At 62.3% G+C, this 223,845-nt stretch carries 214 protein-coding genes, 2 tRNA genes and 1 pseudogene (2 of these 217 only partly in view); 96 read left to right on the top strand and 121 right to left on the bottom strand.

Going from position 1 to position 223,845, the window contains the following annotated elements; genetic code table 11:
* Positions 1–853, bottom strand: partial view of a methyl-accepting chemotaxis protein gene (locus ACIQUB_RS09855; protein WP_113235449.1) — the 5' end (the start) only. The gene continues 1,082 nt to the left of window position 1, outside the view; only the first 853 of its 1,935 coding nucleotides appear in the window; its start codon is at positions 851–853; its stop codon lies beyond the left edge, outside the window.
* Between the two features lie 84 nt (positions 854–937).
* Between ACIQUB_RS09855 and ACIQUB_RS09850 the strand changes: the two genes are divergently transcribed.
* The 3 genes from ACIQUB_RS09850 (at position 938) to ACIQUB_RS09840 (ending at position 3,302) form a co-directional block, all read left to right on the top strand.
* Positions 938–1,162: a hypothetical protein gene (locus ACIQUB_RS09850; RefSeq protein ID WP_162737357.1), complete on the top strand. Its 225-nt coding sequence runs from the start codon at positions 938–940 to the stop codon at positions 1,160–1,162.
* A gap of 146 nt (positions 1,163–1,308) precedes the next feature.
* Positions 1,309–2,055 carry a TlyA family RNA methyltransferase gene (locus tag ACIQUB_RS09845; RefSeq protein WP_113235448.1) on the top strand — a complete coding sequence of 249 codons (747 nt, stop codon included), beginning with the start codon at positions 1,309–1,311 and terminating at the stop codon, positions 2,053–2,055.
* Entirely contained in the window at positions 2,052–3,302 is a 1,251-nt protein-coding gene (locus ACIQUB_RS09840) for a class I SAM-dependent RNA methyltransferase (protein ID WP_113235447.1), read from the top strand. Before ACIQUB_RS09845 ends, ACIQUB_RS09840 begins: the two co-directional genes overlap by 4 nt.
* Positions 3,303–3,324: 22 nt before the next feature.
* On the opposite strand, the gene ACIQUB_RS09835 is transcribed toward ACIQUB_RS09840, so the two are convergent.
* A complete protein-coding gene (locus ACIQUB_RS09835) occupies positions 3,325–3,897 on the bottom strand; it encodes a TetR/AcrR family transcriptional regulator (RefSeq protein WP_113235446.1) in 573 nt (190 codons plus the stop codon).
* Between the two features lie 226 nt (positions 3,898–4,123).
* Here ACIQUB_RS09835 and ACIQUB_RS09830 point away from each other — a divergent pair, with 226 nt between their 5' ends.
* Entirely contained in the window at positions 4,124–4,522 is a 399-nt protein-coding gene (locus tag ACIQUB_RS09830; RefSeq protein WP_113235445.1) for a RidA family protein, read from the top strand.
* A 158-nt stretch (positions 4,523–4,680) separates the two neighbouring features.
* The gene (locus ACIQUB_RS09825) at positions 4,681–4,896 is read left to right on the top strand and encodes a hypothetical protein (RefSeq protein WP_018902078.1); all 216 of its coding nucleotides are present in this window, start codon (positions 4,681–4,683) and stop codon (positions 4,894–4,896) included.
* An 81-nt stretch (positions 4,897–4,977) separates the two neighbouring features.
* Here ACIQUB_RS09825 and ACIQUB_RS09820 read toward each other — a convergent pair whose 3' ends face one another.
* The 4 genes from ACIQUB_RS09820 to ACIQUB_RS09805 all read right to left on the bottom strand — a co-directional run bounded on the left by ACIQUB_RS09820 (position 4,978) and on the right by ACIQUB_RS09805 (position 11,137).
* On the bottom strand, positions 4,978–6,798 hold the full coding sequence (locus tag ACIQUB_RS09820; RefSeq protein ID WP_113235444.1) for a HAMP domain-containing methyl-accepting chemotaxis protein: 1,821 nt from the start codon (positions 6,796–6,798) through the stop codon (positions 4,978–4,980).
* A 288-nt stretch (positions 6,799–7,086) separates the two neighbouring features.
* Positions 7,087–8,415, bottom strand: a complete 1,329-nt coding sequence (locus ACIQUB_RS09815; RefSeq protein ID WP_113235443.1) for a methyl-accepting chemotaxis protein — start codon at positions 8,413–8,415, stop codon at positions 7,087–7,089.
* A 180-nt stretch (positions 8,416–8,595) separates the two neighbouring features.
* Positions 8,596–9,348, bottom strand: coding sequence for a crotonase/enoyl-CoA hydratase family protein (locus ACIQUB_RS09810; RefSeq protein ID WP_402929357.1), 753 nt, complete (start codon positions 9,346–9,348; stop codon positions 8,596–8,598).
* A gap of 10 nt (positions 9,349–9,358) precedes the next feature.
* The gene (locus ACIQUB_RS09805; protein WP_402929355.1) at positions 9,359–11,137 is read right to left on the bottom strand and encodes an acyl-CoA dehydrogenase; all 1,779 of its coding nucleotides are present in this window, start codon (positions 11,135–11,137) and stop codon (positions 9,359–9,361) included.
* Between the two features lie 286 nt (positions 11,138–11,423).
* On the opposite strand from ACIQUB_RS09805, the gene ACIQUB_RS09800 reads away from it, so the two are divergent.
* Complete coding sequence (locus tag ACIQUB_RS09800; protein ID WP_018902083.1) at positions 11,424–12,419, top strand: transporter; 996 nt, start codon at positions 11,424–11,426, stop codon at positions 12,417–12,419.
* A gap of 203 nt (positions 12,420–12,622) precedes the next feature.
* Here the strand turns inward: ACIQUB_RS09800 and ACIQUB_RS09795 are convergent, their stop codons facing one another.
* Entirely contained in the window at positions 12,623–13,138 is a 516-nt protein-coding gene (locus tag ACIQUB_RS09795) for a BA14K family protein (RefSeq protein WP_113235439.1), read from the bottom strand.
* 156 nt (positions 13,139–13,294) lie between these two features.
* On the opposite strand from ACIQUB_RS09795, the gene ACIQUB_RS09790 reads away from it, so the two are divergent.
* Positions 13,295–14,362 (top strand): GH25 family lysozyme, encoded by a 1,068-nt coding sequence (locus ACIQUB_RS09790; protein WP_113235438.1) that lies wholly within the window; start codon positions 13,295–13,297, stop codon positions 14,360–14,362.
* A 67-nt stretch (positions 14,363–14,429) separates the two neighbouring features.
* Here ACIQUB_RS09790 and ACIQUB_RS09785 read toward each other — a convergent pair whose 3' ends face one another.
* Entirely contained in the window at positions 14,430–15,674 is a 1,245-nt protein-coding gene (locus tag ACIQUB_RS09785; RefSeq protein WP_113235437.1) for an aromatic ring-hydroxylating dioxygenase subunit alpha, read from the bottom strand.
* Between the two features lie 153 nt (positions 15,675–15,827).
* Between ACIQUB_RS09785 and ACIQUB_RS09780 the strand changes: the two genes are divergently transcribed.
* The 4 genes from ACIQUB_RS09780 (at position 15,828) to ACIQUB_RS09765 (ending at position 19,217) form a co-directional block, all read left to right on the top strand.
* Entirely contained in the window at positions 15,828–16,001 is a 174-nt protein-coding gene (locus ACIQUB_RS09780; protein ID WP_162737356.1) for a hypothetical protein, read from the top strand.
* A gap of 91 nt (positions 16,002–16,092) precedes the next feature.
* A complete protein-coding gene (locus ACIQUB_RS09775) occupies positions 16,093–16,698 on the top strand; it encodes a DUF6656 family protein (RefSeq protein WP_113235436.1) in 606 nt (201 codons plus the stop codon).
* 100 nt (positions 16,699–16,798) lie between these two features.
* Positions 16,799–17,773 (top strand): L-threonylcarbamoyladenylate synthase, encoded by a 975-nt coding sequence (locus ACIQUB_RS09770; protein WP_113235435.1) that lies wholly within the window; start codon positions 16,799–16,801, stop codon positions 17,771–17,773.
* A gap of 16 nt (positions 17,774–17,789) precedes the next feature.
* Positions 17,790–19,217: an FAD-binding oxidoreductase gene (locus ACIQUB_RS09765; RefSeq protein ID WP_113235434.1), complete on the top strand. Its 1,428-nt coding sequence runs from the start codon at positions 17,790–17,792 to the stop codon at positions 19,215–19,217.
* 83 nt (positions 19,218–19,300) lie between these two features.
* Here ACIQUB_RS09765 and ACIQUB_RS09760 read toward each other — a convergent pair whose 3' ends face one another.
* On the bottom strand, positions 19,301–22,006 hold the full coding sequence (locus ACIQUB_RS09760; protein ID WP_402929351.1) for a DUF1217 domain-containing protein: 2,706 nt from the start codon (positions 22,004–22,006) through the stop codon (positions 19,301–19,303).
* Between the two features lie 299 nt (positions 22,007–22,305).
* Between ACIQUB_RS09760 and ACIQUB_RS09755 the strand changes: the two genes are divergently transcribed.
* From ACIQUB_RS09755 to ACIQUB_RS09740, 4 genes are all read left to right on the top strand, one after another.
* Complete coding sequence (locus tag ACIQUB_RS09755) at positions 22,306–22,872, top strand: DUF6101 family protein (RefSeq protein ID WP_112944656.1); 567 nt, start codon at positions 22,306–22,308, stop codon at positions 22,870–22,872.
* A gap of 143 nt (positions 22,873–23,015) precedes the next feature.
* Positions 23,016–23,273: a type II toxin-antitoxin system ParD family antitoxin gene (locus tag ACIQUB_RS09750; RefSeq protein WP_113235432.1), complete on the top strand. Its 258-nt coding sequence runs from the start codon at positions 23,016–23,018 to the stop codon at positions 23,271–23,273.
* Complete coding sequence (locus ACIQUB_RS09745) at positions 23,266–23,559, top strand: type II toxin-antitoxin system RelE/ParE family toxin (protein WP_402929348.1); 294 nt, start codon at positions 23,266–23,268, stop codon at positions 23,557–23,559. Before ACIQUB_RS09750 ends, ACIQUB_RS09745 begins: the two co-directional genes overlap by 8 nt.
* A 115-nt stretch (positions 23,560–23,674) precedes the next feature.
* Positions 23,675–24,544, top strand: a complete 870-nt coding sequence (locus tag ACIQUB_RS09740; protein WP_402929346.1) for an amino acid ABC transporter substrate-binding protein — start codon at positions 23,675–23,677, stop codon at positions 24,542–24,544.
* 13 nt (positions 24,545–24,557) lie between these two features.
* On the opposite strand, the gene ubiA is transcribed toward ACIQUB_RS09740, so the two are convergent.
* The 4 genes from ubiA to ACIQUB_RS09720 form a co-directional block, all read right to left on the bottom strand.
* Positions 24,558–25,517 (bottom strand): 4-hydroxybenzoate octaprenyltransferase, encoded by a 960-nt coding sequence (gene ubiA, locus ACIQUB_RS09735; RefSeq protein WP_113235430.1) that lies wholly within the window; start codon positions 25,515–25,517, stop codon positions 24,558–24,560.
* 62 nt (positions 25,518–25,579) lie between these two features.
* Positions 25,580–26,158: a histidine phosphatase family protein gene (locus ACIQUB_RS09730; RefSeq protein ID WP_113235429.1), complete on the bottom strand. Its 579-nt coding sequence runs from the start codon at positions 26,156–26,158 to the stop codon at positions 25,580–25,582.
* A 70-nt stretch (positions 26,159–26,228) separates the two neighbouring features.
* Positions 26,229–27,488 carry a cyclopropane-fatty-acyl-phospholipid synthase family protein gene (locus ACIQUB_RS09725; RefSeq protein ID WP_113235428.1) on the bottom strand — a complete coding sequence of 420 codons (1,260 nt, stop codon included), beginning with the start codon at positions 27,486–27,488 and terminating at the stop codon, positions 26,229–26,231.
* Positions 27,489–27,622: 134 nt separating this feature from the next.
* Positions 27,623–29,932, bottom strand: a complete 2,310-nt coding sequence (locus ACIQUB_RS09720; protein WP_113235427.1) for a Tex family protein — start codon at positions 29,930–29,932, stop codon at positions 27,623–27,625.
* Positions 29,933–30,200: 268 nt separating this feature from the next.
* Between ACIQUB_RS09720 and ACIQUB_RS09715 the strand changes: the two genes are divergently transcribed.
* Together ACIQUB_RS09715 and glyS are read left to right on the top strand one after the other, a co-directional pair.
* Positions 30,201–30,878, top strand: a complete 678-nt coding sequence (locus tag ACIQUB_RS09715) for a hypothetical protein (protein WP_402929343.1) — start codon at positions 30,201–30,203, stop codon at positions 30,876–30,878.
* Positions 30,879–31,121: 243 nt separating this feature from the next.
* The gene (gene glyS, locus ACIQUB_RS09710; protein ID WP_113235426.1) at positions 31,122–33,299 is read left to right on the top strand and encodes a glycine--tRNA ligase subunit beta; all 2,178 of its coding nucleotides are present in this window, start codon (positions 31,122–31,124) and stop codon (positions 33,297–33,299) included.
* Here the strand turns inward: glyS and ACIQUB_RS09705 are convergent, their stop codons facing one another.
* A complete protein-coding gene (locus tag ACIQUB_RS09705) occupies positions 33,300–33,740 on the bottom strand; it encodes a YqaA family protein (protein ID WP_113235425.1) in 441 nt (146 codons plus the stop codon).
* A 141-nt stretch (positions 33,741–33,881) separates the two neighbouring features.
* Here ACIQUB_RS09705 and ACIQUB_RS09700 point away from each other — a divergent pair, with 141 nt between their 5' ends.
* Genes ACIQUB_RS09700 through ACIQUB_RS09690 form a run of 3 tightly spaced genes read left to right on the top strand, consistent with a single transcriptional unit; the run spans position 33,882 to position 34,819 of the window.
* Positions 33,882–34,202 carry a type II toxin-antitoxin system RelE/ParE family toxin gene (locus ACIQUB_RS09700; RefSeq protein WP_113235424.1) on the top strand — a complete coding sequence of 107 codons (321 nt, stop codon included), beginning with the start codon at positions 33,882–33,884 and terminating at the stop codon, positions 34,200–34,202.
* 1 nt (position 34,203) lies between these two features.
* The gene (locus ACIQUB_RS09695; protein ID WP_113235423.1) at positions 34,204–34,518 is read left to right on the top strand and encodes a transcriptional regulator; all 315 of its coding nucleotides are present in this window, start codon (positions 34,204–34,206) and stop codon (positions 34,516–34,518) included.
* Positions 34,519–34,555: 37 nt separating this feature from the next.
* Positions 34,556–34,819, top strand: coding sequence for a hypothetical protein (locus tag ACIQUB_RS09690; protein WP_113235422.1), 264 nt, complete (start codon positions 34,556–34,558; stop codon positions 34,817–34,819).
* A gap of 330 nt (positions 34,820–35,149) precedes the next feature.
* On the opposite strand, the gene ACIQUB_RS09685 is transcribed toward ACIQUB_RS09690, so the two are convergent.
* From ACIQUB_RS09685 to ACIQUB_RS09645, 9 genes are all read right to left on the bottom strand, one after another.
* Entirely contained in the window at positions 35,150–36,970 is a 1,821-nt protein-coding gene (locus tag ACIQUB_RS09685; RefSeq protein WP_113235420.1) for a methyl-accepting chemotaxis protein, read from the bottom strand.
* A 315-nt stretch (positions 36,971–37,285) separates the two neighbouring features.
* A complete protein-coding gene (locus tag ACIQUB_RS09680) occupies positions 37,286–37,759 on the bottom strand; it encodes a plant virulence effector HPE1-like domain-containing protein (protein WP_113235419.1) in 474 nt (157 codons plus the stop codon).
* Positions 37,760–37,865: 106 nt separating this feature from the next.
* Positions 37,866–39,137 carry a phosphoribosylamine--glycine ligase gene (gene purD, locus ACIQUB_RS09675; RefSeq protein ID WP_113235418.1) on the bottom strand — a complete coding sequence of 424 codons (1,272 nt, stop codon included), beginning with the start codon at positions 39,135–39,137 and terminating at the stop codon, positions 37,866–37,868.
* A 131-nt stretch (positions 39,138–39,268) separates the two neighbouring features.
* A complete protein-coding gene (locus ACIQUB_RS09670) occupies positions 39,269–40,183 on the bottom strand; it encodes a hypothetical protein (RefSeq protein ID WP_402929339.1) in 915 nt (304 codons plus the stop codon).
* A 313-nt stretch (positions 40,184–40,496) separates the two neighbouring features.
* Positions 40,497–42,452 (bottom strand): DUF2207 domain-containing protein, encoded by a 1,956-nt coding sequence (locus ACIQUB_RS09665; RefSeq protein ID WP_402929337.1) that lies wholly within the window; start codon positions 42,450–42,452, stop codon positions 40,497–40,499.
* A 68-nt stretch (positions 42,453–42,520) separates the two neighbouring features.
* Positions 42,521–43,777, bottom strand: coding sequence for a 3-phosphoshikimate 1-carboxyvinyltransferase (locus tag ACIQUB_RS09660; protein WP_113238596.1), 1,257 nt, complete (start codon positions 43,775–43,777; stop codon positions 42,521–42,523).
* Positions 43,778–43,889: 112 nt separating this feature from the next.
* On the bottom strand, positions 43,890–44,441 hold the full coding sequence (locus ACIQUB_RS09655; protein ID WP_111561839.1) for a LemA family protein: 552 nt from the start codon (positions 44,439–44,441) through the stop codon (positions 43,890–43,892).
* A 312-nt stretch (positions 44,442–44,753) separates the two neighbouring features.
* A complete protein-coding gene (locus ACIQUB_RS09650) occupies positions 44,754–45,716 on the bottom strand; it encodes a glycine--tRNA ligase subunit alpha (protein ID WP_026283030.1) in 963 nt (320 codons plus the stop codon).
* Between the two features lie 60 nt (positions 45,717–45,776).
* On the bottom strand, positions 45,777–46,013 hold the full coding sequence (locus ACIQUB_RS09645; RefSeq protein ID WP_113238571.1) for an AbrB family transcriptional regulator: 237 nt from the start codon (positions 46,011–46,013) through the stop codon (positions 45,777–45,779).
* 147 nt (positions 46,014–46,160) lie between these two features.
* Between ACIQUB_RS09645 and ACIQUB_RS09640 the strand changes: the two genes are divergently transcribed.
* Together ACIQUB_RS09640 and ACIQUB_RS09635 are read left to right on the top strand one after the other, a co-directional pair.
* The gene (locus ACIQUB_RS09640) at positions 46,161–46,502 is read left to right on the top strand and encodes a hypothetical protein (RefSeq protein ID WP_402929334.1); all 342 of its coding nucleotides are present in this window, start codon (positions 46,161–46,163) and stop codon (positions 46,500–46,502) included.
* Positions 46,444–46,758, top strand: coding sequence for a type II toxin-antitoxin system RelE/ParE family toxin (locus tag ACIQUB_RS09635; RefSeq protein WP_113238572.1), 315 nt, complete (start codon positions 46,444–46,446; stop codon positions 46,756–46,758). Before ACIQUB_RS09640 ends, ACIQUB_RS09635 begins: the two co-directional genes overlap by 59 nt.
* A 15-nt stretch (positions 46,759–46,773) precedes the next feature.
* Here ACIQUB_RS09635 and ACIQUB_RS09630 read toward each other — a convergent pair whose 3' ends face one another.
* Positions 46,774–46,965 (bottom strand): hypothetical protein, encoded by a 192-nt coding sequence (locus ACIQUB_RS09630; RefSeq protein WP_113010089.1) that lies wholly within the window; start codon positions 46,963–46,965, stop codon positions 46,774–46,776.
* A 76-nt stretch (positions 46,966–47,041) separates the two neighbouring features.
* Entirely contained in the window at positions 47,042–47,899 is an 858-nt protein-coding gene (locus ACIQUB_RS09625; RefSeq protein ID WP_113238573.1) for a S49 family peptidase, read from the bottom strand.
* Positions 47,900–48,072: 173 nt separating this feature from the next.
* Between ACIQUB_RS09625 and ACIQUB_RS09620 the strand changes: the two genes are divergently transcribed.
* Positions 48,073–49,413, top strand: coding sequence for an Nramp family divalent metal transporter (locus ACIQUB_RS09620; RefSeq protein WP_113238574.1), 1,341 nt, complete (start codon positions 48,073–48,075; stop codon positions 49,411–49,413).
* Here ACIQUB_RS09620 and ACIQUB_RS09615 read toward each other — a convergent pair.
* Entirely contained in the window at positions 49,410–50,195 is a 786-nt protein-coding gene (locus tag ACIQUB_RS09615) for a methyltransferase (RefSeq protein WP_113238597.1), read from the bottom strand. The genes ACIQUB_RS09620 and ACIQUB_RS09615 overlap by 4 nt on opposite strands.
* Positions 50,196–50,203: 8 nt before the next feature.
* Entirely contained in the window at positions 50,204–50,431 is a 228-nt protein-coding gene (locus ACIQUB_RS09610) for a DUF2007 domain-containing protein (protein ID WP_018898628.1), read from the bottom strand.
* 109 nt (positions 50,432–50,540) lie between these two features.
* On the opposite strand from ACIQUB_RS09610, the gene ACIQUB_RS09605 reads away from it, so the two are divergent.
* The 4 genes from ACIQUB_RS09605 to moaB all read left to right on the top strand — a co-directional run bounded on the left by ACIQUB_RS09605 (position 50,541) and on the right by moaB (position 54,969).
* The gene (locus ACIQUB_RS09605; RefSeq protein WP_018898627.1) at positions 50,541–51,557 is read left to right on the top strand and encodes a polyprenyl synthetase family protein; all 1,017 of its coding nucleotides are present in this window, start codon (positions 50,541–50,543) and stop codon (positions 51,555–51,557) included.
* 129 nt (positions 51,558–51,686) lie between these two features.
* Positions 51,687–53,519 carry a tetratricopeptide repeat protein gene (locus ACIQUB_RS09600; RefSeq protein WP_113238575.1) on the top strand — a complete coding sequence of 611 codons (1,833 nt, stop codon included), beginning with the start codon at positions 51,687–51,689 and terminating at the stop codon, positions 53,517–53,519.
* A gap of 6 nt (positions 53,520–53,525) precedes the next feature.
* Positions 53,526–54,437 carry a 4-(cytidine 5'-diphospho)-2-C-methyl-D-erythritol kinase gene (locus tag ACIQUB_RS09595; protein WP_113238576.1) on the top strand — a complete coding sequence of 304 codons (912 nt, stop codon included), beginning with the start codon at positions 53,526–53,528 and terminating at the stop codon, positions 54,435–54,437.
* Entirely contained in the window at positions 54,424–54,969 is a 546-nt protein-coding gene (gene moaB, locus ACIQUB_RS09590) for a molybdenum cofactor biosynthesis protein B (RefSeq protein ID WP_113238577.1), read from the top strand. Before ACIQUB_RS09595 ends, moaB begins: the two co-directional genes overlap by 14 nt.
* Before the next feature lie 4 nt (positions 54,970–54,973).
* On the opposite strand, the gene ACIQUB_RS09585 is transcribed toward moaB, so the two are convergent.
* Positions 54,974–55,492, bottom strand: coding sequence for a glycosyl transferase (locus ACIQUB_RS09585; protein ID WP_047508072.1), 519 nt, complete (start codon positions 55,490–55,492; stop codon positions 54,974–54,976).
* 141 nt (positions 55,493–55,633) lie between these two features.
* On the opposite strand from ACIQUB_RS09585, the gene ACIQUB_RS09580 reads away from it, so the two are divergent.
* A complete protein-coding gene (locus ACIQUB_RS09580; protein WP_113238578.1) occupies positions 55,634–56,791 on the top strand; it encodes a PA0069 family radical SAM protein in 1,158 nt (385 codons plus the stop codon).
* Between the two features lie 165 nt (positions 56,792–56,956).
* Positions 56,957–57,628: a ribonuclease HII gene (locus ACIQUB_RS09575; protein WP_113238579.1), complete on the top strand. Its 672-nt coding sequence runs from the start codon at positions 56,957–56,959 to the stop codon at positions 57,626–57,628.
* Between the two features lie 99 nt (positions 57,629–57,727).
* On the opposite strand, the gene ACIQUB_RS09570 is transcribed toward ACIQUB_RS09575, so the two are convergent.
* The 11 genes from ACIQUB_RS09570 to ACIQUB_RS09520 form a co-directional block, all read right to left on the bottom strand.
* The gene (locus ACIQUB_RS09570; RefSeq protein ID WP_018898619.1) at positions 57,728–58,219 is read right to left on the bottom strand and encodes a F0F1 ATP synthase subunit B; all 492 of its coding nucleotides are present in this window, start codon (positions 58,217–58,219) and stop codon (positions 57,728–57,730) included.
* A 3-nt stretch (positions 58,220–58,222) separates the two neighbouring features.
* Entirely contained in the window at positions 58,223–58,861 is a 639-nt protein-coding gene (locus ACIQUB_RS09565; RefSeq protein WP_018898618.1) for a F0F1 ATP synthase subunit B, read from the bottom strand.
* A gap of 78 nt (positions 58,862–58,939) precedes the next feature.
* The gene (locus ACIQUB_RS09560) at positions 58,940–59,167 is read right to left on the bottom strand and encodes a F0F1 ATP synthase subunit C (RefSeq protein ID WP_015338972.1); all 228 of its coding nucleotides are present in this window, start codon (positions 59,165–59,167) and stop codon (positions 58,940–58,942) included.
* A 69-nt stretch (positions 59,168–59,236) separates the two neighbouring features.
* Complete coding sequence (locus ACIQUB_RS09555; protein WP_018898617.1) at positions 59,237–59,989, bottom strand: F0F1 ATP synthase subunit A; 753 nt, start codon at positions 59,987–59,989, stop codon at positions 59,237–59,239.
* 75 nt (positions 59,990–60,064) lie between these two features.
* Positions 60,065–60,409 carry an AtpZ/AtpI family protein gene (locus tag ACIQUB_RS09550; RefSeq protein ID WP_113238580.1) on the bottom strand — a complete coding sequence of 115 codons (345 nt, stop codon included), beginning with the start codon at positions 60,407–60,409 and terminating at the stop codon, positions 60,065–60,067.
* Positions 60,410–60,691: 282 nt separating this feature from the next.
* Entirely contained in the window at positions 60,692–61,780 is a 1,089-nt protein-coding gene (locus ACIQUB_RS09545; RefSeq protein ID WP_113238581.1) for a cell wall hydrolase, read from the bottom strand.
* Positions 61,781–62,070: 290 nt separating this feature from the next.
* Positions 62,071–63,969: a potassium transporter Kup gene (locus tag ACIQUB_RS09540; RefSeq protein WP_113238582.1), complete on the bottom strand. Its 1,899-nt coding sequence runs from the start codon at positions 63,967–63,969 to the stop codon at positions 62,071–62,073.
* A gap of 18 nt (positions 63,970–63,987) precedes the next feature.
* Positions 63,988–64,965: a magnesium/cobalt transporter CorA gene (gene corA / locus ACIQUB_RS09535; RefSeq protein WP_018898613.1), complete on the bottom strand. Its 978-nt coding sequence runs from the start codon at positions 64,963–64,965 to the stop codon at positions 63,988–63,990.
* Positions 64,966–65,382: 417 nt separating this feature from the next.
* On the bottom strand, positions 65,383–66,549 hold the full coding sequence (gene apbC / locus ACIQUB_RS09530) for an iron-sulfur cluster carrier protein ApbC (protein WP_113238583.1): 1,167 nt from the start codon (positions 66,547–66,549) through the stop codon (positions 65,383–65,385).
* Positions 66,550–67,064: 515 nt separating this feature from the next.
* Positions 67,065–67,796: an autoinducer binding domain-containing protein gene (locus ACIQUB_RS09525; RefSeq protein ID WP_402929327.1), complete on the bottom strand. Its 732-nt coding sequence runs from the start codon at positions 67,794–67,796 to the stop codon at positions 67,065–67,067.
* A gap of 239 nt (positions 67,797–68,035) precedes the next feature.
* Complete coding sequence (locus ACIQUB_RS09520) at positions 68,036–68,824, bottom strand: IclR family transcriptional regulator (protein ID WP_402929463.1); 789 nt, start codon at positions 68,822–68,824, stop codon at positions 68,036–68,038.
* A gap of 120 nt (positions 68,825–68,944) precedes the next feature.
* On the opposite strand from ACIQUB_RS09520, the gene ACIQUB_RS09515 reads away from it, so the two are divergent.
* The 6 genes from ACIQUB_RS09515 (at position 68,945) to ACIQUB_RS09490 (ending at position 73,516) form a co-directional block, all read left to right on the top strand.
* Positions 68,945–69,715, top strand: a complete 771-nt coding sequence (locus tag ACIQUB_RS09515; RefSeq protein WP_047508090.1) for an SDR family NAD(P)-dependent oxidoreductase — start codon at positions 68,945–68,947, stop codon at positions 69,713–69,715.
* A complete protein-coding gene (locus ACIQUB_RS09510; RefSeq protein WP_018898606.1) occupies positions 69,715–70,632 on the top strand; it encodes a 2-dehydro-3-deoxygalactonokinase in 918 nt (305 codons plus the stop codon). The genes ACIQUB_RS09515 and ACIQUB_RS09510 overlap by 1 nt, the downstream gene beginning before the upstream one ends.
* Before the next feature lie 24 nt (positions 70,633–70,656).
* Entirely contained in the window at positions 70,657–71,289 is a 633-nt protein-coding gene (locus tag ACIQUB_RS09505; RefSeq protein WP_113238586.1) for a 2-dehydro-3-deoxy-6-phosphogalactonate aldolase, read from the top strand.
* Positions 71,290–71,293: 4 nt separating this feature from the next.
* On the top strand, positions 71,294–72,181 hold the full coding sequence (locus ACIQUB_RS09500) for an SMP-30/gluconolactonase/LRE family protein (RefSeq protein ID WP_113238587.1): 888 nt from the start codon (positions 71,294–71,296) through the stop codon (positions 72,179–72,181).
* A gap of 256 nt (positions 72,182–72,437) precedes the next feature.
* Entirely contained in the window at positions 72,438–73,043 is a 606-nt protein-coding gene (locus ACIQUB_RS09495; protein WP_113238588.1) for a PRC-barrel domain-containing protein, read from the top strand.
* 257 nt (positions 73,044–73,300) lie between these two features.
* Positions 73,301–73,516: a hypothetical protein gene (locus ACIQUB_RS09490; RefSeq protein WP_113238589.1), complete on the top strand. Its 216-nt coding sequence runs from the start codon at positions 73,301–73,303 to the stop codon at positions 73,514–73,516.
* 10 nt (positions 73,517–73,526) lie between these two features.
* Here ACIQUB_RS09490 and ACIQUB_RS09485 read toward each other — a convergent pair whose 3' ends face one another.
* Both ACIQUB_RS09485 and ACIQUB_RS09480 read right to left on the bottom strand, forming a co-directional pair.
* A complete protein-coding gene (locus ACIQUB_RS09485; protein ID WP_018898601.1) occupies positions 73,527–74,885 on the bottom strand; it encodes a bifunctional diguanylate cyclase/phosphodiesterase in 1,359 nt (452 codons plus the stop codon).
* A 124-nt stretch (positions 74,886–75,009) separates the two neighbouring features.
* Positions 75,010–76,728 (bottom strand): response regulator, encoded by a 1,719-nt coding sequence (locus tag ACIQUB_RS09480; RefSeq protein WP_113238590.1) that lies wholly within the window; start codon positions 76,726–76,728, stop codon positions 75,010–75,012.
* A gap of 180 nt (positions 76,729–76,908) precedes the next feature.
* Between ACIQUB_RS09480 and mutL the strand changes: the two genes are divergently transcribed.
* The 4 genes from mutL (at position 76,909) to ACIQUB_RS09460 (ending at position 80,214) form a co-directional block, all read left to right on the top strand.
* Positions 76,909–78,789 carry a DNA mismatch repair endonuclease MutL gene (mutL, locus tag ACIQUB_RS09475; RefSeq protein ID WP_113238591.1) on the top strand — a complete coding sequence of 627 codons (1,881 nt, stop codon included), beginning with the start codon at positions 76,909–76,911 and terminating at the stop codon, positions 78,787–78,789.
* Positions 78,790–78,873: 84 nt separating this feature from the next.
* Positions 78,874–79,104: a DUF2093 domain-containing protein gene (locus ACIQUB_RS09470; RefSeq protein ID WP_047508114.1), complete on the top strand. Its 231-nt coding sequence runs from the start codon at positions 78,874–78,876 to the stop codon at positions 79,102–79,104.
* A gap of 60 nt (positions 79,105–79,164) precedes the next feature.
* Positions 79,165–79,377: a hypothetical protein gene (locus ACIQUB_RS09465; protein ID WP_113010083.1), complete on the top strand. Its 213-nt coding sequence runs from the start codon at positions 79,165–79,167 to the stop codon at positions 79,375–79,377.
* A 90-nt stretch (positions 79,378–79,467) separates the two neighbouring features.
* Positions 79,468–80,214, top strand: coding sequence for a phosphodiester glycosidase family protein (locus ACIQUB_RS09460; protein WP_402929461.1), 747 nt, complete (start codon positions 79,468–79,470; stop codon positions 80,212–80,214).
* 210 nt (positions 80,215–80,424) lie between these two features.
* Here the strand turns inward: ACIQUB_RS09460 and ACIQUB_RS09455 are convergent, their stop codons facing one another.
* Positions 80,425–80,766 carry a YciI family protein gene (locus ACIQUB_RS09455; RefSeq protein ID WP_113238593.1) on the bottom strand — a complete coding sequence of 114 codons (342 nt, stop codon included), beginning with the start codon at positions 80,764–80,766 and terminating at the stop codon, positions 80,425–80,427.
* Between the two features lie 65 nt (positions 80,767–80,831).
* A complete protein-coding gene (locus tag ACIQUB_RS09450) occupies positions 80,832–81,209 on the bottom strand; it encodes a nuclear transport factor 2 family protein (protein WP_113238594.1) in 378 nt (125 codons plus the stop codon).
* Between the two features lie 118 nt (positions 81,210–81,327).
* Between ACIQUB_RS09450 and ACIQUB_RS09445 the strand changes: the two genes are divergently transcribed.
* Positions 81,328–81,789, top strand: coding sequence for a MarR family transcriptional regulator (locus ACIQUB_RS09445; protein WP_113238595.1), 462 nt, complete (start codon positions 81,328–81,330; stop codon positions 81,787–81,789).
* Positions 81,790–82,023: 234 nt separating this feature from the next.
* Here the strand turns inward: ACIQUB_RS09445 and lpxK are convergent, their stop codons facing one another.
* From lpxK to ACIQUB_RS09415, 6 genes are all read right to left on the bottom strand, one after another.
* Positions 82,024–83,064, bottom strand: a complete 1,041-nt coding sequence (gene lpxK / locus ACIQUB_RS09440; RefSeq protein ID WP_402929322.1) for a tetraacyldisaccharide 4'-kinase — start codon at positions 83,062–83,064, stop codon at positions 82,024–82,026.
* A 106-nt stretch (positions 83,065–83,170) separates the two neighbouring features.
* Positions 83,171–83,884, bottom strand: a complete 714-nt coding sequence (locus tag ACIQUB_RS09435; RefSeq protein ID WP_113239052.1) for an HAD family hydrolase — start codon at positions 83,882–83,884, stop codon at positions 83,171–83,173.
* A gap of 14 nt (positions 83,885–83,898) precedes the next feature.
* Positions 83,899–85,218, bottom strand: a complete 1,320-nt coding sequence (waaA, locus tag ACIQUB_RS09430; protein ID WP_113239053.1) for a lipid IV(A) 3-deoxy-D-manno-octulosonic acid transferase — start codon at positions 85,216–85,218, stop codon at positions 83,899–83,901.
* A gap of 158 nt (positions 85,219–85,376) precedes the next feature.
* A complete protein-coding gene (locus tag ACIQUB_RS09425; RefSeq protein ID WP_026283020.1) occupies positions 85,377–85,622 on the bottom strand; it encodes a DUF4170 domain-containing protein in 246 nt (81 codons plus the stop codon).
* Between the two features lie 68 nt (positions 85,623–85,690).
* A complete protein-coding gene (locus ACIQUB_RS09420) occupies positions 85,691–86,485 on the bottom strand; it encodes a 3'(2'),5'-bisphosphate nucleotidase CysQ (protein ID WP_113239054.1) in 795 nt (264 codons plus the stop codon).
* Positions 86,486–86,623: 138 nt separating this feature from the next.
* A complete protein-coding gene (locus tag ACIQUB_RS09415; RefSeq protein WP_113239055.1) occupies positions 86,624–87,970 on the bottom strand; it encodes a TldD/PmbA family protein in 1,347 nt (448 codons plus the stop codon).
* 118 nt (positions 87,971–88,088) lie between these two features.
* Between ACIQUB_RS09415 and ACIQUB_RS09410 the strand changes: the two genes are divergently transcribed.
* Positions 88,089–89,897, top strand: a complete 1,809-nt coding sequence (locus ACIQUB_RS09410; protein WP_113239056.1) for a monovalent cation:proton antiporter-2 (CPA2) family protein — start codon at positions 88,089–88,091, stop codon at positions 89,895–89,897.
* Here the strand turns inward: ACIQUB_RS09410 and ACIQUB_RS09405 are convergent.
* Genes ACIQUB_RS09405 through ACIQUB_RS09385 form a run of 5 tightly spaced genes read right to left on the bottom strand, consistent with a single transcriptional unit; the run spans position 89,894 to position 94,263 of the window.
* On the bottom strand, positions 89,894–90,373 hold the full coding sequence (locus ACIQUB_RS09405; protein ID WP_113239058.1) for a GNAT family N-acetyltransferase: 480 nt from the start codon (positions 90,371–90,373) through the stop codon (positions 89,894–89,896). The genes ACIQUB_RS09410 and ACIQUB_RS09405 overlap by 4 nt on opposite strands.
* Positions 90,370–90,645: a DUF1778 domain-containing protein gene (locus tag ACIQUB_RS09400; RefSeq protein ID WP_113239057.1), complete on the bottom strand. Its 276-nt coding sequence runs from the start codon at positions 90,643–90,645 to the stop codon at positions 90,370–90,372. The genes ACIQUB_RS09405 and ACIQUB_RS09400 overlap by 4 nt, the downstream gene beginning before the upstream one ends.
* Positions 90,646–90,705: 60 nt before the next feature.
* Positions 90,706–91,605: a patatin-like phospholipase family protein gene (locus ACIQUB_RS09395; RefSeq protein ID WP_402929319.1), complete on the bottom strand. Its 900-nt coding sequence runs from the start codon at positions 91,603–91,605 to the stop codon at positions 90,706–90,708.
* A gap of 23 nt (positions 91,606–91,628) precedes the next feature.
* Positions 91,629–92,189, bottom strand: a complete 561-nt coding sequence (gene rsmD / locus ACIQUB_RS09390) for a 16S rRNA (guanine(966)-N(2))-methyltransferase RsmD (RefSeq protein ID WP_018898585.1) — start codon at positions 92,187–92,189, stop codon at positions 91,629–91,631.
* Complete coding sequence (locus ACIQUB_RS09385; RefSeq protein ID WP_113239695.1) at positions 92,170–94,263, bottom strand: pseudouridine synthase; 2,094 nt, start codon at positions 94,261–94,263, stop codon at positions 92,170–92,172. Before ACIQUB_RS09385 ends, rsmD begins: the two co-directional genes overlap by 20 nt.
* An 89-nt stretch (positions 94,264–94,352) precedes the next feature.
* Between ACIQUB_RS09385 and ACIQUB_RS09380 the strand changes: the two genes are divergently transcribed.
* Positions 94,353–94,784, top strand: a complete 432-nt coding sequence (locus tag ACIQUB_RS09380; RefSeq protein WP_402929459.1) for a nucleoside deaminase — start codon at positions 94,353–94,355, stop codon at positions 94,782–94,784.
* A 265-nt stretch (positions 94,785–95,049) separates the two neighbouring features.
* Here the strand turns inward: ACIQUB_RS09380 and ACIQUB_RS09375 are convergent, their stop codons facing one another.
* On the bottom strand, positions 95,050–95,679 hold the full coding sequence (locus tag ACIQUB_RS09375) for a hypothetical protein (protein ID WP_112944552.1): 630 nt from the start codon (positions 95,677–95,679) through the stop codon (positions 95,050–95,052).
* Positions 95,680–95,816: 137 nt separating this feature from the next.
* Positions 95,817–98,717, bottom strand: coding sequence for an isoleucine--tRNA ligase (gene ileS, locus ACIQUB_RS09370; RefSeq protein WP_402929315.1), 2,901 nt, complete (start codon positions 98,715–98,717; stop codon positions 95,817–95,819).
* A gap of 237 nt (positions 98,718–98,954) precedes the next feature.
* Between ileS and ACIQUB_RS09365 the strand changes: the two genes are divergently transcribed.
* On the top strand, positions 98,955–99,440 hold the full coding sequence (locus tag ACIQUB_RS09365) for an antitoxin Xre/MbcA/ParS toxin-binding domain-containing protein (protein ID WP_402929313.1): 486 nt from the start codon (positions 98,955–98,957) through the stop codon (positions 99,438–99,440).
* A 2-nt stretch (positions 99,441–99,442) separates the two neighbouring features.
* Positions 99,443–99,880, top strand: coding sequence for an RES family NAD+ phosphorylase (locus ACIQUB_RS09360; RefSeq protein WP_113238643.1), 438 nt, complete (start codon positions 99,443–99,445; stop codon positions 99,878–99,880).
* Positions 99,881–99,933: 53 nt separating this feature from the next.
* On the opposite strand, the gene mctP is transcribed toward ACIQUB_RS09360, so the two are convergent.
* The 5 genes from mctP to chrA all read right to left on the bottom strand — a co-directional run bounded on the left by mctP (position 99,934) and on the right by chrA (position 105,201).
* On the bottom strand, positions 99,934–101,409 hold the full coding sequence (gene mctP, locus ACIQUB_RS09355; RefSeq protein ID WP_402929311.1) for a monocarboxylate uptake permease MctP: 1,476 nt from the start codon (positions 101,407–101,409) through the stop codon (positions 99,934–99,936).
* Positions 101,399–101,596, bottom strand: a complete 198-nt coding sequence (locus ACIQUB_RS09350) for a DUF3311 domain-containing protein (protein ID WP_112944555.1) — start codon at positions 101,594–101,596, stop codon at positions 101,399–101,401. The genes mctP and ACIQUB_RS09350 overlap by 11 nt, the downstream gene beginning before the upstream one ends.
* 170 nt (positions 101,597–101,766) lie before the next feature.
* Entirely contained in the window at positions 101,767–102,753 is a 987-nt protein-coding gene (locus ACIQUB_RS09345) for a bifunctional riboflavin kinase/FAD synthetase (protein WP_113238646.1), read from the bottom strand.
* Positions 102,754–102,812: 59 nt separating this feature from the next.
* Positions 102,813–103,661 (bottom strand): TIGR01459 family HAD-type hydrolase, encoded by an 849-nt coding sequence (locus tag ACIQUB_RS09340; RefSeq protein ID WP_113238642.1) that lies wholly within the window; start codon positions 103,659–103,661, stop codon positions 102,813–102,815.
* A 118-nt stretch (positions 103,662–103,779) separates the two neighbouring features.
* Positions 103,780–105,201, bottom strand: a complete 1,422-nt coding sequence (chrA, locus tag ACIQUB_RS09335) for a chromate efflux transporter (RefSeq protein WP_402929308.1) — start codon at positions 105,199–105,201, stop codon at positions 103,780–103,782.
* A gap of 434 nt (positions 105,202–105,635) precedes the next feature.
* Here chrA and groES point away from each other — a divergent pair, with 434 nt between their 5' ends.
* From groES to ACIQUB_RS09320, 3 genes are all read left to right on the top strand, one after another.
* Positions 105,636–105,932 (top strand): co-chaperone GroES, encoded by a 297-nt coding sequence (groES, locus tag ACIQUB_RS09330; RefSeq protein ID WP_018898571.1) that lies wholly within the window; start codon positions 105,636–105,638, stop codon positions 105,930–105,932.
* 58 nt (positions 105,933–105,990) lie between these two features.
* Positions 105,991–107,631, top strand: a complete 1,641-nt coding sequence (groL, locus tag ACIQUB_RS09325; protein ID WP_018898570.1) for a chaperonin GroEL — start codon at positions 105,991–105,993, stop codon at positions 107,629–107,631.
* A 677-nt stretch (positions 107,632–108,308) separates the two neighbouring features.
* Positions 108,309–108,755 (top strand): hypothetical protein, encoded by a 447-nt coding sequence (locus tag ACIQUB_RS09320; protein WP_026283015.1) that lies wholly within the window; start codon positions 108,309–108,311, stop codon positions 108,753–108,755.
* Positions 108,756–108,832: 77 nt separating this feature from the next.
* Here the strand turns inward: ACIQUB_RS09320 and ACIQUB_RS09315 are convergent, their stop codons facing one another.
* On the bottom strand, positions 108,833–109,543 hold the full coding sequence (locus tag ACIQUB_RS09315; RefSeq protein ID WP_113238640.1) for a glutathione binding-like protein: 711 nt from the start codon (positions 109,541–109,543) through the stop codon (positions 108,833–108,835).
* 220 nt (positions 109,544–109,763) lie between these two features.
* On the opposite strand from ACIQUB_RS09315, the gene ACIQUB_RS09310 reads away from it, so the two are divergent.
* On the top strand, positions 109,764–110,210 hold the full coding sequence (locus tag ACIQUB_RS09310; protein ID WP_113238639.1) for a DoxX family protein: 447 nt from the start codon (positions 109,764–109,766) through the stop codon (positions 110,208–110,210).
* Between the two features lie 89 nt (positions 110,211–110,299).
* Here ACIQUB_RS09310 and hisG read toward each other — a convergent pair whose 3' ends face one another.
* From hisG to hisS, 3 genes are all read right to left on the bottom strand, one after another.
* The gene (gene hisG / locus ACIQUB_RS09305) at positions 110,300–110,995 is read right to left on the bottom strand and encodes an ATP phosphoribosyltransferase (RefSeq protein ID WP_113238638.1); all 696 of its coding nucleotides are present in this window, start codon (positions 110,993–110,995) and stop codon (positions 110,300–110,302) included.
* The gene (locus ACIQUB_RS09300) at positions 110,995–112,113 is read right to left on the bottom strand and encodes an ATP phosphoribosyltransferase regulatory subunit (RefSeq protein ID WP_113238637.1); all 1,119 of its coding nucleotides are present in this window, start codon (positions 112,111–112,113) and stop codon (positions 110,995–110,997) included. The genes hisG and ACIQUB_RS09300 overlap by 1 nt, the downstream gene beginning before the upstream one ends.
* A gap of 180 nt (positions 112,114–112,293) precedes the next feature.
* Positions 112,294–113,814, bottom strand: coding sequence for a histidine--tRNA ligase (hisS, locus tag ACIQUB_RS09295; RefSeq protein WP_113239221.1), 1,521 nt, complete (start codon positions 113,812–113,814; stop codon positions 112,294–112,296).
* A 129-nt stretch (positions 113,815–113,943) separates the two neighbouring features.
* Here hisS and ACIQUB_RS09290 point away from each other — a divergent pair, with 129 nt between their 5' ends.
* The 7 genes from ACIQUB_RS09290 to ACIQUB_RS09260 all read left to right on the top strand — a co-directional run bounded on the left by ACIQUB_RS09290 (position 113,944) and on the right by ACIQUB_RS09260 (position 116,690).
* The gene (locus tag ACIQUB_RS09290; RefSeq protein ID WP_402929302.1) at positions 113,944–114,171 is read left to right on the top strand and encodes a DUF6290 family protein; all 228 of its coding nucleotides are present in this window, start codon (positions 113,944–113,946) and stop codon (positions 114,169–114,171) included.
* A complete protein-coding gene (locus ACIQUB_RS09285; RefSeq protein ID WP_113239222.1) occupies positions 114,155–114,424 on the top strand; it encodes a type II toxin-antitoxin system RelE/ParE family toxin in 270 nt (89 codons plus the stop codon). Before ACIQUB_RS09290 ends, ACIQUB_RS09285 begins: the two co-directional genes overlap by 17 nt.
* A gap of 10 nt (positions 114,425–114,434) precedes the next feature.
* A complete protein-coding gene (locus tag ACIQUB_RS09280; RefSeq protein ID WP_113239223.1) occupies positions 114,435–115,190 on the top strand; it encodes a hypothetical protein in 756 nt (251 codons plus the stop codon).
* 65 nt (positions 115,191–115,255) lie between these two features.
* Complete coding sequence (locus tag ACIQUB_RS09275; protein ID WP_113239224.1) at positions 115,256–115,519, top strand: BrnT family toxin; 264 nt, start codon at positions 115,256–115,258, stop codon at positions 115,517–115,519.
* A complete protein-coding gene (locus tag ACIQUB_RS09270) occupies positions 115,500–115,814 on the top strand; it encodes a BrnA antitoxin family protein (RefSeq protein ID WP_113239225.1) in 315 nt (104 codons plus the stop codon). Before ACIQUB_RS09275 ends, ACIQUB_RS09270 begins: the two co-directional genes overlap by 20 nt.
* Positions 115,815–115,953: 139 nt before the next feature.
* Entirely contained in the window at positions 115,954–116,238 is a 285-nt protein-coding gene (locus ACIQUB_RS09265) for a hypothetical protein (protein WP_402929300.1), read from the top strand.
* A 74-nt stretch (positions 116,239–116,312) separates the two neighbouring features.
* Positions 116,313–116,690 (top strand): DUF305 domain-containing protein, encoded by a 378-nt coding sequence (locus ACIQUB_RS09260; protein WP_113239227.1) that lies wholly within the window; start codon positions 116,313–116,315, stop codon positions 116,688–116,690.
* A 64-nt stretch (positions 116,691–116,754) separates the two neighbouring features.
* Here the strand turns inward: ACIQUB_RS09260 and ACIQUB_RS09255 are convergent, their stop codons facing one another.
* A complete protein-coding gene (locus tag ACIQUB_RS09255) occupies positions 116,755–117,804 on the bottom strand; it encodes an aldo/keto reductase (protein WP_113239228.1) in 1,050 nt (349 codons plus the stop codon).
* A gap of 329 nt (positions 117,805–118,133) precedes the next feature.
* Here ACIQUB_RS09255 and ACIQUB_RS09250 point away from each other — a divergent pair, with 329 nt between their 5' ends.
* From ACIQUB_RS09250 to ACIQUB_RS09235, 4 genes are all read left to right on the top strand, one after another.
* The gene (locus ACIQUB_RS09250) at positions 118,134–119,477 is read left to right on the top strand and encodes a TadE/TadG family type IV pilus assembly protein (protein WP_113239229.1); all 1,344 of its coding nucleotides are present in this window, start codon (positions 118,134–118,136) and stop codon (positions 119,475–119,477) included.
* Between the two features lie 11 nt (positions 119,478–119,488).
* Positions 119,489–120,007 carry a TadE/TadG family type IV pilus assembly protein gene (locus ACIQUB_RS09245; RefSeq protein ID WP_162737596.1) on the top strand — a complete coding sequence of 173 codons (519 nt, stop codon included), beginning with the start codon at positions 119,489–119,491 and terminating at the stop codon, positions 120,005–120,007.
* Entirely contained in the window at positions 120,007–120,534 is a 528-nt protein-coding gene (locus ACIQUB_RS09240; RefSeq protein WP_112944574.1) for a TadE/TadG family type IV pilus assembly protein, read from the top strand. Before ACIQUB_RS09245 ends, ACIQUB_RS09240 begins: the two co-directional genes overlap by 1 nt.
* A 65-nt stretch (positions 120,535–120,599) precedes the next feature.
* Positions 120,600–121,304 carry an HAD family hydrolase gene (locus ACIQUB_RS09235; RefSeq protein ID WP_113239231.1) on the top strand — a complete coding sequence of 235 codons (705 nt, stop codon included), beginning with the start codon at positions 120,600–120,602 and terminating at the stop codon, positions 121,302–121,304.
* Between the two features lie 12 nt (positions 121,305–121,316).
* Here ACIQUB_RS09235 and ACIQUB_RS09230 read toward each other — a convergent pair whose 3' ends face one another.
* Both ACIQUB_RS09230 and ACIQUB_RS09225 read right to left on the bottom strand, forming a co-directional pair.
* On the bottom strand, positions 121,317–121,817 hold the full coding sequence (locus ACIQUB_RS09230; protein WP_402929295.1) for a hypothetical protein: 501 nt from the start codon (positions 121,815–121,817) through the stop codon (positions 121,317–121,319).
* Positions 121,814–122,443 (bottom strand): DNA-3-methyladenine glycosylase I, encoded by a 630-nt coding sequence (locus ACIQUB_RS09225; RefSeq protein WP_018898551.1) that lies wholly within the window; start codon positions 122,441–122,443, stop codon positions 121,814–121,816. The genes ACIQUB_RS09230 and ACIQUB_RS09225 overlap by 4 nt, the downstream gene beginning before the upstream one ends.
* Positions 122,444–122,655: 212 nt before the next feature.
* Here ACIQUB_RS09225 and ACIQUB_RS09220 point away from each other — a divergent pair, with 212 nt between their 5' ends.
* Both ACIQUB_RS09220 and ACIQUB_RS09215 read left to right on the top strand, forming a co-directional pair.
* The gene (locus tag ACIQUB_RS09220) at positions 122,656–123,399 is read left to right on the top strand and encodes a L,D-transpeptidase (protein WP_111561782.1); all 744 of its coding nucleotides are present in this window, start codon (positions 122,656–122,658) and stop codon (positions 123,397–123,399) included.
* Positions 123,400–123,522: 123 nt separating this feature from the next.
* Entirely contained in the window at positions 123,523–124,194 is a 672-nt protein-coding gene (locus tag ACIQUB_RS09215; protein WP_111561781.1) for a L,D-transpeptidase, read from the top strand.
* A 43-nt stretch (positions 124,195–124,237) separates the two neighbouring features.
* Here the strand turns inward: ACIQUB_RS09215 and ACIQUB_RS09210 are convergent, their stop codons facing one another.
* The 4 genes from ACIQUB_RS09210 to ACIQUB_RS09195 form a co-directional block, all read right to left on the bottom strand.
* Positions 124,238–124,675: a hypothetical protein gene (locus ACIQUB_RS09210; RefSeq protein WP_113239232.1), complete on the bottom strand. Its 438-nt coding sequence runs from the start codon at positions 124,673–124,675 to the stop codon at positions 124,238–124,240.
* 73 nt (positions 124,676–124,748) lie between these two features.
* Positions 124,749–126,077: a glycolate oxidase subunit GlcF gene (gene glcF, locus ACIQUB_RS09205; RefSeq protein ID WP_113239233.1), complete on the bottom strand. Its 1,329-nt coding sequence runs from the start codon at positions 126,075–126,077 to the stop codon at positions 124,749–124,751.
* Between the two features lie 239 nt (positions 126,078–126,316).
* Entirely contained in the window at positions 126,317–127,519 is a 1,203-nt protein-coding gene (locus ACIQUB_RS09200) for an FAD-binding protein (protein WP_113238530.1), read from the bottom strand.
* The gene (locus tag ACIQUB_RS09195; RefSeq protein WP_402929292.1) at positions 127,516–128,955 is read right to left on the bottom strand and encodes an FAD-binding oxidoreductase; all 1,440 of its coding nucleotides are present in this window, start codon (positions 128,953–128,955) and stop codon (positions 127,516–127,518) included. Before ACIQUB_RS09195 ends, ACIQUB_RS09200 begins: the two co-directional genes overlap by 4 nt.
* Before the next feature lie 134 nt (positions 128,956–129,089).
* Between ACIQUB_RS09195 and ACIQUB_RS09190 the strand changes: the two genes are divergently transcribed.
* Complete coding sequence (locus tag ACIQUB_RS09190; RefSeq protein ID WP_113238528.1) at positions 129,090–129,986, top strand: LysR family transcriptional regulator; 897 nt, start codon at positions 129,090–129,092, stop codon at positions 129,984–129,986.
* 3 nt (positions 129,987–129,989) lie between these two features.
* Here ACIQUB_RS09190 and ACIQUB_RS09185 read toward each other — a convergent pair whose 3' ends face one another.
* A complete protein-coding gene (locus ACIQUB_RS09185; protein ID WP_113238534.1) occupies positions 129,990–130,841 on the bottom strand; it encodes a LysR family transcriptional regulator in 852 nt (283 codons plus the stop codon).
* A gap of 101 nt (positions 130,842–130,942) precedes the next feature.
* Here ACIQUB_RS09185 and ACIQUB_RS09180 point away from each other — a divergent pair, with 101 nt between their 5' ends.
* Positions 130,943–131,941 carry a zinc-dependent alcohol dehydrogenase family protein gene (locus ACIQUB_RS09180; protein ID WP_402929290.1) on the top strand — a complete coding sequence of 333 codons (999 nt, stop codon included), beginning with the start codon at positions 130,943–130,945 and terminating at the stop codon, positions 131,939–131,941.
* 46 nt (positions 131,942–131,987) lie between these two features.
* Here the strand turns inward: ACIQUB_RS09180 and ACIQUB_RS09175 are convergent, their stop codons facing one another.
* Positions 131,988–133,145, bottom strand: a complete 1,158-nt coding sequence (locus tag ACIQUB_RS09175; protein WP_113238526.1) for an adenosylhomocysteinase — start codon at positions 133,143–133,145, stop codon at positions 131,988–131,990.
* Between the two features lie 445 nt (positions 133,146–133,590).
* Between ACIQUB_RS09175 and ACIQUB_RS09170 the strand changes: the two genes are divergently transcribed.
* The 5 genes from ACIQUB_RS09170 (at position 133,591) to ACIQUB_RS09150 (ending at position 138,916) form a co-directional block, all read left to right on the top strand.
* Positions 133,591–134,103: an NUDIX hydrolase gene (locus tag ACIQUB_RS09170; RefSeq protein ID WP_113238525.1), complete on the top strand. Its 513-nt coding sequence runs from the start codon at positions 133,591–133,593 to the stop codon at positions 134,101–134,103.
* A gap of 64 nt (positions 134,104–134,167) precedes the next feature.
* Positions 134,168–135,667, top strand: coding sequence for an inorganic phosphate transporter (locus ACIQUB_RS09165; protein ID WP_113238524.1), 1,500 nt, complete (start codon positions 134,168–134,170; stop codon positions 135,665–135,667).
* A 13-nt stretch (positions 135,668–135,680) separates the two neighbouring features.
* Entirely contained in the window at positions 135,681–136,421 is a 741-nt protein-coding gene (locus tag ACIQUB_RS09160; protein ID WP_402929287.1) for a 16S rRNA (uracil(1498)-N(3))-methyltransferase, read from the top strand.
* A gap of 146 nt (positions 136,422–136,567) precedes the next feature.
* Positions 136,568–137,941 carry a glutamate--cysteine ligase gene (locus ACIQUB_RS09155; RefSeq protein WP_113238522.1) on the top strand — a complete coding sequence of 458 codons (1,374 nt, stop codon included), beginning with the start codon at positions 136,568–136,570 and terminating at the stop codon, positions 137,939–137,941.
* Positions 137,942–138,040: 99 nt separating this feature from the next.
* Positions 138,041–138,916, top strand: coding sequence for a DUF937 domain-containing protein (locus ACIQUB_RS09150; RefSeq protein WP_113238521.1), 876 nt, complete (start codon positions 138,041–138,043; stop codon positions 138,914–138,916).
* A gap of 97 nt (positions 138,917–139,013) precedes the next feature.
* Here ACIQUB_RS09150 and ACIQUB_RS09145 read toward each other — a convergent pair whose 3' ends face one another.
* Complete coding sequence (locus ACIQUB_RS09145; protein WP_113009985.1) at positions 139,014–139,313, bottom strand: DUF1127 domain-containing protein; 300 nt, start codon at positions 139,311–139,313, stop codon at positions 139,014–139,016.
* A gap of 203 nt (positions 139,314–139,516) precedes the next feature.
* Between ACIQUB_RS09145 and ACIQUB_RS09140 the strand changes: the two genes are divergently transcribed.
* The gene (locus ACIQUB_RS09140) at positions 139,517–140,473 is read left to right on the top strand and encodes a LysR substrate-binding domain-containing protein (protein WP_018898533.1); all 957 of its coding nucleotides are present in this window, start codon (positions 139,517–139,519) and stop codon (positions 140,471–140,473) included.
* Between the two features lie 23 nt (positions 140,474–140,496).
* Here the strand turns inward: ACIQUB_RS09140 and ACIQUB_RS09135 are convergent, their stop codons facing one another.
* The 5 genes from ACIQUB_RS09135 to ACIQUB_RS09115 all read right to left on the bottom strand — a co-directional run bounded on the left by ACIQUB_RS09135 (position 140,497) and on the right by ACIQUB_RS09115 (position 145,441).
* Complete coding sequence (locus ACIQUB_RS09135) at positions 140,497–141,144, bottom strand: TetR/AcrR family transcriptional regulator (protein ID WP_113238533.1); 648 nt, start codon at positions 141,142–141,144, stop codon at positions 140,497–140,499.
* A 288-nt stretch (positions 141,145–141,432) separates the two neighbouring features.
* Positions 141,433–141,855 (bottom strand): MAPEG family protein, encoded by a 423-nt coding sequence (locus ACIQUB_RS09130; protein WP_113238532.1) that lies wholly within the window; start codon positions 141,853–141,855, stop codon positions 141,433–141,435.
* A 98-nt stretch (positions 141,856–141,953) separates the two neighbouring features.
* Positions 141,954–142,511, bottom strand: coding sequence for a hypothetical protein (locus tag ACIQUB_RS09125; protein ID WP_113238520.1), 558 nt, complete (start codon positions 142,509–142,511; stop codon positions 141,954–141,956).
* The gene (guaB, locus tag ACIQUB_RS09120) at positions 142,511–143,995 is read right to left on the bottom strand and encodes an IMP dehydrogenase (RefSeq protein WP_018898529.1); all 1,485 of its coding nucleotides are present in this window, start codon (positions 143,993–143,995) and stop codon (positions 142,511–142,513) included. The genes ACIQUB_RS09125 and guaB overlap by 1 nt, the downstream gene beginning before the upstream one ends.
* Before the next feature lie 453 nt (positions 143,996–144,448).
* Positions 144,449–145,441, bottom strand: a complete 993-nt coding sequence (locus ACIQUB_RS09115; RefSeq protein WP_113238519.1) for an MBL fold metallo-hydrolase — start codon at positions 145,439–145,441, stop codon at positions 144,449–144,451.
* A 254-nt stretch (positions 145,442–145,695) separates the two neighbouring features.
* Between ACIQUB_RS09115 and ACIQUB_RS09110 the strand changes: the two genes are divergently transcribed.
* A complete protein-coding gene (locus ACIQUB_RS09110; protein WP_113238518.1) occupies positions 145,696–147,120 on the top strand; it encodes a DHA2 family efflux MFS transporter permease subunit in 1,425 nt (474 codons plus the stop codon).
* A 13-nt stretch (positions 147,121–147,133) separates the two neighbouring features.
* Here the strand turns inward: ACIQUB_RS09110 and ACIQUB_RS09105 are convergent, their stop codons facing one another.
* From ACIQUB_RS09105 to ACIQUB_RS09095, 3 genes are all read right to left on the bottom strand, one after another.
* The gene (locus tag ACIQUB_RS09105; protein WP_047508248.1) at positions 147,134–147,529 is read right to left on the bottom strand and encodes a VOC family protein; all 396 of its coding nucleotides are present in this window, start codon (positions 147,527–147,529) and stop codon (positions 147,134–147,136) included.
* An 81-nt stretch (positions 147,530–147,610) separates the two neighbouring features.
* A complete protein-coding gene (locus ACIQUB_RS09100; protein ID WP_113238517.1) occupies positions 147,611–148,330 on the bottom strand; it encodes an RlmE family RNA methyltransferase in 720 nt (239 codons plus the stop codon).
* Positions 148,331–148,353: 23 nt separating this feature from the next.
* Complete coding sequence (locus ACIQUB_RS09095; RefSeq protein WP_113238516.1) at positions 148,354–149,916, bottom strand: exopolyphosphatase; 1,563 nt, start codon at positions 149,914–149,916, stop codon at positions 148,354–148,356.
* Between the two features lie 259 nt (positions 149,917–150,175).
* Between ACIQUB_RS09095 and ACIQUB_RS09090 the strand changes: the two genes are divergently transcribed.
* A tRNA-Gln gene (locus ACIQUB_RS09090) sits at positions 150,176–150,249 on the top strand.
* A 365-nt stretch (positions 150,250–150,614) separates the two neighbouring features.
* Here ACIQUB_RS09090 and ACIQUB_RS09085 read toward each other — a convergent pair.
* Positions 150,615–151,721: an acyltransferase gene (locus tag ACIQUB_RS09085; protein ID WP_113238515.1), complete on the bottom strand. Its 1,107-nt coding sequence runs from the start codon at positions 151,719–151,721 to the stop codon at positions 150,615–150,617.
* A gap of 361 nt (positions 151,722–152,082) precedes the next feature.
* Between ACIQUB_RS09085 and ACIQUB_RS09080 the strand changes: the two genes are divergently transcribed.
* On the top strand, positions 152,083–152,514 hold the full coding sequence (locus ACIQUB_RS09080; protein WP_113238514.1) for a hypothetical protein: 432 nt from the start codon (positions 152,083–152,085) through the stop codon (positions 152,512–152,514).
* 49 nt (positions 152,515–152,563) lie between these two features.
* On the opposite strand, the gene ACIQUB_RS09075 is transcribed toward ACIQUB_RS09080, so the two are convergent.
* The 4 genes from ACIQUB_RS09075 to ACIQUB_RS09060 form a co-directional block, all read right to left on the bottom strand.
* Positions 152,564–153,298: a class I SAM-dependent methyltransferase gene (locus ACIQUB_RS09075; protein ID WP_113238513.1), complete on the bottom strand. Its 735-nt coding sequence runs from the start codon at positions 153,296–153,298 to the stop codon at positions 152,564–152,566.
* A gap of 124 nt (positions 153,299–153,422) precedes the next feature.
* On the bottom strand, positions 153,423–154,088 hold the full coding sequence (locus ACIQUB_RS09070) for an NTP transferase domain-containing protein (RefSeq protein ID WP_113238512.1): 666 nt from the start codon (positions 154,086–154,088) through the stop codon (positions 153,423–153,425).
* Positions 154,064–154,738: an HAD family phosphatase gene (locus tag ACIQUB_RS09065; protein WP_113238531.1), complete on the bottom strand. Its 675-nt coding sequence runs from the start codon at positions 154,736–154,738 to the stop codon at positions 154,064–154,066. Before ACIQUB_RS09065 ends, ACIQUB_RS09070 begins: the two co-directional genes overlap by 25 nt.
* Before the next feature lie 2 nt (positions 154,739–154,740).
* Positions 154,741–156,261 carry a CDP-glycerol glycerophosphotransferase family protein gene (locus ACIQUB_RS09060; protein ID WP_162737557.1) on the bottom strand — a complete coding sequence of 507 codons (1,521 nt, stop codon included), beginning with the start codon at positions 156,259–156,261 and terminating at the stop codon, positions 154,741–154,743.
* Positions 156,262–156,688: 427 nt separating this feature from the next.
* Between ACIQUB_RS09060 and ACIQUB_RS09055 the strand changes: the two genes are divergently transcribed.
* From ACIQUB_RS09055 to pepT, 8 genes are all read left to right on the top strand, one after another.
* Complete coding sequence (locus ACIQUB_RS09055; protein WP_111561755.1) at positions 156,689–156,778, top strand: K(+)-transporting ATPase subunit F; 90 nt, start codon at positions 156,689–156,691, stop codon at positions 156,776–156,778.
* Positions 156,779–156,813: 35 nt separating this feature from the next.
* Positions 156,814–158,517: a potassium-transporting ATPase subunit KdpA gene (gene kdpA, locus ACIQUB_RS09050; protein WP_402929284.1), complete on the top strand. Its 1,704-nt coding sequence runs from the start codon at positions 156,814–156,816 to the stop codon at positions 158,515–158,517.
* Between the two features lie 10 nt (positions 158,518–158,527).
* Complete coding sequence (locus tag ACIQUB_RS09045) at positions 158,528–158,701, top strand: hypothetical protein (protein WP_162726921.1); 174 nt, start codon at positions 158,528–158,530, stop codon at positions 158,699–158,701.
* A 185-nt stretch (positions 158,702–158,886) separates the two neighbouring features.
* Positions 158,887–160,974: a potassium-transporting ATPase subunit KdpB gene (kdpB, locus tag ACIQUB_RS09040; protein WP_113235537.1), complete on the top strand. Its 2,088-nt coding sequence runs from the start codon at positions 158,887–158,889 to the stop codon at positions 160,972–160,974.
* 12 nt (positions 160,975–160,986) lie between these two features.
* Positions 160,987–161,556: a potassium-transporting ATPase subunit KdpC gene (kdpC, locus tag ACIQUB_RS09035; protein WP_113235536.1), complete on the top strand. Its 570-nt coding sequence runs from the start codon at positions 160,987–160,989 to the stop codon at positions 161,554–161,556.
* Between the two features lie 194 nt (positions 161,557–161,750).
* Positions 161,751–164,483: a sensor histidine kinase KdpD gene (locus ACIQUB_RS09030; RefSeq protein WP_113235535.1), complete on the top strand. Its 2,733-nt coding sequence runs from the start codon at positions 161,751–161,753 to the stop codon at positions 164,481–164,483.
* Positions 164,480–165,208, top strand: coding sequence for a response regulator transcription factor (locus ACIQUB_RS09025; RefSeq protein WP_111561750.1), 729 nt, complete (start codon positions 164,480–164,482; stop codon positions 165,206–165,208). The genes ACIQUB_RS09030 and ACIQUB_RS09025 overlap by 4 nt, the downstream gene beginning before the upstream one ends.
* A 44-nt stretch (positions 165,209–165,252) precedes the next feature.
* On the top strand, positions 165,253–166,485 hold the full coding sequence (gene pepT / locus ACIQUB_RS09020) for a peptidase T (RefSeq protein WP_113235544.1): 1,233 nt from the start codon (positions 165,253–165,255) through the stop codon (positions 166,483–166,485).
* Between the two features lie 60 nt (positions 166,486–166,545).
* Here pepT and ACIQUB_RS09015 read toward each other — a convergent pair whose 3' ends face one another.
* On the bottom strand, positions 166,546–168,168 hold the full coding sequence (locus ACIQUB_RS09015) for an ABC-F family ATP-binding cassette domain-containing protein (protein ID WP_018898513.1): 1,623 nt from the start codon (positions 168,166–168,168) through the stop codon (positions 166,546–166,548).
* Positions 168,169–168,385: 217 nt separating this feature from the next.
* Here ACIQUB_RS09015 and ACIQUB_RS09010 point away from each other — a divergent pair, with 217 nt between their 5' ends.
* Complete coding sequence (locus tag ACIQUB_RS09010) at positions 168,386–170,455, top strand: ATP-dependent helicase (RefSeq protein ID WP_113235534.1); 2,070 nt, start codon at positions 168,386–168,388, stop codon at positions 170,453–170,455.
* Positions 170,456–170,900: 445 nt separating this feature from the next.
* Here ACIQUB_RS09010 and ACIQUB_RS09005 read toward each other — a convergent pair whose 3' ends face one another.
* From ACIQUB_RS09005 to ACIQUB_RS08995, 3 genes are read right to left on the bottom strand one after another with little or no spacing between them, the layout of a single operon-like run.
* A complete protein-coding gene (locus tag ACIQUB_RS09005) occupies positions 170,901–171,689 on the bottom strand; it encodes a zf-HC2 domain-containing protein (RefSeq protein WP_113235533.1) in 789 nt (262 codons plus the stop codon).
* The gene (locus ACIQUB_RS09000; protein ID WP_113235532.1) at positions 171,686–172,291 is read right to left on the bottom strand and encodes an RNA polymerase sigma factor; all 606 of its coding nucleotides are present in this window, start codon (positions 172,289–172,291) and stop codon (positions 171,686–171,688) included. The genes ACIQUB_RS09005 and ACIQUB_RS09000 overlap by 4 nt, the downstream gene beginning before the upstream one ends.
* Before the next feature lie 58 nt (positions 172,292–172,349).
* A complete protein-coding gene (locus tag ACIQUB_RS08995; RefSeq protein ID WP_113235531.1) occupies positions 172,350–172,895 on the bottom strand; it encodes a tetratricopeptide repeat protein in 546 nt (181 codons plus the stop codon).
* 192 nt (positions 172,896–173,087) lie between these two features.
* Here ACIQUB_RS08995 and ACIQUB_RS08990 point away from each other — a divergent pair, with 192 nt between their 5' ends.
* From ACIQUB_RS08990 to ACIQUB_RS08975, 4 genes are all read left to right on the top strand, one after another.
* Positions 173,088–174,137, top strand: coding sequence for a type III polyketide synthase (locus ACIQUB_RS08990; RefSeq protein WP_113235530.1), 1,050 nt, complete (start codon positions 173,088–173,090; stop codon positions 174,135–174,137).
* 2 nt (positions 174,138–174,139) lie between these two features.
* Positions 174,140–174,640, top strand: a complete 501-nt coding sequence (locus tag ACIQUB_RS08985; protein WP_113235529.1) for an isoprenylcysteine carboxylmethyltransferase family protein — start codon at positions 174,140–174,142, stop codon at positions 174,638–174,640.
* A 76-nt stretch (positions 174,641–174,716) separates the two neighbouring features.
* Positions 174,717–175,964, top strand: a complete 1,248-nt coding sequence (locus tag ACIQUB_RS08980) for an FAD-binding oxidoreductase (protein WP_113235528.1) — start codon at positions 174,717–174,719, stop codon at positions 175,962–175,964.
* 129 nt (positions 175,965–176,093) lie between these two features.
* Entirely contained in the window at positions 176,094–177,314 is a 1,221-nt protein-coding gene (locus ACIQUB_RS08975) for a YeeE/YedE family protein (protein ID WP_113235527.1), read from the top strand.
* Here the strand turns inward: ACIQUB_RS08975 and ACIQUB_RS08970 are convergent.
* The 8 genes from ACIQUB_RS08970 to ACIQUB_RS08935 form a co-directional block, all read right to left on the bottom strand.
* Positions 177,311–177,844: a gluconokinase gene (locus ACIQUB_RS08970; protein ID WP_113235526.1), complete on the bottom strand. Its 534-nt coding sequence runs from the start codon at positions 177,842–177,844 to the stop codon at positions 177,311–177,313. The two genes, ACIQUB_RS08975 and ACIQUB_RS08970, sit on opposite strands and share 4 nt — an antisense overlap.
* 52 nt (positions 177,845–177,896) lie before the next feature.
* Entirely contained in the window at positions 177,897–178,733 is an 837-nt protein-coding gene (locus ACIQUB_RS08965; protein WP_112979890.1) for a dipeptide ABC transporter ATP-binding protein, read from the bottom strand.
* Complete coding sequence (locus ACIQUB_RS08960) at positions 178,730–179,578, bottom strand: ABC transporter ATP-binding protein (RefSeq protein WP_113235525.1); 849 nt, start codon at positions 179,576–179,578, stop codon at positions 178,730–178,732. The genes ACIQUB_RS08965 and ACIQUB_RS08960 overlap by 4 nt, the downstream gene beginning before the upstream one ends.
* Position 179,579: 1 nt before the next feature.
* Positions 179,580–180,467, bottom strand: coding sequence for an ABC transporter permease subunit (locus ACIQUB_RS08955; protein WP_018898502.1), 888 nt, complete (start codon positions 180,465–180,467; stop codon positions 179,580–179,582).
* 9 nt (positions 180,468–180,476) lie between these two features.
* Positions 180,477–181,481, bottom strand: a complete 1,005-nt coding sequence (locus tag ACIQUB_RS08950; RefSeq protein ID WP_018898501.1) for an ABC transporter permease subunit — start codon at positions 181,479–181,481, stop codon at positions 180,477–180,479.
* Positions 181,482–181,570: 89 nt separating this feature from the next.
* Positions 181,571–183,166: an ABC transporter substrate-binding protein gene (locus ACIQUB_RS08945; RefSeq protein WP_112979889.1), complete on the bottom strand. Its 1,596-nt coding sequence runs from the start codon at positions 183,164–183,166 to the stop codon at positions 181,571–181,573.
* Positions 183,167–183,504: 338 nt separating this feature from the next.
* Positions 183,505–183,987, bottom strand: coding sequence for an iron-responsive transcriptional regulator RirA (rirA, locus tag ACIQUB_RS08940; protein WP_113235524.1), 483 nt, complete (start codon positions 183,985–183,987; stop codon positions 183,505–183,507).
* Between the two features lie 180 nt (positions 183,988–184,167).
* Positions 184,168–185,664, bottom strand: coding sequence for a CoA-acylating methylmalonate-semialdehyde dehydrogenase (locus ACIQUB_RS08935; RefSeq protein WP_112979888.1), 1,497 nt, complete (start codon positions 185,662–185,664; stop codon positions 184,168–184,170).
* 120 nt (positions 185,665–185,784) lie between these two features.
* On the opposite strand from ACIQUB_RS08935, the gene ACIQUB_RS08930 reads away from it, so the two are divergent.
* Entirely contained in the window at positions 185,785–186,666 is an 882-nt protein-coding gene (locus ACIQUB_RS08930) for a LysR family transcriptional regulator (RefSeq protein ID WP_113235523.1), read from the top strand.
* Positions 186,667–186,681: 15 nt separating this feature from the next.
* On the opposite strand, the gene ACIQUB_RS08925 is transcribed toward ACIQUB_RS08930, so the two are convergent.
* From ACIQUB_RS08925 to ACIQUB_RS08910, 4 genes are all read right to left on the bottom strand, one after another.
* On the bottom strand, positions 186,682–186,840 hold the full coding sequence (locus ACIQUB_RS08925) for a hypothetical protein (RefSeq protein WP_018898496.1): 159 nt from the start codon (positions 186,838–186,840) through the stop codon (positions 186,682–186,684).
* Positions 186,841–186,882: 42 nt separating this feature from the next.
* Positions 186,883–187,281 carry a DUF4174 domain-containing protein gene (locus tag ACIQUB_RS08920; RefSeq protein WP_113235522.1) on the bottom strand — a complete coding sequence of 133 codons (399 nt, stop codon included), beginning with the start codon at positions 187,279–187,281 and terminating at the stop codon, positions 186,883–186,885.
* An 85-nt stretch (positions 187,282–187,366) separates the two neighbouring features.
* Complete coding sequence (locus ACIQUB_RS08915; protein ID WP_113235521.1) at positions 187,367–187,828, bottom strand: hypothetical protein; 462 nt, start codon at positions 187,826–187,828, stop codon at positions 187,367–187,369.
* A 222-nt stretch (positions 187,829–188,050) separates the two neighbouring features.
* Entirely contained in the window at positions 188,051–188,296 is a 246-nt protein-coding gene (locus ACIQUB_RS08910; RefSeq protein WP_113235520.1) for a helix-turn-helix transcriptional regulator, read from the bottom strand.
* A 362-nt stretch (positions 188,297–188,658) separates the two neighbouring features.
* On the opposite strand from ACIQUB_RS08910, the gene ACIQUB_RS08905 reads away from it, so the two are divergent.
* Entirely contained in the window at positions 188,659–189,546 is an 888-nt protein-coding gene (locus ACIQUB_RS08905) for a universal stress protein (protein ID WP_113235519.1), read from the top strand.
* 56 nt (positions 189,547–189,602) lie between these two features.
* On the opposite strand, the gene ACIQUB_RS08900 is transcribed toward ACIQUB_RS08905, so the two are convergent.
* A tRNA-His gene (locus ACIQUB_RS08900) sits at positions 189,603–189,679 on the bottom strand.
* A gap of 127 nt (positions 189,680–189,806) precedes the next feature.
* Positions 189,807–190,250, bottom strand: a complete 444-nt coding sequence (locus tag ACIQUB_RS08895; RefSeq protein ID WP_113235518.1) for a phasin — start codon at positions 190,248–190,250, stop codon at positions 189,807–189,809.
* A 213-nt stretch (positions 190,251–190,463) separates the two neighbouring features.
* Here ACIQUB_RS08895 and ACIQUB_RS08890 point away from each other — a divergent pair, with 213 nt between their 5' ends.
* Complete coding sequence (locus ACIQUB_RS08890; protein WP_113235517.1) at positions 190,464–194,480, top strand: ATP-binding protein; 4,017 nt, start codon at positions 190,464–190,466, stop codon at positions 194,478–194,480.
* A 220-nt stretch (positions 194,481–194,700) separates the two neighbouring features.
* Here the strand turns inward: ACIQUB_RS08890 and ACIQUB_RS08885 are convergent, their stop codons facing one another.
* A complete protein-coding gene (locus tag ACIQUB_RS08885; protein WP_113235516.1) occupies positions 194,701–196,653 on the bottom strand; it encodes an acetoacetate--CoA ligase in 1,953 nt (650 codons plus the stop codon).
* Positions 196,654–196,814: 161 nt separating this feature from the next.
* Between ACIQUB_RS08885 and ACIQUB_RS08880 the strand changes: the two genes are divergently transcribed.
* Positions 196,815–198,722: an AsmA-like C-terminal region-containing protein gene (locus ACIQUB_RS08880; RefSeq protein WP_113235515.1), complete on the top strand. Its 1,908-nt coding sequence runs from the start codon at positions 196,815–196,817 to the stop codon at positions 198,720–198,722.
* Here ACIQUB_RS08880 and ACIQUB_RS08875 read toward each other — a convergent pair whose 3' ends face one another.
* The 5 genes from ACIQUB_RS08875 to ACIQUB_RS08855 all read right to left on the bottom strand — a co-directional run bounded on the left by ACIQUB_RS08875 (position 198,723) and on the right by ACIQUB_RS08855 (position 204,321).
* The gene (locus tag ACIQUB_RS08875; protein WP_018898485.1) at positions 198,723–199,541 is read right to left on the bottom strand and encodes an ABC transporter permease; all 819 of its coding nucleotides are present in this window, start codon (positions 199,539–199,541) and stop codon (positions 198,723–198,725) included.
* 3 nt (positions 199,542–199,544) lie between these two features.
* A complete protein-coding gene (locus tag ACIQUB_RS08870) occupies positions 199,545–200,456 on the bottom strand; it encodes an ABC transporter permease subunit (protein WP_113235514.1) in 912 nt (303 codons plus the stop codon).
* 4 nt (positions 200,457–200,460) lie between these two features.
* Positions 200,461–201,603 (bottom strand): ABC transporter ATP-binding protein, encoded by a 1,143-nt coding sequence (locus ACIQUB_RS08865; RefSeq protein ID WP_113235513.1) that lies wholly within the window; start codon positions 201,601–201,603, stop codon positions 200,461–200,463.
* 81 nt (positions 201,604–201,684) lie between these two features.
* Positions 201,685–202,782, bottom strand: coding sequence for a polyamine ABC transporter substrate-binding protein (locus ACIQUB_RS08860; protein WP_113235512.1), 1,098 nt, complete (start codon positions 202,780–202,782; stop codon positions 201,685–201,687).
* A gap of 129 nt (positions 202,783–202,911) precedes the next feature.
* Positions 202,912–204,321 (bottom strand): XRE family transcriptional regulator, encoded by a 1,410-nt coding sequence (locus ACIQUB_RS08855; protein WP_113235511.1) that lies wholly within the window; start codon positions 204,319–204,321, stop codon positions 202,912–202,914.
* A 180-nt stretch (positions 204,322–204,501) separates the two neighbouring features.
* On the opposite strand from ACIQUB_RS08855, the gene ACIQUB_RS08850 reads away from it, so the two are divergent.
* Positions 204,502–204,738 (top strand): hypothetical protein, encoded by a 237-nt coding sequence (locus tag ACIQUB_RS08850; RefSeq protein WP_113235510.1) that lies wholly within the window; start codon positions 204,502–204,504, stop codon positions 204,736–204,738.
* 33 nt (positions 204,739–204,771) lie between these two features.
* Here the strand turns inward: ACIQUB_RS08850 and ACIQUB_RS08845 are convergent.
* A pseudogene (locus ACIQUB_RS08845) lies at positions 204,772–205,641 on the bottom strand (LysR family transcriptional regulator).
* 90 nt (positions 205,642–205,731) lie between these two features.
* Between ACIQUB_RS08845 and ACIQUB_RS08840 the strand changes: the two are divergent.
* A complete protein-coding gene (locus ACIQUB_RS08840; protein ID WP_162737359.1) occupies positions 205,732–206,016 on the top strand; it encodes a hypothetical protein in 285 nt (94 codons plus the stop codon).
* On the opposite strand, the gene ACIQUB_RS08835 is transcribed toward ACIQUB_RS08840, so the two are convergent.
* From ACIQUB_RS08835 to ACIQUB_RS08820, 4 genes are all read right to left on the bottom strand, one after another.
* Positions 205,940–207,790 carry a methyl-accepting chemotaxis protein gene (locus ACIQUB_RS08835; protein ID WP_113235509.1) on the bottom strand — a complete coding sequence of 617 codons (1,851 nt, stop codon included), beginning with the start codon at positions 207,788–207,790 and terminating at the stop codon, positions 205,940–205,942. The genes ACIQUB_RS08840 and ACIQUB_RS08835 overlap by 77 nt on opposite strands.
* Positions 207,791–207,987: 197 nt before the next feature.
* Positions 207,988–210,516, bottom strand: a complete 2,529-nt coding sequence (locus ACIQUB_RS08830) for a methyl-accepting chemotaxis protein (protein ID WP_113235508.1) — start codon at positions 210,514–210,516, stop codon at positions 207,988–207,990.
* 300 nt (positions 210,517–210,816) lie between these two features.
* Complete coding sequence (locus tag ACIQUB_RS08825) at positions 210,817–210,960, bottom strand: hypothetical protein (RefSeq protein WP_018898475.1); 144 nt, start codon at positions 210,958–210,960, stop codon at positions 210,817–210,819.
* A 164-nt stretch (positions 210,961–211,124) separates the two neighbouring features.
* Positions 211,125–212,306 carry an NAD(P)/FAD-dependent oxidoreductase gene (locus tag ACIQUB_RS08820; RefSeq protein WP_113235507.1) on the bottom strand — a complete coding sequence of 394 codons (1,182 nt, stop codon included), beginning with the start codon at positions 212,304–212,306 and terminating at the stop codon, positions 211,125–211,127.
* A gap of 126 nt (positions 212,307–212,432) precedes the next feature.
* Here ACIQUB_RS08820 and ACIQUB_RS08815 point away from each other — a divergent pair, with 126 nt between their 5' ends.
* From ACIQUB_RS08815 to edd, 5 genes are all read left to right on the top strand, one after another.
* On the top strand, positions 212,433–213,869 hold the full coding sequence (locus ACIQUB_RS08815; protein ID WP_018898473.1) for a glutamine synthetase family protein: 1,437 nt from the start codon (positions 212,433–212,435) through the stop codon (positions 213,867–213,869).
* A gap of 10 nt (positions 213,870–213,879) precedes the next feature.
* Positions 213,880–215,178, top strand: a complete 1,299-nt coding sequence (locus ACIQUB_RS08810; RefSeq protein WP_113235506.1) for an FAD-binding oxidoreductase — start codon at positions 213,880–213,882, stop codon at positions 215,176–215,178.
* 134 nt (positions 215,179–215,312) lie between these two features.
* Complete coding sequence (gene zwf, locus ACIQUB_RS08805; protein WP_113235505.1) at positions 215,313–216,788, top strand: glucose-6-phosphate dehydrogenase; 1,476 nt, start codon at positions 215,313–215,315, stop codon at positions 216,786–216,788.
* An 11-nt stretch (positions 216,789–216,799) separates the two neighbouring features.
* Positions 216,800–217,498 (top strand): 6-phosphogluconolactonase, encoded by a 699-nt coding sequence (gene pgl / locus ACIQUB_RS08800; protein ID WP_113009943.1) that lies wholly within the window; start codon positions 216,800–216,802, stop codon positions 217,496–217,498.
* 77 nt (positions 217,499–217,575) lie between these two features.
* Positions 217,576–219,396, top strand: a complete 1,821-nt coding sequence (gene edd / locus ACIQUB_RS08795) for a phosphogluconate dehydratase (RefSeq protein ID WP_018898469.1) — start codon at positions 217,576–217,578, stop codon at positions 219,394–219,396.
* A gap of 82 nt (positions 219,397–219,478) precedes the next feature.
* On the opposite strand, the gene ACIQUB_RS08790 is transcribed toward edd, so the two are convergent.
* From ACIQUB_RS08790 to ACIQUB_RS08775, 4 genes are all read right to left on the bottom strand, one after another.
* Positions 219,479–219,832, bottom strand: a complete 354-nt coding sequence (locus ACIQUB_RS08790; RefSeq protein ID WP_018898468.1) for a hypothetical protein — start codon at positions 219,830–219,832, stop codon at positions 219,479–219,481.
* 170 nt (positions 219,833–220,002) lie between these two features.
* A complete protein-coding gene (locus ACIQUB_RS08785) occupies positions 220,003–221,094 on the bottom strand; it encodes a sn-glycerol-3-phosphate ABC transporter ATP-binding protein UgpC (protein WP_113235504.1) in 1,092 nt (363 codons plus the stop codon).
* A gap of 24 nt (positions 221,095–221,118) precedes the next feature.
* Entirely contained in the window at positions 221,119–222,771 is a 1,653-nt protein-coding gene (locus tag ACIQUB_RS08780; protein WP_112942751.1) for an alpha-glucosidase, read from the bottom strand.
* A 45-nt stretch (positions 222,772–222,816) separates the two neighbouring features.
* Positions 222,817–223,845, bottom strand: the 3' portion of a protein-coding gene (locus tag ACIQUB_RS08775; RefSeq protein WP_113235503.1) for a carbohydrate ABC transporter permease. It continues 135 nt past the right edge of the window; only the last 1,029 of its 1,164 coding nucleotides appear in the window; the start codon falls outside the window, past its right edge — the gene reads right to left on this strand; it ends in the stop codon at positions 222,817–222,819.

Genomic DNA, 223,845 nt, shown 5'->3' with positions numbered 1-223,845 from the left:
CGTCGCCCATCTGGCGCTGGCGCTCGGCATCTCCACGCATGCGGTCGGTTTCGCCGGCCAGACGCAGCTTTTCGATCGCCGCGTTCTTGAACACCAGCACCGACTGCGCCATGCGGCCGACTTCGTCCTGGCGATCAAGTGCCGGAACCTCGATATCGTTCTGGCCACCGGCCAGACGGCCCATGGCGGAGGTCATGCCGACGATCGGGCGAACGATGCTGCGCGACAGCATCCAGGCGAGAGCGACGGCTGCGAAGGCCGCGAAGATGCCGCCGAAGAGCAGCGTCATGTTGAGCGCTGCACTGGCATCGGCCTTGATGGCGGAAAGCGCTGCGGATTCATCACGCGCGGCCTGCTTGATCTTGGCCGAGGCCTGGCGGAAGCCGTCGAGCTGGCCCTTGGTTTCGTTGACGCCGATCTTGACGATCTGGTCGATCGGCATGTCGGTTTCCTTGCGCGCCTTGCTCTGCGGCACGGCAAGCTGGTTGAAATAGAGGTCGGCGGCCTTCTGCATGGCGTCGATCTGACCCAGGAACTCGGTCTTGCCCGCGGCCGTCTGCTTGGCGGCGGCGATCGCGTTCAGCATGCGGTCGCGGTTATTGAAGAGATCGCCATAAGTGCTGTCGCTCTTGAAGAGCAGGAAGCCGCGCAGGTTCACGGCCTGCTCCAGCATGGCCTGCAGCGCGTCGTCGATCTGGTTGACCAGCAGCTCCGACCGCTTTTCCTCGACGGCAGCTTCCGCCACGGCGCCAGCCTTCGAATAGACGAAGGCGGAGACGGATACAAAGATGAGAATGAGAGCCGCGAAGGTCGCGGCGAGCTTACCGTTCAGGGACATGTTTCTTGCAAACATCAGTCGGTCTTTCCTGGGCGCCTGGCGCCATGGCAAATCGGGCACGCGCGGACGCATGCGGGGAAACTATCAACGAGGGAAAACATGATCGGCGGTAGGATTTTAAGCCATCATGGCGAACGCGGTTTTTGGCCGCTGCAATCGACGGCGACACTAGCCACGGAAAATTTAAAATTGTTTAAGTTAGCGCGACAACGGGTCGCAGTTTATCGGCTGCAGGCGCTGGATTCTCGGGGATTCAACCCGTTTGGCGTCTCGTTATTGCAAGCCATCATAGCGCAGGTTGTAGGTCTCTTTTCGCTTGGCTAGAGACTGCTAATTTCCACTGGCGACTATGGCAGCGCCGACAGGTGAGCCGTCGTAGCCGATCCGCCGGAGATCGCGGGACCGGCGCGGCGGCGGCGGCAGTCAACAAAAGGCTTGCAACGCGCCGCATTGCCCGGCATGGACAGGCCATGTCCGATCAAAATACACAACGCATCGACCAGCTCCTCGTCAGCCTGGGTCTTTTTGCCAGCCGTTCGCGCGCCCGCGACGCGGTCAGCCGCGGCACCGTCAAGGTCGACGGCAAGGTCATCACCAAGGCCGGCGCCGTCTTCGGCGAGGATGTCTCGATCGAGATCGATGATCCCGCGCAGGAATATGTTTCGCGCGCGGCGCTGAAGCTTGCGGCCGCGCTCGATCACTTCAAGCTCGATCCGACGGGCCATCACTGTCTCGATGTCGGCGCATCCACCGGCGGCTTTACCGAAGTGCTGCTCGAACGCGGCGCCGCGCATGTGACCGCGATCGACGTCGGCCACGGCCAGATGCACCCGCGCCTTGCCGAAAACCCCGATGTCACCAATATCGAGGGCCTGAACGCGCGCAATCTGGAGGCCGAGGATATCGGCCATCCCCTCACCTTCATCGTCTCCGACGTTTCCTTCATCACGCTGAAGCTGGCGCTGGCCCCGGCGCTCGATCTCGCTGAAGAGGGTGCTACCGCCGTGCTGCTGGTCAAGCCGCAGTTCGAGGCCGGGCGCGAGGCGATCGGCAAGGGCGGCATGCTGAAGGACCCTTCGACCGCACCCGCCGTCGCCGCCGAACTGGAGCGCTGGTTCGTCGAGGACATGGGCTGGACCAGCCTCGGGCTGATCCCCTCGCCGATCTCGGGCGGGGACGGAAACCAGGAATATCTACTCGCAGGAACCAAGCCGTGAGCACTGAAACAGTCACCATCCAGAAGCTCGGCGCCCAGGGCGACGGCATCGCCAACGGCGCTGATGGCCCCGTCTACGTGCCCTTCACGCTGCCGGGCGAAACGGTCGCCATCGCGCGCGTCAAGAGCCAGGGCACGGTGATGTCGATCACCACGCCCTCGCCGGAGCGGCAGGAGCCGCACTGTCGGCACTTCGGCCCCGATGGCGTCAACGGCACCTGCGGGGGCTGCACGCTGCAGCACGCAGGTGATGCGCTCTATCGCGGCTTCAAGCGCCAGCTGGTCATCGATGCGCTGAAGTCCAAGGGTCTCACACCTGACGTCGGCGAGCTTGTCGTCGCTCATCCCGGCGAGCGCCGCCGCGTGACATTCGCGGCGCGCAAGACCGAGAAAGAGATGCTCATCGGCTTCAACCAGGCTGAAAGCCACCATCTCGTTAATATCGAGGAATGTCCCATCTCGTCGGCAAGCCTCATTGCGCGGCTGCCGGCGATCAAGGCGATTGGCGCAGCACTTGCCGTCAACGCCGAAGCGTTCCGTATCACCGTGCTGGAAACGGCAACCGGCCTCGACATTGCCGCCGACGGCCTGAAGAAGCTTTCGGACCAGCAGCGGCGCAAGGCGACCGAGACCGTGCTCTCGATGCGCGGGATCGCACGCGTCTCCGTCAATGGCGAGATCCTGATCGAACCGGTGAAGCCGATGCTCGATTTCGGCGGCGTCCAGGTATCGCCACCGGCGGGAAGCTTCACGCAGGCGACCAAGCCGGCCGAAGAAGCGATGTCCGAGCTGGTGCTTGCGCATGTCGGCAAATCCAAGCGCATCGCCGACCTCTTCGCCGGTACGGGCACCTTCTCGCTCAGGTTGGCGCGGATCGGCCGCGTGCATGCTGTCGAAAGCGAAGACAAGCCGCTTGCGGCACTCGACCACGCCGCGCGCAACACGCAGGGCATCAAGCCCGTCAGCGTCGAGCGCCGCGACCTCTTTCGCCGGCCGCTGATGACCTCGGAACTGAAGGTTTACGACGCCGTCGTCTTCGACCCGCCGCGCGCTGGCGCTGAGTTCCAGTGCAAGGAGCTTGCCCGCTCCACGGTCAAGAAGATCGCCGCCGTCAGCTGCAACCCGCTGACGCTGGCGCGCGACCTCGCCATTCTCGTCGAGGGTGGCTATCGCATCACCTCGGTGACGCCGATCGACCAGTTCCTGTGGACCTCGCATGTCGAGGTGGTGGCGACGCTGGAGAAGTAAACCCGGCGCCGCTGGATCTCTGTCAGCTGGCGGTCCGCAAAAGGCCGCCGGCGAGATGTTTGAAGGCATCGACGACCTTTTCCAGAACCGCATGCGGATCATCGGCCGCGGCGATCCAGAGTGCTGCGTTGAGCGCCGCGCCGTTGATCAGTCGGGCTGCGGCTTCGGCATCCACGGGTTTGACGATGCCGTCCGCAATCAGCGCCTCGATGGTCTCAGTGCTGGTGCGCAGGCAGGCGGTCTGGTTCGGCCATTGCGAGGGATCGCCGAGCACGGCGGGGCCATCGAGCAGCATGATCCGCTGGATCTCGGGCTCGAGCGCCATCTCGATATACGCGATGCCTTCGTTGATAAAGCCTTCCCAGGGTGTCTTCCCCTTGGCCTGCGCGGCGCGCTGGCGGACCAGCATCTCGGCGTCGATCTGGTCGATGACGGCCTGCAGCAGCCCCTTCTTGTCGCCGAAATTGTGATAGAGCGCGCCGCGCGTCAGGCCCGCTTCGGCGGTGAAATCATCCATCGACGAGGCGGCATAACCCTTTGTGGCGAAAGCCTTTCGGCCGGCCGCGATGAGTTTCCCCCTCGTTTCCTCGACCATCTGCGCGCGCGTTCTCGCCGTCACCCTCGTCTCCGTAAATTAACATACGCGCCGCATGCGTATTGACATACGCGGCGCATACTTCCTATATTCACATACGGGGCGTATATCACTTTCGCCCTTGATCGTGAAGAGCAGAGATTCAGGTGACTGAAGAGCAACGTGTCGCGCCCTTTGGCGTGACGGCGGACGCCTGGCCTTTGCCTTGTTGAAACAGGAGCATGACATGACCAAACGCGACGCAATCTTCCCCGCCGGCCGACAGGCGCTTTATGAGATCAACAGCTATTCGGCGGCGATCCGCTCCGGCGATCTTCTCTTTGTCTCCGGCCAGGTGGGCAGCCGCGAGGACGGATCGCCGGAGCCTGATTTTCCGAAGCAGGTGCAGCTCGCCTTCGACAATCTCGCCGCCGTGCTGAAGGCCGCCGGCGCCGGTTTCGACGACATCATCGACGTCACCAGTTTTCATACCGATCCCGAAAACCAGTTCGCGACGGTCAACGACGTCCGGCTGAAGGTGTTCAGCGATAAGCCCTATCCGAACTGGACGGCTGTCGGCGTCAACTGGCTGGCGGGCTTCGATTTCGAGATCAAGGTGATCGCGCGCATCCCGCAGGCGAGCTGATCCTCTTGGCTTCCGCTGCACCTGCGCGGAGCGTGAGTGCAGCGGGCGTTCAACAGCATTTCCTAATGATTGCCCAAGTCGACAGAATATAATTCATCTATAAATTCATCTATGATAAATAATCTGCGTGTATCAATGGATAATACACGGAGGATAATATGTTTGTTATTTCCATTGATGATCATGGCGACGAACGGAATTTCCTGGCGACATCCTTCAATATTGACAGGGGCGTCGTGATTGCCACGATATGCGGCATGAAGCGCAAATTCGATGCTGCCGATGTCATCGATATTCTACCGGTGGAGCCGCTTTCGGCCCGCAACAACCGTTTCATCGCGGAGCAGCCCGAGCGTCAGCGGATGCACGGATAACGGGTTTTCCCGATCTTTCCAACCCCTCAAAAGAACGCCCGCGACATGCGCGGGCGTTTTGTCGTTTATGTCACCAATCGATCAGGCGGCGGCGTAGCGGCGCGCCATGGTGTGATTGTCCGGTTGCAGGTTGAACTGGCCGAGCAGGTTCATCAGCTTGGCGGCTTCCTGGGCCAAGCCATGGCTTGCGGCTGTCTGCTCCTCGACCATGGCGGCGTTCTGCTGGGTGCCCTGATCCATGGTGTTGACGGCAGTGTTGATCTCGGCGAGGCCGGTCGACTGCTCGCGGGTGGCGGTGACGATCGCGTCGACATGGCGGCTGATGTCCTGCACTTGGCCGACGATCGTTTCCAGCGACTTGCCGGTTTCGCCGACGAGGCTGACGCCGGAGCGAACCTGGGCGTTGGAGGCCGAGATCAGGGCCTCGATCTCCTTGGCGGCCGTGGCCGAACGCTGCGCGAGCTCGCGCACTTCCTGGGCGACGACGGCAAAACCCTTGCCGGCTTCGCCAGCACGCGCGGCCTCGACGCCTGCGTTGAGCGCCAGGAGATTGGTCTGGAAGGCGATGTCGTCGATGACGCTGATGATATTGGCGATCTTCTGCGAGGATTGCTCGATCTCGGTCATGGCGGAGACGGCCTTGCGGACGATGTTGCCGGACTCCTCCGCACCGCCGCGGGTGCGCGACACGAGGCTGCCGGCTTCCTCGGCGCGGCGGGCGGTGTCCTTCACCGTGGTGGTGATCTCTTCGAGTGCCGCAGCCGTTTCCTCGATCGAGGCGGCCTGCTGCTCGGTGCGGCGCGCAAGGCCGTCGGCGGCGTTGCGGATCTCGCCGGCGCCTGCGTCGATCGCATGCGCGTTGTGACCGACCTCTTCCAGCGCTTCGCTGAGCTTGGCGACCGAGGTGTTGAAGTCGCTGCGGAGGCGATCAAGGTGATCGGCGAAAGGCTGCTCGATGCGATGGGCGAGATCGCCTTCCGACAGGGCGCCAAGGGCACCGGCCAACGCTTCCACGGCGTGATTGATCTCGGCTGCCTCGCGCGCCTTGACGGCTTCGTTGCGGGCGCGTTCGTCGCGGGCCTGGGCGCGATTGTCCTCGGCGCTGCGTTCGAGATCGAGGCGGGCAAAGGCGTTGTCGCGGAAGACGGAGACGGCGGCGGCCATGTCGCCGATCTCGTCATGGCGGTTGGTATAGGGAACGGCGGCTTCGAGATCGCCATCGGCTAGGCCTGCCATGCGCGAGGCAATCGTCGTGATCGGCCGCGAGATCCGCTTCCAGGCGAGATAGGCGGCGGCGATGGCGGCAACCAGCGCGACCGCAAGGCCTGCGACGATCGAGACCGTGCCGGCGTAATAGTTGCCGGCGGCCGAGACGAGGCCGGCATCGGTCGACTGACGATCTCTCGCGATCATGCCGTCGACCAGCGTCTGGATGTTGTTGGCCGACATGGACAGCTCGCCGCGATAAAGCGAATTGGCCTGGCTGCGCTTGTTGTCGAGCGCGAGCGCGATGATCTTGTCGGCAACGGCGGTGTCGTTATCGAGCGCCTTCTGCAGCCGCGCGAAGTTCTGGGTCATATACTCGCTCTTCGGCTGCTTTTCAAAGGCATCGATGGCGCTCGCAAGCCGCTGGCGGCGGGTCTTCAGCGTGGTCTCGGCGTTGCGGAAATCGGTCTTGCCGGAGGCCAAGAGATAGTCGGCATAGCTGCGGCGCACGTCGTTGAGCGTCGTGACGATGGCATGCAGGCGCTCGGTGTTCGGGATATTTCGGGCGCCGATCTCACGCGTATTGGCTTCGAGACTGGTCAGCGCGACGGCGGCAATGGCGCCCTGCACGAGGGAGATGGCGACGAGGGACAGAAAGAGCACCGGAAGCAGCGTCTTGATCTTCATTTTGAACATAGCATTGTCTCGAATGCGGCCGACCGACATGCCTCAGCGATCGGAGTAACGATCCGCTGGCGTCTGCGCCTTTGATTGTGCCGGAAAAGGGGCCGGGCGCTCATGCCCGTGCTGCGTCATGCATTGCAGATCACTAAACAAGTGAATCGGTAAAATTTGATTAAAAGTAATACTTTTTGAACATTCCTGGATGACGTCACAGTAAAAGAGCCGCGCACGCTGGGCGTGGCGGCTCTTTTTAGTCGAACGAGACGTCGGCAATCGGCGGCCTTGCGCCGTCCACCGATATCAGGCGGCGGCGCGCATTTTTGCCGGTGTATCCCGGCGCTGGCGGAAGGCCGATGCCAGACCGCTCAGGACAGTGGCTTGCTCCGACAAACCATGCACGGCGGCGGCGGTCTCCTCGACAATGGCCGCGTTCTGCTGCGTAGCGCCGTCCATCTGGTTGATCGCCGCGTTGATCTGCACGAGGCCTGACGATTGCTCCCTGGCGGAATCGGCGATCGTCGTCGCGAGTTGAGAAATGTGCGAGAGGTGGCCGATGATATCCGCCAGCGCCTTGCCGGAATCGCTCACCAGCGCGACACCACGCTCGACCTGCGTACCGGAATTGACGATCAGCGTCTTGATCTCCTTCGCCGCCTTGGCGGAACGTTGCGCGAGTTCGCGCACTTCCTGGGCAACGACGGCGAAACCGCGTCCAGCCTCGCCCGCGCGCGCCGCCTCGACGCCAGCGTTCAAGGCCAGCAGATTGGTCTGAAACGCGATCTCGTCGATCACGCCGATGATCTGGTTGATCGCCTTCGAGGACTGGGCGATCTCATCGATCGCAGCGACGGTCTGGTTGGAGATCTTTTCCGATTCCTCGGCGTCCTGTTTGGCCTTGGCCGAGAAGCTGGCGGCGGTGGCAGCACTTTCGGCGGTGCTGGTGACGGCCGCAGTCATCTGGTTGAGGGCAGCGGCAGTTTCCTCGACGCCGGCTGCCTGTTTCTCGGTCCGGCGTGCAGTATCGTCGGTGGCGCGGCTGAGTTCGGCGGTGGTGGCGCGGATTGTTTCGGCGTTCACCGCGAGCTTTCCGAGAACGCCGGCCAGTTGATCTACGGTGCCGTTGAAGTCCTGGCGCAGCCCTTCATATTCATTGGGGAAGCGCTTTTCGAGGAGACAATCGAGATCGCCGGCGGCGAGCTTTCTCAGAGAAGACGCAAGGGTGTGCACGACCTCCGCCTGCTCGGCGGCCTTCGCCTCGTCGCGTTTGCGGGCTTCGGCCTCCTGGCGACGCATCTTCACCACATCGCCAATGTCCTGCCAGAAGACGACCTGTGCATTGCGACCAGCGATATTGGCCTCTAGGATCGTTGCCAGGACCGGCAGCGGCGTACCATCGAGACGCTGATGATCCCATTCGAAACGCGCCATGCCGTTTTTCTTGATCTCGGCAAACACGGCGACCGCTGCTTCACTGGTCGGGCGGCCATCCGATTGCACCGCCGGTGAAAGCTTCGCGGGATGAATGCCGATGATCTTGTCTCGAGGCAGATCGAGCATGACCTCCATCGCATGGTTGCAATCGACGATGTGCTCGTCTTCCAGTACGTAATACGCATCCGGCGACCGCATGAAGATAAAATCAGAGATTTCCTGCCTGAACGACAATGCACTTTTAAATAGTTTCACAGCATAACCCTCGTTTTGGCGCGAGAATTGATGCGTCCCCTTAAATTGTAGTAAATTTCTACTTTCGCAAATTTACCCGTCAAAAAACATAATCTCGCAATTATCGACGCGAGATTTCGTGATTCAACGGCGCATGAAAGCCTCGAAGGCGGCGCGGGCCTCGGCGCTTTGCAGGCGGGCGGCGAAGTGGCGGGCTTCCTCGTCGATGCGGGCGATGATCTGTTCGCGGTCGCCCCGGATGAGATCGCGCGAGAGGCGCAGCGCCTCTGGCGGCTTGGCGGCGAGTTTTGACGCGAGGCTGAGCGTTTCCGCTTCGACCTGATGCGGCTCCGCGACTTTGAAGACCAGGCCGGCATCCCTCGCCTCCCCGCCGGAGAAGGGTTCGCCGGCGGCGAGCATGGCGAAGGCGCGCTGGGCGCCCATGATGCGCGGGGCGAGCAGGCTGGATGCAGCTTCCGGCACCAGGGCGAGATCGACGAAGGGGGTGCGGAACTGGCTGCGGGCGGACGCAACCGTCAGGTCGCAATGCAGGTGCATGGTGGTGCCGATGCCGATCGCCAGGCCATCGACGCCCGAGACGATAGGCTTTGCCGACCGCACCAGCGCATAGAGGAAATCGATGACCTCACGCGGCATGCCGCCGCCCATTGCCACAGCCAGGAAGTCGCCGAGATCGTTGCCGGCGGAAAAGCAGCCCTCGGTGCCGAGGAAGGCCGTGGCGCGGATGTCGGGGTTGCCGTCAGCCGAAGTCAGCGCCTCGGTCATGACGGAATACATGGCGCGGGTGATGGCGTTCTTCTTGTCCGGGCGGTTGAAGCGGATGATCTGGACGCCGGGATGGGCCTCGGAGCGCTCGATGAGAATGTGGTCGGTCATATCGGGTCCCTCAGGCGAGAATGGATCTGGCGGCGGCGAGGCTTGCGGCGCCGTTGACGACCGTATCCCTCAGCGCCGTGGTCTCGGCCAGCAGGTTTTCGGCGGCGAAGCGGCAGAGCGCGATGCGATCGGCGGCTTTGCCATCGTCCGTGTCGGCGAGCGCGCCCTTGGCGAGATAGCAGCCGGTCAGCGTCAGTCCGAACAGGCGCTGATAGGGCGTGGCGCCGGAAAGCGCGTCGGCCACGTTGCCGGCCGCCAATTGCGACAGGAACCAATCGGTCGCTTCCTCGAGGTCGGTGATGGCAGCATTCAGGCGGTTCGCGGTCGCGCCGAAGTTTTCGGCGTTGGAGGCACCGACGCGGTCGGCGATCTCCTGTAGTTCGGCGATCATGCTTTTCACCTCGCCGCCATCGGATAGAGGCAGCTTGCGGGTGACGAGGTCGATCGCCTGGATGCCGTTGGTGCCTTCGTAGATCGGGGCAATGCGGGCGTCCCTGAGATAACGCGCGGCGCCGGTTTCCTCGATGAAGCCCATGCCGCCGTGCACCTGGATGCCGAGCGATGCGACGTCGACGCCGATATCGGTGGCGAAGGACTTGGCGACCGGGGTCAGCAGGGCGGCGCGCTCCTGCCAGTGTTTTTTGTCATCACCGGCGCGGTGGGCCATGTCGGTGGCGTGGGCGCAGCTATAGGCGATAGCGCGGGCGCCCTGGGTCAGCGCCTTCATGGTGAGCAGCATTCTGATGACATCGGGATGCTCGATGATCGGGCTCATGCCTGCTCCCGCCCAGCCGGGCGCCTTGCCCTGGGTGCGCTCGCGGGCGTAGGCGACGGCCTTCTGCGTGGCAGCTTCGGCGATGGCGACGCCCTGCATGCCGACGGCAAGGCGGGCGTTGTTCATCATCGTGAACATGCAGGCGAGGCCCTTGTTTTCCTCGCCGACCAGCCAGCCGATGGCGCCCTTCTCCGCACCGAAGCGGCCGTCGCCATAGATCATCGTGCAGGTGGGCGAGCCGTGGATGCCGAGTTTGTGCTCCAGCGCATGGCAGAAGAGATCGTTGCGAGCGCCGAGCGAACCGTCTTCGTTGACGAGGAATTTCGGCACGAGGAAAAGCGAGATGCCGCGCGTGCCTGAGGGCGCATCCGGCAGGCGGGCGAGCACGAGATGGATGATGTTGTCGGCGGCGTCGTGTTCGCCCCAGGTGATGAAAATCTTCTGGCCAAAGATGCGGTAGCTGCCGTCGTCGCGGCGCTCGGCGCGGGCCTTGAGCACGCCAAGATCGGAACCGGCATGCGGCTCCGTCAGGTTCATCGTGCCGGTCCATTCGCCGGAGACGAGTTTCGGGAGATAGGTCTGTTTCAGAGCGTCGCTGCCGTGGGCGCTGATGGCTTCGATGGCGCCCATGGTCAGCGTCGGGCAAAGCGCGAAGGCCATGGAGCCGGAGTTCCACATTTCGAGTGCCGCGACATTCAGCATATGCGGCAGCGCTTGGCCGCCGAAGTCTTCGGATGCGGTCAGGCCGTTCCAGCCGCCTGCGATCCAGTTGCGGTAGAGGTCGCGCCAGCCATCGGGCGTCGTCACCTTGCCGTCCGATATGCGCGCGCCCTGGCGATCACCGATCTCCGCCAATGGCGCGATCTCGTCGGATGCGAAGCGGCCGGCTTCATGAAGGATCGCATCGACCAGATCCTCGCCGAGATCGCCAAGCAGGCCGTCGTCGATCGCCTGGGCGAGACCGGCTACATGCTTGAGGGTGAATGCGATCTCCTCGACGGGCGCCTTGTACATGCTGTTCTCCTCGTAAGCCTGATGGCGCGGGGTAGCTCTCCCCTACCCGCTCCTCCGACGGCAGAGCTAATTGATTTTTACGTAAACGTCAATTTCAAACTTGTGGGCGTCACTGTCATGAAACTGTAGGATTCCCGTCATAGGGAGGCATCGCTTGAAAGGGTCTTGCCATCGGGTGCGGCGCCATGCTCATGCTCTCATATGAGCTGCCGATCCGGTGCTGCTGGTCGCCAAGACCCAGACGCCAGCGTGGAGCGCACCGCCAATGCAAGAGGACCGGCAAAGAATGGATACACTGCCTGTGAGCATGCCGGGGTTCGTCTGGGGCTACCGTTTCCCCGACGGCGGCGGCAAGCCGATACGGCTTTCCAACAACGCGCTGCCGGCGGACCTCACCGCCGATGGCGGTTTCTACTGGCTGCATCTCAACCTCGCCGACGCCCGGGTGCCCGCGCTTATCGATGCGCTGTCCGGGCTGACCGACGACGCCAAGGCGGCGCTCACCACGCACGACACGCATTCGGCCATCACGGTCGACGAGCAGATGCTTTACGGCACGCTGGTCGATTGCCAGCGTGAGTTCGACCACGAGACCGCCGATCTAGGCTGGCTGCATTTCGCGATCTCCGATCGTTTCATCATTACCACCCGACTGCAGCCGCTGCGCAGCGTCGAGCGGGCGCGGCTGCTGATGGAGAAGAACCCGGCGAAGTTTACCCGGCCGGTCGATCTGTTCGAGCTGCTCGTCACCGAATTCCAGCGCACGCTGATTTCAATCGTGATGGACCTGACCGAAGAGCTGAACATCATCGAGGACTTCGTCTACGACACCGCGCCGCGCGACGAGCGGCGGCGGCTGGCGCCGGTCCGGCGCACCGTCGTGCGCATCCACCGGCACCTGAGGACCGTGCTCGGCCTGATGCGCCGGGCGGCGGCTTCCGATGACGACGAAATGCCCTTCGGCTTCGAGGACGTCGCCGGACGGCTGACGGCGCGGCTGGAGACGGTCGACCACGATATCTACGCGCTACAAGACCGGGCGCGGCTGCTGCACGAAGAAATCGATTCCAAGCTCTCATCGGAGACCAACCGGCACCTCTACATCCTGTCGATCATGACCGCCTTCCTGCTGCCGCCGACGCTCGTCACCGGCTTCTTCGGCATGAACACGGCCAATCTGCCGTTCACGCAGGGGTCGACGGGGACTGAATACGCGATCGGGATGATCATCGCATCGATCGCGCTGGCTTGGTGGTTGTTGAAGCGGGTGAATATTTTGTGAGGTGGGTGGACTTTAGCGATAGTTAGACGGTGGAGCGCGGAGCCCCCTCATCCGCCTGCCGGCACCTTCTCCCCGTTGGGGAGAAGAGACTCGGGGCGAGGCCGCTTGCTCCATCTTCCCTTCTCCCCAACGGGGAGAAGGTGGCCCGAAGGGTCGGATGAGGGGGCTCCGGGCGCCGAGCTAGCGAATACACCCTCTAACCGTCAATACGGCGAAACGCACTGCTGGCGCGGGCCGTTGTACGGCTGGAACGTGTTGTCATAGGCGCGGTACGAGCGGTAGCGCTGCTGGCACCAGGCGACATGGCTCGATCCGACCGGGGCGACGTAGCGCGGTGCCGGTGCATAGCGCGGCTGGCTGGCAATCGCGCCGCCGATGATGGCGCCGGCGCCGAAGGCGGCGAGCGGGTACCAGTAGCCGTTATAGTGGCGATAGCCGGGACGTGCGTAGGTGTAGCCACGGTAGCCGCCGTACCAGCCGGGGCGATAGGCCGGGCGGTAACCGGGGCGATAACCGGGATAGTAGCCACCCGGCCGGCCATAATAGCCCGGACGCGGTCCGCAACGGCCATAGCGGCAATACTGCACGTTTTGAACATCCGCCGATTTTTCCATCTGCGGCGCTGCAGGCATCTGGACCGCCTGCGACGGCGCGACACTTGTCACCAGCATCAATGAGGAAATGGCCGCGACGACGAGTTGCTTGAACGACCTGGGCATGAAGACTCCAATCTCACCGTAAATTAATCCGTGGTGTAACGCATTGATGGGGAAAATGTTTCTAAACGCATCTTTTTTCGCGACCGGTCACGGTTTTTTGTTTATTCGTAAAAGCTGATAAGCAATCCATTAACCAGTTTTCATCACTCTCGTTACATGAAGCAACGGCATGGAAGAGCCACTCTCCGTATTCTGCTTCTGGCGATCACGGCCGGACTGTCTCATTACGCCACGGCCGGCGATACACTCCCCTGGAAAAAGACCGATAACGCGCTCGTCGTCGATGGCTACGAGCTGAACACGATCGACTGGGAAGCGCTGACCTCAGACAAGCGGATCGCCGGCTTCATCTCCAAGGCGTCGGACGGATTGCCCGAAAGTTTTTCGTGCGATGGCGACCATGCCGGCGACACGGTGGGCCACTGCAAGACGATGTGGCGCAAGTACGCGGTCAGCCGCGAGCTGTTCCAGACAAGGCGGCTGGTGGCGCGCGCCGCCGGGCTTTTGTGGGGCGCCTATCACCTCGCCCGCCCGGGAAACCCGATCGACCAGGCCAACCACTTTCTCGACTATGCGACACCCAAGCCGGACGAGATGATGATCCTCGATCTGGAGGGCATCGATCCCCAAAAGTTCATGTCGCTCGAGGATGCACAGATCTTCGTCGGCCACATCAAGACGCGGACCGGGCGCTATCCAGTGCTCTACACCAACCACGATACCGCCCGCTACATCGCCGCCTACCGCAACGACTATCCCGTGCTGGCGCGGTTGCCCATCTGGTATGCGCGCTACAAGCCCGATGTCAAAGGCGTGTTCCCGATGGGCAACTGGGACAACTATCTGCTTTGGCAGTTCTCGGCCGGCGCCAACTGCAGCAAGCGGCGCTGCCCCTACCGCGTGCCGGGCACGCTGACCGATATCGACGTCAATGTCGCCGCCATGAGCAAGGCCGACCTTGCGAAGATCTGGGCGCAGGGCAATCTCCTGCCGGCGCGCGAGCCGGATCCGCCACTGATCCTCGCCAAGATCGAGATGGAACCGCGCCAGCCGCTACCACCGCCAGTGGCCGCAACACCGGGCCTGCCGCCGATCGCGCAATTGCCCGCCGCCGCACAGCTGCCGGCAGCCGCGACAGCGGTGACGGTGGCGGCGCGGGATGGGCTCGTGACCTCATCGGTGCCGCCGCGCGAAATCAACGCTCTGAACTATCAGGATTTCTGAACGCCCAAAACGAAAACGGCCCCGGCTTCGGTGAAGCGCGGGGCTGTATTTTCTTGCGAGGCTAGCGTCAGGCGACGACGGAGAGCTTGGCCTGATCGCCCTGCAGGCGGTTGGTCATAAACAGCGCGTACCATTCGAGGAACTGCATGACGCCACCCTCGTGCAGCATCGAGTACGGACCGGGCTCATAGGCCGGCGAGTGGATGCCGAAGGCGTTTTCCTCGACGATGCGGCGGTCCTGGTCGTTGGTCTCGGTCCAGACGTGGGTCAGTTCCTCGAGATTGTAATCGACACCCTCTACGGCGTCCTTGTGGACCAGCCACTTGGTGGTCACGGCCGTCTCGTTGGCGCTGAGCGGGAGGACGCGGAAGGAGATCGCGTGGTCGCCGAGGATGTGGTTCCAGGTCGTCGGATAGTGGAAGAGCAGCATGGTGCCGATCCGGTCGATCGTCACGTCATCCGACAACGGACGGGCGACGGCACGCTTGCCGGACATGGTGTAGCTCTCGGCATCCTCGATCAGCGGCATGCGGGCAGCGCGGAACTGTCCATCAGGCGAGATTTGGAACTTGCTCGGAAGGCCGGCGGCCTCGCAGCGCGCCCAGTGGCCGGCAATCTCCGGATCATCGGCGCCGCCATCGGTGCCGGTGACGCTCGGGGCCTCGGGATAGGTGCGGCAGAGTTCGGGATGGTTTGCGGCGCAGTGGTAGCACTCGCGGTTGTTTTCCCAGACGAGCTTCCAGTTGCCCTTCTCGATGATGGTGCTCTGGAAGGCGACCTTGGCGTCCTTCAGGTGATGCGGCACCATGTAGGGGGCGACCATGTCGCGAACCGGCTGGAAGTCGGGCGCCTTGTCGGCGAGGCAGATGAAGATATAGCCGCCGAAGCTTTCGCAATGAACCGGCTTCAGGCCGAAGCCCGACTTGTCGAAATCGTCGCCCATGTGGCGGGCAAAGGCGAGCTTGCCGTCTAGATCATAGGCCCACTGATGATAGGGACAGACAAGACGGACCGACGAGCCGTGATCCTTGGTGCAGACGCGCGAGCCGCGATGGCGACAGCTGTTGTGGAAGGCGCGGATGACATTGTCGCGGCCGCGAACGATGACGACGGGATACTGGCCGATCTGCACGGTGAAATAGGCGCCGGCCTTCGGCAGCTCGCAGTCATGGCCCATGAACAGCCAGTCGCGATAATAGATCATTTCCATATCGAGCTTGAAGTAATCCTCGTCGATATAGAAGGGTTGCTCGAGGCTGAAGCCCTCGCGGCGGTTCTTGAGCTGCCGTAAAACGTTGCTGCGAATATCCATCTCATATCCTCGTCTATTCGGGCTGCCATATAACGGATGGCGAAAGCCGCGGGAAGCGCTCGCCCCCTCTCCCGAAGGAGATATTGCCTATGTCATGCATTTAACCACTGCCCACGCCGCCCGCGTGGCTGCAAAGCGACATCGGCTTCGAAAATGGCGACAGTTGCATTCGGGCATTGGCGGCACGACAGAAAACGGGCATTTCCGCGTCGCTTCAAACAAATAGGATTATTTGCGGCTTTTGCGAAATTGCCAGAGATCAAGGGAGGCGAGAGCGGCCTTGCCAGCGATATTCTGTTTGCGACAGCAGCTTGTGGCAGTTTGTAGCAGCAGCAATGGCAGTCGGCCCAATTTAACATCGCATTAAGCATGATTGCCTATCCTTCGGCCAAAGAGACAGGCAGCCGGATCCGAGACCATGGCGAAACTTCGTTACTTCGATGCCAGAGCGAGCATCGACCAGCCCACCGCGCCGGTCGCGCCGCATTCCGAATTCCTGCGCACCGGCAAGATCACCCGCCACCAGTCCCATTGGCTGGCCGCCGAGCGCCGCTATCTCACCCACGACGAAGTGGCAGAGAAGACCGGCCGCAAGCTGCAGACCGCCGGCGAGAAGACGCACCAGCATATCAACGGCTTTCACCGCGCCATCCAGTTTCCGAAGATGGTGTTTCACCGCACGCTGGAAGACAGCCCGCATCTCGGCTACTGCCATGTGACGGCCGCGCGCACCAAGTTCGCGCAATATGACGCGGTCAGCTGGGCCTTCTATATCGCCAATTTCTACGCCGATATCGGCGATAACGACAATGTCTTCGAGAAGATCGACGTGCGCTACTCGCGCATGTACTTCGCCGTCGCCATCCGGCCAGGCGAGCACACGCCGGAGAAGATGACGATCGACCGCAACATCCGCGGCAACGGCCTGCTATTCCGCACCGACGATCCGCAGGTGGCGATCAGGAACGTGCTGTTGCTCGGCGCCCGCAACGAGCAGCTTCGTGAGATCATTCGTCAACTCTGAGGCCATGCGCAGGCTTTGATCGGGATCATTCGCCAGCTCTGATATTGATCGCGGGGCCGCAACGGCATAAGGACTGCCGGACAGACTATCCGGGCGGCATATGGCAGAGATCATCGACATCACCGAGAACAGGCAGCAGGCGATCGACGCCGCTTGCAAGGTGCTGGGCGAAGGTTTGCCGATCGCCATTCCGACCGAGACCGTCTACGGCCTTGCCGCCGACGCCACCAATCCGGCCGCCATCGCCCGCATCTACGAGACCAAGGGCCGCCCTCAGTTCAATCCGCTGATCTGTCACATGGCGGACCTCGAAATGGCGGAGACCTATGCCGATTTCGATCCGCTCTCACGGGCGCTGGCGGAGGCCTTCTGGCCCGGTCCGCTGACGATCGTCGTGGCCTTGAAGGCCGAGAGCGGCATCCATGCGCTGGCGACGGCCGGGCTCGATACTATCGGCATCCGGGTGCCGAAGGGATTTGCCGGCGAATTGATCCGCGCCTTCGGCCACCCGCTGGCGGCGCCGAGCGCCAATACATCCGGCAAGATCAGCGCCACCAGCGCCGCGCATGTGCAGACCGATCTCGGAGAGAAGATCAAGCTGATCCTCGATGCCGGGGCGAGCGATGTCGGCGTGGAATCCACCATCGTCAAGGTCGAGGATGGGAAGCTCAGGCTGCTGCGGCCGGGCGGGCTGCCGGCTGACGAGATCGAGCGCGTGGCAGGCGTAAAGCTGGTGCGCCCGAAAGTGGCGTCCGCCGCGATCGAGGCGCCGGGCATGATGGCCTCGCACTATGCGCCGGGGGCTGCCGTGCGGCTCGATGCGATCGAGGTGAGAGAGGGCGAGGCGTTGATCGCCTTTGGTTCCTCCCCCGTGGCGAACGCCGACAAGGCCAAGGTCGTTCTCAATCTCAGCGAGAGCGGCGATCTCGCCGAAGCGGCCACCAATCTTTTCGACTACATGAAGCGTGCCGATGCCAGCGGCGCGGCGACGATCGCCTTTAGCGCCATTCCCGACGAGGGTCTCGGCGAAGCCATCAACGACCGGCTGCGGCGCGCCGCGGCCCCACGGGAATAACAGAGGATAAGGCCCGATGAGCAGCGTTTCACCTGAGCTACTCGACCGTTTCGCAGCCATCGTCGGCGACAAGTACGCGCTGCGCGGTGAGGCCGATCTGGCGCCACACCTGATCGAGAACCGCGGTCTCTACCACGGCTCCTCGCCGATGCTTCTGAAGCCCGCCAACGTTCAGGAGGTCTCCGCGATCCTGAAGCTCGCCAGCGAGACCGGCACATCAGTCGTGCCGCAAACGGGCAATACCGGGCTTGTGGGCGGGCAGACGCCGCGCGAGGGCAAGTCAGACATCATCCTGTCGCTGGAGCGGATGAACAAGATCCGCGACGTCGATCCCGTCGCCAACGTTCTCGTTGCCGATGGCGGCGCGATCCTTGCCGACGTGCAGAAGGCGGCCGAGGCGCATGGGCGGCTGTTTCCGCTGTCTCTCGGATCGGAAGGCTCCTGCCGGATCGGCGGCAACCTCTCGACCAACGCCGGCGGCACCGCCGTGCTCGCCTATGGCAACATGCGCCAGCTCTGCCTCGGGCTCGAAGTCGTACTTCCGACCGGCGAGATCTGGGACGGGCTGCGCCGCCTGAAGAAGGACAATACCGGCTACGACCTGCGCGATCTCTTTATCGGCGCCGAGGGCACGCTGGGTGTCATCACAGGCGCGGTGCTGAAGCTCTTTCCGCAGCCGCTCGGCAAGCAGGTGGCCTTTGCCGGCCTGAGCTCGGTCGAGGACGCGCTATCGCTCTTCAACCTCGCCTCCAGCCTGTGCGGCACCTCGCTGACCGGCTTCGAACTGATGCCGCGCTTCGGCGTGGAGATCACCGCCCGCAACATCGAGGGCGTGCGTGATCCGCTGGAGAGCGAACATGCCTGGTACGTGCTGATCGACATCTCGACATCGGATTCGGCCGAGACCGCCGAGCGGATGATGACGGCACTGTTGGAGCAGGGTTTCGAGGCTGGTCTGGTGCAGGACGCGGCAATCGCCTCTTCCGTCGCGCAGCAGACAGCGCTCTGGCACATGCGCGAGAGCATGTCGGAAGCGCAGAAGCCTGAGGGCGGATCGATCAAGCATGACGTTTCGGTGCCGGTCTCGACGGTGCCTCAGTTCATGCACGAGGCCGAGCAGGCGGTGATGGCGGCCATGCCCGGCGCACGCATCTGCGCCTTCGGCCACATGGGCGACGGCAACATCCACTACAACATCTCGCAGCCGGTTGGCGCCGATAAGCAGGCATTCCTTGAGCGCTGGCACGAGATGAACGTGATCGTGCACGGGCTGGTGCTTTCGCATGGCGGCTCGATTTCGGCGGAACACGGCATTGGCCAGTTGAAGCGCGACGAGCTTGCGGCGATCCGTCCGGCGATCGAGATCGACCTGATGCGCCGCATCAAGAAGGTTTTCGATCCCGCCGGCATCATGAACCCCGGCAAGGTCGTCAATATCGACTGATGAGAAAAGCGGCCGGATGGCCGCTCTGATGCCTCGCTGTGAAAGCGGCGCTTGGCTCCTGTTCGTGGAGCGGCGTTTTACGCCTATGACTTCAGGATGGTCAGCGCCGGTGAGGTGTTGGTATTGTTCTGAAGATCATACATCGCGGTGAAGCGCCGCAGAAGCTTGTCGACCTTCTTCGGATCCTGGAAATCCGTGATGTCGATGAACTTCTTCAGCATCGTCGCCTGTTTATCGACATCCATGTTGGACATGCTGGTCGGCAGGCTGAAGGTGGTGGTGATCACCTGGAACAGCGGCTGGTCGCCGATCAACGAGTAGATCGACGTGATGCTCGGTGCCTTGCGGGCGAAGTAGAGCGCGAGGCGCACGCCTTCATTGGTCTCGCCTTCCTGGGTTTCGAGCGTCATCTGCAGGTAACCCTCCTGCGTCCGCTCTTCGGCACCGACGTTCTGGATCGCGCCGATCTTGGACCGGGTCAGATTGCCCGCCGTGTCGAAGTTGAAGTCGGCGACGATTTCCTTGAATTTCGAAGGCGCCGTCTTGTTCAGGTAGCTCTTGGCGTCCGTGGCATCCGAGGTGAAGATCTTCTTCAGGGTCGCCGCATCGTAGTCCTTCGGGTCAAGGCCGTTGGCCTTCAGCACAAAATCGGTCAGCTTGCTGTCGGCCAGGAAATCGTCGAGGGACTTCACCGTCGCGATTTTCTTGGCGAAGTCATCGACTTCCTTGGTCGCGTCGTCGGATGCCTTGTCTCTCAGCGGGCCGGAGCTCATGCCCAGTGTCGCGAGCGACTTGTAGGTGGTCGCATATTTCGCAAGCACGGCCGTCGATAGGGCCTGCACTTCCGATGCGGCCTTGCCATCCGTGCCGAAATTGAACGCGCGGACCATGTTGGTGATGCGATCGTCCTTGAGCGAGGCGACATAGCCGTCTGGATCGTAGGGATCGCTCTGCAACAACTTGCGCATCTGGGTGCGTGAGACATCCTGCTCGGTGAGCCCATAGGAGCGAAGCGCCATCTGGTACAGGTCCGGAAGGTCGTCGTTCCTGCTATCGGTGTCGGAGGTCAGGTTTGTACGAAGGAAATCGGTCACATTGGTGACGTTGTCGTCGGCCATCCGCGTCTTGTAGTTGGCGACGGCGCTATCGATCTCGGCCTGCTGCTCGTCGGCGTAATGCGCTGCGTAAAGCGTATCGACGCTCGTCGTCTGCTGCGTGCTCTGCGGGCCGGACATCGCCGCGGCGGAGCCATCGGCGGCGAAATTGAAGGCCTCATTGACGTTGCTGTAGCCACTCGTCGCGGCAAAGTTGGAATCGGTGAGGATGCTTTTCAGATCGGCGTCGCTGATCGTTGACGGGAGCGAATAGGTGCTCTTCAGGAAGCTCGTCAGCTTCGTATCGGCAATCAGGTCGTCGACATTGGAGAGCGTGCTGATCTTGCTGCGGTAATAGCTGAGATTGTCGCTCGCGCTGTAGCCGGCGAGACGCGTCTGGCTGGAGGTCTGCGCGCCAGCGGACGTCACGCTGCCGTCGGCCTGGAAATTGAAGGCGTCATGCACGTTCTGCAGGCCGAGCAGGCTGGCGTAGCTGGAATCGGTCAGAACGCTTCTGAGGTCCGTGTCGCTCAAGCTTTGCGGAACGCCATAGGCATCCTTGATGTAGGATGTCATCTTGGTATCCGCGATCAGATCGTCGACCGTCTTTATGCTGGTGATCTTGGTCGCGTAGGCGCTCGACACATTGTCGGCAGCCGTCGTTGTTGCGCCGATCTGGGCCGATGTCTGCGCGGCATAGCCTGCCTTCGTGGTGTCGACCGTGCCGTCGCTGTTGAAATTGAAGGCGGCGTGCAGCGCGCTGTATCCCAGCAGACCTGCATAGCTGGAATCGGTCAGCACGCGCTTCAGGCCGGCATCGCTGAAATCCTCACCCGTGCCGTAGGCGGCCTTGATGTAGGAGGTCAGACGCTTGTCCGAAATCAGCTGGTCGACGCTGGTGATCTGGCCGATATTGGCGTCGAAATAGGCCTTGTTGTACTCGGCTGCCTTGGTGGTAACGATCGACGGGACGGTGAGATTGTACTGCTCGATGACCGCGTTCTTCTGATCGGCGGTCTGTGCCGTGCCGTTGACCGTACCATCGGCATTGAAGCTGAACTGGGCGGCAAGCGCCTTGTACTTGGCGTTTCCGCTGGTGTTGACGAAACTGTTGGGATCGTTGAGATCGCTGGTCAGGACCTTGCTGAGATAATCGTTGGAGGCGTAGGTTGGATCGATACCAAATGCGCTGAGAACGTAGGTGCGCAGGCGGGTGCTCGACGTCAGACCGGTGACGCTCTGCACCTTGTCGATCGCTGTGCTGTAATAGGTCGATTCCGTGGCGGCGTTGGCGCCCTCATCCGCGAAGGACTGCGTGTAGAGACCGAGCATATCGGTTTCCTGGCCGTCGCTTTGCGCGTCGGTCGCCGCCGTTCCGAAATTGAAGGCGGAGGCAAACTCCTTGTAGCGGCTGTCCGACAGCTTGTTGGCGAAGCTGCTGGCATCCGTCAGGTCGCTCTCCAGAACCTTCTTCATGAAGGCCTTGGCGTAGGTCATATCCTCGAGGCCATAGGCCTTCATGGCATAGCTGTAGAGCTTATAGTTGCCGAGGAAATCGTCTATGTCTTTGACTTTGTTGATGTTCTCTTCGTAATATTGGGCATCACGCTTGACGGTCGTCTGCGAAGCGACGCGGTCAAGGCTCTTCTGCATATCGCCTGACAATATCGTATAGGCCATCGAAGCGGAGATCATGAGCGTTCTATTCCGGCAAAGTCTTAGATGAATGACACACGGTTTCCGCCTCATTTTGCTATGAAAAGCTTACCCGAGACTTACCCACGCCCTGTTGCAACCTGGTACACCCCTGCGTTCACTTCTCGGAAACCCTGCCACGTTTGGTTTTGATAACCATCCAGGGAGGCAAGGTCTTCTTAACCGCGATTTTTAAGCTGTCTCGAACAGGCGGCGCCTATTGTCAGCCACAGAGGACGAAAAGTCCCGAGGAGAAGACCGGAAACCGGCTCTCAGGTAAGACAAGGGTGAGAATGAACATGAACAATACCGTTATGAAGCCCGCATGGGCTGGAGCGACACTTCGTCTTGATCCGTCGCGCTTTCCGCAGCAGGTAAGCTACGCCATCCACGACTCCACAAGCGATGTCAGCATAACGATCGACGAACGCGGCGCCATCCTGCGCAAGATCCTCCCCTCGAGCGGCCTTCCACTCTCCATCGCGCTGCCGAAGCGCGCCTTCAAGGGCGTCGCCGCACGTGCCATCGACCATGGCAATGGCGAAGTCACCGTGACGCTCGAACTGCACCACGAAGACCCCGACCTCTGCGTGCCGCTTCTGGTCGCACACGACCTTTCCGACATCGCCGCCGACTGGCGCGGCTGGTCGGAAGCCTTTCGTATTCCCATGCTGATGGTCGAGGCCGACGGCATTGCCCGCCCGCTGGAAGAGCATCTCGGCGAACTGCGCACCAGCCACCTGAAGCCGCGCCGCCGCCACTCCTACTTCGCCAACCGCCGCCCACGCTTCCTCGTGCGCCGCTCGACCGGCACGCTCGGCGTCGCCATGAAGATCGAAGGCAAGGAAATCATCGCCCGTAGCTAAGGGCCGATGCACGAGATCAGACGGAAAGACCCGGCCGGCGTGCCGGGTTTTTCGTTTTTGGGTCCGCCTGCGACTACCGACGGTTTCATTTGGCCCGATTATCAAAAACTGATAATGTGAGCTTGATGACGCGAGGATTTACCATGCCATCCAGCTACAATATCGGAGCCCATTATGAGGGCTTGGTCAAAGACCTTGTTGAGAGCGGCCGCTACGCCAGCGCGAGCGAGGTCATGAGAGACAGCCTGCGTCTGCTGGAGCAACGCGAAAAAATCCGAGCGCTAGAACTCGAAAATCTTAAACGGGAATATGAAGCTGGAAAGGCGAGCGGAGAGCCTGAGGAAATCGATCCCGTCGAATTCCTGCAAAGCCTGAAGGCAGAACGCGCCGCCCGTGGCTAACCGGTACCGGCTGTCGCCGCGTGCCAAACGCCAGATACGCGATATCTGGCACGATGTCGCTGTTCACAATGAAACTGCAGCAGATCGCCTAATCCAGAGACTGCTGGAAAAGTTCGCCCGGGTTGCCGAATATCCTGAAATGGGTGCCGCTCGACCTGACATCAGCGCACTCGCCAGGATAATCGTCGAGGGGCGGTACATCGCCATTTACGAACCAACGAATTATGGCGCCGAAATCGTCGTCGTTGTCCACGGCATGCGGGAGCCATCGAGCTGGCTGGACTAAAACACGGCGGATAGCTTCGGTTGACAAATGCCCGGCTGACCATAAGCTGCGTGCACAGCTTTGAGATCGCAACCGTCTTTCGGAGATGAGCGTCATGCCGGTGGCAACAAAGTGCATGAGACGGCTCCCGCTGGCGATTATCGCCCTTTCCCTTTCAGCCCTGACGGCAAGTGCCGCCACTCTCGACGGCATCATCGAGCGCGGAACGGTGCGCATCGGCTATATCAACGACGAAGCTCCCTTCTCCGCGGCCAAGGCCGGGGCAGAGCCGACGGGTTATGCGATCGATCTCTGCAACAGGATCGCAGACGACATCGAGCATCAGGTGCCGGAGTTGAAACGCGAATACGTCCAGAAGACGCTCGCCAATGGCTTCGATGCCGTGAAGGATGGTGAGGTCGATCTGCTGTGCGGTGCGATCACCGTCAATCTCGAGCGGCGTGAGATCGTCGACTTCTCGCAGCCGATCTTTCTGACAGGGGCAAGCGCCCTGCTTCGCAAGGATTCGCCCGACTACCTGCAATCGTTCTTCTTCGACAAACCGGCCGTGAGCGCCGTCAGCCAGCGTGCCGCTTCGGCAAGCGTGATCGGCGCGCGGGCGAATTCGACGACGGGAGCGGCGCTGCACGAAGCCATGAAGGGCCAGGCATCGACGACCACGATCGCCGATTTCAAGACACATGAAGAGGGCTTGAAGGCGCTCGAGGATCGCAAGATCGACGCCTATATCGGCGATCAGGTGTTACTGACCAGCCTCGCCACCCGGGCGCGGGATCCATCCTTGCTCGAGGTCGGCAATCGGCTCTTCACGCATGAGCCCTATGCGATCGCCCTGCCCCGAAACGACGCCGATTTCCGGCTGCTCGCCGATCGCGCCTTGACGGATTTCTACCTGTCCGACGATTTCCTTACGGTACTCGACACCTATTTCGGCGCCGATGCGCCAATGCTGCACACGCAGATCATCATGCAGCACGTTCCGTAGGCTTGTTATCGACCTATGGAAGCACGAACAACAGCGACAGGAACAGGCCTGCGAAGATGATCATGCCGACGCGGTTGTTCGACTTGAACAGCACCAGGCACTGATCGGCATCGTTGATATCGAGCGTGACGATCTGCCAGGCGAACATGCCGGCTGCGATCAGCAGGCCGAGATAGGCGATGATGCCGACGCCTGCGAGCAGGAAGGCTGCGAAGGTGAGGATCAGCATCAGACCATAGAGACCGACCAGCCATGGCTTGGTGTTGTCGCCGAACAGACGCGCGGTAGAGCGGACGCCGATCAGCTCGTCGTCTTCCTTGTCCTGGTGGGCGTAGATAGTGTCATAGCCGATCGTCCAGACGACCGCGCCGATATAGAGCAGCACCGGCGCCAGCGAGAGACTGCCGAAGATCGCGGCCCAGCCCATCAGCGCGCCCCAGGAGAAGGCTAGCCCGAGGAAGAACTGCGGCCAGTCGGTGAAGCGCTTGGCGAAGGGATAGAGCGCGACGATGGCAAGCGACGCGACGCCGAGGATGACGGAGAACCAGTTGAGCTGCAGAACGACGACCAGGCCGACCAGGGCCTGCAACAGAATGAAGATCTTCGCCTGCGTGCGGGTAACGCGGCCAGATGGCAGCGGGCGCGAGCGGGTGCGCGCGACTTCCATGTCGATCTTGTGGTCGACGAGATCGTTATAGGTGCAGCCGGCGCCGCGCATGGCGACGGAGCCGATGAAATAGAGCACCAGATGCCAGATCAGCTGACCGCCGGAAAAGAGGCCGACATGGACAGCCGCGTTGGCCGCCATCGCAGCCGACCAGAAGCAAGGCCACAGCAGAAGCTGCCAGCCGATCGGCCGATCCCAGCGCGCCAGCTGCGCGTACGGCCAAAGCCATGGCGGCAGCACCCGGTAAACCCAGTTGTTGGACGGCGCATCCGCAACGCGCCCATTGATTCCGTCGATCTGTTGCATGCGGCCATCTAGCGATGTGGGGGATGGCGGGTCAAGCGGGATGGTGGGGCTTACGCCGCACCCTACCCATTCCACCGCCGGATCACCGGCTCGCCGAGATCATGCTCATACCCCAACACGCTGACGCTCGTCGTATCCAGGACGAAATGCGCCCCGCCTTCCGGCGGCAATCCCAGCCAGCGGGCGGCCAGAACGCGGAGGAAGTGAGAAGAGGAAAAGATCAGGATCGGGGCGTTGACCGAGCGGATCGCGGCGATGATGCTGTCGGCGCGGGTGCCGACCTCGGCGGCGCTCTCGCCATCTGGGCAGCCGTCGCGGAAGAGTTGCCAGCCGGGGCGTTGAGCGAGGATCTCCTTGGTCTTGATGCCCTCGTAGGCGCCGTAGTCCCATTCGGCGAGGTCGTCCTTGACCACCATGCGCTCGCCGAAGCCGGCAAGGCGGCAGGTGTTGCGGGCGCGCTGGGAGGGGCTCGACCAGACTTCGGCGACGGTCAGGCCTTCAAGGCGCGGGCCGAGGCGGCTGGCGGCGGCTTCGCCGTTTTCGGTCAGCGGGATATCGCTGCGGCCGGTGTGGCGGCCCGACAGGCTCCATTCGGTCTCGCCGTGGCGCACCAGCGTGATCTCGGGGTAGGCACTGCTCATCTCGCAACCCTTTCAAAATGAAACAGCGGAAACAAAAAAGGCGCGGGTCTCGCCGCGCCTTTTCGTCAAGTCAGAGGATGACCTTTTCGAGCGGCGGACGCGTGGCCTCGAATTCCTTCAGCTTCGCCTCGTTCGCGGCGATATAGTCGCGATTGTCGGGGGTGGAATACTGGTTCTTGGAAATCTGGATCTGCATGATGAAGAGCTCGTCCCAGCGGAAGCCCATTTCGGAGCCGGCCAGATAGAACTCCCACATGCGGAAGAAGCGTTCGTCATAAAGCGCCACGGCTTCGGCCTTGCGCGCCACGAAACGCTCGCGCCAATGGCGCAGCGTATAGGCATAGTGCAGCGGCAGGACCTCAACGTCGCGCACCAGAAGGTTCGCCTTTTCGATGGCCGGCAGCGTTTCGCCGATCGAGGGGATATAGCCCTGCGGGAAGATATACTTCTCGATGAAGGCATTGGTGCCGAAGCTGGGCTTCGGACGGGCGATCGAATGCAGCACCATGACCCCGTCGTCTGCCAGCAGCTCGTGCACCTTGCGGAAGAAGTTGCCGAAATTGCCGATGCCGACATGCTCGAACATACCGACGGAGACGATGCGGTCGAACTTCTGACCCTTCATCGTGCGGTAATCCTGCAGCTCGAAGCGCAGCCGGTCGGTGAGACCGCGCTTTTGCGCCCGCTCGCGGGAGATCTTCAGCTGCTCTTCGCTGAGCGTGATGCCGGTGAGATCGAGCCCCGGTGTGGACTCCGTCAGATACATGCCCATGCCGCCCCAGCCGGAGCCGATTTCCAGCGCGCGCTGGTTGGGCTGAAGCAGGAGCTTGGCGGCGATGTGGCGCTTCTTGGCGACCTGCGCCTCCTCCAGGCTGATGCCGGGCGGATTGTAATAGGCACAGGAATATTGCCAGTCCTCATCGAGAAAGAGCTCGAACAGCTTTTCCGACAGATCGTAGTGATGGGCAACGTTGCGCTTGTTGTGGTTGACGGGCAGACGGCTCTTTAGCTGCTGCAGGGCGATGCGGCCGATCAGGAGGGCCGCCATCGGGATGTCGAAGATTTCGTTGGTGGTGTTCTGTTTCACCAGGGCCAGGAAATCGTAGATGTTGCCCTGTTCCAGAATGAACCGGCCATCCATGTACATTTCGCCGAGCTTGAGGGTGGGGTCTCGGCGGATCAGTCGCTCCGCCTCCTCGTCGGCAACGCGGGCGGCAACGAGATCTCCGGTGCCGTCCCCGATGGTATGTGTCTCGCCATTGGCGAGTGTGAGTTTAAGGTTACCCTTACGGATGATTTTTTGGACAATCGATAAGAAAGCCGACGCCATATTGAGGCCTCGCAATGTGACAGGATAATCCGATAAACTTAGGCTCTCCCTGCCGCCTTACAAGCGCCGCAATTGGCACTTTGGCAACAAGGCTGCCAAAGTGTGATATTTTTGCAATGCTTATCCGTAAGTCCTTATTTTCGCTTCATGGCCTCGGCAAGCGCGGCCCCGAATGCCCCCTGGCTCTCCTGTTTCGGGCTCGACGAGCGCCGCTCGTTTCCGCCTCGAGGGGCTGGATTTGAACGGGTTTCGCCGCGTGGCGGAGGGGCACCGGCACCATCATCCTTGCGCATGGAAAGGGCGATGCGCTTGCGTTTTGCATCCACCTCGACGACGCGAACCTTGACCACATCGCCGGCTTTCACAACTTCGTGAGGATCTTTGACGAAGCGGTCTGCGAGCTGCGAAACGTGCACCAGTCCATCCTGATGGACGCCGATATCGACGAAGGCGCCGAAGGCGGCGACGTTGGTTACCGTTCCCTCAAGCGTCATGCCCGGCTTCAGGTCGGAGATCTCGTTGATCCCTTCCGCGAAGGTCGCGGTCTTGAAGCTCGGGCGCGGGTCGCGGCCGGGCTTTTCCAGTTCGGACAGGATGTCCTTGACCGTCGGAAGGCCGAACTTGTCGTCGATGAACTGGCGCGGATCGACCGATTTCAGCACCGCGCTGTCGCCCATCAGCGTGCGCAGGTCGCGGCCGCAGGCGGCGACGATCTTCTTGGCGACGCCGTAGGCTTCCGGGTGGACGGAGGAGGCATCGAGCGGCTCCTTGCCGTCGCGGATGCGCAGGAAGCCGGCGCATTGCTCGAAGGTGCGCTGGCCGAGACGGGCGACCTTCAGGAGGTCGCGGCGGGTCTCGAAGCGTCCGGTCTCGTCGCGATGCCTGACGATGGCTTCAGCGATCGAGGTTCCAAGGCCGGAGACGCGGGCGAGCAGCGGCACAGAGGCCATGTTGAGATCGACGCCGACGGCATTCACCGCGTCTTCGACCACGGCATCGAGCGAGCGCGACAGCTTCTGCTGGTCGACATCGTGCTGGTACTGGCCGACGCCGATCGACTTGGGCTCGATCTTGACGAGCTCGGCCAGCGGATCCTGCAGGCGGCGCGCGATGGAGACGGCGCCGCGCAGCGACACGTCGAGATTGGGGAATTCGGCAGCGGCGGTGGCGGATGCCGAATAGACCGAGGCGCCGGCTTCCGAGACGATGACCTTGGTGGGCTTCGCGCCTGGCAGATCGGCCAGCATGTCGGCAACCAGCTTCTCGGTTTCGCGACTGCCGGTGCCGTTGCCGATCGAGATCAGCTCGACATTGTGCTTGCGGATCAGCGAGGCGAGCTCGATCTGCGCGCCGCGCACATCGTTGCGGGGCTGGAATGGATAGACGGTCGAGGTCGCGACCACCTTGCCGGTGGCATCGGTGACGGCGACCTTGACGCCGGTGCGGATGCCCGGATCAAGGCCCATGGTCGGGCGCGAGCCGGCGGGCGCTGCGAGCAGCAGGTCCTTCAGATTGCGGGCAAAGACGTGGATCGCCTCTTCCTCGGCGCGTTCGCGCAGCTCGCGCATCAGATCGAGCGACAGCGACATGGAGAGCTTCACGCGCCATGTCCAGCTGGCGACCTCCATCAGCCAGCGGTCGCCTGGGCGGCTGTTGCCGATCTCGTAGGCGGCAGCGATCATCCGCTCGACCGGCTTGTTCGGCGAGGCTGTCTCGGCATCGGCCTCAATCGTCAGCGTCAGCACTTCCTCGTTCCAGCCGCGCAGCATGGCGAGCGCGCGGTGGCCGGGGGCCGTTGCCCAGCGTTCGGAATGGTCGAAATAGTCGGAGAACTTCTCGCCCGTCGCCTGCTTGCCATCCACCACCTTGGCCTTCAGAAGGGCCGCACCGCGCATGTGGGCGCGCAGCTTGCCGAGCAGATCGGCATTTTCGGCGATGCCTTCGGCGACGATATCGCGGGCGCCTTCCAGCGCCGTCTTCACATCGGGAACGTCTGCGGTGATGTAGGCTTCGGCCAGCGTTGCTGGCTCTTTCGAGCGGTCGGCGAGGATTGCCTCGGCGAGCGGACCGAGGCCGCGCTCGCGGGCGATCTCGGCACGGGTGCGGCGCTTCGGCTTGTAGGGCAGATAGAGATCCTCGAGCTCGGCCTTAGTGGCCGCGCCCTTGAGCTTTGCCATCAGCTCGTCGCTCATCTTGCCCTGGCCCGAGATCGATTCCACGATCGTGTCGCGGCGGGCTTCGAGCTCGCGCAGATAAACGAGGCGTTCGGAGAGGTCGCGCAGCTGCGTATCATCCAGCCCGCCGGTCACTTCCTTGCGGTAACGCGCAATGAACGGCACGGTCGCGCCCTCATCCAGCAACTCGATCGCGGCCTTGGCCTGCTCGGGCCGGGCATTGATCTCGGAGGCGATGACTGCGGAGAGCATGCGGATATCAGCGGCCATGATGGTTCCTGCGTTTCAACTGAGGTGGCGGACCATAGCGGCGAAAAGCGGCAAGGCAAGGATGGAGATGGGTTTCCACAGCGGAAGTGGGGCGCAATGGGGTGCCATCGACCCAAGGCTCCGATGCTTCGCGCCACAAGCGGTCGTCGGCGCTTGAGCTCGAGCCATACGCCTCGTTAAGCGAACGATCACATTGCTCGACTATTGGTTGTTTGTTCGCGAAGTAGGATCGTCAATGCAAATTCTATCGATAACGCGCAGGGGATTTATGGCATCGATCGTGGCGCTGCCTCTGATGGGTTGCCAAGAGGAGACGGCCAAGGTTCGGTATCGTGTAATCGCCACTGTCGAAGTAGACGGCAAGCCTATCGAAGCCTCAACGGTCATGGAAGTGCGCTACGCCCGTGTCAAGAACAGCCTGATAGGTACAGGTGGTGCGACTAGGCTTTACGGCGAGGCGCTAATCTTTGATCTCCCGGGCGGCAAGAGTTTCTACATGCTGCCGACTGAACGCATAGAGAATGGGCCTATCGCCCAGATCTGGGAATACGCCGTGCTGAACTCGTTTGGTATCAAGAATAGCATCGGCGGCCTGGAAGCAGCTGATTTTCAGATTTTACGATCTACTTCCGGGCGAATTCCTTACAGCTTGGGTAAAAGATTTCCAACCTTCGTCGCTTTCGAAGACGATCAAAAGCCGAACACGATCTTTGAGTTTCGGCGCGACGAAATAGGGGCAATCTTTCCCAACGTTTGCTTTGTCCGGTTGGAACTTGAAGTCACATCAGCTCCTATTACGGAACGGCTGCGTGAGCGGCTGCCATGGCTAAACTCACCTCAGCAGGTTTTTGATCGCGAGCCGCCCGGCAGCAAACGACCCACAGGTGACCGGCCGATAGGTCATCTTGTGACGATCGAAGATTTTTTCGGAGATGGAAGTCGATAGTGAATACGGGCTCAGCGGGAATGGCCACAATGGCCGATAGACCACATTGATATTCGACCCCGAGGCACAGCCTGTTTCCGAACATCAAAGGCTGCCGAAAGACACTCCGGTTACCCAAATCCCCTCCCCGCCTCCACCTCCCCGCTTTTGCAGCTTGTAAACCAGCGCCATTCTTTGCTAGCAGAGGCGACCGTTTTCAGACCCGCAAGGTAGCGCCTTCCCCGTGGAGGCAAGGAAAGTGACATGCCCGATCTGCTGTTAGAACTCCGCTCCGAAGAGATCCCGGCCCGCCTGCAGCGCAAGGCTGCCGGCGATCTGAGGAAGCTTGTGACCGACGCGCTCGTCGAGGCGGGACTTTCCTATGAGGGTGCGCGGGAATACTGGACGCCGCGCCGGCTGACGCTCGACATTCGCGGGCTGACCGCCCGCTCCGCCGATGTGCGCGAAGAACGCAAGGGTCCGCGCACCGACGCCAACGAAAAGGCGATCGAAGGTTTTCTTCGCGCGGCCGGGCTCACCTCGATTTCCGAGGCGCAGGTGCAGAGCGACCCGAAGAAGGGCGATTTCTACGTCGCGATCATCTCCAAGACCGGCCGCAGCGCCGAGGAGATCATTGCCGAGGTGATGCCTTCGATCATCCGCGACTTCCCCTGGCCGAAGCCGATGCGCTGGGGCAAGGCCTCGTCGCAGCCGGGTTCGCTGCGCTGGGTGCGGCCGCTGCAGTCGATCGTCTGCCTTTTTGGCACCGAGCATGAGGAAACGACGGTCATCCCGTTCGAAATCTCCGGCATCGTCGCCTCCAACATCACCTACGGCCACCGCTTCCATGCGCCAGAGGCGATCACCGTCAAGCGCTTCGACGATTATGTCGCGAGCCTGGAGAAGGCCAAGGTCATTCTCGACGCCGAGCGCCGCAAGGACATCATCCTGCACGACGCCCGCGACGTCGCCTTCGCCAACGGCCTCGAACTGGTCGAGGACGAAGGCCTGCTGGAAGAGGTTTCCGGCCTCGTCGAATGGCCGCAGGTTCTGATGGGAAGCTTCGAGGAAGCCTACCTCTCGATCCCGTCCGAGATCATCCGGCTGACGATCAAGACCAACCAGAAATGCTTCGTCACACGCAAACCGGGCGAAGAGACGCTTTCGAACAATTTCATCCTCGTATCGAACATCGAAGCGACGGATGGCGGTAAGGAAATCATCCACGGCAACGGCAAGGTCGTGCGCGCCCGTCTTTCCGACGCTCTGCACTTCTGGAAGCGCGACCAGGGCGATCTGCCGGATCTGGAGACGCTGGAGGCTTCGGCCAAGAAATTCAGCCTCGATCTGAAGAAGCCGCTCGACCAGCGCATGGCCAAGCTCGATGCGCTCAACGTCACCTTCCATGCCAAGCTCGGCACGCAGGGCGAGCGGGTCGAGCGCATCCGCGCCATGGCCGCCAAGGTCGCCTTCCCCGCCGGCGCCGACTACAAGCTGGTCGACCGCGCGGTCGTGCTCGCCAAGGCGGACCTGCGCACCGAAGCCGTCGGCGAATTCCCCGAGCTGCAGGGCGTGATGGGCCGCAAGTATGCCGCTCTTCAGGGCGAAGAGGCCGTGGTCTCGACCGCGATCGAGGAACACTACAAGCCGCAGGGCCCATCCGACCAGCTGCCGCAGGACAAGGTGGCGATCACGGTGGCGCTTGCCGACAAGCTCGACACGCTGATCGGCTTCTGGGCCGTCGACGAGAAGCCGACGGGCTCCAAGGACCCCTTCGCGCTGCGCCGTGCCGCGCTTGGCGTCATCCGCATCATCCTGGAGCGTGGCGTGCATCTGACGTTGCTTCCGCGCATCGTCAGCCACATGGCGCGCATCGACATGGATATCGGCAATACGGTTGCCGCCGACGACATGTCGCGCCAGCTCGATCTCCTGTCGTTCTTCCATGACCGCCTGAAGGTCTATCTGCGCGACCAGGGCGCCCGCCATGACCTGATCGACGCGGTGCTGACGCCGGAGACCGATGATCTCCGTATGGTCGCGCGGCGCGTCGAGGCGCTGACCCATTTCGTCAGCTCCGAGGACGGCAAGAACCTGCTTGCCGGCACCAAGCGCGCCGTGCAGCTCCTGGCTGCCGAAGAGAAGAAGGGCACCGTGGTCGCCGATGGCGTCTCGGACGCGCTTCTGAAGCTCGACGCCGAGAAGGAGCTTTTCGCGGCGATCAAGACGGTTTCGGCCGAGGCATCCGGCGCGATCGAGAAGGAAGATTTCCGCTCGGCAATGGCCGCTCTCTCTACGCTGCGCGCGCCTGTCGACCGCTTCTTCACCGACGTGCTCGTCAACGACGAGGACGCCGCGATCCGCGCCAACCGCCTGGCGCTACTGCGCCTCGTCCGCGAAGCCACCGGCACCGTCGCCGACTTCTCGAAGATCGCCGGCTGATCAGCCGACGATGCCCAATGTGATCACCGCCAGGACCGCGTAGCGCGCGGTCTTGGCGATCGTCACCAGAAGCAGAAAGACCGGCAGCGGCTCGCGCATGACGCCGGCAACGACGGTGATGGGATCGCCGACGATGGGTAACCAGCTCCCCAGCAGCGACCATTTCCCATACCGCCGATACCAGCGCTGCGCCCGATTAAGCGCCACCTCCCCCACCGGAAACCACCGCCTGTCGCGAAAGCGCTCGATGCCGATGCCGAGCAGCCAGTTGACCAGCGAACCGAGGATATTGCCAACGCTGGCGACCACAACGAGCAGCAGCGTGGAATATTGCCCGGAGACAATGAGCGCAACGAGCCCGGCTTCCGACTGTGCGGGCAGGATGGTGGCCGCGATCAGCGAGATGGCGAAGAGGCCGGCATAGGCTGCAAGCGTGGTCATGTCGCGCTGGGATCGGTAGTCTGCATGATGGGCGCTTTCAAATGGCGACGGGTGGCGTTGGGGTTTTCATGATCATGTTGCGGGGCTGGGCGCAAGCGCTGGGGCGGTTGAATTTGGTAACACATATGATACCATTAAGACATGAAAATCCTCGAATATCTGAATGAGGATGGGTCAAGCCCCTTCGCGCTGTGGTTTGCCGGCATTGAAGCGCGCGCTGCGTCGAAGGTCGCCATTGCCTTGACGCGCATGCAGGCCGGCAACCTTTCCAACGTGAAGGGTGTGGGATCCGGGCTGCTGGAATACAGGATCGATTATGGGCCGGGCTATCGCATCTATTTCGGGCGCGATGGCGATCGGTTGATCATCCTTCTGGCCGGCGGGACGAAGAAACGGCAGCAATCCGACATCGCCACGGCGCTTTCGCGTTGGGTCGATTACAAGCAAAGAAAGGGCCGTTGAGATGCCTCTGACGCGCGATTTCAAGGAAACCATCAAAGCCCGCGCAACCGACGATGCGGCATTCCGGGCGGCATTGCTGACGGATGCCGTGGAGCTGCTTCTTTCCGGCAATGTCGAGACCGGCAAAGCCGTGCTTCGCGATTTCATCAATGCCACGATCGGCTTCGAGAAGCTTGGCGAACTCACCGACACACCGGCGAAGAGCCTGATGCGGATGTTCGGGCCGAAAGGCAATCCGCGCGCGGACAATCTGTTCGGCGTGATCAGCCGGCTTCAGGAGGAGACCGGCGTGCATCTGGCTGTTGCCGCCGCCTGAGGCCCGAACGGGTCCGTCTGCAAAGGAGACAAGAGAGATGAGCACCTATCCTCTCAGAATAGCCGATCATGTGATGGAAGAAGCCAAGCGCGCGGCGGCGGAGGACAATGTATCGCTGAACCAGCTGCTTTCCGCCTTCATCGCCGACGGCATCGGCCACCGGCGGGCGATCATGAGCTTGAAGAAGCGCGCGGAACGGGGCGATGTGAGTGCGGCGCTCGCGATCCTCGACAGTGTTCCTGATAGCGAACCCGATGTCGGCGACGAATTGGTCGCTGCGAAGACGGCGACTGGACAGTAGGAAGGCAAACGGCTGATGGCGGTTTGGTTACTGGGGTGTCTGTTCTCTGCAAGGTCCACTCACGTCGAGCCAACCGATACGGCAGCAGATGCTCGGCACGAGGCCGAGCATGACGTCGGAGGGTGGGGTTCCGTTGACAAGCCATTGAAAACAAAAGGCTTCGCAATTCTCGACGTCATCCTCGGCCTCGTGCCGAGGATCTAAGCACGTCTCCAGGAATGCAACGTGCATGGCTCTCACACCAGGCCGCACCACCGACACCCCAAAAACAAAAACAGCCGCCGGATCGCTCCGGCGGCCGCCATCATCCTATCGCACTTGCGGCAAGCCTTACGCCGCGCGGCGTGTCTGCGCTGCCCCGTACTCCGCCTGGGTGCCGACGCGGAAGCCGCGGATTAGGTTGAGAAGCTCGTCGGTGTCGCTGGCGAGCGATTCCGCCGAGGCCGTCGTCTCTTCCGCCATGGCGGCGTTTTGTTGGGTGGCGGCGTCGAGCTGGTTGATCGAGGAAGTGATCGAGCGCAGCGTCGTGTCCTGCTCGGAGGCGCTGTGGGCGATCTTCGAGACGATGTCGTTGGCGGCCTTGATCTGGTCGGAGATGCGCTTCAGCGCCTCGCCGGCCTCGCCGACGAAGCGAACGCCCTGTTCGACCTGCCCCGAGGAACGGGCGATCTGATCCTTGATTTCCTTGGCGGCAGCGGCCGAGCGCTGAGCCAGTTCGCGGACTTCCTGGGCGACGACGGCGAAGCCCTTGCCGCTTTCGCCGGCGCGGGCGGCTTCGACGCCAGCATTCAAGGCGAGCAGGTTGGTCTGGAAGGCGATGTCGTCGATGACGCCGATGATCTTGCCGATTTCCTCGGAAGACTTCTCGATGCCGCCCATCGCCTCGATGGCCTGGGTGACCACGGCGTCGCTGCGATTGGCCTCGGAGCTCACCGATTGGACACGCTTGCTTGCTTCATGCGCGCCTTCGGCGGTCTGGCGCACGGCGACGCTGAGTTCATCAAGGGCGGCCGAGGTTTCTTCCAGGCTTGCGGCCTGGCGCTCGGTGCGCTGCGACAGCTCGTTGGATGCGCGGCGGATCTCTTCCTTGCTGACGGCGATATCGCCGCCCTTGACCGAGACCTTGGACATGGCAGCCTCGAGATGGCCGAGCGCATCGTTGAAGTTGTCGCGCAGGGTGGCGTATTTCTGGCCGAGATCGGCGCAGCGGACCGTAAGATCGCCACGGGCGATCTGCTCCAGCGCCTGGCCGATGGTGGAGACCACATGGGCCTGCACCGCGGTTTCGTCACGCTGCATGCGCTGGTTGTTCTCGCGCTCGTCGTCCAGCGCCATCTGCTGGGCGGCTTCGCGCTCGGACATGGCGTGGCGCTCGCGGACCTTTTCCTGCAGCGCCTTCGTGGCCTTGGCCATCATGCCCACTTCGTTGTTCATGTCGGTGTGGGGAATGGCGATCGTGACATTCTCTTCGGCGACAGCCTGAAGGGCGGTGTGGATGCGGGTCAGCGGGCCGGAAATGCTGCGAACCACGTAGAAGGCGGCGGCAGCACCCAGAAGCAGCACAACGAGGCCGCCTGACAGCGCCTTCAGCACGTCGGAGCGAACCTGCGCGTCGAGGTCGTCAAGATAGACGCCGGTCGCGACCACCACCTGCCAGGGTTCGAACGCCCGGGTGTAGACAGCCTTGCGGAACTGCGCATCGGCCGGCTGGCCGGGCTTCGGGCCGTAGAAATCCACGATACCGCCGCCGGCGCGGCCGACCTTGACGATCTCGTCGCGGTAAGGCTTGCCGCGGCTGTCGGGCGAGCCCTTGCTGCTCTTGCCGAGCTTCGGCGTATCATAAGTGATGCGCATGACCACGTCATAGTCGTAGCCGATGAAATAGCCGTTGGGCTCATAGCGGATCGCAGAGAGCTGCTTGTAGGCCAGCGCCTGCGCCTGTTCGCGCGTCAGTTCGCCGGATTTCTCGCGGTCGTAATATTGCTGCATGATGGACAGGCCGGATTCCACCTGCGTGCGCAGCATCTCGTTGCGCTCGTGATAGATCGCATCGATCGAAGAGCGGATCTGCAGGTAGGACGCGACGCAAAAGGCTACCATCAAGCCGGCGACGAGCAGAAACAACTGCCTGGAAATTCTGAGATTCTTCATTTGGCCTCGCAACAGAGCTCGGGTGAGATCATCCGGCGCGGTATCCTACCGCGTATGCGAGAGCGAATGGCCCTTCGCTGGTACTGCTGCGAAAACTCATGCGGCTACCGGTCGCGGCTAGAAATGGCCTGTTTTTTATAAGAAATGTTTAACCAAGCACTAGATGATCTATCGGCCGCGAACTCGGAGCACGCAGAGGCAAGTCGAAAATAGAAAATGCGCCCCTGCTTCTCTTCAGGAGCGCATTTCACCACCCTTTTGAGGTGGAACCCCAGATGACCAAAACTTTGGACGGGAGGGGCAGGGAACTTTAAATCAAGGCCTAAGCTTGAAATTGGAAACGTCGAGCGGGCGTGTTTGTTCCGCCGGCTGGCCTGCGGCGCCTGCAACGACGGGCTTGGTATCGGCGCCGATCACGGCCGACGTCGTCGCCGTATCGACACCGTCGGCGGCGGCGGGTGCGGCGGCAACTGCGACCGGAGCCGGCGCCTTGGTCACGAACACGACGGGGGAACCGCCCATCCAGCCTTCGGTGCGAAACAGCTTCTTTTCGCCATCGACGTCGCGGATCTGCGAGTGCTCGAGCGTGCCATCCGCGAGCGTCGGGACGATATATTCCTTCTTGGCTTCCACGACCTGAAGCGGCGGGCATGTGGTGCAGGTCATCTTGAGGATGCTGCTGTCGCTCGATGCCGCATTGGCGCCGACCACGTCGATCGACGACGCCATGGCGGAACCCGCCATCAACGCAGCAACGACACCCAAAACAACCGCAGAAACCTGACGCATGGAAACACTCCGTCTTACCTTGAACACAGGTTTAACGCGGCTTTATTTCCATCCCGTCAGGGGAAAGGGTAAAAATTTAGAGAACTGATCCGATTTCGATATCGGATCACGCTCTTTCGCGCTTGATCGCCTGCCAGCCGATGTCGCGGCGGCAGAAACCGTTGTCCCACTCCACCTTGTCCAGCAGCGCATAGGCGCGGGCCTGAGCCTCGCCGACGGTCTTTCCAGATGCGGTGACGTTCAGAACGCGGCCGCCGGTGGCGACCAGCGCGCCATCCTTCAGCGCTGTGCCGGCATGAAACACCTTCGCGCCCTCGCCCGCTCCGGGGATGGATTTGATCGGCGTGTTCTTGTCGTAGCTGCCGGGATAGCCCTTGGAGGCCATGACGACGGTCAGTGCCGGATCGTCGCTCCATTCGGCGGTCACCTTGTCCAGCGTGCCGGTGGCGGTCGCGTAAAGGATCGGCAGGAGGTCGCTCTTCAGGCGCATCATCAGCACCTGGCATTCCGGATCGCCGAAGCGGACGTTGTATTCGATCAGCTCTGGACCCTTCTTGGTGATCATCAGGCCAGCGAAGAAGACGCCGGAGAAGGGATAGCCGCTCTCGGCCATGCCGCGCATGGTGGGCTCGATGATCTCCTTCATCGTGCGCTCGACCATCTCAGGCGTCATGACGGGAGCCGGAGAATAGGCGCCCATGCCGCCGGTGTTCGGGCCGGTATCGCCCTCGCCCACCCGCTTGTGATCCTGGGCGGTTGCGAGCGCCAGCGCGTGCTTGCCATCGCTCAAGCAGAAGAAGCTTGCCTCTTCGCCATCGAGATAGGCCTCGACCACGACTTCGGCACCGGCGGCGCCGAACGCGCCTTCGAAGCAATCGTCGACGGCGGCAAGCGCTTCATCGACGGTCATGGCGACAGTCACGCCCTTGCCTGCGGCAAGACCATCGGCCTTGACGACGATCGGGGCGCCTTGCTCGCGGATATAGGCCTTGGCCTTGGGGGCGTTGTTGAAACGCTGATAGGCGCCGGTCGGGATATCGTAGCGGGCGCAGATATCCTTGGTGAAACCCTTGGAACCCTCGAGCTGGGCTGCGGCGGCAGACGGACCGAAGACGGCGAAGCCTTCGGCGCGCAAGCGATCGGCAACGCCTGCAACCAGCGGCGCTTCTGGGCCGACGACGACGAAATCGATCGCGTTGTCCTTGCAGAAGGATACGACGGCGTCGTTATCCTCGGTGTTGAAGGGGACGAGGGTCGCGTGCTCGGCGATCCCTGGATTGCCGGGGGCGGCGTAGAGCTTGGTGAGTTCGGGCGATTGCGCCAGCTTCCAGGCCAATGCGTGCTCGCGTCCGCCCGATCCGATCAACAGAACCTTCATGCCCGTCCCTTTCCAGTGTGTGAGTGGCGGTTAAGGGGCTGGAGCGGAAAGGTCAAGCGGGAATGCTCGGCCAGAACGGGGTGTCATGATTCTTGGCGATAGGATCGCCATTCGCCCATTCTTCGTCGTCGTTAGATTAATGTGGGCGGGTCTTGGTGCTTAATTACTTCCAAGACTTTGACTATTTCTTCAGTCTGCTCGCTCAAATTGCCTTTCTCATCGTATTTCGCGGTATGCTTGACACGAACTCGTAAAGCATCATGAGGGCTGAGCGGATGGTTTCCCTTATGGAATTCATCGAGCCACTCCTTGTCTGAGATCGGTGCGCTAAAAGCACGCTTCCCGTGCTTAAATTGCCATTGGCTTTTTCCCAACAAGTCGGGTTTCCGGATCACTAGAACCATGTCGACGATGTTTGAAAGCTCGCGATCAGCGTCGACGTCCTGCAGATGTTCTGAAGGTAGCCATGTGCGCTCAAGATTGACCTTATAGTCCGTACTATCGAGCGTGATCGTGAGAGCCTCGCCCTCCTTGAATTTCGCCTTGGTACGTTGAACCTCATCAAGGCTTTGAGCCAACCGAGACGGATTTAGCGAAGGGTAATCTGGGAGGTGCCGGACATCTGTCTTAGACGCTAACTCGCGGATATGTTCCGTTAGGTCCTCAATACCGGCCGGCTGGCCATCTGCGACATCCTTATCCAGCCACTTGAGCGCAACGTACTTGGCTTTTACGAGGTACTGACCAACGAGAGGCTTCCAATCGAGCGTCTTTAGCGCATCGTCGTCCGCCTGTTTGAGAACGTTTCTCAGGAAGATCTTGAGGCTTGACTTCTGGACGTCTTCGAGAACCAGGCTTGTTGCCATGGAAGAGTCAACAGATGTGATTAGAACACTATCGAGATCTTCGAAAGCTCGAATGAGCTCAGCGGCGATCTCGAACACTCGCGCCGAAGAACCATCTTCTATAAAGTCTATCTTAATCTCGATATCGCTGTCAGGCTCCACGAAACCGTCTCCCACAAGAAAATGAATTCCATTGGACATGGGGAGACACCTAACGCGAAATTGCAAACATTCAGCTAACTTTCAATGCATGGTTGCCACTCAACCCACGACTAAACAGCAGCGGAATGTTCTCATAATGTTCTCTCAAGTGACTCTATGTCAAGCCCCAGGGCTCAGGCCTTGATGATCGACAAAAAGCTAGCTGTTGTCGTGTGAGCTGTCTTCTATCCTACTTGGTGCCGAGATGGGCTGAAAACCTTCCAGGAAAGTGGATTAGTAGCAGGAGCGAGTGGCCAGCCAATTGTTATCTTTACGCATATTGCACGCAAGCGCGCCTGATTGTGCAACAATCCTACCAGCCGCCGCCGCCGCCACCGCCGCCACCGCCGCCAGAGAAACCACCACCGCCGCCGCCCGACGAGAAGCCACCGCTGCCGCCGGAAAAGCCCGACGAGGTCGAGGTCACGGGCGCGGGGAGCGTCGAGGCGATGGTGGAGGCCATCGAGGAGGAGAAGCCGCCGATGCTGTCGCCGAAACTGCCGGAATGGGTCGGATACCACGTGGGCGAATAGGCGACTGCCGCCGCTCCCGCCGCCGCAGCTGTGGCGAGCCAAGTCTGGAAGGCATCGCTCCAGGGTTTTTCGACACCGAGCGCTACGGCATAGGGCAGCAGCGTTTCGAAATGCTGCGGCGACATGGCAGGGGCGCCCGCCATGTTCATGCGGTCCTTTTCGGCAACCGTCAGGTAGCGGCGCAGGCCATCGATATGGTCCATCAGCCGGCTGCCGAGCGGCGTCGGCGCGCCCATCAGGAAGAAGAACACCACATTGATCATGACGATACCGCCGACGGCGACGATGACGGGCCAGTGGTCGGCTGCTGTCAACTGTTCCACGGCGGCAGTGACGATGCCGGCGAGGATGGACAGCAGCGTGAAGCCGAAGAAGCCGCCGATGATGACGCCGCCGATCTTGCTGCGCAGCGACGCCCCCTTGCGGAAACTGAGACCGAGGCGCGACGACAGGATGCCTAGGAACACCGCCGAGAAAACCGTGGCGGCGATGAAGCCGCCGAGGTCGGCATCGATTTCGCCGAAGGCCAGAACCGCGATGATGAAGATGACGCTGAGGACGATGCCGCCGACCGTGTAGAGCGCGTTCGAGTGGTAATACTTGCCGCGATGTTCGCTCTCGATGGCCTGGCGGAACTTCTGGCCGGCGTCGCGCACCTTTTCGCCATTCGACTTGCTGATTGCGAAGCTCTGGCCGGAGCGGCCGACGAGGGAGAGGAAGGCGGCCTGCCCTGAAGGCAGGGCTTTCGGCAGCGGCTTGCCGGTTCGGGTGACAGTGATGCTGGAGCCGATATCGTCGAAGGTGACGTACCCCTTGACGGCGAGGTCGAGCGCATTGGCCGAGAATGCCGGCCAGCCGGCGCCGTTGAAGCCTTTGTTGTCGATATAATTGACCAGCGCCGGCGACAGACCCTCGGGTGGGTCCCAGCGCGGCACGACGACACCACGGGCCGGATCGCGGCCGACCCTCATCCAGAAGAACACGTAATAGAGCGCGACGAGGAGAAGGCCGGCGACGGCGATGACATCGGCCATGTGGTCGCGCAGCCACCAGGCGCGAAGCTGAGCCGCCGATGGCGGGTCGATGACGCCCTTCGGCACGCCGGCAACGACGGTCAGCCCTTCGTTCTGCCCGAGCATGCGGGTCGTGGCGAAGATCGCCTGATTGCCCTCGATGCGCGACGTGGCATTCGTGGCGCGCGAGCCGAACGGGCCGGTATAGGCGGCAAGCCTCGTCACCTCGCCCGATGGCATGGTGATGCGCGCCGAGGCCTGCTCGATGGCGAACTGCCATCCGGTGCCGGTTACATTCCAGTAGACCTCGTCATGGTCAGGGAAGTAGCGGATCATGCGGTCGGCCTTGTAGGTCAGGACATAGGTGTGCTCGCCCTCAGGCACGATGGTATCGCTGGAGCCGGCATAGATGCGGATGCCGCCATCGATGCTTTCGGTCTTGTAGGGCTCGGGCTTCCCATCGCGGGTGACGGAGAGGAGATCGAAGCCGACGCGGATGGTGCGCCCCTCGCCATCCAGCATGGTGAGCGGGAAATCGCGGAAGATGCCGCGCTTGACCTTGAACCCCTCGGCGACGATCGAGATCGTCTCGGTCACGGTGAAGTCGCCGTCCTTGGCGACCTCGACTTCCGAATGATAGGAGGTGATGCGCTCGTTTGCGGCGGCAAGAGATGCCGTCAGCAGAAGTATCAGAGCGGCAACGAGACCGGACAACCAACGCATCAAGACGTTCTCCCCTTGTCTTTTCAGAATTGTCTTTTTCGGATTGCCCGGCGAGATCGGCTGCCGGCTTACTCGTCCTTTATCGCGACGCCGAGCGAGGACAGCACCTTCCAGTAGTCCGGGAAGGTCTTGCCGACGCAATCCGGGTCCAGAATGGTGATGCCGTCGATCTTGAGGCCGGCGAGCGCGAAGCTCATGGCGATGCGGTGATCGGCGAAGGTGTCGATATCGGCCGGCAGATGCTGGCCAGCCAAAGCCGGGTCGGAGGAGACGATCAGGTCGTCACCATCCTCGGTCGCAAGGCCTGCGCGGATGTTGTTGAGGCCGGTCGAGACCGCGTGGATGCGGTCGCATTCCTTGACGCGCAGATTGGCGATGCCGACGAAGCGCACCGGCGTTTCGTTGAAGGCGGCCAGCACGGCGATGGTCGGCACCGCATCCTGCATCTGCGAGCCGTCGATTTCGGCGGGCAGATGCGGGAATTGCCTGATGACGTCGTAAGCTTTCGCGTCCGGCTGAGTGAAATCCTCATTGGCGACGCCGAGGTCGATCGCGCCCTTGGTCAGAACTTCGGCGGCCCAGAGATAGGTGGCGGCGGAGGCGTCCGGCTCGATGACGAAATCGGTGGCGGTGTAGCCGGTCGGCTCGATCACCCAAGAGGATGGCGTCGGCTGGCTGACCTTGGCGCCGAAGGCGCGCATGACGGCGAGCGTCAGGTCGATATAGCCGCGCGCACCGATATCGGCACCGGCAAGCTCGATGGTGAACGGCTCTGAGCCACAGGCGGCCGCCATCTGCAAAGCGGAGACATACTGGCTGGAGAGACCGGCATCGATGACGACCTTGTTGTTCGCAAAACGGCCGTTGGCATCGATCGTCACCGGCGGGCAGCCGGTGGGCGCTTCGATCGCCACGCCGAGCGACTTCAGGGCATCGACCAGCGGCTTGATCGGGCGCTTGCGCATATGCTCGTCGCCATCGACGACATAGCGGCCATTGCCCAGCGCCAATGCTGCCGTCAGGAAGCGGGTGGCGGTGCCGGCATTGCCGAGGAAGAGCGGGGCTGCGGGCGCCTTGAGCTCGCCGGAGCTGGTGACGACGAAGGTCGTCGCGTCGGGCTCGTCCACCGTCACGCCCATGGCGCGCAGGGCTTCGGCCATATAGCGCGTGTCGTCGCTCTTCAGCGCGCCAGTCAGACGGCTGGTGCCCTTGGCGAGACCGGCCAGGAGCAGCGCGCGGTTGGTGATCGACTTCGAGCCGGGAGGCACGGCACGGCCGGACAGCGGCTTGGCCGCCGGGATGATGGTGAGCTTGTCTTTACTCATGGGCTTGTCTTCACTCATTACGTCTTATCCGCTGGCCCTATCCGGCCGCGATCTTGCCCTGCTCATAGCAGCTTTTCAGCAAAGGCAAATGGCTGTTATCAGAACTTCGGGATCAGAACTTTACGCTAGGCACGGCGCGATCGGCCTCGTTGGTGATCTCGAAATACTCGCGCTTGGTGAAACCGAACTGGTTGGCGACGAGGTTCGAGGGGAAGCTTTCGACCTTGACGTTGAGATCGCGGGCGGAGCCGTTGTAATAGCGGCGGGCCATCTGGATCTCGCTTTCCATGGTTTCGAGCGAGGTCTGCAGCTCACGGAAATTCTCGTTGGCCTTCAGATCCGGATAGGCTTCGGCGAGCGCCATGACGCGGCCGAGCGCAGCACCAAGCAGACCTTCCGCCTGCGCACGGCCGGCGACATCGCCTGCTGGGACCGTCTGCGCCTGGTTGCGGAGCTTGACGACCTCTTCGAGCGTCGTCTTTTCGTGGGTGGCGTAGCCCTTCACCGTTTCGATCAGGTTGGGGATCAGATCGGCGCGGCGCTTCAGCTGCACATCGATACCGGACCAGGCCTCTTCGGCCATCTGCCGGGCGCGCACGAGGCCGTTGTAGACAAAGACCGCATAAAGCGCGATCAGGACGATGAGGCCAAGAATAATATACATCGCGAATCCCCCGTTACGACGCAAGGTCGGCCGGGAGACTATGCGGCTTGGCGCCGCTTGTCATCTCCCGCCGCTGTAGTTTGGCGCATCCCAAGATCTCGCGATACCGCGGCCGCCGCATAAGGCCTATCTTGACCATGGATCGGCCGACGGCGGCGGGATCCGAACCATGTCACGAGGATCAATCAGCCATGAGCGCAGTTATCTTCCTGCTCAACATGCTTGCCATCTCATCGTTCTTCATGCTGAAGGGCGCGCCGCGTCCGGCAGCGCGCACCGTTGAGGTGAAGGCCAACAGGCGTCGCTGACCGCTTAGGCAGCCTTGCTGGCGAGATTGACGCCACCGGCGTCGGTCAGAAGGAAGGCTTCGCCGCAGGCCTTGGCGAGCGTGCGCACGCGCAGGATATAGCTCTGACGCTCGGTGACCGAGATCACGCCGCGCGCGTCCAAGAGATTGAAGACGTGGCTGGCCTTGATGCACTGGTCGTAGGCCGGGAAGACGCACTTGTGCAGCTTCTGGTTATCGCTGTCTCCAGGGGCGCCAGCGGCGAGCAGCGCCTGGCATTCCTTCTCGGCATCGATGAAATGGCGATGCAGCATCTCGGTGTTGGCGAATTCGAAGTTGTGACGAGAATATTCCTGCTCTGCCTGCAGGAAGACATCGCCATAGCTAATCTTCTCGTCGCCTTCGCGGCCGTTGAAGTTCAGGTCGTAGACGTTGTCGACGCCCTGGACATACATGGCGAGGCGCTCGAGGCCGTAGGTCAATTCGCCCGCAACAGGCGAGCATTCGAGGCCGCAGACCTGCTGGAAATAGGTGAACTGCGAGACTTCCATACCATCGCACCAGCACTCCCAGCCGAGGCCCCAGGCGCCGAGCGTCGGGCTTTCCCAATCGTCCTCGACGAAGCGGACATCGTGCAGAAGCGGATCAAGGCCGATGGCGGCGAGCGAGCCGAGATAGAGCTCCTGCAGGTTCGGCGGGTTCGGCTTCAGGATGACCTGGTACTGATAATAATGCTGCAGACGGTTCGGGTTTTCGCCGTAGCGACCGTCTGACGGGCGGCGCGAAGGCTGCACGTAGGCAGCCTTCCAGGGCTTGGGGCCGAGCGCGCGCAGCGTGGTCGCCGGATGAAACGTGCCGGCGCCGACTTCCATGTCGTAAGGCTGCAGCACCGCGCAACCCTTGTCCGCCCAGTAGCTGTGCAGCGTCAGGATCAGCGCCTGAAACGAGCGCTTCGGGTTCATGTGGTCGGGGATGCTGGGTGCAGACATGAGGTTAGTCGCCATTCAATTGGTTCGGTGGGCGACAGGTGCCACGAGCGGCGATGGGGGTCAAGGGTTTCGGCTGTTCGCGCCGTCTCGGTCGAACACCCAATCCGGCGGCAGTTGCAGCTTGAATGCCTTGATCCGTTCAAACGCCTTCGACCGGGCATCTGCTGTGGCGACGTCAATATTGCGATTAGTGCCCAGGCGAACCGCGACGTCGCCACCTTCCTTCAACCCGAGTTCATCCACAATTGCCTGTGGGATGCAGACTCCGAGACCGTCTTCGAATTTGACAATCCGCATGGCGCGCTCCGACGTGAACCTCTCGCACCGTATCACACAGCAACGGAAGCGCCAAAGTAAGCTGTCCGGCCTCTTCCCCACAGTTTGCAGGGAGGACAAGCGGTGTCGGTTGCCTTATAGTGGAGTAGATTTTGCCTTGGAGACGATATGACCGTCAAAAACATGGTGACGCTGTCTGATGAAGATCTTCGTTATGCGGAAGAACTCGTTGAGGACGGGCGGTTTCCGAGCGTGTCCGACGTAGTCAAAGCCGGGATTACGCGGATGCGGATGCTTGAACAGGCTTCAAACGATCCGCTGGCCGGTATGGCAGACGAGATTCGGCGGCGCGCGGAATTGCCCGAGGATCAGCGAATTCCTTGGGATGGTAAGGCGATGGCAGAGAGACTGAACGAAAGGCTGGCTCGAAAATTCAAGAAAGAAGCGCCGGATGCCGTACACGATCACGCAGCATCCGCTCGTCGAAGCCGATCTGTATCAGATCGCTGAACTTATTTCGGACTTCGCCGGGCTGCGGATCGGCCAAAGCAAAGTGAACGAAATAACAGCGTTCATCGACCGCTTAACCGACTTTCCTCACATCGGCACCATCCGAAGCGACCTTTATCCCGGGCTGCGCGCCATTCCGGCCTCGGAAAAGGCAGTCGTCTGCTTCACCGTCGACGACGAAGCACAATCCGTCTTCGTTCTCTGCATCAGCTATAGCCGAGCGGATTGGCAGGCGCGGGTTCGGGAGCGCAGCTAAGCAAAGCCCTCCCCCTCAATCCTCATCCTTCTTCAGATGATACTCGCCCGTTACCGGGTCCTTCACCAGCGTGCCGATCGCTCCGGTCTGCTGTTCCCTCTGGGCGCGGCGGGATTTTTCCTGCAGGCGCTTGGCTTCGGCCACGAAGCGGCGGTAGAGGAGCCAGGCGCCCAGGACGAGCACACCCATGATCAAAAGCTGCGGCATGTCGTCTGTCTTCACCCCTCGTTATTTTAACGCAATTGCCGCCGCACAGCCGCGCTGTGCTTTTGCCGCAATTGCGTCAGAGCCCGTATCGGCTCCACAATGCCTTGTCTTCGGCGGTCTCGACAAGACCGGCCGCGAAGCCGGAGGCGGCTCCTTCGAGCGATGATGATATGCCGGGAATGCGGCGTCCGAAAAGCCCCCTTGCAGGGGTTACGAGTTCGAGCTTGGTTTTCGAGCCGTAGCGCTTCTTCAGTTCCTGGCGCATGTCGCCGAGACCGTCGATAAGGCCGAGCTCCAGGCCGCGCGTACCGGTCCAGAAAAGGCCGGAAAAGACCGTCGCGTCATCCTTCAGCTTGCCGGCGCGGCGCTCGCGCACCATGGCGATGAAGACCTGGTGGATCTCCAGCTGCAGGGTTTTCAGATATTCGATGTCCTTTTCCTTCTCCGGCTGGAAGGGGTCGAGGATCACCTTGTTCTCACCAGCGGTGTAAACGCGGCGCTCGACGCCGATCTTCTTCAGAAGCTCGGGGAAGCCGAAGCCGCCGGATACGACGCCGATCGAGCCGACGATCGAGGTCGGGTCGGCGATGATCTCGTCGCCGGCCAGCGCGATCATGTAGCCGCCGGATGCCGCCACGTCCTCGACGAAGACGATGACCTTTTTCTGCTTTTCGCGCGCCAGCTCGCGGATGCGCGTGAAGATCAGCCGAGACTGAACCGGCGAGCCGCCGGGCGAATTGATGGAGATGGCGACGGCGGGCGCGTCCTTGAAGCTGAAGGCCTTTTCCAGCACCTGCGCGGTCGAGGCAAGGTTCAGCGCCGGGCGGAACTGGCTGCCGCCGGTCATGATCGCCCCCTGGAGCCTGACGACCGGGATCACGATGCCCTCCTTGCGGAAGCGCTTCGGCATCAGCTTTCTCAAAAATCCGGCCATTCCCATTCCTTCGTGCGAACTCGGTGAAACGTCACCTCCATGTATGCGTCGCAACGGCAAACGCAATGGCTGAGCCGCAAATGATCCGCCTCAGTATTTTCTTGTTGCGAATGACTTGCATTATCATTCTAATCAGCCATATTGCTTTTATTGATAGAACAGGCGGATGCTGCATGGACATTATGACACCCAAGGCCAAGACGGGCTGGCGCCACGAGCGCGAGGAGGCGTCGATGGCCGATGTCCACCGTTCGATCGGAACGCAGAAGCACGCCTCGCGCTGGCGCAGGGCGCTTGCCTTCGTCGGCCCTGGGTATCTGGTGGCTGTCGGCTACATGGACCCCGGCAACTGGTCGACATCGCTCGCAGGCGGCTCGAAGTTCGGCTATACGCTGCTCACGGTGGCGCTCTTGTCCAACCTGATGGCGATCGTGCTGCAATCGCTTTGCGCGCGCCTTGCCATCGGCTCCGGCCGCGATCTGGCGCAGGCCTGCCGCGATGCCTTCCCGCGCTGGGTATCGATCCCGCTCTGGCTGTTCGCCGAAATCGCGATCATCGCCACTGATATCGCCGAGGTGATCGGCACGGCGATCGGCCTCAACCTGTTGTTCGGCATTCCCTTGGAACTCGGCGTCCTCATCACCGCGCTCGACGTCTTCCTCATCCTCTATCTGCAGAAGATCGGCTTCCGCTTCGTCGAGGCCTTCGTGATCGCGCTGCTCGGGATCATCACCGTCTGCTTTGGCGTACAGATCTTCATGGCCGACCCGCAGTGGGGTGAGGTGATCCGCGGCTTCTTCCCGACCACGGAGATCGTCTCCAATCCGGAGATGCTCTATCTGGCCCTCGGCATTCTCGGCGCCACGGTCATGCCCCATAATCTCTACCTGCATTCGGGCATCGTCCAGACCCGCGACTACGGCCACAGCGTGCCGGAAAAGCGCGAGGCGTTGACCTATGCGACGATCGATTCCACCGTGGCGCTCTGCTTCGCGCTTCTGATCAATGCCTCGATCCTGATCCTCGCCGCCGCGGCCTTCCATGCCAATGGGCGCACTGATGTCGCCGAACTCGGCGAAGCCTCCTCGCTCTTGGCGCCGCTGCTCGGGCTTGCGCTGGCGCCGACGCTCTTCGGCATCGCGCTTCTGTGCTGCGGCCTGAACTCGACGGTGACGGCGACCATGGCCGGGCAGATCATCATGGAAGGGTTCCTGAAGATCAGGCTGCAGCCCTGGATCCGGCGACTGATCACCCGCGCGATCGCCATCGTGCCGGCCGGTTTCGTGACCATCTGGTATGGTGACGCGGGCACCGCCGAGCTCTTGATCCTCACACAGGTCGTGCTCAGCCTGCAGCTCTCCTTCGCGGTCTTCCCGCTGGTGATGTTCACCGCCAACAAGGCGAAGATGGGCGACCTCGTGGCACCACGCTGGCTGTCCGCCATCGCCTACACGATCGCCATCATTATCGCCGGTCTGAACATCAAGCTGCTGTTCGACTTCGTGATCGGCTAACGCCTGGAGTAAGCCGCGCGGCCGTTGTTGAGGTCGTCGACGAAGGGGGAGAACTTGTGGCTCCCCTCCTGATGCATGATCAGCGGCGCGCGCAGCGACAGACGGGCGCGCGAGCCCTTGATCGCGGTCACCAGGATACGCACGGCGTTTTCGCCCTCGCGTGGATGGATGGCCGTGATCTCGATGCCGCCGAAGCGACGGCCGCAGGCATCGATGATCTCGGCGATCGATTCCGGGCGGGCGATCAGCGACAGCTGGCCGCCGGGGATCATGATGGCACCGGCGGTGCGCAGCCAGCTTTCGAACAGGTCCTCCGTCATCGCATGCGCCTCGGCTTTCAGCGCATCCGGCGTCTTGCGGTCGCCGGGATCGTTGAAGGGCGGGTTGAGGATGACGTGGTGGAAGCTCTCGTCGATGAGGCCAGCATCGTTGCGCGCCTTGGCCTTCAGCGTCACATCCGCCTCGATGACGGTGACGCGGCCCAGCATGTGGGTGTTTTCAGCAAGATCCAGGCTGCGGCGGGCGTAATCGGCCATCTCGGCGGAGCGCTCGAAGAGCACGACCTCGGCCTTCCGCAGCCGCGAGGCGACGGCGAGGCCGGCCGCACCTGCGCCGGCGCCGAGATCGGCGACCGTCACCGCTCTCTCATCATCCACCAATGCGGCAAGCAGCATGGCGTCCATGCCCGAGCGATGCCCCCTGCCCCTCGGCTGGAGAATATGAAAGGCGCCGCGGTGGAAGGCGTCTATGGTCTCGGTTACTGGCTGAGGCTCGCTGGTCACGGCTTCGCTCACTTCTGCTCGCGCAATTCGTCGCCAAGACCGGCGTCGATGAGGATGCGGCGAGCGCGGTCGGCCTGGTCGTCCTCGACCAGCAGGCGGCGCGGCAGCATGCCGAGCGAGCCTTCCAATATGCTCATGCCCTGATCGGCGATGAAGCAATGGATGCCGGCATCCTTCATCAGGCTTTCAGCGAAGGAGAGCAGCACGGGATCGTTGGCGCGGATAAGTTCATGCATTTACCGTGAAATCCCTTTCAATTTTCCGCGACGTGGCAATTTCGCCTCTTGCCGCTCAAGCCGCCCCTTTCTATTGTCAAATCCAATGAGTGAACAGGAGTCCGGGTCGTTGGGCGTGGTCATACCGCTTGAAGAAAGCAAAAACAAACTGGCATCCGTCAAGCCTTTGGTGGATCTAACCAAGGCGGACATGGAGCGGGTCAACCAGTTGATCCTTTCGAAGGCCGGTTCAGACGTGCAGATGATCCCCGAAGTGGCGAACCATCTGATCTCGTCCGGCGGCAAGCGCCTGCGCCCGATGCTGACGCTCGCCTCCTCCGCGCTCTATGGCTACCAGGGCGAAAACCACATCAAGCTCGCGACCGCGGTCGAGTTCATGCACACGGCAACGCTTCTGCACGACGATGTCGTGGATGAAAGCGACCTGCGCCGTGGCAAGTCCACCGCCCGCATGATCTGGGGCAACCAGGCAAGCGTGCTGGTCGGCGACTTCCTGCTCGGCCAGGCCTTCCGCATGATGGTCGATGTCGGCTCGCTCGATGCGCTCGACGTTCTCTCGTCGGCCGCCTGTGTGATCGCGGAAGGCGAAGTGCTGCAGCTTTCCGTCGCCAAGAACATGGAAACCACCGAGGACGACTACCTCTCGGTCATCCGCGCCAAGACGGCGGCGCTGTTTGCGGCCGCCGCCGAAGTCGGCCCGATCGTGGCGGATGCCGGCAAGGCCGGGCGCAACGCGATGAAGTCCTATGGTATGAACCTGGGCCTCGCCTTCCAGCTGGTCGACGACGTGCTCGATTACGGCGGCAAGGCTGCCGATCTCGGCAAGAATGTCGGTGACGACTTCCGCGAAGGCAAGATCACGCTTCCCGTCATCCTCGCCTATCGGCGCGGCACTGAGGAAGAACGCGCCTTCTGGCGCAAGGCGATCGAGGGTGGCGAAAGCAACGATCAGAACCTCGAAAAGGCACTTGGTCTGATCACCAAGTACGGAACGCTGAACGATACCATTGGTCGGGCGGTCCATTATGGCACGATTGCACGCGATGCACTGGCGCCGCTTCCCGATACGGCATGGAAATCCGCACTGATGGAAGTCATCGACTTCTGCATCGAGCGCGTCAATTAACCGACGATCATTGGTCCAAGGCTGATTTTCTTGCGGGGTCGCTTCAAAAAAGCCATCCTGTCGTGAATCAGTCTTCTCAACTGATTTTGCAGTCGACGCTGGTGGGCTGTTCTCACGAAAGGTTTTCTAATGCGGCGGAAATTTGCCATACGTCTTCTTTCGAGCGCGTCGCTTGCGGCAGTTCTGTCGCTGAGCGTGCTCGGCGGCGCCAATGCCGAAGACGCGGCCAAGAAGGACGACGCCAGCGCGACCGTGATCTTCGATCCTGATAGCGTCAACACCTTCTCCGGCGCATTGCTTGCCGCCCGCACCGCCGATGTTGACCACGACTACGAAACGGCGATCGAGCTCTACAAGAAGGCATTGCAGATCGAGCCGGGCAATCCGGAAATCCGCCAGCGCCTGATGATCTCGCTGCTGCTCAATGGCGACATCAAGGACAGCGTGCGTTACGCCAACGAGCTGAAGAACGACCCGAGCATCGAGCGCCTCTCGACCATCGTACGCGGCGCCGACGCGATCCGCCGCGGCGAATACAAGACCGCCGAGAGCGCGCTGAAGACCACCGGCCCGACCGATCTCGACCGTGTCATGAACGACCTGATGGCCGCCTGGGCACGACTGGGCGCCGGCAAGGGCAAGGATGCGCTGTCGCAGGTCGAGAAGCTGAAGGGGCCGGAGTGGCTCGCCATCTTCCAGAACTACAATGCCGGCGCGATCGCCATCGTCAACGGCGACGTGCGCTCGGCGCGCAAGCACCTGAACGATGCCGTGCTCGACAAGGATGGCGCTGCCACCGCACCCGATACATTCATGCGCGCCATCATGGCGCTCGCTCGCCTGGAAGCGACGCAGGGCAACAAGCAGAAGGCGCTCGACACGGTTTCGGTCGGCGACAATCTGCTACCCAACTACGCGCCGCTCAACGCGCTGCGCCAGAGCATCACCAATGACGAAAAGCAGGTGCAGCAGATCACCACCGCCAAGCAGGGTGCGGCCGGCGTGCTGTTCTCCTTTGCCGGCGCGCTGAACCGCGACGGCGCCGAAGACATCGTCTCGCTCTACCTGCAGATCGCCCGCGCGCTCGATCCTGATAGCGCCGACGCGCTGGTCATGCTCGGCGGTATCGCCGAGAAGCAGAACCAGCTGGACCGCGCCATCGCGCTCTACAAAGAAGTGCCCGACAATTCGCCGATGAGCCGCATCTCCGAGCTGCAGCTCGGCCTGGCGCTCGCCGAAGGCGGCAAGGTCGACGAAGCCCGTGCGCATCTGCAGGGGCTGATCCAGTCGGACCCGAAGGATATTCGCAGCTACCTCGCCTATGGCAGCGTTCTTTCCGACGCCAAGGACTACAAGGCGATGGCCGAGAACTACGACAAGGCTGTCGATGTGATCGGGCCGCTGCCGGGCAAGAACACCTGGACTGTCTTCTTCCAGCGCGGCATCGCCTATGAGCGGCTGAAGCAGTGGGACAAGGCCGAGCCGAGCTTCCGCAAGGCGCTTGAGCTGAACCCGAACCAGCCGCAGGTGCTCAACTATCTCGGCTATTCCTGGATCGACATGAACCGGAACCTCGACGAGGGTCTGGAGATGATCAAGAAGGCCGTCGATCTGCGCCCCGACGATGGCTACATCATCGATTCGCTCGGCTGGGCCTATTTCCGCCTCGGCAAGTTCGACGACGCGACCGAGGAGCTGGAGCGCGCGGCACAGATCAAGGCCGGTGACGCGACGATCAATGACCATCTGGGCGATGCCTACTGGCGCGTCGGGCGCAAGCTCGAGGCCGTCTATCAGTGGAACCGGGCGCTGGGCTCGGAACCCGAGGCCGCCGAGATCCCGAAGATCAAGGACAAGATCGCCAACGGCCTGCCTGCGGTGACCGACGACGCCAAGACCGTCGACAAGAAGATGCCCGATCCGGCCCCTGTCGACCCGAAGCCGGCCGACAAGAAGACCTGATCATCCATGGCTGACATCGGCTTCGGCTTCGCCGACGGCGTTGCGATCAGCGAGGAGGCCTTTGCCAAGATCAATCTGGCCCTGCATGTGACGGGCCAGAGAGACGACGGCTATCATCTGCTCGAAATGCTGGTGACGTTCACGCGGTCGGGCGATCGGCTGGCCTTCGCGCCAGCGGATGCCGACGAATTTCATATCTCCGGCCGATTTGGCGATGCGCTTACTGGTGATGGCGGCACCAATCTGGTGCTGACGGCGCGCGATGCGCTGCGTCTGGCTGTTATCGACGCCGGCGGGACCGCACCGCCCGTCAGCATTCATTTGCGCAAGGACTTGCCGATTGCCTCAGGCATCGGCGGCGGCTCGGCGGATGCGGCGGCGGCACTGCGCGGGCTGATGCGGCTCTGGGGCACTCCCCTGCCCGCCACGACTATCGACGCCATCGCCATCAAGCTCGGCGCCGATGTGCCGATGTGTCTCACGAGCCGGCCACTGATTGCACGCGGGATCGGCGAGCGGATCGAGACGGTGCGCGACCTGCCGGTTTTTCCCATGGTGCTCGCCAATCCACTGAAGGGGGTTTCGACGCCCGAGGTTTTCCGCAGGCTCGCGACCAAGACCAACGGCGCACTTGTGGTAGCACCCGGCCTCCCCTGGCTCGATACGTTGCGCGCCATGCGCAACGATCTCGAACCGCCGGCGCGCGCGCTGCTGCCCGAGATCGCCGAAATCGCCGATATGCTCTCCGATCAGGGCGCGCTCTTCGTGCGCATGTCGGGCTCTGGCGCGACGTGCTTCGGCATATTCGCCAACACGGACGACGCGGAAGCCGCGGCGCGTGCGCTTCACGGCAAGCGGCCGAACTGGTATTTCGAGGCAACCGAAACATTGGCGGGAGACGATGATGACAGGCGTTGACGACACGCGTCCGTTCATTCCAGTGGGATTTGCCGTGCTGACGGTTTCAGATACGCGCACCACCGCCGACGACCGCTCCGGCGATACGCTGGCGGCCCGCATTTCGGAGGCCGGACACCGTCTCATCGCGCGCGCCATCGCGCCCGACGACAGACAGGCGATCGCCGCGCAGGTGCAGGCCTGGACGGCGCAATCGGATATCGACGTGATCATCACCACCGGTGGAACCGGCTTTACCGGCCGCGACGTGACGCCCGAGGCGCTGGAGCCGCTGTTCGACAAGCGCATGGACGGCTTTTCGGCCGTCTTCCACCGCATCTCGCAGGACAAGATCGGCACCTCGACAGTGCAGTCGCGCGCGACGGCGGGGCTGATCGGCACCACCTTCGTCTTCGTGCTACCGGGATCGCCCGGCGCCTGCAAGGACGCGTGGGACGGCATCTTGAAGGCGCAGTTCGATTATCGCCACATGCCGTGCAACTTCGTGGAAATCATGCCCAGGCTCGATGAGCACCTGAAGCGCGGCGCTTAAAAAACTAGTTCCGCGCCGAACGCGCCACCCAGGACGGGATAAGCTCGGCCGATAGCTTGCGCAACTTCTGGCCCTTGACGAATTCGGCGAGCTGCATGCCGCTACGCGCCGTCGCCAGCGCATGTTTTTTCGGCAGCAGCAGCCCAAGCTCCAGCGGCGCCAGGCGGCGCAGGCGCTGATAGAAAGGCCGGCGATAGCCGCGCGAGGCGGTGAAGCGGGCGGGCAGCTTGTTCAGCGCCACATATTCGGCGATCTCGTCGATCCAGCCGCTCTGCGGGCGGGCGCCGGGCTCGACGAACAACAGCCATTCGCCGCGCGCCGAGCGCAATATGTCCTTGATATCCCAATGCTGATGGAAGCGGCAGCCGGCGGCGTCCGCGACCTTGGACGAGCCATCGCGCGAGCCGTGATCGAGCACCACCACATCGCTCACCAGCCCCTCCACGGCACCAGCAACCAACACCGATAACGTCTGCGCCAGCTCAGGTTCCTGATCCCGGCATTCCAATACGACAGTCAACATTGCTCATTTATAGTGCGACGCACAAAACATTACCAGCGACAGTTTTCCAAATTTGTTCTTGCATTGTTCTCATTTCGGCGATAGGAATTTAATCACCAGAACGGATGGGGACGACGAGTCTTCCATCGACGGAGAAACCCGATGAACGAACAGTCCCTTGCAGGGCAGGCCGCATTCGCGCCTGCCAATACGGCGGATATTGCCGACGCGATGATCGTTTCTTCCGGCCTCAGGATCGAGGTCGACCGCCGGCGTGGCCGCGGTGCGGGGCTGAACCCGAGCGGGCGCTTCGAGCCGCAGAGCCGCGAAGGCTTCGACGATGGCTGGCAGACGCTGGAAGAGCTGCCGCCGTTCAAGACCGAGGTGCAGATCGAAAAGCCGCGCACGGCAATCACCCGCAATGAATCGCCGGATATCCCCTTCGACCGTTCGATCAACCCCTATCGCGGCTGTGAGCACGGCTGCATCTATTGCTTCGCGCGGCCCACGCACGCCTATATGGGCCTGTCGGCGGGGCTGGATTTCGAAGCGCGGCTGTTTGCCAAGCCGGATGCGGCCAAGCTCCTGGAGCGTGAGCTTGCCAAGCCCGGCTACAAGCCGCGTGTGATCGCCATCGGCACCAATACGGACCCGTATCAGCCGATCGAGAAGGAATGGCGGATCATGCGGGATATACTCGAGGTGCTGGAGCGGGCGAACCATCCTGTTTCCATCGTCACCAAGTCGGCGCTCATCCTGCGCGATCTCGATATCCTGCAGAGCATGGCGAAGAAGAACCTGGTGCGCGCCTCGCTGTCCGTGACGACGCTGGACCGCAAGCTGGCGCGGACGATGGAGCCGCGCGCCTCGACCCCGTCGAAGCGGCTCGATGCGCTGAAGGCGCTGAGCGACGCCGGCATCCGCACATCTGTGATGATGGCGCCGGTCATTCCAGCGCTGAACGATCATGAGATCGAGCGCGTGCTCGATGCCGCGCATGCAGCGGGCGCCACGGAGGCGGGTTATGTGATCCTGCGTCTTCCATTGGAGGTGTCGCCGCTGTTTCGTGACTGGCTGCTGCAGCACTATCCGGATCGCTACCGGCACGTGATGTCGCTGGTGCGCTCGATGCGCGGCGGCAAGGATTACGACGCCGATTTCAGTAAGCGCATGAAGGGTGCCGGTCCCTATGCCTGGCAGATCGCCCGGCGCTTCGAGATGGCCACGAAGCGGCTCGGCATGACCCGCCGCAGCATGCCGCTGCGCGACGACCTCTTCGTGCCGCCCAATGGCAGCGGCGTGCAGCTGTCGCTGCTCTAGTTTTGTAGCATGTCGTTGTCGCAAAACCGCTGCACAGTTTTGCGCGACATGCTCGGACATTCCCTTACGGACGGCTGACCCTGGCCTTCCGTTCTCAAGTCCCCGGCCCGCCGCCCTGATCCGGGGACTTGCAGGAAATCGGGTTGGCGTGCGAAGTTCAGCCGCATGAAACGTCGCACGCCACCCGATTCTCCCATGCTTTTCGAAGACGTCCCGCTGCTTCCGGATTTCCGGCTGGAGCTGAAGGCGCGCAAGGCCGGTCACTGGCCTGTTGCCGGCGTCGATGAGGCCGGGCGCGGACCGCTGGCGGGACCCGTGGTTGCCGCGGCCGTCATTCTCGACCCGAAGCGCATCCCCGAGGGCTTGAACGATTCCAAACAGCTCTCCGCGCAGAGACGGGAAGAACTGTTCGAGCAGATCCTTGCCACCGCGACCGTCGCGATCGCCTCTTCCAGCTCGCGCCGCATCGACGAGACGGATATCCGCAAGGCAAGCCTCGATGCCATGCGCCGGGCAATCCTCAGCCTCTCCATCCCGGCAAGCTACGTGCTGACCGACGGGCTGGACGTGCCGCCCGGGCTCGAATGCCCCGGCCAGGCCGTCGTCAAGGGCGATGCCCGCTCCGTTTCGATCGCGGCCGCCTCCATCGTTGCCAAGGTCACGCGCGACCGGATGATGACGCGCGCGGACCTCATCTTCCCCGCCTATGGCTTCGCCGCGCATGCCGGCTACGGCACCGCACGCCACCGCGCCGGCATCGACAGCCACGGCCCCTGCCCGCTGCATCGGATGAGCTTCGGGCGGCTCAAGCAGTTCCTGGTCACCGACGGCGAGTAGGCGACACCTCGCACGTCGTTTCAGCGTTACCGCGAACAACATCCCCAAAACGCAAAAAACCCCGGCGAACCGGGGCTTTAAAATGCGATAGGACCAATCTCAGTTGAGGCGGGTCTTTACCTGGCCGAGGGCGTTTCCGAAGAGTTCGGACTGAACCTTGGCATCGGCCTTCTTGACGAGAACCGTTTCAGCGGCGGCGATGGCGAGGTCGACGGCTGCGGAACGAACCGCCTTCATCGCATCGGCTTCGGCCTGCTTGATCTTCGCTTCCGAAACCGCGGTACGGTTGGCGACGAATTCCTCGGTCTTCTTCTTGGCTTCGGCGGTGAACATTTCCGCTTCGCGCTCGGCGGCTGCCAGGATATGGGCAGCTTCCGCTTCGGCTTCCTTGCGCTTGCGCTGATATTCGGCCAGCAGGTGCTGGGCCTCTTCACGCAGGCGCTTGGCTTCCGACAGCTCGTTGCGGATCTGATCGGCGCGGTCGTCGAGCGACGTCGCCATCATGCCGGGAACCTTGAGGTAGACGACCAGCGCCAGGAACAGGACGAGACCGACGAATGCGAAGAATGTTGCGTCCAGTGCAAATTCCATCGATCAAGCTCCCTTCTTGGCCGCGGTAACGGCGGACGTTACTTCAGCCTTGGTGGCGGTGCCACCGATCAGCTGTTCGACGACGGCCTTTGCCGTTTCCTCGGCGATCGTGCCGACATCCGCGAATGCCTTCGCCTTGATATCGGCGATGTGGCCTTCCGCAGCCTTCAATTTTTCGCCCAGAGCAGCTTCGACCGCGCGGCGGTCGGCCTCGGCCTTGAGCTTGGCGGCGTCGCGCGCTGCCGTGCCGATTGCGTTCGACTTGGCGCGGGCTTCTGCGAGTTCGGCTTCGTAGGCAGCAACGTCTGCGTCTGCCTGCGCCTTCAGGCGTGCAGCCTCATCGAGGTCCTGGGCAATGCGCGTGTGGCGCTGCTCGAGGATACCGCCGATGCGCGGTGCAATGACCTTTTGCATGAGCACGAAGAAAATGACGAAGGTAATCGCCAGCCAGAGCAGCTGGGACGCATACGTCGAAGTATCGAAAGGCGGGAAAACACCGCCATGGTGTTCGGCTGGCACGCCGGTCTCGGTATGAACCTCGCCTGCGGCCGGGGCAGCATGCGCGTCTGTACCGGTCGCTGCACCAGTTTCTGCGGTTCCCGCCGGGGCTTCTTCAGCGTAAGCCGGGGTCACAAAAAACATGCTCACCTCCAGGTGTACTGCAAATACAAAGGATCACGGCTCGCTGTTCGCAGGCCGTGATCCCTCAGTGCGCCGAAATTAAACGGCGAACAGCAGAAGGAGAGCGACGAGCAGCGAGAAGATGCCCAGAGCTTCCGTAACGGCGAAGCCGAATACCAGACGGCCGAACTGGCTGTCAGCGGCAGACGGGTTGCGCAGGGCGCCCGACAGGTAGCTGCCGAAGATGTTGCCGAGGCCGAGAGCCGTACCGGCCATACCAAAGCAAGCGAGGCCTGCACCGATGAATTTTGCTGCTTCCGCGTCCATGTTGTACTCCTTTGAAATGGTTGTTGCGGCGAATTGACTGACGCCCGCGGACGTCAATGTCGGTATCCCTTAGTGGCCACCCGGATGGATCGCGTCGTTGAGGTACATGCAAGTCAGCACCGCAAAGACGTAAGCCTGGAGGAAGGCGACGAGGAACTCGAGACCCGTCAGAGCGACGGTCATGATGAGGGGAAGAACGGCGCCACCGATACCAACAGCACCCATGGCTCCAAGCGAGGCAACGAAGCCCGCGAACACTTTAAGGGTGATGTGACCGGCCAGCATGTTGGCGAAGAGACGAACGGAAAGCGAAATCGGACGCGACAGGAACGAGATGATTTCGATGGCGACGACCAGCGGCAGCAAGATGCCGGGAACGCCCTGAGGCACGAAGACATTCAGGAAGTGGAAGCCGTGCTTGTAGAAGCCGTAGACCAGAACCGTGCCGATGACGAGCAGAGCGAGAGCAAAGGTGACGATGATCTGGCTGGTGATGGTGAAGAAGTATGGGAACATGCCGAGCAGGTTTGCGGTCAGCACGAACATGAAGAGCGAGAAGACCAGCGGGAAGAACTTCATCCCCTTGGATCCGGCGCCTTCTTTCAGCATTCCCGCGATGAACTCGTAGGACATTTCGGCGACCGACTGCGAGCGGCCCGGCACGATGGCGCGGTTCGACGTCGAGAAATAGAGGAAGCCGGCGGCCACGGCAGCGGAAGCCGCCATGAACAGCGAGGCGTTCGTAAACGAGAAATCAATCCCGCCGATTTCGATCGGCACAATCTTCTGGATCAGGAACTGATGAGTCGGATCGTTAGACACCGCTTGTTCTCTCTATATCTTATACCCGCACGAAGCGGGATTATTGCACTGGATCGAACGCCTGAACGTTCCGCCCTATTTCCGGTCGCTTTCGCGCATATCGAGATCCGGTTTCGCAACCTTGCCCGCAGCGCGCATCACGTTCAGCACGCCGGCACCAAATCCAAGAAGAAGAAGTACGATCAATCCCCAAGGCGCAGTGCCGACAAAACGGTCGAAGAGATAGCCCAGGACAGCGCCGACCACGACCGCGGAAATGAACTCGCTCGAAAGCTTCATCGCCTGGGCGTAGCCCTTGCGGCTTACCTCGGCGCGGGCCTCATCGGCCTCGTCCTTCCCCGCCTCGATGCGCTTGGTCGCGAGTTCCGCTCCCAGTTGCGCACGGCGCTTTTCCAGACTCTCCTCGCGGCCATCCGCCATCGTGCTCTCCTCCGCCTGCCGCCGTCCGCTACGCCGCTACCCCGGTTTACCGGACAACGACCCCAAGGCTGAAGAACCTTCCGGCCCGCTTTGAAGTCGCGCGCAACATAGTTTTAGCAAAATCCATAGTCAAGGCGTAGCAGGCCGATGTCCAGCCATAAAATAAGCGATCAAAAACATATAGTTAGATCGATACGGGCGGGTTGTGGCGGAATCGGGGGAAAGAATCCGTGGGCTGACGCGGCAATAAGGCGCGAAAACGCGCCTTTTACCGGCTTTTTGTCAGCTCCAGCCGCCGCCATAGGTGCGGTAGAAGACGTGCAGACCGATACGGCCGACCTTTTCCATGGTCTTTGCCCATTTCGGGCGAACATAGACGGCGTGGTAATGGGTGGCGGAGCCAACCTGGGGCAGCCAGATGCGGCCGGCGGTGACCGCCATCGCCACATCGCGGGCGATTCTCCAATGGGCCTGCGAGTTCACGCGGTCCTTGATGTTGTCGCAAGCGAAGGAGAACTGGCAGCGGTTGCGCCAATCCTCGTTCTGGTAGACGACGCCGCAGATGGTCTTCGGGTAAGCCGGGTTGCGCACACGATTGAGGATCACCTGGGCGACGGCCGCCTGGCCCTTCACGGTTTCGCCACGCGCCTCGAAATAGATGCCTGAGGCCAGACACTGCTGCTCGGCGGGCGAGAAGACGCTGGCCGGCAGGATGCTCGCGGCCCAGGCGTGATCCTTCGGGCCGATCTGCGGCACGAAGCGGCCGTTGTCGGCTTTCTCCGTCAGGATCGAATCGAAGGGTGACTGGCGGGCGTAATCGGGAGCGGCAGGGGCGAAGGCGGTTGCGAGCACGTCCGACTTGTTGCTGGTGACGAGATCGGCCAGCATCGGCGAGATGTCGGCTGCGGGCTTCGGCGGCTGCTTGCGGTAAAAGTTGGTGGCGATCTCGATTTCCTTGCCGCGGATCTTCGGTTTCACGAAGGCCGACTTGTCCTTCAGGTTGAAGGTCGGCTGAAACAGAAGACGGGTCCGCTGCAGGATCGAGCCGGCGGAGAAATCCTTCGGTGGCTGCACTTGCTCGACGGCGACCACCCTGCCCTTCTTGGTGGCGCGGTTGACGCGGTCTTCATCGGGCGTGTCTTCGTGGCCCTTGTTCTCGGCGGTAAAGGCGACCTTGCGGCCATCGGGCAGCACCATGCCGGCACCGGATGCGATGGCGCCGGTAACCGCGGAATCCGCGAAGGCGAGTTCGGCCTGGTGGATGGAGCCGGCGGGGGAGTTGGTCAGCACCATGCGCCAGTTCTCGCGCCCCTGATCGAGGCCGGCCAGAAGCGCTGCCAGATCGGCATGCGAGGCCATGGTGGGGAACATCAGCCACGCGCAGACGCCGAAGAGCGCGGGGGAACTCCATCTTTGCAGCAAGGGGCGCAGCTTATCGAAGCGGCGCGACGCACCAGAGGCGCGTGATTTGCCAGGAACTCGACTATTTCGACGCAACACCAGACTCCCGCATGGGACGCATGAACATGCCGATAAAAATGTCTCATTAACCTTGATGCTTGGTTAATGCGCCGCCCCCAATTGATACAGCATTTGCTTATAGAGCCTGAAACGCAAAAGCCCGGCGCGAGGCCGGGCTTTCGAGGGATGGGTGGGCACCGTCAGATGATAACGTGCGAGCCGAGTTCGACCACGCGGTTGGCCGGCAGGCGGAAGTAGTCCGACGGGTTGGCGGCGGCGTTGGCGAGCGCGATGTAGAGGCGGTCCTGCCAATAGGGCATGCCCGATTTCGCATCCGGCACCAGCTTGCGGCGGCCGAGATAGAAGGAGGTCGACATGATGTCGAACTTCAGGCCGGTCTTGCGCAGCGTCGCCAGCGCCTGCGAGACGTTCTGCGATTCCATGAAGCCGAACAGAAGCTCGACGCGCGAGAAGCGCTCGGAGATCTGCTCGACCTTGTAGCGGTCGGCGCTCGGCACGCGCGGCTTGTTGACGGTGCGGATCGTCAGGATCACGTTCTTGTCGTGCAGGACGTGGTTGTGCTTCAGATTGTGCAGCAGTGCGGCGGGTGCGGATTCCGGATCGCTGGTGAGGAAAATCGCGGTACCGGGCACATGGGCCGGCGAGTGATCACTCTTGCGCTCGATCGAGGAGATGAACGAGGCCAGCGGGATATCCGTGTGGCGGGTCTTTTCCATCAGAAGCGCCGAGCCGCGACGCCATGTCCACATGACGACGACGAAGGCGGTGGCGATCATGACAGGGATATAGCCGCCATCGTGGATCTTGATGAGGTTGGCGCCGAGGAAGATCATTTCCAGCACGAAGAGCGGCGCCAGCACGGCGGTTGCCGTCAGCACCGACCAGTTCCAGCGGACGCGGACGAACTCGAAGGCCATGATCGAGGTCACGACCATGGCGCCGGTGACGGAGATACCATAGGCCGTGGACAGCGAATCCGACGAGCCGAAGGAGATGACCAGGAAGATCACGCCCAGGAACAGCAACAGATTGACCGACGGCACGAAGATCTGCCCGGTATTGGTTTCCGAGGTGAAGAGGATTTCCATGCGCGGCAGGAAGCCAAGGTTGATCGCCTGGCGGATCAGCGAAAACGCACCCGTGATGACCGCCTGGCTGGCGATGATGGTGGCGGCGGTGGCCAAGATGACGGCCGGCAGCAGCGCCCATTTCGGGAACATCAGATAGAAGGGATCGGTCATCGCGTGCGGATTGCCAAGCACCAGAGCACCCTGGCCGAGATAGTTCAGCGTCAGCGCCGGGAAGACCAGCACGAACCACGCCCACTGGATCGGGCGGCGACCGAAGTGGCCGAGGTCGGCGTAAAGCGCTTCGGCGCCTGTCAGCGTCAGGAACACCGCGCCGAGCACGATCACGCCGAAGAAGCCCTCATGCATGAGGAAGCTCACGGCGTAATACGGGTTGAAGGCGGCGAGGATGCCGAAATCATCCGAGATGTGCGAGATGCCGACAACGGCGAGCACGATGAACCAGAGCGCGGTGATCGGCCCGAAATAGCGCGCCATCGTTCCCGTGCCGCGCGACTGCACGGCAAAGAGCACGGCGAGGATGGCGACCGAGATCGGCACGATGTAGCTGCTCAGCTGCGGCGCGACGAGTTTCAGACCTTCGACCGCCGACAAAACCGACAGCGCCGGCGTGATCATCGCATCGCCGAGGAAGAGTGCCGCGCCGACGAGGCCGAGCATCATCAGAAGCGCGGTGTGGCCGTTGGCGGTCTTCAACAGAAGCGCCAGCAGCGACAGCGTGCCGCCCTCGCCTTCGTTGTCGGCGCGCAAGAGAAGCAGCACGTATTTGATTGTCACGATGATGGTCAGCGCCCAGATCATCAGCGAGACGACGCTGATGACCTCGAAACGGGTGAGGCCATCGGCGGCGACGGGCTTCAGCGCTTCGCGAAATGCGTAAAGCGGGCTGGTACCGATGTCACCGTAGACGACGCCGACAGAGCCCAGCGCAAGATAGAAGAGCTTGCGCGGGCTCATGTTCTGGTCGTGTGAATGGCTGTCTGCGGACATGAAACAAAAACAGGCTCTTCAGAGCCAGCCTTTCCAACGGAAGAAGAAGAAGGGGATTACGGCGGAAACCAGCATCAGCCCGAGTGAATAAGGATAGCCCTGGGCGAAATGCAGTTCCGGCATGAATTCAAAATTCATACCATAGATGGAGGCGACCAGCGTCGGCGGCAAGAAGACCACCGATGCGATCGAGAAAATCTTGATGATCGAGTTCTGTTCGATGTTGATCAGACCCAACGATGCATCGAGAAGGAAGGTGATGTTGCCGGCGATATAGGACGAATGCTCGTTCAGCGACTGGATATCGCGCGAGACGGTGCGGCAGAGTTCCTTCGTCGCACGATCCTGCTGCACGGCCGGCACGTTGTAGAAGAAAGTCATCAGCCGCGACATGGAGGCCAGGCTGTCACGCACCTTGCTGACGAGGCGCTGATGGGCGGCGATATCGCGCAGCTTCTCCTCGAGATAGTTCGAGGGCTTGCGGACCTTCTTGGCGCGATCGCCGAAGACGTGGGTCGACAGGATATCGATGCGGGCGACCGAGATTTCGAGAATTTCCGCCGTGCGGTCGATGATGGTCTCAAACAGCTTGGCGAGCAGCGACGCACCGTTGCGCCAGTGGGCGGGAATACGGTGGAGGGCTGCGATGAAGAGCGCAAAGGATTTGGGCTGGGCGTAGCGGATGGTGATCAGCCGCTTGCCGGCGAGGATGAAGGCGACATCGGTCAGAACGGGCGCATCGGTCTCGGCCTTCCAGACCAGCGAGGCGGTCATGAAGACGGCGTCGCCTTCCGTATAGAGGCGGGCAGAAGGCTCGATGTCCTTCAGGTCCTCGCGGGTCGGCACTTCGATGCCGAGCGCCTTCTCGACATAGGCCTCTTCCTCGCGCGTCGGCTCGATCATGTCGATCCAGACGATATCGTCGCGCATGGTCTCGACCTTGGTGAGATCACCGAGCTCGACCGACTGGCAATTGGAGCAATAGGCAGTGATCACCGGGCGCGTCTCCCGTGATCCAGGGCTGTGAGGGCCATCGCCGTTCGCATCAAAAAACCTTCCGCGAAGCGCCAGAAAAAGCGGCGCTCAAGCTGCAATTCTTCGAGATTAACGAAAGCGGCAGAAGAATGTTCATCAATATCCCGTCATAGCCGGCCGAAGCTCGGGTATGCACTATGCTCAACCGCATCGCAGTCACCAATCCTTCGATCGACAAGAGAACTCCGAACATGCAGCTGGCATTCGCCGCTGCAGGGCTGGCTATCATCGAGCATTCGCACATGCCGCCCTCATGGCGACGGCGCGCCATATGACGGAAACCCACGCAAGAATCAAGACATCTTACGTGAACTGCGTTGTTTGATCACATTTTGCCCGCAATTGGGAGTCTAGCCGCGCGGTCCGAAACGGCACACATCACTCGAAGACGATCGCGGGAGCGGCGCGCTGCGGCTTGCCCTCGAGCTGCGCCCAGACCTTGGCTGCGATGTCGCGATAGATGCCGGCGACAATGCCGTTCGGCTCGCTGGCGACCAGCGGGGTGCCGGCGTCGGAGGCTTCGCGGATATTGATCGTCAGCGGCACTTCGCCGAGGAAGGGCACGCCGATGCGCTCGGCTTCGGCGCGGGCGCCGCCATGGCCGAAGATATCGTAGCGCGCGCCGGTATCAGGAGCGATGAAGTAGCTCATGTTCTCGACGATGCCGAGAACCGGCACCTCCACCTTCTTGAACATGTTCAGCCCCTTGCGGGCATCGATCAGCGCCAGATCCTGCGGCGTCGAGACGATGACGGCGCCGGCGAGCGGCACCTGCTGGGCCATGGTCAGCTGCGCGTCGCCGGTGCCGGGCGGCATGTCGACAACGAGCACGTCGAGCTCGCCCCAGGCGACTTCGCGCAGCATCTGCATCAGCGCCGACTGCACCATCGGGCCGCGCCAGATCATCGCGGTCTCCTCATCGACGAGGAAGCCCATCGACATGACCTTGAGGCCGTAATTCTCCATCGGATTGATGATGCGGCCATCGGTCTGTGTGGGGCGGCCGGAGATCTGCAGGAGGCGTGGCATGGAGGGGCCGTAAATATCGGCGTCGAGAATGCCGACGCGCAGGCCGTTTGCCTGCAGGCCGAGCGCGAGGTTGACCGATGTGGTGGACTTGCCGACGCCGCCCTTGCCGGAGGCGACCGCGACGATGGCGCCGATCCCGGGCACGCCGATCTTGCCGGCACGCTGCTGTGGCTGCGCGTGTGCGTGGCCTTCGTGACCATGGCCGGCATGGCCATGACCAGCCTGCGGCGGCGTACGGGCGGCGGCAGCGCCCGATGGCGCGCCCTTCTTGTCGGCCGTCAGCGCGACCAGGGCGCCCTTGACGCCGGGCATTTCCTTGATGACACGCTCGGCAGCGAGCCGCAGCGGCTCCAGCTCCTTGGCGCGCTCGGCGGGGACAGTGATGGAGAAGTAGACCTTGCCATCCGAGATGAACACATCGGAGACCATGCCGAGCTCGACAATATTATGTTCGAGATCGGGGCCGCGCACCGTTGCCAGCGTTTCCAGCACCTGTTCCTTGGTGACTTCAGTCATATCGTCCTCACACCCTTATCTGGCTCTGTAGATAGAGGAGCGCGAAGTGATCGCCAAACAAAATCGGCGGGCATCGATAGCTGCGAAACGAGGGGGAGTTTCCAAAGGAGACCGCTGAGCCATCAAGTCCGCCGGGCTTTCGCCCTGATGGCACAACGGTCACCCAAGTGGATAAGGGGTTTCTAGGGCGTCAGATCTGAAAGACCAGTCAGAATTGAGGGAAAAATGCATCAGCTCGCGCTTATAGGCCGGGAGGCGTATCCCAAAAACAACAAACCGCCGCTCGATGTCCAGCGCACTAGGCTGCCGGGATCGAGCGGCGGGTTGAAGGTCGCGCCTTTAATATGGCGTCGTTGCCAAGTCCCCTCTGGACCGCTGCCAATTAGGAAGCAGGAAGCGTGCCAACTGGAAATAACTACGAATTCGGCGGAAGCGGCAGCGAAAGAGCCTGGAAACGCTGGAGCCCGGGCGCAATTTTTAGGCGGGTGCGACAATAGCGCACAGTATTTGTGCAGCTATTTGATCAGACCGATGCGCAATGCCTTGGCAACCGCCTGGGTGCGGTTAACCGTGTCGAGCTTCTTGGTAGCGCGGTTGAGGTAGTGATTGACCGTGTGTTCGGAGAGACCAAGGATATCGGCGATCTCGACGCTGGTCTTGCCGGCGGCGGTCCAGTTGAGGCAATCGATCTCGCGGTCGGTCAGGGCGTCGACCACCCGGTTGTCGAGCGCGCGGATCTCGGCCAGCCTGTCGAAGACATGCGTCGAGATATAATGAAGCTCCAGCATCTCCTCGGGCGCGAAGGGCTCGCGATCGCCGGAGAAGGAGACCGCGCCGCGGGCGCCGGAGGGATCATGCGTCGGGAAATAGGCGCAGCGCATCATCCGGAAGCGTTCAAACAGGGCCGTGACGATGCCGGACTTGCCGTCGGAGCGATCCAGCTTCGCCTTCGAAAGGTCGTTGAAGAACGGCACGGTCGAGGATCGCAGCTTGCCCATGACGGGACTGTTGGTCAGCAGCGCCTCGTGGTCATAGGCCGACAAAAGCTCGGCCGGCCAGTTGGTGATGACAGTGTTGCTCTGCAGATCGCGTGCAGTGGCCGAGGGAAGATTGAGCACCATGAAGGCACGAACCCGGTAGGCTTCCGTCAGCCTCTTCATGAAGCGAAAGATATCGAACTGGGTATTTAGCCCAGACACCTCATTTACGTATACGTTCACGGAAGTCGAATGCGGCAAAGGGTTCATGGTGTCATCAGCTCAAAAATCAGGAACGTCGTAAGTGGCCTGCTCAGGTCTCATGCCGACGGCAGCATCGCCGTCAATATAGCCTACGGCACTACACCCCAGGACTTGGGGTTGACAACTGCCAATTGTGATGATTCTTCACAAAATCACAATATGCCCAGCCGATGAAAATGAGCATATTTCTGCACGAAAACTGACAAAGCGGCTCTGGATTTGACGATTGTCAAGTTGACCGAGCGTCAGCGGCGGGGGCCGAGCCCGATGCGCATGCCGCTCATGATGCTTTCGGCGGTCCGACGGACGGGCAGCGCCCACTCCTCCAGGCGCTCGAAGGTCAGCCGATAGGCCGGTCCGGTCACGGAAACGCCGCCGACAAAGGAGAGGTCCTCGGAGCAGACGGGGGCCGCCACGCAGCGGATGCCGACCTCATGCTCCTCGCGGTCGAAGGCGTTGCCCGAGCGGCGGATGTCGGCGATCTCGCGGCGCAGCGTCTCCGGCGTCAGCGTGCTATCCGTGAAGCGCTGGAACAACACGCTTGATATGATCGCGTCCAGCCGATCGTCCGGCAGCGCCGAGAGCGCCGCCTTGCCGACGCCGGTGCAGTAGATGGGCGAGGCATTGCCGATCTGCGAGTACATTCGGACGGGCTGGCTGCCCTCGACCTTGTCGAGATAGATGACGGAGGCGCCGCGCAGGACGCCGAGATGCACGGTCTCTCCGGTCAGCTGCTGCAGGGCGTTCAGATGCGGCTCGGCGATCAGCCGGAATTCGTTGCGCGCCCAGCTGCGCGAGGCGAGATCGAGGAGGCGCAGGCCGGGTGCATAGCGCCCATCGGCCAGCACTTCCAGCAGGCCCTCCTCGGTGAGATGGCCAAGCTGACGGTGCAGCGTTCCTCGCGGCTGGCCGGCGACCGCTAAAATATCGGTGAAGCGCATTGGGCTGTCGGCGTGCGTCACGATATCGAGCAGCACCATCAACTTGCCGAGCGTACCGGTCTCGCGTTTATCCGCAGCCTCGTTTTTATCCATGATGTCGCCATCAGTCGCGCCCATGCTGGCCCTCATGCCTTGACAGAGACCCAAGGCTAATCCGATAATTCCATATAGTCAAATTGAGTTCTGAATAATGGAACTATCGGGAGGATAGTGGTGGCGGAGCTTGGAGCGCAATATCCCGAATTCAGGGACCGAAGCGTGGTGGTGACGGGCGGCGGCTCCGGCATAGGTGCTGCCATCGTCGAGGGGTTCGCGCGACAGGGCGCCAAGGTCTCGTTCATCGACATCGCCGAGGAAGAAAGCCACGCGCTGGTTGATCGCCTGTCGCGCGACAGCCTGCACCCGGTCCGCTTCCACCACGCCGATCTGCGCGATGTCGCGGCGATCCGCGCGACCATCGAGGCGATCGTCGCCCATTCCGGACCGATCGGCGTGCTCGTCAATAATGCGGCGCGCGACGACCGGCATGATTTCGACCAAGTGACGCCGGAATATTGGGACAACAACCAGGCGACCAACCTGCGGCACGTGTTCTTCGCGGCGCAGGCTGTGGCGCCATCAATGCGGGAGGCCGGCGGCGGGGCGATCATCAACATGTCGTCGATCGCCTTCATGCTCAACATGCCCGATTTCCCGGCCTACACGACGGCCAAGGCGGCGATCATCGGGCTGACGAAGAGCCTCGCGGGCAAGCTCGGCCCCGACAATATCCGCGTCAACTGCATCCTGCCGGGCATGATCGTTACCGAGCGGCAGATGAAGCTGTGGCTCACCGAAGAGGGCATTGCCGGCATGATCGAGCGGCAGTGCATCAAACGCGTTTTGCAGGCCGACGCCATTGTCGGACCCTGTCTGTTTCTAGCATCCGACGGCGCGTCCGCAGTGACGGCGCAGTCCCTTATTGTCGATGGAGGCATTTTTTGATGGCAACACCCCGATATATCGCGGTCGACTGGGGTACGAGCAGTTTTAGGCTGTGGCTGATCGGCAGCGATGGCAGCGTGCTGAATGAAAGCCGCAGCGACGAGGGCATGACGACGGCGGCCAAGACCGGTTTCGCCGAGGTGCTGGCCAAGCATCTGGCCAAGGTCGAGGCGCCCGCGGATATCCCCGCGATCGTCTGCGGCATGGCCGGCGCCAAGCAGGGCTGGGTCGAGGCCGGCTATGTCGACGTGCCCACGTCGCTGTCGGCGATCCTGACTGGCGCCGTCCCTGTGCCCGGCCAGAGCCGCGACATCCGCATCCTGCCGGGCCTTGCCCAGCGCGACCGGGCATCGCCGGACGTGATGCGCGGTGAAGAGACCCAGCTGCTCGGCGCGCTTGGCCCAGACAGCACCGGCGCGCAGGCCGTCTGCATGCCTGGAACGCATTCGAAATGGGTGCATGTGCAGGAGGGCGAGGTCATCGGCTTCTCCACCTTCATGACAGGCGAACTGTTCGACGCGATCACCAAGCATACGATCCTGTCGCATGCGGTTGCCGGCGCCGAACAATCGCCGGCCGACAATTCCGCCTTCAAGGCATCGGTCTCGACTGCCTTCCGCCAGCCGCAGATGGCGACCAACCTGTTGTTCACGGCCCGCTCCGGCCAGCTGCTGCACGGCATGACCGCTTCGGCGGCGCAGGCGCGGATTTCCGGCACGCTGATCGGCCTGGAAATCTCTGGCGCGCTGGCCGACGCCGCCAACGACACGCCGATCGCGCTCGTCGCCTCCGGCCGCCTGCAGAAGCTTTACGAGACCGCCTTCAAGGCGCTTTCGCTGAACGTCACGACCATCGATGCCGATACGGCGGTGCTTGCCGGCCTTTCGGCCGCCGCAAACGCCATCTGGCCCAACTAAGCCCAATCAAGAAAGAACAGAGCGATGAACCGCATCCCCTTCCCCGCCATGAAGCGCCCGCTGATCGCCATCCTGCGTGGGATCAAGCCCGAGGAGACCGAAGGCGTCGTCGGCGCGCTGATCGAGAATGGCCTGACCGCGATCGAGATCCCGCTGAATTCGCCAGAGCCGTTCAAGTCGATCGAGATCGCCGCCAAGATGGCGCCCGCCGACGTGCTGATCGGCGCCGGCACGGTTCTGACGACCGAGGCGGTGGACAGCCTGCACAATGCCGGTGGCAAGCTGCTGGTGACGCCGAATGTCGAGCCAGACGTGATCATCCGCGCCCGCGAATACGGCATGGTGACGATGCCCGGCGTCTTCACGCCCACCGAGGCGCTTGCCGCGGCGCGCGCCGGCGCCACCGGCCTGAAGTTTTTCCCGGCCAGCGTGCTCGGCCCATCCGGCATCACGGCGATCCGCGCCATCCTGCCGCCGGAGCTGACGATCGCGGCCGTCGGCGGCGTCTCCGACAAGAATTTCGCCGAGTACACCAAAGCCGGAATCCTGGCCTTCGGTCTCGGCACGAGCATCTACAAGCCGGGAATGACTGTCGCCGAGGTTGCCGAGCGCGCCAAGGCAACCATTTACGCATACGACGCAGCAGTGGGAGCTTGAGCGTATGACCGACATTCATGAGTTCGCGGGGCGGACCCTTTCCAGCACCAATTCGGTGCTGGGCGAAGGACCGACCTACGATCCCGATACCAATACCATCTGGTGGTTCAACATTCTCGGCAAGGAATTGCACGAGCTGAACCTTTCGACCGAGGAGAAAAAGGTTCACGCGCTGCCTGTCATGGCGAGCGTGCTGGCCCGGATCGACGCCGGGCGGCAGTTGCTTGCGACCGAGCAGGGCCTCTTCGTGCGTGACATCGAAAGCGGCGGCCTGACATTTTACGCGGCACTCGAAAACGACCGTCCGGAAAACCGATCGAACGACGGGCGCATGCATCCCTCGGGCAGCCTGTGGATCAGCACGATGAGCAAGCGGGCCGAAACCCAGGCCGGCGCGATCTATCATGTGGCGCGCGGCAAGGTGACGAAGCTCTTCGGCGGCATCACCATTCCGAACTCGATCTGCTTTTCGCCCGATGGCTCGGTCGGCTATTTCACCGATACGCATCTCAGCCGCCTGATGCGGGTGATGGTCGATCGCGAGACCGGCCTGCCGACCGGCGAGCCGATCGTGCTTGTCGACAGCATGGAAGAAGACGGCGGGGTCGATGGGTCGGTGGTCGATGCCGACGGCTATATCTGGAACGCGCGCTGGGGCGCCGGCACCGTCGATCGCTACAGCCCCGATGGCCTGCGCATCGCCCGCTACAAGGTGCCCGCTGCACAGCCCTCCTGCCCCGCCTTCATCGGCCCGGATGCCGACCGGCTAGCGGTCACCACCGCCTGGGAAGGCCTCGACGACGCGGCCCGCGCCAACCAGCCGGATGCCGGCGCCCTGCTTGAGCTCGGTGTCAGCGTCCGCGGCGTTTTCGACGTTGCGTATATTCTCTGAAGCATCTTCCTGGATGCGTTTTGAAGGGCGTCCCTCGGGGCGCCCTTTTGCGTTTCAAGGGCACCGCGATCTGTGGCCCGCGCGGTCCCATCGCCGGAAAAGTTCCGAAAATTCCGTCAGTTTCTGCGTGTATTTTTCTGGGAACCATTAGCCAACCCATTCATTTACTTCACGAACCGGCCGAGCTGAGACAACTCTCGCTAGAAGAGAAAAGCGCGGCCAGAGATCACCCAAGGACACTGAAAGTAGGTACGATATGACACGCAAACTTCTCACCACCGTTGCCGCTGGCGCCCTGTTTGCCACGGCCTTCGCACCGGTCGCTTTCTCGCAGAGCGCGACCCAGCCGGCCTCGCCGAGCGCACCGTCCATGTCGGCACCGGCCGATCCGGCAGCGCCGAAGCCGGATGCCATGAAGCCAGCAGGTGATGCCGCACAGGCGCCCGCTCCTGCCGCCACCACCGATACCGCACAGGCGGGCGGTGGCACCTATCTGACGGAGCAGTCCGCGGATCAGATCAGCGCCAACACCTACATCGGTCAGGCCGTCTATAACGGCACGAACGAAAGCATCGGTAACGTCAACGACCTGATCATGAAGAAGGATGGCGGCCTCGTCGCAGCCGTGATCGGTGTCGGCGGCTTCCTCGGCATCGGCGAAAAGAACGTCGCCGTGCCGATGGAAAAGATCACCGTGGCGCAGAACACGACGGATGGCAGCGTCAAGCTGACGACATCCGAAACGGCCGAAACGCTGAAGGCAGCGCCGGAATTCAAGACGCTGCAGATGCAGTCGGCCGAAAAGGCCCCGGCTCCGGGTGCGATGGACAACACCGCAACCGGCTCAACGACCAACAAGTAAACACTGCATCGTTAGTCGCAGTGAATGCGTAACCGGTGGCGCCTGAGATGGCGCCACCGGCTTTTGGTATATGGTGTCAGCCCTCCAGCGCACTCCTCCATTGGGTGTATTGACAGCATCCAATCAACCAAAGAGAAATGTCGTGAAGACAACGCGTTGCTCGCAATGAGCCGCCTCGGAGGTTGTTCACATTGGCGCGGACCCCATACCTTCGCGATAATGAAGGATCATTGAAGTCAGGCAGCGGAGGTGGCACAATGGACCACATGGAAAATCGCGTCGCCAAGCTTGAAGCCATTGCCGATGACATGCGCTCGACGCTGAACACAGTGCTCGGACAGCTGGCGCGTATAGACAGCAAGCTCGATTCCAAACCCGATCAGGGTTGGATCATCAATGTGGTCTGCATCATTCTCGGCGTCGTGCTCGCGGCGATTGCCGCCACGGCGGGCCTCTTCGCGCTGATCAAGTAATAAGCGGCGCCTAAGCCATCGCCCGTTCGCCGGTGTCGTATTCGTTCTCGTGCAGGAACCTGAGCGTCGCGATGGCGTCGGCGGGTTTGCCGAAATAGTAGCCCTGCCCCATGCCGCAGCCGAGCATGCGCAGTTTCGCCGCTTCCGAATAATCCTCGATGCCTTCGGCGACGACTTCGAGGTCTAGGCCTTCGCACATGGTCAGGATCGCCTTGATGATATGCTCGGAGGCGCGGTCGGAGTTGATGCGCGAGACGAAGGCGCGGTCGATCTTGATCTTGTCGAACATGAAATCGCGCAGGCGGCCGAGGCTGGACTGGCCGGTGCCGAAGTCATCCAGCGAGATGCGCACGCCGGCCTGTCGGAGGTCGGCGATGATGCGGTTTGCGGTATCGGCCGAGCCCATGACGGCGGTCTCGGTGATCTCGAGTTCGAGACGGTGCGGATCGAAGCCGACGCGGCCGAGGATGGAGAGCACGTTGGCGCTGGTGCCGGGGTCCATCAGCTGCGCCGATGAAAGGTTGAAGGACAGGAACATTTCGCGCGGCCAGGAGAGTGCCGCTTCGGCCGCCTTGCGCAACAGCGCTTCCGAGAGCGCATCGATGAAGCCGCGTTCTTCGGCGAGCGGCACGAAGACACCCGGCGAGACGAAGCCCAGATCCGGGTCGTTCCAGCGGGCCAGCGCCTCGAAACCGAGGACCTGGCTGGTGGCGAGCGAGACGATCGGCTGGAAATGCACGTCGATGGCATCGGAGATGATAGCGTTTCGAAGCGCCTGCTCAAGCTGCGTGGCGCGCTTCATCTCCTGCGCGATCTCGCGCGAATAAACGGTGATCTGGCTGCGGCCGCGGCGCTTGGAACGATAGAGCGCGGTCTCGGCGCTCTTCAAGAGTTCCTCGAACTCCTCGCCCGCGAAGGGATAGATGGCGAAGCCGAAGGAGGCCGAGAGGCGGACGTTGCGGTCGCCGAGATCGTAGGGCGCCGACAGGACCTCGCGGATCATCTGGCCGAACTTTTCGGCGCTGGCGCGCTCAAAGACCAGCGGCAGGACGAAGGCGAATTCGTCGCCATCATGGCGCGTGACGACGGCGCCATCGGGAATGCAGGCTTTCAGGCGGTGGGCGACCTGGCAGAGAATTTCGTCGCCGGCGGCCGAGCCGAAGAGGTCGTTGATCGGCTTGAAACTATCGAGATTGGCGATGCCGATGGTAAACGGCGCCGGATCGTCGGCGCGTTCGGCCGAGATCTGGGCGATACGGTCGCGCATGCGATAGCGGTTTCCGAGCCCGGTCAACGGGTCGGTATAGGCCATCGTCTGAAGCTCGTTCTGGCTTACCGGCGCCAATGGCATATCCGCCAACATCATCATTCTGATCCAGAGCTTCCCCAATACCCGGCAGAATGGCGGGCAAGTCTTAAAAATTCGATATTCGACAACCCTGGATCATCGTGAATTGCCTCCCAAGAATTGGGGAGTTGACCTTAATTAGCAGCTAGAGAGAGGCCCGCTGCGCTTCCGGTTGCATGAATTTCTGGAAGACCGTTTCCAGAATATCCGGGCTGACGGGCTTCATGATCACGTCGTCCATGCCGGCATTGGCGCATTCGGCGCGGTCGCGCTCGAAGGCCTGGGTGAGCACGCCGATGATCGGGGTACGGGGTCCATCGCCTTCCACCTGGCGGATCAGGCGGGCGGCTTCGAAACCGTTGAAGCCGGGCAGCGAGATATCCATCAGCACGATCTTCGGCCGGTATTCCGTCCACATGCGTACGGCTTCGTCGCCAGTGGCGGCGATGCGGTAGCGATAGCCGAGGCCTTCAAGGATCTGCGAGAATACGATCTGGTTGATATCGTTGTCTTCGGCCACCAGCACATCGAGTTCGAGCTGATCATCCGACGTGGTGATCTCCCAGTCGCTATCGATCCGGTCGGCCATGGCGCCGCGATTGTTGCGGTTGAAATGGCGGGCGATCTGGAAGGTGAGCTCGGTCGAGATCTGGAAGCCATCCATGACCAACGACGAGATGCCGTACTGCTCGGCAAGCTCGAGGCAGCGCATGCCCATCTGGTTGTCGATGATGACGAGATCGAGCGACAGGCCTGCCGACGAGGCGATCTCCAGGAACTGCTCCTGCTCGTCCTCATTGCGCACCGAGCAGGCCTCGAAGCCATATTTGGCGAGTGTTCTGAGTGCCGCGGTCTCGGCGGCGATATCGCCAGTGACGACAAGGATGCGGCGGCCGGAGAAATTCTCGGGCACGATGGCTTCCATGGCGGCCGGTTCGCGGCGCTCGCTGTCGCCGTTCATCGGAACATAGGCGCGGCGATAGCTGCTCTTGGCCGATGTCGTGACGCTCGATGCCTTTTCGAACTCTTCGAGATCGCTACCCTCGCGCGGCAGGTCCTGCATGGTCGAGACGAGGAAATAGCGTCCCGGCTTGCCGATGCGGTGCTTGCGCGAGATGATTTCACGCTCCGAGCCATCGCGGGCGATCTGGCGCTGGCGCACCACCGACATTTCGCCGGTTTCAAGAACATGGCGATCGCTTTCCTCGAAGCGGGCGGCCACTTCGGGTGAGAAGAGTTCCGTACTCTTGCGGCCCAGCACCTCATCGGCCGTCGTCTGGTACTTCTCGCAGAAGGCGACGTTGACGGCGACGTAGGTGAGGTTGCGGTCCTTGACGAAGAGCGGGAATGGCAGATTGTCGAGGATATCCTCGGTGAGCTGCACGCGCTCGAGATCGAGCCGCCACTGCTCCTCGCGCTTCTTCACCTCCGAGATGTCGGAGATGACGCAGACACCAAAGCCATTGGCGAGCCGCCGCTTCTGGAAGCCGACCCAGCAATCGTTGCCGTAGCGCTCGACCGCCTCGTAGCGTTCGCGCCAGTGCGTGGCGATCTTCTGCGACAGCCAATCCTCGCGGCTGAGCGCGCCCTGCTTGCCGGCCGAGCGGCTGCGGATGCCGGTCTCGTAGACGGCGCCGAGGAAATCGCGAAGCCGCGTTCCGGGCTGTAACAGATCGGCACAGATCGGGAAAAAATCGAGCACCTGCCGGCTGGCAAAGACGATGTGATCGGTCTTGTCATAGACGATGAAGGCGGAGGATAGGCTTTCGCAGACCGCGTCGAACAGCGTCGCCTGGAGGCCAGCCGCGGTCTCAACCGCGCCCTCCTGCGGGGCTGTGTCCGCTTGATCGCGACCGGCACTCATACTTACGCGTCCTACATCTGTCCGAATGGATTGTATTCTCGGCGGGGTACTATCGGCAAAATGCCAGTTTTGTCTTAAGGCGTGCTTAACATTAAGCAGCGGAATCCCAGGGTTTGGACAAGCCTCGAGATCGACGTTTTCACCCTTCCCTCACGCTCCCGAATCCGCGAAAATGGCGGCATGTCGATCAAGCAGCTTTCCGAAACGCTCATCAACCAAATCGCCGCCGGCGAGGTCATCGAACGGCCGGCTAGCGCCGCCAAGGAATTGATCGAGAACGCGCTCGACGCAGGTGCGACGCGCATCGAGATCGCCACATCCGGCGGCGGCAAGAGCCTGCTGCGGGTTACCGACAACGGTTCGGGCATGGACGAGCGCGATCTGGAGCTTGCGGTACGCAGGCATTGCACCTCGAAGATCAGCGATACGCTCGACGATATCAGCACGCTCGGCTTTCGCGGCGAGGCACTGCCCTCGATAGGCTCGGTAGCGCGGCTGACGATTTCGAGCCGCCGCCGCGACAGCGATGGCGGGGCGGAGATTGCGGTGGCGGGCGGCAAACTGCAGCATCTCAGGCCCTCGGCGCTCAATCCGGGCACCATCGTCGAGGTGCGCGACCTGTTCTTCGCGACGCCGGCGCGGCTGAAGTTCCTGAAGACGGAAAAGGCCGAGGCGGCCGCGATCACCGAGATCGTCAAGCGCATGGCGATCGCCTTCCCGCAGGTGCGCTTCGTGCTCTCGGGCACCGACCGCACGACACTGGAATTTCCGGCGACCGGCGAGGACCATCTGGCGCGCATGGCGCAGATCCTCGGCAAGGATTTCCGCGACAACGCGATCGAGATCAATGCCGAGCGCGAGGATGTGACGCTGACGGGCTTTGCCGGCGTGCCGACCTTCAATCGCGGCAACGCGGCGCATCAATATGCCTTCGTCAACGGCCGGCCGGTGCAGGACAAGCTGGTGCTCTCTGCAATCCGCGGCGCCTATGCCGAGACGATCCCCTCGGGGCGCTACGCGGTGGCGGTACTGTCGATCGGGCTCGACCCCGCGCTCGTCGACGTCAACGTGCATCCGGCCAAGTCCGACGTGCGCTTCCGCGATCCGCAGCTGGTGCGCGGGCTGATCGTCGGCGCGATCCGCGAAGCCCTGGCGCGCGACGGCAGCCGGGCGGCGACCACAGGCGCCGACGGCATGCTGCGCGCCTTCCGCCCCGGCTTCCAGCCGAACGGCTACCGGCCGCAACAGCAGCCGCAGCAACCTTGGAGCGCCGAGACCTCGCCATCACGGCCATTCTCCGCCGCGCCTAACGGCTCCTCCTCCTATTCCCCATCCTATCAGCGCCCTGTTGGTAACGGCTTCGGCGAGCGGCCACAGGCCTCGTTCGACGGGCTGACCATGCCGGCAGCGCGGGCCGAGACCGCGCAGACCTCGTCCTGGTCGGCGCCAGCGCCGGCCTCCGAGGCGGAGGCCCCGTCGCGGTTCCCGCTTGGCGCGGCGCGCGCGCAGCTGCACGAGAACTATATCGTGGCGCAGACAGAAACCGGGCTTGTCATCGTCGACCAGCATGCGGCGCATGAGCGGCTGGTGTTCGAGGCGATGCGCAAGGCGCTGCACTCCAAGCGGTTGGCATCGCAGGTGCTTCTGATCCCCGAAATCATCGACCTGCCGGAAGAGGATTGCGACCGGCTGATGCAGTTTTCATCGGAGTTCGGCGAGCTCGGGCTTGGCATCGAGCGCTTTGGGCCCGGCGCGATCGCGGTGCGCGAGACGCCGGCGATGCTGGGCGAGGTCGATGCATCCGGGCTGATCAGGCAGCTGGCAGACGAGATCGCCGAATGGGACACCGCCTCGGGGCTTTCGGCCAAGCTCGAATATGTGGCGGCGACCATGGCATGCCACGGATCGGTGCGCTCGGGACGGCGGCTGCGGCCGGAGGAGATGAACGCGCTGCTCAGGCAGATGGAAGTGACGCCGGGTTCCGGGCAGTGCAATCACGGCCGGCCGACCTATATCGAGCTCAAGCTTTCCGACATCGAGCGGCTGTTCGGCCGGAGCTGAAAACGCTGGCAATGGCGGCTGTTGCGGGTTATGGCAATCCGATGACGGCCTCGTTTTGAGGATTGGCTTTAAGGATTGGAGCGCATGAACTTGTTTGAAGGAAACGGAAACCGCGAAGCGAAGATACGCTATCTCGATGCGGATTTTCAGATCCTGTCGCCGGGTTCCTACGTCGTCTGTGCCATGACGGGCAAGCAGATCCCGCTCGACGAACTGCGCTACTGGAGCGTCGCCCGCCAGGAACCCTATGCCGACGCCGTCTCCTCCTTCGAGGCCGACAAGCGCGCCGGCGTGCTGCCGAACCAGAAGCGCTAATCGCTGGTGTGAAGGCATTGGCAAGACGGCGGAAGCCGGGCCTCGGCCACGGAGAAAACAATGATCAAGATCCTCGCATTGCTGCACAGCGCCGTTGGCCGGGATTGGCAGACTCCTCCCAAGGAGATGGGGCTGAAGACGCTCTATGAGGCCGAGCAGCAGGGCTTCGTCGAAATCCGCGGCGAATTCCAGAAGCGGCAATTCCGCCTGACGCCGATGGGCTTCCAGACCGTCGAGCGCGACCGCCGGCGCCTGGAAGCGCGTAAGAGCTAAACCGGCTCGCCGCAACCTTTCTCACACCTCAAAGGACGAGAACTGGTGCCTATCCGTTCATCCGGCCTGCTCTCCACCGCCCTCGTCGGGATGGCGATTCTGCTGGGCGCTGTATTCGGCTCCACCCGGCCTGTGCTTGCCGGCCCTTGCGCGCCGGAAACGGTCGAGAACACCAATTATGTCATCTGCACCGTCGATCCCGCCAAGACGGACCTGCGCCTCTTCTGGAAGGGCGAGGACGGGGCGCCCTATCGTTCCTTCCCCGGCATCGCCGACGCCATGACCGCCAAGGGCAAGACGCTCGTCTTCGCGCTCAATGCCGGGATGTATCACGAGGATTTCTCGCCGATCGGGCTTTATGTCGAAGATGGCCAGGAGCTGCAGCCGGTGGCGAGCGTAAAGGCGCCAAAGGCGAGCGGTCCGGTGCCGAACTTCTACAAGAACCCCAATGGCATATTCTTTATCGGCGACAAGGGCGCGGGCATCCTGCCGACCGCGACGTTTGAGAAGCAACGTCCCGACGTCAGGCTTGCGACGCAGTCCGGGCCGATGCTGGTGATTGCAAACAAGATAAACCCGATCTTCATCGTCGGCTCCAGCGATCGGACGCGACGCAGCGGGGTGGGTGTCTGCACGGATGGGATGGTGCGCTTCGCGGTCAGCGATGATGCGGTCAATTTCCACGATTTCGCGCGGCTCTTCCGCGATCACCTGCAGTGCGCCGATGCGCTGTTTCTCGATGGCGGGGGTGGTGCGGGGTTCTATAGCGGTGAATTGGGGCGCAGTGACTTCTCCTGGCATGGTGGGTATGGGCCGGTGTTTGGGGTGGTGGAGTAGGCGCTCGGGCGTCGCGCCAGGATTACCCCCCTCTGCCCTGCCGGGCATCTCCCCCACAAGTGGGGAGATTGGCTGGGGGCTCGCGCTCGCTCCACCTCCAACGTTTGGGCAGAAGCTAGCAACGAGTCGATCTCCCCACCTGTGGGGGAGATGCCCGGCAGGGCAGAGGGGGGCGCCACACGGCACAACGCCCCTCGTCTCGACAGCGCCCTAATGAAACGCCCGAACCTCGACAGGCGCCCGACAAGCGATAGCAGCCTTGCGGCCCCAGGCCAGCGCGTCCTCCATGCCATCCGCCTCCAGCACCCAGAAACCGCCGACATGCTCGCTGGTCTTGAGATAGGGACCGTCGCTTACCGAGACGTTTCCATCGGCATCGGCGCGCAAGGACTTGGCGGTCTGCGCCCGATGCAGACCGCCGACGAAGAGCCGGATGCCGGCCGCGACCATCTCGTCGTTCAGCGCATCGATCGCCCGATGCATCGCCTCGTCTTCCGAGACGGCGGGGTCGTAGTCGTCGGGGTGGTGAATGGCTACCAGATAGCGGGGCATGACGTCTCCTCCATGTTGAACCTATTGTAGAGACGATTGGCCACGACGGCATCCGACATGCGGTTCTATTCGGCGTCCTCGATATCGAAGCGCGCGATCTTGTCGCCGGCCATCTGAAAGAGATGAACGACCGTCTTGTCCCTCAGCCCATGGCTTTGCCCCTGCAGCGGCTTTCCATCGAGATCGGTGATCGTCTGGACCACCTCGGCGGCAATACGGCCATCGGCTGTCCGGCGTACCGACACCGGCTCGACATGGGGACTGACGATGGACCATTGCCGCGTCCAGTAGTCGCGCAAGGCCTGATGTCCGTGGACATGGCCGCCGTCCATTCCGTTTGCCCAAGCGACGTCGTCGGTGAGCACCGCGAGCACGGCGTCGATGTCGCGTGCGTTGAAGCGATCATAGATGTGGCTGATCAGCAGGCTGTCTTTTTCCGACATGACGTCTCTCCAATTCCCTTTGAGAACCAGTCTCCGGCCGTCCTTGACCATGCCGGCCCGACAGTTTATATATGCACGTATGCATTTTGGTCAACCGTTGAACCGGACACAGTTGAATATGGACAAGGATGTACTTTCCACCCCGGGTCACCTCATCAGCCTTGCGGCACGCGGCTTCGCGCGGCTGGCGGAAGCGCGCCTCAAGCGGCACGGCTTCGGTGTCAGTCAATTGCCGGTGCTGGTGGCGCTTCGTGAGGGAAATGCGAGCACGCAACGCGATCTTGCTAACTTCGCCAAGGTGGAGCAGCCGCCGATGGCGCAGATGCTCGCCCGGATGGAGCGCGACGGCCTGATCGAACGGACACCCGACCCCGCCGACGGGCGCAGCCGCCGGATCGTGCTGACTGAGGATGCGCGGGCGCGGATGCCGGAGGCGATCGCAACGCTGATGCAAGGCAATCGCGACGCCTTGAACGGCTTTTCGGAAGCGGAGGCAGCGCAGCTCGTGACGCTGCTGACCCGTTTGATCGGGAACCTGGACCGGATCGCCAACGCCTCGCCGGCATTGGAGGATCGCTAGCTAGACGCGTGGAAGCTACTCGCCCCCACACACGGCAGACGCAGAACGAGGATTACCCCCCCTCTGCCCTGCCGGGCATCTCCCCCACAGGTGGGGAGATTGGCTGGGCGCACCCACTCGCTCCACTCTTATTGTTTGGCTGGGAGCAATCCACGAGTCGATCTCCCCCCTTGTGGGGGAGATGTCCGGCAGGATAGAGGGGGGTGTTGCGCGGCAGAACGCCCGTTACTGCCCCTACCCCGCCGCCTTCTCCTTCAACCGCCGTTCCCTGCAGGCATCGAGCGCGCGGTCGATGATCAGCCCCGGCGCCAGATGGTCCTCGAAGGTCATCTCCACCTCGATCACCCGGCACTTCGCGGCCAGCGTCTCGGCCTTGCCGTGGTGGCCCGTGAGGCGCACGAAGTCCTTGGAGGTGGTGACGATCTGGAGGTCGTCGCGGGTGGCGGTTTCGAGGATGTCGTCGATCTCGTCGTCGGTCAGGTGCTCGTGATCGCCGAAGGAGCGGCGGGCGATGGTTTCGGCGCCGATGCCATCCACCGTGCGGAAGAATTTCGAGGGGTCGGCGATGCCGGCGAAGGCGAGCACCCGGCGGTCCTTGAGGTCCGCGCCGTCGGAGACGGTGACGGAGGCGGTGAAATAGGGCTTGGCGGCGCGCGCCGCGATGCGCACGATCTGGTCGGCAGCGGCACCCGCGCCGACCTTCAGAAGCGCCGTCGCGTAGCGCAGCTGCAGCTTGATCGGGGCGCGCACCGGGCCGCCCGGGACGATGTGGCCATTGCCGAGGCCGCGCGTGGCGTCGATGACGAGCAGCGCATAGTCGATGGCAAGGCGCGCGCTCTGGAAGCCGTCATCCATGATGATCAGGTCGGCACCTTCCTTGACGAGGCGCCTGGCGCCCTCGACACGGCGGCGGGAGATGACGGTGAGCGCCTCGCGGGCGAGAAGCAGCGGTTCGTCGCCGACGGCCACGGCGCGATGGTGGCCGACATCTACCACGGTCGTCACATCCAGCGAGCCGCCATATCCTCGGCTGAGAAAGCCAGGGGTCAGCCCCTTGGCCTTGGCGGCGCGGGCAATCGCGATCGCGGTCGGTGTCTTGCCGGCGCCGCCGACGGTGAAATTGCCGACGCAGATGACGGGCACCGGCACGGAGGCGCGCTTGGCGTTGACCATGCGGTAGCCGGAGATGCGGCCGTAAAGAAAGGAGATCGGATAAAGCGTCCAGGCGCGCCAATCGGCTTTCGTCCACCAGAACGGTGGCGCTTCGGATACCATCTTTGCCGTCCTGCCTTTCGCGCCACCGGCCCGCTCAACGCGGACGCCACCCCTAACCGGGCGAAAAGAGAAGGCAATTTTCAAGAAAAAGCAAGCCTTTGGTCGATCAGGCGAACTGCAGGTCAGGCAGCAGCCCTTCGAGTTCGGTGATATCGTTGAGGCAATGATCGCTGGCCGCGGCGAGCGTTTCACGCGATCCGGTGCCGGTCAAAACCGCGACCGTCAGCCCCACCTTGGCGTTGCGGCCCATGTGCAGATCGTGGTTGTTGTCGCCGACGACGGCGACTTCCGAGGGGTCGAGACCGGTGGCCGCGCAGAAGCCGAGCACCATGCCTGGCTCCGGCTTGGTGCCGTGGCCGCTGTCGTAGCCGGCGACATAATCGATGTACTCCGCAAAGCCGAAGCGCTTCGCCGTCTGGCGGATCGAGCGTTCATTGTCGCTGGAGGCGACGCCGAGCTTGAAGCCGCGGGCATGCAGGCGGGCGAAGAAGGCGGCGAGATCGGTGACCGGCACGGAGAAATCTGCGGCGTGGGAAAAGAGTTCGTCGAGCCTGACCGTCAGCTCTTCGACCGGGACCGTCGAGCCGGCGGCAACGAGCCCATCCGAAATCTGACGCGTATTGCCGGCGGCAAGCAAGCTGTCGGGAACGATATGGCCGGTGACGGGGTCCATGCCGCAGGCAAGCAGCAGGCGGTCGGCAAGTGCGGCGTCGTCCCTGGCGGCGATGCGTGCCAGCTCGCGGTTCACGGGCAGCCAGCTCTCGTCGTAATCGAGAAGCGTGCCGTCCTTGTCGAACAGGATACCCTTGATCGCCTGCATAGCCCTATCCGCCTCTAGCGTTGCGCCGCCGTCTTCGGCAGCAGTCTGGCCTTCACCGTCAGCGGGTTGATGTAGGGCTCGAGACCCTTCATCGTCGCCGTCAGCGCACCGCGCATTTCTTGCACGGCGGCGGCGCCGGCCTCGATCATATTGCGGCGCGCCGGGTCGTTGGTCAGCAAATAATGCACGCCCTTGGCCAGCATCTCCGTGTCGCGCACCATGCGGGCGCTGCCGCGACGGGCGAGCCGCTGATAGGCCTCGCGGAAATTCTGGACGTTGCTGCCCGATAGCACCGCGCAGCCGAGCATGGCGGGTTCCAGCGGGTTCTGCCCGCCCTCGCCAAACAGCGAGCGGCCGACGAAGGCGACCTCGGTCATGCGCAGATAAAGCCCCATCTCGCCGATCGTATCGCCGAGGAAAACATCGATATCGGGCGTCAGCGCATCGTCGCGAGTGCGGCGGGCGACTTTCAGCCCCTGCTTGACCAGTTCGGCCTCGATGGCATCGGCGCGCTCGGGATGGCGAGGCACGATGATCGTCAGCTGGCCGTTGCGCTCCTTCAGCGTGCGGTGGACGATGCCGGCCGCCTTCTCCTCGCCATCGAAGGTGGAGATCGCCGCCCATGTCTTGCGGTCGCCGACCTGCTGCTGATAGCGGGCGAAGGTGGCGGGATCATAGGACGGCGCGTCGGTATCGACCTTGAGATTGCCGGACATCAGCACCTGGCGGGCGCCCAGATCGCGGAAGCGCTCGGCATCGACATCGGATTGCGCGATGACCAGCGCCAGGTTCTCGAACAGCGCCTCGGCCAGCGCCTGGCGGCGTGTCCAGCGGGCAAAGGAGCGATCGGACATGCGGGCGTTGACAAGGATTTGCGGGATGCGGCGGCGGCCAAGCTCCAGAACGGTTGCCGGCCAGATCTCGGATTCGGCGATCAGCGCGCAGTCGGGCTGCCAGTAATCGAGGAAGCGGCTGACGGCGGGCTTCAGGTCGAGCGGCACATATTGGTGGATGACTTCGGTGCCTACGCGCTCGGCGGCAAGCTTGGCCGAGGTCACGGTACCTGTCGTCAGGATGACGTGGACGTCGCGACGGCGGATCTCGCGGATAAGGGGGATAACGGCATTCATCTCGCCGACGCTTGCGGCGTGGAACCAGACTAGGGGGCCGGCCGGGCGATCGGCGCTGGCATAGCCGGAGCGCTCGAGCCGCCGGGCCCTGTCTTCCTTGCCCTTGGCGGCGCGATAGGTCAGGTAGCCGCCGACGAAGGGCGTGATCAACGTCCCAACCGCCTGATAAGCGCCCAGCGCCAAACGCGCCATGCGGCCGCTCATATAACACGTCTCCGATCAACGATGATCGACATCAACCCATTCCCAAATATCATTGCGGCCGAAATGACCGATCAGTTTGTTCAGAATGCGTCAACAACCGCCCCTATGCCCGGATAAGGCAGGCGGCTGGGTAAAACAGGGCCACGAGGGCCGAAAACTTATTTGCCGGACTTGTCTTCGGGATCAAGCAAGCGGTGCATATGGACAATGAAATAGCGCATGTGGGCATTATCAACGGTCGACTGCGCCTTGGACTTCCAGGCCGTCAGTGCAGATGCGTAATCAGGGAAGATGCCAACGATATCCAGGCCAGAGAGGTCGCGGAACTGCACGTCATCGAGACTTTCCAGTTCGCCGCCAAACACGAGGTGCAACAGTTGCTTCTTTTCACCGGACTTGGTCATTTCAGTCACTTCCTTCATCTGCTCCTCCGCCGTTTCATCTGAGGGATTTTGACGGAAACGTCAACTGCTCAGCGCGTGGCGATAGGGGATAGAAATTCATTCAACAGCGGCTCGGAGCCGGCGCAAAGCTCGCCGTGTCTCACATCCGCGCGGTTATAGGTCAGCGCGGTTCCGTCGAGATTGACGAGACGGCCGCCTGCCCTTTCCAGAATGAGATCGGCGGCGGCCAGATCCCAGTCGTGAGAATTGCGCTTCACGAAGGTGCCGTCGATCGCCGCATCGGCCACCATGGCGACGCGGTAGGCGAGTGAAGGCACATGCTTGACGCGCTCGATCCTGCCACGCAATGGCTCTTTAAAGCCGTTCAGCACATCCTCGGCAATCGCGAAGCGGACGGGCGGCTTCGGCTCCGAGACACGGATCGGCAGGCCGTTCTTCAAGGCGATGCCACCGACGACCGCTTCATAGAGCTCATCGAGTGCCGGCGCGTGGAGCACGCCTGCCACCGGCCGGCCCTTGTGGACGACGGCGACGCTGACGCACCAGAGCTTCTGGCCAGCGAGAAAGCCGCGCGTACCATCGATCGGATCGATGATGAAGAGCGTGTCGCGCGACAGGCGATCGGCGCTGTCCTCGGTCTCTTCCGACAGCCAGCCGTAATCCGGCCGGGCGGCGCGCAGCATGGTTTCGAGGATTTCGTTGGCGGCGAAATCGGCGGCGCTGACCGGCGAGCGGCCCTCGTTCTTCCACCAGACCTCCGGCGACTGGTTGAAATGGCTGAGCGCCACGGCACCCGCCCGCTTTGCAGCGTCGGCGATCAGGTCCAGATCGCTCTGCCAGCGGGCATTGTCCACGTCGCTCATCCCAAGTTCCAATCCGTCAGCGGCTAGAGCATGTCGCGCAAAAGTGTGAAGCGGTTTTGCGATGAAGACATGCGGTAAAAGAAAGACCTAAAGCGCAACGAGCGAATCTGAAAGATCGCGACGCGCTTTAGCCCGCGATCACCGTCCGGCCAGCGTCATTCCTTCGATCGCGATGGTCGGGGCGGCTACCCCGTACTTGCGGTCGATATCGTTGGCAGGTGTTACCCGCATGAACATCTCCTTGAGGTTCGATGCAATGGTCACTTCCGAAACCGCGAAGGTCAATTCACCGTTTTCGATCCAGAAACCGGTGGCCCCACGGCTGTATTCGCCGGTGATCATGTTGACACCCTGGCCGATCAGCTCGGTGATGTAGAAGCCGTTGCCGACGCCACGGATCAGGTCCTCGGGCGAGATATCGCCGGGCTCGAGCGCGAGGTTGGTCGAGGCTGGTGTCACGGCATTGCCGCCGCGCACGCCACGACCGTTGGTTTCCATGCCGATCTCGCGGGCAGTCGACGTCGAAAGGAACCAGTGCTTCAGCACACCGTCCTCGATCATCACCATGCGCTCGCCGGAAACGCCTTCGCCATCGAAGGGGCGCGAGGCCGGGCCGCGCACGATCATCGGATCGTCGGTGATCGAGAGGCCGGACTTCAGCACCTGCTCGCCCATCTTGTCGCGCAGGAAGCTGGTCTTGCGGGCAACCGAGGCACCATTGATGGCGCCGGCGATGTGGCCGACGAAGCCGCGCGCGATACGCGGATCGAAGATCACGGTGACGTTCTTGCCGGTATCGACCTGGCGCGGCTTCAGGCGCTTGACGGCGCGCTCGCCGGCGCGACGGCCGATTTCCGCGGGATCATCCAGCTCGGAGAAATAGATGCGGCTGTCGAAATCGTAGTCGCGCTCCATACCGGTGCCCTCGCCGGCGATGACGCTGACCGAGCGGCCGAAGCGCGAGCCCATGTAGCTGCCTTCAAAGCCGTGCGAGGTGACGAGCACCATGCCGCCGCGACCGGCCGAAGCGCCGGCGCCCGAGGAATTGGTCACGCCATTGACCGCAAGGCCGGCCGCTTCCGTTGCAAGGGCTGCCTCGCGCAGCTGGTCGGCGGAGACCTCGGTGCTGTCGAGCAGCTGCAGATCGGGATAGGATTTGGCGAGCCGGCTCTGATCCGCCAGGCACGCGAAGGGGTCTTCCGGCGAGACCTTGGCCATGGCGACCGCGCGCTCGGCGAGCACCGACATGTCGAAGCCGGGATTGGCCGAGACGCTGGCGACACGCTTGCCGACGAAGACGCGCAGCGAGAAATCATCGCTCTCGGAGGATTCGGTTTCCTCCACCTTGCCGAGCCGCACGCTGACGGACTGCGAACGGGAGCGGACCACCACCGCATCGGCGGCATCGGCGCCCGCCTTCCTGGCGAGATCGATCAGCTGGCTGGCGCGGGAGAGAAGCGTCGAGGAATCAATTTCAGAGGACATGGTTTGGCCTTTCCTTCGCGTTCCATTTATTGTGCGCTACGGAAAGCATCAAGGCCGACGGTGCCGATTCTTTTTCGCGCTGCTTGCGCAACCATGACCATTGAAAGAAGCTTAGCGGATGTCCGAGCCCAACGCCCTCTTCACCGAAACGATCCTGCTGCTCGGCGGCACCGTCGTTTCGGCCCCGATCTTCAAGCGGCTGGGGCTTGGAACGGTGCTCGGCTATCTGGCCGCCGGCGTGGTGATCGGCCCGATCTTTCATGGGCTGACGGATGGAGAGCAGATCCTGAACGTCGCCGAGCTCGGCGTCGTTTTCCTGCTTTTCATCATCGGGCTGGAGCTGAAACCGAGCCGCCTGTGGCAGATGCGGCGCGACATTTTCGGGCTGGGCACGGCGCAGGTGATCCTGACCGGGCTGGTGCTGACGGCACTCGCCGACCTCTCCGGCCTGCTCGACTGGCGCGGCAGCATCATCGCCGGCTTCGGCCTGGCGCTGTCGTCCACGGCCTTTGCCATGCAGATCCTCGAGGATGACGGCGATGTCAGCACGCGCTACGGGCAGCGCTCCTTCTCGATGCTGTTGTTCCAGGACCTCGCCATCGTGCCGCTGCTGGCGCTGATCAATATCCTCGACACCGGCAAGGGCCACGGCACGCCGATCGTCGATTTCGGGATCGCCATCGGCGCTGTCGGCGCGATGATCGTGATGGGGCGCTACCTGTTGACGCCGCTGTTCCAGATCATCGCCAGCACCGGCGCGCGCGAGGCGATGATCGCGGCAGCACTCTTCGTCGTCATGGGATCGGCGACGCTGATGCAGATGGCCGGGCTGTCGATGGCAATGGGGGCATTCCTGGCGGGCGTGATGCTGGCGGAATCCTCTTACCGACACGAATTGGAAGCGGATATCGAGCCTTTCCGCGGCGTGCTTCTCGCCATCTTCTTCATCGCTGTCGGCCTGTCGCTGCAGCTCGACGTGCTCTGGGACAACGCACTCGTCATTCTCGTCACCGTGCCCGTCGTCATGGCGGCGAAGGCGCTGATCATCTACGGGCTCTGCCGGCTGACAGGCTCCGATCACAATGACGCGATCCGCATCGCCTTCCTGCTGCCGCAGGGTGGGGAATTCGGTTTCGTTCTGTTTTCGACGGCAGGTGCCTCGTCGCTGATGCCATCGAGCACGGCGTCTCTCCTGATCGCCATCGTGACGCTCTCCATGGCGCTGACGCCGATCGGCACCAAGCTTGCCAGAAGGCTCGAGAGCGGCGAGACGAAGGAGACGCTGGAAGAGGATTTCGAGGGCGCCGGTGCCGACGTGCTGATGATCGGCTTCTCGCGTTTCGGCCAGATCGCGGCGCAGATCCTGCTTGCCGGCGGTCGTGCGGTGACCGTCATCGACACCTCCGCCGACCGCATCCGCCAGGCCTCCTCCTTCGGCTTCCGCATCTATTTCGGCGACGGCACGCGCAAGGACGTGCTGCGCGCATCCGGCATCGACCATGCCAAGATCGTCGTCGTCTGCACGCAGAAGCGGGAGGTGACCGACAAGATCGTCGAGCTGGTGCAGGCCGACTATCCCGAGGCCAAGCTCTTCGTGCGCTCCTACGACCGCGTCCACTCGATCGCGCTGCGCAACCTCAATGTCGACTACGAGCTGCGCGAAACGCTCGAATCGGGTTTGCTCTTTGGCCGCCGGACGCTGGAAGCCCTCGGCATCAGCGAGGCCGCCGCCTACGAGATCGGCGAAGACATCCGCCGCCGTGACGAACAGCGGCTGGTGCTGCAGGTCACCGAGGGCCTGCAGGCAGGCCGCGACATGCTCTACTCGCAACCGGTCAAACCGGAACCGCTGGTCAAGCCGAAGCGGACGATGGATTTCTCGCAGGACCCGCTGGCGGGCACGGGGGATGCGGTGGCGGATGTTTAGGGAAGCTTCACAGACATCACGAGCGTCATAGGGTTCACCGGCGAGCCAATAAAACCGTAGCGTTCATAAAAGGCACGCGCGTCGTCGGAAAGCGCATGCACGAGAATTCCGCGAATCCCAAGGATGTGGGCTGCTTGCGCCGTTCGCAGGACCGCATCCTGGAGAAGCGCTGAACCCAGCCCCTTGCCCTGCCAGCTCAGATCGATCGCAAGACGCCCAAGTATCGCCATCGGGATCGGATCAGGCATATTGCGACGGATGGGCCCAGGCGCCGCAGAGGCCGCGAGGGCGCCTGACGAGAGGCAGTAGTAGCCGACCACCTGCTGGCCGCTGCACAACACATAAGTACGGGACGCGCCGCTGATCTGATTGGAACGCGCGCGCCTCTGCAGCCAATCATCGAGGCTGTCTACGCCGCTGTGAAACTGCGAGAGATCGTGGCCACCTGCTAGGAGCTCGGGAGGCGAAAGCCTCACGTCCGCCACGGCTTAGCGACCCTCATCAAGCGATCAAAGCCCTCGCCGCCAGGCGGCTTGTCGAGAATATCGAGATAATGATCATAGCTTTCGGCATCGACAGAGACTAGCGCTTGATCGAGAAGCGCTTCCTCGGCTGCCCGGCGCGCTGCATCGATCATGAAATCCGACCGCGTCTTTCCATGCGCTTTTGCGGCACGGTCGATCAGAGACCGAACGTCGTCGCGGACCCTCAGATTGACTGCGCGTGTATGGCTATTGTTGTCGCTCATCATAGCTCCGATCTACATGAACAACATAGCACACAGATACACATTGTGTATCTGGTTTTATCATCCCCGCGCATGCGCCTCGATCGCCCCATCGAGCGCATACTTCAGCTCGTCCTTGACGCCCTGAGACATGGCCAGCACTTCGCGGGCCTTCAGAAAGTCCATGACGCCAGTGCGGCCGACGGCGGGGCGGAGGAAGATGTGGGGGGGCTGGATGCGGAGTTTGAGGGTGATCGCCGTCTGCATCATCAGCTGGCCGGAGCCGAAGATGCTCTCCATGCGGTTCGGGATGTGGGTGCCGTCGCCCTCGGGCGCGCCGACGACATCGATGCCGATGACGATATCGGCGCGATCCATCAGGCATTCATAAGGCACGGGATTGCTGATGCCGCCGTCGATCATCACCCGGCCATGCAGCCGGACCGGCATGAAGACGGCGGGGATGGCGGAAGAGGCTGCGAGTGCCGGAAATAGCTGCCCCTCGCTCACCAGCACTTCCTGCTGGCCGTAATAATCGGTTGCGGTCACCGTCATTGGGATCGGCAGATCCTCGAAGCGATCGGGGAGATCGGCCGGGAGAAATGCTTTCAGGATGCGCTCGAGATTGAACTGGCCAATGCGCACGCCGTTCGCCACCGCATCGCGCACGGTCTGCGGGCGCAGGCCCCAGAGGCGGCTCACCACGGCAGTCTTGTTGCCGACGGTCATCAGCGCATGTTCGCGGATCGCCTCGCCGGTCATGCCGGCCGCCATGCCAGCGCCCATGATGGCGCCGATCGAGGAGCCCGCTATCGCCACCGGGCGGATGCCGAGCTCATCGAGCGTTTCGATGACGTGGATATGGGCAAGCCCACGGGCGCCGCCGCCGCCGAACGCGATGGCCACGCGCGGCGATGCGCCGGAGGCGACATCTTCGAGAGCAGGGAACGCGGAACTGGTCTTTTCGGCCTGCTGTGTCACCCTTTGCCCCCGATAGCCGCTACCTACTCCGGCTGATAGCGGTAGAAATGCACCCTGGTATCGCCGAAAATCCGGCTTTCCAGGAACAGATAGGAAGGATCGACCGAAACGGCAACGTCGGCGCGCTCCTCGAGCACGGCAATCGCGCCCGGAAACAGCCAACCACCCTTGGCGGCCGCGGCCATCGCCTTTTCGCCGAGACCCTTGCCATAGGGCGGGTCGGCGAAGAGGAACTGGAACGGCTCGAGGTTGCCGACGCTCCCAAGATCGGTCGCGTCGCGCCTCAGGATGCGCGTCTTGCCGTGCAGGCCGAGCGCATCGATGTTTTCCCAGAGCAGGCCCCTGCCCTCGACGCTGTTTTCAACGAAGAGCGCATGGCGGCAGCCGCGCGAGACGGCTTCCAGACCGACGGCGCCGGTGCCTGCAAAGAGATCGAGTATCCGGGTGCCATCGACGCATTCCGGATAGGCATGGCTCAGAATATTGAACAGGCTCTCACGCGTCCGGTCGGCAGTCGGCCGGATGTCGTTGGATTTAGGCACGGCGAGCGACCGTCCGCGAAACTCACCGCCGACGATCCGCACCGCGTCCTATTCCCTTGCCCTTAGGTCCACCACGAGACGGCCCGCCCGAGGGCTTGCCACCGCCACCGGGACGATCGCCCGAAGGCTTGCCCGAAAAACTCTTCGCACCCGGCTTGGAGCCGCCAGGCTTGCCGCCAAAGCTCTTGCCGCGCGGCTTGTCGCCGAAGGGGCGATCACCCTGGGGACGTTCACCACGAGGCCGGTCGCCATATGAACGCTCGCCGGCCGGACGCTCGGAGCGAGCCTCGCCGGAGAAACGGTTGGCGCGGGGACGCTCGTCACCCTCTTCGCGCGGACGGCGCGGCTTGTCGCCGAACGGCCGGTCGCCGCGTGGCGGACGATCGCTGAAGGAACGGGGACGGTCGTCGCCGTCCTCGCGTGGCCTGCGGTCGCCGCGTGGCTTTCCTGCGAACGGGCGGTCGCCTGTCGGCCGGTCACCACGGGGAGGACGATCACCGAAAGGCCGATCGCCGCGTGGCTTGTCACCACGTGCAGGGCGGTCGCCGAAGGAGCGTGGACGGTCGCCATCCTCGCGCGGCTTGCGTTCGCCACGCGCCTTGTCGCCAAAGGGGCGGTCGCCGCGGGGTGGGCGATCACCATAAGGCCGGTCGCCACGCGCCGTGCGGTCGCCGCCGGAGCGGTCACCGCGATCACCGAAGGAGCGGTCGCCACGGGGACGGTCGCCGAACCCGCGATCGCCACGGTCGCCGCGCTTGCGGTCGTCGTCGCGGCTCACATCGCTGGAGCGGATCCATTCGCCCTCTTCATCGCGGGCGCGGTTGATCTGCACGCGCGGACCTTCGTCGTAGCTTGTCGGCTGCGGCTTGGAACGGCCAGGCTTTTCGCCACGGCGGAGCGCCGTCTGGGCGTTCTTCTCGGCCTTGGCGGCTGCCTTTTCGCCGAGCGGACGGGCGCCGGGCGCCATCCAGACATTGGCGTTGCGGCGGCTGCCGAGCGCGGGACGCTTCGGACCCTCGTCCTTGCGGTCGCCACCACGGCTTGGGCCACGGCCACCATCACGGTCGCGATCACCGCCACGGCGGTCGTCGCGCTTATCATCGCGCTTGGTGTCGAGGCGGCTCAGCGCGCGCTCGCGCTTGTCTTCCGGCTTCCACGAGCGCTCGCGGCGCTCGGGCTTGGCGTCGGTTTCTTCTTCCTCTGTCACGGCGGGCGCGTTGTAGATCGGCGCGTCGAAATTGGCCTTGGCGTCCTCGATCAAGCGCGGGCCGAGCTGGTCGCGCAGGGTGCGGCCACGCACTTCGATCACCGCCCGCTCGGGGATATCGCCGAGCTGGAACGGGCCGTAGGAGATGCGGATCAGACGGTTGACGTCAAGACCGAGCGCGCCGAGCACGTTCTTGATTTCGCGGTTCTTGCCTTCACGCAGACCCATGGTGAGCCAAACGTTGGAGCCCTGCACCTTGTCGAGCGTCGCTTCGATGGCGCCGTAGAGCACGCCGTCGACGGCGATACCGTCCTTCAGCTTGTCGAGCGCTTCCTGGTCGATCTCGCCGTGGGCGCGCACGCGGTAGCGGCGCAGCCAGCCTGTCGTCGGCAGTTCCAGCGCACGCGCCAGGCCGCCGTCGTTGGTCAAGAGCAGCAGGCCTTCGGTGTTGATATCGAGACGGCCGATCGACATGACGCGCGGCAGATCGTCCGGCAGGTTGTCGAATACGGTCGGGCGGCCTTCCGGGTCGGCGTTGGTTGTCACCAGGCCGGCGGGCTTGTGGTAGAGCCACAGGCGGGTGCGCTCGATGCCGCGGATCGGCATGCCATCGACTTCGATCTTGTCGGTCAGCGTGACGTTGACGACAGGCGTATCCAGCGGCTTGCCGTTCAGCGTGACGCGGCCATCGAGGATCATGCGCTCGATATCGCGACGCGAGGCAACGCCGGCGCGCGCCATCACCTTGGAGATGCGTTCCGCCTTGCTGTCGCTCGTCACGTCGGACACGGCATCCGCCTTGTCAGCCGATTTTGCGAACTTCCTTGCGGGCTTCTCGCCCGATTTCGCGCCGGTATCGCGCGGGGATGGCTTGCCACCCGGCCGTTTTGGCTTGTCTTTGAATGTCATTTGTTGTTTGCCTGCCTTTTGGGGCCTTCTATCAGTTCGCGCCCCTGCGGTTAAGTGGAAATTGTCGGATCGTGAAGACAAATCAATTTATGGAGCTGGCGCTTGAGGAGGCGCGTGCCGCGGGCGCGCGCGGCGAGGTGCCGATCGGCGCGGTCGTCGTCCTCGACGGCACCGTGATTGCCTCATCCGGCAACCGCACCCGCGAGCTCAACGACATCACCGCGCACGCCGAAGTCGCCGCCATCCGCATGGCTTGCGAGGCCCTTGGCCAAGAGCGACTGACGGGTGCTGATCTCTACGTGACGCTGGAACCCTGCACGATGTGCGCGGCGGCGATCTCGTTCGCGCGTATCCGCCGGCTCTATTATGGGGCCGAGGATCCGAAGGGTGGCGGGGTGGACAGCGGGGTGCGGTTTTACGCGCAGCCGACGTGTCATCATGCGCCGGAGGTGTATTCCGGGATGAGCGAGGTGCAGGCGGCGGAGATCCTGCGGGCGTTCTTTCAGGGGAAGCGGGATTAGGCGCGCTTCGCGCGCTCAGGGGAGGCTTTGCCGTGGGGTACCCCCCTCTGCCCTGCCGGGCATCTCCCCCACAGGTGGGGAGATTGGATGGGCGCAGCCGCTCGCTCCGACCTCAGTGTTTGGCGTAGACCTTACCCGCGAGTCGATCTCCCCCCTTGTGGGGGAGATGTCCGGCAGGACAGAGGGAGGTGCCAAGCGGAACCACGCCAGCATCAGTGCCGAAACAAAACTAAGAAAGCGGGGAATTAACCCTCGCCCCGAAACCTTACTGCAGCAGGTTCCACCACTGCTTGCCGGAGCCGGCGACTGCGGCTTCCTTTTTCTTCTTCTTCATCTTCTTCAGCTCAGGCTCGCCGAGATCGTCGAGCTTGGTGGGATCGTCGACCTGGCGGTATTCGGTCGGCGGGTCGGAAATGTAGCGGCGCTGGTCGATATAGGCGCCCTTCTGGATGGCGCGGGCTTCGCGGAAGGCCTTGGCCTGAGCTTCCGTCGTGCGACGGCCGCCTTCGACCTCGTTGTTGGCGAGCGGCGACTGGTAGCCGGACTTGTCGCTGTTCTCGTCGGCTTCCTTGACGAGGCGGGCGCGGGTTTCCTCAGGCGATTCGACCCACTGCGGATTGTCCTTGCTGGCGATCGATTGCTGCGGCGCGACCAGGTTTTCCTTGTCGCCTGCCTTCGGAACCACGAGGCCAGGACGCGGATTGTACTTCACGCCCTTGTTCTTGGGCTCGGTGCCGGTCAGCGAGGTGGATTGGCCCAGGTCATCGGTCAGCTGCTCGAATGCCGTCTTGTCCGTGCCGTAGCGGGGGCCGCTCGTGCAGCTCGACATCATCGCAGTGCCTGCCATCGCAACAGTCAGGCATGCGCCCAAACGGAACCAACGCTTCGATAACATGAAAACCCTTCCAGCCATGCCGGTGCAGTCAATGCTCAACCGGACATCCTCCCCGTGACGGAAAAATCCGGCCAATTTCAGGCAGCTTTTACCGGATGAACCGCGATTGCGCAATTCATCCGGTAACTTTCTTCGGTTTATGCCGCAAGTTCGCGCAATGCCGCAGCATCGCGGGCGGAAACGTCGGGATACTCGGGATCCGAGCCGACATCCGTCGTGATCCGCCACGAGCGGGCGCACTTCTCACCTTCCGCAAGCTTCGGCTCGACGCTCACGCCGGCTACTTCGGGAAGGCGGAACGCGTCGGACGGGCCTTCATTGCCTTCGACGACGATGCCCGAGGTGATGCAGATCTCCTCGAAGTCCTGGCCTTCAAGCGCCTTCAGGAGCTCGGCATCGGCGATATGCACGACTGGAGCTGCTTCCAGCGAGGAGCCGATGCGCTTGTCCTTGCGCTCGATCTCAAGCGCGCCGGTGACGACCGTGCGGACCGCGCGGATCTTCTTCCACTTCTCAGCCAGTGCTTCGTTCTTCCAGTTACCAGGAATTTCGGGGAACTGCTCGAGGTGGACGGAGACGGCACCGGGGTTGCGCGACAGCCATGCCTCTTCGGTCGTGAAGGGCAGCATCGGGGCCAGCCAGGTCACCATGCAATCGAAGATGTTGCGGATGACATGCAAAGAGGCGCGGCGGCGAAGGCTCGACGGCGCATCGCAATAGAGCGCATCCTTGCGGACGTCGAAGTAGAAGGCCGAGAGCTCGACATTGGCGAAGTCGATCAGCGCGCGGGCGATCTTCTTGAAATCGAACGCGTCGTAATTCTCGCGCACCAGCTGGTCGAGCTCGGCCAGGCGATGAAGCATCAGCCGCTCCAGCTCCGGCATCTCGGAGACTTCGAAGGTCTCGCCCTTGTCGTGCGCCAGCGTGCCGAGCATCCAGCGGATGGTGTTGCGCAGCTTGCGGTAGGCGTCGACATTGGTCTGGATGATCGTCTTGCCGACGCGCAGGTCGTCGGCGTAGTCGGAGGTCATGACCCAGAGGCGCAGGATGTCGGCGCCGGCATCCTTCATGATCTCTTGCGGAGAGGTGACGTTGCCCTTCGACTTCGACATCTTTTCGCCCTTCTCGTCCATGGTGAAGCCATGGGTAAGAACGGCGTTATAGGGCGCGCGGCCACGGGTCGCGGCCGATTCCAAGAGCGCCGAGTGGAACCAGCCGCGATGCTGGTCGGAGCCTTCGAGATAGAGATCGGCCGGCCACTTGAGATCGGGGCGGTCTTCGAGCGTGAAGGTATGGGTCGAGCCACTGTCGAACCAGACATCGAGGATGTCCATGACCTGGGTCCACTTGGCGTGGTCGTGACCGTTGCCGAGGAAGCGATCCTTGGCGCCTTCGGCGAACCAGGCATCGGCGCCCTCGACGTCGAAGGCTTCGAGGATGCGATTGTTGACCTCTTCGTCCTGCAGGACGTTGCCGTCCTCATCGGCGAAGACGCAGATCGGAACGCCCCATGCTCTCTGACGTGAAAGCACCCAGTCAGGACGCTGCTCGATCATGGCGCGCAGGCGGTTCTGGCCGGCGGCGGGTACGAAACGGGTGTCGTCAATGGCGTTCAGCGCACGGGTGCGCAGCGTCGTGCCGTCCTTGAGGTCCTTGTCCATATAGACGAACCACTGCGGCGTGTTGCGGAAGATGATCGGCTTCTTGGAGCGCCAGGAATGCGGATAGGAATGCTTCAGGCGGCCACGGGCAAACAGCGCGTTGCGCTCGATCAGCGTCTTGATGACGCGCTCGTTGGCATCGCCCTTCTTGCCGTTGTCGTCCATGACGCGTGCGCCCTCGAAGCCGGGGGCATCAGCGGTATAGGTGCCGCTGTCGTCGACCGGGAATGGGATGCGGGTGTCGATACCCTTGGCTTCCAGCTCCTTGGCGGAGGACATCCAGGCCTCGAAGTCCTCGCGGCCATGCGACGGGGCGGTGTGGACAAAGCCGGTACCGGCGTCATCGGTGACGTGGTCGCCGGCGAGAAGCGGCACGAGGAATTCGTAACCGCCGCCGAGGCCCTTGAGGGGGTGGGCAGCGGTGATCGATGCCATTTCATCGGCAGAGAGGCCGCGCAGGCGCTTGAAGGTGAGCTTGGCCTTCTTTGCGGACTCTTCGGCCAGCGCGTCAGCGAAGATCAGCTTCTCGCCAGACTGTGGCCCGAAGTCGTTTTCAGCAGCCGTGATCTCATAAAGACCGTAGGCGACCTTCGGCGAGTAGGCGATGGCGCGGTTGCCGGGGATCGTCCACGGCGTTGTCGTCCAGATGACGACATGGGCATCGGCCAGCTCGCCGGCGCCACCCACGACCGGGAACTTCACCCAGATCATGTCGCTCTCGACGTCGTGGTATTCGACCTCGGCTTCTGCCAGCGCCGTGCGCTCGACCACTGACCACATGATCGGCTTCGAGCCGCGGTAGAGCTGGCCGCTCATAGCGATCTTCAACAGTTCGCCGGCGATGCGGCTTTCGGCGTGGAAGTTCATCGTCAGGTACGGATTGTCGAAATCGCCCTCGATGCCCAAGCGCTTGAACTCGTCGCCCTGGATCTTGATCCACTTTTCAGCGTAAGCGCGGCATTCCTTGCGGAACTCGATCATCGCGTCGGCCTGCTTGAGGTCGGGCTTCGCCTTGCCCTTGGCGCGGTAGTTTTCTTCCTCGATCTTCCACTCGATCGGAAGGCCGTGGCAATCCCAGCCGGGAACGTAGTTGGCATCGAAACCGCGCATCTGGAACGAGCGGTTGATGACGTCCTTGAGGATCTTGTTCAGCGCGTGGCCGATGTGGATGTTGCCGTTGGCATAGGGAGGGCCGTCGTGGAGGACGAATTTCTCGCGGCCGGCGGCAGACGCGCGCAGCTTCTTGTAGAGGCCCATCTCCTGCCAGCGGGCAACGGTCTCCGGCTCCTTCTGCGGCAGGCCGGCGCGCATCGGGAAATCGGTTTCGGGGAGATAGAGGGTCTTGGAGTAATCGATCTTTTCGGCTGTATCGGTCATGTCTGGCAATCGTCTCTTCTAGCGATCGTGCTTTACGCCTCGCAAACGGGCGCAACGGACTTGGAAATATCGTGGCGGCGGAAGCGCTCTGAGGTCGAGCGCCGAAAACCCGGACCTTCCGGCCGCTTAGCGCGCGCGGAAGGCCGGGCCGATAATTCGTATCGTGATCGCCAGCCGGAATGTGTTCATCGCGCCGGTTCATAGGCGCTTTTGGCGGGAAAAGGAAGAGGAGATCGATTGCCAGAAGCCGCCATTTGCAGTCTGGCCATTTGCGCTTATATTTATGGGCAACTGGCACAGGAGGCTTCGATGGTGGCGACAAAGGCGGCCGAGCAGGACGCCATGACAATCCAAGAGCGGCTGAAGATCGCTTCGCGCGGCCAAGTGCGCGTCTATGACGGGTCGTCGGTGTTCGACCTCACCCAACTCGGCTTCAGCATGGATGAAATCTATCGCCTCGTCGCACCGCGCCGAACGCTCACGAGACGGATAGGAAGTCATCAGCCACTCACCGTCGAAGAGAATGACAGCGCGCTGCGGCTGGTGCGGATCATGACGATGGCGGAGCGCGTCTTCGGTGATCCCGAAATTGCGCGCAGATGGCTCCGCAAGCCCAATCGCGGAATGCAGGGCATCGTCCCGATCGACCTTTTGGAATCGGAGACCGGAGCTCTTCTGGTCGAGCAGGCTCTGCATCAGATCGACTTTGGGATCTACATCTGACGATGATCCTGTGGCGAATTTCCAATTATGCAGATCTATCCGGACGCGGCGGTCTCGTCGCTCCCGGCCGTTGGCACAATCTTGGAACGCCTGTCGTCTATTGCTGTGACCACCCATCAACGGCCTTGCTTGAAATTCTGGTTCAGATCGATGTCAGCCAGCTTCCCCGGGATTTTCAGCTACTGAAGATCACTTGCCCCGACGATATCGCGATCACCGACGTCGACGCTGACGACGTGGACCTCAACGATGTCAATCGGACGCGGATGACCGGCGACCGTCTTCTTCAGGATCAGAGCGTTTGCCTCATCAGGGTCACCTCGGCCCTCATGCCCGAGGCACGCAACCTGCTGATCAATCCATCGCATCCCAGAGCCGGCGAGATCGTTATCGAAGACGTGAAGCGATATCCGTTCGACAGCCGTCTGCTCCGTGACTGATGTCGTAGGAGGAAGGCCACGGCGTCACCCGCAGCCCTCCCCTCTCGTCCCTCTCAAGCCCGCGCCACAGCCTTGCCCGGCGCGACAGCATTCACCACCACCGCGACGATGATGTTCACCGCCAGCGCCAGCAACGCGATGTAGATGGTGAACGAAGTCTCGCCCATCGTCACCGGCTGCAGCGGCTTCAGGCCGTTGATCCAGACCAGCAGCGTGCCGCCGAAGAAGCCGACGAACCAGCCGGCGAGAAGGCCGGGCGCACGGAACCAGTTGGTGTAGAGGCCGAAGACCAGGGCCGGCAGCGTCTGCAGGATCCAGATGCCGCCGAGGAGCTGAAGGTCCAGGGCGAACTGGGTCGGGAGGAAGATAATGACCAGCAGGGCGCCGACCTTGACGACCAGCGAGGTCATCTTCGCGACCTTTGCTTCGCCCGCATCCGTCACCTGGGGGTTTACATAGGCTTTCCAGAAGTTGCGGGTGAAGAGATTGGCGGCGCCGATACTCATCACCGCCGCCGGCACCAGCGCGCCGATGGCGATGGCCGCGAAGGCGAAGCCGGCGAACCAGCTGGGGAAGAGCGTCTGGAACAGCGCCGGCACCACGTCATTGGCGCTGTCGAGCTTGAGGCCGGCGGCGTGGCCCATGTAGCCGAGCAGCGCCAAGAGGCCGAGCAGCAGCGTATAGGCCGGCAGCAGCACCGCGTTCTTGCGGATGGTGTTGCCGCTGTTGGAAGCGAAGATGCCGGTCAGCGTGTGCGGATACATGAAGGCCGCGAGTGCCGAGCCGAGCGCCAGCGTTGCATAGGCCACATACTGGTTGGAACCAAGCAGCAGGCTGCCGGAGCCCTTGGCCTGGAAGGCCGCGTCGGCGGAAGCGAAGACATTGGCGTAACCGCCAAGCTTCGAGGGGATCAGCGCCACGGCCGCGATCACCACGATATAGATCATGATGTCCTTGACGAAGGCGATCAGCGCCGGAGCCCTGAGACCCGCCGAATAGGTGTAAAGCGCAAGCACGATGAAGGCGATGGCGAGCGGCACCTCGCCATGCAGGCCGAGCGCCTTCAGCGCCGCCGTCATGCCGACGAGTTGCAGGGCGATATAGGGCATGGTGGCGATGACGCCGGTGGCCGCCACCGCGAGCTCCAGCCCGCGCGAGCCATATTGGCCATGGACGACGTCGCCCGCCGTGACATAGCCGAAGTCCCGCGCCCGCTTCCAGAGCACCGGCATGACCATGAAGACAAAGGGGTAGACCACGATCGTATAGGGCAGCGCGAAGAAGCCGTAAGCGCCGACGGTATAAACGAGCGCCGGAACGGCGATGACGGTGTAGGCGGTATAGAAATCACCGCCAACCAGGAACCAGGTAATCCAGGTGCCGAAGGAGCGGCCGCCGAGGCCCCATTCGTCGATATGCGCCATGGTTTCGGGCCGGCGCCAGCGTGAGGCGACGAAGCCCATGACGGTGACGAGGACGAAGAAGAAAATAAAGACGCTGAGCGCCGTGACGTTGAGATCAGTCGTCATTGCGCATGCTCCGATAGGCGATCCAGGTCAGGAAGGCGGTGATCGGCACCCAGAGGAGCTGATACCAGTAGAAGAAGGGGAAGCCGAAGATCACTGGATCGTGGAAATTGTAGAAGGGGACCCAGAGCAGCCCGATATAGGGAATGATGAGCAGCCAGCAGGCCGCCGTTCCAAATCTTTTGTCCATGAGGAGAGTGCCTTTCGCGGATCGGGCGCGGCTTATCCGCGTCTTATCAGATAGATGAGATATGCCAGCCGGCTCGCTCGGCAAGCATCCCTGCCGCGAAAAAGACACAGTTTCGCAATGCTGGCGCCCGACGCCGCCATGCTATGGATGCTGAGTTCAGTGGGGAAGCGTTACGCCAGGCCGCAGAGCTTGCGGTCGAGTTCGCTGATCGGCTGCATGCCTGACAGGACCGCCCTCGCCTCTTCCTTGTCGCGGTTCATCTGCTCGACCAGCGGATCCAGGCCGTCGAACTTCAGCTCCGGGCGTAGGTAGGAGAAGAAGGAGACGGAACAGATCTGGCCGTAGAGATCGCCGGAGAAGTCGAAGACGAAGGTTTCGAGCAACGGCGCGCCGTTATCGGTCACGGTCGGGCGGCGGCCGTAGCTGGCTACCGCGTCGTGCATCGACCCATCCTCGAAGCGGAAGCGGACAGCGTAGATGCCGGGCTTCAACTCGACCTCGGCCGGCAGGCGCATGTTGGCCGTCGGGAAGCCCAGCTGGCGGCCGAGCTTTTCGCCGCCGATCACCTCGGATTCGACCGTGTAGTGATAACCGAGCAGGCCGGCGACCTCGCTGACTTCACCCTCCTTCAGCAACGCGCGGATACGGCTGGAAGAGACCACGTCGGCGTTCTCGTCGCGGAAGGTGTCGATCAGGGTGACGCCGAAGCCGTATTTATTGCCGGCGTCCATGAGGAAGGCCGGGCCACCCTCGCGGCCACGGCCGAAATGGAAATCGACGCCGGTCACGACCTCGGATGCGCCGAGCCAATCCTTGAGGATCGAATGGATGAAATCATCGGCCGAGCGCTGCGAGAAGGCGCGGTCGAACGGGTATTCGATGACCGCGCCGAAGCCCATGGCCTCGAGAATGCGGGCGCGCAGCGGCGCGGGCGTCAGGCGGAAGACCGGTGTCTGCGGGTTGAAGACCGTGCGCGGATGCGGCTCGAAGGTGAGCACGAGAGCCGGAACGCCGCGCGCGCCAGCGATCTCCAGCGCGCGTTCCAGTACCGACTGATGACCGCGATGGACACCGTCGAAATTGCCGATGGCGACCACGCCACCGTGCAGGTGATCGGGCAAGGGCTCTCGGGTTTCGTTGCGGTGGAAGACGGTCATCGGGGCAGACTTTACTGATGCTTCGGGCTTAGGCAAGGCGGCTTCAGGCGCGAGGAGGCTCAGGCCAGTCGCGGCATCCACCACTTCGGCGTTGCCTTCTCGCGTTCGAGATAGGCGGTGAGGATCGCCTCGTCTGTCTCGCCGTTCAGCGTGTATTCGGCCGCGTGGATGCCGCCGCTGATATAGAGAAGATCGAGACCGTAATCGAGAGCGCCGCGCACATCCGTCGGCATGCCGTCGCCGATCGCCAGGATGCGGTCCATCTTGAGGTCGCCACGCATTTCGCGGGCGACCGAGAGCACGGCGTCATAGATCGGCTTGTGCGGCTTGCCGGCGATGCGGGTCTTGCCGCCGAGCTGATCGTAATAGGCGGCCATGGCGCCGGCGCAGGGGATCATCTTGTGGCCGCGCTCGACGATCAGGTCGGGATTGGCGCAGATCAGCGGCACGTCGCGGGCCTGGAAGGCCTTGAGCATGTCGGTGTAGTCCTCGGGCGTCTCGGTCTCGTCATCGAAGAAGCCGGTGCAGACGACGCAATCGGCCTCCTCTTCGGAAACGCGGGTGACGCCGATGCCTTCGATGATGGCGATGTCGCGATCCGGGCCGAGCAGGAAGACCTTCTTCGGGCCCTCGGCGATCAGGCCACGGGTAACATCGCCGGAGGTGACGATGCGATCATAGGCTTCGTCCTGGATGCCGATGTTGCGGAGCTGATCAACGACGAGCGGCGCGATGCGCGGCGAGTTGGTGATCAGAACGACCGTGAGACCAGCCTCGCGCGCGGCCTGCAGGGCTGCGGCGGCCTTCGGGAAGGGCGAGACGCCGTTGTGCAAAACGCCCCACACATCGCAGAACACCGCATCATAGTGGCTGGTGATTTCTGCGAAATTCTCGATGCGCTGCGCCATTTCAAAGTCCCGGTTTTCATTCGATGAGGGCTGACATGACAAAGGCCTGCCGGGATGGCAAGAAATTTTGCAATGCAGAACGATGAAATTCTTGCGACCCGGTGCGCTCCGGAGACCTTCAGAGCAGCAGTTCGGCACCCTTGATGGCAAGGCCGGCAGCAGCGCAAAGCCCCAGCACCTTGACCATGCCCATCTTCACGTAGAACAGGAGGACGGACGCGATCACGAAGATCGCCAGCGCGGCGATATCGATCGTGGCCCATTGCGGCCAGGCGAGACTGACGATGGGAAGGCCAGCACCACGTGACAGAAGTGCGATCCGGCCGACCTCGGCGAAGAGCACATGCAGGCCGAACCAGAGAGACAGATTGAGGATGACGCCGACGACGGCTGATGTGATGGCGGACAGTGCCGCCGACAGAGCGGCATTGTCGCGCAGCTTTTCGACGAAGGGTGCGCCGGCGAAGATCCAGACGAAGCTCGGCACGAAAGTGGCCCAGGCAACCAGCGTGGCGCCGAGCGCGCCGCCCATCAGCGGCGCCATAAAGAGCGGATTGCGGAAGCCGGCAAGAAAGCCGACGAAACAGAGGACGAGCACCAGCGGGCCGGGCGTGGTCTCGGCCAGCGCCAGGCCATCCAGCATCTCGCCCGGCTGCAGCCAGGCATAATGGCCGACAGCGACCTGCGCGACATAGGTAAGCACCGCATAGGCGCCGCCGAAAGTGATGACGGCCATCTTGGAGAAGAAGATGAAGAGCGCGCCGAAGACATTGGTCTCGCCGCTGAGCGCCTCGGCGATGAGATCGGATGGCGCATGCAGATTGCGGACGAGTAGCAACGGTGCCTGCCAGATCAGGATCCAGAAGACGAGAACAAGGAGCGGTCGGGCGATGGCGTGGGTCGTAAACGTGGGCAGGCGGCGGGGCGATTGCGACTTGGCTTGCATCTCTTCGGCCTGCGCGTGGCGGCGGGAATAGCGGTGCAGAGCGAAACCCGTGAGGCCGGCGAGGATGACGACGATGGGGAACGGCGCATTCAGCATGAACAGCGCCAAGAAGGATGCGCCGGCAATATAATAGTGCGCGCGGGTTTTCAGCGCGCGGCGGGCAAGGCGCAGCAGCGCTTCGACGACGACAGCAAGCACGGCGGCCTTGAGGCCGAAGAACAGGGCTGGAAGCCAACTCGTCTCCTGGAAGACGGCGTAGAGGGCGGAGAGCCCCAGCATGACCACGAAGCCCGGCAGGATGAAAAGCAGGCCGGCGAGGATGCCGCCACGCACGCCGTGCATCAGCCAGCCGATATAGGTGGCAAACTGCTGCGCCTCGGGGCCTGGCAAAAGCATGCAATAGTTCAGCGCGTGCAGAAAGCGATCCTCGGAGATCCAGCGCTTCTCGTCGACGATGGTTCGGTGCATCAGGGCGATCTGGCCGGCGGGGCCGCCGAAGCTCAGACAGCCGATCCTGGCCCAGACGCGGACGGCTTCGCCAAACGGCACCGATGCCACGCTGTCATCCGCCATCACCGCTCCGTCCACGCTCATATATATCCACCCCTTTGCCGACCTCTGCCGGCTGTCCCCTGTCGCTCGATATCATCCGCATCGGGGCTGGACAATCCCGGCCCGCTGGCACGACCGGGACCACACCTCCTGTTGGCATTTCGCAAATTCCGGACACGGGTTTATGACAATGCCGGGCCATGATTTCCGCGCTTGGGAGACAAGCGCTGTCCCTGCCCTTTCCGGCATTAACCATCGAAGCGTTTTCATGCCCCCTACAGATAGCCGGCAGGTTCACAACTTTGCCATCAAACGGCTATAGACACGGGGCGTCGGAAAATTACGACAGCTTCCCTTGACTCCCCAGATGGCCGCTCCTAAATGCAAGTCGCTAGCACTCACCAGAGGAGAGTGCTAACACCCATCCGTGTGGGCCATACCGGCCTGCGAGTGTCATTTGATCGAGGGATTAGACAATGGCAAGCACCAACTTCCGCCCCCTTCACGATCGCGTCGTTGTTCGCCGCGTTGAGTCCGAAGAAAAGACCAAGGGCGGCATCATCATTCCTGACACCGCCAAGGAAAAGCCGCAGGAAGGCGAAATCGTCGCCGTCGGCACCGGCGCTCGTGACGAGTCCGGCAAGGTCGTCGCTCTCGACGTCAAGGCTGGCGACCGCGTTCTGTTCGGCAAGTGGTCCGGCACCGAAGTCAAGATCAACGGCGAAGACCTTCTGATCATGAAGGAAGCCGACATCATGGGCATCATCGGCTAATCAGCCGGTTTCCCACTTCATCCCAATTCGCTGACACCCCTTTTCAGGAGTTCTCAAAATGGCAGCTAAAGAAGTAAAGTTCGGCCGCTCTGCGCGCGAAAAGATGCTGCGCGGCGTCGACATCCTCGCTGACGCAGTGCAGGTAACCCTCGGCCCGAAGGGTCGTAACGTCGTTATCGACAAGTCCTTCGGCGCTCCGCGCATCACCAAGGACGGTGTATCGGTCGCCAAGGAAATCGAACTCGAAGACAAGTTCGAAAACATGGGCGCCCAGATGGTCCGCGAAGTTGCTTCGAAGACCAACGACATCGCCGGCGACGGCACCACGACGGCAACGGTTCTCGCCCGCGCTATCGTTCGCGAAGGCGCCAAGGCCGTTGCTGCCGGCATGAACCCGATGGACCTGAAGCGCGGTATCGACCTCGCTGTTGCAGAAGTCGTCAAGGACCTGCAGGCCAAGGCAAAGAAGATCTCCACCTCGGCTGAAGTTGCCCAGGTCGGCACGATCTCCGCAAACGGCGACAAGCAGGTCGGTGACGACATTGCTGAAGCCATGCAGAAGGTCGGCAACGAAGGTGTTATCACCGTCGAAGAAGCCAAGACCGCTGAAACCGAACTCGAAGTCGTCGAAGGCATGCAGTTCGACCGCGGCTACCTGTCGCCTTACTTCGTCACCAACCCGGAAAAGATGGTCGCCGACCTCGACGACGCTTACATTCTCCTCCACGAGAAGAAGCTCTCGAACCTGCAGGCGATGCTCCCGGTTCTCGAAGCCGTCGTTCAGACCGGCAAGCCGCTCCTCATCATCGCTGAAGACGTCGAAGGCGAAGCTCTTGCGACCCTCGTCGTCAACAAGCTGCGTGGCGGCCTCAAGATCGCTGCCGTCAAGGCTCCTGGCTTCGGCGACCGCCGTAAGGCCATGCTGGAAGACATCGCCATCCTCACGGGCGGCACTGTCATCTCCGAAGACCTCGGCATCAAGCTGGAATCCGTAACGCTCGACATGCTCGGCCGTTCGAAGAAGGTTTCGATCTCCAAGGAAAACACGACGATCGTCGACGGCGCTGGCGCCAAGTCCGACATCGAAGGCCGCGTTGCGCAGATCAAGGCTCAGATCGAAGAAACCTCTTCCGATTATGACCGCGAAAAGCTGCAGGAACGTCTTGCCAAGCTCGCTGGCGGCGTTGCCGTCATCCGCGTTGGCGGCTCCACGGAAATCGAAGTCAAGGAACGCAAGGACCGCATCGACGACGCTCTGAACGCAACGCGCGCTGCTGTTCAGGAAGGTATCGTACCTGGTGGTGGCGTTGCCCTGCTCCGTTCGGCTTCCAAGATCACCGCAAAGGGTGCAAACGACGACCAGGAAGCTGGCGTCAACATCATCCGTCGCGCTCTGCAGTCCCTGGTTCGCCAGATCTCCGAGAACGCTGGTGACGAAGCATCGATCGTTGTTGGCAAGATCCTCGAGAAGAACGAAGACAACTACGGCTACAACGCCCAGACGTCTGAATATGGCGACATGATTGCCATGGGCATCGTCGACCCGGTCAAGGTTGTTCGTACGGCTCTGCAGAACGCAGCTTCGGTTGCTTCGCTGCTGATCACCACGGAAGCCATGATCGCCGAGCTGCCGAAGAAGGACGCTCCTGCCGGCATGCCTGGCGGCATGGGCGGAATGGGCGGCATGGACATGATGTAAGACCTTCGGGTCTTATGTCTGAGCCAACCGGTTCAGTTACGGAAGGGCGGCCCTCGGGTCGCCCTTTTCGTTTTGTGATTCGCACTCACATTCGCGCGCGGAATTTTTCAACCGTGTGATGAAACGTATAATCATACAAATGGAGAGCCGCTGCGCTTGGCGAGGCTTTCCTGAGGCTTGCTTTACGGGCGATTTTTACCGAGGGGTCAAATTCCCGTAACAATCGAATTTTCGAGCCCATGGTTGCCGTCAAAGGCAGCAAATGCCCGCAACTCCATCAATTTCGCATTATTTAGCAGTGTTTTTATCAACCTTTCCGCTATTTCTGGTCGGTGATGACTGGGTGCGAGGATCCGTCTGCGTGTTAAAAACCGTTGCCGTTTCTGCAAAAAAACTTATAGATTCGCGCTGTGTTCGGCGCTTGGTTCAGGCGCACTTGTCGCTGCATCGCCAACACCGCTCAGAATTGCATTGACGCATGGACCGAGTTTCTTATCCTGAATTAAATTAGAAGTTGCATATTTTGGAAAGGCTGGGCAGAGTGGGCTCAACTTACGGAGCGACCGCTCGAAACGCTATTTTCCGGCCACCGAGCATGAAGCCCGGCGTCGACTGAATCTGTGATGTTTGCCGGGTGTGCAGCACGGGAGAACGCTGCGCCCAAACTGGGGAACAATGTGTTTAAAATAACAAAAACCAACGCATCCGCACCGCTGATGCGCGGATCGCTGGAACTCAACGACAACAATCCCGACATGCTTGCTCAGCTCTCGATATCGGAAAGCTGGGTCGGCGACTTTTCCAGCGGCGTGATCCGCCTTCAGGAACGCAGCGCCCGGCTTCATGGCCTGAGCGTACCCGAATGCGGCTTGCTCAGCCTGATGCGCTGTTATGATCCGAAAGATCGCGGCCGCATCGTTCAGATTTTCGAACAGGCCGCGGCGCTATCCTCGTCCTTCTGTTTTTCGACCACGATCATCATGCCAAACGGCTACCGCCAGCCGCTGTTCTGCATGGGTGAATCGAACGGCTACGAAGAAGAAGGCAATGGCAGCATGATCGGCATGTTCATCTTCCCACGCATCGAAGCTGACACGAACAAGGCCGCCATTCGCCGCCAGTAAAACTTACTGTTGTCACGGAAAAAGCCGGCCCAGTGGGCCGGCTTTTGACGTATGGGCACGGCGTTTGCGGCGAGGGCTCAGGCCGGGCGGGCGGGGATATTCAGGCCCTTTTCGCTGGCCGGACGCGCGATGCAGCGCTTGAGCCAGTCCATAACCGCCGGGAATTTGTCGTATTCCAGGAGCTCGCGGCCACCATAAAAGACATCGGCGCCGCGCACCCACGGGAACGTGGTGATATCGGCGATGCTATAGGTGTCACCCATGATCCACTGGCGGCCCTGCAGGCGCTCTTCCAGAACGCCGAGGAGGCGCTTGGACTCGTTACGATAACGCTCCACCGGATAGGAATTGTTGGCGACCTTATCGGCGGCGAACTTGTGGAAGTGGCCGAACTGGCCGAACATCGGCCCGATGCCGCCCATCTGGAAGAATACCCACTGGAGCGTTTCGTAGCGACCGGCAGCATCCGCTGGGATGAGCTTGCCGGTCTTTTCGGCGAGATAGACGAGGATCGCTCCGGATTCGAACAGGCCGATCGGCTTTCCATCAGGGCCATTGGGATCGATGATCGCCGGAATGCGGCCATTCGGATTGAGCGACATGAACTCCGGAGATTTCTGGTCGTTGGTCCCAAACGAGATCAGATGAGGCTCATAGGGCAGAGCGAGCTCCTCAAGCGCGATCGAGACTTTCACGCCGTTCGGCGTCGGCAGCGAATAGAGCTGGATGATATCGGGGTTGCTCGCCGGCCAGCGTTTGGTGATCGGGAATGCGGAAAGGTCTGCCATCTGAAGTCTCCATTTGCGGGTCGCTGACCGACCATAGAAGAGCGCGCGGCGCCATGGCAAGCCGACATGATACATGATTGTCGTTCACTATTGCTGAACGAACTGTCCGCTCCCGTCTATCTTTCCATGACGACCAAAAAGGAGGAGAAACGGTTCATACGAGATCGACAACCGTGCCGGGGGCACACCGGTCTCAACACATTCAACCGGAGACAGTTCCATGTCGAATACCCAGAACATTGTCATTCTCGTCGCCCGCATCCTCCTCTCCTTCATCTTCATCTACTCGGGCTTCGGCAAGCTGACCGACCCGGCAAGCACCGCCGGCATGATCACCGGCGCCGGCCTGCCTGCAGCCACCGCCCTTGCCTACCTCGCCGGCCTGTTCGAACTCGTCACCGGTCTTGCCGTTCTCGTCGGCTTCCAGACGAAGATCGTCGGCTGGGCGCTGGCCGCATTCTGCGTCTTCACCGGTCTCGTCTTCCACTCCGGCACCGTTGCCGTTCCCGGCTGGCCGGATGCCGCTCTCGGCTGGATCAACGCTCTCAACGGCATCATGCTGATGAAGAACTTCACGCTGGCTGGCGCCTACATCCTGCTCGCGACCTTTGGCCCGGGCCTCTACTCGATCGACGCCCGCCGTGGCGCCCTGCCGGTCGCTGCATAATCGGCACCGCGTAAGCCTCCCAAGCATGAAAAGCCCGCCGTCAGGTCATCTGGCGGCGGGCTTTTTCGTGATTGGTACGACGATAGATATCAGAGTGCGGCGCGGACGGCTTCGATCAGGCGCGCAACGGAAGGCTCGTCGACATGGCTTTGCTTGCGGGCGCGCACCAGGCAGGCCTCGGAGCGCAGGATGACGCCATCCGACAGGATCTTCAGGTGATTGGCGCGCAGCGTCGAGCCCGTCGAGGTGATATCGACGATGATATCGGCCGAGCCCGATGCCGGTGCTCCCTCGGTAGCGCCTAGGCTCTCGACGATGCGATAGAGCTGGATGCCGTGCTGGCGCGAGAAGAACTGCTGCGTCAGCCGCCAGTATTTGGTGGCGATCGTCAAACGGCGGCCGTGGCGGGCACGGAAATCGGTGGCGACATCGCCGAGATCGGCCATGCTGTCGACATCGAGCCAGATCTCCGGCACGGCGACGATGACATCCGCGTGGCCGAAGCCGAGGCGGGCGCAGAATTCGACGCGCTTGTCGGCTTCCGCCAGGCCTTCGCGGATCAGGTCTTCACCGGTGACGCCGAAATCGACGGTGCCGTTGCCGAGCTCCTTCGAGATCTCGGAGGCCGAGAGGAAGGCGACCTCGACATCGTCCCAGCCTTCGACACGGCCGCGATAGGAGCGGTCGTTGCCGACAGCCGTGATCTTCATGCCGGCCTTCTCAAAGATGGCCGAGGCATCGTCCTTCATCCGGCCCTTGGAGGGCAGCGCGATGGTGATAGTCATCAGGCGGCCCTTTCCGTTTCGATGCGATCCAGCCACAGCGAGAAGCCGACGGCCGGGATGCGCTCCTTGGCGCCGAGCAGGGTCATCAGCTTGTCGAAGCGGCCGCCACCGGCAAGCACGGCATCGGAGCCCTCGACGCCGATCTCGAAGACGAGGCCGGTGTAGTAGTCCAGCGGGCGGCCGAAAGCGGCGCGATAATCGATCAACGAGAGATCGACGCCGGCATTGGCGAGTGCCGCGACGCGGCCATCGAAGCGCGACAGGGCGTTGCCGAGCTTGAGGCCGGCGGCATCGGCGAAGCCGGAGAGTGCCGCCGAGGCATTGATCAGCGGCACGTTGAGCGACAGGAACTCTTGGAGCACAAGGAACGCCGCGTCATCGAGCCGGGTCTCCGACAGGATCAGCTTTTCCTTCAGCCTGCGGGCGATATCCTGCGGCGAGCGGCTGGCATTGGTGGAATAGCCCGTCGCCTGCATGGTGGCGTCGATATGGGCGACCAGCGCCTCTTCGTCGTCGGCGCCAAGGAGGCGGGCGATATCATCGCTGAGGCCGGTGACGAATTGCGGGCTGACGAGGCTGGCGAGCAGCGCTTCGAGATGGGTGGTGTCGCCAAAGGCATGGATCAGCCGCTTCTGCCAGCCGAGCGGCAGGCCGAGCGCTTGGACGACGGCTTCGAAGACGGCCTGATCGCCAAGCGTGACGGCCAGTTTCTTGCCCGGCAGCAGGCGCGACAGCACGCCGGCCGCATCGCCGATGGCGCGGGCGTCGGCGCTCGGGATGTTGATATCGCCGAGATCCTCGATGCCTGCCTGATAGAACTCGTTGCCGCCTTCGCGGCGCTGGCGGAAGACCTCGCCGAGATAGGCGTAACGCTTCGGCGTGCCCATGGCGCTTTCGATATGGCGCAGGCAGACGGGAATGGTGAATTCCGGGCGCAGACACAGGCTGGCGCCGGTTTCGCTCTCGGTCATGAAGATGCGGCGGCGAAGGTCTTCGCCGGCGATGTCGAGGAACGGCTCGGCCGGTTGGATGACCGGGGTGTCGACACGCTCGGTGCGGCGGGCGGCGAATTCGGCGAGCAGGTCTTCGCAGAAAGCTGGGAGGTTGATCAGGGGCATGGGGTTGGTGTCTCCGGGGTTACCCCCCTCTGTCCTGCCGGACATCTCCCCCACAAGGGGGGAGATCGATGTGTTGCGCGGCTTGCGCCAAACAGTGAATGTGGAGCGAGCGGATGAACCTGGCCGATCTCCCCCCTTGTGGGGGAGATGTCCGGCAGGACAGAGGGGGGTATTCCCCGCTCAAACATCAGAGGCTCGCTTGCGATCTTCCGCCTGCGCCGCCAGGATTTCCTTCACCTTGGCGACCAGATCGGCCTCCTTGACGGTCTCCTGCGCGACACGGGCTTCGCGCCACGAGGCGTTGTCCTCGATCTCGCCCGAGAGGCGCTTGCCCTCGATCAGATCCTTGATCTGCACGACGCCCTCGGCACGCTCATCGCCACCCTGGATGATGGCGACGGGGCAGCCTCTGCGGTCGGCGTATTTCAGCTGGTTGCCGAACTTCTTCCAGTTGCCCTGGTACATTTCGGCGCGGATGCCTGCCGCACGCAGTTCCTGCGTGATGCGCTGGTAGCGGCCCATGGCCTCTACATCGCCATCCATGACGGTGACGAGGACGGGTTCGACGACTTCGCTCTGGCCGAGCTTGCCGAGGTTCTTCAGCGCCGTCATCAGGCGCGAGACGCCGATGGAGAAGCCCGTGGCCGGAACCGGCTGGCCCATGAAGCGGGAAACCAGACCATCATAACGACCGCCACCGCCGACGGAGCCGAAGACGACCTTTTCGCCCTTTTCGTTGGTGACGTCGAACAGAAGCTCGGCTTCGTAGACCGGGCCGGTGTAGTATTCGAGGCCGCGGACGACGGAGGGGTCGATTTTGATGCGGTCTGACTGATAGCCGGCGCCGGTGACGAGACCGCCGATCAGGTTCAGTTCCTCGACACCTTCAGCACCCTTCGAGGTGCCCGCGACGAGTTCCGCCAACTGGGCGGCGCTTTCGGCGTAGTCCTTGATGCCGACGAAGAAGAGAACCTTGTCGATCTGACCCTGGTCGAGCCCGGCACCCTTGGTGAAATCGCCCGACTCGTCCTTGCGGCCGGGGCCGAGCAGGAGGGCCACGCCCTCGGGGCCGAATTTGTCGAGCTTGTCGATGGCGCGCAGCACGTTCAAACGCTGGGCGGCCTTGTCGTCGCCGCCGAGACCGATCGCTTCCAGAACGCCGTCGAGAACCTTCCGGTTGTTGACGCGGATAACATAGTCGCCGCGCTTGATGCCGAGGGCTTCCAGCGTATCGGCCATCATCATGCACATCTCGGCATCGGCCTGCACGCCGGGTGCGCCGACCGTGTCGGCGTCGAACTGCATGAACTGGCGGAAGCGGCCGGGGCCGGGCTTTTCGTTGCGGAACACATAGCCGGCGCGGTAGGTGCGGTAGGGCAGCTGGATGTCGTTGAAGCTCTCCGCGACATGGCGGGCGAGCGGCGCCGTCAGGTCGTAGCGCAGCGACATCCACTGCTCGTCGTCATCCTGCAGCGAAAAGACGCCTTCGTTCGGACGATCGGCATCGGGCAGGAACTTGCCTAGCGCATCGGTGTATTCGAAGAGCGGCGTTTCGACAGGATCGAAACCATAATGCTCATAGACTTCGCGGATCTTCGCGGTCATCTCATTGACGGCGCGAATATCGGCCGCCGAACGATCGACGAAGCCGCGGGGAAGTCTGGCCTTGAGCTTTTGTGGTTTCTTCTGCTTGTCGTTCATTTCCAACGTCTTCCGCTCAGTGTGACAGTGGCGGTTTCCTAGCGGAAAGGGCCGGATGCGGCAAGTGTCGGCGTCTGGCGAAGTGTGCGATCCGATGGTATATCTCCATCACCTGAAGGGATCATCGCCATGAACAAGCGCGTCACGATCGAAATGCCGGATGAGATGATGAAGCTCGTCGAGGAATATGCGGCCGAAGCGGGCGCTGCGCCGGACGCCTATGTGCGCGACGTGATCGGACAACACCTCGAGGATCTGCACGACATCGCGCTCGCCGAGGCGGCAATGGAGCGCATTCGCAAGGGAGAAGACCAGGTCATAAGCTCCGAGGAGTTCTGGCGTGGCATGGACGATTGAGTACACGATCTCCGTCCAGAAATACACCAGGAAGCTCGATCCGGTCATTCGCAGGCGTATCCGGCAATTCTTGGACGAGCGCCTTGTCACTCACGAAAGTCCGCGCGACCTCGGCAAGGCCTTGAAGGGCCATGCACTTGGCAGCTATTGGCGCTATGAGGTCGGCGACTACCGCATCATCTGCGATATTCAGGACCAGAAGCTAATCGTGCTCGTGGTCGAAATCGGCCATCGCCGGGACATTTATCGCTGAAAGCAACATAGTGATCGCAGAAGCCCTCCTCTACGCCGCCACTCTCCCCTTCACCAGCAAGCCGCACCGCAAATACATCCGCTACTCCGTCAATCTCTGGTCGCGCGCCAACCGTTGCAGCCGGCAATGGGCGGAGCATGAAACGAATACGAGGCGGGCGATCCTTGCGGCGATAGCGGGCTGCAAGCAGCGGCGGACGGCCGTGGTGCTGGGGTCCGGCTTGCTGCGCGACGTGCCGATCAAGGAGCTGGCGGCCAGCTTCGATACTGTCGTTCTGATCGATCTCGTTCATGTCGCGACGGTGAGGATGAAGATGCGCCGCAAGGCTTATCGCAATGTCCGGCTGATCGAGCGCGATCTCTCGGGCTATGACGCGCTTGCTGCCGGCGAACAGCCGGAGCCGCTGGGGTTCCTGCGCAATGTGCCCTATCTCGATCTCGTGGTTTCGGCCAATCTGCTCTCGCAGATCGGGCGTGGGGCGCAGCGGCGGTTCGAGGCCGAGCGGGAGCGGATGCCTGAGGGTACGGTGGAACAGCTGATCGCAGCGCATCTTTCCGGCCTGTCGCGCATGCCGTTCAAGAGCTGCCTTGTCACCGATGTCTCCTATGCGGTGATCGATCGCAACGGAAAGACCCATGAAGAGGCCGACCTGATGCACGGGGTCGCGGTGCCGGACGCGCGGGCGGCGTGGGCTTGGCCGGTGGTGCCGATAGGCGAGGAAAGCCCGGATTACCAGGTGATCCATCAGGTGATTGCGGCCTGGTGAATTGCAAGATATCGTGATGCAATCAAAGATTTATTGTATCACTTTTATTTTGCGATATCGTATCGATGAAGATCGTTTGGGATGAGCCGAAACGGCTTGCCAACCTCGACAAGCATGGGCTCGACTTCGCCGATCTCGACGAAGTGTTCTTTCTCGGCGCCATATTGCGGCCGGCCAAGCGCGGGCGCTTGATCGCGATCGGGCGCTTTGCGGATGGCTCGATCGCCGTCGTGTTCGCGGTGCTGGGCTCGGAGGGCATTTCCGTTATCTCGATGCGCCCGGCGCGCAAAAGCGAGAGGAGGCTGCTGGATGACGCCGAAGAAGACTGAGTTGCAGATCGATTTCAAGGAAGGCCGCGGTTACACCAAGGACGACTGGGATGAGGTCAGCGACAACCCCGAATGGACCGAAGAGGACTTCAAGAAGGCGCGGCCCTTTGCCGAGGTTTTCCCCGAGTTTGCCGAGAGCATCCGGCGTTCGCGCGGGCGGCCGGCGGTGGAGAGCCCGAAGCGGCAGATATCGTTGAGGCTCGACCCCGATGTGATCGATGCGTTCAAGGCGACCGGCAAGGGGTGGCAGGGGCGGATCAACGATGCGTTACGCAAGGCCGCCAAGCTCGATTAGCGCCGCGCGATGTCTTGGCAGCGGTGGCGCGCTTGCTTATGTTTGACCGATGCGGCTTTTCTCTATCGCGACGATGATGCTGGCGTGGCTAACCTACGGAACGATGTTCGCGTGGGCGGGGTGTCCAATGTGCGCGTCGATGAGCCAGCCCGCCGCTGTCGATATGGCTGCCGGCAAGCCGCACCATCATATGCCAGATATGGAGATGGGCGATGCCGTCAAGGGCTCAGTGCCGGCGAAGAACCCGTGTGCCGCCGGCAGCATGGGGCATATGCCGCTCTGTTCCGCCTGTCTGGTCGTGCCGGTCGACGTGATCGTTCATGCCGATGGCAAGCAGGTGTTTTCCTATCCCTCGCCGGCAATCGCGCTTGCTTTTCCCGGCGCGCGGCCGGCGCCACAGGCCCCCCCTCCCCGGCTGGGCTGACAATCAAGACCCTGAGAAACGCGGCACGATCAGCCGCATCGGACTTTCATTGCCAGACTGAGGAAGGAAATCCCATGTCTCTGAAACTACTCGCTCTCGCCACTGGTCTCATCGCCGGCCTCTCGTTCATAGCTCTTCCGGCCGGCGCGGAAGACAAGCCGATGGATATGGACATGAGCATGCCGATGGGCGACCACAGCCCGTCAAGCCATGCCTTTTCCGAGGCCAACAACAAGATGCACAAGGACATGATGATCGAATATAGCGGCGACGCCGATATCGACTTCGTGCGCGGAATGATCGCCCATCACCAGGGGGCGATCGACATGGCCAAGGTGGAGCTGCAATACGGGAAGGATCCCGAGATGCGCAAGCTGGCGGAGGGCGTGATCAAGGCGCAGGAAGCCGAGATCACAGAGATGCAGGCCTGGCTGAAGGCGCACGCCAAGTAGGCGAACTATCCGACGATAGACTGGACGCCGGCTTTGCCTCGGCGTCCAGTCTTTCACTAGGCGCTTAGGCCTTCGGTTCGAACGGCGCGGGGCGGCGGCCGGCACCCTGGCGGGAGAGCATCCAGCCGGGATATTCGGGGGCGAGTTCGCTGACCTCGTCCAGCTTCTTGAGGTCGTCTGCATCGAGTTTCAGTCCGACGGCCGCGAGGTTCTGGTCGAGCTGTTCGATGCGCTTGGCGCCGATAATGACAGTCGTGACGAAGGGCTTCGCAAGCACATAGGCGAGCGCCACGGTGGCGACGCTTGCGCCGTGCTTTTCGGCGATCTCGCGCATCACGGCGACGCAGGCCCAGGCGCGGTCCTTGTCGACAGGCGGGAAGTCGAAGGCAGCGCGACGGCCTTCGCCGTTACCCGGCGCGCCGGGGCCGTATTTGCCCGAGAGCAAGCCGCCGGCGAGCGGCGACCAGACCATCAGGCCAACCTTTTCCTCGTTCATCATCGGCACGATGTCGCGCTCAAGATCACGGCCGGCAATGGAGTAATAGGCCTGCACGGTCTCGAAGCGGGCGAAGCCGCGACGCTCCGAAATCCCAAGCGCCTTGGCAATACGCCAGGCCTGCCAATTGGAGACGCCGACATAGCGGACAAGGCCGCGCGAGACGAGATCGTCCATCGCGCGCAGCGTCTCGTCGATCGGGGTTACGCTGTCGGTGCCGTGGATCTGGTAGAGATCGATGTGATCGGTCTGCAGGCGCTCGAGGCTCTTTTCGACGGAATCCATGATGTGGCCGCGCGAGGCGCCGCGATCGTTCGGCTTGTCGCCCATCGCACCATAGACCTTGGTGGCGATGACGACATCCTTGCGGGCGACGCCGAGGTTCTTCAGCGACTGGCCGAGCAGCTTCTCGGAGTCGCCGAAGGAATAGACGTCGGCGGTATCGATGAAATTGACGCCTGCCGAGAGCGACCGTTCGACGATCGCGTCGGCCGCCTTCTGGTCGACATCGGCGATGGCGCCCCAGGGGCTTTTGTCGTCGGCGGCGCCGAAGGTCATGGTGCCCAGGCAGATTTCTGAGACGAACAGGCCGGTATTTCCAAGCTGGTTGTAACGCATGGTCAAACGTTTCCTTGTGAGGACCGCCATGAAGCCGGCGGAGGGAATGATCCCGGTTCTATGATTTTTGGGCGGCGCGGCGCTGGGGTGGCGGCGCCTGCCGCAGGCATGAACCCATCAGACATAAGTTGCGCGTGCACGGTTTCAGCGGCTCATGCGATACGCAGGGGTTGCGTCAACATAGGTCGCTCGCAACTCATTGGCGCGCAACCGTGATTGCACCCAACAATTCTCGCTCTTAGTGATTGTATTTACAGCACTTTCCGAGCGGATTCATAAAATTCTAATTGATACCCACCTAAACAATCCTCGCAGATGCGGGGGCAATCATGACATCCTTGGTTCAGCTTGTGAGTTCACTGCTGCGCAACAAGCGCGGCAATGTGGCGATGATCGTCGCGCTGCTTTTCGTGCCAATGGTCTTGGCCGGTGGCGCCGGGGTCGATCTCGCGCGCTATGAAGCGGTGCGCGTGGAAATGCAGGACGGGCTCGACCGCGGCGTGCTCGCAGCGGCGTCGCTGTCGCAGAAGCAGAAGACCGCCGATGTTCTCAAAAGCTATATGAACAATCTCCCCTACGGTGCTGACGTGGCCATCGACTTTTCCGAGGCGACGGCGATGAACTCGCGCAAGATCTCGGCCAACGCCTCCTACACGATCAACACCGCCTTCATGCATCTGGCGGGCGTCAAGACGTTGACGATCAAGACGGCGTCAAGCGCCGAGGAGGCCAAGCAGAATATCGAGCTGTCGCTGATGCTCGACATGTCGGGCTCGATGGTGGGAAGCAAGATCAAGAACCTGAAGATCGCCTCGCAACAGTTCATCGACCAGATCCTGACCGACGACACCAAGGACTATACGACGATCAGCGTCGTGCCTTATGCCGGCCACGTCAACGTGGGTTCCGCGGTGTTCGACAAGCTCGGCGGCTCCCGCCTGACTGGCCAGTCGCAGCCGACCAAGGATCCGAACTACAAGGGGTCATGCTTCGAGCTCGACAATGCGGGCTTTGGCAGCGATGCGATCCCGAGCTTCAAGGCACGGTCGAACCTGCCGATCTTCACGAACTGGAACTACAACACGACGGACAAGGAAAAGAGATGGTGGTGGTGTCCCGGCGAGGAAGACGCGATCACCTATTTCTCCAACGACGCGACCTATCTGAAAGCCCGACTGAGCGCTTTGCAGCTCTATGACGGGACCGGCACGCAGAACGCCATGCAGTGGGGATATATGCTGCTCAACCCAGCTTCATCGAGCATCGTGCAGGCGGCGATCGCGAGCGGGCAAATGTCCTCGAAGTTCTCCAACCGCCCCTCCAGCTTCAGCGATGCCGATACGATGAAGGTGCTCGTCTTGATGACGGATGGTGTGATCACCGCGCAATTCCGCCCGAACGACTACAAGCGCTCTCCGGATCTCAGCCCGAGCAACTACACGATGTCGGGCAACACGGCGACCTACCTGAGCAATATCTGCACGACCGCCAAGGGCAAGGGCATCACCATCTTCACCATCGGCTTCGAGCTCGGCAGCGACACCACCGCGATCAACGCCATGAAGAACTGCGCGACGAGCTCCGCCCACTTCTACCAGGCCTCCGGCTCCGGCATCGGCGACGCATTCAAGTCGATCTCGACATCGATCCGCAAACTGAGACTGACGCAGTAATGAGAATTGGTTTGTTCAGTAGCGCGCGCCAGCTTTTCGGCGACACCAAGGGCGCGGCGGCGATCGAGTTCGCCATCCTGGCGCCGATCGTCTTTGCCGTCATCTTCTCGATCTTCGAGGCTGGCTTCATCATGACGCAGTCGATCATGCTCGACCGCGCCGTCAGCCGCAGCTCGCGCGCGCTGCAGATCAACGGCGCCAAGATGAGCTATGCCGACTTCAAGGCTTCGGTGTGCAAGGAAGCCGTGATCCTCAGCGATTGCGTCAAGTCGATCCGCATCGAGTTCACGCCGGTGACCAAGGCGTCCGACTTCCCGACGACGGGCACGCCCTGCGTCGACCGGTCCGTCGCCATCGATCCCGTCACCAGCTACAATTCCGGCCAGCCGTCGCAGATCATCTTCACCCGCGCCTGCTATGTCGTCGATCCGCTGGTGCCAGGGCTCGGCTTCGGCCTGAGTTTCCCGAAGGACAACACCGGCGCCATCCAGCTGACCTCCAGCTTTGCCTTCGTCAACGAGCCGACCTGATGTTGAAGCACGCCTTTTCCCGCCTGATCCGCGAGCGCTCCGGCGCATCCGCAATCGAATTCGCCCTTCTCGCGCCGATCCTGTTGTTCTTCTTCCTGGCGAGCATCACGGTGTTCGACATGTACCGGACCTATCAGAATATCGTGCAGGCCAACGGTATCGTCGCCGACGTGATTTCGCGCCAGACCTCGATCGACAATACCTTCGTGTCCAACCTCTACAGCGTCTTCACGCATCTGCAGCAGAACAGCACGGCCCCGATCGCGCTCCGGATCTCCAGCATCAAGAAGACCGCCGGCGTCTACAAGCTGGATTGGACGAAGGAGAGCGGTACGGCCGGCCTGTTGAAGGCGCAGGTTCTGAGCAGCTCGACGCTGCCGCAGCTGACGGACGGCGACTCGGTGATCTATGTCGAGGGCGCGGCCAGCTACACGGCGATGACCAGCATCATGGGCTTCGGCAGCATGACGTTCGCGGAAACCGCCTTTTCACGCCCGCGCTTCATCGGCGCCATCGTCTATCAGTGACGCCATCCCTTGCGGCGAAGGCGCGAGGCTCCTAATTGTTTTTGAGTGAACGAGAGGGTGCGCCCATGACGACCCGCACGCTGACCACGATCGGCTTCGATGCCGACGACACGCTGTGGCAGAACGAGCAATTCTACCGGCTGACGGAAACGCACTTCACCGAACTGCTCTCGGACTATGCCGAGGGTACGGTGGTTTCGGACCGGCTGCTGGCCGCCGAGAAGCGTAATCTTCAGCATTACGGCTTTGGCATCAAAGGCTTCACGCTGTCGATGATCGAGACCGCGATCGAGATTACCGAAGGCAACGTGCCGGCCTCGGTGATCGCGCAAATCCTCGATACCGGGCGGGATCTTCTCTCGCATCCGGTCGAGACGCTGCCCGAAGTGCGCGAGACGCTGGCGGCGCTTTCCGAGCATTACCTGCTCGTGCTGATCACCAAGGGCGACCTGTTCGACCAGGAGCGCAAGCTGGCGCAGTCCGGCCTTGGCGATTTCTTCCATGCCGTCGAGATCGTTTCCGACAAGACGGCGGTTACCTATCGCCGCATCTTTTCCAAGATCGGCGGCGGGCCGGAGCGGGCGATGATGGTGGGGAACTCGCTGAAATCGGACATCGTGCCGGCAATCGCCGCCGGTAGCTACGGCGTGTTCGTGCCGCACGAACTGACCTGGGTGCTCGAGCATGTCGAGGAGCCGACGGAGGCGCCGCGCTTTCGCAAGATCGAACGGCTCGGCGAATTGCGCGGCGTGATCGACAGCCTCGGTTAAACGAAGCTCCGCTTACTTGCGGGACGGGAAGAGCGGCGACGGCTTGCTGTCGTCGGTGGGGGCCGGCGCGGGTGTTGCCGGCGCGGCCGAGGCTGCCTGCGGTTCCACGAGAATGCTGTAGGGGGCGCCGAGGCCGCGTCTTGGAGAGGCCTTGGAATAATAGGGGCGAAGCAGCCAGGTGGCGTCCTGCTTGACCGTGGTCTGGAAGGTCTGCCCGTCCTCATCGGTGCCGAAGATCGCCTCGTCGTCGGGGGCCGCGAGATCGAAGATCGCGAGGAAAGCGAACTGGCTCTTCGTCGAGAAATCGATTTTCACATGCTGGCCGGCCTTGACGGGCAAGGTGTAGACCTTGCCATTGCCGAATTTCGTCCAGCCCTTCAGCTCCATCGTTGCCGCCGGAAACTGCAGCTTTTCCAGCCTTTCGCCGCGCTGCAGCTCGGGCGTCTGCGCCATAGCGGCGGGCGCGATCGCGATTACGGCGATCGCCATTGCCATCAGTTTCAGTTTTTTCATGGACGTACCAATGCGTCGCGCATCGCCTCTACTTCGGGACGGCAGTAGCAGCCTTCGAGATGATCGTTGACGAGACCCATTGCCTGCATGAATGCGTAAACTGTGGTCGGGCCGACAAAGGTCCAGCCGCGCTTCTTCAAATTCTTGGATATGGCGACCGAGGTGGGCGTCGTGGGGTTCGCCATGATCGTGGCGCGATCGACCACCTTGGGGCGTTCGTTGTGACCGGGCTCATAGCTCCAGAAATAATGCGCCAGCGAGCCGAACTCGTCGCGCAGCTCTATCGCGCGCTTGGCGTTGTTGATCGTCGAAACGATCTTGCCGCGGTGGCGGATGATGCCGGCATCGGCCACGCAACGCTCGACATCCTCATCCGTAAACAGCGCCACCTTCTCGAAATCGAAACCGGCGAAGGCAGCGCGGAAATTCTCGCGCTTGCGCAGGATCGTGAGCCAGGAGAGGCCGGACTGGAAGCCTTCGAGGCAGATCTTCTCGAACAGGCGGATGTCGTTCACGACCGGCCTGCCCCATTCCTCGTCGTGATAGCGCAGATAATCCGGTAGGTTGCCGTGCCAATGACAGCGGCTCTTGCCGTCCTCACCGATTGTAATGCCTGTCTCGCTCATCACGTTCCATTCGTTTCAGCGGCTGCGAATCCGGCTTTACCATTTGCAAACCCTGTTTCCAAACCGAACGATAACCCTGACGAAAAGTTTATGGGCCAGTTCGGCTTTTAGTGAACGCGGGTTTACCATTCGCTGGCGAGCGCGGTGGCAGCATGATCGGCAGGTGGCGGATGCCGCCCGTCCATTTTCGGCCATTGTAGAGAGTTCGTCCGATGATGAAATCCGTTTTGCTCGCCGCAGCCCTGCTCGGCGTCTTTTCCACGGCCGCCCTTGGCGACGACCGTTACGTTTCCCGTCCGCCAGTCGTGCTGAGCCCTGATCTCGCGGCACCGTGGATCATGCAGCTCAGCGGTGGCAATGTTCGCCCCGTCGTCTACCAGCGCCCCGTCATCGTGCAGCAGCAGCGCGGGCTGTTTGCGCCGCGCGCCGTTCGTCGCGCGCCGGCAGCACAGCAGGTCTCGGCGATCAATCCCGGCGTCCCCGTGATCCGCGGCCAGATCGAGCCGCAGTTCCTGCCGCAGATGGTCGACTACCAGACCAAGGAAGCGCCCGGCACCATCGTCATCGATACCAACAACCGCTTCCTCTATCTGGTCATGGCAAACGGCAAGGCGCGTCGCTATGGCGTGGGCGTCGGCAAGCCGGGCTTCGAGTGGGCCGGCGTTCACAAGGTGACCCGCAAGTCCGAGTGGCCGGACTGGACACCGCCGTCGGAAATGATCAGCCGCGAGGCGGCGAAGGGCCATTATCTCCCGGCGCGCATGGATGGCGGACCGGAAAATCCGCTCGGCGCCCGCGCCATGTATCTCGGTTCCACGCTCTATCGCATCCACGGCACCAATGCCCCGTGGACGATCGGAAGCGCCGTTTCCTCGGGCTGTATCCGCCTGCGCAACGAGGACGTCGTCGACCTTTACGAGCGTGTCAAAGTGGGCACGCGGGTCATCGTGATCTGAATTTTCTTATGGCGGCAAGGACACACCTTGCCGCTTACCCCCGCATTTTCAGGGTTTCCAGCTTGAAATCCCGGTCGATTCCGTTAGCTTTGCCGGCGATCGTGCCTTGAGAGGGAAATCGAAATGAAGAAAGTGTCTCTGCTCGTGGCGGCCGTTGCCGTTGCGATGTCGGGTATGGTGGCCGTTGCCAGCGCCGAGCCCGTGATGACGGCGACAGACGCCGTTCGTGGCGTCAAGCACAGCCAGCAGGTCAAGCCGCAATACAAGAAGCGCGTCGTCCGCCTCATCACCAATGAAGCGCCGGGCACCGTGATCGTCGATACGGTCAACAAGTATCTCTACCTCGTCGAAGGCCGCAACAAGGCCACGCGCTACGGCATCGGTGTCGGCCGCGAAGGCTTCGGCTGGTCGGGCGTGGTGAAGATCGGCCGCAAGGCTGAATGGCCGACCTGGACGCCGCCGGCCGAAATGCGCGCCCGCGAGGCCCGCGCCGGCCACAACCTGCCGGCCGTCCAGCCGGGTGGCCCGGACAATCCGCTCGGTGCCCGCGCCATGTATCTCTACCAGGGCGGCCGCGACACGATTTTCCGTATCCACGGCACCAACCAGCCCTGGACGATCGGCCTCAACCTGTCTTCCGGCTGCATCCGCATGGTCAATGACGACGTTGCCGATCTCTACGACCGCGTTCCCGTCGGCACCAAGGTGATCGTCGTCGGTCCCGGCAACAAGCAGGGCAACGTCGCCTTCGACGACCGCGGCATCGACGTTCTGAGAACGATCTTCGGCGGCTAAGGCCTCATGTCATGAAAAGAAGGGCGGCTGGAATTCCGGCCGCCTATTTCGATCCGCAGCTGACCTTGCCATTGAAGGCCTGCGGCGCCGTACCGCCCTCGATCGCGAGTTCGTAGGTGCCGGCAAAGGCCTTGGCATTGTTGCGCTGCTCGGCCGACACGATCAGATTGGCCGTCTGGCCACCCGCCGCTTTCCCACCATCATAAAGAACCTCAAGCCTGAGCTCGCCGGCATGCGACCAGTGGTTCGTCAGGCTGTCGGAATCGAGATCGATCCGGCCCAGCGGCTGCGGCGCGGTTTCGTTCTTCAGAATGAGCGCACCGCGGAAGTGATTGAGCACGTGCCCGTTCTCCGCCTTGAAGCCGCTTTCGACAGTGAAGCGCACATTCTTGTCGTCGGCGGAACAGAAGAAACGGCTGTCGGCGTGTGCGACTTCGGTGGCGCCAACAAGAGCGGTGAACGCCAGGATGAAACGATGCATGCTTGAGCTCCAAATGCCGCCGGACGATCCGGCCGCGTCAGGCTAGCCCGAAACCCTTAAATTTTTCTGGCCGCTAATTTTGTTGACCGTCAACTTGGCTGGCCTTCAATTTCTCCGGCCTCTCGCCGCCATAGGCCCAGTCGAGCAGCTCGACCGTGTGCAATATGGGGATCGCGGTGGCGGACGCGATCTGGGTGATGCAGCCGATATTGCCAGTCGCGATGATATCGGGTTTCGTCGCCTCGATATTCTTCACCTTGCGGGCCTTCAGCGCGTCGGAAATATCCGGCTGCATGATGTTGTAGGTGCCTGCCGAGCCGCAACAGAGGTGACCTTCGGCCGGATCGCGCACGGTAAAACCCGCCGCCTTCAACAGCTGCTTCGGCGCCATGGTGATCTTCTGGCCGTGCTGCATCGAGCAGGCGGAGTGATAAGCGACCGTCAGCCCCCTCGGCATGTGCGAGGGCAGATCGAGCGTCGCCAGGTATTCGGTGACATCGCGGGCAAGCGCGGAAACGCGGGCGGCCTTTTCGGCGTAGGCTGGATCGAGCCGCAGCATGTGGCCGTAATCCTTGATCGTCGTGCCGCAGCCGGACGCGGTGATGATGATCGCATCGAGCCCGCCCTCCTCGATCTCGCGGGTCCAGACATCGACATTGGCGCGGGCGCTTGCCAGCGCCTGTTCCTCGCGGCCCATGTGATGGACCAGCGAGCCGCAGCAGACTTCCCCCTTGGGCACCACGACCTCGACGCCGAGGCGGGTGAGAAGCCGGATTGTCGCCGCGTTGATGGCGGGGTCGAGCACCTGTTGGGCGCAGCCGGTGAGGATCGCCACGCGGCCTCGCTGCTCGCCCTGCTCCGCCGTGTGAATTGCCGGCGTTGCCAGATGGGAGGGTGCGGGCAGGCTGCGCGGGGCGAGCGCCAGCATGGCGGCGAAGGGTTTGAGAGCCTGATGGCGACGAAAGAGGGCTTCCAGCGGCCTGCCGAGGCGGGCCAGTCGAAGCGCCATGCGGAAGCGGCCGGGATAGGGCAGGACGGCGGCCAAGATGCCGCGCGTCAGCCGGTTCATGAAGGGGCGCTTGTAGGTCTTTTCGATATGGGCGCGGGCGTGATCGACGAGGTGCATGTAATCGACGCCGGAGGGACAGGTCGTCACGCAGGCGAGGCAGGAGAGACAGCGGTCGATATGGGTGACCACCTCCGTGTCGGCCGGGCGGTCGTTTTCCAGCATGTCCTTGATGAGATAGATGCGACCGCGCGGACTGTCGAGCTCGTTGCCGAGCGTGACATAGGTGGGACAGGTGGCGGTGCAGAAGCCGCAATGGACGCATTTGCGCAGGATCTGCTCGGAGGCGGCGACATGGGGATCAGCTAGCTGGGCGGGGGTGAAGTTGGTTTGCATGTCAGGCTAACGGGCCCCTGTTGTCGTGCGCGTCGCGGGGCGGAACAAACCCCTCCCCAACCCCTCCCCACAAGGGAGAGGGGCTAACCTAGGGGGGCCGTCCTGCTTCATTCTCTCGCTAGCGGGTGTTGAATGGTCGCGATCTCTGGCAAGGACGTCGCGCCCAGCAAGCCCCTCCCCCTTGTGGGGAGGGGTTGGGGAGGGGTTCTTCCCGCACATAGCTGGAGACCACACCATCACTATCCCCCCATCTTCCCCGGACTGAAAATCCCCGCCGGATCGAACTTCTCCTTCACCCGCGCCGACAGCAGCGCCACGGCATCGACCTGGGGCTCAAACGCCGGTGTCGCCGCGCGCATCGCATCAGGCGCGCGCATCAGTGTAGCGTGGCCGCCGCCGAGTGCGTGCATGAAACGTCGCAGCAGGTTCGCTTCGGCGTCCGCTTCCATGCGCATCCAGACGAGACCGCCCTGCCAGTCGTAGAAGGCGTCGACGCCGGTCTCTAGCCTCAGCGCCGCGACCAGCTGATGGCCGATCGACGGCGCGACCGAGACACGCCAGACCGGGCGCGGGCCGCCGTCGGCGTAGGGTTTCACGTCGCGGATCTCGCGCCAGAGGGTGGCGCTGTCGTCCTCACCGAGGCGCGCGACCGGGCCGAAGGCGGACATGGCGGCGGCCAGTTTCTCGGCTCTCGTCGCAACGGAGGCCGGCAGACCTTCGATGCGCAGCACGGTCGCCTCGCCCTCGGGCAGACGATTGCCGAGAAAGCTCCAGGCGACGGTCATGGGCAGGTGGGCGGCGCCTGAGACCTCGACCGGCATGGCCATTGCGGCGGCCATGGCGTTGGCTGCCTCGGCGTCGTTGAGGCCCGAGATCACGATCGTCGCTTCCGACTTCGGCCTCGGCGGCACGCGGAAGGTGACCTCGGTGATGAGGCCGAGCGTGCCGTGCGAGCCGGCCATCAGCTTGACAAGATCGAGACCCGTGACGTTCTTCATCACCCGACCGCCGGCCTTGATGGCCTCGCCACGTCCATTGACGAAGCGGACGCCGAGCAGGCTGTCGCGGGCGGCACCTGATATCAGACGGCGCGGGCCGGAGACATTGGCCGCGAAGACCCCGCCGATGGTCGGCTCGCCGGATGTGCCCATGAGGGGGCGGTGATCCATCGGCTCGAAGGCCATGGTCTGACCGCTCTTAGCCAACGCCGCCTCGATTTCGGCAAGCGGTGTTCCGGCGCGGGCGGTGAGCACCATCTCGCCGGGGTTATAGGCGACGATGCCCGAGAGCGCGGTCGAGCGCAGGCGGTGTTCGGCTGTGACAGCATTGCCGAAACCGGAGCGGGTGTTGCCGCCTGCGACGGCAAGCGGCGTGCCCGCCTGCGCATGGGCGCGGATGATCTCGGCGGCCTCTTCCTCTGTACCTGGGCATAGCTCGATCATGCGGGTTGGCGCCCTTCGAGCGGGAAGACCTTGGAGGGATTGAGCAGCCAGCCGGGATCGAAGGCGGCGCGGACGGCCATCTGCTGGGCGAGATCGGCATCGGAATATTGATGGCGCATCAGATCACGCTTCTCGATGCCGACACCGTGTTCGCCGGTGAGGCAGCCGCCGGCATCGACGCAGAGCTTCAGGATCTCCATGCCGGCCGCCTCGGCGCGGGCGGCGTCCTCGGGATCGTTGGCGTTGAAGAGGATGAGCGGGTGCATGTTGCCATCGCCGGCGTGGAAGACATTGGCGACGCGCAGGCCGTGACGCTCGATGATCTCGGAGGTCTTCTTCAGTACGTAGGAGAGCTGGCTGAGCGGCACGGTGCCATCCATGCAGATATAATCGGCGATGCGGCCGGTGGCGCCGAAGGCGGATTTGCGGCCCTTCCAGATCAATGCCGCTTCCGTCGCCGACTGGCATTCGCGCACGGTGCTGACGCCATGACGGCGGGCGATGTCGACGATATCCTTCAGCATGTCGTCCATCTCGGCTTCCGAGCCCTCGACTTCGACGATCAGCAAAGCGCCGACATCAAGGGGATAGCCGGCCTTGGCGAAGGCCTCGCAGATCTCGATCGCCGGCTTGTCCATGAACTCGATGGCGACGGGGATGATGCCGGATGCGATGATATCAGCGACGCAGGAGCCCGCCTCCTCCGAGGTCGCGAAACCGAAAAGCACCGGGCGGGCCCCTTCCGGCTTGGCGATCAGGCGCACCGTGGCTTCCGTCACGATGCCGAGCTGGCCCTCGTGGCCGCAGACGAGGCCGAGGAGATCATAGCCGCCGGCGTCCAGCCCCTTGCCGCCGAGATCGATGACCGTGCCATCGACCAGCACCATTTTCACGCCGAGCAGATTGTTGGTGGTGACGCCGTATTTCAGACAGTGGGCGCCGCCGGAATTCATGCCGATATTGCCGCCGATGGTGCAGGCAAGCTGCGAGCTCGGATCCGGCGCATAGAAGAAGCCGTCGGCGGAGACGGCTTCGGAAATGTTGAGATTGGTGACGCCGGCCTCGACGACCGCGGCGCGATTGAACAGGCCGATCTCGATGATGCGGTTCATCTTCGAGACGCAGACGACAACAGCATCCTCTTGCGGAATGGCGCCGCCCGAGAGCGACGTACCGGCGCCGCGCGGGACGACGGGGATGCCGTATCGATGGCAGTATTTCATCACCGCCGCCACTTCAGCCGTGCTGCGCGGAAGCGCGACCGCAAGCGGCATGCGGCGGTAGGAGACGAAGGCGTCGGTCTCGAAGGGCATGAGTTCGCGCGGCTCGGAGACCAGGCATTCCGGTGGCAGGAGATCGGCGAGATCGGCAATAATCTGCCGGCGGCGCGCCATGACATCGGCGCGCGGGGCGAGAAACGAAATGGCGTCGGACATGCCTTTCCTCCCTTCTCCATATCAGGCGAAACCGGCTGTATCCTCCATACTGCCAAGGCTTCGGGCTTAACACTTTCCCCAATTCGGCGCAAATGCTAAGCACTTATGACAAAATAAGAAATTATCGGGGCGACATGACCAATCTGGGGGATCTCGAAATCTTCGCCAAGGTGGCGGCGACGGGCAGCATGTCGCTCGCCGGGCGGGCGCTCGGCTTCTCGCCGGCGGTGGTTTCCAAGCGCATCAAACGGCTGGAAGACCGGCTGGGCACGCGGCTCTTGCAGCGCACGACGCGGCAGATTTCGCTGACCGAAGCCGGCCAGGGTTTTTATGACCGGGTGCTCGGCATTCTGGCCGGGCTCGAGGAGGCGGAGTTCTATATTTCCGGCCGCTCGGCGCAGATGCATGGGACGCTGAAGGTCTCGGCGCCGACCTCGTTTGGTCGCATGCACATCGCGCCGCATCTGAAGCGCTTCATGGACGCCCATCCCGATCTCGCCATCAACCTGGTGCTCTCCGACGAGTTCAGCGACATCGTCGGCGGCGGCTTCGACCTGGCGATCCGCATCGCGGAGCTCACCGATTCCAGCCTCGTCGCCCGCCGCCTCGCCCCGGTGCGCCGGGTGCTCTGCGCCTCGCCGGATTATCTCAAGGCGAATGGCACGCCTGACAGCATCGACGATCTCAAGCGGCATCGCTGCCTGCCGGCGCACAATAACGATGTCTGGCGGCTTGAGGGGCCCGAGGGCGCGCTGTCGATACGGCCGGAGGGGATGCTCACCACCAATTCCAGCGAGGTGATCCGCGAGGCGGTGATTGCCGGCCTCGGCATCGCGCTGCGCTCGACCTGGGATATCGGCGCGGAGCTGAAATCCGGCCAGCTGGTGCAGGTGCTGCCGGCCTATGAAGGGTCGCGCAACGTGACGCTGTCGGCCGTCTACCCAAGCCGCCAGTTCCTGCCGGCCAAGGTGCGGCTGTTCATCGATTATCTCGCCGAGCTTTATGGGCCGGTGCCTTACTGGGAGCGGTGACGGTCAGTTGGCCAGCCGCTCGATGACGTGATCGAGCAGCGCGCGCAGCCGCGCCATGCGCTTCATATCGCGGTGGTAGCCCACCCAGGTATCGCGCCCCGGCGGCGTTTCGCCGAGATCGACCCGCTCGATCGCGCCCATGCTGTCGCCAAGCGGACGCGGCAGCACGGCGAGGCCGGCGCCGTTGGCGCAGAGCGTTGCCTGCACATCGCGATTGTTGCTGCGAAGCGCGATCGACGCCTTCGGCAGCAGGCGCTGGAGCCATAAGACATCGGGCATGCCGCCGAAGGCTTCATCCATGGTGACCAGGCGTGCGCCCTCCCCGCTTCCTGCGACCGGATGCGGCAGGCCGCGCTTGATGTAGAGGCCGTATTCGATGCGCAGCAGCCGGCGGGAGATCACTTCCGGCTCCGTGAAGGGCGCGATGCGGAAGACGAGGTCGGCCTCGCGCCGGGAGAGGCTGAGCAGGCGGCTATCGGTCAAAAGCTCGACGACGACCTTGGGATAGGCGAGCGAAAACTCGGCGATGGCGGGCGCCAGCATATGGGTGCCGAACCAATCGGAGGACGAGAGACGCAGGAAGCCGGTGAGGTCGCTGGCGGTGCCGGCGAGCTCGCGCTGCAGGGCAAGCGCCTCCTCCTCGATCCGCTCGGCATGGGCGAAGACCGCCACGCCTTCGTCGGTCAGCACGAAGCCATCGGCCGTGCGCTGGAAGAGCGTCTGGCCGAGCGCTGCCTCAAGGGCGCGCAGACGCCGGCCCATGGTCGGTTGCGTCAGCCCAAGGCTGCGCGCCGCCGCACCCAAGGTGCCAAGCCTGGCAATGGCCAGGAACAGCCTGAGATCGCTCCACTCCATGGTCATCCAAACATTTTTGCATGATATTCATACATTATCTATGATTTCCATTCGATCTTCAACGGCGCATCCTTCTTTCACAAACACGAAAGGAGTGTTCCATGTCTTCGAAATCCACGATGAAAGCGCTTGTCGTCGACGCACCGCAGGGCGCGTTTCGCCACACCGAAATCGCCCGGCCCGACGCTGCCAAAGGCCAAGTGCTGGTGCGCATCCAGGCGAGCGGCGTCAATCCACTCGACACCAAGATCCGCGCCGGCAACGCCGCCCATGCCCGCCATCCCCTGCCCGCTATCTTCGGAATCGACATGGCTGGGATCGTCGAGGCGGTCGGCCCTGATGTGACCGGTTTCCGGCGCGGCGACGCGGTCTACGGCATGACCGGCGGGGTCGGCGGCATTCAGGGGTCGCTGGCCGAGTTCGCAGCTGTCGACGCCGATCTCATCGCGCTCAAACCGAGCAATCTGTCGATGCGGGAAGCCGCCGCGCTGCCGCTCGCTGCGATCACCGCATGGGAAGGGCTTGTGGACAGGGCGAAGGTCGCGAGCGGCCAGCGTGTCCTCGTCATCGGCGGTGCCGGCGGGGTCGGGCATGTCGCGGTGCAGATCGCCCGGGCTGTCGGCGCCGATGTCTACGCGATCGATGGCGCGGCGAAGGCGGACTATCTCCGCAGCCTCGGCGCCACGCCGATCGACCGCGCCGTCGGCACCATCGAGGATCACGTCGCGACCTATACCGCGGGGCGTGGCTTCGATGTCGTCTACGATACGGTCGGCGGCGCCGGGCTCGACATGGCGTTCAAGGCGGTCGGCCGGTTCGGCCGTGTCGTCAGCGCGCTCGGATGGGGCACGCATGCGCTGGCGCCGCTCTCCTTCAAGGCGGCGAGTTATTCCGGCGTATTCACGCTGCTGCCGCTGCTCACAGGCGAAGGCCGTGCGCATCACGGCGAGATCCTTCGCGAGGTGACGCGGCTAGCCGAAGCGGGCAAGCTGTTGCCGCGCATGGACAGCCGGCGGTTTTCTCTTGCCGATGTCGTCGAGGCACACAGGTTGATCGAAGGCCGTGAGGCTGAGGGCAAGCTGGTGATCGAGATCGATTGAGGCTCGCGCGCCGGGGCTCCTGCGGCCCCGACAGCGGCTGGAAAGCCTACCGCGCCAGATCGAGATAAGCGTTTGCCACCATCGCGTCGATATCCGCAGGGACCGGCACGATGCAGGCTTCCGGACCGACGCCGCGCTTGGCGACGCGCTCCAGGCAGCGGACCTGTAGGGTGAAGCCGAGGTCCATGGATTCCACCGAGTTCCCAAGCGGGCGCGGGCCGGCGAGGTTGGCCATGTGGCCGCCGCCCAGGATGTGGATGGCGCGGCCGTCCTTCATATGCAGGGTCTCGATGCCATCGGCCTCATAGCGGTCGGTCGCGACGACGTCCTCGTGGGCGCGGAAAGCGGTGACGTCGATCTCGTTGGGGAAATGGCCGCCGTTCATCAGGATGGCGCCGTTCTTGATCAGCGGCAGGTCCTTCAAGGTGATGATATCGGGATGGCCGGTGACGGTGACGAGCACGTCGGCGGAGCGGATGGCGTCATCGCGCAGCGGTGTGACGAAACCATCCAGATGCGCTTCGAGCGTGGTGACAGGATCGATATCGACAACGCTCACCTGCGAGAAGGCATTGCGGAGACAGGCGGCCGTGCCCTTGCCGCAGGCGCCATAGCCGAACACGGTGACGCGCTTGCCGTTGGTGGAGCGGTTGGTGAAACGCATGTAGCTCTCGAACAGGCTCTGGCCGACGGCATGCTTGTTTTCAGCGAATTGCTTGATCGGGCTGTCGTTGATGACGAGGATCGGCATGTTTAGCCTGTCACGCAGCGGCAGCAGACGGGTGCGGCCGGAGGTGGTCTCTTCGGTGCCGCCCAGGAGATTGGCGTAGGGGCTTTCCGCGGCGATGGCGAAGAGATCGCCGCCATTGTCGAGCAGCAGATCCGGCTTTTCGGCCACCACGGCAACAAGGCTCTGGTAGTGCGCGGCGGGATCGGTGGTCTGGGTAGCGAAGACGGTGATGCCCTGGCGGCGCAGATAGTCGACCGTCGCGGGCTGGGTGCTGTTCAGGTTGCCGGTGCAGACCAGACGCGCGCCGCCGGCGCCGAGCGTCATCAGAAGCGCCACCGTTTTCGGTTCGAGATGGATACCGGTGCCAATCGTCAGCCCCTCGAAGGGACGAGTGTCGCGGAACTCCGCCGCCGTTGCCTGCAGCAGCCGGCAGCTCCCTCCGATCCAATCGATGCGCGTTGCTTCCGATACCATGAACCATCCTCCTGTTTTCGACGCATTGATAAGCCGAATGGCGGGTGGCGACCAAGGATATTTTTCGCCGAGAGTGACGCAAACACGACGACTCATTGCGCCGGATCACCTGTCCCAGCGGGCTTTGAGTGGCTAAATTACCCCTTCAGGATGTTAGCCGGGCAATCTTTTCTGTGGAGAACCGACGCAGAATCGCCAATGTTTGGGCCTATCGGCATGCGTCATCACGTCATCATTGATTATGACGAAAGCCAATATCATATTCTTTGGTACTCGACGTGACGGAAATAGAGCATTCGATGGCGGTTTTTTGAAACCGAAGCCAAAACGAAAGGCTCTATTGATAGTATCAAGCCTGAACCGAAAGCAAACCACGCACATGGATCGCGCAAGCTTTCCATGAGACACTAATATACGCACCCAACCGATAAAGGTGACCCGACCGTTGAGCCTACTTGCCCGCCTCGCCTCCGATGTCCAGCTGATGTTCCGGCGCCCTCCGCGCCAGCAGTATGCTGCGCTCTGCTACCGGACGAAGGGCAAGACCGGCGCGCTCGAAGTGCTGCTTCTGACCAGCCGCGATACCGGCCGCTGGGTGATCCCCAAGGGATGGCCGATGGACGGCAAGACCTCGTACGAGGTCGCCGCCCGCGAGGCCTACGAGGAAGCCGGCGTGCGCGGGACGGTCGAGAGCCAGACGATCGGCTGCTACCACTATCCCAAGGTGCTGAAGAACGGGCTGAAAGTGAACTGCAAGGTTCAGGTCTACGTGCTCGAGGTCTCTACGATCGCCAAAAACTTCAAAGAGAAGGGCGAACGGCGCTTCGACTGGGTTTCCTGCGATGAAGCAGCCAAGCGCGTCAACGAACCCGAACTGCGCGATCTCTTTCTGCTCTTCAAGCGCCGCATGGCCGAGCCGCTTGAACCGTTGACGCTGCATCAGATTCCGGCTGAATGATTCCTGCCATCTTGCGCTGCTAGAATTCGCGGCGCAAAAGCGGGCCTCAATCACAAGGAACAGCATGGCCGACCGTCCCACCGTCCTCACCAAACGAACGCTCGACAAGGATCTCGACAAGCTCACGCAGGTCGAGGACGCGTCGAAATACGTCTCGCGCAAGCTGGTGGCGCCGGGGATCGGTCTCGTCTTTCTCGGCCTCGCGATGCTGTTTGCCGCGATCTACGTCTTCGATCGCCCCGGCGCCGGCCTGGTGATCGCGGCGGCCGCCCTTGCGGCTTACATGGCCATGAACATCGGCGCGAACGACGTGACCAACAACGTTGGCGCTGCCGTCGGCGCACGCGCCATGACCATGGGCCAGGCGCTCGTCATCGCCGCTATCTTCGAGATCCTCGGCGCGACGATATCGGGTGGCGCCGTGGTGAAGACGATCTCGTCGAGCATCGTCGACGCGTCGCAGATTCCGCCCGCCACGCTCTCCTGGATCATGATGGCGGCGCTGATGGCGGCCGCACTCTGGATCAACCTCGCGACATGGCTGAACGCGCCCGTTTCGACCACGCACTCGATCGTCGGCGCGGTGATCGGCGCGGGCGTGGGCGCGCTCGGGCCGGGGCCGGTCAACTGGCGGGTCCTGGCCGAAATCACCTCCAGCTGGATGACCTCGCCGCTGATCGGCGGCGTGATTGCCGCCGGCATGCTCTATCTCGTCAAGACGCTGATCATCTACCGCGAGGACAAGATCACCGCGGCCAAGCGCTGGGTGCCGGTGCTCATCGCGATCATGGTGGGCGGCTTCACGGCCTACATGATCCTGCAGCTTGAACGCATGAACGCGTTCTCGGCGTCAACGATCATCCTGCTCGGCATTGCCGCGGGCGTGGCCGGCTGGCTGGTGGCGCGGCCGCTGGTCAACATGCGGGCGCAGGGGCTGGAGAACCGCAACAGCTCGCTGCGGGTGCTGTTCCAGATGCCGCTGATCGGTGCGGCGGCGTTGCTGTCTTTCGCGCACGGCGCCAACGATGTGTCCAACGCCGTCGGCCCGCTCTCGGCGATCGTGCGCGTTTCCTTCGAGCAGCCGCTCGTGCGCGGGCTGGCTCCTCCGCTCTGGGTGATGCTGATCGGGGCACTCGGCATTTCGGTCGGTCTGCTGCTCTTCGGGCCGCGCCTGATCCGCCTCGTCGGTGAACAGATCACCAAGCTCAATCCGATGCGCGCCTATTGCGTGGCGATGGCGACGGCCTTCACCGTGATCGTCGCCTCCTGGCTCGGACTGCCGGTCAGTACGACGCATATCGCAGTCGGTGCGGTATTCGGCGTCGGCTTCTTCCGCGAATGGTACACCCGGAACTCCAAGCGCCGGATCGAATATATGCGTCGCAAGGCCGAGGTCTGGATGCTGGAGGAGCCCGACGATCCCAACACCCACGAGGTGCGCAGGCGCCGGCTGGTGCGGCGCTCGCACTTCATGACGATCATCGCCGCCTGGGTCATCACCGTGCCGGCATCCGCTTTGCTTGCGGCCGCGCTCTATTGGGCTATGGTCGCGCTCTTCGTTTAGCCAGGACATTTCGATGCGCGCCAATTTCAGAATGCAACGGCTGTTCGTCGCCGCACCCCTCTCCAAAGGAGTGGCTGCGGAGGCGACGCCGGACCAGTATAATTATCTGGCCAATGTGCTGAGGATGGGCGATGGGGCCGAGATCCTCGTCTTCAACGGCCGCGACGGTGAATGGAAGGCAAGGCTTTCGCTGCCGACCCGCAAGCGCATCATGATCGTGCCGGAGGAGCAGACCCGGCCGCAGCCGGAGCCTTCCGACCTGCATTATCTCTTCGCGCCGCTGAAGGTGGGGCGGCTGGATTATCTCGTGCAGAAGGCGGTCGAGATGGGCGCCGGCGTGCTGCAGCCTGTGATGACGCAGCATGTGCAGGGCAAGATCAACAATCTCGACAAACTCCGAGCCAACGTCATCGAGGCAGCCGAGCAATGCGGCATTCTCGGCATCCCTGACGTGGCCGAGCCGGTGCGGCTCTTCGACATGCTCGACGGATGGCCGAGCGACCGGCGGATCATCTATTGCGACGAGGGCGATGCCGGGCAGAACCCGCTGCCGATCCTCTCGGCGGTGAAGGAGCGCAAGCTGGCGCTGCTCGTCGGGCCCGAGGGCGGGTTTTCCGAGGACGAGCGCGCGCGGCTCAGGAGCCTCGATTTCGTGACCGCGATCCCGCTCGGGCCGAGAATATTGCGCGCCGATACCGCAGCCGTTGCCGCCATGGCAGTGATACAGGCGGCACTCGGCGACTGGAACCAATAGCCGCGTGGGCAACGGGCCACAGTTGCTGGTATTTTTTTGATGGCTGGTTGAAACAATTTCACTTGCAACATACGTGCCAGCGGTCCTAATCACCCTTCCTACTGTCCGGATACTTTCCGGGCGTTTCCCGAATACAGGTTACTTGAATGGCTCGCGATACCACCGACCAGACCCCGCTCTCTTCGGTTCAGGAGCTGACCGATTATCTTGCGGCGGGAAACAAGCCGGAAGAGAAGTTCCGCATCGGCACCGAACATGAGAAGTTCGCCTTCTTCCGCGCCGATAACAGCCCGGTTCCCTATTTCGGCGAAAACAGCATTTCGGGCCTGCTGAAGGGTCTCGAAGCCAAGAGCGGCTGGGAGCCGATCCTCGACGGCGAGAACATCATCGGCCTTGCCGAGCCATCGGGCATGGGCGCGATCTCGATCGAGCCGGGCGGGCAGTTCGAACTCTCGGGCGCGCCGCTCGAAAACATCCACCAGACCTGCAAGGAATCCAACGCGCATCTGGCCGTGCTGCGCGAGATCGCCGAGCCGATGGGCATCCGCTTCCTTGGCATCGGCGGCAGCCCGAAGTGGACGCTGGCCGAAACCCCGATCATGCCGAAGTCGCGCTACGGCATCATGAGCCGCTACATGCCAAAGGTCGGCACGCAGGGTCTCGACATGATGTATCGGACCTGCACGATCCAGGTGAACCTCGACTTCTCGTCGGAAGCCGACATGCGCAAGAAGATGCGCGTTTCGATGAAGCTGCAGTCGCTGGCAACGGCGCTGTTTGCCTCCTCGCCCTTCACCGAAGGCAAGCTCAACGGCCTGCAGTCCTGGCGCGGCGATATCTGGCGCGACACCGATAACAACCGCTCCGGCCTGCTCGACTTCACCTTCCGCGACGATTTCGGCTTCAACGACTATGTGGAATGGGCGCTCGACGTGCCGATGTACTTCATCGTCCGCGACGGCCGCTACAAGGACTGTACCCATATCACCTTCCGTCAGTTCATGAACGGCGCGCTGAAGGGCGAGATTGCCGCCTGGGAGCCGACGATGGGCGACTGGACCAACCATCTCTCGACGCTGTTCCCCGACGTCCGCCTGAAGCGCTTCCTCGAGATGCGCGGCGCCGATGGCGGCCCGTGGCGCCGCATATGCGCGCTGCCGGCCTTCTGGGTTGGCCTGCTCTACGACGCAACCGCACTCGAGGCGGCCGACCAGCTGACCAAGGACTGGGGCTTCGACGAGGTGAACGCGCTGCGCAACGCGGTGCCGGCCGAGGGACTGAAGGCCGCATTCCGTGGCCACACGCTTTACGATACGGCGCGCGACGTGCTTGCCATTTCCAAGGCGGGCCTCAAGGCGCGTGGCAAGCTCAACAGCGAAGGCCAGGACGAGACGATCTTCCTGTCGCCGCTCGATGAGGTCATGGCCAAGAAGGCGACGCTGGCGGAAGACCTGCTGGCGCTCTACAACGGCCGCTGGAACGGTTCGGTCGAGCCGGTGTTCACCGAATACCAGTACTAGAACCAGGCTCTAAGCCCTTCTGCAAAAAGCGGTTTGCGCATTCCTTTTTCCGGCTATAGTGACGCGATCATGCGTCGCGAACCGGGAAAGGGCTTTTCCATGCTGCCACTCTTCGACATGATGATGCAGGCGCAGAACGGCGCGGCGATGGACGCGATCTCCAAGCAGTTCAACCTGGCGCAGGAACAGGCGACGCAGGCGATGGCCGCGCTGATGCCGGCTTTCTCAGCCGGGCTGAAGCGGAGCAGCAGCAACCCCTACGATTTCATGGGCCTGATGCAGGCGGTGTCCTCCGGCAACTATGCCAAGTATTTCGAGGACATGAGCAAGGCGTTCACGCCGCAGGGGATCTCCGACGGCAACGACATCCTGGCGCAGCTCTTCGGCTCCAAGGACGTGTCGCGGGCAGTCGCGGCGCAGGCGGCGCAGATGACCGGGATCGGCCAGGAAATCTACAAGCAGATGCTGCCGATCATGGCCGGCACGCTGATGGGCGGGCTGTTCAAGCAATCGATTGGGCAGATGAACGCGCCGGTGAACCCTTTCGTCAACACGGCGATGGGCGAGAGCATCCAGCAATGGCTGCAGGCAACCGGCTTCGCGCCGAAGCAGACGCCGACGCCGCAGCCGAGCATTTTCGACAATCCATTCACGCAGGCGATGCAGCTGATGTTCAGCGCGCCGAAGCCGGAGCCTGAAAAAGCGGCACCGGCCAATCCCTTCCTCGACAATCCCTTCACCAAGGCATTCCAGGAAATGATGGGAAGCTTCGCGCAGCCGGCGCCACAGAAGCCGTCGGAAGCGCCAAAGGCGAGCGAAAAGGCTGAGAAGGCGCCCGAGGCCTCCAGCTACATGGACATGCTGAACACCATGTTCGACAGCGGGCTCGAAGTGCAAAAGGGCTACCAGAAGAACATGGAGGCGATCTTCGAGAGCTATATGCCGAAGACGTCGCCCTCCTCTCCCAAGCCCTGACAGCAGGCATAAAAAAACCCGGAGACGACTGGGAGGTCGGCACCGGGCAAGAGGCAGGGTTATTGGCTATCACCCTGCGGGGAAAACTGGTTTAGGCTCAATCCTGATTAAGCCGGTGAAGCGAGTTACGGCCGCGATTGCGCGCGGACCGCGTCAGCTGATCCGACGGATCCTCGAAGAAGGTCGAGGCCAGGAAGGCCGCGTCGAGATCGGCCCGCGAAAGGCCGATATCCTTCAACTGGTTGTCGTCGAGCTCGTGCAGCGCGTTGATCTCCATACGATTGCGGAACACGCGCAGTACGGATGCCAGCGTTGCGAAACCGGCGACGAGACGCTGCGAATAGGTCTTGGTCGCGGGGTTGCAGTCGAGTTCTAATATCCGGTCTGTCGTGCGCATGGGATGATCCTTTCATGGGCGCGCAACAACCCGCCCTTTCCGCGCGATCAGGCACGGAGAGGCAAGTTGGTTTTCGAGCGGACAGGCCGATTTGCCTGGCCATCACTTTGATTGATTTGCAGCCACAAGATGCCAAACGGCTATTGATCAGTCCAACGAATGTTTCTAATGATTATCATCAGAGATGTTTATAGGTGAGAACCATGGCCGCGCCTCTTGATATTGACCAGCTGCAGACCTTCATCGCGATCATCGATTCCGGCAGCTTCACCAAGGCCGCCGACCGGGTCTACAAGACGCAATCCGCCGTTTCGATGCAGATGCGCCGCCTCGAGGAGCGGATCGGCAAGCAGCTGTTCATCAAGGACGGCCGCGGCAACCGGCTGACGGTCGAGGGCGAAAAGTTGCTCAACTACGCCCGCCGCATCATCCGCCTCAACAACGAGGCAATCGCAGCCTTCGACGACAACCGGCTCGAGGGCACGCTCAGGATTGGCACGCCCGACGATTATGCCGAGCGCTACATGCCGGAGATCATCGGCCGCTTCGCCAAGACGCATCCGAATGTCGAACTCTACATCGTCTGCGAACCATCGGTCGATCTGGCCGAGCGCATGCACAGGGGCGAACTCGACATCGCGCTGGTGACGCATAATCCGCGCGTGCGCATGTCGGACGTGGTGCGGACCGAACCACTCTGCTGGGTCGGCTCGGCCAACCATCCGATCCGCGACGACGCGCCGGTGCCGCTTGCCGTCGGCCGCCGCGACTGCCCGTGGAGACAGACCGCCATAGCCGCGCTCGACGCGGGCGGGCGCGAACATCAGATCCTGTTCACCAGCTGGTCATGCACCGTCATCGCGGCGGCGGTTCTCTCCGGGCTTGCCGTTTCGACAATGCCGGAATCGGCGCTGCGCACGGGCATGAAGGTGCTGACCCAAGCGGACGGCTTCCCAGCGCTCCCCCCGGTGCAGATCGGCATCATGAAGCGGCCGGGCGTCTCGATCTCGCTGATGAACGCGATCACCGCGCACATCACCGCCTGCCTCGACAACATCACGCCTGCCGTGGTGGAGGACAATCTCGACGCGGAGGTGAAAGGCACTTACGTGCGCGCGCAGCCGCGCCTGAAGGTCGCGAACACGGTGACCAGCTGGTAATCGGCACAAGCTGGTAATTGGGATCAGCCCGCGACCATTTCCGCCGGCATGGATGTGAAGAAGGACCTGCGCACGAGGGATTTGCATTCCTGCAGAATGCGGGCCGCGAAGCAGGGGTCGCTCGTCACGGCAAGCCTGACCGACGAGCCGATCAGGTGGCTGAAGAGATAGGTGCGCGCCTCGCTATCGACATTGCTGAACTCGGGCGCGATGCGCTGGGCCGTTTCGCGAAAGATCCGGGCGATGCGGCTGTTGTGTTCCACATTGAGCTGCGAAAGGTCCTGATCGGTCTCGGTGCCGAGCCAGATGCCGAGGCTCGCGGCATCGTTGCGATAGTCCTCGTAGTGCCAGTCGATTGTGGCTTCGAGCACATCGAGCGCTTCCGGTACGGATTGCACAGACGCGAAAGCATCCGCCACCCTTGCGCGGATGGCCAGCGAATGGCGATCGAACAGCGCTTTGACGATCGCGGCCTTCTCGGGGAAATACTGGTAGACCGAGCCGATCGGTACGTTGGCGGCAACCGCGAGTTCGGTCATGCGCATGGCGCCGACACCCTTGGCCGCGATCAGCTCCGAGGCGGCGGACAAGATCAGGTCCAGCCTCTGAATACTGCGTTCCTGTTTCGGCTTCCTGCGGAGGCCAATGCGATCGAAGCTCCCGACGTTCATGTCGTTCCCCATCCCTCTTATTCGCAGACCGGACACTGCCCAAAACCGGCCCTTTCGGCCGATATGACATGCAGGCCTTCATGAGGCGTAAACGAGAAAGCTTGTATTCTAACGATCGGCAAAAGCTCAACCAAACCGGGGTGATAAGCCCTGATTTGGTCGGTTCCGGAGGGTAAATTTACGCCATTTTCAGGCCGAACACAGGCCGCGACACGCTGCTAGCCGTGTTGCTTACAGAAAACCGGCCGCATCGCTGATTCGTGGAGACAGACGATGATTCCCGACCGCTCAGCCGTTCGGGAACATTATCCAGACGGCAAGCCAGACCCACATGACGCCGAGCACGAGATAGCCGGCGGCAAAGAGCGGGCTGCGGTAGCGCAGGTTATTGCTGGTGACGTGGACGAAGGCGTGGACATAGCGCAAGGCAACGAAGATCCAGGCAAGCACGAGCGCGATCAGGTTATCCGCTTCGGTCATGTATAGAAGGATGCAGCAGGCGTAGAACAGCACCGGCAACTCATACTGATTGGCCAGGCTGTTCTTGACGATCAGGCTCTCGGTAGGCTCGCCACGGTTTTCGCGATAGTCGGATGCATGCACCTTGCCTAACTTCAGCATCTTCTGGCGGCGATAGCCGAGCAGCATGTAGAGCATGTAGACCAGCGCCGCATGGGCGATGATGGGCCAGAACATCTCATAGCCTGTCATTCCGGTCATATGCTCGTCTCCTTTTGCCAGTTTTCTTTTGGTGTCAGAGCTTTAGAGCAAACGAACCGGCGTTTCCAGTGTCGGTTGGGCCAGCGGCGTCAGCGATCCGTCGGCGGCACGATGCGGTAGACGAGAAAGCGCAGGATGACGATGACGCAGACGGTCAGGCTCGCGAATTTGAGGCTCGACGCCCATGGCAGCAATGCCGCGGCGAAGCTCCACTCGGCGCCGCCGGCGAAGAGGTTGTCGGTCAGGATGTTCTCGGCATAGTCGGAGAAGCCGTAGATGAAAGGCAGCGCATAGATCGCGGCGATCATCAAGGGATGCATCGGACGATTGAAGTAGCGGCCTGCGGGGCGCAGCTTGGCGAGAACGGTAAAGAGGAACGCCGTCAGCACGAAGGGCAGGATCAGATCGGGCCCGCGATGCATGGCGACAAGCAAGTCGCGCGCTTCCGGCTTTCGCTCGAGCAAGCCGCGCATGGCGTCGATATCGCTCGCATCATAGCGACCCAGCCGCGCTTCGAGCATCGCGGCGTGGGTCATATCCTGAAACGGCAGGACGTAGCCCAGGAGCATCCAGATGAAGATGCCCAGGGAGATGGCCGCGAGCAGCGCGACGACCAAGGTCGGAATACGGCTGCTCGCGTCGTTCATCAGGCGCCGGAACCCGGGTAGTTCGGGCTTTCGCGGGTGATGGTCACATCGTGCGGATGGCTTTCACGCAGGCCGGCGCCGGAGATGCGCACGAAGGTCGCGCGTTCCTGGAAGTCCTTGAGGTCCTTGCCGCCGACATAGCCCATGGCAGCCTTCAGGCCGCCGGCGAGCTGATGCAGAACGCCGGAGACCGGCCCCTTGTAGGGTACCTGACCTTCGATGCCCTCTGGAACGAGCTTCAGGGTGTCGCGCACTTCCGCCTGGAAGTAACGGTCAGCCGAGCCGCGGGCCATGGCGCCAACGGAGCCCATGCCGCGATAGGCTTTGAAGGAGCGGCCCTGATAGAGGTAGACTTCGCCCGGGCTTTCATCGGTACCGGCAAGCAGCGAGCCGATCATGACGGCGGATGCGCCGGATGCGATCGCCTTGGCGACGTCGCCGGAGAACTTGATGCCGCCATCGGCGATGACGGGGACATCCTGGGCGCGGGCCGCTTCGACCGCCGACATGATGGCGGCAAGCTGCGGAACGCCGACGCCTGCGACGATGCGGGTGGTGCAGATCGAGCCTGGACCGATACCGACCTTGACCGCATCCGCACCTGCATCGATCAGCGCCTTGGTGCCATCCGACGTGGCGACATTGCCAGCCATGACACGCACGGAGTTGGACAACTTCTTGACGCGCGCGACGGCGTTCAGAACGCCCTGCGAGTGGCCGTGGGCGGTATCGACGACGAGCAAGTCGACGCCGGCCTCGATCAGGCGCTCGGCGCGCTCGAAGCCATCATCACCGACGCCGACGGCGGCTGCGGCGCGGAGGCGACCCTGGGCATCCTTGGAGGCGTTCGGGTTGAGCTGCGACTTCTCGATATCCTTGACGGTGATGAGACCGACGCAACGGCCTTCGCCATCGATCACCAGCAGCTTTTCGATGCGGTGGGCGTGCAGCAGGCGCTTTGCTTCCTGCTGGTCGACGGTTTCCTTGACCGTGACGAGGCCCTCGCGGGTCATCAGCTCATAGATCTTCTGGGCGGGATCAGAGGCGAAGCGGACGTCGCGGTTGGTCAGGATGCCAACGAGGCGGCCGGACTTTTCGACAACAGGGATGCCGGAGATGCTGTGGATCTTCATCAGCGCCAGTGCATCGGCGAGCGTCGCATCCGGGCCGATGGTGACAGGGTTGACGACCATGCCGCTTTCGAACTTCTTGACCTGGCGGACCTGCTCGGCCTGCTCGATCGGGGTCAGGTTCTTGTGAATGACACCAAGGCCACCGGCCTGCGCCATGGCGATCGCGAGCCGGCTTTCGGTGACCGTGTCCATGGCGGACGAGATAATGGGTATGTTGAGTTCGAAATCGGTGGCAATGCGCGTTGCAACGCTGGTCTGGCCCGGGAGGACGTCGGAGTGACCAGGCTGAAGCAGCACGTCATCGAAGGTGAGTGCGTCTAAACCGGTCGGCGTTTCAATGATGCGAGCCATGGCCAATTCCTTATAAAAGAAAAATGCACCCTCACCCGGAACGTCTTATCCGCACCGGCGATGTGTAAGGTTGCTTTGGAAGTTGGCGAGGGCTGGTACCACGTCTATGGCGTTAAGGGAATAGTAAAAAATGTGGCCGGCCATGGGTGGGGTAAGCGAGGTTCGAGAACGGTCGCCATGCGCTCTCTTGCGCCGAAAGCACGTCGGCTAAGGTTTCGCGCCGCCCTCACCGCATCCTCATCGCTATGCCCGTCACAGGGATGCGGCGCGGTCAAGTCCTTGAGCGCAATGGACTCTTCTCGCCGCGCCGACGCGCTTCGGCTGGATTCCTGTGACGAGCACAGGAATGAGGACGGAGAGAGACAGGCGCGCCTTCCCGCCGAAAAACACATCCCAAGAACACGACAAGCCCGGCGCGGTGGCCGGGCTTGGTATGGCTGCCATGCAGCAGGATCAGAGGTCGAACTGGTAGGTCTTGGGAACGAAGCGGTAGCCGCTTTCGTAAACTTCCGCATAGCCGACGGCCGGGAACGGCATGTGATAGCCGAGGAACGGCACCTTGTCGGCTGAGATCATGTCGAACACCTTCTTGCGGGTGGCGGCTGCCTGAGCCTTGTCCATATCGAAGCGGACTTCCCAGGTCGGGTTCTGCAGCGACAGGATGTAGTGGTTGGCGGTGTCGCCGGTGGCGATCAGGCGCTTTCCATCCGACTCGATGTTGAAGATCATGTGGCCGGGCGTGTGGCCAGGGGCCATCATCGCGGTGATGCCGGAGGCGATCGTGTCGCCCTCGCCGATGAAGGTCATCTTCTCGGCCAGCGGCACGACATTGGCGAGAACAGCCTTCTGGTTACCCTCGGCCGGCGTTCCCTCGCGGGCCTTGTCGGTCCAGAAATCGTACTCGGTCTTGCCGGCGATGTAACGGGCCTTGGCGAAGGCCGGTTTGCCGCCTTCCATCAGGCCGCCGATGTGATCGCCATGCAGATGGGTGAGCGCGACGATCGTGATGTCGTCGGTCGAGTAACCGGCGGCCTTGAGGCCGGCTGCGAGTTGGCCGTTGCCCTTGGCGCGACCGCTTTCGCCGAAGCCGGTGTCGACAAGGATCACCTCGGAGCCGGTATCGACCACGAAGGGCGCGAAGGTGTTGACGAACTTGTCCGTCGGCAGGAAGTTCTTGACGAGCAGCGCCTGAACGGTTTCCGGCGTCTGGTTGGTGCCGAAAGTCTCATTCGGCTTTTCGCCAACCACGCCACCGTCCTTGACGACGGTGAACTTGAAGGAGCCGAGCTTGAACTGATTGAACTGGGGCTGCGTCGTCGCATCCATCTTGGTGTTATCTCCGGTTGCGGCCATCACGGCCGTCTCTTTCAAAATCATGGGCGCGGCCAGCAGGCCAACGCCTGCCGCTACAAACGCGCGCCTGTTCATCCCCATCGAAATCGCCATGTTCCATCCTTTGTAATAACGCACGGCACATTGGCGCGCCGCCCCCATCGTCATGACGGACCACCCTTTATCGCAATCCGCCGAAACGAACATATGTCAATTCCGCGCGTTGAAATCCCTGAACCATCCGTCTCACGCAGACGTGATGCATTCGCATTTCCTAAGATGAATGCGCACTTGGCAGACGCCGGTGCGAGGACTAAAGAGCAGTGGCTTTCCGAGCCGCCTTTGCTAGACCCCCAAGGCTTTCGCGCATGAACCGCATCGTTCCCCTGATCCTTGCCGTCGCGCTCTTCATGGAGCAGATGGATTCAACCGTCATCTCGACCGCGCTGCCGGCGATCGCCAACGACCTGCATGTCGGGCCGATCACGCTGAAGCTGGCGCTGACATCCTATATGGTGTCGCTCGCCGTTTTCATCCCGATCAGCGGCTGGATGGCGGACCGGTTCGGCGCCAAGCGCATCTTCCGCCTCGCCATCTGCGTCTTCGTCGTCGGCTCGATCTTCTGCGCGATCTCGTCGGGCCTTATCGAATTCGTCGTCGCCCGCTTCCTGCAGGGCATGGGCGGAGCTATGATGACGCCGGTCGGCCGCCTGGTGCTGTTGCGCACCACCAAGCGCAGCGATCTGGTTTCCGCCATGGCGCTGCTCACCATTCCCGCGCTGGTCGGGCCGCTCGCGGGACCGCCGCTCGGCGGCTTCATCACCACCTATTTCACCTGGCACTGGATCTTCCTGATCAACGTGCCCGTCGGCATCATCGGCGTCTGGCTGGCGACGATCTTCCTGCCCGAGGTCGAGGCGACGGCGCCGCCGAAGCTCGACATCACCGGCTTCGTGCTCACTTCGTTTGCCGCCGCCGGCGTGGTCTTCGGCCTCTCCGTTGTCAGCCTGCCTGCGCTACCGCCGATCATCGGCATCGCGGCGACCGCAATCGGCGTCGTCTGCGGCGCGCTCTATGTGCGCCATGCGAGACGGCACCCGGCACCGATCCTCAATCTGCAGCTCTTCAAGAACCCGACCTTCCGGGCGTCGACGACAGGCGGCACGCTGTTTCGCATCTGCATCGGCGCCATGCCTTTCCTGACGCCGCTGATGCTGCAGCTCGGCTTCGGGCTGACGCCGTTCCAATCCGGCCTCATCACGTTTGCCGGCGCGATCGGCGCGATCACCACGAAGTTCATGGCCAAGCGGGTGTTCGCGGCGGTCGGCTTCCGCTCGACGCTGTTGACGGCGGCGGGCGTGACCACACTGGTGACTGTGACAACAGGCTTTTTCACGCCGACGACGCCGCACCTCGTCATCATCCTGGTGCTTTTGATCGGCGGCTTCTCGCGTTCCTTCTTCTTTACCGGCGTCAACGCGCTTGCCTATGCCGATATCGACGACGCGCAGGCGAGCCAGGCGACCTCGATGAGCTCGGTCATGCAGCAGATCAGCCTGGCGCTCGGCGTGGCTGTCGCCGCGGCGATCCTGGAGACCTCGATCTTCATTCGCGGCGAAGCGCTGCAGGTGGTGGACTTCCACATTGCCTTCTACGTGATCGCGCTGATGACCGTGGTCGCGACCATCCCCTTCATCCGCATGGACAAGCATGCCGGCGCGCTGGTCTCCGGCCATCGCGTCAAGCCGCTCGCGGCAACGGTGCTGGAGGCGGAACAGCAGGCGGTGAAGTAAGCGTCCGCGACGTTTATTCGGCGGCCGGCTCCGGCGCCTCGCAGACGGCGCTCAGCTTGTTGCCATCGGGATCGCGCACATAGGCAGCATAGAAATTGGCGTGAAAGGGGCGCAGGCCCGGCTCGCCCTCGCTGACGCCGCCGGCTGCGATGGCCGCGCGATAGAAGGCATCCACATCCGCCCGGGTTTCGGCCGCGAGCGCAATCATCGTGCCGTTGCCATTCGAGGCGCGGCGGCGGTTGAAGGGGGTGACGATCCACAAGCGACAGCGGATATCGCCATCGGCGGCGTAGCCGATCTCTTCTTCCGAGTAGCGCTGGCGGCGATAGCCGAGAACGGGAAGCACGACATCATAGAAATGCCGGGCCTGATCGATGTCGTTGGTTCCGAGCGTGACGTAAAGCAGCATTGATATCCGCGGTCATTCCGGTCTTGGCCCAATGATGGGCTGTCTTGGGAGTGTCATACTCCACCCGGAATGGTCTCGAAATCAAGCCTCGGTTTCGTCGGCCTGAGCTTTGCGTCCCTTGAAGCCCTTGGCGAGCAGGAACATCTCGACGGATTCGGCGCGCGACGACGCCGGCTTGACGTGGACGACCTGCTTGAAATTCTGCTTCAGCAGATTGAGCAGATCCTTTTCCGTGCCGCCCTGGAAGGTCTTGGCCAGGAAGTGACCGCCCTCGCCAAGAACCTCGATCGCGAAATGCGCGGCGACTTCGCACAGATGCATGGTGCGCAGATGGTCCGTTCTATGGTGGCCCGTGGTCGGCGCCGCCATGTCGGAGATGACGAGATCGGGCGTGCCGCCAACCGCTTCCATCAGTTTGTCAGGTGCAGTCGGATCGAGGAAGTCGAGCTGCAGGATCTTGACGCCGGGGAGCTGCGCCATCTCCAGGAAGTCGATCGCTGCGACGCGGATGTCCTCATCCGTCGAGCCGGTGACCTTGGCGGCAATCTGCGACCAGCTGCCGGGTGCGGCACCCAGATCGATGATGCGGCGCGCACCCTTCAGGATGCCGTGCTTCTCGTCGATCTCAAGCAGCTTGAAGGCTGCGCGGGCGCGGTAGCCCTCGAGCTGGGCGCGCTGCACATAGGGATCGTTGATATGGCGCTGCAGCCACTGGCGCGAGGACGCCTTCATTTTCTTGTTCTTGACGCGCTGGCCGAGCTTGCGGCCGGTGCGGTTGCCCGCAATGGTTGGCTTGGTCATAGCTGATCCCCTATTTGCCGCGCTTACTTGCCGCGTTGACCGCGGCGGTGGCGATGGCGCCGCCAGACGCCGTCATCCGCCATCATGTCGGTGAGAAGGCCTTCCCTCAAGCCACGATCGGCAACGCGCATGCGCGGGCTTGGCCAACGGCGGCGAATGGCCTCGAGAATGGCGCATCCGGCGAGCACCAGATCGGCGCGATCCGGCCCAATGCAGGGATTGGCGGCGCGGCTGGCGAAATCCCAGGAGAGGAGCTTCGCCTGCATGGCCGAGACCTCATCATCGGACAACCAGATGCCATCGACCTTGCGCCTGTCGTAGCGCGGCAGATCGAGATGGACGCCGGCAAGCGTGGTAACCGTACCCGAGGTGCCGATCAGGTGAAAGTCGCCGAGATCGCCATCGATGACGGGGCAATCGAAGCCGGAGAGCATGCCCTCGACCTCAAGCACCATGCCCTCGAAGACATCCGGCGTGACATCGCGGCCGCCGTGGCGCTCGGACAGTGTCACGACGCCGACGGGAAGCGAGGTCCAGTGGGTGATGTGATTGGCAAGACGACTGAAGCGGCTGTCGCCGATGCGGATGACGGCGATTTCCGACGAACCGCCGCCGATATCGAAGAGCACGACGGAGCGCGTCTCACGGCCGACCAGCGAGGAGCAGCCGGAAACGGCGAGCCTGGCTTCTGTTTCGCGATCGATGATCTCAAGCTCGAGCCCGGTCTCGGCGACGACGCGCTGGAGGAACTCCTCGCCATTGCTTGCCTGGCGGCAAGCTTCGGTGGCGATCAGCCGCATCCGGCGGATCTCGCGGTTCTTGAGCTTGCCGGCGCAGACGCGCAGCGCATCGACGGCGCGGTCCATCGCATCGTCGGACAGACGCCCGCTCGCAGCCAACCCCTCGCCCAGGCGCACGATGCGCGAGAAGGCATCGACGACGCGGAACTGGCCCGGACGGGTCGGCTGCGCGATCAGGAGACGGCAATTGTTGGTGCCGAGGTCGAGTGCTGCGTAGAGCTCATCCGGCCAGGGATGGGCGGAAGCCGTCCTTTCGCCGCGCTCCTGATGATGACGCTGGACGCGATTGTCGTTTTCGCCGCGCGCTTCCTGCGCGGGACCGCGGCCGACATTCGGCTGATTCGCGGGTGCTTGCGCGGGCTGATGGCCTGATGGTTTTGCCTGCGCCAGCGGCCGACCCTGCAGGCCACGCTTGCCGCGATGCTTGCGACGGCCGCGCCTTCCCGAAGCCGCGTCGCCATCATGCGTTGCCGCACGATTGGCGGATGCGGCCTGATCACCCTGTTGCTGCTGTCTTGGAGCACCCTCGCCCGAGGCACCGGAACCGCGACGGCGGCGCTTGCGCTTGCGGGCCGATGTCTCGGCCGCAATGTCCGTTGGACGTGCATCCATTGGGCGCGCTGCCTCGCCGGCAATGCCGGAGGGGGCATGCGAAGCGGCCTGAGCTGCATTGCGGGATTGCCCGCCACGCTTGCCCTTGCGGCGCCTGGATTTTTTGCCATCCTTGCGCGCTGCCGCCGACGCCCCGTCAGATTGCGACTTAAAGCCGCCTTCGGGGTCTTCCACGTTGTTTTTCCACCGCGCCGCGCAAGTCCTGAAGGATGAACTCCCTGAGGTATGCTGCTGGCGCTCATTCGATTTTGCGTTGGCGCGAAGATACCAGCGCTCGGCCAAAACGACAAATTCTTTTTCCCAACCCTCAAGAATCCGCCTTTTCCAACACTCCACAGCACCGCTCAAATTTTTTTCAAACAGCTATTTGCATTCCGCGATGATTTGGTTATAAGCGCCGCACAGCAGCCAAGCACGCTTCGGCAGCGACTGCTGGGGAATAGTTCAATGGTAGAACGACGGACTCTGACTCCGTTAATCTTGGTTCGAGTCCAGGTTCCCCAGCCAATATCTCTAAATCCCCTTAATTCCTTGATTTTCCGGTCGTGCCGGATGTCGTTTTCGCACCATTGGCAACTTGATGTCTAGAACTGCAACCCAAAGGTGACGCCCACGCGGAACAAGCGGCGGTGTCAAGGGTGGCAGGCAGGAAAATTCCTCATGGCGGTCTGCCACGACGTCGAAAATGTCATCCACCGCGCAACGCCGTCACGCCATCTGTTGAGATTCTTCGCGGTCCGGCGCCCGCTCATCCCTTTCGAAACAGCAAGCTACAACTTCAAATATAAGCTCCACGCGGAAGATCTCTAAGCCTTCCGGCATTCGTCGAGCAGGGAAATAGTTGGCCGATTTTTGCTCCGCTCGCGGCCAAACTATTCCGCCGCCACCGCGGCAGGCTTTTGCGCGCCAGCTCGCACCACTGGAACGAGCTTGAAGTGGTCTTTGTAGCGCGCGATTGGTTCCTCGAGGTACTTCCAGGACAAATGTGCGATTGCAATTGAAAGTGTTACGAGAACGGCAAAAGCTAGCCAACTTCTTTCTGTAGCAAACTGCAAAAAGGGAATACGCGCCAAGATGGCTGGGAGGAACATATGATAGACAAATATTCCATAGCTGATCTTTCCAAGGTATCTGAGCGGCTTCAACTTCAACCAATCAAGCAAGCTCGATTGGCTTGGATTAACCGCAAGCGCGATAATAGACGCACTCCAGGTGGATGCCACAAACGGATAAAACAATGCATTCGGGAATCTGACCAGCGTCAGCGTTGCCGACAGTGCTGTGAAGATGACGGTTGTGATGATTAGTGTTCGTCGCGCTTTCAACTCGGTCCACAGCCAGTTCAAGTCTTTGCGGCGCTCGATTTCTACCATCAAGGCTCCCGTAGCGAGACTGACGAGGTTTCCGGGAAAAAGTACCGTTAGCGTAGGAGGCATTCCGTGGAAATAGACCATCCCCCTAAACAACAGGGTAATCGCAGCGCAGCCAAGAAAGAGACCGACGATCCTCGTTGGACAAAGTGAAACAATCAGGATGAACCAAAGAAGGTAGAACTGTTCCTCTGTACAAAGGCTCCAAAAATGATCTGCACCCGTTCCCCATCCGCTCAGCCCGATTTTAAAATTTGTCAAATATAGCGAATGTATCCAGATATTTTCCCGAATATGTGGTAATCCCAAAATTAGGGCGACCAGCAGCGCCGAAAAAAATGGAGGCGAAAGCCGCAAAAATCTCCGCCAATAAAAGTGGACCGCCGCTGATTTTGGCGTGAACCCATCATAGTTTACAAGAATTCGTGTGATCAAATAGCCGCTAAGCACGAAGAAAAGAGTTACCCCGGCACCGCCGGGACTGAGAGTGACAAGGTGGGTGGGAGCGAAGTGCTCAAACAATACACCTGCAACTGCGACGGCGCGAAGGCCATCAAGGCGAGGCAGGTACAACAACTGTATGCGATCGCCCAAAACGATTCCTTCCATCTGCAAAATTTGACCCCACCAAACGGTACTTCAGGAACGAAGCCTTTCACCCTAGCTTTTAGTTTTCCGAGATAATCCCTTCGGGGGAAGCAGATGACTGGTGCAGCTATTGATAGTTTGGTCTGCCCCGTGAAAGTGATCCTTCTTGAAGTGTGCTCATACCGATCCTCCAGAAATTCGACTTTCTGGATTCCAAAAAACGACAAATCTCACCCAGAGCACCGAGCGGTGTGACCTCCATAGAAATCTAAGCGGACGTTTTGACAGACGAAATGAAAGCTGCTGCTATACCAGTTCAGTCTAGCCTTGCGAATACGTAGATTCGCGCGCAGATTGCGATGCCGATGACTGGAGCACGCGTATGGATTTCATATCTTGGCTGTTTGGGCTGATTGGCCTTGCCAATGACCGCACGATGCGTGCGAGTGACAAACGTGCCGAGGTATCACGACTTAATGCCGAGGTCGCTGGCGAACTTGGCAAAGCTCTCGACATTCTTTCTCTGGCGACGCCGCGACTAAAGCGCCTCTCATCCCAAATTGCGACTGAACATCCCGAAATAAACCTTAGCATTGTGAAGTTTCTGGATGAGCAACGAGCCATGGCTTTAGCGATGCTCAAACAAACGGAGGACAACAAGACGAAAATCACAGAGGCGCGCGGATTTCCCGATTGGGACAAGGCAGTGCGCGATTTTCAAGAATGGCGTATTGCCGCTTCGCGTATCCCGCCATGGATTCAAGGCATTGTCGACCGCTATGATTCTGTGTTTATTGAGAATGGGATACGTTGATAGGCTGATGAATTTCGTTTGATGCCTGTGTTCCCAACGGCACCACCCCTCACCCCCGCCGCAGCGTAAAATACCGCTGCGCCGTCTCCGCCCGGTTGCGCAGCGCCAGCGGGAACGCATACTCGCCGCAGACTTCGAACTCGAACCCCGCCTCGACCAGCGTGTCGGTCATCACCTCGGTCAGCTCCGTGGTCGTGCGGTAGATGGCGTTGTAGACTTCGTCGAGCTCTTCGGAGAAATGCTCCTTGAGCGTCAGGCGAACATCGAGTTCGGAAAGCGATTCGCGGACGTAGATCGCGGCGTTCGGGGCTGCGACCTTGGCGATCATTTCGAAGCTGTCGTGGACGGCTTCGTCGTTCAAGTACATGAAGAGGCCCGTGATCAGGACAACGTCGAAAGGCGGTTGCAGCCTGAAGTCTTCGACTGCAATTCTGGGGACTTCGACGGCCTGAAACTGGATATTGCTGTCGTTGCCGATATCGGCCTCGGCACGGGCGATCAGTTCCTCGGAGAAATCGAAGCCGAGATACCGGTTGCCGCCGTCGTTGTAGAAACGCGCGAGGCGACCAGCGCCACAGCCGAGTTCTAGAATCTTCGACGGGCGCTCGAGGCGTGGCAGGAGATGCGTCTTCTCATGGATGTCGCGGTCGACGGCGATCGTCGAGCCCTCGGATTGCAGCATTACCGCGTTGACGGCATTGCCTTCCTTCCTGGCGCGACCATTGAAGAAATCGCGCACCTTCAAGGCGTCGATGCTTTCCTGGTCCTTGTATATGCGGCTCATGCTCGGTTCCGTTTCTTACCTGCACGGTTGAAGTGTAGCTCGATCCCGAGGATTCGCTTGTCACGCGTTAAGCCTTTGCATCGCCGGGCGTCGCAAAGCCGCTCGCAGGTGCGCGCGACATGCTTCAGCCGGCCAGCGCTTGGAGATTGAAGTGGTGGAGATTGTCTCTCGCCAGCGCCAGGTCCTGCTCGCTGTCGATCTCGTAGGCGATCACCTCATATGTGCGGATCGGCAGGAACTGCCTGAGGTGCTCGTAGACCGCCGTGTTGCCGATGTCGGCAAAGTAATCGACCGGCAGCCAGGCGATGTTCGCCCACTCATATTCGGTCGGATCGTCGCGACGGAAGCTGGTAGCAAGACCATCCTCGCGCGTTAAGAAGACCGCGTCGCGGGTCTTGGTCTTGGTGATCCCGAGCTGCGCCACGCCGGGCTCGCAGGATGCGAGGAAGGCTACGAAGCTTTCCGGCTCGATCAGCATGTCACCATCCATGAACAGACAATCGCCCTTGATGTAACGGCCGCCGAGCTCGTAGCTGTGCAGCGTGGTGGTGCTGCGGAAGCCGGGATTGCGGACGATAAGCACATCCGGGCGGATGGCGCGGATCGCCGCGATGACGGCCTTTTCCTCGAAGCCGACGATGACGCGGACGTCCTCGACATCCTTCAGCAGCGACAGCAGATGCTTGATGATCTTGACGCCTTCGATCTCGACCAGGCACTTCGGCTTGCCATGGCCCAGCCGCGAGCCGAGGCCGGCCGCCGCGATTACAGCGTGTTTAACAGACGGCATAGCGACTTCCCATCGAGAGCGACATAGTTGGACACGGAGACCAGTGCGTCGGGCGCGCCATGCAGGCCGGTGAAGGCGATGCCGATATCGGCGACGTCGAAGAGCGGCACGTCATTGAAACCGTCGCCGATGGCGACGAGGCGGTCGAACTCTTCCTTTAGCTCAAGGCCGGCGACGTTCTTGCGCATGACCGTCTCGAGGCCGGTAATCCAGCCGTCTTTATCGGTCGTGGCTGTTGAGGTGTAAAAGCGGCAGCCGAGGCGCTCGGCCAGCGGCGCGATCCAGAGATCGAGATTGCCAGTCACGACGAAGCAGCGATCGCGGTTTTGGCGGATGAACTGCTCGATATCGGGGTCGAACTCGACTTCCGCGACGATCGAGCGGATCCGATCGAGACCGGCGCTGCGCAGGATGGCGAAGCGCAGGCGAAAGGAATCCTCGAAGGGTATCATGCCGGACATGGTGAGTTCGGTCAGGAGCCGCATTTCGGATTCAAGGCCAAGCTCGGAGGCGATCATCGGCAGCAGTTCGGCGCGGGTGATCGTGCCATCGAGATCGAAGGCGAAGCCGGTGCCACGCTTTTGACCCTTAACCGCGCCCGTCTCGGCGACGACAGGTAGTGTCAGTACATGCTGTTGCGCGCGGTACATGCTCAGGACCTCGATATCTTTATATCGGCTGCAATGGAATCAAGAATGATGCTGGCGGCTGGCTCCGTGCGGGGAAGCAGCACCTGCAGAAGCTCCTCGCGCTCCTTCACCAGCTTCCAGGGCTTACCGTCTTTGTAATCGAGCGCCACCTGGCGCAGCTGATTGAAGGTCTCGACGCGGTGTCCCGCGCGTTCGGCCAGCCTTCCCAGCGCATTGAAGGGCGCATGAACGCCGGAATCAATAAAGATCAGCGGCTTTTCGAAGAGATGATATTCATGGAGGAACGATACGCCGTCGGTGATCATCAGATCCGAAGCGTCGAACAGCTCGCCATAAGTGCCTTCACAGATGGTGCAGTTCGGCAGGGCCGACCATGCGTCAAGATAGTGCTGATAGGCGCCGTTGCGGAAGAGGCCGCTCTCCTCGGCGCCAAAGGCCAGCGCCGGATGCGGCTTCAGCACGAACTGGATGTCCTTGGCTGACCGCGCCCAGGCCAGCATCTGCTCGTAAATCTTATGGAAAACACCAAAGCCATAACCGTTGACGGCCAGCGAATGGTGCGGCGCCCAGATGACGCGGAAGGTGCGACCGTTCGGCTCAGGGATCGGCCATTCGCCCTTGCCCTTGGCTTCCATCAGCTTGTTGAGCTTGGGGTAGCCTGAAAGCACGAACTTGTCCGGATCAGAGTGCGCAAACGAACGGTAGTAGGACTGCGTCATCTCCGTCTCGCAAAAGACCTTCCACGCGAGGCGGTGATATTGCTGATCGTAGTTGTCGGGATAGGCCTCTTCAGAGGGGTCCGTAGCGTTGGGATTTGCGAGCACGCCCATGCCATATGGAACGACGCAGATACGCGCGAACGTGATCTCGAGCGTGCGCAGGCCATGAGGGACCGGCGAATCCCACTGCTGCTGGCGGAACACCACATCAGGCATGAGATTGCGCAGGACATCCAACGCGTCGTAGGACTGCATATTCAAGCGGATGTGCGGGATGTTGAGGGCGTTCAGGCCTTCGTGCACCTCATCTTCGCCCGTGAATTCGGCCCGTCCGAGCTGGCTGTTATCGATAGAGACGACCATCGGATGATAGCGATCATCGTGGGTCATGGCCGAATAAACGTCAGCAAGCGCATCCCACATCGGAATCGACTGGACGATGAAGACGCACCGGATTTTCTGTGTGGCGGGACCAAGACGGCGCAACGTCATCTGGCTGACTTGCTTGACGGTATGCCCATTAACGGCCAGCTGGGTCAGCCGGTGGTCGAGACGGGTCAGGACCTCCCTCGTCAGGGGAATCTTGTCCTGCGCGTTCTCCTCGACCGCCTTCTTGACGATCTCGTTCACCTGACTGGGCAGTGCCTGCAATTGGCCATGGAACGTCTGCAGCAGCTTGGCGATTTCGAACTGAACGGCCCCCTGAACTTCGATGCGCTCACCAAGCTGTTCCACCTGCGCTTTCAACGACGCCAGCTCGGCCAGTGTATCGGTGGCGCTCGCAGTCGATTCAGTCTTTGGCATGCCATTGGCCTTCACGTATCGCAACGGACATTCGGGCGAACAGCCGAGGCAGGTGGGTTCCTTATCGGCCGCAACCTATGGCTGGAAGCTTTCGCCAGACTGGACAGCATGTCGGGCCTCTTGTCGGCGACAACGCCCGCGTGACCCCATCGCGCATTTATAAGATTTTTATATTGGCGGCTTTTTCCGCGTCTCGAACCTTAATGCGCTTCGGCCGCATATTGATGGCCGGGCGATCGCAAGATCTTGCCCGAGACACCAGGGACAAGCGCATGGCCCACCGGCCGGCGTCGCGTCTCCATTTCGAAACAATTCAAGGAGTGATGGTCGATGATCGACATCGTTCTGCTCGGTATCACGATCCTGTTCTTCGTGCTCTGCGCCGCCTACGCACACGTCTGCGACAGCCTCTAGCGGGAGAAACACAGTGATATTCGACTATGTCCTCAGCGGTGCCGTGACCGTGTTCCTCACCGTCTACCTCACCTATGCCCTCATCCGCCCCGAGCGATTCTGATCTCTCATAGCGCCGGGTATTGAAAGTTAATTAAGATGACCCTCAACGGATGGCTTCAGATCCTGCTTTACTGCGGGATCGTTATCGCGCTCGTCAAACCGCTCGGCGGCTACATGACGCGTGTCTTTTCGGGCGAGCGCACGCTTCTCTCACCCGTCCTCGCTCCGATCGAGCGGGGACTTTACGCATTGTCGGGCACCAGCGAGCGCGAAGAGCAGCACTGGACGACCTATGCGATCTCCATGCTCGCCTTCAATCTGCTGGGGGCGCTGGTGCTCTATGCGCTGCTGCGACTGCAGGCCGTGCTGCCCTATAATCCTGCCGGCATGGCCGCAGTCGGGCCAGAGCTCTCCTTCAACACCGCCGTGAGCTTCGTCAGCAACACCAACTGGCAGAACTACGGCGGCGAAAGCACGATGTCCTATCTGACGCAGATGGCAGGGCTCACGGTGCAGAACTTCGTCTCGGCGGCAACCGGCATTGCCATCGCGCTTGCCTTCATCCGGGCGTTTTCGCGCGCATCCGGCAAGGCCGTCGGCAATTTCTGGGTCGATATGGTGAGAGCCACCTTCTACATCCTCCTGCCGCTCTCAATCGTCATGACCCTTGTCTTCGTAGCACTCGGCGTACCGCAGACGCTTGGCGCCTATGTCGAGGCGACCACGCTCGAAGGTGTCAAGCAGACGATCGCGGTCGGTCCCGTCGCCTCGCAGCTGGCGATCAAGATGCTGGGGACCAATGGCGGCGGCTTCTTCAACGCCAATTCCGCGCACCCGTTCGAAAACCCCGATGCGATCTCCAACCTGATCCAGATGGTGGCGATCTTCGCGATCGGTGCCTCGCTCACCAACGTCTTCGGCCGCATGGTCGGCAACCAGAAACAGGGCTGGGCGATCCTCGCCAGCATGTTCGTGCTCTTCCTCATCGGCGTCGGCGTCACCTATTGGGCTGAAGCGGCCGGCAATCCGCTGATGCATGCCTTCGGCCTTGAAGGCGGCAACATGGAAGGCAAGGAAGTGCGCTTCGGCATCACACTCTCCTCGCTCTTTGCCGTCATCACCACGGCGGCGTCGTGCGGCGCGGTCAATGCCATGCACGGCTCGTTCACCGCACTTGGCGGCCTGATCCCGCTCATCAACATGCAGCTCGGCGAAGTGATCGTCGGCGGTGTCGGCGCGGGCTTCTACGGCATCCTGCTCTTCGTCATCATCGCCATCTTCGTGGCCGGCCTGATGGTCGGGCGCACGCCTGAATATCTCGGCAAGAAGATCGAGGCGAAGGAGATGAAGATGGCCGTGCTTGCCATCCTGTGCCTGCCGCTGACGATGCTGGTGTTCACGGCGATCGCAAGCGTGCTGCCTTCGGCCGTCGCCTCGGTCGGCACGGCTGGACCGCACGGCTTCTCGGAAATCCTCTACGCCTACTCCTCCGCCGCCGCCAACAACGGCTCGGCCTTCGGCGGGCTGACGGGGAACACGCCCTGGTACAACGTGACGCTCGGGATCGCGATGCTGGCCGGCCGTTTCCTGGTCATCATTCCGGCGCTCGCCATCGCCGGCTCGCTGGCGGCCAAGAAGACGGTTCCGGCCTCGAACGGCACGTTCCCCACGGATGGCCCGCTCTTCGTTGGTCTACTGACGGGCACCATCGTCATCGTCGGCGGCCTGACCTTCTTCCCGGCGCTGGCGCTCGGTCCTGTTATCGAGCACCTGATGATGATCTCGGGCCAGACGTTCTGAGGACATGACCATGCTGATCCGCCACTTCAGGCGCCACAAGCTCCCTGCCCGTTCCGGTCTTCCGGGGCGGGCGGGCAAGACCGGGGCCAGATCGATAAAGGGCTCCGACGTGGCGCTTCTCATGCTGGCCGCCCTTCTGGTTGCGGCCGCTCTCTACAAACTGATTTTCGGCCAGAGCTTCTGATCGGAACCGATATCGATTCACAGAGGGTGCGGTGAGCCCCTCCCCCTTGTGGGGAGGGGTTGGGGAGGGGAATTTCTTTCGCGGAAAACCCCTCCCGCCTGCCGGCCACCCTCCCCACAAGGGGGAGGGTTAAGAGCGCGGCGCCCGCCCCATTCAATAATTGTCTCAAACGCTGGAGTTCTCTTATGAGCCAGGCAAAATCCGTGAGCATCCTCGATGCCCGCATTCTCATTCCGGCCTTCGGCGCGGCTTTTAAGAAGCTGAACCCGAAGGCGCTTGCCAAGAACCCCGTGATGTTCGTCGTCGCCACGGTTTCGGTTCTGACCACCGTCCTCTTCATCCGCGATCTCGTGACCGGCGGCAGCAATCTCGGCTTCTCGTTCCAGATCAACCTGTGGCTCTGGTTCACGGTGCTGTTCGCCAATTTCGCCGAAGCAGTCGCGGAAGGCCGCGGCAAGGCGCAGGCGGATTCCCTGCGCAAGGCGCGCACCGAAACGCAGGCCAAGCTTCTGACCGCCAACAATGGCAGCGGCTATCGCATGGTGACGGGAACCAGCCTGAAGGTGGGCGATCTCGTGCTGGTCGAGGCGGGAGATATCATCCCCTCCGACGGCGAGGTGATCGAAGGCGTTGCCTCCGTCAACGAGGCAGCGATCACCGGTGAATCCGCGCCCGTCATCCGTGAATCGGGCGGCGACCGCTCGGCGGTCACCGGCGGCACGCAGGTGTTGTCCGACTGGATCCGCGTGCGCATCACGGCGGCGGCCGGCTCCACCTTCATCGACCGGATGATCGCGCTCGTCGAAGGTGCGGAGCGGCAGAAGACGCCGAACGAGATTGCGCTCAACATCCTGCTTGCCGGCATGACGCTGATCTTCGTGCTTGCCACGGCGACGATCCCAAGCTTTGCTGCCTATGCCGGCGGCTCGATCCCGATCATCGTGCTCGTCGCGCTGTTCGTGACGCTCATCCCGACGACGATCGGCGCGCTTCTCTCGGCAATCGGCATTGCCGGCATGGACCGCCTCGTGCGCTTCAACGTGCTAGCAATGTCCGGCCGCGCGGTGGAGGCAGCGGGCGACGTTGACATTCTGCTGCTCGACAAGACGGGCACGATCACGCTCGGCAATCGCCAGGCGACCGCCTTCCGCCCGGTTCGTGGGGTCAGCGAGCAGGAACTGGCCGATGCGGCGCAGCTCGCCTCGCTTGCCGACGAGACGCCCGAGGGTCGCTCGATCGTGGTGCTCGCCAAGGAGAAATACGCGATCCGCGGCCGCGACATGACGAGCCTGAAGGCCACCTTCGTGCCCTTTACCGCGCAGACCCGCATGAGCGGCGTCGATGTCGAAGGGTCTTCGATTCGCAAGGGTGCCGTCGATGCGGTGCTCTCCTATGTCGACGGTGGTTCCGCCATCGCTTCGGGCAACACGGCGATCGCACTGCGCTCGAACTCCGACACGGTGCGCGAGCTGCAGGCCATTGCCGACGAGATCGCCAAGGCGGGCGGCACGCCGCTTGCCGTTGCCCGCGACGGACGCCTGCTCGGCGTCATCCAGCTGAAGGACATCGTCAAGGGCGGCATCCGCGAACGTTTCGCGGAACTGCGCCGCATGGGCATTCGCACCGTCATGGTGACCGGCGACAACCCGATGACGGCGGCGGCAATCGCAGCCGAAGCCGGCGTCGACGATTTCCTGGCGCAGGCGACGCCTGAGAACAAGCTGGCGCTGATCCGCGAGGAGCAGGCCAAGGGCAAGCTGGTCGCCATGTGCGGCGACGGCACCAACGACGCACCGGCGCTGGCGCAATCGGATGTCGGCGTCGCCATGAACACCGGCACGGTGGCCGCCCGCGAGGCCGGTAACATGGTCGATCTCGATAGCGACCCGACGAAGCTCATCGAGATCGTCGAGATCGGCAAGCAGCTCCTGATGACACGCGGCGCGCTGACGACGTTTTCGATCGCCAACGACGTGGCCAAGTATTTCGCCATCATCCCGGCGATGTTCCTGACCTTTTATCCGCAGCTGACGGCGCTCAACGTCATGGGCCTGTCGACGCCGCAAAGCGCCATTCTCTCGGCGATCATCTTCAACGCGTTGATCATCATCGCGCTGATCCCGCTTTCGCTGCGCGGCGTGCGCTACCGGCCGATCGGCGCCGGCGCGCTGCTGTCCCGCAACCTGCTGATTTACGGCCTCGGCGGCATCGTCGTTCCATTCGTCGCCATCAAGGCGATCGACATGGCGATCACTGCCATCGGCCTCGTCTAAGGAGTTACGTCCATGCTCAAGCAACTTCGTCCCGCGATCGTGATGATCGTCGCCACCACCGCCATCACCGGCCTCGTCTATCCGCTCGCCATGACGGGCGCCGCGCAAGCGCTGTTTCCCGCCCAGGCGAACGGCAGCCTGATCGAGAAGGACGGCAAGGTGATCGGCTCGTCGCTCATCGGCCAGGCCTTCACCGGCGACCAATATTTCCACGGTCGCCCGTCGGCGGCCGGCGACGGCTACAACGCGGCAAGCTCCAGCGGCTCCAACCTCGGGCCGACCAGCCAAAAGCTGATCGACCGGGTGAAGGCCGACTACGAGGCCGCCAAGGCGAGCAACCCGAACGCGCCGGTGCCGGCAGACCTCGTCACCGCGTCGGGCAGCGGTCTTGACCCGCACATCTCGCCTGATGCCGCCTACTTCCAGGTGCCGCGTGTGGCCAAGGCCCGAGGTGTGGACGAGGCCAAGGTGAAGGCGCTGGTGGATGGCGCCGTGGAAGGTCGGGAGCTTGGTTTTCTCGGCGAGCCTGTGGTCAATGTTCTCAAGTTGAACCAGAGGCTTGATGCTTCTATGAGTGAGTAAAACAGCCAGAGGCCCCCTCACCCGCCTCCGCTGCGCTCGGCCACCCTCTCCCCGAGGGGAGAGGAGAACCGCAGGCGTCACGGCTCCTCCCTTCTCCCCCACGGGGAGAAGGTGGCCCGAAGGGTTCAGGTGCAACAAGTTGCACCGGGGATGAGGGGGCCAGTCCATCGACCGCCAGGAAAGCACAACGCCGCATGCCAGACGACAACCGCGAACAGGCCGGACGGCCCTCGCCCGAGGCGCTTCTTGAAAAAGCGCGGGCGGAGACGCGTGGGCGGTTGAAGATCTTTCTGGGGGCAGCGCCCGGCGTCGGCAAGACATATGAGATGCTGGCCTCCGGGCGCGCGAAGATCGCCGATGGCGTCGATGTGGTGGTTGGTATCGTCGAGACGCATGGCCGCAAGGAGACGCAGGCGATGCTTGCGGGCTTCGAGATCGTGCCGCGCGTGTCAGTCGACTACCGGGGCCGGCGGCTGGAAGAGATGGATATCGACGCCATCATCGCCCGCAAGCCCGACCTCGTGCTGGTCGACGAACTCGCGCACAGCAACGCCGAGGGCAGCCGACACCCGAAGCGCTACCTCGATGTCAAGGAACTGCTCGATCGCGGCATCGACGTCTATTCGACGCTCAATATCCAGCATGTCGAGAGCCTGAACGACGTCGTCTCGCAGATCACCCGCATCCGGGTGCGCGAGACGGTGCCGGACAAGGTGATCGACATGGCCGACGACGTCGAGATCATCGATCTCACGCCCGACGACCTGATCAAGCGTCTTCATGACGGCAAGGTCTACATGGCCAACACCGCCGAGCGGGCGCTGACCAACTATTTCACGCCGGGCAACCTGACGGCGCTGCGGGAACTGGCGCTGCGGCGCACGGCGCAGCGGGTGGACGACCAGCTTTTGAACCACATGCAGGCGCATGCGATATCAGGCCCGTGGGCCGCGAGCGAGCGCGTGCTGGTGTCGGTCGATCACCATCCGGCCTCGGCGTCGCTGGTGCGCTATGCCGCGCGCATGGCCTCGCGGCTGAGGGCGCCATGGGCCGCCGTCTATGTCGAGACCAACCGCTCGATCAACCTCAGCGAGGCCGAACGCGACACACTGGCCGCCAATCTCAGGCTGGCCGAACAGCTCGGTGGCGAGGCGATCACCGTTCCCGGGCGCGAGACCTCGGAAGAGCTGATCCGCTACGCCGCCTCCAACAACGTTACCCACATCGTGATCGGCGCGCCGAAGCAGCCGACATGGCGGGAGTGGTTCTCGCCGTCTGCCGCCGATCTTCTGATCCGCAAGGCAGGCGATATCAGCGTTCACGTCATTTCGGGCGACGATCACAAAGCTGGCGCGCAACGCGGCGTCAAGGCGGCAGCGGCCCGACCAGCCTTCGATCTGCGCGCCTATCTGCTGGCAATCGTCTATGTGGCGATCGCGCTTGTCGCCGGCATCGTGCTCGACCAGGTGCTCGACGTGCGCAATCTGGCGCTGGTGTTCCTGATGGCGGTGCTGACCTCGGCGGTGTTGCACGGGCTACGGCCGGCACTGTTTTCCTGCCTGCTCGGCGCTTTCGCCTTCAACTTCTTCTTCCTGCCGCCGCGCTACACGCTGACGATTAGCGATCCGGAAAGCGTGCTGGCGCTGTTCTTCTTTCTCGGCGTGGCGATCGTCGCCAGCAACCTGACGGCAACAGTGCAGCGGCAGGCATCCGCGGCGCGGCAGCGGGCGCGCACCACCGAGGATCTCTATCTCTTCTCGAAGAAGCTCGCCGGCACCGGCACGCTTGACGACGTGCTCTGGGCGACGGCCTTCCAGCTGGCGTCGATGCTCAGGGTGCGCGTCGTGCTGCTCTTGCCCGAGAACGGGACGATCGCGGTGAGGGCCGGCTATCCGCCAGACGATACACTTGACGACGCCGACATCGCGGCCGCGCGCTGGGCGTGGGAGCACAACCACGCCGCCGGACGCGGCGCAGACACGCTGCCGGGCGCCAAGCGGCTCTATGTGCCGCTGCGCACCGGACGCGCCGCCGTCGGCGTGATCGGGCTGGACAGCGACCGCCGCGACGGGCCGCTTCTGACGCCGGAACAGCAGAGATTGCTCGATGCGCTGGCGGACCAGGCGGCACTGGCGATCGAGCGTATCCAGCTCGTCGCCGACGTCGACCAGGCGAAGCTGGCGGCAGAGGCCGACCGGCTGCGCTCGGCGCTGCTGACCTCGATTTCGCACGACCTGAAGACGCCGCTTGCCGCCGTGCTCGGCGCCTCCACAACGCTACGCGACTATTTCGCCTCGATGAGCGAGGAGGACCGCAAGGATCTGCTTTCGACCGTGGTCGACGAATCCGAGCGGCTGAACCGCTTCATCGCCAACCTGCTCGACATGACGCGGATCGAATCCGGGGCGATGGAGCCGAATTCGGCTCTGCATGATGTCGGCGACATCGTCGGCAGCGCGCTTCGCCGCGCGGCCAAGATCCTGTCGCATCACGGCGTGCACGTGACCATCCCGGCGGACCTGCCGACTGTCAGGGTCGATCCCGTCCTCTTCGAGCAGGTGCTGTTCAACCTCATCGACAATGCCGCGAAATATGCGCCCGAGGGTTCGACCGTCGAGATCAAGGGATGGGCCAACAATGGCATCGTGACCGGCGATGTGATGGTGCAGGTGGCCGACAGCGGGCCGGGCATTCCTGATAATGATCTCGACCGCGTGTTCGACACCTTCTACCGCGTGCGCAAGGGCGACCAGGTGCGGGCCGGCACAGGACTTGGCCTCTCCATCTGCCGCGGTTTCGTCGAGGCGATGGGCGGCACCATCACCGCGTCAAATCGGCCCGACCGCTCGGGCGCGGTCTTCACCATCAGGCTGCCCCGCCCCCAAGAGATCACGAATGACATCACGAAGCTGGAAGATATGAAATGACCGGTTCGCCCGTGAAAATCCTCGTCGTCGACGACGAGCCCCCTATCCGCAAGCTGCTGCGCGTCGGTCTGACGGCGCAGGGATACGAGGTGCATGAGGCGCCGGATGCGGCGACCGCTCGCGCGCTTGCAGGCGAAGTCGGCCCCGATCTCATCGTGCTCGATCTCGGCCTTCCCGACACGCCGGGCCACGCGCTGCTTGGCGAATGGCGCGAACAGGGGCTGACCACGCCCGTCGTCATTCTCTCTAGCCGCACCGATGAAGGCGGGATCGTCAAGGCGCTGGAGACGGGGGCGGACGACTATGTGACCAAGCCGTTCGGCATGAACGAGCTCGGCGCGCGCATCCGCGTGGCGCTGCGCCACCGGCTGCAGCAGCAGGGCGAGAAGGCGGTGTTTCGCACCGGCGGGCTGTCGATCGATCTGGTCAAGCGGATCGTCAAGGTCGACGAACGCGAGATCAAGCTGTCGCCGAAGGAGTACGATATCCTGCGTGTGCTAGCGCAGTATTCCGGCAAGGTGCTGACGCATCAATTCATGCTGAAGCAGATCTGGGGACCGGCGGCGGATGTGCAGTATCTGCGTGTCTATGTGCGCCAGCTGCGGCAGAAGATCGAGGCCACACCCGACCAGCCGCAATACATCACCACCGAAACCGGCGTCGGCTACCGGCTGCGCGAGGCCGACCTGCCTGCAACCGAAAGTGCTTCACCAGAGGGGCGATGAGGGATAGAGCAGTGATCGGTTGATACAGAAGAATGGACCGCATCATGACCGATACCGTTACCGACCGCTTCCTGCGCTATGTCGTCATCGACACGCAATCCGACCCGCAATCGCCGAGCCAGCCCTCCACCGAGAAGCAGAAGAACCTCGGCCGCGTGCTGGTCGATGAACTGCTGGCGATCGGCCTTTCGGACGCGCATCTGGACGAGCACGGCTATATCTATGCGACCATTCCCGCCAACACGGACAAGCAGGTGCCCGTCATCTGCTTCTGCTCGCATATGGACACGGCGCCCGATTTCAGCGGCACCAACGTTAAGCCGCAGATTCTGCGCGGCTACGAGGGCGGCGATATTCGCCTAACCGGCGACCAGCAGCAGGTTATCCGGGTGAGCGAGCATCCGGAGCTGAAGAACCAGATCGGCAACGACATCATCACGACCGACGGAACGACGCTGCTCGGCGCCGACGACAAGGCGGGGATCGCCGAGATCATGACGGCGGCGCAGTTCCTCGTCTCCAATCCCGATATCAAGCATGGCACGATCAAGATCCTGTTCACGCCGGACGAGGAGATCGGCCGCGGCGTCGATAAGGTGGACCTGAAGAAGCTCGGCGCCGACTTCGCCTATACGATGGACGGGTCGACGGCGGGGCATATCGAGGACGAGACATTTTCGGCCGACGGCGTCGAGATCACCATCCAAGGTGTCGCCATCCATCCGGGCTTCGCCAAGGGGAAGATGGAAAACGCCATCAGGATCGCCGGCGCGATCATCGACCGGCTGCCGAGAGATATCGGCCCCGAGACGACATCGGGCCGGCAGGGCTTCATCCATCCGACCGGCGTTACCGGCTCGATGGAGAAGGCTGAGATCGGGCTGATCATCCGCGATTTCGACAATGCGGGGCTGACGGCCAAGGAAGAGATGCTGGAAGCGATCGTCAGGCAAGTGATGGCCGGCTATCCGGGCTCGACCTACACTTTCGAGGTCAAGCAGCAGTATCGCAACATGAAGGAAGTGGTCGATCGCCACCCCGATATCGTCGAGAACGCCATCGAGGGCATTCGCCGCGCCGGGATGGAACCGAAGCGCGGCAGCATTCGCGGCGGCACCGACGGCTCGCGCCTCTCCTTCATGGGCCTGCCCTGCCCCAACATCTTCGCCGGCGGCCACGCGTTTCATTCGCCGCTGGAATGGGTGAGCCGGCAGGATATGGAGCGGGCTGCGAAGACGATCGTGGAGATTGCCAGGGTTTGGGAGGAGCGGGCTTAAGCGCCCGCGCACCAATCTCACGCCAATGAAAAATGCCGGACGTCACCGCCCGGCATTTTATTATCCCCGCAGACCCGGCGCTTCCTGGCCGGTGCGCTCGACGTACTCTGTATAGCCGCCGCCATACTGATGAATGCCATCGGGCGTCAGCTCCAGCACGCGGTTGGAGAGCGCCGCTAGGAAGTGGCGGTCGTGGCTGACGAAAAGCATGGTGCCTTCGTATTGCGACAGCGCCTTGATCAGCATTTCCTTGGTGTCGAGATCCAGGTGGTTGGTCGGCTCGTCGAGGACGAGCAGGTTGGGCGGGTCGAACAGCATCTTGGCCATGACCAGACGCGCCTTTTCACCACCGGAGAGAACCCGGCACTTCTTTTCGACGTCGTCGCCGGAAAAGCCGAAGCAGCCGGCGAGCGCGCGCAGCGGCGCCTGGCCGGCCAGCGGGAAGCTATCTTCCAGCCATTCGAGAACCGTGCGTTCGCCATCGAGCAGGTCCATGGCGTGCTGGGCGAAATAGCCGAGCTTGACGCTCGCGCCGAGCGCAACCGTGCCCTGGTCCGGCTCGGTGGAGCCCGTGACCAGCTTCAGCAGCGTCGACTTGCCGGCGCCGTTGATGCCCATGATGCACCAGCGCTCCTTGCGGCGAACCATGAAGTCGAGGCCTTCATAGATCGTGCGGCTGCCGTACTTCTTGTGGACGTTCTTCAGGTTGATCACGTCTTCGCCGGAGCGCGGCGCGGGAAGGAATTCGAAGGCCACCGACTGGCGGCGCTTGGGCGGCTCGACGCGGTCGATCTTTTCCAGCTTCTTGACGCGGCTCTGCACCTGCGAGGCGTGTGAGGCGCGCGCCTTGAAGCGTTCGATGAACTTGATTTCCTTGGCAAGCATGGCCTGCTGGCGCTCGAACTGCGCCTGCTGCTGCTTCTCGTTCTGGGCGCGCTGTTGTTCGTAGAAGGCATAGTCGCCGGAATAGGAGGTGAGCTGGCCGCCATCGATCTCGATGATCTTGCCGACGATGCGGTTCATGAACTCGCGGTCGTGCGAGGTCATCAAAAGCGCGCCGTCATAGTTCTTCAGGAACTCTTCCAGCCAGATCAGACTTTCGAGATCGAGATGGTTGCTCGGCTCGTCGAGCAGCATGACGTCGGGGCGCATCAACAGGATGCGGGCGAGCGCCACGCGCATCTTCCAGCCGCCGGAGAGGCCGCCGACATCGCCATCCATCATTTCCTGGGTGAAGCTCAGGCCATCGAGCACCTCGCGGGCGCGGCCCTCGAGCGCGTAGCCATCCAGCTCCTCGTAGCGAGCCTGTACCTCGCCGTAACGCTCGATGATGCGGTCCATCTCGTCGAGCTTGTCGGGATCGACCATCTCGGCTTCGAGTTCGCGCAGTTCGGCGGCAACGACGCTGACCGGGCCGGCGCCCTCCATGACCTCGGCCACGGCGCTACGGCCAGACATTTCGCCGACATCCTGGTTGAAGTAGCCGATGGTGACGCCTTTTTCACCGGCGACATTGCCCTCATCGGGCTGCTCCTCGCCTGTGATCATGCGGAAGAGTGTCGTCTTGCCGGCGCCATTCGGGCCGACGAGGCCGATCTTCTCGCCCTTGTTGAGCGCCGCCGAGGCCTCGATGAAGAGGATGCGGTGGCTGTTCTGCTTGCTGATATTTTCGATGCGGATCATGGGAAGCGTGGTCCAAAACAGGTTTTCGGCGCCCTTATGCCACGCAACACCTGAGATGTCGCCCGTTTTCCGCAGTGCACCAAATGTTCAGGTCCGACCGTTTCCCTGTGGTGACAGCGCTGCGGGACTTCCAAACATCAGACGGCACTGATACGTTCCATATTTGTTCCCGAGTCGCGTTTCCATCGCGGCGCGTATGCTAGAGGCTGAAGAATAGATGCAGGCGGCGGCCTATCTCGAGAAACTGAACGAGCGGCAACGTCTTGCCGTGGAGCATGGGGTCGGTCAGGGACCGGATACGACGGGCGGTCCTCTGCTGATCATCGCCGGCGCCGGATCGGGCAAGACCAACACGCTGGCGCACCGGGTGGCGCATCTGATCGTCAACGGCGCCGATCCGCGCCGTATCCTCTTGATGACTTTTTCGCGAAGGGCGGCGTCCGAGATGGCACGGCGCGTCGAGCGCATCTGCCGGCAGGTGCTCGGCGCCAATTCCGCCGTGATGACCGACGCGCTGACCTGGGCCGGCACTTTTCACGGGATCGGCGCGCGACTGCTCCGGATCTATGCCGAGCAGATCGGCCTCAATGTCGATTTCACCATTCACGACCGGGAAGACAGCGCCGACCTGATGAACCTCATCCGGCACGAGCTCGGCTTCTCCAAGACCGAAAGCCGGTTTCCGACCAAGGGCACGTGTCTGGCGATCTATTCGCGCACGGTCAATTCCGAGACGCCGCTCTCCGAGGTCCTGAAGACCTGGTATCCGTGGGTGGCGACCTGGGAAGAGCAGCTGCGCGAGCTGTTTGCCTGCTACGTCGAGGCCAAGCAGGCGCAGAACGTGCTCGATTACGACGACCTCCTGCTTTACTGGGCGCAGATGGTCAGCGATCCGGAACTGGCAGCCGACATTGGCGGGCGCTTCGACCATGTGATGGTGGACGAGTACCAGGATACCAACCGGCTGCAATCCTCCGTATTGATGGCGCTGAAGCCTGGCGGGCGGGGCTTAACCGTCGTCGGCGACGACGCGCAGTCCATCTACTCCTTCCGGGCGGCGACGATCCGCAATATTCTCGACTTCCCTAGGACATTCGAGCCGCCGGCCGATATCATCACGCTCGACCGCAACTATCGTTCGACGACGACGATCCTTGCCGCCGCCAATGGCGTCATCGAACTGGCGCGCGAGCGCTTCACCAAGAACCTCTGGACCGACCGGCAATCGGAAGAGCGGCCGAAGCTGCTCACCGTCAAGGACGAGAACGACCAGGCGAACTACATCGTCGAGCAGGTGCTCGCCAACCGCGAAGTGGGTATGACGCTGAAGCAGCAGGCAGTGCTGTTTCGCACCTCCTCGCACAGCGGCCCGCTCGAAGTGGAGCTGACCCGGCGCAACATCCCCTTCGTCAAATTCGGCGGGCTGAAGTTCCTGGATTCGGCGCATGTCAAGGACATGCTGGCGATCCTGCGCTTCGCGCAGAACCCACGCGACCGGGTCTCCGGCTTCCGGCTGCTGAAGATGCTGCCCGGGATCGGGCCGCAGACGGCGGGCAAGATCCTCGACACGATCGCCGCCGACCCCGAGCCGCTAATGGCGCTCGCCGAAATTCCGCCGCCGGCCAAGACCGGCGAAAGCTGGCCGGCGCTGGTGCAGCTGCTGGAAGGATTGCGCAAGTCGAACGGGCCGTGGCCTGCCGAGATCGCGCAGGCGCGCGAATGGTACGAGCCGCATCTCGACCGCATCCACGAGGACGCCGACACCCGCAAGGCCGACCTGCTGCAACTCGAGCAGATCGCATCCGGCTATGCCAACCGCGAGCGCTTCCTCACCGAACTGACGCTCGACCCGCCCGACGCCACCAGCGACCAGGCCGGCGTGCCGCTGCTCGACGAGGATTATCTCATCCTCTCCACCATCCATTCGGCCAAGGGACAGGAGTGGCGGGCGGTGTTCATGCTCAACGTCGTCGATGGCTGCATCCCCTCCGACCTCGCCGTCGGCACGACGCAGGAGATCGAGGAGGAGCGCCGGCTGCTCTATGTCGGCATGACGCGGGCAAAGGACAGCCTGACGCTGATCACCCCGCAACGCTTCTTCACCAGCGGCCAACACGGCCAGGGCGACCGGCATGTCTATGCGTCGCGCACACGGTTCATTCCGGTGACGCTGCTGCAATATTTCGAGACGGCCGCATGGCCGGTGGTGGTCGCGACGCCTTCGGAGCGGAGTACGCAGCAGATAAGGGTGGATGTGGCGGCACGGATGCGGACGATGTGGCGGTAGGTTTTTCCGATAGCACACCTGCGCGCGCCGGGTACGATGTCATCCTCGACCAAAGAAATCCGCCAGCCTACCCAAAGGCTTAGGCGTCCGGCTGTGATTTTCCATCCCCGCACCTCGACGTCATGGCCATAATCGCCCCGTCATCGCGCAGGGAGCCGGGTCGCGAACCGGATCTCGATCGTCCATTCAGGAACCGGCGCGTGGTGATGGTTGCCAAGGAGATTTGAGGCCGTCAGGGCCAAGGATCTTCCGGCAAGGCTGACCCGGGAGACGCTCCTGCCGGATCGGGCGAACCGGAAACCGAAGCGATCGGGCAGGCATCATGCCTGACAACCCATACCACCGATAGAATATGCCTGCCCTTCCCAGCCTAAAGGCCAGCCGTCGCGGAGCCCCGCGCGGTGTGTTGGCGTGCAAATTGGTTGGCCGTATCGCCATGTCCCACTCACACCGCCAACTGCATCCTCACATCCCCCGCCAACGCCTTCATCCGCTCCGGCGACGCATGGCCGATCAGCATGAAGGCGTGGGTCTTATCCGACCAATAGACGACGTTCATGCCCTTGCGGGCTTCGACGTCGGGCGGCTTGATGCCGTCGTCGGAGCGGACGATGCAGAGGGCCAGGGGGCCCGTCTCGGGGTCGAGGTAAGCGAGCTGGGCGAGTGGCTGGTCGTCATATTGCAGGAGCAGCGCCCGTTTGAAATCGACGCCCTGAAGCGCGATCGCCTCCGGCGAGAGGCGCAGGCCGAGCCTTGCTTCGACGGCCGACAACTGCCCGGATTGCGCCGCAAGCGACGGCACCGGGCCGGCCAGTGTTTCGGGCGTGTAGAGCGCGATGTAATCGGCGACCGTGGCGCGCCATTCGCTGCTTTCATCGGTGGCGGCGAGCTGCCGGCTCAGGCCGATGAAGGCGCGGTCGGCGATGACGCCGGCAACCAGGCAGGCGGCGAGTGCGCCGAGGAAGCGACGGCGGCTGGGGGCCGGCGTTGCCGCTGATGTGGCGGAGAGACGCGAGAGAATGGCTTCGAGCTCGGCCTTTGGCGCCTGAGCGAGCAGCGGATCGAAGGCCTGCGCGAAGGGCAGGCTGGCGCGGGACAGGAACTCGAGGCGGGAGGCCAGCTCGGCGTGCGTTTCCAGGAGTGCTTCGAGACGCGCAGCCTCAGCAGGTGGCAGTTCGCCGTCGAGATAGGCGGTCAGCTCCTCGTCGGAGGGGATCGTGGTCTTGTCGGTCATCGTCCGCCCTCCTCTTTCAGATTGCCGGCAAGGGTCGCGCGGGCAGCGGCCAGCCGGCTCATGACGGTGCCGATCGGAATATCGAGCACGGCGGCCACCTCCTTGTAGGACAGGCCCTCGACATAGGCCAGGAAGACCGCGGCACGCTGCGCATCGGGCAGCGCGCCAACGAGACGAAGCACCTGAGCGGCCATGACATGCGTCTCCGTTTCGCGCGCGCCATCGACGACGAGCGCCTGCTCGGCGTCGACGAAGCCCTGCCCTTCGCGGACCCGCCGCGAGCGGATTTCATTGAGCCAGATCGAATGAAGAATGGCAAACAGCCAGCGATCGAGCCGGGTGCCCACCTGAAACTGCGTGGCCCTCTCCAGAGCGCGCACGCAGGTCTGCTGCACCAGATCGTCGGCCACGTCGCGGCGATGCGAGAGCACGAGACCATAGCGCCAGAGCCGCGACAGGTTTTCCGTCAGACCGCTCCTGATATCGGATTCGCTTGCGATGGCCGCCTCCGCCACGGGGTTTGCCGAAGACCGCGCTGGACGAGCCGGCGCGGTCTTGTTGGCGTGACTATAGGCAGGAAATGTCGTGTAGGCGACGACCATCGGCATGTTCCTCGTCACATTATCGGGTGTTCGCGCCTCACACTTCAGACTTTGGGCCTCAGATCTTCGACGGATCGGTGATCGCTTCATTGAGATCGCGATATTCCTCGCAAGACGTGCCGCACAGCGTCTTGATGGTGCCGAGCTGCTCCTTGGCGAGATCGATGCGACCCTTGATGACATAGGCTTCACCGAGATATTCGCGGACCTTGGCATATTGCGGATCGAGCTGGACCGACTTCAGATAGTAGCCAATGCCCTCATCCGTGCGTCCAAGCTTACGCGTTGCGTAGCCGCGATAGTTCAGCGCCTCGGCGGTGTTCTGGTTCTTCAGCGTGTCGAGCATGGCCAGCGCCTCATCGTAACGACCGGCCTTGGCCAGCGAATAGGCGTATTCGGTGCGGTTGTCGTCGGTGATGTTGGCGCCCGACTGCTTGACGCATTTCTGCGTCTTCTTGTCATAAACCTCACCCTTCTTGCAGGTGGGCGTGGTGGCGCCGCCGCTATCGTCGCCGCCGGCTGCGAAAACAGGCGCGGTGAACGCGAAGGCGGCGATCGCGCCGCTGATGAGAACGGATGCAATTCGGGAGGTTGCTGAGGTCATGATGTATCTCCTTCGGGACAAGACGGGTTGGTCTGGAAGACAGGGTTGCGGCGAATGAACACCGCAGCCGGCGGGTTTATTCGGCAGGCGTGCCGAATTTCCCGATCACCGTTTCGTGAGAGCCAGCGGCGAATAAAGCCCGGTCTGGCGTGTTTGCTCCGCGTGCGCCGGGGGATGAACAGGAGCATTTTCGTGAACGAGACCGTCAAACTACTCAGCCTCGCCACCGCGGCACCACTGCATGTGATCACGCAGGAGGAAGCCGCGGGGACGTCAGCGCGGCTGTTTTCCAGCCGGCTGAAGGACTTCGCGCATCTCGTGCCGGTCTTCACGAATGCCGGCATCCGCACGCGGCACGCCGCGCGACCGCTCTCATGGTTCACCGAGCCGCATGGCTGGGAAGACCGGATGCAGGCCTATCAGGACGAGGCGCGCAGCCTGTTTCGCCGGACCGTCACGGCGGCGCTCGATCAGGCTGGCCTTAAGGGAACCGATGTCGACTGCATCGTCACGGTTTCCTCGACAGGCATCGCGACGCCGAGCCTTGATGCTCAGCTGGCCTCCGAGATCGGGTTTCGCACGGATATCGAGCGCCTGCCGGTGTTCGGGCTCGGCTGCGCGGCTGGCGTTTCGGGCTTTGCGATCGCGGCGCGGCTCGCCAAGGCGCGGCCCGGAGCGACCGTGCTCTTCGTCTCGATCGAGCTTTGCACGCTGGCCTTCCGGCTGGACGAGCTGACGCGGGCGAATATCATCGCCACGGCGCTGTTCGGCGATGGAGCAGCGGCCTGTATCTTGCGGGCTGGGCCGGAGGGGCTTGCCGCGGTCGAATCCACCGGGGAGCATCTGTTTCCCGATACGCTGGGGATCATGGGCTGGAAGATCGACGATACCGGCTTCGGGATCGTGCTGGCGCAATCGCTGCCGCCCTTTGCGGAGAAGGAGTTAGGCCCGGCGATCGACGGCATTCTTGATCGTAACAGGCTGAGTCGGGATGATATCGACCGCTTCATCTGCCATCCCGGCGGGGCGCACGTGCTGGCGGCGCTGGAGACGGCCTTGTCTATCCCGTCCTCGGCGCTCGACCATGAGCGGGCGGTGCTTGAGGAATACGGCAACATGTCGTCGCCAACGGTGCTGTTTGTGCTCGAGCGGGTGCTGCGCCAGGGATTGCCGAAGCGGGCGGCGATGATTGCGATGGGGCCGGGCTTTTCGGCCAGCTGCGTGACGTTGACGAGGGCCTGACCATGTGGCCCTCGATCCTCATCCTCGGTTTCGTGACGCTGCAGCGGCTGGCGGAGCTTGTCATCGCCCGCCGCAACGCCAGAGCGCTGATGGCGCGCGGCGCCCGCGAGATCGGCGCCGACCACTATCCTGTCATGGTGGCGTTGCATGTTAGCTGGCTTGCCGGGCTCTGGCTGTTGGCGCCGGGCCATCCGGTGCAGCCGGTGTGGCTCGTGCTCTTCGTCGTGCTGCAGCTTGGGCGGCTCTGGGTTCTGGCCACGCTCAAGGGGCGATGGACGACGCGGATCATCGTGCTGCCGGGGGCACCGCTGGTGTGTGAGGGACCGTATCGGCTGCTCTCGCATCCGAATTATGCGGTCGTGATCGGCGAGATCGCGGTGCTGCCGCTGGCGTTCAACATGCCTCTTTATGCCGCCACCTTCTCCATCTTGAACGGGCTGATGCTGTGGCTTCGCATCTCGGTGGAGAACCGCGCGCTGAAGACGGCAATGTTTTTGAAATGAATGCGATTTTTCATTTGCACGCGGCTTGGCGGAGGGGCATTTTCCATGCCTAGACTATCGTGGGTTTCGTGGGAAAATGACGAAGAACGTAATCGTGCTTGGAGCCGGCATCGTCGGCGTATCGACGGCCATTCATCTGCAGCGGCGCGGACGCCAGGTGACATTGATCGATCGCAAGCCGCCGGGCAACGGCACATCCTTCGGCAATGCCGGATTGATCCAGCGCGAGGGCGTGGTGCCCTACGGCTTTCCGCAGCAGCTCGGCCTTCTCGTCCGCTACGCCTTCAACAACCGTATCGACGCGCATTATCATCTGAAGGCGCTGCCGGGCCAGCTGTCGTTTCTGGCGCGCTATTGGTGGCATTCCAACGCCAAGCGCCACCAGATGATTTCGAAGGCCTATGCGCCGCTGATCGCGCATTCGATCTCCGAGCACAACGACCTGATCGAGGCGGCAGGCGCCGAGCATCTGATCCGCAAGAACGGCTGGATCGAGGTGTTTCGCACCGGTGAGAAGCGCGACGCGGAATTCGCCGAGGCCGAGCGGCTACAGCGGGAATTCGGCGTCGGCTTCGACAAGCTGGATACTGGCGATCTGGCGCGGCTTGAGCCGGATCTCAATCTAGGTTTCGTCGGCGCGTTGAAGTGGCGCGATCCGTGGTCGGTCATCAATCCGCAGGCGTTGACGGCAAGCTATCTGCGCTATTTCGAAAGCATCGGCGGCCGCTTTATCACCGGGGATGCGAACTCCTTCGGCAAGTTCGGCGCCGGCTGGAAGATCGCGACCGATGAGGGTCCCGTCGAAGCCGATGAGGCGGTGATGGCGCTCGGGCCATGGGCGGCGGTCGCGACGAAGCGTCTCGGCTACGCCTTCCCGCTAGGGGTCAAGCGCGGCTATCACATGCATTATTCGGCGAAGGGCAACGCGGTGCTCAACAACACCGTGGCCGACACGGAGCTCGGCTATCTGATGGCGCCGATGGAGAACGGAATCCGGCTGACGACGGGTGCCGAATTCGCGGCGATCGACGCGCCGAAGACGCCGGTGCAGCTCGACCGCGCCGAAAAGGTGGCACGCGGCGTGTTTCCGCTCGGCGAGCGGCTCGATCCCGAACCCTGGATGGGCGCCCGTCCCTGCACGCCCGACATGATGCCCATCATCGGCAAGGCGCCGCGCCACGAAGGCCTGTGGTTCGCCTTCGGCCACGCGCATCACGGGCTGACGCTCGGACCGGCGACCGGCAGGGCGCTGGCGGAGCAAATGACGGGCGAAAAGCCTTTCGTCGACATCTCCGCCTACTCGCCGCAGCGGTTTAATCCCTAACGGCCGTCGCTTTCCGTATTTAAGGTCGCAATGAGGACAGGAATCCGCCCTGGCGGCGGATGACGCAACGTGATTCCTACACAGCTGGCGGGATAGTCCTTAAAACAGGCGGGAAACTAGGAAATCCCCATGTCCATCGCTTCTTCCTCCGCTCTCGACGCCAGAGAGCCCGCGCTCGGCACGCCGGGCCTCGGCTCGCTGCTCGTTCTCATTCTCGGTACGCTGCTGCTCGGCTATTATTACGGCCCGGCACAAGGTGCGCTGTTCCTCGTCGGCGGCGCGCTCGGTATCGCGCTTTATCACGCCGCCTTCGGCTTCACCTCCGCCTGGCGCGTCTTCATTGCGGATGGACGCGGGCGCGGGTTGCGCGTGCAGATGATCCTGCTTGCCATCGCCGTCGTGCTGTTCTTCCCGTTTCTCGCCAGCGGCACGCTGTTCGGCCATGAAGTGAAGGGCTCGGTGTCGCCTGCCGGCATCGGCGTCATCGTCGGCGCCTTCATGTTCGGCATCGGCATGCAGCTTGGCGGCGGCTGCGCGTCCGGCACGCTGTTCACCGCCGGCGGCGGCAATGCGCGCATGCTGGTGACGCTGTTCTTCTTCATTGTCGGCTCGGTGCTCGGCACCATCAACTTCGACTGGTGGGTCAGCCTGCCGTCGCTGCCGCCGACATCACTGGTAACGAGCTTCGGCGCTGCCGGCGGCATTGCGGTTTCGCTGATCATCTTCGCCGCCATCGCCGGCTTGACCGTGCTGGTCGAGAAGCGCTGGCACGGATCGCTGGAGGTCGCAGCCCCCTCACCGCGCCGCGGCTTTGCCCGCCTCCTCCGTGGTCCATGGCCGCTGGTGCTCGGCGCGGTCGTGCTGGCGCTGCTCAACTTCGTGACGCTGTCGATCGCCGGCCGGCCCTGGGGCATCACCTCGGCATTCGCGCTGTGGGGCGCCAAGGGCGCGCAACTGATCGGCATCGATCCGACCGCCTGGGCCTACTGGCAGACGCCGGCCAACGCCAAGGCGCTCGCCACCAGCGTGTTTGCCGATGTCACCTCGGTGATGGACTTCGGCATCATCGCCGGCGCCATGCTCGCTTCATCGCTGGCCGGCCGCTTCGCGCCGAGCTGGGATATCCCGCTGCGCTCGGTGCTGGCGGCCGTCATCGGCGGACTGCTGCTCGGATACGGCGCGCGCATCGCCTATGGATGCAACATCGGCGCCTATTTCTCCGGCATCGCCTCGGGCAGCGTACATGGCTACCTCTGGGCCGTGGCCGCCTTCGCGGGCAATGTCATCGGCGTGAAGCTGCGGCCGTATTTCTTCTTCGAGAAGAAGATCCTGCTGCGCAACGACGGCTAGTCGATGCCCAATGCCTTGAGATCGCGGAGCGCCGTCTTCGCGATCTCGTCTATCGTTCCATCGATATCGACGGTCACGACGCCGGCCTCACCGGTCGGGATCTCGAGCGTTGCCAGCTGGTTTTCAAGCAAAGAGAGCGGCATGAAATGGCCCTTGCGGGCACCCATTCGTGCGGTCAAAAGCTCCTTTGAGCCGTGCAGGTAAACGAAGAAGAGATTGCCATCGACGGCGGCGCGCAGGCAGTCGCGGTAGCTCCTCTTCAGCGCCGAGCAGGAAACGACAATACCCTCGTTGCGGTCGAGCGCTGTCTTCATCGTCTGGCCGATGATGTCGAGCCAGGGTAAGCGATCGTCGTCGGTGAGTGGGGTGCCCTTCGACATCTTCTCGACGTTGGACGCCGGATGCAGGGCGTCGCCTTCGGCGAACTCGACGGCAAGGGCTTCCGCTATGGCCTCGCCTACAGACGACTTGCCACAGCCGCTGACCCCCATGACGATGATGGCATGGGGGCGCGTGTTTTGTGCTGACATTCCAGAAACTCTCCTCACCTCGGCATGATCCGCCGTGTCAGGAGACCCAAGCTTACGACGCGATGGCCGCATTCTTGCGGGCGAGACGTGCCCTGATGGTGTCGACATCGGCGCGCGGCGTCGCCGCGAACAATGTCTTGGTATAGCTGTGCTGCGGGTCGTTGAAAACCTGATCCCGCGATCCGTATTCGACAGCTTCGCCGTAATACATGACCATGACGTCATCGGCCATGTAGCGGACGACCGAGAGGTCGTGGCTGATGAAGACGTAGGTCAGGTTCAGCTCGTCCTGCAGGTCGGCAAGCAGGTTCAGCACCTGTGCCTGGACCGAAAGGTCAAGCGCCGAGACCGGCTCGTCCAAGACCAAAAGCCGTGGCTTCAGCATCAGCGCGCGAGCAATCGCGATACGCTGACGCTGGCCGCCGGAGAACATGTGCGGATAGCGGTTGAAGTGGACGTCCTGCAGGCCGACCTTCTTCAACATCGACATCGCCAGTTCGCGGCGTTCGGCAGCGGGCGTGTTGGTGTTGATGATCAGCGGCTCCATCAGGATATCGCCGATCTTCTTGCGCGGGTTCAGCGAACCATAGGGGTTCTGGAAGACGATCTGCACCTTGCGGCGCATTTCGGGCGTCAGATCGCCGGCTGCGATATCCACCTTCTTGCCGTCGATGAAGAGTTCGCCGTCGCTTGCCGGATCGATCATGGTGATGATGCGGGCGAGCGTGGACTTGCCGCAGCCGCTTTCACCGACGATAGCGAGCGTCTTGCCCTCATCGACCTTGAAGTTCACGCCCTTGACGGCGTGCACGGTCTTTTCCTTCTTGAACAGGCCGCCCGGCAGAAAGTAGTTGCGGACGATGTTCTTGCCTTCGAGGACTGGCGTCATTGGGCCGCTCCCTCACTCGTCTGTTTGAAGATTTCGCCGATGGTCGGCAGGCGGTCGCCGGTGGCGTTGTCGGGCAGAGCCGCGAGCAGCGCGCGGGTGTAATCGCTCTTCGGGGCTTCGAACAGCGACAGCACGTCGGCCTCTTCCATCTTGCGGCCCTTGTACTGCACGATCACGCGATCGGCGGTCTCGGCGACCACGCCCATATTGTGGGTGATCATGATGAGGCCCATGCCGTGTTCCGTCTGCAGGCGCATCAGGAGATCGAGGATCTGCTTCTGGATCGTGACGTCGAGCGCGGTGGTCGGCTCGTCGGCGATGAGGAGCTTCGGGTTGCAGGCGATCGCAATCGCGATCATCACGCGCTGGCACTGGCCGCCCGACATCTGGTGCGGGAAGTGGCCGAGGCGCTCGGCCGGGTTCGGAATGCCGACGGCCTCGAAGAGCTCGATGGCGCGCTTGCGGCGCTCCGCCTTGCCGAGGCCGAGGTGAATGCGCAGCACTTCCTCGATCTGGAAGCCGACCGTGAAGCACGGGTTGAGGCTGGCGATCGGCTCCTGGAAGATCATCGACATGTCCTTGCCGATGATCTTGCGGCGCTCGGCTCCCGACATGCCGAGCAGATTGCGGCCGTCGAAGACCAGCTTGTCGGCGGTAACCTTGGCGGTCCAGGGCAGAAGGCCCATGGCTGCCAGCATGGAAACGGACTTGCCGGAGCCGGATTCGCCGACGATGGCCAGAACTTCGCCGGCCGAGACCTTCATCGACACGCCATCGACGGCGCGGAAGGTGCCGGTCGAGGTCTGGAACTCGACGACGAGATTTTCGATTTCGAGAAGTGCCATATCAGGACCTCTTCAGTTTGGGATCGAGCGCATCGCGCAGACCGTCGCCCATCAGGTTGATGGCGAGAACGGTGATGAGGATGCACAGGCCCGGGAAAGTGACGAGCGACGGCGAACTCTGGAAGAACTCGCGGGCGTCGGCGAGCATCGTGCCCCACTCGGATGTCGGCGGCTGGGCGCCCATGCCGAGGAAGCCAAGGGCCGCCGCGTCGAGGATGGCCGCCGAGAAGGCGAGCGTTGCCTGAACGATCAAGGGTGCCAGGCAGTTCGGCAGGATCGTCTTGAACATCAGGCGAAGCGTGCCGGCGCCGGCGACGCGGGAGGCCACGACATATTCCTTCTCGCGCTCGCTGATGACGGCGGCGCGGGTCAGGCGGACGAAGTGCGGCTGGTTGACGATCGAGATCGCGATCATGGCGTTCAACAGGCCGGGACCGAGAACGGCGACCAGCACGAGGGCCAGAAGCAGCGACGGGAAGGCCAGGATGATATCCATGACGCGCATGATGATCGTATCGGTGCGGCCGCGGAAGTAACCGGCGATGAGGCCGAGCAGGACGCCGGCGACAGCCGACAGCGAGGCGACGACGAGGCCGATGAACAGCGAGAAGCGCGTGCCGAAGATCAGGCGCGAAAGCATGTCGCGGCCGACGGCGTCGGTGCCGAGCAGATAGGCGCTGTTGCCGCCTTCCGACCATGCCGGCGGCAGGCGCTGGAAGCCCGACGGTACGTTCGGATCATGCGGGGCGACGACGGATGCGAAGATCGCCAGCAGGAGAACGAAGACGAAAACGACGAGGCCGATGACCGCGCCCTTGTTGCGGGAGAAGTAGTACCAGAACTCCGAGAGACCGGAGGGCTGGGCAGACGTGGTGTTTGTCGTGCTCATGGGCCGCTCCTAGTGTCTGATGCGTGGATTGATGAGACCGTACATGAGATCGACGATCAGATTGACGAGCATGATGATGGCCGCGATCAGGAGCAGACCGCCCTGAACCACGGTGTAATCACGCTTGAAGACCGCATCGACCATCCACTTGCCGATGCCCGGCCAGGAGAAGATGGTTTCCGTCAGGATCGCGCCACCAAGCAGAACACCGACCTGCAGGCCGATCGAGGTGACGACCGGGATCATGGCGTTGCGCAGCGCATGCACGCCGACGACGCGCAGCGGGGCCAGGCCCTTGGAGCGGGCGGTGCGGACGTAATCCTCGCCGAGAACCTCGAGCATGGCCGAGCGGGTCTGGCGGGCGATGACGGCCAGCGGAATGGTGCCGAGAACGATGGTCGGCAGGATCAGCGACTGGAAGGCCGACTTGAAGGCGCCGGCCTGACCGGACAGCAGACTGTCGATCAGCATGAAGCCGGTGACCGGCTTGAAGAAGTACATCAGCGAGATACGACCTGAAACTGGCGTCCAGTGCAGCGTATTCGAGAAGAGAACGATGAGGAGCAGGCCCCACCAGAAGATCGGCATGGAGTAGCCGACAAGGGCGACGCCCATGACCCCCTGGTCGAACCACGTCCCCCTCTTCACCGCGGCGAAGATGCCGGCGGGAATGCCGAGGATGATGGCGAACAGGATGGCACAGAGCGACAGCTCCAGCGTGGCCGGAAACAGCGACATGAATTCCTGCAGGACCGGGCGCTTGGTGACGATCGACGAACCGAGATCGCCCTGAACGAGATTACCGAGGTAATCGATGTACTGGACGTAGACGGGCCGGTCGAGGCCGAGGTCGTGCATGATTTCAGCGTGGCGTTCCGGCGCCATGACGCGCTCGCCCGACATCAGCATGACCGGATCTCCGGGCAGCAGGCGGATGAACGCGAAGGCGATGATGGAAACACCGAGGAAGGTGGGGATCAGGACCGCTAGGCGCCCGATGAAAAAACGAAACATATCATATGTCCATATTAGTCCGGCGGTCAGGTATCAAACCTGACCGCCGGCCAAGCCCGATCTTGTCGGGCATCTTTGCATAGATTTGGTTATTCGGCGATATCAACGCCGTCGAAGCGGTGAACACCGACCGGATCCTGCACGTAGCCGGAAACCTTGGCGCTCATCGGAACGAATTCCGTCGAGTGGTCGAGGGTTGCCCAGGGTGCTTCCTTCTTGAAGACGACCTGTGCTTCTTCGTAGAGCTTCGTGCGCTCGGCAACGTCAGCGGTCTTCTTGGCCTTCTTCACGAGGGCGTCGAATTCCTTGTTGCACCACTGCGCGCGGTTGTTGCCGCCGACGGCTTCGCAGCCGAGCAGCGTGTCGAGGAAGTTGTCCGGATCACCATTGTCACCCGTCCAGCCGAGGATAGCAGCGCCATCGCGCTTCACGTCCTTGGAGAGCTTCAGGTATTCAGCCCATTCGTGGGTGACGATGTCGACCTTGACGCCGACCTTTGCGAGGTCAGCCTGCATCAGCTCGGCGGCGCGACGTGCATTCAGCATGTACGGACGCGAAACCGGCATTGCCCAGATCTTCATCGAGAGATCCTTGACGCCAGCGGCTTCAAGCATCTTCTTGGCTTCGTCGGGGCTGTAAGCGTCGTCCTTGACGGCGTCGTTGTAGGACCACATCGTCGGCGGGATCGGGTTCTTGGCAACCTGGCCAGCGCCCTGGAAGACGGCATCGACGATCGCCTGCTTGTTGATCGCCATGTTGAGCGCCTTGCGCACTTCAGGCTTGTCGAACGGCGCCTGCTGGGTGTTGTAGGCGAGGTAGGAAACGTTCAGGCCCGGCTGTTCCAGAACCTTGAGGCTGGAATCGGCCTTCAGATCCTTGACGTCCGCTGCGTTCGGGTAAGGCATGATGTGGCATTCGCCGGCCTTGAGCTTCTGAGCGCGAACCGAAGCGTCAGGGGTGATCGCGAAGACGAGATCGTCGATCTTTTCCTTGCCCTTGAAGTAGCTTTCGTTGGCCTTGTAGCGGATGACGGCATCCGGCTGGTAGGCGACGAAGGTGAACGGACCGGTGCCGAGCGGCATCTGGTTCATCTGCTCCATCTTGCCATCGGCCTGCAGCTTGTCGGCATATTCCTTGGAAACGACCGATGCGAAGTCCATGGCGAGGTCGGCGAGGAACGGTGCTTCCGGATGGTTCAGCGTGAACTTGACGGTCAGGTCATCGACCTTTTCGACCGACTTGATCAGCTCGGGGAAGCCCATGCCGGCAGCGTATTCGTAGGAAACGCCGGCGACGTACTTGGCCCAGGGGCTGTCGGCCTTCAGCTGGCGGTCGAACGAGAAGACGACGTCGTCGGCGTTCAGGTCGCGGGTCGGCGTGAAGAACTCGGTGGTCTGGAACTTGACGCCCGGATGCAGCTTGAAGGTATAGGTCAGGCCATCATCGGAAACGGTCCAGCTGTCTGCAAGGCCCGGCTCGACTTCGGTCTTGCCATGCTTGAACTCGACGAGGCGGCTGTAGACGGTACGCGACGAAGCGTCGAAGGTGGTGCCAGCCGTGTAGATTGCGGGATCGAAGCCTTCCGGCGATCCTTCCGAGCAATATACAAGCGTCTTGGACCAAGCGGTCGACGCCATGGCCGAAGCCAAAACGGTCGCTGCCAGAAGGACAGAGATCTTTTTCATGATTTCGTTTCCCAGGTTTGTTCTTTTATACGTTTGTCTGATCGCAGAGCGCTCCTCCCGATCGAGCGCCGATGGAACGACATTTGATTGTTTAAATCAACGACCGGGCCGGAAAATTTTTCCAGCCGAACAACTTTAGTAATTTTACGCCGAAAATTGGTCACATTTAGCAATATTCACGCTGGATAACCCTTTTTTTGGTCGCATTTAATGTTGCGCATATCACCGGTAGTGCAAATACCGGTCCTCGGGATAGGCGCCTGTCATCAGAATCCAAAAACGAAACAACCGCAGCCATGATCCATGACTGCGGTTGTGAAGAATAACGCCACGCTACCTCAGGCAGCCGGCGCGACGGCACGAGGCTTGGGCTGATGATGGTTGCCATCGAGGCCGAGTAGGAAGTTGATCTGCGGACGAGCCTTGACCAGATCGTCGATCGAATACTGCGTCAGCACGTCGAAGAAGGCGTTCAACGCCTTTCGCAGCGCCGAGTTCAGGCCGCAGCTATCGACCAGCGGGCAATCGACTTCGCCGTCGTCCTCGAAACATTCCGCCATGGCGAAGCTGTCTTCGGTAACCCGGACAACGTCGAACAGGCTGATCTTGTCCGCCGGCTTGCCCAAGCGGACACCGCCGTTACGGCCACGCACGGTCTCAACCAGACCGGCCTTGTTCAGCGGCTGCAGGATCTTGAACAGGAAGAGTTCGGAAACGCCGTAGGCCTTGGCAATTTCCGGAATCCGGCTGAGACTGCCTTCATTGGCAGCGCAGTACATCAACATGCGAACAGCATAGTTGGTCTGCTTAGTCAAACGCATGCCGATCTCCAGATTCGTTCTCGTTAGGCACTGTATATAGTGCCTTTGATAGTTTTGAACAATTCCAAAATAGAAAAAGATGAAAAAATGAATCACGTTATAAAAGCGGGGAGAGTGCGCCCCTAAACGAAAACGGGCCTCTTGCGAGGCCCGGTTCCAAAGCTCAACTGTTACAAATGCTTACTTCATCGTCGGCATGACGAACTCGGCACCGTCCTTGATGCCTGATGGCCAGCGAGCGGTGATCGTCTTGGTCTTGGTCCAGAACTTGATCGAGTCCGTGCCGTGCTGGTTGAGGTCGCCGAAGCTCGATGCCTTCCAGCCGCCGAAAGAGTGGTAGGCGAGCGGAACAGGGATCGGAACGTTGATGCCGATCATGCCGATGTTGATGCGAGAAGCGAAGTCACGCGCCGCATCGCCGTCGCGGGTGTAGATCGCGACGCCGTTGCCGTATTCGTGCTTCATCGGCAGATCGAGGGCTTCCTCGTAGTTCTTGGCGCGAACGACAGAGAGAACAGGTCCGAAGATTTCGGTCTTGTAGATATCCATATCCGGCGTGACGTGATCGAACAGCGTGCCACCGACGAAGTAACCGTCCTCATAGCCCTGCAGCTTGAAGCCGCGGCCATCAACGACCAGCTTGGCGCCTTCTTCGACACCCTTGTCGATGAGACCGGAGACGCGAGCCTGGGCTTCCTTGGTGACAAGCGGACCGAGGTCAGCCTTGTCGTCCGTATAGGGGCCGATGCGCAGCGCCTCGATCTTCGGCGTCAGCTTCTCGACGAGGCGGTTGGCAGTTTCCTCACCGACGGGAACGGCAACGGAGATCGCCATGCAGCGCTCGCCGGCGGAACCGTAGCCAGCGCCCATCAGAGCATTGACCGCCTGATCCATGTCGGCGTCCGGCATGATGATCATGTGGTTCTTGGCGCCGCCGAAGCACTGCGCGCGCTTGCCGTTCATGGCAGCGGTGCCATAGACGTAACGGGCGATCGGGGTCGAGCCGACGAAGGAGACGGCACCGATATCCGGGTCCGTCAGGATCGCGTCGACGGCTTCCTTGTCGCCGTTGACGACGTTGAGGATGCCTGCTGGCAGGCCGGCTTCGATCATCAGTTCGGCGAGGCGCATCGGCACGGATGGATCGCGCTCGGAAGGCTTCAGGATGAAGGCGTTGCCGCAGGCGATAGCCGGCGCGAACATCCACATCGGGATCATGGCCGGGAAGTTGAACGGGGTGATGCCGGCGCCGATGCCGACGGCCTGGCGCATCGAGTACATGTCGATCGCGGGACCTGCGCCCTCGGTGAACTCGCCCTTCTGCAGGTGCGGAATGCCGCAGACGAATTCGCAGACTTCGAGACCACGGATGATATCACCCTTGGAGTCTTCGATCGTCTTGCCGTGTTCCTTGGAGAGCATGACGGCGAGCTCGTCCATGTGCTTGTTCAGGAGCTCGACGAACTTGAAGAAGACACGGGCGCGGCGCTGCGGGTTAGTGGCTGCCCACTTCGGCTGCGCGGCCTTGGCGTTTTCGACGGCGGCGCGCATCTCCTCGACGCTGGCGAGCGCTACGGTTGCCTGAACTTCGCCCGTTGCCGGATTGTACACATTGCTCGCGCGGCCGCTCGAGCCGACGACGTGTCTACCGCCGATGAAATGACCGATCTCATGCATGGATGTGTCTCCTCTGGGTTCACAGTCTTTATTGGATGAGCCAGCATCGCACTTCAATTTGCACAAATCAATGAACAGGTTTAAGCAACCGTTGTGCAAAAATTAAAGCCGGAGGCCGATTTGGACTGGGATGATGTGCGTATGTTCCTGGCCGTGGCCCGAACCGGACAGATCCTTTCGGCCTCCAAGCGGCTGGGCGTCAACCACGCCACGCTGAGCCGGCGGGTGACGACGCTGGAGGAGCGGCTGAAGACGCGGCTGCTCGTTCGGCGCACCAATGGCTGCGACCTGACGGCGGAGGGCGAGATGTTTCTGCATGCTGCCGAGCGCATGGAGACCGAGATGCTGAGGGCGCAAGCGAGCCTCGGCCATCTCGACAGTAGCATCGCGGGAACGGTCAGGATCGGCGCGCCCGATGGCTTCGGAGTGGCGTTTCTCGCACCTCGGCTCGGCCGGCTGATCAAGCGACATCCGGAGCTCAGGATACAGCTGGTGCCGGTGCCCCGCTCCTTCTCGCTGTCACAGCGCGAGGCCGATATCGCGATCACACTGGAACGGCCGGAACAGGGGCGGCTCGTCTCGTCGAAGCTGACGGACTATACGCTGGGCCTCTACGCCTCGAAGGACTATCTGCGCGCGAACGGCACGCCTCAAGATATCGACGCGCTCAAGGATCATCCCCGGATCGGCTATGTCGAGGACCTGATCTTCACGGCGTCGCTGAATTTCTCATCGGCGGTGATGCGCAGCTGGGACGCCGGCTTCGAGATTTCGACCGCAACCGGGCAGACGGAAGCGGTTCGCTCCGGCGCCGGCATCGGCATCCTGCACGACTACATTGCCCGGCAGTATCCCGAGCTGATCCGGATCTTGCCCGATGTCTCGATCGAGCGTGCCTACTGGACGACGTATCACGAGAGCGCACGCGATCTCGTTCGCGTGCGCACCGTCGTCGATTTCCTGCAGGAACTGGTGGCTGCCGACAGGCAGATGTTCCTGTAGTTACGTCCGCACGCGTTACGCATGCTTGGGTGGCTCGTCGTTTTCATCCGGGTTGGGATTGGGCAGCTCGTCGGGCAAGCTGTCGGGCTCCGGCTCATGGATCGGAGGCTGCGGCGCCCAATCGGGTCCCGGCATCGGCGGCGTGCCGGGCAAGGGTTCGTTTGGCACGGACATGATCCGCTCCTTTCTTCGATGTGTCTTTAAAGGTGTGGCGGCTTAAGGCCGGGCGGCTTCGGCTGCGCGCATCGGCATGGCATCGATGATGGTGAAAAGCTCGGCGGCCGTTATCGGCTGGCCAATCGTGAGCTTCACCGTTCCATCCTTGCCGACAAGGAAGGCCATGAATTCTCCCGCCGGCGGGGCAGCCAGATCACGGGCGAGCGCATTTGCGTCCAGATCCCTGACCGTGCCGAAAAGCGCGCGCACGGTGTCGCCGGCCACCTTCAGCACGACGACGTCGCGCTCTTCGAGGCCGGGCCTGTCCGCCATAAGCTGGTTCTCCTGCCGGGCGCTTCGGGCATTGTCCTTGTCGGGAAAGATCACAATGACGCGGCTGTTCCAGCGGAACTGCGCAAGGCTTGCGACAACCGATGTGTCGGCTTGGGTCTCCAACATACACACGCTCCTTTGAGAGAAGGAAAACGTGCGCTGCCAACCGTAGTTCCATTATTGGCCGAGAAGGACCGGTATCGCCTTGCGATCACCCGCGCCAGGACCGGCGCAATTGCCATATGCTGCCGAACAGCAGGACGAGAAGCGGCAAGCTGCCATAAGACAGGTGAAAACCGGCAAGCGGCACCGCGGCGAGGCCGCCGTCGTCCACCGTCATCGGGAGATGAACCCATCCGATCAGGTAGACGGCGCGGGATGCGGCAATGGCGGCCATGATCAGACCGGCGAGATCGATGAAGCGCATATGCTCGCGCACGGCCGTCGCGAAGACGCCGAAAAAGGCAGCGGCAAAGGTCAACAGCATAAGATAGGTCGCCCCCCCGAGCAGGCTGAAGTCATGCAGCAGGATATCGTCGGTCGTATCCGGGAGGCCGGTGTCGAGGATCGGAAGCACGACGGCCAGAACCGCGCACACGAGCAGCATGCCGCGCTCCAGGAGTTCGCCGCGATCGAACAATCGATCGCAGATGCGAAATGCACGTCGTTCCATGATGCCATCCCCACGATACCGTCCCGCGGCCGCTCAACATGATGTAGCGCCCGGAGGAACATTCGCCCTCAGGTTGCTAATCTATCTTATATGGAGGGAGGTAAAACTACCTCTGGCATCGGCCCGTCCCTGGGGTTCGGGCAACAGGGTTAATGAACCGCTAAGCGAGGATGCAAGCGGCAGGACCGGCGAAATGCCGCCGGTCCCGCAAGAACAACTGGATTATTCCAGGCCGAGCGAAGACAGCGGCAGCTGCAAGGCAGCGGCGATGCGCTTGATCTTGGCGGAATCCGTATCTTCGCCGCTTTCGATTTCCTCGATTTCAGCGACGAGCAAACCACACGTCACGGCGAGATCGTCAACGCTATAGCCAATGGTCTCACGTGCCGTTTTCAAAACAGCGGCTGCGTTGACCGGAGGGATTGGCTGGGCGTTGGATTTATCCAGATTGCTGAGCGAAATGGACATATAAGTCTCCTTCTAAAATCACTCTGAATTAACCCCCGGCGGGAAAATGGCATTCTCGTTCACATTTTGCAACGCAATATAACGCAGGGGGCGCGGGGCATGGCGATGATATTGATTAGCAACGCCTTTTATACAAGGGTGACTCACGAAAAATACCTGTCGGGCGCGGCGACAGGACTTTGAGAGGCCATGTCAGGCACAGCCTGGAGAGGCGGACGACTCGTCTGAACGCTCGATTTTCCCTTGATGGAGCATGTTGCGGAGCGTCATTTGCAGGCGTAAAATCATGACATCGGCGCCTGCGGTGAGGTCGCCTTGATGCGACCATTGTTTGATCCGGCGAGCGCCCCTTTGGAGCGCGTATGACCATGTTCACGAAGGATCGCAGAGACGCTGATCAGGATATCGAAAGCTACAGTCCGCTGTGCCGATCGCATGGCGGCGCTGAGGTGCTGGCGCTTCTGCCCGATCCGATGACCGCCCGGCTCTGTCTCGACCTTGCCGAGGACGCGGCGCATGCCGTCCATGGCTCCATGGCCGCCGCCCATATCGGATCGGAGCCGATGACGCTGGTCTTCTCGCCCGAGGAGATCGATTTGATACAGTTGCGCGATCACGCCGAGGGCTCATCGCGGCAACGTTTCGAGCAGGTCGGCCGGGCATTCGCCACTTGGCGCCGGCGCCACGCGCAGCGACGCACGGTTTTTCTCGACGATTGCCGCGGCGATGTCGCGCGTTGCGTCGCCACCGAATGCGCGGCGAGCGAGCTCGTGGTGACATCGAGGCACGGGAACGCCGATGCGCGCGACGCCTTTCTCAGCGTCGTGTTCAACCAGCACAAACTGGTCCTGATGCCGCCCGCCAGCGACTACTACCAGGGCAATCTGTTCGGCCATGTGGTGATCGGCTGGAGACAACAGGGACACGCCGAAGAAACGCTGATCGCCGCCAAACGCTGGCTTGCCGCCGCGAAACGGATCACGCTCGTCTGCATCGACGACACCGACGGCAAGGCCAAGACGAGCGCGGAGGCCCTGCTTGCCCGCCTTGCGCTTCAAGGCCAGGTGGTCGAGATATCGTCGAATGGCCGTTCGATCGGCGAGACAATCGTGGAATTCGCCAAGGCGCAGAACGCAACCTGCCTGCTGATCGGCGCCTTCAAGCACGGCTATCTTCTGGAATTGCTCTTCGGCCGGATCACCCGATACGTGCTCTCGCACGCGACCATGCCGGTGATGATGAAGCATTGAGGCGATGTCTCGAAGGAGACGAAAGCCGGATACTTATCTCATTATCGTGGAGAGAATGGTACGGTTGGGGGGTCTCGAACCTCCGACCTCAGGTGCCACAAACCTGCGCTCTAACCAACTGAGCTACAACCGCACAAACGTCGCTTGGCGCGACGGGGGTGACATACGGGGACTTGAAATTTAATTCAAGCCCTATCTGTCCTTAATATACAAAAAGGCTGGACGAAGGGTCCAGCCTTTTCGTTCGTCTGTCATAAAAATCAGGCAGCCTTAAACGAAGCCATGACCTTTTCAGCGGCTTCCTTCGAGGGCTTGGCAACCTTTTCGGCTACCAGCTTGGAGGTTTCCTGCATGGCCTTGGCCTGTTCGATCGTCAGTTCCGTCTGCTTGCGCAGGAAAGAGGTCTGCAGTTCGAAGAATTCGGCCACGGACTTCACCGAGAGGAGCGCGTCCATGTGGGTCAGCGAGTTCTCGGCATTGGTGCGCAGGGCGCCGATCGCCTGATGGCCGATTTCGGCAGCGCCGGCCTGGGCCGTCTGAACGGTGGATTCGAGCGTCTTGCTGGCTTCTTCGCCGGCTGCCTTCATCTTGGCATAGGCGTCGCGCGACTGCTGCGAACCCTTTTCGGCGAAATCGCGAAACGAGTCAGCGAACTTCGCGGGGTCAAAAGAGGAGATAGAAAATACGTCTTCCATTTTCGCCATTGGTGCTTGCTCCTTGTGTCTCGGCATCGTGAAAGCCTCGTTTGTTAGGTAAGTATCATATAGCGCATCTTATTGTGCACTGCAACATAATTGTGCGACGCAACCGACGTTAACCTTTTCGGCCGAAAGCCATTGGTCGTGCTGGACCGGTTTGCGCCCTGTCGTTATTAATAGACCGTTAATTTGCCAGGCCCGAAGACTAAAGGTCCGCTGATGCCCGCAGTCCAATATCCGTTCATCGACATCGCCGTGCATCCGCGTGTGCGGGAGCACTTTGCCCGCGGGGAAGCTCTGGTGCTTTTCTCGGCGGACCTTGCGCGTGCGCTCTGGGCGAACGGCGCGGGTGCGGAGCTTTTCGGGCATGCGGCCGTCTATGATCTTCTGGATCAGGGTGTCAATCGCGGCGATATCACCTATCGCCAGCTGGAAGTCACCGCCCGGCAGCTCTCAAGGACCGGTGATACCAGGAACTTCATGATCCGCATCGCGCAGGGTTTCCAGCGCGTGGCCGTGCAGGCCTCGGTTGAACTGATTGACGTTTCCGGCGAAGCGGCGGTGCTCGTCTCATTGCCGGTCGCGACGCGGGCGCTGTCGACGGAGCAGTCGGCCGCGCAGATGCTGAAGGGGCTCGACGATCCGGATACGCATATGGCCGTCATCGGTGGCGAAGGCGAAATCGTTGCCGCCTCCCCCGGCTTTTCATCCCTCGGCGTGACGCAGCCGACGGCCAAGGCGCTGGCGACGATGGCTGGAGCACATCCGCATGGACTGATCAAGCGACCGGTCGCAACAGGCAAGGGTTACCTGCCGGCCGCCGTCGGGCGAATCAGCAGCGAGCCCGCGCTTTACCTGCTTTTCGCGGTCGAGACCGTGCTCGGGCGTCTGGACCCGACGGACACGCCGGACTTATCCACAAGCCCCGTTAACCATACCGTTGTCGCCCCGACCTCGACATTCGCCGACGCGATCGATGCCGTTGCCGAGATCGAGGATATCGAGGACGCGCCGGACGAGAGCATTGCCGACGATACCGACATCGCGGAGGCTTCGGCTGTTGCCGCCGAGGCATTCGAGGCAGAGACCGTGCCTGCCGGTGACGAAGCCTACGAGGCGGGCGTGATCGAGCCTGATATGGCCCGCGACATTGACGAGGAAGCGGCCGGGCCCGCTGACGTCGAGACGCTGGCGGATTCTGATCCGGAGCCCGAGGCATTGCTTGCGGCAGACGATGCCGCCGACGATATCGAGGATGCCGAGGCGCCTGCAACTGCCGAGGAGACGGTAGCGTCCGATGATGGCGAGGCTGACGAGGCATTCCATCCGGGCGAGACGGTTGCCGATGACGACATCGCGGCCTTCGAGCCGGATGTTGTGAGTGCTGAGCCGGTGGCTGCTGCCGAACTGGGCGATGGTGAGGTCGCGAGCGACGATGGCGTGGCCGATGAGGCGCCGGCACAGGCGGAGGAGACCCACGTCGCCGATCTGGATGATGACGCCGAAGTCGCGCCCGCCACCGCAGAGATCGCTCCCGAGGCTACGCAAGTGGCGGCCGAGAACGGCCGCTTTGTCTTCAAGCCGAACAGTCGGGCGACGCGTTTTGTCTGGAAGATCGACGCCGAAGGTCATTTCAGCGAGGTTTCCGGCGAGTTCGCGGAAGCGGTTGGTCCGCATGCGGCAGACATCATCGGCATCGCCTTCAGCGATGTGTCGGCGCTGTTCAATCTCGATCCCGAGGGCAAGATTTCCGAGGCGCTGGCGCGCCGCGACACATGGTCGGGCAAGACCATTCACTGGCCTATCGAGGGCACGAGCCTCGCCGTGCCGGTCGACCTGGCGGCGCTGCCGACCTATACGCGCAGCCGCGAATTCGATGGCTTCCGTGGCTTCGGTGTCGTGCGCCTCTCCGACGCGGCGGAAGATCCGCTGGCGCTCGGCCTGACATTCGGCCCTGATGGCATTGCTTACAGCGACGCTGTACTAGATCAGCAGGACGACGAGACCGTGGCGGATGAGCATCAGCTCGTGGAAGAGCCGCCTGTTGAGGACAGCATCGACGAAGCGCCGGTTTACGTGGAGACAACGGACGCTGCCGAGGCAGCCAAGGACAATTTCCTGGCTGAGGAAGAACACGCCGTCGAGGACGATACGCCGGCTCCAACGCCAAGCGTGGAAACACCACGCGCCGAACCGCCGGTTTTGCGCATCGTCGAAACGCCGAACCGCCGACTGACCGACAAGATCGTGCAGCTGCATGGCGTCGGCCCCGGCCTGACGAACGCCGAGCAGGCGAATTTCCGCGAGATCGCCAAGCGTCTCGAAGCGTTTGGCGTGAATACGCCGGATGAGGATGGCGAGGCGAAGCAAGCGGCTGACGAGGCGCAGACGGTGACCGACGAGGCACCGCGCACGGACCTGATTGACGACAAGGCAGCGCAAGGCGATGAGGTCGTTGCCGAGACGACGGATCAGCACGAGGACAGCGCCGAGGTCTCGGGATCGGATGAAGCTGAGCAGCCGGTATCCAGCGACACCGCAGACAGCGATACTGTACTAGGTGATGCCGAGGTCCCCTCCTCTTCCGAGCATTCGGCGGACGAGCCGCTCGACGACACGCCTGTTGCAGCCAATGACGACAGCGACGACGTTACCGAAGGTCTTGAAGAAACGGTGAGCCAGATGGATATTCTGGCGAGCTTCATTCCGCCACGTGTGAAGATGACCGATGGTTTCTCGGCAGGCATGATCGATCAGTTGCCTGTCGCCGTGCTCATTCACGCCGGCGATCAGCTCATCCATGCCAACCCCGAATTCATGCGCCTGACGGGCTACAGCTCGCTGCAGGATCTGGCCGATGTCGGCGGCATCGATGCGCTGCTGCAGCGCGACGACATTGACGACGCCAGCGCGCGCCATGACGGCATGATGCTGGTCACCATGGAAGACGACCTCGTGCCGGTGTCGGCGCGGCTGCAGTCGATCCGCTGGGAAGACAGCACGGCATTGATGCTGGCCTTGATGCCTGTCGTCAGCGAGCGGCCGGCGCCTGCCCCGGAAGTTGCTCCTGCTATCGACGGACGCGCCGCCGACCGCATGGTCGAGAAGGTCGCCAAGCTGCAGGTGGAAGTCGAGGAACTGCGCTCGATCCTGGAAACCGCGACCGATGGCGTCGTGGTGATCGGCGCCGAGGGCGACATTCGCTCGATGAACCGATCCGCCAGCGCGCTCTTCAACTATGACGAGGAGGACACGCGCGGCAAACCCTTCGTGATGCTCTTCGCGCATGAAAGCCAGAAGGCCGTGCTCGACTATATCAACGGCATTTCCAGCCATGGTGTCGCGAGCGTCCTCAATGATGGGCGCGAGGTGATCGGCCGCGAGGCATCAGGCGGTTTCGTGCCGTTGTTCATGACGCTCGGGCGGCTCACCTCCTCCAGCGGCTATTGCGCCGTGATCCGCGATATAACCCAGTGGAAGCGCACCGAGGACGAGTTGCGCGGCGCCAAGAGTGCCGCCGAGACGGCCAATGCCCACAAGACAGACTTCCTCGCACGCGTCAGCCACGAGATCCGCACGCCGCTCAATGCCATCATCGGCTTCTCCGACATGATGGCCGGCGAGCGCTTCGGGCCGATCGGCCATCCCCGTTATGTCGAATACGCCAACGACATCGGCCGTTCGGGCCGGCATGTGCTCGATATCGTCAACGATCTGCTCGACATCTCGAAGATCGAAGCCGGCGAGATGGATCTCGATTTCGACTCGATCAATCTCAACGAAGCGATCTCGGAAGCCGTGGCGCTGCTGCAGCCGCAGGCCAACAGCCAGCGGGTGATCATCCGCACGGCGCTTTCGCATGCGGTTCCCGATGTGGTCGCCGATCTGCGCTCGATCAAGCAGATCGCGCTCAACATCCTTTCCAACGCCATCCGCTTCACGCCATCGGGCGGGCAGATCGTCGTGTCGACATCTTATGAGTCGAATGGCAGCGTCGTGCTTCGCATCCGCGACACGGGCGTGGGCATGACCCGCAGCGAGCTAGACCAGGCGATGAAGCCGTTCCGGCAGGTGTCGACGCAATCGCGCCATCGCGGCGAAGGCACCGGCCTCGGCCTGCCGCTCACCAAGGCGATGGTCGATGCCAACAGGGCGATCTTCGCGATCAACTCGACGCCCAACGAAGGGACGCTCGTCGAGATAGCGTTTCCGTCGCAGCGGGTTCTGGCCAGCTAAGAAAAAAGGCAGCCAATGGGCTGCCTGAGAGTTTGGGTGCTGTTCAACAAGGGCTTAGGCGGTCTAACATCATGTTGCGGGAGCAGAGGCTCCAAGCTGCCTCGTTCATATGCAGCCCCAAGTTACTTTTAGCTTTGACGACGCTTTCTTAACGAAAGGTTGCCAACGCCAGGAAGCTCTGCCCGGTCATATATTGTAGTTTCACTATCATTTTAATTATTCAGGCGCGCAGCTCTTCAATATTTGAAAATAAATCAAGGGCTTGCGGATTGGCGAGCGCCTCCTTGTTTTTCACCGGCCGTCCATGCACGATTTCGCGAACGGCGAGTTCGACGATCTTGCCGGACTTGGTGCGCGGAATATCTGCGACTGCGATGACCTTGGCGGGGACGTGACGTGGCGAGGCGCCGCTGCGGACTCGCGCTTTGATTGATTTGACCAGCTCATCGGTCAGCGCAACGCCGGATGCCAAGCGCACGAAGAGAACGACCCGGACATCGTCCTCCCAATCCTGGCCGATGCAGAGCGCCTCGGCGACTTCGGGCATCTGCTCGACCTGATTGTAGATCTCCGCCGTACCGATGCGCACGCCACCCGGATTGAGCGTCGCGTCCGAGCGGCCGTGAATGATGATACCGTCATGCTCGGTCCATTCGGCGAAATCGCCGTGGCACCAGATATTGTCGAAGCGCTCGAAATAGGCAGCGCGATATTTGGCGCCATCGCTGTCGTTCCAGAACATGACCGGCATGGACGGGAACGCCTTGGTGCAGACAAGCTCGCCCTTTTCGCCGCGCACCGGATGGCCGTCGTCGTCCCAGACATCCATGGCAAGGCCGAGCCCCGGCCCCTGGATTTCGCCGCGCCAGACCGGCTGCATGGGATTGCCCAGCACGAAGCAGGAGACGATGTCGGTGCCGCCGGAAATAGATGCGAGCTGAATGTCCTCCTTGATGCCCTCATAAACGAAGGTGAAGCCTTCCGGCGATAGCGGCGATCCGGTGGAGCTCATCAGGCGGAGGCTGCTCAGGTCGTGCGAGCTGCACGGCGTCAGGCCGCTCTTGCGCACGGCATCGATATATTTCGCCGAGGTGCCGAAGACCGCGAACTGTTCGGCTTGCGCATAGTCGAAGAGCACATTGCCATCCGGCGCGAAGGGAGAGCCGTCGAAGAGGCAGAGCGTGGCGCCGACGGCGAGCCCCGATACCAGCCAGTTCCACATCATCCAGCCGCATGTCGTGAAATAAAAAAGCTTCTCGCCGGCGCCGAGGCCGCAATGCAGCCGATGTTCCTTGAGGTGCTGCAAAAGCGTGCCGCCGGCCGAATGCACGATGCACTTGGGCACGCCCGTCGTGCCCGAGGAGAACAGGATGTAAAGAGGATGCGAAAACGGCAGGCGCACGAATTCGACCGGGCGAACCGGATAGGCGGCGATGAAGGCATCCAGCGTTCGGGCACCGTATACGGCCTGCGCGACATCTTCGGCGTCACCCGCATAGTGCACGACGATGGTGGGAACGCCGAGCTTTGCTGCGACCGCTGCCACCTTCTCCGTGATTGGCTGCAGCTTGCCGCCATACCAATAGGCATCGCAGGTGACGAAGAGCTTCGGCTCGATCTGGCCGAAGCGATCGAGCACGCCCTGCTCGCCGAAATCGGGGGAGCAGGAGGACCAGATCGCGCCGATCGAGGCGGCTGCGAGCATGAAGGCGACCGTTTCGGGCACGTTCGGCATCATCGCCGCCACGCGATCTCCTGATGCGATGCCTTCGGCGCGCATGGCCTGCTGCAGTCTCGAGACCTGCTCGCGCAACCGGTCCCAGCTCCAGCGATCCTCTACCTTGTCTTCTCCGCGAAAGATGATCGCGTCGCCGGCCCCTTCGCCCGAGAGCAGGTTTTCGGCGAAGTTCAGCGTCGCATCGGGAAAGAAGCGGGCGTCGAGCATGATCTCGTCATCGACAAGCACCCGATCGCCGCGCTCGCCCTTGACGCCACAGAACTCCCAGACCGATGTCCAGAATTTGGCGCGGTCGGCGACCGACCAGGCATGCAACTCGCCATAAGTGGATAGGGAGAGACCGAAGTCCCGGTTGCACGTCTGCATGAATGCGAAGATCGGGCTCGCTTCGACAGAGGCTCGCGAAGGGATCCAGAGTGGCTTATCGTCACGCATGCAGAACTCCTCTTGTTGCCAACCTATATAACACGCCATGAAGACGGATAAAGGTGGCGGCCGATCGGGTCGCCCGGCTATCTATTTGCAACCGCCCGGCATTTGATATATCCGGAATTTCAGTACATTAACGGGCAGACGTCGAAAGACTGGCGAAACGCATGGGTACGTCCCGACCACCGCCGCGGCGGATAAAAATCAGGCCCGTCTCCCGCTGGCTGCCGGGTGTCGCCCGCGTCGGCACGATCTCGCTGCTGGTCTTTCTCGCTGTCTTCGTTTCGCTCCGCGTTGCAGGACCCTATGTGATCTCGACCGGCCTCGTGCGCTCCGGCATCGAGGACCGGCTGTCGCGTTGGACGGGCTACAATGCCGAGATTTCCGGTCGGCCTGTCATCGAGTTCTGGCCGACGCCGCGCATCACCGTCAACAAGATTGCGGTGCGCCAGAAGGACACCAACAACAAGCTGCTGGGCACGATCGAAAGCGTCTCGGCCGAGTTCAGCCTGATCGATGCCTTTAGAGGCAAGGCGAGCTTCCACGAGTTTCATATCCTGCGCCCGAACCTGCTTTTGACCCGCGAGCGCGATGGCACCATCGACTGGACGAATGACGGCCAGCTGGCACAGGCGATCGCCGGCGCGCAGGAAAAGAACGGCGAAGAGACGCTCGACACGACGCTGGATGCTGATATCGGCACCATCACGGTCGAAGACGGCACCTTGAACGTGACCGATGTCGCCAGCGGCAAGACATATCGCTTCGATGGCGTGACCGCCGATATCGGCTGGCCGCGCCTGTCGAGCCCGATCGGCGCGGTGCTGATCGCTCGCACCAATGGCCTGGACCTGAAGCTCGACTTCTCGTCGCGCAGCCCCCTGCTGACCTTCGGCGGCAAGAATGCACCGCTGAGGGCCGCGCTGACATCGAACCTGGTGACGGCCAAGTTCGATGGCGTGGCCAACATCGCCCATCTGTTCAGCCTGCAGGGCACGATGTCCGTCGGCATTCCGGATCTGCCGGCCTTGCTGACATGGGCGGGACGCGCGCTGCCGGATGCGGCGACGCTCAAGGCATTTTCGATCGACAGCGATGTGACCTCGTCGGCGAACGGCTTTCGCTTCGACAACCTCACGCTCGGCATGAATGCCTCGAACGCCAATGGCGCGATGGATGTGAGCTTCGTGCCTGGCAAGCGCGCCAAGCTCGGCGGCACGCTGGCTTTCGACCAGATCAATTTCAAATCCCTGTTCGACGCCTTCGTGGTGCGGCTTGCCGCCGGCGAAGATCATGGACCGCCCGATGGCGGCGCCTTGCAGCAGCTCGATATCGACTTGAGGCTATCAGCCAAGCAGGCCGACCTCGCGCCGTTCAAGCTTTCCAATGTCGGCGCGAGCATCATCGTCTCCAGCAACGAGGCGCGGTTCGATATCGGCGATAGCCAGTTCGAAGGCGGCGCGCTGACTGCTCATATCGAGACCAAGCGCGGCGACTTCGATGGCGGCGGCAAGCTGCAGATGTCGATCCGGGGCGCGGATTTCGCCAGCCTGATCGAACGCCTCAACCTCAAGGGTCCGTTGCCGCTTGCGACCGGTTCGCTCGACCTCTCGGTCAGCACCGCGCTGCCGATCTGGAAGGCGGGGCCGGCGGATGTGACTGGCAACATTCATTTTCGCGCACAGGCAGGCTCGCTGCCCGGGTTTGATTCCGAGGCGGTGCGCAGCGAAGCGGCGAAGGCGGAGTTCTTTGCGCTGAGCGCTGTATCGCATCGCTCCTTCGCGTTCGATCGCCTTGATATCGCGGCCGATCTCGATGACGGAGCCGCGCAGATCAAGCGCGGCCGGATCGAAGGGCCGCAGGAAACCATCACGCTGTCGGGGGTCATTCCCTACAAATCGAGCGGGCTTGCGCTCTCTGGCAAGATCATTGCCACCGATCCCGCAAACGACGCGGCCTTTCCAGCCCTGCCATTCTTTGTCGGCGGTTCTTGGCCGGATCCGGTCCTTTCGGCGCTGCCAAGCAACCAGCAACCGGGCAACCAGCAGCCGCCGCAGGAAGGCGCTACGAAATAATCACGGCGCGTTGGCCGCCGCCCGCTCATCCCTCTCGCGCTGCAGCTCGCGCCGCTTGGTGATGACCGATGTGCAGACGACGCCGACCGCAACGATGCCGATCAGGATGGTGCAGACCGCGTTGATCTCGGGCGTGACGCCGAGGCGCACCTGGCTGTAGATCTTCATCGGCAGCGTGGTAGCACCCGGACCGGACGTGAAGCTGGCGATGACGAGATCGTCCAGCGACAGGGTGAAGGCGAGGATCCAGCCGGACGCCACGGCGGGCGCGATGATTGGCAGCGTGATCTCGAAGAAGGTGCGCACCGGCGGCGAGCCGAGATCGAGCGCTGCTTCCTCGATCGACCGATCGAAGGTCAGCAGACGCGACTGCACGACGACGGCGACGAAGCACATGGTGAGCGTCGTATGGGCCAGCGTGATGGTCCAGAAGCCGCGGTCGAGACCGATTGCCACGAAGAGCAGCAGCAGCGACAGGCCTGTGATGACCTCGGGCATGACCAGCGGCGCGTAGACCATGCCGGAGAAGAGCATGCGGCCGCGGAAGCGCGTGTAGCGCACCAGCGTGATGGCGGCGAGCGTGCCGAGGATGGTGGCCGCCGTTGCCGAGAGCACGCCGACACGCAACGTCACCCAGGCGGCGTCGAGCAGCGCCTGGTTCTGGAAGAGCGACACGTACCACTTGGTCGAGAAGCCGCCCCAGACGGTGACGAGCTTCGATTCGTTGAAGGAGAAGACGACGAGCAGAACGATCGGCAGATAGAGGAATGCGAAGCCGAGCGTCACGGACGCGACGTTGAAGCGGGTCCATTTCATCATGGTCTATCTCCCCTGCTCATCGGCCTTGGCCTGCACATTCTGGAAGAACACGATGGGTATCACCAGGATGAGAAGCAAGATGGTGGCTACCGCCGAGGATACCGGCCAGTCGCGGTTGGAATTGAACTCGTTCCACAGCGTCTTGCCGATCATCAGCGTCTGCGATCCGCCGAGCAGATCGGGGATGACGAACTCGCCGACAGCAGGGATGAAGACCAGCATGCAGCCGGCGACGACACCAGGAAGCGACAGCGGGAAGGTCACGCGCCAGAAGGCCGTTATCGGCGGGCAGCCGAGATCCTGCGCCGCCTCGATCAGCGTGCCATCCATCTTCTCGAGTGACGAGTAGAGTGGCAGCACCATGAACGGCAGATACGAATAGACGATGCCGATATAGACCGCGATGTTGGTGTTGAGGATGATCAGCGGGCTGTCGATGATATGTAGCGATTGCAGCAGCTGGTTCAGCAGCCCCTCGGGCTTCAAGATGGCGATCCAGGCGTAAACGCGGATCAGGAAGCTCGTCCAGAACGGCAGGATGACCAACATCAAGAGCGTCGGGCGGATGCTGCGCGGGGCATTGGCCATGCCATAGGCGATCGGATAGGCGATCAGCAGCGTCAGCAGCGTGGAGATGCCGGCGATGATGACGCTCGAGAGATAGGCGTTGAAATAGAGCGGATCGTCGATCAGGTAGTGATAGTTGTCGAAGGAGAAGCTTGCGATCTTGTCCCAGACATCGGCCCAGCTGTCGGAGAACGAAAAAGCCGGATCATAGGGCGGCATGGCGATCGCTGTCGTCGACAGCGAAATGCGGAAGACGATGAAGAACGGCGCCAGGAAGAAGAGCAGCAGCCAGACGTAGGGAACGATGATGACAAGGCGGTTGTAGACGGATGATCCGAGCTTGCCCATGGCGTCAATCCTTCAACAGAACGCCGGCGTCCTCGGCGAAGGTGACCCACACTTCCTGATCGTAGACGAAGGGATCATCGACCGCGCGCTGTGCGTTCAGCGACGATGCCTTGACCACCTTGCCGCTCTTCAGCTTCACATGGAAAACGGTCATGTCGCCTAGATAGGCGATGTCCCAGAGCTCGCCCGAGGCGGCATTGATGCCGGGATTGACCGGCGGGGTGCGCGTGACCTTCAGCTTCTCGGGACGGATGGCGAAGCCGGCTGGGCTGCCGACGGCCAAGGGCTCCGCGCCCGACAGCTTGATGGTCAGGCTCTCGTCGATAGCGATCTCGACGCCGCTGGCATTGGAGGCCGTGACCTTGCCGTCGAAGATGTTCACGTCGCCGATGAAATCCGCCACGAAGCGGGAGTTCGGGGCCTCATAGATTTCGGCCGGCGTCGCCACCTGGATGACCTTGCCGTGGCTCATGACCGCGATACGGTCGGCCATGGTCATCGCCTCTTCCTGGTCGTGAGTGACGACGACGAAGGTGAGCCCGAGGTTCTGCTGCAGGTCCATCAGTTCGAATTGGGTTTCCTCGCGCAGCTTCTTGTCGAGCGCGCCAAGCGGTTCGTCGAGCAAAAGCACCTTCGGGCGCTTGGCAAGCGAGCGGGCGAGCGCCACGCGCTGGCGCTGGCCGCCGGAAAGCTGGTTCGGCTTGCGGGAGGCGAATTTCTCCAGCTTCACCATCTTCAGCATCTGAAGCACGCGTTCGCCGATCTCGTCCTTGCCCATGCCATCCTGGCGCAGGCCGAAGGCGATGTTCTTTTCGACCGTCATGTGCGGGAAGAGCGCGTAGGACTGGAACATCATGTTGACCGGGCGCTTATAGGGCGGCGTTCCGGCCAGATCGGTGCCGTCGAGGATGATCTCGCCCGAGGTTGGCTGCTCGAAACCAGCCAGCATGCGCAGCAGCGTGGACTTGCCGCAGCCGGATGCGCCGAGCAGCGCGAAGAACTCGCGGTGATAAATGTCGAGAGACAGATCATCGACGGCGGTGAAATCACCGAAGCGCTTGGTGACGTTCTTGACCGAGATGAACGGCTTGGCGGCCGGATCGGCCCAAGGCGCAAAGGAACGGCGAATATTGCCGAGTGACTTCATGATTTTTCCCCGAAAACTGACCTGATCCAATGCGCCACTAAAAGAAATGCCCGAACCATCAGGTTCGGGCAGATCAGTGCATTACTGACCGGTGACGACTGTCGTCCACAGTCGCGTCACTGCACGCTGCGCTTTCGCATCGAGCGGCGGAACGGTGAAGAGCTTCGCCATGACCTCGGGCGTCGGATAGATCGCGGTATCGTCGATCACTTCCTTGTCGAGCAGTGGCTGCGATGCCTTGTTGCCGTTGGCGTAGAAGACGTAGTTCGATGCCTTGGCGGCGACCTCGGGCTTCATCATGTAGTTGATGAATTCATGCGCTTCCTCGACATGCGGCGCATCCTTCGGGATACCGAAGACGTCGAAGAAGATCTGCGCGCCCTGGTTCGGCACGGAGTAGTCGACCTTGACGCCGGAGTTGGCTTCGGTCGCGCGGTCGCGGGCCTGGAAGACGTCGCCCGAGAAGCCGAGCGCGATGCAGATGTCGCCATTGGCAAGGGCGCTGATGTATTCCGACGAGTGGAACTTGCGCACGAAGGGACGAACGGCCATCAGCACGTCCTGCGCCTTCTTCAGGTCCTCGGTCTTGGTGCTGTTCGGATCAAGTCCGAGATAGGCGAGCACGGAGGGGATGACGTCGGTCGGGGAGTCCAGCATGTAGATGCCACAGTCCTTGAGCTTGGCAGCCTTTGCCGGATCGAAGAGAGCATCCCAGTTCGGCTTCTCATCCGTGCCGAGCGCTGCCTTCACCTTGTCGACGTTGTAGCCGATACCTGTCGTGCCCCACATGTAGTCGATGGCGTATTCATTGCCCGGATCGAAGGACGCCACACCCTTGGTGACCACGTCCCACATGTTGACGAGGTTAGGCAGCTTCGACTTGTCGAGCTTCTGGTAGACACCCGCCGCGATCTGGCGCTGCATGAAGGATACCGTCGGCACCACGACGTCGTAGCCCGTCCCGCCGGCCAGAAGCTTGGCTTCCAGCGTCTCATTGCTGTCGAAGGTGTCGTAGACGACCTTGATGCCGGTTTCCTTGGTGAAATCTTCGAGGATGGAACTGTCGATATAATCGGACCAGTTGTAGACGTTGACGACGCGATCCGCGGCGACGGATGGCGTGATCGAAAGCCCAGTCACGAGAGCCGTGGCCGCGAGCTTTGCGAGAATTGACCTCATGCTATCTCCTGCTTTTTGTTTGGGCACCGTTTTCCGCGGATGCCCTCCCTCTGGTTTTGGTTGCAGACTAGAAAGGATTTCTGGAGCCGACAAGCGCAAAATCCTGCACTCTCAATGATTTCGCCGTAACTAAAAGTCGAAGCTGCTGAGGCCCGAGACCATCTCATCAAGCCCCAACGGACGTGTGACAGGCGGCTCGGCGCGCGAAAGACATCCCCGCCTTTCGCAGAGACGACAGCCGGAGCCTGCCGTGATGGCCTTTTGCGCGGAAACCGCCCGGCCGTAAACCGTCCCCTCGCCCGCCGAAGCATCACAACCGACGAGAAGCGCCGTGCGGCGGACGCGCTCGCCGAACGGCGCGTTCGGCCCTTCCAGCGTGCGGGATATGGTGAGGTAGCGGTTATTGTCCGGCATCTCGACCATTTCGGCGAGGATCTGCCCGGGCTGGAGCAGCGCGACATGGACATTGAGCTTGGGACAGTCGCCGCCGAAGCGCAGATGCGGGAAGCCCTGCGATCCCGCGCGCCGCAGCCGATGGCCGGCGCCGTCGATCTCCATGGTGAAGAAGGAGACCGCCGACGTGCCGGGGCGCTGCAGCATGGTCAGCCGGGTTGCCGCCTGCGCAAAGGAGACGTTGAAGCGCACGCGCAGGATATCGATGTCGTAAGACGCCGCCTGGGCCGCGGCGAGGAAGGGCGCGTAGGGCATGGTCAGCGCCAGCGCCGCATAGCGCGCGAGTTCGAAGCGGGCGATGCGTTTGGCCTCCTCGGTAGAGAGCATCAGGCCTTCGAGCTCGCCAAGAATCGCCTCGCGCAGCGCCAGCGTCGCGACTTCGATTGCGATCTCCTGCGCCTGATCTGCCGGCGACAGGCGCTCGGAAATGAAGAGCCGCATGGAATGACGATCGAAACGGCGGCGCAGATCCGGCATGACGTGGATGGGAAGGACGCGCACGCCGATGCCGCGCTCGGCGCGCAGCCACTCCTTGAATGTCGAGATGATATCGCGGGGGTCGGAGAGCGCATGAAGGAACGTCTCGGCCGCCGTCTCGATGCGCGGGAAATAGGCCGAGCGGCGCTCCAGCACGTCGCGCACTTCATCGGCCGGCAAACGCGCGCCCGACAGCGGCACCTGGCCCTCCCCTGCACTCAGAAGCGTGAGATCGGACAGGCGCGCGGCCTGTTCCCGGTAGGCGCGGTAGAGCTTGATGACGCCGCTTGTCGCATTGGGTGCTGCTTCCGCGACTTCAACCAGCTCCTGATCACCCGGCAACTCGCCCGATAGCAGCGGATCGGCGAAGACTTCCTTCAACTGAGTGAGGCTGCCGCCGCTTTCGGCGCGCAGCTCCTCCAGATCGACCTTGTAGACCGCCGCGAGCTTCAGCAGCAGCTGCACGGTCAGCGGGCGCTGGTTGCGTTCGATCAGGTTGAGATAGGACGGCGAGATCTCCAGCGCCTCGGCCATCGCAGCCTGCGTCACGCCGAGGCCGTTTCGGATACGGCGGACCTTTGGACCGGCAAACATCTTGCGCTCAGCCATGTGACAATCCTTTACAGAATATCCGGGTCGCAGAATTTACAAAACTTGACAAATTTACTGCCCAATTCTGTCACGTCCTTTGCATCGCGACCAGTTTTCCGTCACCTGAGTTCAGTTAACTCTGGCAATTTGCGCCTGATTTGTAAATCCTGTCAATCAGCATCAAAGGAGGAGAAGACCATGCCTACGCTTGCACGCGTCAAGGAACGCGCAGAGGAACAATCCACCAGCATGACGCCGGATCAGCAGGGCATGATCCGCATGCTCGCCAACGATCTGCACCGGCTGAACCAGTCGGTCATGAAGGCGGTCGACGCCGGCGTTTCGGTCGAGATCGTCCGCTCGGCCCGCCATCACGGCGGCGATGGAAACTGGGGTGATCTGTTGATCCCCGTTATCGTTGCAGGCAGGGTCTAACCTAGCCCCTGATCCGGCCTGTGACGCGGCGCCTCAGCTTCGGCTGGGGCGCTTTCCCGCAAAGAGATCGCTGTAGCTCTTCAACAGCTTGGTCATGCGATCGGCGACGGTGCGGATTTCCTGGCGGTGGCGGTCCTCGTTGTTCATGACGATCCATTGCTGATGGCGCAGGTCCGGCAGCTCCGGGCCGAGACGCTGCAGGTCTGGATCGAGATCGCCGACGAAGCAGGGCAGTACCGCCTTGCCGGCGCCCGCGCGGACGAGATCGAGCAGCGAGCGCGGGCGATTGACGGTGGCGACGATGGCACCTCCAGCATTGCGGTGCGGCCAGCGCAGATAGTTGGAGATCGCGTCCTCCTCCCCAACAGCCAGCCAGCGCTCTTCCTGTTCGCCGGCATTGCGCCTGGCATAGACCGCGTAGGCCACCTCGCCCAACAGCCGCGCGGCGAGATTGTTTTCCTCCGGCTCGAAGGCGCGGATGCCGATGTCGATCTCGCGGTAGTTCAGGTTGGCGCGCGCCTCGCCTATCGTCATCGACACCGCGAAGTGGTCGCCGGGCATGCGGATGGCGCCGAAATTCTCGGCCATCAGCCAGGCGACCCAAGTGCCGGCGGCGATCCGCACGGTTGCTCCGACGCTGCTTGCCTGACGCCAGGCATCCACCTTGCGGGCGGCGGCCTCCATGTCCTTCAGATGATCGAGCAGGGCCTGGCCATCCGGCGTCAGCCGGTAGCCGGTCTAGCTGCGAGAAAAGAGCGTTCGGCCGATCTCCTGCTCAAGATCAAGCATCCGCCGGCCGACGGTGGCAGGGCTGAGCCCGCTTGCGGCAGCCGCCCCCGTCAGCCCGCCGAGACGCGCGACCTGCAGGAAGAGCTGAAAGGAATCCCATTGCGTGCTTTTCATGAGTGAAAAACATAATGGGGTTTCTTTCGTTTATGAAGCGAATTTTGACGAATATCCTGTGTCCATCTTCACTTCAGAAAGGACACGGTCATGATTGAGTTGATCGCCTTCATCGAGCTCGCCAAACTCAACGAGAGAAATTTCGACCCGTATCGTGCACGCGAAGAGGAAGCCTTCTACCAAGGCTACGGACAGTCGAGGCTCGAGCGTTTCGCCGCTCGCCTTCTCGCCGTGTTGCCCATGAAAAAGGGCCACCCAGAGGGCAGCCCTTCGATGATCAAACCTGATGGAGAACCGATCAAGCAGCGTTTCGCATGCGGACCTGCTGCGGGGCCGAAGACGCATCGATGCGGAACTGTTGTATCAGCGACATGAGCGCATCGGCTTCGCTCGCCAGCTGGCGGCTCTGCTCGGTGGTATCCTCAACCATGGCCGCGTTCTTCTGCGTCATCTGATCCATCGCGTTGACGGAGCTGTTGACTTCCTGCAGGGCCGCCGACTGGTCGGCGCTGGCGGTGGCAATGGTTTCGACGTGCTTGCTGATAGCGATGATCTCGCTGCTGATCGAGGCCAGCACCGAACCGGTCTTCTGGACCAGTCCGGAGCCTGCCGCGACTTCGCGGGTCGAGGTTTCGATCAGGCTCTTGATCTCGCGCGCGGCATCGGCCGAGCGCTGGGCGAGTTCGCGCACTTCCATGGCGACGACGGCAAAGCCCTTGCCGGCTTCCCCAGCGCGCGCGGCCTCGATGCCGGCGTTCAGCGCCAAGAGGTTGGTCTGGAAGGCGATGTCGTCGATCACCTCGATGATCTGCTCGATCTGCTTGGACGCCGCTTCGATGCGGTCCATCGCGGCAACGGTGTCGCCGACCACGACAGTCGAGCTGTCCGCCGTCTTCTTGGTGACGATGACGGCGCTGTTTGCCTCGCGGGCGCGTTCGGCCGACGAGCGGACGGTGACGGTGATTTCTTCCACGGCAGCAGCGGTTTCCTCCAGGCTTGCAGCCTGTGCCTCGGTGCGCTTGGAGAGCTCATCGGCGGACTGCAGCATGGAGCCGGAATTGCGGTGGATTGTCACCGCGTTGTCGCGAATGCGCGAGAGCGTATCCTGCAGGCGTTCGAGCGAGGCATTGAAATCCACGCGCAGCTGTTCAAGCCGGCCGACGAAAGGCGTTTGGATCATTTCCGATACATCGCCGCGCGACAGGCGACCGAGGCCGGCGGCCAACTCGGTGACGGCAAACTGGATCTGGTCGTCGAGCGTGCGCTTTTCGGCATCGTTGCGGCTGCGCTCCGCGTCGCTGAAGGCGCGCTGCTCGGCGGCCTGCGTTTCCAGCGTGAGCCGAGCGCGGGCGCCGTCCTGGAACAGGGCGAGCGCCTTGCCGATCGCGCCGAACTCGTTCTCCTTCTCCGTGCACGGGATCTTCGTGTCGAGATTGCCAGACGAGATCGTGTTGATGGCGCCCGTCAGCGTCTCGAGCGGGCGGATCGTGGCGCGGATCGCGAAGTAGGCGATGACGCCGACGATCAGCAGGACCGCGAGGCCGACGCCAACAACCAGGGTCAGAAGCTGCTGCAGGCTGCTGTAGTAGACCTCCATCGGGATGCCGATGAAGAGGACGCCAACGGTGGCGCCCGCTGCACTCTTGACCGGGAAATAGCCGGTCATGAACTTCTTGCCGAAGAGATCGGCCGGGCCGTAATAGGCTTCACCCTTGGCGAGAGCCGCCTGCGCCGGATGGCCGGCAGCCAGCTTGGTGCCGACGGCGCGCTCACCGTTTTCCTTCTTCACGTTCGTCGACACGCGAACATAGTCATCGCCCTGACGCTCGAACACCGTGGCATAGCCCGCAATGGAGGCGGCGGTGCGATCGACTAACGCATGGTCGCCAAGCGACGGCGGCAGCTTCTCTTCACTGACCGCCACGAGCTTGTTGTCGCGAACATCGACCTTTGCTGCCTGATCGCCGGCCGCGTACAGCACCGCCATTGCGCGGCTCGCATCCTTGGCATCGGTGACCGCGCTGGTCATGACATACGCGCTAAGATTGTAGTAAGTCGCAGAAACAATCGCCGCTGTACTGAATACCAAAAGAGCAAGCGTAATCGCGACGATCTGCCGAACAATAGACGCTGAGAAAAAGCGAAGCATACAAAGACCCCTGAGGAATAATCGGGGCCGAAATTAGTGGGAAAGATTTAAGATAAATTGCAATGAAACTGACGAATGTCACCGTTAAGACCGCAAGAATGCATAGGTGATTTCCTGGAGACTCATGCATTAGAGGATATGCAAATGGCCCCGTTTCCGGAGCCATTGCATATTCGCTTGAAAAGTATCGGGCGCAATCAGGCTGCGCGGTACACCTTTTCCTGGCTGCCGCTGTCGATCTTGAACTGCCTGACGAGACCAAGCAGAGCATCGGCTTCGTTGGCGAGTTCGCGGCTGGCGGCCGTGGTTTCCTCGACCATGGCGGCGTTCTGCTGGGTCATCTGGTCCATCTGGTTGACCGTGGTGTTGACCTCCTGCAGCGCGCCGGACTGATCGTGGCTGGCGCGAGCTATGACCTCGACATGCTCGCTGATGGCGACGATCTGCGTGCTGATCTTTGCCAGCACCGTGCCGGTCTGCTGCACGAACTGCGAGCCGGAGTTCACCTCGTTGGTCGACTTGTTGATCAGCCCCTTGATCTCCTGGGCAGCAGCGGCGGAGCGCTGCGCCAGTTCGCGGACTTCCATGGCGACGACGGCGAAGCCCTTGCCAGCTTCCCCGGCACGCGCGGCCTCGATACCGGCGTTGAGCGCCAGGAGGTTGGTCTGGAAGGCGATCTCGTCGATAACACCGATGATCTGCTCGATCTGCTGCGAGGCTTCCTCGATGCGGGTCATCGCGTCGATCGCATTGTTGACGACGGTCGCCGAGTCATCGGCGCTGCGCTTGGCCTGGCGCACAACCTGATCTGCCTCCTTGGCACGCTCGGCGGACGAGCGCACGGTGACGGTGATCTGGTCGACGGCGGCTGCCGTCTCTTCCAGCGAGGCGGCCTGATTTTCGGTGCGCTTGGCGAGATCCTCGGCCGACTGGGCCATCTGGTTGCCATTGCCCTGGATCATTTCGACGTTATCGCGGATTTGGCTCATGGTTGCCTGGAGGCGCATCATCGAGCCGTTGAAATCCTGGCGAAGCTGTTCGAGGCGGCCGATGAAGGGCGTGTCGATCGTGGTCGAGATATCGCCCTGCGACATGCGTTCGAGACCAGAAGCAAGCGCGTTGACCGCGAATTCGATCTGGCGGTCCATCTCGCGCTTTTCGGCGTCGTTGCGCTGGCGCTCGTGCTCGGAAGCGGCGCGCTCCTCGTCGCTCTGCTCCTCGATGCGGATCTTGGAGATCGCGTTTTCCTTGAAGATGCCGAGTGCGCGGGCCATGTCGCCGATTTCGTCGTGGCGCTGTTCACCTGATATGCTGGTGTCGAGCGCGCCATCGGCGATGCGGCGCATGGCTGACGTGATCTGGCCGATCGGCCGCTGCAGTGTCAGGACAAGGGCTATACCGCCGACAACCGAGAGCAGGATGCCGAGACCGGTCGTGAGAACGGAGATGCCGTTGGCCTGTGTGCGCTCGACGCCGGCGGTCTGCTTCTGCAGCTCAGCGAAGGCGGTAAGCTCGCCCCAGACGGCGTTCAGCTGCGTGCGGGCGGAGGCGTAATCGGCGACGCGCTGCTCGATGGTGGCGACCAGGCTTTCGGCATCCTTGTCCATCGAGGCAAGTGCCGGCGACATGGCGGCGACGATATCTTCCGCGAAGTTCATGCCCTTGGCGCTGGCAAGCAGCGTGTTGAGGTTGGTGCCGAGGGTGGCGATTTCCTGGTGCAGGCGAACGCGGTTGTCCTTGTCCGGCTTGGCGGCGAATTCGCCGAGGACGAGCTGCAACGAATAGATCGCGCTTTCGAGGCGGCGCGTGTCTTCCAGCACGGAGTTGGTCTGGGCGATGCGGCTGTCGAGCTCGACGAAGGTGGTGGTGGCGGCACGCATCATCTGCGTTGCCGTCAGCTGGGTGTAAGTCGACATCTGGCGGAAGCGCGAAACGAGACGGCCGAGATTGGCGATGGCCTCATCGGTGCCGGCGTCGGCGGCGGTCGCCTGCGCCTTCACGTCGCTGATCGTCTGAGCGAGCGACTGCGTCATGCTCTTCTGGTTCTGCGGAACGGAGATCTCGATCAGGCGCTGAGCTTTCAGGATGCCCGGGAGCGCGTCGGTGACCACCTTGAGCTTGTCGGCCGGCAGTTGCGCCTTGCCGAAATCGGCCATCACGGTCGCCAGCGCATCGCCGCCCTTCAGGAGTCGGTCGGCGGCGCGGAGCGTCGCGGTGGCGTTGCCTTCGTCGTTGCGAATGTTTTCCTGCAGCTGCTGGGCGTCGTAATTGACGTTGAAGCGGCTGGAGATCATCACCTTCTGGGCTTCGTCGATCGACTTGCGCAGGGCGACTTCCTGTTCGTGCAGGGTCCAGAGCTTGCCGACGGTGTCGTAGATACCATTGGTTCCATCGGTCGCGGCCTGCAGATTGGCGCGGCCGGCATTGTCGCCGATCTGCTTCAGCGTGGCGCTCAGCGTCGCATGCTGGGTGGAGACATCGGCGTAGAGCTTGTCGCGCGCTTCCTCATTGGTCACACGCAGGAAATCGTCCATGGAGCCGAAGAGATCCTTGAAACCACTCAGCGACTGAAGGACGCTGTTGGAGATCTCCATTCGGCCCTGAAGCAGGCCGGACGCATAAAGGCCGGTGAAGCCGACTGCTGAAATGCTTAAAACAAACGGCAAGACAAAGATGAGGACCTTGGTCTTGATCCTGAAACGGGAAAGAATCCTGTCAATAAACATGGGGGTTCCGGCCTTCCATACACCACTCCTCCCACCGGCGGCGAGATTGCGCGTCGGCTGAGTGCATCGAACATTTTGGAACAATGGGGGATCGCGAGCGCATGCTCGGACGGCAATCATTGCCTGTCACGCTCCGCAAGATGCGAGGCGCCCATAAGTCATACTAAAGCTTTGCCGAAGATGCGTTAATTTTTATATAAGCTTAGGTAGCCGGATATCGCAGCAAACCGGGCGTTCGCGCGCTTATAATGCAGGCGCATCGGTGCGCCGCAAGGTCTCGTCGTCTTGAAAGGGAGTGCCTTAGAGCATTCGCGGAAGGAAGAGCGCCATGACGGCGGCGGCGGCACTGGCGGCCAGGACGAAGTAGCGGATTGCGACAAGCCGTGTATCCGGCTGAGCCTTGGCAATTGCGATGGCGCGGGCGCGTCGTGTGTTCTTGTTCATCTGCAGAACCTCACTTCTCTATGTCACAACAATCCAACAAAAGACTGTGCTCGTAAAGCCTTATTTAGGAAGCCAATTTAAGCACGTCATCGGGACAGGATGGCGCACCCTGCTTAAGAACTCTTGAATCCTTCAACTGGTTTCATCTCTACGAAGAATAAGCTTTATAGACTGTCACCAGCCGCGACACCCGACGCCCAGGCCCACTGGAAATTGTAGCCGCCGAGCCAGCCGGTGACGTCGACGCACTCGCCGATGAAGTGGAGACCAGGGACTGCCTTGGCCTGCATGCTGCGGGAATCGAGTGCTGATGTGTCGACGCCGCCAAGCGTGACTTCGGCCGTGCGATAGCCCTCGGAGCCCGAAGGCTTGATCGTCCAGTTCTGCGCGGCATCGACGAGGCGCGCCAGCACCTTGTCGGACATGTCTGCCATGTTGCCGGTGACGCCGGCGCGCTCGGTCAGATATTGCGCCAGGCGCTTGGGGAGTACCTCGCCGAGTGCGGTCTGCGCCGACTGGCGGCCATTCGCCTGCTTTGCCGCCTTCAAATGCGCGAGGAGATCGACATCGGGCTCGATGTCGACGGTGATCTCGTCGCCCTCGCGCCAATAAGACGAGATCTGCAGGACGGCCGGGCCGCTGAGGCCGCGATGGGTGAAGAGCAGCGCTTCGCGAAAGGCGGTCTTGCCGTGGCGCAGTTCGGCGGGGGCCGCGATCCCCGAGAGCGGTGCGACGCTTTCGAGCAATTGCGGGTCGAGCGTCAGCGGCACGAGGCCGGGGCGGGTTTCGATGAGGGGCAGGCCGAACTGTTCGGCGATGCGGTAGGCGAAACCGGTCGCGCCCATTTTCGGGATCGACTTGCCGCCGGTGGCGATCACCAACGAGGTGGCGTGATACTCGCCCTCGGAGGTCGACACTCGAAAGCCGTCCTCGGTCTTATCGACCGCAACGATCTCGGTGCGCAGCTCGAGCCTGGCGCCCGCCGCCTGCATCTCGTCCAGCAGCATGCGGATGATGTCCTTGGCGCTGTCATCGCAAAACAGCTGGCCGAGCGTCTTCTCATGCCAGGCGATCTTGTGCCGATCGACCATGGCGACGAAGTCCGATGGCGTGAAGCGGGCGAGCGCCGACTTACTGAAATGCGGATTGGCCGAGAGGAAATTCTTCGGCGAGGCGTGGATATTGGTGAAGTTGCAGCGACCACCGCCGGAGATGCGGATCTTGTCGCCGGGCGCCTTGGCGTGATCGAGCACCACCACCGAGCGGCCGCGCTGGCCGGCGCGGATGGCGCACATCATGCCGGCGGCGCCCGCACCTATGACGATCACATCGCTTCCTCGCTGCACGGCTGTTTCCTTCGTCGAAAGGCGTCTTCTTTTTCCATCAATAGGCGAAAGTCAACGTGCCTCCCCCCTCGCCAATTGCCAAACTCCGGTTATTATGGCTGCAAGATCAACGCAAACCGGTGTGTCATGTCCCCAAAAAAGACGACGCTGAAGCCTGCCAAGAACGTTCCCGCCTCGAAGAAATCTCCCCCGGACCCAGGATATCTTCGCGGCGTGGCCTCCTGGAAGGAAGCAGCGCAGTTCTTGCGGGCACGCGGGATCGAAGACATCGAATGCATCACGCCAGACCTCGCCGGCGTGCCGCGCGGCAAGATGATGCCGAGCTCGAAATTCACCTCCAACACGTCGCTGGCGCTGCCTTCGGCGATCTACCGCCACACAATTTCGGGCGAATATCCCGAGGAAACCGAAAGCTTCCGCTACGAGCCGCGCGACAGCGATCTGAAGCTGGTGCCGGATCTTTCGACGCTTTCCGTCGTGCCGTGGGAAACGGATCCGACCGCGCAGGTGATCTGCGATATCGTCAGCGCCGATGGAGAAGAGGTCCCCTACACGCCGCGCAACGTCTTGAAGCGGATCATGAAGCTCTATCACGACCGCGGCTGGAAGCCGATCGTCGCTCCGGAGATCGAGTTCTATCTCGTCGCCAAGAACGACGACCCGGATTATCCGCTGCATCCGCCGAAAGGCCGCTCGGGCCGCGCCATTCTCGGCGGCCAGGGCTATTCGATCGCCGGGATCAACGAATTCGACGAACTGATCGACGACATCTACCATTTCTCGGAGAAGCAGGGTCTGGAGATCGACACGCTGATCCACGAGGAAGGACCGGCGCAGCTCGAGATCAACCTTCGCCACGGCAATCCGATCGAGCTTGCCGACCAGGTCTTCATGTTCAAGCGGACGATCCGCGAGGCGGCGATGAAGCACGGCATCTACGCCACCTTCATGGCCAAGCCGATGCAGGGCCAGGCCGGATCGGCGATGCACATCCACCAGTCCGTCATCCACGAGGACACGGGCAAGAACGTGTTTTCTAACCCCGACGGCTCGCCCTCGAAGGAGTTCTTCCACTTCATCGGCGGCATGCAGAAATACGTGCCGAGCGCGCTCTGCATGCTCGCCCCATACGTCAACTCCTACCGCCGCCTGACGCCCGACATGTCGTGCCCGGTCAACAACGCCTGGGGCTATGACAACCGCACGACGGCGTTCCGCGTGCCGGTTTCTGATCCGCAGGCTCGGCGTGTCGAGAACCGGCTGCCGAGTTCCGACGCCAACCCCTATCTGGCACTGGCGGCTTCGCTTGCCTGTGGCCTGCTTGGCATCATGAAGGAAATCGAGCCGACGGCGCCGACCGAGGATTCGGCCAATGAAGGCTCTATCGACCTGCCGCGCGGCTTGCTTGAAGCCGTCGCGCTGATGGAGGATGAGCCGGCCTTCGAGGAGGTGTTCGGCCGCGAGTTCATCGGGCTCTACGCCGGCGTCAAGCGCGGTGAGTTCGAAACCTTCATGCAGGTGATCAGCCCGTGGGAACGCGAATTCCTTCTGCTCAACGTGTGAGGGTGGCACCATGACATCCGAACAGAAATGGCAGAGCCCGATCGCGCCCGGCATTTCGTGGTATCAGGCAACGGCGGGCGAGCGGCCCACCTATCCTGAACTCGACGGATCGAAGACATGCGACGTCGCCATTATCGGCGGCGGCTATACGGGGCTGCAGGCCGCCTATCATCTCGCCAAGGCGGGCGTGTCTGTTGTGCTCATCGAGGCCTGCCGGTTCGGCGATGGCGCCTCCGGACGCAATGGCGGGCAGCTTGGCACAGGGCAGCGTTCGTGGCCGGAGGAACTCGAGGAGGAAATCGGCTTCGAGCGCTCGAAGGCGCTGTTCGATCTGGCCGAGGACGCCAAGAAGCACCTGCTTGATTTTGCGACCGAGCACCAGATCGACATCGATTTCATGCCCGGCCAGATGAACGTGGCGCACAAGGCGAGCTACGAGAAGGACTTTCGCGACAACGCGGAGATCGCAGCCAGCCGCTACGGCTACCCGCACGCCACCTTCATGGACAGAGCGGAAACGCAGGAGCGGCTGGGATCGACACGCTACTTCTGCGGCGTACGCGACACCGGCACCGGCCACATTCACCCGCTGAAGCTGTTGATCGGGCTGGCGCGGGCGGCGGCCGCTTCCGGCGCTCAGGTCTTCGAAATGACGAAGGCGACGGCGATCCGCCAAGGCGGCGGCAAGGTTACGATCGATACGCCGCGCGGACAGATCATCGCCGACAAGGCATTGATCGCCTGCAACGGCTATATCGACAATCTCGAACCGATTACCGCCAGCCATGTCATGCCGATCCGCTCCTTCATCGGCGCGACCGTGCCGCTCGGCGAAAAATCCACGGTCATTCCGGGCAGCGAGGCCGTTGCCGATTCGCGTTTCGTCGTGCGCTACTTCCGAAAATCCAAGGACGGTCGGCTGCTGTTTGGTGGCCGCGAGGCCTATACGGCGGACAATCCGCGAGATATTTCCGAGCACATCCGCCGCCAGATCGCTGAAATCTATCCCGAACTCGGCAATGTCGAGATCACCCATGCCTGGGGTGGATCGGTCGCGATCACCATGCCGAGGCAGCCTTTCGTGCGCGAAGTCATGCCCGGCGTCACCTCGATCGGCGGCTATTCCGGCCATGGCGTGATGCTTGCGAACTATTGCGGGCGGCTCTATGCCGAAACTGTGATCGGGAAATCCAGAGACCTCGAGCTGTTCAAGGCGCTGAAAATCCCGGCCTTCCCGGGTGGTCCGGCGATGCGCGCGCCCCTGCTCTTCCTGGCGCTTTCGTGGTTTGCGCTGCGCGACAAGTTTTAGTCAGATTGCGGATTTCCTCACGAGGCTTTTCGATCTAAAACCAGTGCCGGACAAATTCGTTGCAGCGCACACTGGCTTTTTTAAATCGATTAGATTAAAGAGGCCATGAACCAGTCTGATTGAGAGATAGCCTCATGAGCAGCCAAATCATTCCCGTTGAACCTTTCGATTACGTCGTCTTTGGCGGCAGTGGCGACCTTGCCGAGCGCAAGTTGCTGCCGGCCCTCTACCATCGTCAGATCGAAGGCCAGTTCTCCGAGCCGACCCGCATCATCGGCGCTTCCAGAAGCGCGCTGACCCACGAAGAATATCGCAAGTTCGCTAAGGACGCTCTGAAGGAGCATCTGAAGAAGGGCGAGTACGACGAGGCTGAGGTCGCCAAGTTCTGCGAGCGCCTTTATTACGTGCCGGTCGATGCCCGCTCCGACGCCGGTTGGGACCAGCTGAAGAAGCTGCTCGACGAGGGCAAGGACCGCGTGCGGGCCTTCTATCTGGCCGTCGCACCCGGCATCTTCGGCGACATCTCGCAGAAGATCCACGACCACAAGCTCATCACCAAGACCACCCGCATCGTCGTTGAAAAGCCGATCGGTCGCGATCTCGCTTCCGCCCTGCAGCTCAACGACACGATCGGCAAGGTTTTCAAGGAAGAGCAGATCTTCCGCATCGACCACTATCTCGGCAAGGAGACGGTGCAGAACCTGATGGCGCTGCGCTTCGCCAACGCGCTCTATGAGCCGCTGTGGAACGCCAACCATATCGACCACGTGCAGATCACCGTTGCCGAATCCGTCGGCCTCGAAGGCCGTGCCGGCTACTATGACACCGCCGGCGCGCTGCGCGACATGGTGCAGAACCACATCATGCAGCTCGTCTGCCTGGTTGCCATGGAAGTCCCGTCTTCGATGGACTCCGAAGCGGTTCGCGACGAGAAGCTGAAGGTGCTGCGCGCGCTGAAGCCGATCGACGCTTCGAATGTCGAGCAGACCACCGTTCGCGGCCAGTATCGCGCCGGCGCTTCGGCGGGCGGCCCGGTCAAGGGTTACCTCGAAGAACTCGAAGGCGGCGTGTCCAACACCGAAACCTTCGTCGCCATCAAGGCCGAGATCAACAACTGGCGCTGGGCTGGCGTTCCCTTCTACATCCGCACTGGCAAGCGTCTTGCCGGCCGCATGTCGGAGATCGTCATCACCTTCAAGTCGATCCCGCACTCGGTCTTCGACCAGTCGGCCGGCCGCATCAACCAGAACCAGCTGATCATTCGCCTGCAGCCCGACGAAGGCGTCAAGCAGTCGCTGATGATCAAGGATCCGGGCCCGGGTGGCATGCGCCTGCGCAACGTTTCGCTCGACATGAGCTTCGCCGATTCCTTCCAGGTTCGTAACCCCGACGCCTACGAGCGCCTGCTGATGGACGTCATCCGTTCGAACCAGACGCTGTTCATGCGCCGCGACGAAGTCGAGGCAGCGTGGCAGTGGGTCGACCCGATCCTCAAGGGTTGGGAATCCACCGGCCAGAAGGTTCAGGGCTACACCGCCGGCACCTGGGGCCCGAGCCAGTCGATCGCGCTCATCGAGCGTGACGGCCGCACCTGGCACGACAACCTCTAAGGATCGAGAGAATGGCAGCGACCATGCACAATTTTGCCAACGCCGCCGAACTGGCGCGCAACCTTGCCGACAAGGTCGCTGCATCGCTTTCGACGGCCATCGCCAAGAAGGGAACGGCGGAAATCGCCGTTTCCGGCGGCTCGACGCCGAAGGCATTCTTCCAGGAACTGTCGACGCGCGATCTCGACTGGACGAAGGTGACCATCACCCTCGTCGACGAGCGTTTCGTGCCCGCCGACAATCCGCGCTCAAACCATCTGCTCGTGATCAGCAATCTCCTGCAGAACAAGGCGAAGGCGGCAAAGTTCCAGCCGCTCTACCAGCCGGCGGCAACGGTCGAGGAAGCTGCAAAGCTTTCGACGGCGGCCACGGCTTCGATCGGCAATCCGTTCGATGTCGTCATTCTCGGCATGGGGGGCGATGGCCACACGGCTTCGTTCTTCCCCGGCGGCAGCAATCTTGCGGTTGCTCTGGACCCGAAGACGCCGCGCGGCATCATCACCATGGACGCTGACGGCGCAGGCGAACCACGCCTGACCTTCACCTTCTCCAGCCTGCAGGATGCAGGGCTGCTCGTTCTTCACATCGAAGGCGACGGCAAGAAGGACGTTCTGGCGAAGGCCGAGGGTGCCGGCGACGAGGCGGAGATGCCGATCCGGGCAATCCTTCGCCGCGCCGCGACGCCCGTCGACATTTACTGGGCTCCGTAAGCCGACGGCCTTAATGGCCAACACGGCTTATAGCCGCGAACAGACAATCGAATACCAGCAAACGACAAGGATCTCCCATGTCCGCTCATTCGCGCGTTGCCGCCATCACCAACCGTATCGTCGAACGGTCGAAACCGTCGCGAGAACTCTATCTTGAGCGCTTGCGAAACGCGGTGGGCAAGAGCGTGGTGCGCTCCTCGCTCGGCTGCGCGAACCTGGCACACGGCTTCGCGGTCTGTTCCCCCGCCGAGAAGGATGCACTGGCCGGCGACCGTGTTTCCAATCTCGGCATCATCACTTCCTACAACGACATGCTCTCGGCGCATCAGCCGTTCGAGACCTATCCCGCGATCATTCGCGAGGCGGCAGCGGAAGCCGGCGGTATCGCGCAGGTGGCGGGCGCCGTTCCCGCCATGTGCGATGGCGTGACCCAGGGCCAGCCGGGCATGGAGCTCTCGCTCTTCTCGCGCGACCTGATCGCCATGGCTGCGGGTATCGGCCTGTCGCACAACATGTTCGACGCCGCGCTCTATCTCGGCGTCTGCGACAAGATCGTTCCGGGTCTGACGATCGCCGCGCTGACCTTCGGCCATCTGCCGTCGATCTTCGTACCGGCGGGGCCGATGACTTCGGGCCTGCCGAACGACGAGAAGTCGCGCGTGCGCCAGCTTTATGCCGAGGGCAAGGTCGGCCGCGCCGAACTGCTGGAGGCCGAATCCAAGTCCTATCACGGACCGGGCACCTGCACCTTCTACGGTACGGCGAACTCCAACCAGATGCTGATGGAGATCATGGGCTTCCATATGCCCGGCTCCTCCTTCATCAATCCCGGCACGCCACTTCGCGAAGCATTCACCCGCGAGGCGACCAAGCGGGCGCTGGCGATCACCGCGCAGGGCAACGAGTTCACACCTGCGGGCGAGATGATCGACGAGCGCTCGATCGTCAACGGCGTTGTCGGCCTGCACGCCACCGGCGGCTCGACCAACCACACGCTGCACCTCGTGGCCATGGCGCGCGCCGCCGGCATCGAGCTCACATGGCAAGACATCGCCGAGCTCTCCGAAGTGGTGCCGCTGCTTGCCCGCGTCTACCCGAACGGACTTGCCGACGTGAACCATTTCCATGCGGCCGGCGGCATGGGCTTCCTGATCAAGGAACTGCTGAAGCACGGCCTCGTGCACGACGACGTGCGCACCGTGTTCGGCCATGGGCTGCAGGCCTACACGATCGATCCGCGCCTGGGTGAGGATGGAAACATCGTGCGTGAGCCCTCCCCGGAAAAGAGCGTCGATCCGAAGGTGCTCGCGAACATCGAGACGCCGTTCCAGGCGAATGGCGGCCTGAAGATGCTGCGCGGCAATCTCGGCAAGGGCGTGATCAAGATTTCGGCCGTAAAGGCTGACCGTCACGTCATCGAGGCGCCGGCGATCGTCTTCCACAGCCAGCAGGAGCTTCAGGACGCCTTCAAGGACGGCAAGCTCAACCGCGACTTCATCGCCGTCGTCCGCTTCCAGGGGCCGAAGGCCAACGGCATGCCGGAGCTTCACAAGCTGACGCCGCCGCTCGGCGTTCTGCAGGACCGCGGCTTCCGCGTGGCGCTTCTGACCGACGGGCGCATGTCCGGCGCGTCGGGCAAGGTTCCGGCGGCAATCCATGTGACGCCGGAGGCCGTCGACGGCGGACCGATCGCGCGCATCATGGACGGCGACATCATCCGTCTCGACGCGATCGCCGGCACGCTCGAGGTGCTTGTGGACGCTGCCACCATGGCCGACCGCAAGCCTGTCGTCGCCGATCTCTCCGACAACGAGTTCGGCATGGGCCGCGAGCTCTTCGCCCCCTTCCGCCGCGCCGTCGGCGCATCGGACAAGGGCGCCAGCGTGCTGTTTCACTAAGGCGGGCGATTTATCGCTATAAACAACAAGGCCCGCGAGACGATCTCGCGGGCCTTGTCGTTTCAGACGTAGAAATCGGCGATCAGCCGCGAATGTCGAGCACGCGGTCGCGGTGGGCCGGGTGGGTGCTGTAGACGAAGATCTTGTTCAGTTCCTTGTCGGTCAGCATGCGCAGGAAGCGAACTTCCACTGTGTTGTTGGGATTAACACGGGTCAGCATGCAGCCGATCTTGGTGATGCGGGCATCGGGAAGATCGAGATAGAACTGACGCGGGAGGTTGAATTGCGTCAGGATCGCAAGGACCGCGCTGCTCTTGGAAATGCGGATGATGTCGCAACGGCGCGAGGCCATGTTCATCACGCCCTTCTCGGTATACTCGAGACGCGCGGCGTTCATCGTGTCCTCCATCTTGAACCGCACTTCGCGGTCATACATGAAGGATTCTTCCTTGTTTAGAAAATGGCCTGATGACTGGGGGCTCGGTGTCGCCACTGTAGTATTCCTCTTACGCAATGAGGAAAGACTACCAAGCGATCTTTAACAGAAGGTTCGAACAGCATAGCGCCGGGCCGCATTATTCACACGGCCCGGGAGCGATTTACAACTTACTTGCGATAGGTGCGGCCTTCCGCATCGAAGAGGTGCAGTTTCGAGCGATCGGCCGAGAAATGCATTTTCTGTCCGCGCTTCACATCATAGATGCCGGGCAGCTTGACGATGATCGGCTCGTTCTGGACCGAGCCCTCTATATAGAGCAGCGTCACCTCGCCGAGCGCCTCGACGATCGAGACTTCACCCTCGAAGAGATAGTCGTCGGTTGGGCCAGCGATGCGCAGGTCTTCGGGGCGAACGCCGAAGCTGGCGGTCTTGCCCTTTTCGGAGGCTGCCGTCGGAATGTCGAGCGTGACGGACTTGCCGCCGGTCAGCGTCACCGTGGTCGTGTTGCCGGCTTCCGTGACGGTGGTCGGGATGACGTTCATGGCGGGCGAGCCGATGAACTTGGCGACGAAGAGATTGGCCGGACGCTCGTAGAGCTCCAGCGGCGCGCCGACCTGCTCGATATTGCCGGCGGACAGCACGACGATGCGATCAGCCAGCGTCATCGCCTCGACCTGATCATGGGTGACGTAGATCATGGTCGTGTCGGCCATCTGCTCGTTGAGACGCGCGATCTCGATACGGGTGGCGACGCGCAGTGCCGCGTCGAGGTTGGACAGCGGCTCGTCGAAGAGGAAGACCTTCGGGTTGCGGCAGATGGCACGGCCGATGGCGACGCGCTGGCGCTGGCCGCCCGAGAGCGCCTTGGGCAGGCGATCGAGATACTTGGTGAGCTGCAGGCTTTCGGCCGCCGCGCGCACGCGACGATCGATTTCCTGCTTGTTCTCGCCGGCGATCTTCATGCCGAAGGCCATGTTGTCGTAGACGGTCATATGCGGGTAGAGCGCATAGGACTGGAACACCATGGCGATGCCGCGCTTGGAGGGCGGGACGTCGTTGACCAGCTGGCCGTCGATGTACATGTCGCCGCCGGTGATGTTCTCCAGGCCAGCGATCATGCGCAGCAGGGTGGACTTGCCGCAGCCCGACGGACCGACGAACACAACGAATTCGCCCTCCTTGATATCAAGATCGATGCCATGGAGCACGTCCACGGCACCGTAGGATTTGCGAATGTCCTTGAGTGTCAGTCCAGTCATCGAGTTCTCCTCCTCCAGAAGTCTCTAGGCGAGCCGAGCGAAATACGCGCCCCAGGCGGGTATATCGATCTTGTCGCCATAGTTATTGCTGACGAAACCATGGCCCGTCAACGCCTGCCAGTTGCCTTCAGGTAGAGCGACCAAGGCTTCGGTCGCGCTCATGTTGAAAACGCAAAGCAGCTTTTCGTTGCCGTATTCGCGCTGGAAGACCAGCATGTCGCCCTGCGGCTCCATGAACTTGATCTCGCCCTTGGCAAAGGCCGGGTGCTGCTTGCGGAAAGCGATGAAGCGGCGATAGTGCTCGAGCACCGAGGTCTCGTCGCCCTGCTGAACGCTGACGGCGCGCAGGATATGTTCGACCGGGACCGGCAGCCATGGCTTGACGGTGGAGAAGCCACCCTGGGCGACCTGGCTGTCCCAGACCATCGGCGTGCGGCAGCCATCGCGGCCCTTGAACTCCGGCCAGAACTGGATGCCGTAGGGGTCCTGCAGGTCCTCGTAGGCAAGATCGGCTTCCGTCAGGCCGAGCTCCTCGCCCTGATAGAGGCAGACGGAACCACGCATGGTCATCAGCATCGCCGCATATTGCTTGGCGAAGGCATCGCGGTCGGCAACGAGCGAGCCCCAGCGGGTCACATGGCGCACGACATCGTGGTTGGAGAGCGCCCAGCAGGCCCAACCATCGGGGGCGGCGGCGGCGAAATCGTTCATCACGTCTTCGATGCGCTCGGGCGACAGCGGATCCGGCGACAGGAACTCGAAGGCGTAGCACATGTGCATCTTGTCATCGCCCGACGTGTATTCGCCGACGATCTCGAGACCGCGCTGGCTATCGCCGACTTCGCCGACAGCGGCGATGTCCTGGAACTCCTCGAGCACCGCGCGGAAGCGCTTCAGGAAGGCGATATTCTCCGGGCGGTTCTTGTCGTAGATGTGTTCCTGGAAATTGTAGGGGTTCACAGCCGGCGCCGTCGAGGCGTTGCGGCGCTCCGGCGCGAGCGCCGGATTGTCGCGCAATTCCTTGTCGTGGAAGTAGAAGTTGATGGTGTCGAGGCGGAAGCCGTCGACGCCGCGCTTCAGCCAGAAGCGGACGACATCCAGCAGGCGGTTCTGAACCTCAGGGTTATGCAGGTTGAGATCCGGCTGCGAGGTCAGGAAGTTGTGCATGTAATATTGCATGCGGGTCGGATCCCACGCCCAGGCGGAGCCGCCGAAGATCGACAGCCAGTTGTTGGGCGGCGTGCCGTCCGGCTTCGAGTCGCTCCAGACGTACCAGTCGGCCTTGGCGTTGGTGCGGCTGGACCGGCTCTCTACGAACCAGGGATGCTGATCGGACGAATGCGAGATGACGAGATCGATCATCACGCGGATGCCGAGGCGGTGGGCTTCGGCGATCAGGGAATCGAAATCAACCAGCGTGCCGAAGATCGAGTCGACATTCTCGTAATCGGAGACGTCGTAGCCGAAATCGCGCATGGGCGAGGTGAAGAAGGGCGAGATCCAGATGGCGTCGGCGCCAAGGGCCGCCACATGCGGCAATCTTGCGGTGATGCCCTTGAGATCGCCGATGCCGTCGCCGTTCGAATCCTGGTAGGAGCGCGGATAGATCTGGTAGATCACCGCGCCGCGCCACCAGTCCTTGTCCGCCGTCAGGTTGGATTGAGATGCCATGCTCATATGTGGTCCTGTTGGATATTGTCTTCTGAGTGTCCTGGGAAATAACTAGCCGCCCTTGACCGAACCCGAGAGCAGACCACGCACGAGATAGCGCTGCAATGCGAAGAAGACGAGCAGCGGTACTATAATCGTGATGAAGGCCGAGGCTGTCAGGATTTCCCAGTTGCCGCCACGCGAGCCGAGCAGCGCGTTCAGCGCACCCGTCAGCACGAGGTGATCCCTGTCGGTGCCGAGGAAGACCATGGCGACGAGCAGGTCGTTCCAGACCCAGAGGAACTGGAAGATCGAGAAGGAGGCGAGCGCCGGGAAGGACAAGGGCAAAACGATGCGGGTGAAGATCTCGAAATCGCTGGCGCCATCGACGCGGGCGGATTCGATGATCTCCTTGGGCAGGCCCGCGATGTAGGATCGCAGGAGATAGATGGCGAGCGGCATGCCGAAGGCGGTGTGCGCCAGCCAGATGCCGGGATAGGTCTTGGACGGCGTATCGAGCAGCATGCCGACCTGATTGTAGAGCCTCAGAAGCGGGATCAGCGACATCTGCAGCGGCACGACGATGAGGCCGACGACCAGCGCGATGAGAAGCGCACGGCCGGGGAACTCCATCCAGCTCAGCGCGTAGGCTGCGAAGGCGGCGATCAGGATCGGGATGATCGTGGCCGGGATGGTGACCGTCAACGAGTTGATGAAGGACTGGCCGATCCCCTCGCCCGTCAGCACCGTGCGATAGTTCTGCAGCGTGAACTCCGGTGGCGTGGCGACCGAGACGTAGACGCGGCGGCCGCCGTCATCCGGGCCGAAGGCGGCGTTCTTGGCATAGCGGTAGCTGCCGTCTTCGTTGACGGTGAGCGTGAGGCCATCGCCGAGATCGGCGGTCTCGCCGGCCTTGTAGGCTGAGGGCTGGGCGACGCGGGTGCCGAAGGCATTGATCGAGCGTCCCTCCTGGCCATCCAGCACGTTGCCAGAGATGACGTAAGCGGGGCCATCCTGCTTCTGCTGGTCGACCTGGCCGAGGCGGGCGGCGACGGTGCGCGATGAGCCGGAAAAGGCCGTCCACCAGCCGGAGACGACGAT

This window comes from Rhizobium sp. NPDC090275, from assembly GCF_044772225.1.
Taxonomy (GTDB): domain Bacteria; phylum Pseudomonadota; class Alphaproteobacteria; order Rhizobiales; family Rhizobiaceae; genus Rhizobium.
Note: the sequence above shows the minus strand (reverse complement) of the source record. Positions and strands in the feature narration are given on the sequence as shown.

What these genes read in the sequence shown, in the direction of transcription:
- ACIQUB_RS09850 (WP_162737357.1), top strand. Translation starts at nt 938, where the DNA reads ATGATCGGCGGTAGGATTTTAAGCCATCATGGCGAACGCGGTTTTTGG.
- ACIQUB_RS09845 (WP_113235448.1), top strand. Translation starts at nt 1,309, where the DNA reads ATGTCCGATCAAAATACACAACGCATCGACCAGCTCCTCGTCAGCCTG.
- ACIQUB_RS09835 (WP_113235446.1), bottom strand. Translation starts at nt 3,897, where the DNA reads ATGGTCGAGGAAACGAGGGGGAAACTCATCGCGGCCGGCCGAAAGGCT.
- ACIQUB_RS09830 (WP_113235445.1), top strand. Translation starts at nt 4,124, where the DNA reads ATGACCAAACGCGACGCAATCTTCCCCGCCGGCCGACAGGCGCTTTAT.
- ACIQUB_RS09825 (WP_018902078.1), top strand. Translation starts at nt 4,681, where the DNA reads ATGTTTGTTATTTCCATTGATGATCATGGCGACGAACGGAATTTCCTG.
- ACIQUB_RS09820 (WP_113235444.1), bottom strand. Translation starts at nt 6,798, where the DNA reads ATGTTCAAAATGAAGATCAAGACGCTGCTTCCGGTGCTCTTTCTGTCC.
- ACIQUB_RS09815 (WP_113235443.1), bottom strand. Translation starts at nt 8,415, where the DNA reads ATGCGGTCGCCGGATGCGTATTACGTACTGGAAGACGAGCACATCGTC.
- ACIQUB_RS09810 (WP_402929357.1), bottom strand. Translation starts at nt 9,348, where the DNA reads ATGACCGACCACATTCTCATCGAGCGCTCCGAGGCCCATCCCGGCGTC.
- ACIQUB_RS09805 (WP_402929355.1), bottom strand. Translation starts at nt 11,137, where the DNA reads ATGTACAAGGCGCCCGTCGAGGAGATCGCATTCACCCTCAAGCATGTA.
- ACIQUB_RS09800 (WP_018902083.1), top strand. Translation starts at nt 11,424, where the DNA reads ATGGATACACTGCCTGTGAGCATGCCGGGGTTCGTCTGGGGCTACCGT.
- ACIQUB_RS09795 (WP_113235439.1), bottom strand. Translation starts at nt 13,138, where the DNA reads ATGCCCAGGTCGTTCAAGCAACTCGTCGTCGCGGCCATTTCCTCATTG.
- ACIQUB_RS09790 (WP_113235438.1), top strand. Translation starts at nt 13,295, where the DNA reads ATGAAGCAACGGCATGGAAGAGCCACTCTCCGTATTCTGCTTCTGGCG.
- ACIQUB_RS09785 (WP_113235437.1), bottom strand. Translation starts at nt 15,674, where the DNA reads ATGGATATTCGCAGCAACGTTTTACGGCAGCTCAAGAACCGCCGCGAG.
- ACIQUB_RS09780 (WP_162737356.1), top strand. Translation starts at nt 15,828, where the DNA reads ATGGCGACAGTTGCATTCGGGCATTGGCGGCACGACAGAAAACGGGCA.
- ACIQUB_RS09775 (WP_113235436.1), top strand. Translation starts at nt 16,093, where the DNA reads ATGGCGAAACTTCGTTACTTCGATGCCAGAGCGAGCATCGACCAGCCC.
- ACIQUB_RS09770 (WP_113235435.1), top strand. Translation starts at nt 16,799, where the DNA reads ATGGCAGAGATCATCGACATCACCGAGAACAGGCAGCAGGCGATCGAC.
- ACIQUB_RS09765 (WP_113235434.1), top strand. Translation starts at nt 17,790, where the DNA reads ATGAGCAGCGTTTCACCTGAGCTACTCGACCGTTTCGCAGCCATCGTC.
- ACIQUB_RS09760 (WP_402929351.1), bottom strand. Translation starts at nt 22,006, where the DNA reads ATGATCTCCGCTTCGATGGCCTATACGATATTGTCAGGCGATATGCAG.
- ACIQUB_RS09755 (WP_112944656.1), top strand. Translation starts at nt 22,306, where the DNA reads ATGAACAATACCGTTATGAAGCCCGCATGGGCTGGAGCGACACTTCGT.
- ACIQUB_RS09750 (WP_113235432.1), top strand. Translation starts at nt 23,016, where the DNA reads ATGCCATCCAGCTACAATATCGGAGCCCATTATGAGGGCTTGGTCAAA.
- ACIQUB_RS09740 (WP_402929346.1), top strand. Translation starts at nt 23,675, where the DNA reads ATGAGACGGCTCCCGCTGGCGATTATCGCCCTTTCCCTTTCAGCCCTG.
- ubiA (WP_113235430.1), bottom strand. Translation starts at nt 25,517, where the DNA reads ATGCAACAGATCGACGGAATCAATGGGCGCGTTGCGGATGCGCCGTCC.
- ACIQUB_RS09730 (WP_113235429.1), bottom strand. Translation starts at nt 26,158, where the DNA reads ATGAGCAGTGCCTACCCCGAGATCACGCTGGTGCGCCACGGCGAGACC.
- ACIQUB_RS09725 (WP_113235428.1), bottom strand. Translation starts at nt 27,488, where the DNA reads ATGGCGTCGGCTTTCTTATCGATTGTCCAAAAAATCATCCGTAAGGGT.
- ACIQUB_RS09720 (WP_113235427.1), bottom strand. Translation starts at nt 29,932, where the DNA reads ATGGCCGCTGATATCCGCATGCTCTCCGCAGTCATCGCCTCCGAGATC.
- ACIQUB_RS09715 (WP_402929343.1), top strand. Translation starts at nt 30,201, where the DNA reads ATGGCATCGATCGTGGCGCTGCCTCTGATGGGTTGCCAAGAGGAGACG.
- glyS (WP_113235426.1), top strand. Translation starts at nt 31,122, where the DNA reads ATGCCCGATCTGCTGTTAGAACTCCGCTCCGAAGAGATCCCGGCCCGC.
- ACIQUB_RS09705 (WP_113235425.1), bottom strand. Translation starts at nt 33,740, where the DNA reads ATGACCACGCTTGCAGCCTATGCCGGCCTCTTCGCCATCTCGCTGATC.
- ACIQUB_RS09700 (WP_113235424.1), top strand. Translation starts at nt 33,882, where the DNA reads ATGAAAATCCTCGAATATCTGAATGAGGATGGGTCAAGCCCCTTCGCG.
- ACIQUB_RS09695 (WP_113235423.1), top strand. Translation starts at nt 34,204, where the DNA reads ATGCCTCTGACGCGCGATTTCAAGGAAACCATCAAAGCCCGCGCAACC.
- ACIQUB_RS09690 (WP_113235422.1), top strand. Translation starts at nt 34,556, where the DNA reads ATGAGCACCTATCCTCTCAGAATAGCCGATCATGTGATGGAAGAAGCC.
- ACIQUB_RS09685 (WP_113235420.1), bottom strand. Translation starts at nt 36,970, where the DNA reads ATGAAGAATCTCAGAATTTCCAGGCAGTTGTTTCTGCTCGTCGCCGGC.
- ACIQUB_RS09680 (WP_113235419.1), bottom strand. Translation starts at nt 37,759, where the DNA reads ATGCGTCAGGTTTCTGCGGTTGTTTTGGGTGTCGTTGCTGCGTTGATG.
- purD (WP_113235418.1), bottom strand. Translation starts at nt 39,137, where the DNA reads ATGAAGGTTCTGTTGATCGGATCGGGCGGACGCGAGCACGCATTGGCC.
- ACIQUB_RS09670 (WP_402929339.1), bottom strand. Translation starts at nt 40,183, where the DNA reads ATGTCCAATGGAATTCATTTTCTTGTGGGAGACGGTTTCGTGGAGCCT.
- ACIQUB_RS09665 (WP_402929337.1), bottom strand. Translation starts at nt 42,452, where the DNA reads ATGCGTTGGTTGTCCGGTCTCGTTGCCGCTCTGATACTTCTGCTGACG.
- ACIQUB_RS09660 (WP_113238596.1), bottom strand. Translation starts at nt 43,777, where the DNA reads ATGAGTAAAGACAAGCTCACCATCATCCCGGCGGCCAAGCCGCTGTCC.
- ACIQUB_RS09655 (WP_111561839.1), bottom strand. Translation starts at nt 44,441, where the DNA reads ATGTATATTATTCTTGGCCTCATCGTCCTGATCGCGCTTTATGCGGTC.
- ACIQUB_RS09650 (WP_026283030.1), bottom strand. Translation starts at nt 45,716, where the DNA reads ATGTCTGCACCCAGCATCCCCGACCACATGAACCCGAAGCGCTCGTTT.
- ACIQUB_RS09645 (WP_113238571.1), bottom strand. Translation starts at nt 46,013, where the DNA reads ATGCGGATTGTCAAATTCGAAGACGGTCTCGGAGTCTGCATCCCACAG.
- ACIQUB_RS09640 (WP_402929334.1), top strand. Translation starts at nt 46,161, where the DNA reads ATGACCGTCAAAAACATGGTGACGCTGTCTGATGAAGATCTTCGTTAT.
- ACIQUB_RS09635 (WP_113238572.1), top strand. Translation starts at nt 46,444, where the DNA reads ATGCCGTACACGATCACGCAGCATCCGCTCGTCGAAGCCGATCTGTAT.
- ACIQUB_RS09630 (WP_113010089.1), bottom strand. Translation starts at nt 46,965, where the DNA reads ATGCCGCAGCTTTTGATCATGGGTGTGCTCGTCCTGGGCGCCTGGCTC.
- ACIQUB_RS09625 (WP_113238573.1), bottom strand. Translation starts at nt 47,899, where the DNA reads ATGGCCGGATTTTTGAGAAAGCTGATGCCGAAGCGCTTCCGCAAGGAG.
- ACIQUB_RS09620 (WP_113238574.1), top strand. Translation starts at nt 48,073, where the DNA reads ATGGACATTATGACACCCAAGGCCAAGACGGGCTGGCGCCACGAGCGC.
- ACIQUB_RS09610 (WP_018898628.1), bottom strand. Translation starts at nt 50,431, where the DNA reads ATGCATGAACTTATCCGCGCCAACGATCCCGTGCTGCTCTCCTTCGCT.
- ACIQUB_RS09600 (WP_113238575.1), top strand. Translation starts at nt 51,687, where the DNA reads ATGCGGCGGAAATTTGCCATACGTCTTCTTTCGAGCGCGTCGCTTGCG.
- ACIQUB_RS09595 (WP_113238576.1), top strand. Translation starts at nt 53,526, where the DNA reads ATGGCTGACATCGGCTTCGGCTTCGCCGACGGCGTTGCGATCAGCGAG.
- moaB (WP_113238577.1), top strand. Translation starts at nt 54,424, where the DNA reads ATGACAGGCGTTGACGACACGCGTCCGTTCATTCCAGTGGGATTTGCC.
- ACIQUB_RS09585 (WP_047508072.1), bottom strand. Translation starts at nt 55,492, where the DNA reads ATGTTGACTGTCGTATTGGAATGCCGGGATCAGGAACCTGAGCTGGCG.
- ACIQUB_RS09580 (WP_113238578.1), top strand. Translation starts at nt 55,634, where the DNA reads ATGAACGAACAGTCCCTTGCAGGGCAGGCCGCATTCGCGCCTGCCAAT.
- ACIQUB_RS09575 (WP_113238579.1), top strand. Translation starts at nt 56,957, where the DNA reads ATGAAACGTCGCACGCCACCCGATTCTCCCATGCTTTTCGAAGACGTC.
- ACIQUB_RS09570 (WP_018898619.1), bottom strand. Translation starts at nt 58,219, where the DNA reads ATGGAATTTGCACTGGACGCAACATTCTTCGCATTCGTCGGTCTCGTC.
- ACIQUB_RS09565 (WP_018898618.1), bottom strand. Translation starts at nt 58,861, where the DNA reads ATGTTTTTTGTGACCCCGGCTTACGCTGAAGAAGCCCCGGCGGGAACC.
- ACIQUB_RS09560 (WP_015338972.1), bottom strand. Translation starts at nt 59,167, where the DNA reads ATGGACGCGGAAGCAGCAAAATTCATCGGTGCAGGCCTCGCTTGCTTT.
- ACIQUB_RS09550 (WP_113238580.1), bottom strand. Translation starts at nt 60,409, where the DNA reads ATGGCGGATGGCCGCGAGGAGAGTCTGGAAAAGCGCCGTGCGCAACTG.
- ACIQUB_RS09545 (WP_113238581.1), bottom strand. Translation starts at nt 61,780, where the DNA reads ATGTTCCCCACCATGGCCTCGCATGCCGATCTGGCAGCGCTTCTGGCC.
- ACIQUB_RS09540 (WP_113238582.1), bottom strand. Translation starts at nt 63,969, where the DNA reads ATGTCCGCAGACAGCCATTCACACGACCAGAACATGAGCCCGCGCAAG.
- apbC (WP_113238583.1), bottom strand. Translation starts at nt 66,549, where the DNA reads ATGACTGAAGTCACCAAGGAACAGGTGCTGGAAACGCTGGCAACGGTG.
- ACIQUB_RS09525 (WP_402929327.1), bottom strand. Translation starts at nt 67,796, where the DNA reads ATGAACCCTTTGCCGCATTCGACTTCCGTGAACGTATACGTAAATGAG.
- ACIQUB_RS09520 (WP_402929463.1), bottom strand. Translation starts at nt 68,824, where the DNA reads ATGGATAAAAACGAGGCTGCGGATAAACGCGAGACCGGTACGCTCGGC.
- ACIQUB_RS09510 (WP_018898606.1), top strand. Translation starts at nt 69,715, where the DNA reads ATGGCAACACCCCGATATATCGCGGTCGACTGGGGTACGAGCAGTTTT.
- ACIQUB_RS09505 (WP_113238586.1), top strand. Translation starts at nt 70,657, where the DNA reads ATGAACCGCATCCCCTTCCCCGCCATGAAGCGCCCGCTGATCGCCATC.
- ACIQUB_RS09500 (WP_113238587.1), top strand. Translation starts at nt 71,294, where the DNA reads ATGACCGACATTCATGAGTTCGCGGGGCGGACCCTTTCCAGCACCAAT.
- ACIQUB_RS09495 (WP_113238588.1), top strand. Translation starts at nt 72,438, where the DNA reads ATGACACGCAAACTTCTCACCACCGTTGCCGCTGGCGCCCTGTTTGCC.
- ACIQUB_RS09490 (WP_113238589.1), top strand. Translation starts at nt 73,301, where the DNA reads ATGGACCACATGGAAAATCGCGTCGCCAAGCTTGAAGCCATTGCCGAT.
- ACIQUB_RS09485 (WP_018898601.1), bottom strand. Translation starts at nt 74,885, where the DNA reads ATGATGATGTTGGCGGATATGCCATTGGCGCCGGTAAGCCAGAACGAG.
- ACIQUB_RS09480 (WP_113238590.1), bottom strand. Translation starts at nt 76,728, where the DNA reads ATGAGTGCCGGTCGCGATCAAGCGGACACAGCCCCGCAGGAGGGCGCG.
- mutL (WP_113238591.1), top strand. Translation starts at nt 76,909, where the DNA reads ATGTCGATCAAGCAGCTTTCCGAAACGCTCATCAACCAAATCGCCGCC.
- ACIQUB_RS09470 (WP_047508114.1), top strand. Translation starts at nt 78,874, where the DNA reads ATGAACTTGTTTGAAGGAAACGGAAACCGCGAAGCGAAGATACGCTAT.
- ACIQUB_RS09465 (WP_113010083.1), top strand. Translation starts at nt 79,165, where the DNA reads ATGATCAAGATCCTCGCATTGCTGCACAGCGCCGTTGGCCGGGATTGG.
- ACIQUB_RS09460 (WP_402929461.1), top strand. Translation starts at nt 79,468, where the DNA reads ATGGCGATTCTGCTGGGCGCTGTATTCGGCTCCACCCGGCCTGTGCTT.
- ACIQUB_RS09455 (WP_113238593.1), bottom strand. Translation starts at nt 80,766, where the DNA reads ATGCCCCGCTATCTGGTAGCCATTCACCACCCCGACGACTACGACCCC.
- ACIQUB_RS09450 (WP_113238594.1), bottom strand. Translation starts at nt 81,209, where the DNA reads ATGTCGGAAAAAGACAGCCTGCTGATCAGCCACATCTATGATCGCTTC.
- ACIQUB_RS09445 (WP_113238595.1), top strand. Translation starts at nt 81,328, where the DNA reads ATGGACAAGGATGTACTTTCCACCCCGGGTCACCTCATCAGCCTTGCG.
- lpxK (WP_402929322.1), bottom strand. Translation starts at nt 83,064, where the DNA reads ATGGTATCCGAAGCGCCACCGTTCTGGTGGACGAAAGCCGATTGGCGC.
- ACIQUB_RS09435 (WP_113239052.1), bottom strand. Translation starts at nt 83,884, where the DNA reads ATGCAGGCGATCAAGGGTATCCTGTTCGACAAGGACGGCACGCTTCTC.
- waaA (WP_113239053.1), bottom strand. Translation starts at nt 85,218, where the DNA reads ATGAGCGGCCGCATGGCGCGTTTGGCGCTGGGCGCTTATCAGGCGGTT.
- ACIQUB_RS09425 (WP_026283020.1), bottom strand. Translation starts at nt 85,622, where the DNA reads ATGACCAAGTCCGGTGAAAAGAAGCAACTGTTGCACCTCGTGTTTGGC.
- ACIQUB_RS09420 (WP_113239054.1), bottom strand. Translation starts at nt 86,485, where the DNA reads ATGAGCGACGTGGACAATGCCCGCTGGCAGAGCGATCTGGACCTGATC.
- ACIQUB_RS09415 (WP_113239055.1), bottom strand. Translation starts at nt 87,970, where the DNA reads ATGTCCTCTGAAATTGATTCCTCGACGCTTCTCTCCCGCGCCAGCCAG.
- ACIQUB_RS09410 (WP_113239056.1), top strand. Translation starts at nt 88,089, where the DNA reads ATGTCCGAGCCCAACGCCCTCTTCACCGAAACGATCCTGCTGCTCGGC.
- ACIQUB_RS09400 (WP_113239057.1), bottom strand. Translation starts at nt 90,645, where the DNA reads ATGAGCGACAACAATAGCCATACACGCGCAGTCAATCTGAGGGTCCGC.
- ACIQUB_RS09385 (WP_113239695.1), bottom strand. Translation starts at nt 94,263, where the DNA reads ATGACATTCAAAGACAAGCCAAAACGGCCGGGTGGCAAGCCATCCCCG.
- ACIQUB_RS09380 (WP_402929459.1), top strand. Translation starts at nt 94,353, where the DNA reads ATGGAGCTGGCGCTTGAGGAGGCGCGTGCCGCGGGCGCGCGCGGCGAG.
- ACIQUB_RS09375 (WP_112944552.1), bottom strand. Translation starts at nt 95,679, where the DNA reads ATGTTATCGAAGCGTTGGTTCCGTTTGGGCGCATGCCTGACTGTTGCG.
- ileS (WP_402929315.1), bottom strand. Translation starts at nt 98,717, where the DNA reads ATGACCGATACAGCCGAAAAGATCGATTACTCCAAGACCCTCTATCTC.
- ACIQUB_RS09360 (WP_113238643.1), top strand. Translation starts at nt 99,443, where the DNA reads ATGATCCTGTGGCGAATTTCCAATTATGCAGATCTATCCGGACGCGGC.
- mctP (WP_402929311.1), bottom strand. Translation starts at nt 101,409, where the DNA reads ATGACGACTGATCTCAACGTCACGGCGCTCAGCGTCTTTATTTTCTTC.
- ACIQUB_RS09350 (WP_112944555.1), bottom strand. Translation starts at nt 101,596, where the DNA reads ATGGACAAAAGATTTGGAACGGCGGCCTGCTGGCTGCTCATCATTCCC.
- ACIQUB_RS09345 (WP_113238646.1), bottom strand. Translation starts at nt 102,753, where the DNA reads ATGACCGTCTTCCACCGCAACGAAACCCGAGAGCCCTTGCCCGATCAC.
- ACIQUB_RS09340 (WP_113238642.1), bottom strand. Translation starts at nt 103,661, where the DNA reads ATGGCGCAGCGCATCGAGAATTTCGCAGAAATCACCAGCCACTATGAT.
- chrA (WP_402929308.1), bottom strand. Translation starts at nt 105,201, where the DNA reads ATGAGCGTGGACGGAGCGGTGATGGCGGATGACAGCGTGGCATCGGTG.
- groES (WP_018898571.1), top strand. Translation starts at nt 105,636, where the DNA reads ATGGCAAGCACCAACTTCCGCCCCCTTCACGATCGCGTCGTTGTTCGC.
- groL (WP_018898570.1), top strand. Translation starts at nt 105,991, where the DNA reads ATGGCAGCTAAAGAAGTAAAGTTCGGCCGCTCTGCGCGCGAAAAGATG.
- ACIQUB_RS09315 (WP_113238640.1), bottom strand. Translation starts at nt 109,543, where the DNA reads ATGGCAGACCTTTCCGCATTCCCGATCACCAAACGCTGGCCGGCGAGC.
- ACIQUB_RS09310 (WP_113238639.1), top strand. Translation starts at nt 109,764, where the DNA reads ATGTCGAATACCCAGAACATTGTCATTCTCGTCGCCCGCATCCTCCTC.
- hisG (WP_113238638.1), bottom strand. Translation starts at nt 110,995, where the DNA reads ATGACTATCACCATCGCGCTGCCCTCCAAGGGCCGGATGAAGGACGAT.
- ACIQUB_RS09300 (WP_113238637.1), bottom strand. Translation starts at nt 112,113, where the DNA reads ATGCCCCTGATCAACCTCCCAGCTTTCTGCGAAGACCTGCTCGCCGAA.
- hisS (WP_113239221.1), bottom strand. Translation starts at nt 113,814, where the DNA reads ATGAACGACAAGCAGAAGAAACCACAAAAGCTCAAGGCCAGACTTCCC.
- ACIQUB_RS09290 (WP_402929302.1), top strand. Translation starts at nt 113,944, where the DNA reads ATGAACAAGCGCGTCACGATCGAAATGCCGGATGAGATGATGAAGCTC.
- ACIQUB_RS09275 (WP_113239224.1), top strand. Translation starts at nt 115,256, where the DNA reads ATGAAGATCGTTTGGGATGAGCCGAAACGGCTTGCCAACCTCGACAAG.
- ACIQUB_RS09270 (WP_113239225.1), top strand. Translation starts at nt 115,500, where the DNA reads ATGACGCCGAAGAAGACTGAGTTGCAGATCGATTTCAAGGAAGGCCGC.
- ACIQUB_RS09265 (WP_402929300.1), top strand. Translation starts at nt 115,954, where the DNA reads ATGAGCCAGCCCGCCGCTGTCGATATGGCTGCCGGCAAGCCGCACCAT.
- ACIQUB_RS09260 (WP_113239227.1), top strand. Translation starts at nt 116,313, where the DNA reads ATGTCTCTGAAACTACTCGCTCTCGCCACTGGTCTCATCGCCGGCCTC.
- ACIQUB_RS09255 (WP_113239228.1), bottom strand. Translation starts at nt 117,804, where the DNA reads ATGCGTTACAACCAGCTTGGAAATACCGGCCTGTTCGTCTCAGAAATC.
- ACIQUB_RS09250 (WP_113239229.1), top strand. Translation starts at nt 118,134, where the DNA reads ATGACATCCTTGGTTCAGCTTGTGAGTTCACTGCTGCGCAACAAGCGC.
- ACIQUB_RS09240 (WP_112944574.1), top strand. Translation starts at nt 120,007, where the DNA reads ATGTTGAAGCACGCCTTTTCCCGCCTGATCCGCGAGCGCTCCGGCGCA.
- ACIQUB_RS09235 (WP_113239231.1), top strand. Translation starts at nt 120,600, where the DNA reads ATGACGACCCGCACGCTGACCACGATCGGCTTCGATGCCGACGACACG.
- ACIQUB_RS09230 (WP_402929295.1), bottom strand. Translation starts at nt 121,817, where the DNA reads ATGAAAAAACTGAAACTGATGGCAATGGCGATCGCCGTAATCGCGATC.
- ACIQUB_RS09225 (WP_018898551.1), bottom strand. Translation starts at nt 122,443, where the DNA reads ATGAGCGAGACAGGCATTACAATCGGTGAGGACGGCAAGAGCCGCTGT.
- ACIQUB_RS09220 (WP_111561782.1), top strand. Translation starts at nt 122,656, where the DNA reads ATGATGAAATCCGTTTTGCTCGCCGCAGCCCTGCTCGGCGTCTTTTCC.
- ACIQUB_RS09215 (WP_111561781.1), top strand. Translation starts at nt 123,523, where the DNA reads ATGAAGAAAGTGTCTCTGCTCGTGGCGGCCGTTGCCGTTGCGATGTCG.
- ACIQUB_RS09210 (WP_113239232.1), bottom strand. Translation starts at nt 124,675, where the DNA reads ATGCATCGTTTCATCCTGGCGTTCACCGCTCTTGTTGGCGCCACCGAA.
- glcF (WP_113239233.1), bottom strand. Translation starts at nt 126,077, where the DNA reads ATGCAAACCAACTTCACCCCCGCCCAGCTAGCTGATCCCCATGTCGCC.
- ACIQUB_RS09200 (WP_113238530.1), bottom strand. Translation starts at nt 127,519, where the DNA reads ATGATCGAGCTATGCCCAGGTACAGAGGAAGAGGCCGCCGAGATCATC.
- ACIQUB_RS09195 (WP_402929292.1), bottom strand. Translation starts at nt 128,955, where the DNA reads ATGTCCGACGCCATTTCGTTTCTCGCCCCGCGCGCCGATGTCATGGCG.
- ACIQUB_RS09190 (WP_113238528.1), top strand. Translation starts at nt 129,090, where the DNA reads ATGACCAATCTGGGGGATCTCGAAATCTTCGCCAAGGTGGCGGCGACG.
- ACIQUB_RS09185 (WP_113238534.1), bottom strand. Translation starts at nt 130,841, where the DNA reads ATGGAGTGGAGCGATCTCAGGCTGTTCCTGGCCATTGCCAGGCTTGGC.
- ACIQUB_RS09180 (WP_402929290.1), top strand. Translation starts at nt 130,943, where the DNA reads ATGTCTTCGAAATCCACGATGAAAGCGCTTGTCGTCGACGCACCGCAG.
- ACIQUB_RS09175 (WP_113238526.1), bottom strand. Translation starts at nt 133,145, where the DNA reads ATGGTATCGGAAGCAACGCGCATCGATTGGATCGGAGGGAGCTGCCGG.
- ACIQUB_RS09165 (WP_113238524.1), top strand. Translation starts at nt 134,168, where the DNA reads ATGGCCGACCGTCCCACCGTCCTCACCAAACGAACGCTCGACAAGGAT.
- ACIQUB_RS09160 (WP_402929287.1), top strand. Translation starts at nt 135,681, where the DNA reads ATGCGCGCCAATTTCAGAATGCAACGGCTGTTCGTCGCCGCACCCCTC.
- ACIQUB_RS09155 (WP_113238522.1), top strand. Translation starts at nt 136,568, where the DNA reads ATGGCTCGCGATACCACCGACCAGACCCCGCTCTCTTCGGTTCAGGAG.
- ACIQUB_RS09150 (WP_113238521.1), top strand. Translation starts at nt 138,041, where the DNA reads ATGCTGCCACTCTTCGACATGATGATGCAGGCGCAGAACGGCGCGGCG.
- ACIQUB_RS09145 (WP_113009985.1), bottom strand. Translation starts at nt 139,313, where the DNA reads ATGCGCACGACAGACCGGATATTAGAACTCGACTGCAACCCCGCGACC.
- ACIQUB_RS09140 (WP_018898533.1), top strand. Translation starts at nt 139,517, where the DNA reads ATGGCCGCGCCTCTTGATATTGACCAGCTGCAGACCTTCATCGCGATC.
- ACIQUB_RS09135 (WP_113238533.1), bottom strand. Translation starts at nt 141,144, where the DNA reads ATGAACGTCGGGAGCTTCGATCGCATTGGCCTCCGCAGGAAGCCGAAA.
- ACIQUB_RS09130 (WP_113238532.1), bottom strand. Translation starts at nt 141,855, where the DNA reads ATGACAGGCTATGAGATGTTCTGGCCCATCATCGCCCATGCGGCGCTG.
- ACIQUB_RS09125 (WP_113238520.1), bottom strand. Translation starts at nt 142,511, where the DNA reads ATGAACGACGCGAGCAGCCGTATTCCGACCTTGGTCGTCGCGCTGCTC.
- guaB (WP_018898529.1), bottom strand. Translation starts at nt 143,995, where the DNA reads ATGGCTCGCATCATTGAAACGCCGACCGGTTTAGACGCACTCACCTTC.
- ACIQUB_RS09115 (WP_113238519.1), bottom strand. Translation starts at nt 145,441, where the DNA reads ATGGCGATTTCGATGGGGATGAACAGGCGCGCGTTTGTAGCGGCAGGC.
- ACIQUB_RS09110 (WP_113238518.1), top strand. Translation starts at nt 145,696, where the DNA reads ATGAACCGCATCGTTCCCCTGATCCTTGCCGTCGCGCTCTTCATGGAG.
- ACIQUB_RS09105 (WP_047508248.1), bottom strand. Translation starts at nt 147,529, where the DNA reads ATGCTGCTTTACGTCACGCTCGGAACCAACGACATCGATCAGGCCCGG.
- ACIQUB_RS09100 (WP_113238517.1), bottom strand. Translation starts at nt 148,330, where the DNA reads ATGACCAAGCCAACCATTGCGGGCAACCGCACCGGCCGCAAGCTCGGC.
- ACIQUB_RS09085 (WP_113238515.1), bottom strand. Translation starts at nt 151,721, where the DNA reads ATGGAAGGAATCGTTTTGGGCGATCGCATACAGTTGTTGTACCTGCCT.
- ACIQUB_RS09080 (WP_113238514.1), top strand. Translation starts at nt 152,083, where the DNA reads ATGGATTTCATATCTTGGCTGTTTGGGCTGATTGGCCTTGCCAATGAC.
- ACIQUB_RS09075 (WP_113238513.1), bottom strand. Translation starts at nt 153,298, where the DNA reads ATGAGCCGCATATACAAGGACCAGGAAAGCATCGACGCCTTGAAGGTG.
- ACIQUB_RS09070 (WP_113238512.1), bottom strand. Translation starts at nt 154,088, where the DNA reads ATGCCGTCTGTTAAACACGCTGTAATCGCGGCGGCCGGCCTCGGCTCG.
- ACIQUB_RS09065 (WP_113238531.1), bottom strand. Translation starts at nt 154,738, where the DNA reads ATGTACCGCGCGCAACAGCATGTACTGACACTACCTGTCGTCGCCGAG.
- ACIQUB_RS09060 (WP_162737557.1), bottom strand. Translation starts at nt 156,261, where the DNA reads ATGCCAAAGACTGAATCGACTGCGAGCGCCACCGATACACTGGCCGAG.
- kdpA (WP_402929284.1), top strand. Translation starts at nt 156,814, where the DNA reads ATGACCCTCAACGGATGGCTTCAGATCCTGCTTTACTGCGGGATCGTT.
- ACIQUB_RS09045 (WP_162726921.1), top strand. Translation starts at nt 158,528, where the DNA reads ATGCTGATCCGCCACTTCAGGCGCCACAAGCTCCCTGCCCGTTCCGGT.
- kdpB (WP_113235537.1), top strand. Translation starts at nt 158,887, where the DNA reads ATGAGCCAGGCAAAATCCGTGAGCATCCTCGATGCCCGCATTCTCATT.
- kdpC (WP_113235536.1), top strand. Translation starts at nt 160,987, where the DNA reads ATGCTCAAGCAACTTCGTCCCGCGATCGTGATGATCGTCGCCACCACC.
- ACIQUB_RS09030 (WP_113235535.1), top strand. Translation starts at nt 161,751, where the DNA reads ATGCCAGACGACAACCGCGAACAGGCCGGACGGCCCTCGCCCGAGGCG.
- ACIQUB_RS09025 (WP_111561750.1), top strand. Translation starts at nt 164,480, where the DNA reads ATGACCGGTTCGCCCGTGAAAATCCTCGTCGTCGACGACGAGCCCCCT.
- pepT (WP_113235544.1), top strand. Translation starts at nt 165,253, where the DNA reads ATGACCGATACCGTTACCGACCGCTTCCTGCGCTATGTCGTCATCGAC.
- ACIQUB_RS09015 (WP_018898513.1), bottom strand. Translation starts at nt 168,168, where the DNA reads ATGATCCGCATCGAAAATATCAGCAAGCAGAACAGCCACCGCATCCTC.
- ACIQUB_RS09010 (WP_113235534.1), top strand. Translation starts at nt 168,386, where the DNA reads ATGCAGGCGGCGGCCTATCTCGAGAAACTGAACGAGCGGCAACGTCTT.
- ACIQUB_RS09005 (WP_113235533.1), bottom strand. Translation starts at nt 171,689, where the DNA reads ATGACCGACAAGACCACGATCCCCTCCGACGAGGAGCTGACCGCCTAT.
- ACIQUB_RS09000 (WP_113235532.1), bottom strand. Translation starts at nt 172,291, where the DNA reads ATGGTCGTCGCCTACACGACATTTCCTGCCTATAGTCACGCCAACAAG.
- ACIQUB_RS08995 (WP_113235531.1), bottom strand. Translation starts at nt 172,895, where the DNA reads ATGACCTCAGCAACCTCCCGAATTGCATCCGTTCTCATCAGCGGCGCG.
- ACIQUB_RS08985 (WP_113235529.1), top strand. Translation starts at nt 174,140, where the DNA reads ATGTGGCCCTCGATCCTCATCCTCGGTTTCGTGACGCTGCAGCGGCTG.
- ACIQUB_RS08980 (WP_113235528.1), top strand. Translation starts at nt 174,717, where the DNA reads ATGACGAAGAACGTAATCGTGCTTGGAGCCGGCATCGTCGGCGTATCG.
- ACIQUB_RS08975 (WP_113235527.1), top strand. Translation starts at nt 176,094, where the DNA reads ATGTCCATCGCTTCTTCCTCCGCTCTCGACGCCAGAGAGCCCGCGCTC.
- ACIQUB_RS08970 (WP_113235526.1), bottom strand. Translation starts at nt 177,844, where the DNA reads ATGTCAGCACAAAACACGCGCCCCCATGCCATCATCGTCATGGGGGTC.
- ACIQUB_RS08965 (WP_112979890.1), bottom strand. Translation starts at nt 178,733, where the DNA reads ATGACGCCAGTCCTCGAAGGCAAGAACATCGTCCGCAACTACTTTCTG.
- ACIQUB_RS08960 (WP_113235525.1), bottom strand. Translation starts at nt 179,578, where the DNA reads ATGGCACTTCTCGAAATCGAAAATCTCGTCGTCGAGTTCCAGACCTCG.
- ACIQUB_RS08955 (WP_018898502.1), bottom strand. Translation starts at nt 180,467, where the DNA reads ATGAGCACGACAAACACCACGTCTGCCCAGCCCTCCGGTCTCTCGGAG.
- ACIQUB_RS08950 (WP_018898501.1), bottom strand. Translation starts at nt 181,481, where the DNA reads ATGTTTCGTTTTTTCATCGGGCGCCTAGCGGTCCTGATCCCCACCTTC.
- ACIQUB_RS08945 (WP_112979889.1), bottom strand. Translation starts at nt 183,166, where the DNA reads ATGAAAAAGATCTCTGTCCTTCTGGCAGCGACCGTTTTGGCTTCGGCC.
- rirA (WP_113235524.1), bottom strand. Translation starts at nt 183,987, where the DNA reads ATGCGTTTGACTAAGCAGACCAACTATGCTGTTCGCATGTTGATGTAC.
- ACIQUB_RS08935 (WP_112979888.1), bottom strand. Translation starts at nt 185,664, where the DNA reads ATGCATGAGATCGGTCATTTCATCGGCGGTAGACACGTCGTCGGCTCG.
- ACIQUB_RS08925 (WP_018898496.1), bottom strand. Translation starts at nt 186,840, where the DNA reads ATGTCCGTGCCAAACGAACCCTTGCCCGGCACGCCGCCGATGCCGGGA.
- ACIQUB_RS08920 (WP_113235522.1), bottom strand. Translation starts at nt 187,281, where the DNA reads ATGTTGGAGACCCAAGCCGACACATCGGTTGTCGCAAGCCTTGCGCAG.
- ACIQUB_RS08915 (WP_113235521.1), bottom strand. Translation starts at nt 187,828, where the DNA reads ATGGAACGACGTGCATTTCGCATCTGCGATCGATTGTTCGATCGCGGC.
- ACIQUB_RS08910 (WP_113235520.1), bottom strand. Translation starts at nt 188,296, where the DNA reads ATGTCCATTTCGCTCAGCAATCTGGATAAATCCAACGCCCAGCCAATC.
- ACIQUB_RS08905 (WP_113235519.1), top strand. Translation starts at nt 188,659, where the DNA reads ATGACCATGTTCACGAAGGATCGCAGAGACGCTGATCAGGATATCGAA.
- ACIQUB_RS08895 (WP_113235518.1), bottom strand. Translation starts at nt 190,250, where the DNA reads ATGGCGAAAATGGAAGACGTATTTTCTATCTCCTCTTTTGACCCCGCG.
- ACIQUB_RS08890 (WP_113235517.1), top strand. Translation starts at nt 190,464, where the DNA reads ATGCCCGCAGTCCAATATCCGTTCATCGACATCGCCGTGCATCCGCGT.
- ACIQUB_RS08885 (WP_113235516.1), bottom strand. Translation starts at nt 196,653, where the DNA reads ATGCGTGACGATAAGCCACTCTGGATCCCTTCGCGAGCCTCTGTCGAA.
- ACIQUB_RS08880 (WP_113235515.1), top strand. Translation starts at nt 196,815, where the DNA reads ATGGGTACGTCCCGACCACCGCCGCGGCGGATAAAAATCAGGCCCGTC.
- ACIQUB_RS08875 (WP_018898485.1), bottom strand. Translation starts at nt 199,541, where the DNA reads ATGATGAAATGGACCCGCTTCAACGTCGCGTCCGTGACGCTCGGCTTC.
- ACIQUB_RS08870 (WP_113235514.1), bottom strand. Translation starts at nt 200,456, where the DNA reads ATGGGCAAGCTCGGATCATCCGTCTACAACCGCCTTGTCATCATCGTT.
- ACIQUB_RS08865 (WP_113235513.1), bottom strand. Translation starts at nt 201,603, where the DNA reads ATGAAGTCACTCGGCAATATTCGCCGTTCCTTTGCGCCTTGGGCCGAT.
- ACIQUB_RS08860 (WP_113235512.1), bottom strand. Translation starts at nt 202,782, where the DNA reads ATGAGGTCAATTCTCGCAAAGCTCGCGGCCACGGCTCTCGTGACTGGG.
- ACIQUB_RS08855 (WP_113235511.1), bottom strand. Translation starts at nt 204,321, where the DNA reads ATGGCTGAGCGCAAGATGTTTGCCGGTCCAAAGGTCCGCCGTATCCGA.
- ACIQUB_RS08850 (WP_113235510.1), top strand. Translation starts at nt 204,502, where the DNA reads ATGCCTACGCTTGCACGCGTCAAGGAACGCGCAGAGGAACAATCCACC.
- ACIQUB_RS08840 (WP_162737359.1), top strand. Translation starts at nt 205,732, where the DNA reads ATGATTGAGTTGATCGCCTTCATCGAGCTCGCCAAACTCAACGAGAGA.
- ACIQUB_RS08835 (WP_113235509.1), bottom strand. Translation starts at nt 207,790, where the DNA reads ATGCTTCGCTTTTTCTCAGCGTCTATTGTTCGGCAGATCGTCGCGATT.
- ACIQUB_RS08830 (WP_113235508.1), bottom strand. Translation starts at nt 210,516, where the DNA reads ATGTTTATTGACAGGATTCTTTCCCGTTTCAGGATCAAGACCAAGGTC.
- ACIQUB_RS08825 (WP_018898475.1), bottom strand. Translation starts at nt 210,960, where the DNA reads ATGAACAAGAACACACGACGCGCCCGCGCCATCGCAATTGCCAAGGCT.
- ACIQUB_RS08815 (WP_018898473.1), top strand. Translation starts at nt 212,433, where the DNA reads ATGTCCCCAAAAAAGACGACGCTGAAGCCTGCCAAGAACGTTCCCGCC.
- ACIQUB_RS08810 (WP_113235506.1), top strand. Translation starts at nt 213,880, where the DNA reads ATGACATCCGAACAGAAATGGCAGAGCCCGATCGCGCCCGGCATTTCG.
- zwf (WP_113235505.1), top strand. Translation starts at nt 215,313, where the DNA reads ATGAGCAGCCAAATCATTCCCGTTGAACCTTTCGATTACGTCGTCTTT.
- pgl (WP_113009943.1), top strand. Translation starts at nt 216,800, where the DNA reads ATGGCAGCGACCATGCACAATTTTGCCAACGCCGCCGAACTGGCGCGC.
- edd (WP_018898469.1), top strand. Translation starts at nt 217,576, where the DNA reads ATGTCCGCTCATTCGCGCGTTGCCGCCATCACCAACCGTATCGTCGAA.
- ACIQUB_RS08790 (WP_018898468.1), bottom strand. Translation starts at nt 219,832, where the DNA reads ATGTATGACCGCGAAGTGCGGTTCAAGATGGAGGACACGATGAACGCC.
- ACIQUB_RS08785 (WP_113235504.1), bottom strand. Translation starts at nt 221,094, where the DNA reads ATGACTGGACTGACACTCAAGGACATTCGCAAATCCTACGGTGCCGTG.
- ACIQUB_RS08780 (WP_112942751.1), bottom strand. Translation starts at nt 222,771, where the DNA reads ATGAGCATGGCATCTCAATCCAACCTGACGGCGGACAAGGACTGGTGG.